Origin of the sequence: Croceibacterium atlanticum, from assembly GCF_001008165.2 — a bacterium.
Taxonomy (GTDB): Bacteria; Pseudomonadota; Alphaproteobacteria; order Sphingomonadales; family Sphingomonadaceae; genus Croceibacterium_C; species Croceibacterium_C atlanticum.
The window spans coordinates 679,894-910,579 of the sequence record NZ_CP011452.2 but is presented as its reverse complement, the minus strand read 5'-3'; the positions used below and the strand labels follow the sequence as shown (position 1 = coordinate 910,579).

The 230,686-nt window shown below is 60.8% G+C and carries 207 protein-coding genes, 5 tRNA genes, 1 other RNA gene and 4 pseudogenes (2 of these 217 running past the window's edge); 147 read left to right on the top strand and 70 right to left on the bottom strand.

Features of this window, described 5'->3' with window-relative positions:
• Both WYH_RS04285 and WYH_RS04280 read left to right on the top strand, forming a co-directional pair.
• Positions 1-1,250, top strand: the 3' portion of a protein-coding gene (locus WYH_RS04285) for a sensor histidine kinase (protein WP_082347813.1). It extends 70 nt beyond the left edge of the window; only the last 1,250 of its 1,320 coding nucleotides appear in the window; the start codon falls outside the window, past its left edge; it ends in the stop codon at positions 1,248-1,250.
• A 78-nt stretch (positions 1,251-1,328) separates the two neighbouring features.
• On the top strand, positions 1,329-1,673 hold the full coding sequence (locus WYH_RS04280) for a PilZ domain-containing protein (protein WP_169780707.1): 345 nt from the start codon (positions 1,329-1,331) through the stop codon (positions 1,671-1,673).
• Positions 1,674-1,676: 3 nt separating this feature from the next.
• Here WYH_RS04280 and WYH_RS04275 read toward each other — a convergent pair whose 3' ends face one another.
• Both WYH_RS04275 and WYH_RS17105 read right to left on the bottom strand, forming a co-directional pair.
• Entirely contained in the window at positions 1,677-1,985 is a 309-nt protein-coding gene (locus tag WYH_RS04275) for a chorismate mutase (protein WP_046902851.1), read from the bottom strand.
• A 35-nt stretch (positions 1,986-2,020) separates the two neighbouring features.
• Positions 2,021-2,182, bottom strand: a complete 162-nt coding sequence (locus tag WYH_RS17105; protein ID WP_235979919.1) for a hypothetical protein — start codon at positions 2,180-2,182, stop codon at positions 2,021-2,023.
• Between WYH_RS17105 and WYH_RS04270 the strand changes: the two genes are divergently transcribed.
• From WYH_RS04270 to WYH_RS04240, 8 genes are all read left to right on the top strand, one after another.
• Positions 2,145-3,095, top strand: coding sequence for a polyprenyl synthetase family protein (locus WYH_RS04270; RefSeq protein ID WP_413226758.1), 951 nt, complete (start codon positions 2,145-2,147; stop codon positions 3,093-3,095). The two genes, WYH_RS17105 and WYH_RS04270, sit on opposite strands and share 38 nt — an antisense overlap.
• A 37-nt stretch (positions 3,096-3,132) precedes the next feature.
• Positions 3,133-3,633: a YbjN domain-containing protein gene (locus WYH_RS04265; protein ID WP_046904799.1), complete on the top strand. Its 501-nt coding sequence runs from the start codon at positions 3,133-3,135 to the stop codon at positions 3,631-3,633.
• A 53-nt stretch (positions 3,634-3,686) separates the two neighbouring features.
• On the top strand, positions 3,687-6,140 hold the full coding sequence (gene hrpB, locus WYH_RS04260) for an ATP-dependent helicase HrpB (RefSeq protein WP_046904798.1): 2,454 nt from the start codon (positions 3,687-3,689) through the stop codon (positions 6,138-6,140).
• A gap of 32 nt (positions 6,141-6,172) precedes the next feature.
• On the top strand, positions 6,173-6,451 hold the full coding sequence (locus WYH_RS04255; protein WP_046904797.1) for an ETC complex I subunit: 279 nt from the start codon (positions 6,173-6,175) through the stop codon (positions 6,449-6,451).
• Between the two features lie 66 nt (positions 6,452-6,517).
• An RNA gene (gene ffs, locus WYH_RS16445) (signal recognition particle sRNA small type) lies at positions 6,518-6,612 on the top strand.
• A 60-nt stretch (positions 6,613-6,672) separates the two neighbouring features.
• Positions 6,673-8,475: a DNA polymerase III subunit gamma/tau gene (locus WYH_RS04250; RefSeq protein WP_244877958.1), complete on the top strand. Its 1,803-nt coding sequence runs from the start codon at positions 6,673-6,675 to the stop codon at positions 8,473-8,475.
• Positions 8,472-8,813 carry a YbaB/EbfC family nucleoid-associated protein gene (locus WYH_RS04245; protein WP_046902848.1) on the top strand — a complete coding sequence of 114 codons (342 nt, stop codon included), beginning with the start codon at positions 8,472-8,474 and terminating at the stop codon, positions 8,811-8,813. Before WYH_RS04250 ends, WYH_RS04245 begins: the two co-directional genes overlap by 4 nt.
• A 263-nt stretch (positions 8,814-9,076) precedes the next feature.
• Complete coding sequence (locus WYH_RS04240) at positions 9,077-11,572, top strand: zinc-dependent metalloprotease (protein WP_169780705.1); 2,496 nt, start codon at positions 9,077-9,079, stop codon at positions 11,570-11,572.
• A gap of 106 nt (positions 11,573-11,678) precedes the next feature.
• Here WYH_RS04240 and WYH_RS16770 read toward each other — a convergent pair whose 3' ends face one another.
• A complete protein-coding gene (locus tag WYH_RS16770; protein WP_156320064.1) occupies positions 11,679-11,837 on the bottom strand; it encodes a hypothetical protein in 159 nt (52 codons plus the stop codon).
• Here WYH_RS16770 and lon point away from each other — a divergent pair.
• Positions 11,836-14,229, top strand: coding sequence for an endopeptidase La (gene lon, locus WYH_RS04235; RefSeq protein ID WP_046902846.1), 2,394 nt, complete (start codon positions 11,836-11,838; stop codon positions 14,227-14,229). The two genes, WYH_RS16770 and lon, sit on opposite strands and share 2 nt — an antisense overlap.
• A gap of 263 nt (positions 14,230-14,492) precedes the next feature.
• Complete coding sequence (locus WYH_RS04230; protein ID WP_046902845.1) at positions 14,493-14,765, top strand: HU family DNA-binding protein; 273 nt, start codon at positions 14,493-14,495, stop codon at positions 14,763-14,765.
• Between the two features lie 88 nt (positions 14,766-14,853).
• Here WYH_RS04230 and WYH_RS04225 read toward each other — a convergent pair whose 3' ends face one another.
• Together WYH_RS04225 and rlmB are read right to left on the bottom strand one after the other, a co-directional pair.
• Positions 14,854-15,744 carry a hypothetical protein gene (locus WYH_RS04225; protein WP_046904796.1) on the bottom strand — a complete coding sequence of 297 codons (891 nt, stop codon included), beginning with the start codon at positions 15,742-15,744 and terminating at the stop codon, positions 14,854-14,856.
• Position 15,745: 1 nt separating this feature from the next.
• The gene (gene rlmB, locus WYH_RS04220; protein WP_046904795.1) at positions 15,746-16,546 is read right to left on the bottom strand and encodes a 23S rRNA (guanosine(2251)-2'-O)-methyltransferase RlmB; all 801 of its coding nucleotides are present in this window, start codon (positions 16,544-16,546) and stop codon (positions 15,746-15,748) included.
• Between the two features lie 144 nt (positions 16,547-16,690).
• On the opposite strand from rlmB, the gene WYH_RS04215 reads away from it, so the two are divergent.
• A tRNA-Tyr gene (locus tag WYH_RS04215) sits at positions 16,691-16,776 on the top strand.
• A 196-nt stretch (positions 16,777-16,972) separates the two neighbouring features.
• Entirely contained in the window at positions 16,973-18,160 is a 1,188-nt protein-coding gene (locus tag WYH_RS04210; protein ID WP_046902844.1) for a tyrosine-type recombinase/integrase, read from the top strand.
• Between the two features lie 64 nt (positions 18,161-18,224).
• Here the strand turns inward: WYH_RS04210 and WYH_RS04205 are convergent, their stop codons facing one another.
• From WYH_RS04205 to WYH_RS17375, 4 genes are read right to left on the bottom strand one after another with little or no spacing between them, the layout of a single operon-like run.
• Positions 18,225-19,082 carry a putative phage abortive infection protein gene (locus WYH_RS04205; RefSeq protein WP_046902843.1) on the bottom strand — a complete coding sequence of 286 codons (858 nt, stop codon included), beginning with the start codon at positions 19,080-19,082 and terminating at the stop codon, positions 18,225-18,227.
• A gap of 37 nt (positions 19,083-19,119) precedes the next feature.
• Positions 19,120-19,884, bottom strand: coding sequence for a DUF6118 family protein (locus tag WYH_RS04200; protein WP_046902842.1), 765 nt, complete (start codon positions 19,882-19,884; stop codon positions 19,120-19,122).
• 11 nt (positions 19,885-19,895) lie between these two features.
• Positions 19,896-22,361, bottom strand: a complete 2,466-nt coding sequence (gene traA, locus WYH_RS04195; protein WP_425304763.1) for a Ti-type conjugative transfer relaxase TraA — start codon at positions 22,359-22,361, stop codon at positions 19,896-19,898.
• Positions 22,355-22,828 carry a MobA/MobL family protein gene (locus WYH_RS17375; RefSeq protein WP_425304762.1) on the bottom strand — a complete coding sequence of 158 codons (474 nt, stop codon included), beginning with the start codon at positions 22,826-22,828 and terminating at the stop codon, positions 22,355-22,357. The genes traA and WYH_RS17375 overlap by 7 nt, the downstream gene beginning before the upstream one ends.
• 173 nt (positions 22,829-23,001) lie before the next feature.
• On the opposite strand from WYH_RS17375, the gene WYH_RS04190 reads away from it, so the two are divergent.
• The 6 genes from WYH_RS04190 to WYH_RS04165 all read left to right on the top strand — a co-directional run bounded on the left by WYH_RS04190 (position 23,002) and on the right by WYH_RS04165 (position 28,164).
• Positions 23,002-23,307: a conjugal transfer protein TraD gene (locus WYH_RS04190; protein ID WP_046902841.1), complete on the top strand. Its 306-nt coding sequence runs from the start codon at positions 23,002-23,004 to the stop codon at positions 23,305-23,307.
• Between the two features lie 22 nt (positions 23,308-23,329).
• Positions 23,330-23,560, top strand: coding sequence for a conjugal transfer protein TraD (locus WYH_RS04185; RefSeq protein WP_046902840.1), 231 nt, complete (start codon positions 23,330-23,332; stop codon positions 23,558-23,560).
• Between the two features lie 152 nt (positions 23,561-23,712).
• A complete protein-coding gene (locus tag WYH_RS04180) occupies positions 23,713-26,364 on the top strand; it encodes an SMEK domain-containing protein (protein ID WP_046902839.1) in 2,652 nt (883 codons plus the stop codon).
• A complete protein-coding gene (locus WYH_RS04175) occupies positions 26,361-26,741 on the top strand; it encodes a hypothetical protein (RefSeq protein ID WP_046902838.1) in 381 nt (126 codons plus the stop codon). Before WYH_RS04180 ends, WYH_RS04175 begins: the two co-directional genes overlap by 4 nt.
• A complete protein-coding gene (locus WYH_RS04170) occupies positions 26,725-27,123 on the top strand; it encodes a hypothetical protein (protein ID WP_046902837.1) in 399 nt (132 codons plus the stop codon). The genes WYH_RS04175 and WYH_RS04170 overlap by 17 nt, the downstream gene beginning before the upstream one ends.
• 6 nt (positions 27,124-27,129) lie before the next feature.
• Positions 27,130-28,164, top strand: coding sequence for a radical SAM/SPASM domain-containing protein (locus WYH_RS04165; RefSeq protein WP_046902836.1), 1,035 nt, complete (start codon positions 27,130-27,132; stop codon positions 28,162-28,164).
• A gap of 13 nt (positions 28,165-28,177) precedes the next feature.
• Here WYH_RS04165 and WYH_RS04160 read toward each other — a convergent pair whose 3' ends face one another.
• Positions 28,178-29,296, bottom strand: a complete 1,119-nt coding sequence (locus tag WYH_RS04160) for a DUF4238 domain-containing protein (RefSeq protein WP_046902835.1) — start codon at positions 29,294-29,296, stop codon at positions 28,178-28,180.
• Between the two features lie 330 nt (positions 29,297-29,626).
• Between WYH_RS04160 and WYH_RS04155 the strand changes: the two genes are divergently transcribed.
• The 16 genes from WYH_RS04155 to rpmE all read left to right on the top strand — a co-directional run bounded on the left by WYH_RS04155 (position 29,627) and on the right by rpmE (position 43,961).
• Positions 29,627-29,833 carry a helix-turn-helix transcriptional regulator gene (locus WYH_RS04155; protein WP_046902834.1) on the top strand — a complete coding sequence of 69 codons (207 nt, stop codon included), beginning with the start codon at positions 29,627-29,629 and terminating at the stop codon, positions 29,831-29,833.
• The gene (locus tag WYH_RS04150; RefSeq protein WP_046902833.1) at positions 29,830-30,024 is read left to right on the top strand and encodes a helix-turn-helix domain-containing protein; all 195 of its coding nucleotides are present in this window, start codon (positions 29,830-29,832) and stop codon (positions 30,022-30,024) included. The genes WYH_RS04155 and WYH_RS04150 overlap by 4 nt, the downstream gene beginning before the upstream one ends.
• 328 nt (positions 30,025-30,352) lie before the next feature.
• Positions 30,353-31,105, top strand: coding sequence for a phosphatidylserine decarboxylase (locus tag WYH_RS04145; protein WP_046902832.1), 753 nt, complete (start codon positions 30,353-30,355; stop codon positions 31,103-31,105).
• Complete coding sequence (locus WYH_RS04140) at positions 31,102-31,986, top strand: CDP-alcohol phosphatidyltransferase family protein (RefSeq protein WP_082347808.1); 885 nt, start codon at positions 31,102-31,104, stop codon at positions 31,984-31,986. The genes WYH_RS04145 and WYH_RS04140 overlap by 4 nt, the downstream gene beginning before the upstream one ends.
• A 525-nt stretch (positions 31,987-32,511) precedes the next feature.
• A complete protein-coding gene (rpsB, locus tag WYH_RS04130; RefSeq protein WP_046902830.1) occupies positions 32,512-33,270 on the top strand; it encodes a 30S ribosomal protein S2 in 759 nt (252 codons plus the stop codon).
• A 121-nt stretch (positions 33,271-33,391) separates the two neighbouring features.
• Entirely contained in the window at positions 33,392-34,318 is a 927-nt protein-coding gene (gene tsf / locus WYH_RS04125) for a translation elongation factor Ts (protein ID WP_046902829.1), read from the top strand.
• Between the two features lie 142 nt (positions 34,319-34,460).
• Positions 34,461-35,183 (top strand): UMP kinase, encoded by a 723-nt coding sequence (pyrH, locus tag WYH_RS04120; protein ID WP_046902828.1) that lies wholly within the window; start codon positions 34,461-34,463, stop codon positions 35,181-35,183.
• Positions 35,184-35,185: 2 nt separating this feature from the next.
• Entirely contained in the window at positions 35,186-35,743 is a 558-nt protein-coding gene (gene frr / locus WYH_RS04115; RefSeq protein WP_046902827.1) for a ribosome recycling factor, read from the top strand.
• A 119-nt stretch (positions 35,744-35,862) separates the two neighbouring features.
• Complete coding sequence (gene uppS, locus WYH_RS04110; protein ID WP_046904793.1) at positions 35,863-36,504, top strand: polyprenyl diphosphate synthase; 642 nt, start codon at positions 35,863-35,865, stop codon at positions 36,502-36,504.
• On the top strand, positions 36,491-37,252 hold the full coding sequence (locus WYH_RS04105) for a phosphatidate cytidylyltransferase (protein ID WP_235979932.1): 762 nt from the start codon (positions 36,491-36,493) through the stop codon (positions 37,250-37,252). Before uppS ends, WYH_RS04105 begins: the two co-directional genes overlap by 14 nt.
• Entirely contained in the window at positions 37,249-38,403 is a 1,155-nt protein-coding gene (locus WYH_RS04100; protein WP_046902826.1) for a 1-deoxy-D-xylulose-5-phosphate reductoisomerase, read from the top strand. Before WYH_RS04105 ends, WYH_RS04100 begins: the two co-directional genes overlap by 4 nt.
• A 1-nt stretch (position 38,404) precedes the next feature.
• Complete coding sequence (gene rseP / locus WYH_RS04095; protein WP_342341746.1) at positions 38,405-39,520, top strand: RIP metalloprotease RseP; 1,116 nt, start codon at positions 38,405-38,407, stop codon at positions 39,518-39,520.
• Positions 39,521-39,712: 192 nt separating this feature from the next.
• The gene (gene bamA / locus WYH_RS04090; protein WP_046902824.1) at positions 39,713-42,427 is read left to right on the top strand and encodes an outer membrane protein assembly factor BamA; all 2,715 of its coding nucleotides are present in this window, start codon (positions 39,713-39,715) and stop codon (positions 42,425-42,427) included.
• Positions 42,427-43,113, top strand: a complete 687-nt coding sequence (locus tag WYH_RS04085; RefSeq protein WP_046902823.1) for an OmpH family outer membrane protein — start codon at positions 42,427-42,429, stop codon at positions 43,111-43,113. Before bamA ends, WYH_RS04085 begins: the two co-directional genes overlap by 1 nt.
• A gap of 28 nt (positions 43,114-43,141) precedes the next feature.
• Positions 43,142-43,600, top strand: coding sequence for a 3-hydroxyacyl-ACP dehydratase FabZ (fabZ, locus tag WYH_RS04080; protein WP_046902822.1), 459 nt, complete (start codon positions 43,142-43,144; stop codon positions 43,598-43,600).
• Between the two features lie 133 nt (positions 43,601-43,733).
• Positions 43,734-43,961 (top strand): 50S ribosomal protein L31, encoded by a 228-nt coding sequence (rpmE, locus tag WYH_RS04075; RefSeq protein WP_046902821.1) that lies wholly within the window; start codon positions 43,734-43,736, stop codon positions 43,959-43,961.
• A gap of 53 nt (positions 43,962-44,014) precedes the next feature.
• Here the strand turns inward: rpmE and WYH_RS04070 are convergent, their stop codons facing one another.
• Positions 44,015-44,440: a GFA family protein gene (locus WYH_RS04070; RefSeq protein ID WP_244877957.1), complete on the bottom strand. Its 426-nt coding sequence runs from the start codon at positions 44,438-44,440 to the stop codon at positions 44,015-44,017.
• The gene (locus WYH_RS04065) at positions 44,437-45,072 is read right to left on the bottom strand and encodes a prolyl hydroxylase family protein (RefSeq protein WP_046904791.1); all 636 of its coding nucleotides are present in this window, start codon (positions 45,070-45,072) and stop codon (positions 44,437-44,439) included. The genes WYH_RS04070 and WYH_RS04065 overlap by 4 nt, the downstream gene beginning before the upstream one ends.
• Positions 45,073-45,263: 191 nt before the next feature.
• Between WYH_RS04065 and WYH_RS04060 the strand changes: the two genes are divergently transcribed.
• From WYH_RS04060 to WYH_RS04015, 11 genes are all read left to right on the top strand, one after another.
• Positions 45,264-45,340 (top strand) — tRNA-His (locus WYH_RS04060).
• Between the two features lie 47 nt (positions 45,341-45,387).
• The gene (locus tag WYH_RS04055) at positions 45,388-46,452 is read left to right on the top strand and encodes a Glu/Leu/Phe/Val family dehydrogenase (protein WP_046902819.1); all 1,065 of its coding nucleotides are present in this window, start codon (positions 45,388-45,390) and stop codon (positions 46,450-46,452) included.
• A 118-nt stretch (positions 46,453-46,570) separates the two neighbouring features.
• Positions 46,571-47,293 carry a heme ABC transporter permease CcmC gene (gene ccmC, locus WYH_RS04050; protein WP_046902818.1) on the top strand — a complete coding sequence of 241 codons (723 nt, stop codon included), beginning with the start codon at positions 46,571-46,573 and terminating at the stop codon, positions 47,291-47,293.
• The gene (locus tag WYH_RS16975) at positions 47,293-47,433 is read left to right on the top strand and encodes a hypothetical protein (protein ID WP_169780703.1); all 141 of its coding nucleotides are present in this window, start codon (positions 47,293-47,295) and stop codon (positions 47,431-47,433) included. The genes ccmC and WYH_RS16975 overlap by 1 nt, the downstream gene beginning before the upstream one ends.
• Positions 47,434-47,440: 7 nt before the next feature.
• Entirely contained in the window at positions 47,441-47,902 is a 462-nt protein-coding gene (ccmE, locus tag WYH_RS04045) for a cytochrome c maturation protein CcmE (RefSeq protein WP_046902817.1), read from the top strand.
• Positions 47,899-49,854 carry a heme lyase CcmF/NrfE family subunit gene (locus tag WYH_RS04040; protein ID WP_046902816.1) on the top strand — a complete coding sequence of 652 codons (1,956 nt, stop codon included), beginning with the start codon at positions 47,899-47,901 and terminating at the stop codon, positions 49,852-49,854. Before ccmE ends, WYH_RS04040 begins: the two co-directional genes overlap by 4 nt.
• On the top strand, positions 49,851-50,387 hold the full coding sequence (locus WYH_RS04035) for a DsbE family thiol:disulfide interchange protein (protein ID WP_046902815.1): 537 nt from the start codon (positions 49,851-49,853) through the stop codon (positions 50,385-50,387). Before WYH_RS04040 ends, WYH_RS04035 begins: the two co-directional genes overlap by 4 nt.
• Positions 50,387-50,815, top strand: a complete 429-nt coding sequence (locus WYH_RS04030; RefSeq protein ID WP_156320063.1) for a cytochrome c-type biogenesis protein — start codon at positions 50,387-50,389, stop codon at positions 50,813-50,815. The genes WYH_RS04035 and WYH_RS04030 overlap by 1 nt, the downstream gene beginning before the upstream one ends.
• Entirely contained in the window at positions 50,812-51,474 is a 663-nt protein-coding gene (locus tag WYH_RS04025; RefSeq protein ID WP_046902813.1) for a tetratricopeptide repeat protein, read from the top strand. Before WYH_RS04030 ends, WYH_RS04025 begins: the two co-directional genes overlap by 4 nt.
• A gap of 92 nt (positions 51,475-51,566) precedes the next feature.
• Entirely contained in the window at positions 51,567-53,462 is a 1,896-nt protein-coding gene (locus WYH_RS04020) for a potassium transporter Kup (protein WP_046902812.1), read from the top strand.
• 22 nt (positions 53,463-53,484) lie between these two features.
• Positions 53,485-54,033 (top strand): GNAT family N-acetyltransferase, encoded by a 549-nt coding sequence (locus WYH_RS04015; protein WP_244877956.1) that lies wholly within the window; start codon positions 53,485-53,487, stop codon positions 54,031-54,033.
• Positions 54,034-54,125: 92 nt separating this feature from the next.
• On the opposite strand, the gene WYH_RS04010 is transcribed toward WYH_RS04015, so the two are convergent.
• The 5 genes from WYH_RS04010 to WYH_RS03990 are packed head-to-tail and all read right to left on the bottom strand — an operon-like array spanning position 54,126 to position 59,409.
• Positions 54,126-54,770 (bottom strand): inner membrane-spanning protein YciB, encoded by a 645-nt coding sequence (locus WYH_RS04010; protein WP_046902811.1) that lies wholly within the window; start codon positions 54,768-54,770, stop codon positions 54,126-54,128.
• Positions 54,770-55,693, bottom strand: coding sequence for a signal recognition particle-docking protein FtsY (gene ftsY, locus WYH_RS04005; RefSeq protein WP_046902810.1), 924 nt, complete (start codon positions 55,691-55,693; stop codon positions 54,770-54,772). The genes WYH_RS04010 and ftsY overlap by 1 nt, the downstream gene beginning before the upstream one ends.
• Positions 55,690-56,886: a MiaB/RimO family radical SAM methylthiotransferase gene (locus WYH_RS04000; RefSeq protein ID WP_046902809.1), complete on the bottom strand. Its 1,197-nt coding sequence runs from the start codon at positions 56,884-56,886 to the stop codon at positions 55,690-55,692. Before WYH_RS04000 ends, ftsY begins: the two co-directional genes overlap by 4 nt.
• Positions 56,883-57,692 (bottom strand): diaminopimelate epimerase, encoded by an 810-nt coding sequence (gene dapF, locus WYH_RS03995; protein ID WP_046902808.1) that lies wholly within the window; start codon positions 57,690-57,692, stop codon positions 56,883-56,885. Before dapF ends, WYH_RS04000 begins: the two co-directional genes overlap by 4 nt.
• Positions 57,693-57,741: 49 nt before the next feature.
• Positions 57,742-59,409 (bottom strand): putative bifunctional diguanylate cyclase/phosphodiesterase, encoded by a 1,668-nt coding sequence (locus tag WYH_RS03990; RefSeq protein WP_046902807.1) that lies wholly within the window; start codon positions 59,407-59,409, stop codon positions 57,742-57,744.
• A 109-nt stretch (positions 59,410-59,518) separates the two neighbouring features.
• On the opposite strand from WYH_RS03990, the gene WYH_RS03985 reads away from it, so the two are divergent.
• From WYH_RS03985 to WYH_RS03975, 3 genes are all read left to right on the top strand, one after another.
• Entirely contained in the window at positions 59,519-59,932 is a 414-nt protein-coding gene (locus WYH_RS03985) for an EVE domain-containing protein (RefSeq protein WP_046902806.1), read from the top strand.
• 83 nt (positions 59,933-60,015) lie between these two features.
• Positions 60,016-60,186, top strand: coding sequence for a CsbD family protein (locus tag WYH_RS03980; RefSeq protein ID WP_046902805.1), 171 nt, complete (start codon positions 60,016-60,018; stop codon positions 60,184-60,186).
• Between the two features lie 133 nt (positions 60,187-60,319).
• Positions 60,320-60,526, top strand: a complete 207-nt coding sequence (locus WYH_RS03975) for a hypothetical protein (protein ID WP_046902804.1) — start codon at positions 60,320-60,322, stop codon at positions 60,524-60,526.
• Positions 60,527-60,565: 39 nt separating this feature from the next.
• On the opposite strand, the gene WYH_RS03970 is transcribed toward WYH_RS03975, so the two are convergent.
• The gene (locus WYH_RS03970; protein ID WP_046902803.1) at positions 60,566-61,966 is read right to left on the bottom strand and encodes an MFS transporter; all 1,401 of its coding nucleotides are present in this window, start codon (positions 61,964-61,966) and stop codon (positions 60,566-60,568) included.
• Positions 61,967-62,083: 117 nt separating this feature from the next.
• Here WYH_RS03970 and pgsA point away from each other — a divergent pair, with 117 nt between their 5' ends.
• A complete protein-coding gene (gene pgsA / locus WYH_RS03965; protein ID WP_046902802.1) occupies positions 62,084-62,650 on the top strand; it encodes a CDP-diacylglycerol--glycerol-3-phosphate 3-phosphatidyltransferase in 567 nt (188 codons plus the stop codon).
• A gap of 12 nt (positions 62,651-62,662) precedes the next feature.
• Here pgsA and WYH_RS03960 read toward each other — a convergent pair whose 3' ends face one another.
• Positions 62,663-63,559 carry a hydrogen peroxide-inducible genes activator gene (locus WYH_RS03960; protein WP_046902801.1) on the bottom strand — a complete coding sequence of 299 codons (897 nt, stop codon included), beginning with the start codon at positions 63,557-63,559 and terminating at the stop codon, positions 62,663-62,665.
• Positions 63,556-64,770: a ribonuclease D gene (rnd, locus tag WYH_RS03955; protein WP_046902800.1), complete on the bottom strand. Its 1,215-nt coding sequence runs from the start codon at positions 64,768-64,770 to the stop codon at positions 63,556-63,558. Before rnd ends, WYH_RS03960 begins: the two co-directional genes overlap by 4 nt.
• 115 nt (positions 64,771-64,885) lie before the next feature.
• On the opposite strand from rnd, the gene aspS reads away from it, so the two are divergent.
• From aspS to WYH_RS03925, 6 genes are all read left to right on the top strand, one after another.
• Complete coding sequence (gene aspS / locus WYH_RS03950; RefSeq protein WP_046902799.1) at positions 64,886-66,706, top strand: aspartate--tRNA ligase; 1,821 nt, start codon at positions 64,886-64,888, stop codon at positions 66,704-66,706.
• Between the two features lie 126 nt (positions 66,707-66,832).
• Positions 66,833-67,069 carry an acyl carrier protein gene (locus WYH_RS03945; RefSeq protein ID WP_039094202.1) on the top strand — a complete coding sequence of 79 codons (237 nt, stop codon included), beginning with the start codon at positions 66,833-66,835 and terminating at the stop codon, positions 67,067-67,069.
• A gap of 100 nt (positions 67,070-67,169) precedes the next feature.
• A complete protein-coding gene (gene fabF, locus WYH_RS03940; protein ID WP_046902798.1) occupies positions 67,170-68,429 on the top strand; it encodes a beta-ketoacyl-ACP synthase II in 1,260 nt (419 codons plus the stop codon).
• 1 nt (position 68,430) lies between these two features.
• The gene (gene mltG / locus WYH_RS03935; RefSeq protein ID WP_046902797.1) at positions 68,431-69,402 is read left to right on the top strand and encodes an endolytic transglycosylase MltG; all 972 of its coding nucleotides are present in this window, start codon (positions 68,431-68,433) and stop codon (positions 69,400-69,402) included.
• Between the two features lie 134 nt (positions 69,403-69,536).
• Positions 69,537-69,613: transfer RNA gene (locus WYH_RS03930), tRNA-Met, on the top strand.
• A gap of 178 nt (positions 69,614-69,791) precedes the next feature.
• Positions 69,792-71,045 (top strand): tyrosine-type recombinase/integrase, encoded by a 1,254-nt coding sequence (locus WYH_RS03925; RefSeq protein WP_046904789.1) that lies wholly within the window; start codon positions 69,792-69,794, stop codon positions 71,043-71,045.
• 15 nt (positions 71,046-71,060) lie between these two features.
• Here the strand turns inward: WYH_RS03925 and WYH_RS16970 are convergent, their stop codons facing one another.
• Positions 71,061-71,258 (bottom strand): DUF5818 domain-containing protein, encoded by a 198-nt coding sequence (locus WYH_RS16970; RefSeq protein ID WP_046902796.1) that lies wholly within the window; start codon positions 71,256-71,258, stop codon positions 71,061-71,063.
• Between the two features lie 12 nt (positions 71,259-71,270).
• Positions 71,271-71,930 carry a lytic transglycosylase domain-containing protein gene (locus WYH_RS03920; RefSeq protein ID WP_046902795.1) on the bottom strand — a complete coding sequence of 220 codons (660 nt, stop codon included), beginning with the start codon at positions 71,928-71,930 and terminating at the stop codon, positions 71,271-71,273.
• Positions 71,931-72,057: 127 nt separating this feature from the next.
• Between WYH_RS03920 and WYH_RS03915 the strand changes: the two genes are divergently transcribed.
• The 5 genes and pseudogenes from WYH_RS03915 to WYH_RS03890 all read left to right on the top strand — a co-directional run bounded on the left by WYH_RS03915 (position 72,058) and on the right by WYH_RS03890 (position 81,808).
• Positions 72,058-72,966, top strand: coding sequence for a DUF7146 domain-containing protein (locus WYH_RS03915; protein WP_046904788.1), 909 nt, complete (start codon positions 72,058-72,060; stop codon positions 72,964-72,966).
• A gap of 103 nt (positions 72,967-73,069) precedes the next feature.
• Positions 73,070-77,028 (top strand): annotated as a pseudogene (locus tag WYH_RS17100) (strawberry notch-like NTP hydrolase domain-containing protein); the annotation flags it as partial.
• A 109-nt stretch (positions 77,029-77,137) separates the two neighbouring features.
• Positions 77,138-78,676 carry an IS21 family transposase gene (gene istA / locus WYH_RS03900; RefSeq protein WP_046904786.1) on the top strand — a complete coding sequence of 513 codons (1,539 nt, stop codon included), beginning with the start codon at positions 77,138-77,140 and terminating at the stop codon, positions 78,674-78,676.
• On the top strand, positions 78,666-79,445 hold the full coding sequence (gene istB / locus WYH_RS03895; RefSeq protein WP_046902793.1) for an IS21-like element helper ATPase IstB: 780 nt from the start codon (positions 78,666-78,668) through the stop codon (positions 79,443-79,445). Before istA ends, istB begins: the two co-directional genes overlap by 11 nt.
• A 140-nt stretch (positions 79,446-79,585) precedes the next feature.
• Entirely contained in the window at positions 79,586-81,808 is a 2,223-nt protein-coding gene (locus tag WYH_RS03890; protein WP_179945430.1) for a helicase-related protein, read from the top strand.
• 29 nt (positions 81,809-81,837) lie between these two features.
• Here WYH_RS03890 and WYH_RS03885 read toward each other — a convergent pair whose 3' ends face one another.
• Together WYH_RS03885 and WYH_RS03880 are read right to left on the bottom strand one after the other, a co-directional pair.
• Positions 81,838-82,341, bottom strand: a complete 504-nt coding sequence (locus tag WYH_RS03885; RefSeq protein WP_244877955.1) for a hypothetical protein — start codon at positions 82,339-82,341, stop codon at positions 81,838-81,840.
• Between the two features lie 296 nt (positions 82,342-82,637).
• Positions 82,638-83,759: an IS110 family RNA-guided transposase gene (locus WYH_RS03880; protein ID WP_169780701.1), complete on the bottom strand. Its 1,122-nt coding sequence runs from the start codon at positions 83,757-83,759 to the stop codon at positions 82,638-82,640.
• A gap of 120 nt (positions 83,760-83,879) precedes the next feature.
• On the opposite strand from WYH_RS03880, the gene WYH_RS03875 reads away from it, so the two are divergent.
• Positions 83,880-84,494, top strand: a complete 615-nt coding sequence (locus WYH_RS03875) for a S24 family peptidase (RefSeq protein ID WP_046902791.1) — start codon at positions 83,880-83,882, stop codon at positions 84,492-84,494.
• Between the two features lie 253 nt (positions 84,495-84,747).
• Here WYH_RS03875 and WYH_RS16765 read toward each other — a convergent pair whose 3' ends face one another.
• The 4 genes from WYH_RS16765 to WYH_RS03860 all read right to left on the bottom strand — a co-directional run bounded on the left by WYH_RS16765 (position 84,748) and on the right by WYH_RS03860 (position 86,804).
• Complete coding sequence (locus WYH_RS16765; protein WP_156320060.1) at positions 84,748-85,104, bottom strand: hypothetical protein; 357 nt, start codon at positions 85,102-85,104, stop codon at positions 84,748-84,750.
• A complete protein-coding gene (locus WYH_RS16760) occupies positions 85,064-85,378 on the bottom strand; it encodes a hypothetical protein (protein ID WP_046902790.1) in 315 nt (104 codons plus the stop codon). The genes WYH_RS16765 and WYH_RS16760 overlap by 41 nt, the downstream gene beginning before the upstream one ends.
• Before the next feature lie 44 nt (positions 85,379-85,422).
• Positions 85,423-86,126, bottom strand: a protein-coding gene (locus WYH_RS16440) for an IS5 family transposase (RefSeq protein WP_244877954.1) whose coding sequence is annotated in 2 segments (ribosomal slippage) — positions 85,423-85,808 and positions 85,808-86,126 — 705 coding nt in all. Because the reading frame shifts where the segments join, the coding sequence is not laid out codon by codon here.
• Positions 86,127-86,255: 129 nt separating this feature from the next.
• On the bottom strand, positions 86,256-86,804 hold the full coding sequence (locus tag WYH_RS03860; RefSeq protein ID WP_046902788.1) for an HdeD family acid-resistance protein: 549 nt from the start codon (positions 86,802-86,804) through the stop codon (positions 86,256-86,258).
• 183 nt (positions 86,805-86,987) lie between these two features.
• On the opposite strand from WYH_RS03860, the gene WYH_RS03855 reads away from it, so the two are divergent.
• Positions 86,988-87,227, top strand: a complete 240-nt coding sequence (locus WYH_RS03855) for a hypothetical protein (RefSeq protein ID WP_169780699.1) — start codon at positions 86,988-86,990, stop codon at positions 87,225-87,227.
• 248 nt (positions 87,228-87,475) lie between these two features.
• Complete coding sequence (locus WYH_RS16435; protein WP_235980313.1) at positions 87,476-87,898, top strand: DUF2147 domain-containing protein; 423 nt, start codon at positions 87,476-87,478, stop codon at positions 87,896-87,898.
• Positions 87,899-87,996: 98 nt separating this feature from the next.
• Here WYH_RS16435 and WYH_RS03850 read toward each other — a convergent pair whose 3' ends face one another.
• The 6 genes from WYH_RS03850 to WYH_RS03825 are packed head-to-tail and all read right to left on the bottom strand — an operon-like array spanning position 87,997 to position 95,058.
• Complete coding sequence (locus tag WYH_RS03850) at positions 87,997-89,205, bottom strand: phospholipase A (RefSeq protein WP_046902785.1); 1,209 nt, start codon at positions 89,203-89,205, stop codon at positions 87,997-87,999.
• Positions 89,202-89,975: an enoyl-ACP reductase FabI gene (gene fabI / locus WYH_RS03845; protein ID WP_046902784.1), complete on the bottom strand. Its 774-nt coding sequence runs from the start codon at positions 89,973-89,975 to the stop codon at positions 89,202-89,204. The genes WYH_RS03850 and fabI overlap by 4 nt, the downstream gene beginning before the upstream one ends.
• The gene (locus WYH_RS03840) at positions 89,972-91,162 is read right to left on the bottom strand and encodes an acetate/propionate family kinase (RefSeq protein WP_046902783.1); all 1,191 of its coding nucleotides are present in this window, start codon (positions 91,160-91,162) and stop codon (positions 89,972-89,974) included. Before WYH_RS03840 ends, fabI begins: the two co-directional genes overlap by 4 nt.
• Complete coding sequence (locus WYH_RS03835; protein WP_046902782.1) at positions 91,159-92,580, bottom strand: bifunctional enoyl-CoA hydratase/phosphate acetyltransferase; 1,422 nt, start codon at positions 92,578-92,580, stop codon at positions 91,159-91,161. The genes WYH_RS03840 and WYH_RS03835 overlap by 4 nt, the downstream gene beginning before the upstream one ends.
• A gap of 3 nt (positions 92,581-92,583) precedes the next feature.
• Positions 92,584-94,338 (bottom strand): PHA/PHB synthase family protein, encoded by a 1,755-nt coding sequence (locus WYH_RS03830; RefSeq protein ID WP_046902781.1) that lies wholly within the window; start codon positions 94,336-94,338, stop codon positions 92,584-92,586.
• Positions 94,339-94,398: 60 nt separating this feature from the next.
• Entirely contained in the window at positions 94,399-95,058 is a 660-nt protein-coding gene (locus tag WYH_RS03825) for a TetR/AcrR family transcriptional regulator (RefSeq protein ID WP_082347802.1), read from the bottom strand.
• Between the two features lie 495 nt (positions 95,059-95,553).
• Between WYH_RS03825 and WYH_RS03815 the strand changes: the two genes are divergently transcribed.
• The 10 genes and pseudogenes from WYH_RS03815 (at position 95,554) to WYH_RS16425 (ending at position 105,973) form a co-directional block, all read left to right on the top strand.
• Positions 95,554-95,901 carry a hypothetical protein gene (locus tag WYH_RS03815; protein ID WP_046902780.1) on the top strand — a complete coding sequence of 116 codons (348 nt, stop codon included), beginning with the start codon at positions 95,554-95,556 and terminating at the stop codon, positions 95,899-95,901.
• Between the two features lie 164 nt (positions 95,902-96,065).
• Positions 96,066-97,556, top strand: a complete 1,491-nt coding sequence (locus tag WYH_RS03810) for an efflux transporter outer membrane subunit (RefSeq protein WP_082347800.1) — start codon at positions 96,066-96,068, stop codon at positions 97,554-97,556.
• Positions 97,553-98,629, top strand: coding sequence for an HlyD family secretion protein (locus WYH_RS03805; protein WP_046902779.1), 1,077 nt, complete (start codon positions 97,553-97,555; stop codon positions 98,627-98,629). Before WYH_RS03810 ends, WYH_RS03805 begins: the two co-directional genes overlap by 4 nt.
• A 5-nt stretch (positions 98,630-98,634) precedes the next feature.
• Positions 98,635-101,385 carry a ribosome-associated ATPase/putative transporter RbbA gene (gene rbbA, locus WYH_RS03800; protein WP_046902778.1) on the top strand — a complete coding sequence of 917 codons (2,751 nt, stop codon included), beginning with the start codon at positions 98,635-98,637 and terminating at the stop codon, positions 101,383-101,385.
• 1 nt (position 101,386) lies between these two features.
• Entirely contained in the window at positions 101,387-102,514 is a 1,128-nt protein-coding gene (locus tag WYH_RS03795) for an ABC transporter permease (RefSeq protein WP_046902777.1), read from the top strand.
• A 139-nt stretch (positions 102,515-102,653) separates the two neighbouring features.
• The gene (locus WYH_RS17095) at positions 102,654-103,232 is read left to right on the top strand and encodes a hypothetical protein (protein ID WP_082348058.1); all 579 of its coding nucleotides are present in this window, start codon (positions 102,654-102,656) and stop codon (positions 103,230-103,232) included.
• Positions 103,229-104,167 (top strand): annotated as a pseudogene (locus WYH_RS03785) (nucleotidyl transferase AbiEii/AbiGii toxin family protein). Before WYH_RS17095 ends, WYH_RS03785 begins: the two are co-directional and overlap by 4 nt.
• Before the next feature lie 123 nt (positions 104,168-104,290).
• Positions 104,291-104,671 (top strand): winged helix-turn-helix domain-containing protein, encoded by a 381-nt coding sequence (locus WYH_RS03780; protein WP_046902776.1) that lies wholly within the window; start codon positions 104,291-104,293, stop codon positions 104,669-104,671.
• Positions 104,672-104,741: 70 nt separating this feature from the next.
• Complete coding sequence (locus WYH_RS03775; protein ID WP_169780697.1) at positions 104,742-105,131, top strand: transposase; 390 nt, start codon at positions 104,742-104,744, stop codon at positions 105,129-105,131.
• A gap of 69 nt (positions 105,132-105,200) precedes the next feature.
• Positions 105,201-105,973, top strand: a protein-coding gene (locus WYH_RS16425; protein WP_244877932.1) for an IS5 family transposase whose coding sequence is annotated in 2 segments (ribosomal slippage) — positions 105,201-105,519 and positions 105,519-105,973 — 774 coding nt in all. Because the reading frame shifts where the segments join, the coding sequence is not laid out codon by codon here.
• A 255-nt stretch (positions 105,974-106,228) separates the two neighbouring features.
• Here the strand turns inward: WYH_RS16425 and WYH_RS03760 are convergent.
• Positions 106,229-106,876 carry a queuosine precursor transporter gene (locus WYH_RS03760; protein ID WP_413226754.1) on the bottom strand — a complete coding sequence of 216 codons (648 nt, stop codon included), beginning with the start codon at positions 106,874-106,876 and terminating at the stop codon, positions 106,229-106,231.
• Positions 106,877-107,031: 155 nt separating this feature from the next.
• Between WYH_RS03760 and WYH_RS03755 the strand changes: the two genes are divergently transcribed.
• The 7 genes from WYH_RS03755 to WYH_RS03725 all read left to right on the top strand — a co-directional run bounded on the left by WYH_RS03755 (position 107,032) and on the right by WYH_RS03725 (position 116,579).
• On the top strand, positions 107,032-108,351 hold the full coding sequence (locus WYH_RS03755; protein ID WP_046902775.1) for a NupC/NupG family nucleoside CNT transporter: 1,320 nt from the start codon (positions 107,032-107,034) through the stop codon (positions 108,349-108,351).
• 9 nt (positions 108,352-108,360) lie between these two features.
• A complete protein-coding gene (locus WYH_RS03750) occupies positions 108,361-109,287 on the top strand; it encodes an isopenicillin N synthase family dioxygenase (protein WP_046902774.1) in 927 nt (308 codons plus the stop codon).
• Positions 109,288-109,531: 244 nt separating this feature from the next.
• Complete coding sequence (locus WYH_RS03745; RefSeq protein ID WP_046902773.1) at positions 109,532-112,033, top strand: TonB-dependent receptor; 2,502 nt, start codon at positions 109,532-109,534, stop codon at positions 112,031-112,033.
• 222 nt (positions 112,034-112,255) lie between these two features.
• On the top strand, positions 112,256-112,480 hold the full coding sequence (locus WYH_RS03740) for a hypothetical protein (protein WP_053833380.1): 225 nt from the start codon (positions 112,256-112,258) through the stop codon (positions 112,478-112,480).
• 162 nt (positions 112,481-112,642) lie between these two features.
• Positions 112,643-113,386, top strand: a complete 744-nt coding sequence (otsB, locus tag WYH_RS03735; protein ID WP_082347796.1) for a trehalose-phosphatase — start codon at positions 112,643-112,645, stop codon at positions 113,384-113,386.
• Positions 113,383-115,182: a glycoside hydrolase family 15 protein gene (locus WYH_RS03730; protein ID WP_046902771.1), complete on the top strand. Its 1,800-nt coding sequence runs from the start codon at positions 113,383-113,385 to the stop codon at positions 115,180-115,182. Before otsB ends, WYH_RS03730 begins: the two co-directional genes overlap by 4 nt.
• The gene (locus tag WYH_RS03725; protein WP_046902770.1) at positions 115,179-116,579 is read left to right on the top strand and encodes an alpha,alpha-trehalose-phosphate synthase (UDP-forming); all 1,401 of its coding nucleotides are present in this window, start codon (positions 115,179-115,181) and stop codon (positions 116,577-116,579) included. The genes WYH_RS03730 and WYH_RS03725 overlap by 4 nt, the downstream gene beginning before the upstream one ends.
• A gap of 7 nt (positions 116,580-116,586) precedes the next feature.
• Here the strand turns inward: WYH_RS03725 and WYH_RS03720 are convergent, their stop codons facing one another.
• Positions 116,587-117,552: a threonine ammonia-lyase gene (locus WYH_RS03720; RefSeq protein WP_046902769.1), complete on the bottom strand. Its 966-nt coding sequence runs from the start codon at positions 117,550-117,552 to the stop codon at positions 116,587-116,589.
• 235 nt (positions 117,553-117,787) lie between these two features.
• On the opposite strand from WYH_RS03720, the gene WYH_RS03715 reads away from it, so the two are divergent.
• Positions 117,788-118,999 carry a saccharopine dehydrogenase family protein gene (locus WYH_RS03715; protein WP_046902768.1) on the top strand — a complete coding sequence of 404 codons (1,212 nt, stop codon included), beginning with the start codon at positions 117,788-117,790 and terminating at the stop codon, positions 118,997-118,999.
• A gap of 65 nt (positions 119,000-119,064) precedes the next feature.
• Here the strand turns inward: WYH_RS03715 and WYH_RS03710 are convergent, their stop codons facing one another.
• Positions 119,065-120,486, bottom strand: a complete 1,422-nt coding sequence (locus WYH_RS03710) for a serine hydrolase domain-containing protein (protein ID WP_046902767.1) — start codon at positions 120,484-120,486, stop codon at positions 119,065-119,067.
• Positions 120,487-120,598: 112 nt separating this feature from the next.
• On the opposite strand from WYH_RS03710, the gene WYH_RS03705 reads away from it, so the two are divergent.
• On the top strand, positions 120,599-121,774 hold the full coding sequence (locus tag WYH_RS03705; protein ID WP_046904777.1) for a carboxynorspermidine decarboxylase: 1,176 nt from the start codon (positions 120,599-120,601) through the stop codon (positions 121,772-121,774).
• Here the strand turns inward: WYH_RS03705 and WYH_RS03700 are convergent.
• Both WYH_RS03700 and WYH_RS03695 read right to left on the bottom strand, forming a co-directional pair.
• Entirely contained in the window at positions 121,744-123,564 is a 1,821-nt protein-coding gene (locus WYH_RS03700) for a hypothetical protein (protein ID WP_046902766.1), read from the bottom strand. The two genes, WYH_RS03705 and WYH_RS03700, sit on opposite strands and share 31 nt — an antisense overlap.
• Positions 123,561-124,337 carry a GNAT family N-acetyltransferase gene (locus tag WYH_RS03695; RefSeq protein WP_046902765.1) on the bottom strand — a complete coding sequence of 259 codons (777 nt, stop codon included), beginning with the start codon at positions 124,335-124,337 and terminating at the stop codon, positions 123,561-123,563. Before WYH_RS03695 ends, WYH_RS03700 begins: the two co-directional genes overlap by 4 nt.
• A 312-nt stretch (positions 124,338-124,649) precedes the next feature.
• Here WYH_RS03695 and WYH_RS03690 point away from each other — a divergent pair, with 312 nt between their 5' ends.
• The 5 genes from WYH_RS03690 to WYH_RS03675 all read left to right on the top strand — a co-directional run bounded on the left by WYH_RS03690 (position 124,650) and on the right by WYH_RS03675 (position 129,935).
• The gene (locus tag WYH_RS03690; protein ID WP_046902764.1) at positions 124,650-125,852 is read left to right on the top strand and encodes a type III PLP-dependent enzyme domain-containing protein; all 1,203 of its coding nucleotides are present in this window, start codon (positions 124,650-124,652) and stop codon (positions 125,850-125,852) included.
• A gap of 350 nt (positions 125,853-126,202) precedes the next feature.
• Entirely contained in the window at positions 126,203-126,511 is a 309-nt protein-coding gene (locus WYH_RS17040; protein ID WP_082348057.1) for a hypothetical protein, read from the top strand.
• 189 nt (positions 126,512-126,700) lie between these two features.
• Positions 126,701-127,738, top strand: coding sequence for a hypothetical protein (locus tag WYH_RS03685; protein WP_169780695.1), 1,038 nt, complete (start codon positions 126,701-126,703; stop codon positions 127,736-127,738).
• Positions 127,722-128,771 (top strand): nucleotidyltransferase family protein, encoded by a 1,050-nt coding sequence (locus WYH_RS03680; RefSeq protein ID WP_169780694.1) that lies wholly within the window; start codon positions 127,722-127,724, stop codon positions 128,769-128,771. Before WYH_RS03685 ends, WYH_RS03680 begins: the two co-directional genes overlap by 17 nt.
• A gap of 117 nt (positions 128,772-128,888) precedes the next feature.
• Entirely contained in the window at positions 128,889-129,935 is a 1,047-nt protein-coding gene (locus WYH_RS03675) for a hypothetical protein (protein ID WP_156320057.1), read from the top strand.
• Positions 129,936-130,001: 66 nt separating this feature from the next.
• Here the strand turns inward: WYH_RS03675 and hemA are convergent, their stop codons facing one another.
• A complete protein-coding gene (hemA, locus tag WYH_RS03670; RefSeq protein WP_046904776.1) occupies positions 130,002-131,222 on the bottom strand; it encodes a 5-aminolevulinate synthase in 1,221 nt (406 codons plus the stop codon).
• A gap of 106 nt (positions 131,223-131,328) precedes the next feature.
• Positions 131,329-132,138, bottom strand: coding sequence for a glutamate racemase (gene murI / locus WYH_RS03665; protein WP_046902760.1), 810 nt, complete (start codon positions 132,136-132,138; stop codon positions 131,329-131,331).
• A 101-nt stretch (positions 132,139-132,239) separates the two neighbouring features.
• Between murI and plsY the strand changes: the two genes are divergently transcribed.
• From plsY to WYH_RS03640, 5 genes are all read left to right on the top strand, one after another.
• Positions 132,240-132,821 carry a glycerol-3-phosphate 1-O-acyltransferase PlsY gene (gene plsY, locus WYH_RS03660; RefSeq protein WP_046902759.1) on the top strand — a complete coding sequence of 194 codons (582 nt, stop codon included), beginning with the start codon at positions 132,240-132,242 and terminating at the stop codon, positions 132,819-132,821.
• Positions 132,818-133,930: a DNA-processing protein DprA gene (gene dprA / locus WYH_RS03655; protein ID WP_046902758.1), complete on the top strand. Its 1,113-nt coding sequence runs from the start codon at positions 132,818-132,820 to the stop codon at positions 133,928-133,930. The genes plsY and dprA overlap by 4 nt, the downstream gene beginning before the upstream one ends.
• A 131-nt stretch (positions 133,931-134,061) precedes the next feature.
• On the top strand, positions 134,062-136,641 hold the full coding sequence (gene topA, locus WYH_RS03650; protein ID WP_046902757.1) for a type I DNA topoisomerase: 2,580 nt from the start codon (positions 134,062-134,064) through the stop codon (positions 136,639-136,641).
• Between the two features lie 56 nt (positions 136,642-136,697).
• The gene (locus WYH_RS03645) at positions 136,698-137,279 is read left to right on the top strand and encodes a hypothetical protein (RefSeq protein WP_156320056.1); all 582 of its coding nucleotides are present in this window, start codon (positions 136,698-136,700) and stop codon (positions 137,277-137,279) included.
• Between the two features lie 57 nt (positions 137,280-137,336).
• Complete coding sequence (locus WYH_RS03640) at positions 137,337-138,779, top strand: MFS transporter (RefSeq protein WP_082348055.1); 1,443 nt, start codon at positions 137,337-137,339, stop codon at positions 138,777-138,779.
• A gap of 3 nt (positions 138,780-138,782) precedes the next feature.
• On the opposite strand, the gene era is transcribed toward WYH_RS03640, so the two are convergent.
• From era to lepB, 3 genes are read right to left on the bottom strand one after another with little or no spacing between them, the layout of a single operon-like run.
• Positions 138,783-139,688, bottom strand: coding sequence for a GTPase Era (gene era, locus WYH_RS03635; protein WP_046902755.1), 906 nt, complete (start codon positions 139,686-139,688; stop codon positions 138,783-138,785).
• On the bottom strand, positions 139,685-140,365 hold the full coding sequence (gene rnc, locus WYH_RS03630; protein ID WP_425304761.1) for a ribonuclease III: 681 nt from the start codon (positions 140,363-140,365) through the stop codon (positions 139,685-139,687). Before rnc ends, era begins: the two co-directional genes overlap by 4 nt.
• Positions 140,365-141,228, bottom strand: a complete 864-nt coding sequence (gene lepB / locus WYH_RS03625) for a signal peptidase I (protein WP_046902754.1) — start codon at positions 141,226-141,228, stop codon at positions 140,365-140,367. The genes rnc and lepB overlap by 1 nt, the downstream gene beginning before the upstream one ends.
• A gap of 204 nt (positions 141,229-141,432) precedes the next feature.
• On the opposite strand from lepB, the gene pgi reads away from it, so the two are divergent.
• Positions 141,433-142,953 (top strand): glucose-6-phosphate isomerase, encoded by a 1,521-nt coding sequence (gene pgi / locus WYH_RS03620; RefSeq protein ID WP_046902753.1) that lies wholly within the window; start codon positions 141,433-141,435, stop codon positions 142,951-142,953.
• 266 nt (positions 142,954-143,219) lie between these two features.
• Positions 143,220-144,902: a M20/M25/M40 family metallo-hydrolase gene (locus WYH_RS03615; protein ID WP_046902752.1), complete on the top strand. Its 1,683-nt coding sequence runs from the start codon at positions 143,220-143,222 to the stop codon at positions 144,900-144,902.
• Between the two features lie 28 nt (positions 144,903-144,930).
• On the opposite strand, the gene WYH_RS03610 is transcribed toward WYH_RS03615, so the two are convergent.
• Entirely contained in the window at positions 144,931-145,218 is a 288-nt protein-coding gene (locus tag WYH_RS03610; protein ID WP_053833377.1) for a hypothetical protein, read from the bottom strand.
• A 375-nt stretch (positions 145,219-145,593) separates the two neighbouring features.
• Here WYH_RS03610 and WYH_RS03605 point away from each other — a divergent pair, with 375 nt between their 5' ends.
• From WYH_RS03605 to WYH_RS03580, 6 genes are all read left to right on the top strand, one after another.
• Complete coding sequence (locus WYH_RS03605; RefSeq protein ID WP_046902751.1) at positions 145,594-147,021, top strand: DEAD/DEAH box helicase; 1,428 nt, start codon at positions 145,594-145,596, stop codon at positions 147,019-147,021.
• Between the two features lie 84 nt (positions 147,022-147,105).
• Positions 147,106-148,452: a glutathione-disulfide reductase gene (gene gor, locus WYH_RS03600; RefSeq protein ID WP_046902750.1), complete on the top strand. Its 1,347-nt coding sequence runs from the start codon at positions 147,106-147,108 to the stop codon at positions 148,450-148,452.
• 92 nt (positions 148,453-148,544) lie between these two features.
• Positions 148,545-150,077 (top strand): acyl-CoA carboxylase subunit beta, encoded by a 1,533-nt coding sequence (locus WYH_RS03595; protein WP_046902749.1) that lies wholly within the window; start codon positions 148,545-148,547, stop codon positions 150,075-150,077.
• Between the two features lie 81 nt (positions 150,078-150,158).
• Positions 150,159-150,494, top strand: a complete 336-nt coding sequence (locus tag WYH_RS03590; RefSeq protein ID WP_046902748.1) for a hypothetical protein — start codon at positions 150,159-150,161, stop codon at positions 150,492-150,494.
• 6 nt (positions 150,495-150,500) lie between these two features.
• Positions 150,501-150,944 (top strand): DUF488 domain-containing protein, encoded by a 444-nt coding sequence (locus WYH_RS03585; protein WP_046902747.1) that lies wholly within the window; start codon positions 150,501-150,503, stop codon positions 150,942-150,944.
• 39 nt (positions 150,945-150,983) lie between these two features.
• Positions 150,984-151,502, top strand: coding sequence for a DUF421 domain-containing protein (locus WYH_RS03580; RefSeq protein WP_235979824.1), 519 nt, complete (start codon positions 150,984-150,986; stop codon positions 151,500-151,502).
• On the opposite strand, the gene aroB is transcribed toward WYH_RS03580, so the two are convergent.
• On the bottom strand, positions 151,503-152,612 hold the full coding sequence (aroB, locus tag WYH_RS03575; protein WP_046902746.1) for a 3-dehydroquinate synthase: 1,110 nt from the start codon (positions 152,610-152,612) through the stop codon (positions 151,503-151,505). It abuts the gene before it with no gap.
• A complete protein-coding gene (locus WYH_RS03570; protein WP_179945429.1) occupies positions 152,603-153,172 on the bottom strand; it encodes a shikimate kinase in 570 nt (189 codons plus the stop codon). The genes aroB and WYH_RS03570 overlap by 10 nt, the downstream gene beginning before the upstream one ends.
• A gap of 197 nt (positions 153,173-153,369) precedes the next feature.
• On the opposite strand from WYH_RS03570, the gene WYH_RS03565 reads away from it, so the two are divergent.
• From WYH_RS03565 to WYH_RS03550, 4 genes are all read left to right on the top strand, one after another.
• On the top strand, positions 153,370-155,211 hold the full coding sequence (locus tag WYH_RS03565; protein ID WP_046902745.1) for a hypothetical protein: 1,842 nt from the start codon (positions 153,370-153,372) through the stop codon (positions 155,209-155,211).
• Between the two features lie 32 nt (positions 155,212-155,243).
• Positions 155,244-156,122, top strand: coding sequence for a tyrosine recombinase (locus WYH_RS03560; RefSeq protein ID WP_046902744.1), 879 nt, complete (start codon positions 155,244-155,246; stop codon positions 156,120-156,122).
• A 9-nt stretch (positions 156,123-156,131) separates the two neighbouring features.
• Positions 156,132-157,103, top strand: coding sequence for an acetyl-CoA carboxylase carboxyltransferase subunit alpha (locus WYH_RS03555; protein ID WP_046902743.1), 972 nt, complete (start codon positions 156,132-156,134; stop codon positions 157,101-157,103).
• An 85-nt stretch (positions 157,104-157,188) separates the two neighbouring features.
• The gene (locus WYH_RS03550) at positions 157,189-158,670 is read left to right on the top strand and encodes a M48 family metalloprotease (protein WP_046902742.1); all 1,482 of its coding nucleotides are present in this window, start codon (positions 157,189-157,191) and stop codon (positions 158,668-158,670) included.
• Positions 158,671-158,754: 84 nt separating this feature from the next.
• Here WYH_RS03550 and WYH_RS03545 read toward each other — a convergent pair whose 3' ends face one another.
• Positions 158,755-158,931 (bottom strand): Flp family type IVb pilin, encoded by a 177-nt coding sequence (locus WYH_RS03545; protein ID WP_046902741.1) that lies wholly within the window; start codon positions 158,929-158,931, stop codon positions 158,755-158,757.
• Positions 158,932-159,024: 93 nt separating this feature from the next.
• Positions 159,025-159,207: a Flp family type IVb pilin gene (locus WYH_RS16415; protein ID WP_244877953.1), complete on the bottom strand. Its 183-nt coding sequence runs from the start codon at positions 159,205-159,207 to the stop codon at positions 159,025-159,027.
• Between the two features lie 62 nt (positions 159,208-159,269).
• On the opposite strand from WYH_RS16415, the gene WYH_RS03540 reads away from it, so the two are divergent.
• The 6 genes from WYH_RS03540 to WYH_RS03515 all read left to right on the top strand — a co-directional run bounded on the left by WYH_RS03540 (position 159,270) and on the right by WYH_RS03515 (position 163,958).
• The gene (locus tag WYH_RS03540) at positions 159,270-159,695 is read left to right on the top strand and encodes a (deoxy)nucleoside triphosphate pyrophosphohydrolase (protein ID WP_046902740.1); all 426 of its coding nucleotides are present in this window, start codon (positions 159,270-159,272) and stop codon (positions 159,693-159,695) included.
• A gap of 54 nt (positions 159,696-159,749) precedes the next feature.
• Positions 159,750-159,826, top strand: a tRNA-Arg gene (locus WYH_RS03535).
• Positions 159,827-159,963: 137 nt separating this feature from the next.
• Complete coding sequence (locus tag WYH_RS03530; protein ID WP_046902739.1) at positions 159,964-160,455, top strand: hemerythrin domain-containing protein; 492 nt, start codon at positions 159,964-159,966, stop codon at positions 160,453-160,455.
• An 18-nt stretch (positions 160,456-160,473) separates the two neighbouring features.
• Complete coding sequence (locus WYH_RS03525; RefSeq protein WP_046902738.1) at positions 160,474-162,048, top strand: phospholipase D-like domain-containing protein; 1,575 nt, start codon at positions 160,474-160,476, stop codon at positions 162,046-162,048.
• A complete protein-coding gene (folE, locus tag WYH_RS03520; RefSeq protein WP_046902737.1) occupies positions 162,023-162,631 on the top strand; it encodes a GTP cyclohydrolase I FolE in 609 nt (202 codons plus the stop codon). The genes WYH_RS03525 and folE overlap by 26 nt, the downstream gene beginning before the upstream one ends.
• A gap of 34 nt (positions 162,632-162,665) precedes the next feature.
• On the top strand, positions 162,666-163,958 hold the full coding sequence (locus WYH_RS03515) for a UDP-N-acetylglucosamine 1-carboxyvinyltransferase (RefSeq protein ID WP_046902736.1): 1,293 nt from the start codon (positions 162,666-162,668) through the stop codon (positions 163,956-163,958).
• Between the two features lie 73 nt (positions 163,959-164,031).
• Here WYH_RS03515 and WYH_RS03510 read toward each other — a convergent pair whose 3' ends face one another.
• Positions 164,032-164,511, bottom strand: coding sequence for a peroxiredoxin (locus WYH_RS03510; protein ID WP_046902735.1), 480 nt, complete (start codon positions 164,509-164,511; stop codon positions 164,032-164,034).
• 183 nt (positions 164,512-164,694) lie between these two features.
• On the opposite strand from WYH_RS03510, the gene ahcY reads away from it, so the two are divergent.
• From ahcY to trxA, 8 genes are all read left to right on the top strand, one after another.
• Complete coding sequence (ahcY, locus tag WYH_RS03505) at positions 164,695-166,113, top strand: adenosylhomocysteinase (RefSeq protein ID WP_082347789.1); 1,419 nt, start codon at positions 164,695-164,697, stop codon at positions 166,111-166,113.
• A 90-nt stretch (positions 166,114-166,203) separates the two neighbouring features.
• Complete coding sequence (locus WYH_RS03500; protein WP_046902733.1) at positions 166,204-168,546, top strand: PAS domain-containing sensor histidine kinase; 2,343 nt, start codon at positions 166,204-166,206, stop codon at positions 168,544-168,546.
• On the top strand, positions 168,543-168,986 hold the full coding sequence (gene tsaE, locus WYH_RS03495) for a tRNA (adenosine(37)-N6)-threonylcarbamoyltransferase complex ATPase subunit type 1 TsaE (RefSeq protein ID WP_046902732.1): 444 nt from the start codon (positions 168,543-168,545) through the stop codon (positions 168,984-168,986). The genes WYH_RS03500 and tsaE overlap by 4 nt, the downstream gene beginning before the upstream one ends.
• Complete coding sequence (locus WYH_RS03490; RefSeq protein ID WP_046902731.1) at positions 168,983-169,960, top strand: aminoglycoside phosphotransferase family protein; 978 nt, start codon at positions 168,983-168,985, stop codon at positions 169,958-169,960. Before tsaE ends, WYH_RS03490 begins: the two co-directional genes overlap by 4 nt.
• Entirely contained in the window at positions 169,957-170,673 is a 717-nt protein-coding gene (locus WYH_RS03485) for a nucleotidyltransferase family protein (RefSeq protein ID WP_244877952.1), read from the top strand. Before WYH_RS03490 ends, WYH_RS03485 begins: the two co-directional genes overlap by 4 nt.
• A complete protein-coding gene (locus tag WYH_RS03480) occupies positions 170,666-173,617 on the top strand; it encodes a PD-(D/E)XK nuclease family protein (protein ID WP_046902730.1) in 2,952 nt (983 codons plus the stop codon). Before WYH_RS03485 ends, WYH_RS03480 begins: the two co-directional genes overlap by 8 nt.
• Positions 173,614-177,063 carry a double-strand break repair helicase AddA gene (gene addA / locus WYH_RS03475; RefSeq protein ID WP_046902729.1) on the top strand — a complete coding sequence of 1,150 codons (3,450 nt, stop codon included), beginning with the start codon at positions 173,614-173,616 and terminating at the stop codon, positions 177,061-177,063. Before WYH_RS03480 ends, addA begins: the two co-directional genes overlap by 4 nt.
• Before the next feature lie 58 nt (positions 177,064-177,121).
• The gene (trxA, locus tag WYH_RS03470; protein ID WP_046902728.1) at positions 177,122-177,442 is read left to right on the top strand and encodes a thioredoxin; all 321 of its coding nucleotides are present in this window, start codon (positions 177,122-177,124) and stop codon (positions 177,440-177,442) included.
• A 4-nt stretch (positions 177,443-177,446) separates the two neighbouring features.
• On the opposite strand, the gene WYH_RS03465 is transcribed toward trxA, so the two are convergent.
• From WYH_RS03465 to WYH_RS16960, 3 genes are all read right to left on the bottom strand, one after another.
• Positions 177,447-178,217, bottom strand: a complete 771-nt coding sequence (locus WYH_RS03465) for an inositol monophosphatase family protein (protein WP_046904769.1) — start codon at positions 178,215-178,217, stop codon at positions 177,447-177,449.
• 29 nt (positions 178,218-178,246) lie between these two features.
• Entirely contained in the window at positions 178,247-179,473 is a 1,227-nt protein-coding gene (argJ, locus tag WYH_RS03460) for a bifunctional glutamate N-acetyltransferase/amino-acid acetyltransferase ArgJ (RefSeq protein WP_046902727.1), read from the bottom strand.
• An 89-nt stretch (positions 179,474-179,562) separates the two neighbouring features.
• A complete protein-coding gene (locus tag WYH_RS16960) occupies positions 179,563-179,883 on the bottom strand; it encodes a hypothetical protein (RefSeq protein WP_053833376.1) in 321 nt (106 codons plus the stop codon).
• Positions 179,884-179,923: 40 nt separating this feature from the next.
• Between WYH_RS16960 and secA the strand changes: the two genes are divergently transcribed.
• On the top strand, positions 179,924-182,671 hold the full coding sequence (secA, locus tag WYH_RS03450) for a preprotein translocase subunit SecA (RefSeq protein ID WP_046902725.1): 2,748 nt from the start codon (positions 179,924-179,926) through the stop codon (positions 182,669-182,671).
• Between the two features lie 193 nt (positions 182,672-182,864).
• Positions 182,865-184,061: an MFS transporter gene (locus WYH_RS03445; RefSeq protein WP_046902724.1), complete on the top strand. Its 1,197-nt coding sequence runs from the start codon at positions 182,865-182,867 to the stop codon at positions 184,059-184,061.
• Here the strand turns inward: WYH_RS03445 and WYH_RS03440 are convergent.
• Entirely contained in the window at positions 184,024-185,535 is a 1,512-nt protein-coding gene (locus WYH_RS03440; RefSeq protein ID WP_221232137.1) for an MFS transporter, read from the bottom strand. The genes WYH_RS03445 and WYH_RS03440 overlap by 38 nt on opposite strands.
• 67 nt (positions 185,536-185,602) lie before the next feature.
• Between WYH_RS03440 and WYH_RS03435 the strand changes: the two genes are divergently transcribed.
• The gene (locus WYH_RS03435; RefSeq protein ID WP_046902723.1) at positions 185,603-185,800 is read left to right on the top strand and encodes a hypothetical protein; all 198 of its coding nucleotides are present in this window, start codon (positions 185,603-185,605) and stop codon (positions 185,798-185,800) included.
• A 58-nt stretch (positions 185,801-185,858) separates the two neighbouring features.
• On the top strand, positions 185,859-186,473 hold the full coding sequence (locus tag WYH_RS16955; RefSeq protein ID WP_169780655.1) for a class I SAM-dependent methyltransferase: 615 nt from the start codon (positions 185,859-185,861) through the stop codon (positions 186,471-186,473).
• A gap of 200 nt (positions 186,474-186,673) precedes the next feature.
• Here the strand turns inward: WYH_RS16955 and WYH_RS03425 are convergent.
• Positions 186,674-186,748 (bottom strand) — tRNA-Asn (locus tag WYH_RS03425).
• A gap of 111 nt (positions 186,749-186,859) precedes the next feature.
• Positions 186,860-187,621: an NAD kinase gene (locus WYH_RS03420; protein ID WP_046904767.1), complete on the bottom strand. Its 762-nt coding sequence runs from the start codon at positions 187,619-187,621 to the stop codon at positions 186,860-186,862.
• 133 nt (positions 187,622-187,754) lie between these two features.
• Between WYH_RS03420 and WYH_RS03415 the strand changes: the two genes are divergently transcribed.
• Positions 187,755-189,068 carry a GGDEF domain-containing phosphodiesterase gene (locus tag WYH_RS03415; protein WP_235979822.1) on the top strand — a complete coding sequence of 438 codons (1,314 nt, stop codon included), beginning with the start codon at positions 187,755-187,757 and terminating at the stop codon, positions 189,066-189,068.
• Here the strand turns inward: WYH_RS03415 and mfd are convergent.
• Together mfd and WYH_RS03405 are read right to left on the bottom strand one after the other, a co-directional pair.
• Positions 189,065-192,550, bottom strand: a complete 3,486-nt coding sequence (mfd, locus tag WYH_RS03410) for a transcription-repair coupling factor (RefSeq protein ID WP_046902721.1) — start codon at positions 192,548-192,550, stop codon at positions 189,065-189,067. The two genes, WYH_RS03415 and mfd, sit on opposite strands and share 4 nt — an antisense overlap.
• A 125-nt stretch (positions 192,551-192,675) precedes the next feature.
• Entirely contained in the window at positions 192,676-192,948 is a 273-nt protein-coding gene (locus WYH_RS03405; protein WP_046902720.1) for an FAD assembly factor SdhE, read from the bottom strand.
• A gap of 45 nt (positions 192,949-192,993) precedes the next feature.
• Between WYH_RS03405 and recG the strand changes: the two genes are divergently transcribed.
• The 4 genes from recG to WYH_RS03385 all read left to right on the top strand — a co-directional run bounded on the left by recG (position 192,994) and on the right by WYH_RS03385 (position 197,406).
• A complete protein-coding gene (recG, locus tag WYH_RS03400; protein ID WP_046902719.1) occupies positions 192,994-195,054 on the top strand; it encodes an ATP-dependent DNA helicase RecG in 2,061 nt (686 codons plus the stop codon).
• Between the two features lie 122 nt (positions 195,055-195,176).
• Positions 195,177-196,418 (top strand): lipoprotein-releasing ABC transporter permease subunit, encoded by a 1,242-nt coding sequence (locus WYH_RS03395; protein ID WP_046904766.1) that lies wholly within the window; start codon positions 195,177-195,179, stop codon positions 196,416-196,418.
• Positions 196,411-197,085 carry an ABC transporter ATP-binding protein gene (locus WYH_RS03390; RefSeq protein WP_046902718.1) on the top strand — a complete coding sequence of 225 codons (675 nt, stop codon included), beginning with the start codon at positions 196,411-196,413 and terminating at the stop codon, positions 197,083-197,085. The genes WYH_RS03395 and WYH_RS03390 overlap by 8 nt, the downstream gene beginning before the upstream one ends.
• A gap of 45 nt (positions 197,086-197,130) precedes the next feature.
• The gene (locus tag WYH_RS03385; RefSeq protein WP_046902717.1) at positions 197,131-197,406 is read left to right on the top strand and encodes a hypothetical protein; all 276 of its coding nucleotides are present in this window, start codon (positions 197,131-197,133) and stop codon (positions 197,404-197,406) included.
• Between the two features lie 70 nt (positions 197,407-197,476).
• Here WYH_RS03385 and WYH_RS03380 read toward each other — a convergent pair whose 3' ends face one another.
• Entirely contained in the window at positions 197,477-198,130 is a 654-nt protein-coding gene (locus WYH_RS03380; protein ID WP_053833375.1) for a Yip1 family protein, read from the bottom strand.
• A 142-nt stretch (positions 198,131-198,272) separates the two neighbouring features.
• On the opposite strand from WYH_RS03380, the gene dnaE reads away from it, so the two are divergent.
• A complete protein-coding gene (gene dnaE, locus WYH_RS03375; RefSeq protein ID WP_046902716.1) occupies positions 198,273-201,839 on the top strand; it encodes a DNA polymerase III subunit alpha in 3,567 nt (1,188 codons plus the stop codon).
• 75 nt (positions 201,840-201,914) lie between these two features.
• On the opposite strand, the gene WYH_RS03370 is transcribed toward dnaE, so the two are convergent.
• The 7 genes and pseudogenes from WYH_RS03370 to WYH_RS03340 all read right to left on the bottom strand — a co-directional run bounded on the left by WYH_RS03370 (position 201,915) and on the right by WYH_RS03340 (position 208,548).
• Positions 201,915-203,036 carry an OmpA family protein gene (locus WYH_RS03370; protein ID WP_046902715.1) on the bottom strand — a complete coding sequence of 374 codons (1,122 nt, stop codon included), beginning with the start codon at positions 203,034-203,036 and terminating at the stop codon, positions 201,915-201,917.
• A 138-nt stretch (positions 203,037-203,174) separates the two neighbouring features.
• A complete protein-coding gene (locus WYH_RS03365; protein WP_046902714.1) occupies positions 203,175-204,245 on the bottom strand; it encodes a PA0069 family radical SAM protein in 1,071 nt (356 codons plus the stop codon).
• A gap of 130 nt (positions 204,246-204,375) precedes the next feature.
• Positions 204,376-204,774: a hypothetical protein gene (locus WYH_RS16950; protein ID WP_169780692.1), complete on the bottom strand. Its 399-nt coding sequence runs from the start codon at positions 204,772-204,774 to the stop codon at positions 204,376-204,378.
• 420 nt (positions 204,775-205,194) lie between these two features.
• Positions 205,195-205,443: pseudogene (locus WYH_RS03355) on the bottom strand (PA0069 family radical SAM protein); the annotation flags it as partial.
• Between the two features lie 57 nt (positions 205,444-205,500).
• Positions 205,501-206,027, bottom strand: a pseudogene (moaB, locus tag WYH_RS03350) (molybdenum cofactor biosynthesis protein B).
• Positions 206,027-207,790 carry a lytic transglycosylase domain-containing protein gene (locus WYH_RS03345; protein ID WP_235979821.1) on the bottom strand — a complete coding sequence of 588 codons (1,764 nt, stop codon included), beginning with the start codon at positions 207,788-207,790 and terminating at the stop codon, positions 206,027-206,029. The pseudogene moaB and the gene WYH_RS03345 overlap by 1 nt, the downstream one beginning before the upstream one ends.
• Positions 207,787-208,548 carry a uracil-DNA glycosylase family protein gene (locus WYH_RS03340; protein ID WP_046904763.1) on the bottom strand — a complete coding sequence of 254 codons (762 nt, stop codon included), beginning with the start codon at positions 208,546-208,548 and terminating at the stop codon, positions 207,787-207,789. The genes WYH_RS03345 and WYH_RS03340 overlap by 4 nt, the downstream gene beginning before the upstream one ends.
• Positions 208,549-208,636: 88 nt before the next feature.
• Between WYH_RS03340 and WYH_RS03335 the strand changes: the two genes are divergently transcribed.
• The 7 genes from WYH_RS03335 (at position 208,637) to WYH_RS03305 (ending at position 216,704) form a co-directional block, all read left to right on the top strand.
• Positions 208,637-210,280: an electron transfer flavoprotein-ubiquinone oxidoreductase gene (locus WYH_RS03335; protein WP_046902711.1), complete on the top strand. Its 1,644-nt coding sequence runs from the start codon at positions 208,637-208,639 to the stop codon at positions 210,278-210,280.
• A 10-nt stretch (positions 210,281-210,290) separates the two neighbouring features.
• Entirely contained in the window at positions 210,291-211,103 is an 813-nt protein-coding gene (locus WYH_RS03330) for a 4-(cytidine 5'-diphospho)-2-C-methyl-D-erythritol kinase (RefSeq protein WP_046902710.1), read from the top strand.
• A complete protein-coding gene (locus WYH_RS03325) occupies positions 211,100-211,819 on the top strand; it encodes an N-formylglutamate amidohydrolase (RefSeq protein ID WP_046902709.1) in 720 nt (239 codons plus the stop codon). Before WYH_RS03330 ends, WYH_RS03325 begins: the two co-directional genes overlap by 4 nt.
• A gap of 104 nt (positions 211,820-211,923) precedes the next feature.
• A complete protein-coding gene (gene ilvD, locus WYH_RS03320; RefSeq protein ID WP_046904762.1) occupies positions 211,924-213,783 on the top strand; it encodes a dihydroxy-acid dehydratase in 1,860 nt (619 codons plus the stop codon).
• Entirely contained in the window at positions 213,783-214,136 is a 354-nt protein-coding gene (locus tag WYH_RS03315; RefSeq protein WP_046902708.1) for a hypothetical protein, read from the top strand. Before ilvD ends, WYH_RS03315 begins: the two co-directional genes overlap by 1 nt.
• Complete coding sequence (locus WYH_RS03310; protein WP_046902707.1) at positions 214,123-215,511, top strand: bifunctional ADP-dependent NAD(P)H-hydrate dehydratase/NAD(P)H-hydrate epimerase; 1,389 nt, start codon at positions 214,123-214,125, stop codon at positions 215,509-215,511. The genes WYH_RS03315 and WYH_RS03310 overlap by 14 nt, the downstream gene beginning before the upstream one ends.
• On the top strand, positions 215,508-216,704 hold the full coding sequence (locus WYH_RS03305; RefSeq protein ID WP_046902706.1) for a class I SAM-dependent RNA methyltransferase: 1,197 nt from the start codon (positions 215,508-215,510) through the stop codon (positions 216,702-216,704). The genes WYH_RS03310 and WYH_RS03305 overlap by 4 nt, the downstream gene beginning before the upstream one ends.
• Here the strand turns inward: WYH_RS03305 and WYH_RS03300 are convergent.
• Genes WYH_RS03300 through WYH_RS03285 form a run of 4 tightly spaced genes read right to left on the bottom strand, consistent with a single transcriptional unit; the run spans position 216,696 to position 219,453 of the window.
• The gene (locus WYH_RS03300) at positions 216,696-217,466 is read right to left on the bottom strand and encodes a hydrolase 1, exosortase A system-associated (protein WP_046902705.1); all 771 of its coding nucleotides are present in this window, start codon (positions 217,464-217,466) and stop codon (positions 216,696-216,698) included. The two genes, WYH_RS03305 and WYH_RS03300, sit on opposite strands and share 9 nt — an antisense overlap.
• Positions 217,463-218,119, bottom strand: coding sequence for an alpha/beta hydrolase family protein (locus WYH_RS03295; RefSeq protein WP_046902704.1), 657 nt, complete (start codon positions 218,117-218,119; stop codon positions 217,463-217,465). The genes WYH_RS03300 and WYH_RS03295 overlap by 4 nt, the downstream gene beginning before the upstream one ends.
• 10 nt (positions 218,120-218,129) lie before the next feature.
• A complete protein-coding gene (locus tag WYH_RS03290) occupies positions 218,130-218,438 on the bottom strand; it encodes a phosphopantetheine-binding protein (protein ID WP_413226749.1) in 309 nt (102 codons plus the stop codon).
• 22 nt (positions 218,439-218,460) lie between these two features.
• Positions 218,461-219,453 carry a GNAT family N-acetyltransferase gene (locus WYH_RS03285; protein WP_082347785.1) on the bottom strand — a complete coding sequence of 331 codons (993 nt, stop codon included), beginning with the start codon at positions 219,451-219,453 and terminating at the stop codon, positions 218,461-218,463.
• Positions 219,454-219,469: 16 nt separating this feature from the next.
• Here WYH_RS03285 and WYH_RS03280 point away from each other — a divergent pair, with 16 nt between their 5' ends.
• From WYH_RS03280 to WYH_RS03235, 10 genes are all read left to right on the top strand, one after another.
• Complete coding sequence (locus WYH_RS03280) at positions 219,470-220,984, top strand: acyl-CoA ligase (AMP-forming), exosortase A system-associated (protein ID WP_046902702.1); 1,515 nt, start codon at positions 219,470-219,472, stop codon at positions 220,982-220,984.
• Positions 220,981-222,207: a pyridoxal-dependent decarboxylase, exosortase A system-associated gene (locus WYH_RS03275; protein ID WP_046902701.1), complete on the top strand. Its 1,227-nt coding sequence runs from the start codon at positions 220,981-220,983 to the stop codon at positions 222,205-222,207. The genes WYH_RS03280 and WYH_RS03275 overlap by 4 nt, the downstream gene beginning before the upstream one ends.
• A gap of 171 nt (positions 222,208-222,378) precedes the next feature.
• A complete protein-coding gene (locus tag WYH_RS03270; protein WP_046902700.1) occupies positions 222,379-223,023 on the top strand; it encodes an XrtA/PEP-CTERM system exopolysaccharide export protein in 645 nt (214 codons plus the stop codon).
• Positions 223,024-223,036: 13 nt separating this feature from the next.
• Positions 223,037-224,554: an XrtA system polysaccharide chain length determinant gene (locus tag WYH_RS03265; protein ID WP_046902699.1), complete on the top strand. Its 1,518-nt coding sequence runs from the start codon at positions 223,037-223,039 to the stop codon at positions 224,552-224,554.
• A 10-nt stretch (positions 224,555-224,564) separates the two neighbouring features.
• A complete protein-coding gene (locus WYH_RS03260; RefSeq protein WP_046902698.1) occupies positions 224,565-225,596 on the top strand; it encodes an AAA family ATPase in 1,032 nt (343 codons plus the stop codon).
• Positions 225,597-225,601: 5 nt separating this feature from the next.
• Entirely contained in the window at positions 225,602-227,242 is a 1,641-nt protein-coding gene (locus WYH_RS03255) for a hypothetical protein (protein ID WP_046902697.1), read from the top strand.
• 21 nt (positions 227,243-227,263) lie between these two features.
• Positions 227,264-228,418, top strand: a complete 1,155-nt coding sequence (locus tag WYH_RS03250) for an XrtA/PEP-CTERM system-associated ATPase (RefSeq protein WP_046902696.1) — start codon at positions 227,264-227,266, stop codon at positions 228,416-228,418.
• A 19-nt stretch (positions 228,419-228,437) separates the two neighbouring features.
• On the top strand, positions 228,438-229,343 hold the full coding sequence (locus WYH_RS03245) for an XrtA system polysaccharide deacetylase (protein WP_179945427.1): 906 nt from the start codon (positions 228,438-228,440) through the stop codon (positions 229,341-229,343).
• A complete protein-coding gene (locus tag WYH_RS03240) occupies positions 229,340-230,398 on the top strand; it encodes a FemAB family XrtA/PEP-CTERM system-associated protein (RefSeq protein WP_046902694.1) in 1,059 nt (352 codons plus the stop codon). The genes WYH_RS03245 and WYH_RS03240 overlap by 4 nt, the downstream gene beginning before the upstream one ends.
• Positions 230,395-230,686: the 5' portion of a TIGR03087 family PEP-CTERM/XrtA system glycosyltransferase gene (locus tag WYH_RS03235; RefSeq protein ID WP_046902693.1), read on the top strand. 932 nt of this gene lie beyond the right edge of the window; 292 of the gene's 1,224 nt are visible here — the first part of the coding sequence; it begins with the start codon at positions 230,395-230,397; its stop codon lies off the right edge, out of view. The genes WYH_RS03240 and WYH_RS03235 overlap by 4 nt, the downstream gene beginning before the upstream one ends.

The window sequence follows — 230,686 nt, the reverse complement described above, 5'->3', positions numbered from 1 at the left end:
TGACCGGGCTGGTGACCCAGCAATTCGACGAACAGCTTGATTACATGCTGACCGCCATGATCGGTTCGGCGGAGATCGGGCCGCAGGGCGAAGTCTATTTCAACCGGCCGCTTGGCGATCAGCGCTTTCTCCAGCCCAATAGCGGCCTTTACTGGCAGATCAGCGGGGAAGGGCAGGAGGATTGGCCTTCGCGTTCCTTGTGGGACCGCACATTGCAGGTCCGCACCACCGGGTTCGAACCTGACCCGACCTTCTACGATTCCAACCAGTTCAGCGGGGAACCCCTGCGCGTGGTGGAACGCTCCGTCCAGTTACCCGGCAGCGATACGAACTGGCAGTTCGTGGTTGCCGGCAGCCGCGAGGAGCTGGACGAGCAAATCACCGAATTCCGCTCAATTCTCGTCTGGAGTTTCGCTGTCCTGGGGATTGGCCTGTTCCTGATGGCGATGCTGCAGACCTGGTACGGGCTTAGCCCGCTGCGCCGTGTCCGCCGGGCGATTGCGCGAATCCGCAGCGCGGGCACCAACCGGGTAACCGATCCGCTGCCGCAGGAAGTGCAGCCCATGGTGGAAGAGCTCAACGCCCTGCTGGCCCATGCGGACAGGCAGGCGGAAGAGGCGCGGACCCATGCGGGCAATCTTGCCCATGCGTTGAAAACGCCGCTTACCGTGCTGACCAATGCCGCCACTGCCCATGCGCCTGATCTGGACGATACCGTTCTGCGGGAAGCCGCCACCATGCGCCGGCAGGTCGATCACCATCTGGCCCGCGCCCGTGCGGTCGGGCGCCGCGCCGGCGGCCATGCCCGCGCCAATGTGCTGGAAGTGGCCGAAGCGGTGGAGCGGGCAGTTGCCCGGCTCTATCCCGATGTGCGTTTCGACATTGCCGGAAACGCTTCCGCCCAGGTGGCGATCGAGCGGCAGGATCTGGAGGAGATTCTCGGTAATCTGATCGAGAATGCGGCCAAATATGGTGGTGGCAGCGTCTTCATCACGGTCGATGCCGATCCTGCATCCGCTCAATGCGTTATCTGGGTGGAGGATGACGGCAAAGGAATTCCGGAGGCGGAGCGGGCCCGCCTTTTCGCGCGCGGGGCGCGGCTGGATACCGGCAAGCCCGGCACCGGGCTGGGTCTCGCCATTGTTCGCGATGTCGTGGAAATTTATGGCGGCAGTGTCGAATTGTCGGAAAGCGAGGATCTCGGCGGCGTTCTGGTGAGTATCAAGCTGCCGCGCACACCCGCCAATTAACGCCGCGACGGGCCAGCTTCACCTTAACTTCCTGGCAATGAATGGTTGTGACATTGTCCACCATCAGCAGGAGAGATGATGACCGTCTTGCTCGGAGAGATAGAGAGCGATCTGCGCAATGCGGAAGAACGCGGCTTTGATCGTTTCTCGGTAAGGCTGGGCTTGTGGGCTCCGGAAAAGGCCAACAGGGCGCTGATCTACAATCTGTCGCAAAGCGGCATGTTGCTGCGGGTGGAACGCGAACTGGTCGAAGGCGAGCAGATCAGGTTGCGCCTGCCCGTGCACGGGTTGACGCGCGCGACGGTGGTCCGCGTCGAGGAACTCTATGTTTATGGATGCGAGTTCGACGTGCCGATCAGCCAGTCCGTCATATCCGCCGCCCTGATGGAAGGCGGATATGATGAAAGCCAGATCGGCCGGTGACGCTTATTTCCCGGCTGCCTGCCGGTGATGCCGGATCACTTCGTCGATAACGAAACGGATGAATTTCTCGCTGAATTCCGGATCGAGGTCCGCCTCTTCCGCCAGTTTCCGCAAACGCTGGATCTGACGGCTTTCGCGGCCGGGATCGGCCGGGGGCAGGTCCAGCCGGGCCTTGTGTTCACCCACGGCCTGGGTGATTCGGAATCTTTCGGCCAATATGTGGATCAGGGCGGCGTCGATATTGTCGATGCTGCGGCGATAGGATGCGAGCACGGGGTCGCTCCCGGCTTCGGGTTTTGTTTCTTGAGACATGCTCGGCTGAGGTTGTTGAGGCAGACTGGCCATGGTCACGCGACGCTAGCAGGGATTCCGCGCTTGCCAAGCGCGCGATGACCGGCCATCTGCGCCAGCATGAGCGGAGAGGTCATCCAGTTTCGGCGCACGACGCCCACGCTTGCCCCAATTCTTTCATTGACCGCCACGGCGATGAATTCGGTGAATTCGATCATCCTGGACAGGATGCAGAGCGAAATCCCGCTGATTCCCACACTGGCTGGACATCTGATTGCGGGCGGCGGCAAGCGTATGCGCCCCATGCTGACCCTCGCCGGTGCGGAACTGGTGGGTTATCAGGGCACGCGCCACCACAAATTGGCCGCCGCTGTCGAATTCATCCACACCGCCACTCTGCTGCATGATGATGTGGTGGACGGGTCTGAAATGCGGCGCGGCAAGGAAGCGGCCAATATCGTCTTCGGCAATCCGGCGACGGTGCTGGTCGGCGATTTCCTCTTCTCCCGTTCTTTCGAACTGATGGTGGAAGATGGCAGCCTGAAGGTTCTGAAGATTCTTTCCGGCGCCAGTGCGATCATCGCCCAGGGCGAGGTTGATCAGCTGACCGCCCAGCGCAAGATCGAAACCAGCGAAGAACGCTATCTCCATATTATCGGCGCCAAGACCGCTGCCCTGTTTGCCGCCGCCAGCCGCATTGCGGCCGTGGTGGCTGAACGGACGGATGCGGAAGAACAGGCGCTGGACGATTACGGCCGCAATCTGGGCATTGCCTTCCAGCTTGTCGATGATGCGATCGATTACGACACCGGCACGGAAGAAATGGGCAAGGACCGCGGCGATGATTTCCGCGAAGGCAAGATGACGCTGCCCGTCATCCTGGCCTATGCCCGCGGTTCGGACGAGGAACGGCGTTTCTGGCAGGAAGCGATTGCCGGTTTCCGCACCGAGGATGAGGATCTGGCCCATGCGGTGGAACTGATCCGCCGCCACGATGCCGTTGCCGCCACGCGCGAACGCGCCCGCCATTTCGCCCAGCGTGCATGCGATGCACTGTCGATCTTCCCTGACGGGAAAGCGCGCCAGGCCATGGTGGAAGCCGCCCAGTTCGCCGTCTCGCGTGGTTATTGATTCCTCGCGCGGTTATCGATTCAAGGCAGGAATGCTTGTGAAGCGTTTGCCCATTGCTGCGGCCATGGCCCTGGCTTTTGCCGCCACGCCCGCCATGGCCCAGGACGGTGCCGAGTGCCCGGCGGGGCTGGTCTGCGCCAGCGAACCGCAAACCGTTGTCGATGCGTTGGAAAGGGCCGGTCTGGAACCGGAACTTGGCACGGACGATCAGGGCGATCCCAAAATCGTGGGCCAGCACGGCAATTGGACGTTCAACCTGTTCTTCTATGACTGTGTGGACAATGCAGATTGCAAAGCGCTGCAGTTCGAGATCGCCTTCAACAATGACGACGGTCTCAACACGCTGGAACTCGCCAATGAATGGAACAGGACCAAGCGTTTCGGACAGCTTTCGCTGGGCGAGAACGATCTGCTCAATTTCAGTTATGATGTCACGGCTGTCGGCGGGCTGACGCAGGACAATTTCGCCGATGTGGCGGATTGGTGGATCGTGCTGCTCGATGGCCTGTCCGATTTCTTCATGGATCACGGGGCGTAGCGAAAGGCGCGCATTGCGCTTAGGGGAGGCGTGTGAACGATCTCCCCGTCAAGATGATCCTGCCGGACCTGCTGAATGCGCTGGAAACGCGTAATTCCGCCGTGCTGATCGCGCCGCCGGGTGCGGGCAAGACCACCGCGGTCGCGCCTGCCCTTCTGGATCAGGGCTGGTGCAGCGGCCAGATCATACTGCTCAGCCCGCGCCGTGTGGCGGCCCGCGCCGCTGCTGAACGGATTGCCGAATTGCTGGGGGAGAAGGTGGGCCATCGGGTCGGCTATCTGACCCGGCTCGACAGCCGCCAATCCGCCGCCACGCGAATCCTGGTCGTGACAGAGGCGATCTTCGTCAATCGGATCCTGCAGGACCAGGAACTGGACGGCGTATCCGCCGTGCTGTTCGACGAAGCGCATGAACGGCATCTCGATTCCGATCTCGGCCTTGCTCTCGCGCTCGAATCGCAGGGCGTGCTTCGTGATGATCTGCGCATATTGGTGATGTCGGCAACGATCGACGGGGCACGGTTCGCCGGGCTGCTGGGCGATGATGCGCCGGTCCTGGAAAGCGGAGGCAAGGCCTGGCCCTTGCGGCTTGAATGGCTTGGCAGCCGCCCGGAACTGCGGATTGAAGATGCAATGGCCAGTGCCGTGCTCACCGCATGGCGACAGGAAGAAGGGGATCTGCTCGCCTTCCTTCCCGGCGTGGGTGAAATCACCCGTTTGCAGGAAAGACTGTCCGAAAAATTGCCCGGCGTGCCGATCCTGCCGCTGCATGGGCAGGTGGAACCGCAGGCCCAGCGGGCGGCAATCCGGCGCGATCCCGATGGCAGGCGCCGAATCGTCCTGGCGACCGCTATCGCAGAAACCTCAATCACGCTTGAGGGTGTGTCGATAGTTGTCGATTCTGGCCTTTCGCGGCGGGCGGAATTCGATCTGGCGGCAGGCGTCACCCATCTTGTCACAAGGCGGTCCAGCCAGGCGTCAGCAGCGCAGCGTGCGGGGCGTGCGGCACGGCAGGGGCCGGGCGTTGCCTATCGCCTGTGGGAAGAAGCGGCCCATTCCGGACGGGAACGGTTCGATCCGCCGGAAATGCTCACCAGCGATCTTGCGCCGCTTGTCCTGTCGCTCGCCCAATGGGGTGTGGCGGATCCGGCGAGCCTGCCCTGGCTCGATTCGCCACCGCAAGCGGCCATCTCCGCCGCGCGTGAAAGGCTGGAAAAGCTTGGGGCGCTGGATGAGGAAGGGCGCATCACTGGCATTGGTCGCCGGATCGCCTCCCTGCCAATGGCGCCGTGGCAGGCGGCCATGTTGCTGTTCGGTGCTGAACACGGCGCGGCGGATCAGGCGGCAAAGCTGGCCCTGCTGTTGCAGGAAAGGGGGCTGGGCGGACGCGGAGAGGATCTGGCTCAACGGTTGCAGCGCTGGGAAGGTGATCGTTCCAGACGGGCGGAGGCATCGCGCAAGCTGGCGCAAGGTTGGGCGGGCAAGGCGCGGGCCCTGCAACAGGCTCAGGGCGAGCGGGAAAGTGCCAAAGGGCAAAAATCCGCTCGTCCTGAGCCCGTCGATGGACGTGCGCAAACCGCACCCCTCGGCATCCTCCTTGCTCTGGCCCTGCCGGATAATCTTGCGCGTCGCCGGGACCCGTCGGGAGAGAACTGGATCTCGGCTGGCGGGCGCGGCTATTCGCTCGATCCCGCATCGCCGCTTGCTTCCGCTGAATGGCTGGCCATCGGCGATGCGCAGGGGCGCGCGCAAAGTGCCCGCATCACCGCCGCCCTGCCGCTGGAGACGCGGCATATAGAGGAATGGCTGGCCGACCGGATCGAACGCCGATCGGTGCTGCGCTGGACCGGGCAGCGCGTGGAGGCAAGGCAAGAGCGGCGGCTCGGTGCAATAATTCTGGCCAGCGGGCCGGACCCCGATCCGGATCAGGACGCGATTACCTCTCTGCTTGTGGAAAAGGCTCTGGAAAATCCCGGTGATATCCTGCCGAAAGAACTGGTCGCACGGGCCAGATTCGCCGGGATCGAAGCATTCTCGCCGGAAAAGCTGGCCGAAAATGCCGACCTATGGCTCGTGCCGCTGCTGGGCGGGCGCCGCGATCTGGACCTGCCGCGGGGCAGGGTGGCGGATGCCCTCCTTGGCCTGATGGACTGGGATGCCCGGCAACAGCTTGACCGCATCGCCCCGCGCGAATTCGCAAGCCCTGCCGGCACGCACCACGCAATCGATTATTCCGGCCCCGAAGCGCCCAGCGTGGAAGTGCGGGTGCAGGCCCTTTTCGGATTGGAACGCCATCCGATGATCGGCGAAACGCCTCTGCTGCTGAAACTGACCAGCCCGGCCGGGCGGCCGATACAGGCGACGCGCGACCTGCCGGGATTCTGGCGGGGAAGCTGGGCAGATGTGCGCAAGGAGATGAAGGGACGCTATCCCAAGCATCGCTGGCCGGAAGAGCCATGGGCGGAAAAGCCCAGCCTGAAAACGAAAAACGCCTTTCAGAACTCTTGATTTTCCGCACGATCCGAACGAAAGCATCGACCATGCAGGCACGCATTTACAAACGACCGAAAAACGCCATGCAATCGGGCAAGGCGCTCACCGATCAATGGGTGCTCGATTTCGTGCCCGCCGAAGCCAAGAAGGCCGATCCCCTGATGGGGTGGGCCGGTAGCGGCGATACAAGGCAGCAGGTGCAGCTGAAATTTCCGACCAAGGAAGCGGCGCTGGCCTATGCCGGGAAATACGGCATTTCCGCACTGGTTCATGAAACCCCGCCGAAGCGGCTGAAGATCCAGGCTTACGCCGACAATTTCCGTTGAAGAATTTGTGGGCGGCCCACGCGCCGCAATGGTTGCAATTCCGGTTCTGTCCCGCCATATGCGCGGCCGGGAGTCGGGTGGACGTTCGCGTCTGCTCACCTGGTCAGGTCCGGAAGGAAGCAGCCAAGGTAGATGGCAGCGGGTCGCTCGGCTCCTTTTTCTCTCCATGACATTCAGCGCAGCCTTGCCTAGTTTCACCGGCGATGAGTGATTCAGGCGATATGTCCGGCGAAACCCCGCCCTGGGACGAGGGTGAGGAAGAACAGCCGAGTGCGGCAGAGCTGGAGGCGGCCGGCCAGTCCGCCATGTTCGGCGATGCCCCGCAGCCGCCGGTACCGGCACCGACGCCGGCACCGGTTTCGGAGCAGCCGCAGATGGATGCACCCCCTACGGATGCGGCGCAGCCTTATCGCGTGCTGGCTCGCAAATACCGGCCGCAGACATTTTCCGAACTGATTGGCCAGGATGCGATGGTCACCACGCTGGCCCACGCGATCCAGCGGGACCGGCTGGCCCATGCCTTCCTGATGACCGGCGTTCGCGGGGTGGGGAAGACCTCCACCGCGCGGTTGATCGCCAAGGCGCTCAATTGCGTCGGCCCCGACGGGCAGGGCGGCCCCACCATCGATCCTTGCGGCGTGTGCGAACCGTGCCGGGCCATTGCCGAAGGCCGCCATATCGATGTGATCGAGATGGACGCGGCCAGCCATACCGGCGTGGACGATGTGCGCGAAATCATCGAGGCGGTGCGCTATTCCGCCGTTTCGGCACGCTACAAGATTTATATTATCGACGAAGTTCACATGCTTTCACGCAATGCTTTCAATGCCTTGCTGAAAACGCTGGAAGAACCTCCGGCCCATGTGAAGTTCCTTTTCGCGACCACCGAAGTGGATAAATTGCCGGTCACGGTGCTCAGCCGGACCCAGCGTTTCGATCTCCGCCGGATCCCGACGCCGATGCTGAAGGAGCATTTCGCCGGTATCTGCCGCAAGGAAAGGGTGGATGCCCAGGACGAGGCATTGGCCATGGTCGCCGCAGCGGCGGAAGGTTCGGTGCGTGACGGGCTTTCGATTCTCGACCAGGCGATTGCCCATGCCGATCTGGAAACCGGCAGCGATGAGAAGGCGCTGGTCACGGCGGATCGGGTGCGCGACATGCTTGGCCTGGCGGACAAGAGCGCGCAGAGGCGGCTGTTCGATGCGCTGCTGAACGGCGATCCCCAGGCGATGCTGGCGGATGTGGACCGGCAATATTCGCTGGGTGTCGAACCGCTGGCCCTTCTGCGCGGCATGATGGAACTTACTCACCGTATTGCCATCACCCAGGTCAGCAATTCCCCGTCGGAATCGGTGACTGAGGAAGAGCGGCAAGCAGTCGAGGAATGGGCCGGAAGGCTCAGCGCCGGGCAGGTTCATCGCCTGTGGCAATTGCTGCTGAAAGGGCATGACGAGGTCAGAAGCGCGCCCGATCCGCTGGTTGCCGCGCAAATGGCGCTGCTGCGGGTGCTTCATGCCGCCGACATGCCGGATCCGGGCCGCCTGGCGAAACAATTGCAGGACATCGCCGCAAATGGCGTGGCCTCTGCCCCTGCGGCCACTGGCGAAGGTGGGGCGGCGCCCGTCGCACAGGGCCCGCGCATGGACTGGCGCGAATTGTGCGATCGTGTGGATCAGGCCGGGCGCCTGCTCGTTGCCAGTACCATGCGGGACTGGATCCGTGTGATCGAGCTTGCACCCGGAAGGCTGATCTTCTCCCTCAGGCCCGGCCTTGCCGAAGACCCGGTATCGGGCATTCGCGACGCTTTATACGAAGTGACGGGCCAGCGCTGGCAGGTCGAACGTGGCGAAGGCGAAGGCGCGCCGTCGCTGCGCGAGCAGGAAGATGCCGCCCGGCAGGCCGAGGCGGACCGTATTCGCAAATCCCCACTGGTGGAGGCGGCGCTGGCCGCTTTCCCGGGCGCTGAATTCGTCGAAGAGGACGAAGCGCCGCGTGGGGACCGCAATTGGAGTAGAAGAGCATGAAGTCCATGGAAGAAATGATGCAGGCTGCGCAGCAGGCTGCAGAGACGATCCAGAAGCAGATGAACGAGGCGCAGGCCAAGCTCGATTCGATCGAGGTGGAAGGCGTTTCCGGCGGCGGGCTGGTGAAGATCCGCTGCAGCGCCAAGGGCCGCATCCTTGGCGTTTCCATTGATGACAGCCTGATCGCGCCTGAAGAAAAGGGTATGCTGGAAGACCTCGTCGCCGCTGCTTTCAACGATGCGCGGCAGAAGGCGGACAATGCCGCGAACGAGGAGATGCAGAAGGTCCAGTCCGGGATGGGCCTGCCGCCCGGTTTCAATTTCCCCGGCTTCGGCTGAAGTTTCCGGCTGTGTGCGGAATGGGCGCGGGCCCCTTCCGCATCGGCCGGCCCGGATCAGCGCGTGGCATTATTCTTGTGTGAAGCGCGCCGTCTGTATCATTTGTCATCACTGCGCGGCTGACGCGGCGCAATCTTTGACGGAAAGCCCCGCCGCCAAAACCCTATAATGCCCTGTCGGCCCGAAAGGGCGGACCCCGGCCGCAGGTCTTCGTGGATCGCTGCGCCGGGTGGTTCCAGATGACACAGGACGGGGCAATGCGAATGAGACGACAAGCGAAACCGGGCGCTCGGCCCAAGGCCGGGCTGCCACTCCTCCGATCGGTTTTGCTGGCGGGTTCCGCTTCGCTAACCCTGGCCTTCGGCACGCCGGCTCCCGCCGCGGCGACGCCGATTTCACAGCTCGAAAAGACTGAAGGCTATGTCCCGTTCTATTGGGATGCGGCCGATGGCAAGGTCCTGATCGAGGTTCCCGCCTTTGATGAGGATATCCTCTATTATGTTTCCGCGGCGACCAATCCGGGTTCGGTCCAGGCCGGATTTGACCGCGGGGTCATCTATACCGCGGTAATCCATTTCGAACGGTCTGGCGATCAGGTGATCGTGAACCAGATCAATACCGATTATCGCGCGCTGGATGGCAGCGAGGCGCTGAAGCAGAATGTGAAGGATTCCTTCCCCACATCCGTGCTCGCCGTGCTGCCGGTCGTTTCCGATTCCGGCGGCAGGGTCGTGGTTGACGGAACGCCGCTTTTCATGCGTGATGCCGGATATGTCACGCGCCGGTTGAAGCGAAGCGGCCAGGGCGATTTCAAATTCGATCCGGCAAAAAGCGCATTCTACCCGAAGCGCATGAAGGCCTTCCCCGAAAATACCGAGATCGAGACGGTGGCCAGCTTCACCTCCGCTGCTCCGGGCGTGGCAGTGTCGGAAGTCATGCCGGCGCCGGATATTTTCACCATCCGGGTGCACCATTCCTTTCTGAAGGCACCGACCGGATATCAACCGCGCGCAGCGGATCCGCGGATCGGCGTGGGCGGGGTGGAGTTCAAGGATTTCTCCCGGCCGATCGACGAATCCCCGGTGACGGAATGGGTCCGGCGCTGGCGTCTGGAAAAGAAGGATCCCACCGCCGCGATGAGCGAGCCGGTGGAACCGATTGTCTATTATTTCGATCCGGCCATGCCCGATCCGCTGCGCAAGGCGATGAAGGAAGGGCTGTTGTGGTGGAACAAGGCCTTTGCAAAGGCCGGCTTCATCAATGCGATCGAAGCGCGCGATGCGCCGGCCGATATGGATCCGATGGATATCCGCTATGCCTATGTGCTGTGGATCCAGCGCGACCAGCGCGGCTTTTCCTCCAGCGGGGCCTTCATCGATCCGCGCACGGGCGAAGTACTGGGTTCCAAGACCCATATGGACGCCTATCGCGTCCGGACCGTCGCCAATTATTACGATGCCTATAGCGGGGCGTTGCCGGAAGATGGTGGCGGGATCACCGTGGTCGATCCCAGCCTGCTGTTGAGCCAGGAAGCCTTCGATTCCATGCCCAAGGGACAAAGGGATATGTCCCTGTTGCGCCAGGCCGTGCTGAGCGCGCACGAACTGGGCCATACGCTGGGCTTCGGCCACAATTGGAACGCCAATATGAATGACCGTTCCAGCGTCATGGAATATCCCGTGCCGCGCGTGCGGGTGAAGGATGGCAAGCTGGATCTCAGCGAAGCCTTCATGACTTCTATCGGCGACTACGACAGTTTCATGGTCCGCTATGCTTACACGCCCTTTGCTGAAGGGCAGGAAGAGGCCGGACTGGACGCGGTCATCGCCGAAATGCGCAGCCAGGGCGTGATGTTCACGCTGGGCAGCGATCCGCGTTATGCCTGGTATGTCGACGGGCTGAATCCGGCGGAGGAATTGCGCAATATGGGCGCAGTCCGCGACGTGGCCCTGGCAAGCTATGGCCCCGGCATGCTCAAGAAGGGCGAGCCCTATGGCGCCATGCGCGATCTGCGCCTGTGGATGATCTATCTGCACGAGCAGTATGCGATAGAATACGGGCTGCGTTATATCGGCGGCCAGTTCCAGAACATCGTCGTGAAGGGCAAGGAAACCGGCCTGCCGCCCACCGAATTCATCCCGGCGGAAGAACAGCGCGAAATCCTTGGCCTGTTGCTGGATGTGCTGGAGCCGGGACATCTGGCCATGCCGGAATCGCTGCTGGCCCAGCTTGCGCCAAGCCCGGGCGAGAATAATGAAGACATGTCCGATGATGCCGTCTTCGATCAGTTGCGCGCTGCGCGTATTCTTGCCGCGCAGGTTCTCGAACCGCTTTTTGATGGCGATCGCGCCTCTCGCATGATCGCGCTGGCCGTGCGTCAGCCCGATACGCTGACCTTCCCGGAAATGGTCGATGCGGTGCTGGCCAATAGCTGGAAGGTGAATCCATCCGGTTCGGCGCAGGATCGTGCCCTGCTGCGCGTGGTCCAGAACGTCGCCATGCTATCCATGATGAAGCTCGGCGCGGACGAGGATACGGCTGCGGATGCGCGCTATTACGTGCTCGATCAGTTGGGTCGGCTGGCAGAGGATCTGAACTCACGAACATCCTCCGATCCGCTCACTTCCGCATTCTATCGCGAATCCGCGCGGCAGATCGAACGCTATCTGGAAGATCCCGAAGCGCCCGAACGGATCATGCCGGTCTGGGGCAAGGAACCGCGTTCGCGCTTCCCCGCTCCTCCGGGGCCCCCGCTCTGATCGGCGCTGCCGGAACGGAATGACGAAAGGGCAGGGCGCGGCAGCGTGTCCTGCCCTTTCTTCTGTTGCGCAAAGGCCGGAAGGTTCCCGATTGGCCGGGTCTCTGTCAGAATTGCCAGATAAGTGTCCCGTGGCGGTGCGTCTGGGCGGCATCCACAGCTTCCCCCGTTCCCGCATTGCAGCCTTCGGGAAGCGTCCCCATATTCGGGGCAAGACAGAAGCGGCCGAATGATTGCCGCACGAATTTACGGGTTTGATTTTTCATGACTGAATTCCCCCTTCTGCCCCTGCGCGACATCGTGGTGTTCCCGGGCATGGTCGTTCCGCTCTTCGTCGGGCGGGACAAGTCCGTGGCCGCTCTCGAAGCTGCGATGGAAGGCGACAAGGATATCTTCCTGCTGGCCCAGCTCGATCCGGGTTGCGACGATCCGGCGCGCGATGATCTCTATGATGTCGGCGTCGTGGCGCAGGTGCTGCAATTGCTGAAACTCCCTGACGGCACCGTTCGCGTGCTGGTGGAAGGGCAAAGCCGCGCCAGGATCCAGAAACTCACCGAACAGGGCGAATATGTTGTCGCGGGGACCGAGCTGATCGAAGAACAGCCGGTCACGGGCAATGAAGCCTCCGCCATGATGCGTTCCGCGCTCGACCAGTTTTCCGATTATGCCAAGCATAACAAGAAGCTGCCCGAAGATATCGAGGATGAGCTGGGCGAGATCGACGATGCCGGCCGGCTTGCCGATGCCATAGCCGCCGCGCTTTCCGCGAAGGTGGCGACGAAGCAGCAATTGCTGGGCGAAACCGACCCGGTGAAGCGCCTTGAAATGGTTTTCTCCGTGATGGAGGGCGAACTTTCCGTCCTGCAGGTGGAACGCAAGATCCGCGGCCGCGTGAAGCGGCAGATGGAGAAGACCCAGCGCGAATATTATCTGAACGAGCAGCTCAAGGCGATCCAGTCGGAACTGGGCGGCAATGACGGCGAAGACGGTAATGAAGTCGCCGAATTGCAGCAGAAGATCGACAGCCTGAAGCTTTCCAAGGAAGCCAAGGCCAAGGCCAATGCCGAACTGAAGAAGCTCAAGACCATGCAACCCATGAGCGCGGAAGCGACCGTGGTGCGCAATTATCTCGACATCCTGCTGGGCCTGCCCTGGGGCAAGAAGAGCCGTCTGAAGAAGGACATCGCCAAGGCGCAGGAGATCCTGGACCAGGATCACTATGCGCTGGACAAGGTGAAGGACCGGATCATCGAATATCTGGCCGTCCAGGCGCGCACCAACAAGCTGAAGGGGCCGATCCTGTGCCTCGTCGGCCCTCCGGGTGTCGGCAAGACCAGCCTGGGCAAGTCCATCGCCAAGGCGACCGGGCGCGAATTCATCCGCCAGTCGCTGGGCGGCGTGCGTGACGAGGCGGAAATCCGCGGTCACCGCCGGACTTATATCGGCTCCCTGCCGGGCAAGATCGTCACCAATCTCAAGAAGGCCGGGGCCAGCAATCCGCTGTTCCTGCTCGACGAGATCGACAAGCTGGGCAAGGATTTCCGCGGCGATCCGGCATCGGCGCTGCTGGAAGTGCTGGATCCGGAACAGAATGCGAAGTTCCAGGATCATTACCTGGAACTGGATATCGACCTGTCGGACATCATGTTCGTCTGCACGGCGAACAGCCTCGACCTGCCGCAACCGCTTCTCGACCGAATGGAGATCATCCGGCTGGAAGGCTATACGGAGGACGAAAAGGTCGAGATCGCGCAGCGCCACCTGATCGACAAGCAGATCGAGGCTCATGGGCTCAAGAAGGGCGAGTTCGAACTGACCGAGGCGGGCTTGCGCGACCTGATCCGTTATTACACCCGTGAAGCCGGTGTGCGTACGCTGGAGCGCGAGATTGCGCGCCTGGCCCGCAAGAGCTTGCGCAAGATCCTCGAAAAGAAAGCGACCAGCATCACCATCACGCCCGATAATCTGGGCGAGTTTGCCGGTGTGCGGAAATACCGCTTCGACATGAGCGAGGAAGAGGCGCAGGTCGGTGCCGTCACGGGCCTTGCCTGGACGGAAGTCGGCGGCCAGCTGCTGACGATCGAAAGCGTTACCACGCCGGGCAAGGGCGAGATCAAGTCAACCGGCAAGCTGGGCGAAGTGATGAACGAGTCGATCCAGACCGCGTTCAGCTTCGTGAAGGCGCGGGCACCTGCCTATGGCGTGAAGCCTTCGATCTTCCAGCGCAAGAACATCCACATCCACCTGCCCGAAGGCGCGGTGCCGAAGGATGGCCCCTCTGCCGGTATCGGCATGGTCACATCCATCGTTTCCACGCTGACCGGCATTCCCGTGCGGCCGGACATCGCCATGACCGGCGAAGTCACCTTGCGCGGGCGGGTGCTGCCGATCGGCGGGCTGAAGGAAAAGCTGCTGGCGGCGTTGCGGGGCGGGATCAAGACCGTCCTCATTCCGGAGGAGAATGTGAAGGACCTCGCCGAGATCCCCGACAATGTGAAGGAAGGGATGGAAGTGATACCCGTCGGCCATGTGGACGAGGTGCTGCGCCATGCGCTGACCGCGCCGACCACGCCGATCGAATGGACCGAAGCGGATGACATTGCGAGCCAGCCGGCTCCCCCGGTCGCTCCTGGCGGGCAGGGCACTACCGCGCATTAAGCGGTTGCCCTTCCGGGCCTTTCAGACCCCGTGTTGCGGCGCAGCGACTCGGGCTGGTGCAAACGCGCCGATTCCTCGCCGTGTCGGCGCGTTCGTGCAGAGCCTTGTCGATTCGCCGCAAAACCCGCGCCGTTTTTCACAAATCCTCGCAATTTCGCGGGATTGCCTTTGACAGGTGCCGGAAAACTCGCTCAATTTCAGGCCATCGCAGAGCGATTCAATCGACATATTCCATACAAGACAATCGAGGGGGTTTTGCGGAAATGAACAAGAATGAACTGATCGGTGCCGTAGCGGACACCAGCGGCCTTACCCGCAATGATGCGACCAAGGCGGTTGAAAGCGTGTTTGATACGATCACTGCCGCGCTCTCGAAAGGTGATGAAGTGCGTCTCGTTGGCTTCGGAACGTTTTCCGTTGCCAAGCGGAAGGCTTCCACGGGGCGCAATCCGCGTACCGGCGAGCCGATGACGATCAAGGCATCGACCCAGCCGAAATTCAAGGCCGGCAAGGGCTTGAAGGATGCTGTGAACTGAACATGTTTCGATAGCGCGGGCCGCCCTTGAGCGGTCCAGCGTTACTAGGGCCGCCCCTTCATTGGGGCGGCCCTTGTTTTTTGGCCGGTTATTGACCGATCCGGATCAGCGCCATCGGCGCGGTTGTGGTTCTGGTGTTGATGTTCCAGGCAAGTTCCTGCCCGTTCTCGCCCGCCTGCGGGCCTTCATCCGTGTTATTGGCCAGGATGTCTCCATCGGTCAGGATGCGGAACGCGCCTTCGATCACGGGCATATCGGGCGGCGTTTCGCCATCCTGGGCCGCTTCATCAGACATGCCGGCAAACATGCCTGCCATCCCGGCCATCATCCCCGCCATCGGATTGCTGCCGCCCTGTGCGGCGAAACCGGGTGCTTCGACCCGGACGATATCGCCCTGGCGCAGATTGGCGCTGACAAAGCTGTTGGAGATGGGAAAATGTTCAAAGGTCGGAAAGGCGAAATCGTGCCCCATGCGGCTGGAAATCGAAAATTCCACGTCGAACAAACCGTCGCCGCGATATTCCACCTTGTTCCAGCCCTTCTGGCGCCGAAGCATGGCTGCCAGTTCTTCGGCAGCTTCCGGGTCGGAGGGATCGATGCCGCCAAGCATGGTCTGCATCGCCTCCGCCTCCTGCTTCTTTTCGGCTAGCCTGGATTCTTGCCAGGATTCCCAGGTTTCGCGCTGTTCAGCGATTTCTTCTTCCGTGCATTCGCGCTCTTCATACGTGTCTTCGTCCCAGCACGTATCGGGCTCGAATGCGGCACTTTCCGATTCGGCCCGCTCCGCCATTTCGGTCAGATTGCTGAGTGCGAGTATGTAGATCTCCCCATTATAGTCGAAGGAGAATCGTCCGTCGCGCCGAAGGTCCAGCGTGGCGTCGAACCTGCCTGGCGTGACCATGCAGGCGGTGAGGGCCAGCGCCCCCATCATTGCCAGTGCCGCAGCGGACCATGCTTTCCAGCGCGTGAAAACGCTCATTTCATTGGCCATCCTTGCGAGTAGCCGCGGCATAAAGCGCGATGGCGGCGGCGTTGGATACGTTCAGGCTTTCCATCGCATCGCCAATGGGCAGGCGGGCCAGCGCGTCGCAATGGGCGGCGATATTGTGGCGCATCCCTTCACCCTCTGCGCCCAGAACCAGCGCGATCGGGCCTGCGGGCAGGGCTTCGGCAAAACTTGCCTCGGCTTCGCCGGCCAGACCAAGCCGCCAGTAACCCGCCTCGGCCATCTCCTCCAGCGCACGGGCCAGATTGACCACGCGGATCCAGGGGACGATTTCCAGCGCGCCAGATGCTGATTTGGCGATCACGCCGCCTTCGGGAGGGGCATGGCGGTCCTGCGTGACAATCGCGGCGGCATTGAATGCGGCTGCGGAACGCAGGATGGCCCCGACATTATGCGGATCGGTGACCTGATCGAGGACGACGATCGGACGATCGGGATCGCCATCGAGAACATCGCCGAGATGAAGATCGGCCAAAGGCTCGCATTCGAGAACCAGGCCCTGATGCGGCGCATCGCGCGCCACCAGGCGGGCGAGATCTGCCACATCGGCATATTCAACGGGAAAATCCGCCGGCAATTCGCCGTCAAGCGAGGCGATTCCTTCCCGCGTGGCCCATAATTTCCTGTGGATTCGCGCCGGGTTCTTCAGTGCGGCTTCCACCGCGTGCCGGCCCCACAGGCGCACATTGCCCTGTGTGGCACGGCCGGATCCCCGTCCACCTTGCATGCGTCCCGCGCGTCCGCGCAGGGCTTTCTTGTCACCGCGTTTGGCCATGATGCTCCTTGTTTCGTGGCCTCCTGCCAGCACCCCCATTGACACGCAAGCATCGCTTCGCCATTGAGCCGCCCACTCGGCCGGACGGCCCGTTATGCGGGCTCTCGAAATGGCGGGTTCTTACCGCTCACCGGCTCAGACGGTGGACAGGTGGCCGAGTGGTTAAAGGCAGCAGACTGTAAATCTGCCCGCGCAAGCGTACGCTGGTTCGAATCCAGCCCTGTCCACCACCGCCCTTTCTCAGAACATCCCCGAAAAGCCCTAGAAATCGCAGAAAACCAAGGGTATTCTGCCTTCCGATGGCCGCCCCTGTTCGCTGTTAATTGTCTGCAACCGGCAGTGAGTGTGGGGAAGGTGTGGGGAAGGGTGTAGGCTTCCCCACACTGCGGCTCTCTCAATTGGCCTCCAGAAATGTGGGGAACGAGAATGGGCAAACTTACAGCAGTGGCGGTCAAGGCCGCTTTGGCGATTCCGGGCACCTATCAGGACGGAGACGGACTTTTCCTGAAAGTTGGAAAAACTGGTGCGGCTTCTTGGCTCCTGCGACTCCAGCGCGATGGCAAACGACAGGACATTGGTCTGGGCAGCGCAAAGCTGGTGACGCTGGCCGAGGCGCGCGCGAGGGCCGCCGAACTCCGCAAGGCAGTGAAGGTCGAGAAACGAGACGTGCTGACCGAGCGGAAGGACGAAGAAGCTGCCAAGGTCACCTTCCGCGAAGCTGCCACCCAATATCACTCCGAGAACGAGGCGGGTTGGAAAAGCGATGTCTACGGGCGGCAATGGCTCGCGAGTCTGGAGAACTACGCTTTCCCGAAGCTGGGCGACATGACGACTGGCGGAATCACCGCTGCTGACATTATTTCCGTCCTCACGCCGATCTGGCAGGAAATCCCCGAAACAGCCCGCCAGGTTCGCAACCGGATTTGTGCCGTGCTCGACTACTCCCACGCCAAGGGCTGGCGCTCCACCGAAGCTCCATCGGGCAACAGCAGCCTGAAAGCGGGGCGAGGGCTGCCGCGACAGATCAAGAAACCGTCAAACCGCAAGGCGATGCCATACGTCGCCGTCCCATCATTTCTTACAGCGTTGCGGCGCAAGCCGTCCTACTCGCGTCTCGCGCTCGACCTTCTTATTCTGACTGGCGTTCGCTCGCAGGAAGTGAGGCTCGCGAAGTGGGACGAATTCGATCTGGACCAGCGCCTCTGGACAATCCCAGCCGAGCATATGAAACGCAGCAGGGCGCACATCGTGCCGCTGTCAGAAGCGGCGATGGCGGTCCTTGCGAAGGCAGAAGCCATGCAGATGGAGGGAGCCGAAGTGGTTTTCCCCGGCATGACCGGCAAGGCGATGTCCAACATGACCCTGCTCAAGGTCATGCGCGATATGCAGGAGCCGTTCCACGTCCACGGTTTCCGCTCCAGCTTTACCGACTGGGCTGCGAACGAAGGCTTCCCCAATGCGGTTGTCGAAGCGGCACTGGCGCACAAGACGCCTGATGCGGTGCAGGCTGCCTATCGCCGTACGACATATCTCGGCACCCCAGATAATCCGGGCGCGCGGGTGAAACTGATGGAAGCTTGGGGAGAATATTGCTCGGGTGTTGCCGCTTCGTAGAGCAATCAAGATGTCACGCGCGCTTAAAACGCGCTGGGGCCAAATACAGCAAAGGTGGCACTGATCACGCGCTCGGCTCTTCGCAACGAAATTGATATGCCTGCTCTGTCGAGTAAGCGGTTTGAGCAAACAGCACTTTATGTTCGTCGCTGTGACTCAGAAGGCGCATCGCCGGGAGATTGTCAAACAGCGCCCATCGCTCAATTAACGGCTTGAAGGCTGCGCCCTGAGGAGTCAGTGCATTATAAAAGAGAAGCAAGAGCTCTTGATCCGAAATCTGCGCTCGCAGGATTCCCATGTAGTAGTCGTCATTCGAAAATTCTTTGTCGGTGAAGATGACCATTCGAAACAGGAATCTGAAGTAGTGGCCTAACTCGAGTTGGTGCTTATTCCAAAATGTGTGGTAGGCACGGCGAATACACTCCTCGTCGGAGTACATGCCTTTAGCGATCTCCTTTTTGTAGTTGTCCGACAGTCTTGTGTAAAATCGGCTAAAGCAGTCGCGTCCCTTGGCGATCAACGTTTTGTTTTGAGCGTGATGGAGATCGATCGACTCAATTAACTGGTTGTGCAGCGAAAGCATTTGGAAGAAGATGTTTTGCTTCTTCTGCTCTGCTGTACTGGCGTTCTGTCTCTCAAGTGCTTCAGCTGAGCGCGCAAGTTCTGTGCGGCTAAGACCTAGCTCTTTGTGCTGAAGATAGAGCGTACCCAGCACGCAGACAAAAGTGAAGAATGTCAGGATCGGGTTGGCTACACCGCCAAAAAAGTCCCCCCAAGGTCCGCGCTCGATGAATGCATCCTTGTTGAACGCCCCAATCCAGGCAAATACGCCCAAAAGGAAAAACGCGATCCCCCCTGCGGCAATCAACAATCTTTGCATTCCTGTTCCCTTCCGCATGAGAGGATAAGTCCATTGGTTCATTCACGCTAGCCTGGCGATCATCGTGAGTTTGCCGTGGCTAGGGAGATACCTTCAAGGGGCAACTGACCTGACTTTCTCTCTTCTTCGCTCGCTCGTTACAGCGCTCCAATGCTTCGCGGTTCTCACTGAGTAAGCGTTGCGCCGCTGCCAGATCCTCCCAAGCCTCTGGATTCTGAGTCCGGATTAACCGTATTCCGGCTTCGACGATGGTCGGTTCACCAACAGCTTTGCGAGCCATTCGTTCGGGCCAATGCCAGCTTTCGGGCATGGCGCGCGCGATGGTGCCGGGCAGGATCGAGCATAGCAGGATACCAACAGCCAGCCCCATGGCTGCAAAGCGCCAGGTCTGGCGTTTCTGCTCGTCCTCGGTGCGGACCCGACCGACAATTGCGGCGAGCCGACCGGTCGCAAGGTCCAGGTCTTTGCGCCCGTGCCGGAACAAGTCGCTGCTGTCGCGTAGCATGTCGTGCGAGGCGCGCTTGATCTGAACTGCGATGTCTTGCGGGGTCAGCTCGATGGCAGGCTTGCTGCCGATTGCGGTCAGCGTCTTGGAGACCTGTGCCAGCTGATCGGCCATCTGCCCGAGCGTGGCGGTGTAGTCCGGGATCACGATGTCGGCTCGTTCCCTGGCCATGTTCTGGACGGTATGGCGCACCATTGCCATTTCGCCTTCGAGGCGAGCGAAGGCTTCCGTTGCCGGATCGGACGCTTCCGCCGCTTCCATTTCCAATTTCGGCTGCGGGGCGGGCGGTTCCTCGACTTCGAGGTCCAACTGCACTTCTTCGATGTGATCGTCGTCCATTGTTCTTTCTCCTAGATGCCCATGTCGAAAGCGCGGGTGCGCTCGCGGGTGATGGTTGCGGTGAGTTCATTGGCGATGCTGCGTTCGGGCTTCGGATCGATGCCGAGTTCCCGGGTTTTGCCGCGCAGCAGGCCTTCGACCTGCGGATCGCGTTCAAGCCCCTTCGCCAGCTCGGTCAGCTTTACCGACACGCGGGCAGCCCCTGCTCGATCGCCTTGCTGCTCAAGCTGCTTTCGCGCCGCGCTCAGCCCCTGCCAGTCGCTGACAAAGCGCTCGGATCGCAGCGCCGGATCGGTGCGGACGGCGGCTTCGTGCTGCATGGAGCGCATGGCCTGCTGGCTGCGCCCGCCAGCGGCCTCTGCGATCAACTCAGGACGCCGCTCCAGCGCCTTGGCGAGATCGGTGGCGGCATGGGGCCGGATCGCGTCGAGCGCCTTCCCTGCCTTCTCCAGCGCGTCCTTCTGGTGCGGAAGAACGGGCAAGCCCTGGGTCTGCAGTCTCCCGATATCGCCGAGCGCGCGGGCATAGCGTTCGACCGCGCGGCGCTTGTCGTTCTGCGTGTTTGTGTGCGCCGGGATTGGCTCAAGCTGGCGGGCCTGCGGACGGAAGTTTCCGAAGATCGACTTGGCGCGTTCCGGCACCTGCCGAACCATCTCAATGACCCGCTCGCGGAAGCTGATGCCGCGCAGTTCAGCGAAAGCCTGTTCGGGCTTGTAGTCGCCCGCCATGTCCTTCTCGCGCTCGCGGCTTAGCGTGCGGACGATTTTTGACTGGTCGGCAAAGTCATCGCGCCCATAGTGCAGCGCCAGCCCGTCGCGATGGCGTGACATGGCGACATAGGCGGAATGGCTGTCCATGCCCGGAGTGGCGAGCACATGCGTGCGGTCCACGGTGATGCCCTGCGCTTTGTGGATCGTGGCAGCATAGCCGTGATCGATGTGGGCATAGTCCTTGGTGTCGAAGGCGACTTCGCGGCCATCGTCGGTGCGCACCGCCATGCTTTGCGCGCTGGCCATAGCGACCGTGCCCAGTGTTCCGTTCTTGACCCCAAGGCCGCGCTCGTTGCGCAGGAAGATGATACGGTCGCCCGATGCAAACTGCCGCTCACCGCGCGCCGCCTTGATCGTGGCATCCGTCCCCAGTGTGCCAGCCGCGCGCATCTTCTCGCGCGCCATCTGGTTCAGCTCGCGCACCTCGTAATTGGTGTGGGTAAGGATGATCCGGCTGTCGTCGGGGTTGGTCTGCCGCTCCCGATCCCAGCGCTCGATCAGCTCTGTCCGCGCGACCTCGCGCGTGTCGGCGGCATGAACCTTTCCGCGATCTTCATAGGTGCGGATCGCTTCGCCGGTGCGGCCCGTTGCGAGATGCCTGGTCGCATCCTGCTGCCAAGCCGAGAGCTGGCGGCGAACCTCGCTGATCTCGACGCCGCCGTGGCGTTCGTGGATTGCCCGGAATGCCGCGCCTGCCTCGATGGCCTGAAGCTGCTGCTGGTCGCCAATCAGGACAAGTTTTGCACCGACCTTGGCGGCATGGGACAGCACGCGCTCCATCTGGCGCGTGCCGACCATGCCTGCTTCGTCGATGACAAGCACGTCCTTGGTAGTCAGTTGTTCGCGACCCTTGCACCATTGATGCTCAAGGCTGGCGATGGTTCGCGATGCGATGCCGGAGCCGTTTTCCAGCCCCTCGGCGGCGATGCCGGAAAGCGCCGCGCCGCGCACCTTATAGCCTGCACTTTCCCATGCCTCGCGTGCCACGCCCAGCATCGCGCTCTTGCCGGTTCCGGCGTAGCCAACGACAACCGCTAGACCTTTGCTGTTGGTAACATGCTCGAACGCGGATTTCTGCTCGCCGGACAGGACCAGGCCGCGCTTGGCCGCGCTGTTGAATGCGGCGTTCCGCTGCACATCATTGACCGCGTGATTGGTGCGCTGCTTCGTCATGTCTGCGGCGCGATGCAGGCGCTGCTCGGTCTCGATCATTGCGCGCGAAGTGAAGCGTTCCTGCCCGCGTCCATCCTTGCCCAAAGCAATCAGATCGGGCGATGCCCGGACCGCATTGTAGGCCGCGTCAAACTGTTCTTTGCCGTCGCTGTGCCGATGAACAAACGCAGCAAGGTCGCGCTTGGTGAATGTGGCCTGCTGGTGCGTGATCGCATCCAATGCCAGTGCGGGATTGGCGATGATCCGCTCGCCATTGCGCTGGGCAATCGCGCGGTGTTCCTCGATCCGCTCGGCTTCCAGCCCGCGCCCGCCAATGCGCGAGGCTGCGGGACCGATCTTGTCCTGCGGTTCCAGCGCAATGCCCTGCGCTTCCAGGCTGCGGTGATCGATCCGCGCATCGATGTCGCGTTCCGCTAGTGCGCGGTTGACGTGGTTGGCCCAGCGCTCGCGCCATTGCTCGATCAGCGCGGTCTTGTTCCAGTCGCGGACCTTTGCGCCAAAGCCATCCTTGGTGACCTCTCGCATCGTCAACATGACGTGGGCATGTGGCTTCGCCTTGCCGTCTTCGCCGATATCCCAATGGACATTGAGATCTCGTCTTCGCCGATATCCCAATGGACATTGAGATCGGCGATCATGCCCCCAAACGGACCAGCGCCGACGAACTCGGCCTTCACGAACTCGCGCGCCAGCCTGACGTTGTCCTTCTTCGACAGCTCGCGGGGCAGGGCAAACTCGACCTCGCGGGCAAGCTGCGCATCCTTGCGCTTCTCCGCAGCTTCGACCGCGTTCCACAAAGTGGCCCGGTCGGTGAAGGCCTCGGGCGCGCCTTTGGGCAATATCACTTCGGAATGAAAGACGCCTGCCTTGTTGGTGAAATCATGATCGCGGTCGATGCGTTCATCGTGCAGCCGCTCACCAGCACGATAGGCCGCCGCCGCTACGGCACTGCGTCCGCTCGACCGTCCGATTACCTTTGCGCTGAAGTGAAAGATTGCCATGTCGGCAATCCAGTTACACTCCAAACGCCACGTCGGCACGACGTATAAGCGCGCCCTCTCATGATAAAATCCTGATCGGGACTAGGCGGTTTCATACTGTCCCGGCGACCTTACTGCATTGGATTACGACCACGATTATCATCACTCCATCACACCAACGATGGAGACAACACATGCGCAAACCCCGCGATTTTAATTCGGAACTGAAGGCCCTTGCCAACAAGGCAAAGCAGTTGAAGGAACGCCGCGTGCGCGATCTCGGCGCGCTGGTCACGGCAACGGGTGCCGACGCGCTCGATGTCGAAGTCCTGGCTGGTGCGCTGCTCGATGCTGCGGCTAACACTGACAAAGCAACCGGGGAGGGCTGGCGCAAGCGTGGCGCGGCCTTCTTTCAGGGCAAGTCACGAGAAACTGCGAGCGGACCTCGCCGGCAGCCGGAAGGCACTCTTCCGCGCGACGGCGACGCGGCATCGGCTTGAAGCGGCAAAGGCACGAACCGACATGCGTGAATGGCAGGTGAAACGACGCGAACGGACGCGGCAACTAATCGAGCTGGGCGGCCTGGTCGCCAAGGCCGATCTGGTCGAACTAACCGACGATGACCGCGCCGCGCTTTACGGTGCATTCCTCACTGTTGCCGCCAAGCTGCGCGGGCCGGATGGCGCGCAGGCGCTGGTGCTGTTCCGGCGCAAGGGGAAGAGGGCTTTTGAGCAGGTCCAAAATCGCGAATGAACGAGCTAGCAGTTGGGCATATTGCTTAGAGATCAACACCTGCTTCGATTGTGGAGATGCTTGGCTAGCAACGACGCAGCACCTTGTGCATTTGGCATGTCTGCATCAGTAATGACCAACGTCATCAATCCGTTCGAGAGTTCGATTTTTCCATGAACCGCGAGGACAATTTAGCGAAGTCAACGAGCCTGCTCGCTAGGCTGAGCCATGAGATAAAGGTGAAAAATGCAGCGGGCCTGTTCGACATCAATCGGATTGCTGAAGATTTTTTCGTCCCGATACTATCGATCTTGTATGATTGTCCTGAGTTAAAGAACCAGAACGCTGTTTCATATAATTTCCCGGCAGTCGACCTAGGATGTGAAGCCTCAAAGATCTCGATCCAGGTGACTTCCGACGCATCTAGCACGAAGGTGGCAAAGACGCTCAAGCTGTTCGAGGAGCATAAGCTGGATGACCGGTTCAACACGGTTTACGTGCTCGTTCTTACCGAAAAGCAAAGCACTTACAGCTCAAGAAAGTTGAAAGAGCAAATTGCTGAACTTCCCATAGCGTTTAAACCTGACAACCACATAATTGACTATCGGGACCTTGCTGCACGATTAGGAGCGCTGGACAGCGAGAAGATTAAGTCAGTTGCCGAAATCCTGACCAACGAATTTGCGAAACAGGACGCCAGCCTGGCATTCCGCAAAGAGCTGGAAAACTTCTTGACCGTTGCTCAGGCGAAGATCGAATTTGAAAAGAAATCGAAGAAATATATTCCATCGATTTTCATAGAAACGAGTTCTGCTAAGGAGCAGGTGAGGTTCTTCGCTCATCCGCTCTTTTTCCATAGAAAAATTAGGGAACGAATTTCGCAGCTGAAGCTGACTGAGTTGAACGACCTCCTTCGTCTCGCCAAGCAAAAGCCAATCGATGGATCGCCTGATTTAGCAACTCTTGCCTCTGATCCAGCAAACTTGGATCAACTGGCCGAAGCACTTTCAAGCCAGGCAGAAGCGCTGCAAGCATTGAGATCCAAGATCGCTCCAATGAGCATGGATCGCGGTTCCGCGGAGAGGTATGAACCTACCGAGGATGCTGATGCTTTTAGCCGGATCTGGAGGTATCCGGTAGAGAGCCGCGCATATGGCTTCAATCGTCGGTTGGACGACATTTTGGAGCTCATCAATTTGGGCCGAAAGAAGATACTCCTTCTCACAGGGATGGCAGGTCAGGGAAAAACCAACTTCGTCTGTGACCTAGTCGAAAATATGTTTCGCAAGTTTCAGATTCCTTCGATCTTCATCCCAGCGCGTGAATTGAATGGTTGCCAGGGCCCAGCGCGAATTTTCGAATTCATTGCCAACAATCGGTACGCTCCGGATGTTCAGAATTTGCATGGGCTTCTCAAGCTGTTCGATGAGGTTGCTAGAGAGAACGGAATGCCGTTCATCATTGTGGTTGACGGCATAAATGAAGTCTCTGACTTCACGGGGTTTTCTCAGCAAATCAATGATTTTTTGAGCGCTGTCGCACAGTATGATCACATCAAAGCGATCATCACATGTCGAAGCGAGTTTTTCGATCAACGGTATGCGTCGATCCTTCAACAAGACTTCTCAGATCAGGTATTCCATGTGAAGAATCTCCGATCTGAGATGTCAGAAAGGCACAAGGATCGCCTAATTGATGCGTATTTCGACTACTTCAAAATCGACCTGACCCTAGGCCAGGAAGCGTCGGACTTCTTACGCAATGACCTGCTTCTGCTGCGTATTTTTTGTGAAATCGAGGAAGGTGCAACAGAGCGTTTCGTCCCGACGATCTACAAGGGAGACGTCTTCGAACGCTTCTTGCTTCGAAAGGTCGGAGAATTTGAAGATCACTTGAGGGCGCAGGTCGTCCCGGTCCTTCATAAAGTTGTATCAGAAATGCTGCGGTTGGAGAGCTTCAGCAGCTTAAACACGTCCGCTTTCCAGCCGCCCGAGGCGTCAATAATTGAAAGGCTGATCTCCGACGATATTATTCTTCGCAGCGAGCTGCCTGAACCCTCACTTGCAACTGCTGGTCAGCAGAACATTTCGTTCACCTATGACGAGCTGCGCGATTTCATCTTGGCCCACCATATCGTGATCAATTTGGCGGACCAAGATATCAAGGAAGTTGAATCGATATTAGCCAAGTTGGCAGACCTGCAGGTTCGAGAGGGGGTTTTTCGCTACACCTACATACTTGCCCGGAAGCACGATAAGGTAGACCTTGTCCATCTCTGCGAGGCGCAGCCTGACTTTACTCAGCATTTCGCGAACAACATCGAGTTGATAAGTCCGGAGATGCAGAATGACGCAGACAAAGACAGAGTTAAAGATATTCTGAGCGCCCAAAAGAACGCCCACGACGTACGAATTATTGCGGCATTCCTGTTCCATAGGAGAATTCCGACCGAAATTCTAAACATCAACATTCTCGTCAATCATATCAACGCTCTGGACGACGACGGTTGTCGCGCCTTTTTCGCGATCATTTTCGCCGACGGACATTGGCACTCGCAAAATGACTGGCGACGGAGGATAGGCAGGATCGTGTCGAGCTACCTCGAACGAGCAGAGGAGCACTTCCCGCCAAAGGACATGGGCTTGCTAACGTTCATGGCTCAAATCTCTGGTTATGCTGATTGGGAGTTCTTGGAACCGAACCGCAACAGATTTGCGTCGCTGGTGGCCAAAACCGATTTTCATACTCAGCGCGATTATCTCGCAAATGCTCGTTCAGCCGTGATCGTCGATAACGCAGCAGAAATTTGGAGCGTTGCGGCATGAGCAGCTGGGAGAAAATCGAGCTCGTACTGGCAACATCGTGGCAGCCGAATAGGCGCGATTTTTTGAGCAAGTTGATGATTGAGCCTGGCAGCGTTGGCGCCCAATTTTTTGAGGGTGCTTTCAACTGCCTTTTCTCAGACGCAATCAACGCGAAGCGTGAGTTTGAGCAGTACTATTCGGTCGAATACGGGACCCTAGAACACTACCTGGATGGCCGTTACGGGATCGTCTTGGATGAAGAAGAGCTAGAGAAGGAAAACATCTTCCTTTGCACGTGGCTATCCGGCGCACTCGATAAAAATTACGATGATAACCAGTTTGAAAATGTAATGCAGTGTATCCGAGATTTGGAGGGCGCGAATGAAAATCAAGGTTGATTTTGTCTCGAATAGCTCGTCGACGTCCTTCGTCTATATTTCCGAAGGTGACATCGAGAAGGAGGATTTTTTTAAAGCGATGGGAGTAAGCCCCGACGGCCCTGTCTCTGGGCTGTTTAGCCAAATGTTTTATGAGCTATCTTCTAGAATTCGAGAAGGCACGCTCCTCAGTTCGACTGCCGAAATTGATGGCCTTGATGAGCGTCATGAATTTACCGCAGATACCATCGCAAGAATGAAAGAAGCTGTGGCCAATGGTCAAAAAGTGATCGTCTCTCAGCTGAGTAGTGAAAATAATCTTCCAGAGATGATGATGTGCACATCGATATTCGAGATCGAGTCAGATAAATTTCATATCAACGCATACTCGAATTACTGGTGAGATGGCATGCTGAAGGCAAACCGCTATAGAAGCTTGGGTTATACGTCTTTTTTCGACCCAGACTCGGGGTTCTTCGCGCGAGTACCAGACGAAGGAAAACCTGAGCCATTTTGGTCGCCGCATGGCCCGGAACTCATGGATATATCGATTACCAACTGGTGCGACATGGGCTGCACCTTTTGTTACAAATCGTCGACCAGGCGCGGCAGGCACATGTCGATCTCTGACTATAAGTCCGTCATTGACCAAGCGGCTGAGATGGGCACATTTCAAGTAGCGCTTGGCGGGGGCAATCCGAACCAACATCCCGATTTCTTAGAGATTTTGGAGTATACACGGTCGAAAGGCATAGTTCCGAATTACACGACCAATGGGCGTGGTTTGACCCAAGAGATCCTAAAAGTAACGGCATCAACCTGCGGCGCAGTCGCAGTGTCTGTTTATGAGCCTTTTGATGAGGCTGCGGACGCCATCCAACTCCTGACAGCTGCAGGAAGCAAAACGAATGTGCATTTCATTTTGGATGCGTTTAGTATCGACACCGCAATTGAATGGCTCAAGGCTCCTCCGGAGTTTCTCGCACCGGTAAACGCTCTAATATTCCTGAATTACAAACCTTCAGGGAGAAAAATTTTTGAGGAGCGGATGTTGAGGAATAGCGCGAGGTTGGACGAATTCTTCTCCCTCGCGACAGCCCCTGTTGCTAAGCTGAAGGTCGGTTTCGACGCCTGTTGTGTCAGCGGGCTTTTTGCGAGGACAGACGCCAGCAATGCACTTGTCGATGCTTGCGATGCAGGGCGGTTTTCACTTTACGTTTCGGAAGACATGCGCGTCTACCCCTGCTCCTTTCAGGCAGCTTTAGCTGATGGCGATCTCTTAGACCGAACCACTAGCCTTCATGACATTTGGATGAACTCCGATAACGTTCGGTCTTTCAGAAGTTACTTTGCATCCGATCGATGTGGCGGCTGCTCGCATCGAAGCACCTGCATGAATGGTTGCCCGATTTTTGATGACCTCGTGGTCTGTGGCAATCGCTAGCCGACCTTTGCTCTCAAACTCTAACATACCTCGGCAGCTCGCCTAGATCGTCAAACTGATCTCTCATATGCGCGCGGCGAACAATTATTCTGCCTCGGGAATAGCCATGTGCATTGCTGCGATATCGTAGGATGCTTGGCCAACTGGGCGGCGACGGCCATTCGCTTGTGAGATGAAAGAGGATTCGATTCGACTTTGCTACTTCTTCAGCCCCTTCGACGGCATACTTCGAATGTGTTTCGGTCTCGCCATCGTGTTTGGCCGTCGTGAAACGACTCCAGCGCGTCGGCCGATAGGGTTTTGTCGCCTTAAATTCGGCAGTAATATCTTGTGCTTCGCTTATGCGCGCGAAATAGATTGCGTCTGCCGCTCTCATGTATTGATGCTCGTTGAATGCTAGCACATCGTTCTCGCGCTTGAGATCGACTGCATTTTGACCGGTCAGTGGAATTGCATAAACAGCCGGGTCATAGGCGAGCACAAGCATGCGCGGGCTCAGTGGCAGTAAAAGCAAGAGGCCTGCAGCGTTTAGACCAAAACTCCTGTTTGCCTTGCGTTGGATGAGCCAGCGATTAGTCATCACCGCTGGATCGTCTGACGTCACGAAGTCTCTGCGTGAACGGTTCCGGACGACAACAATCTTAAGGTCATCTATCGTGCCTGCCTGGAGTTGATCATTGAATGCAAGCATCAATTCTCGCAATGCACTTTCCGGTGTTGGATTCTGTGTAGCGTCCCAACCCTTCCCGTGCGCTTCCTCAGCCATTCGAAAGAAGTCTGACATCTCCGACATCCGCGACAGCACTCTCGCTACCTGTTCGGCGGTTCGCATTGATTGTAGTAAAGTGAAGTAGCGCAGTATCCATCGATCTTGCTCGTCGAGCTTCGAGTTTGTTTCGGCGATCCTAGCAACAAGGCCCCCGTAGGCTCCCTCCATGCGGCTGAGCAGCTTCTCGAGCCGACCATCCTCGCCATAAAAGTAGGACCTGGCGCATTGCCCAGTGATCGGTGCATTTATTACCGTTTTCTCCCTTCGGTGCAGAAGAATATTGATCGCTTTACCATCGCCTTGGAAGGAAAACGGCTTAAAATGGACGCGTGGAACATAATGTTGGTTTTTGTGATCAGGCATTGCATTTCATTGTAGCGACGGAGCGCATTAGCTAGTTTTATGGTCTATGATCGCTTCCCTTCAACCGGACACCGTTTGCGGCAAAATCGATAGCCGGAGCAGGTAATCTGGCATGAATTTGACAGATTTGGCTAATTAGAAAAATTCTTTCACTGACATTGGCTGTTGAGGGTTTGTCCGCCAAAGTCTCTAAACGTCCATAGATGTTTCAAGTCCCGCAAATCGCTGGCGATTGAGTTGAGTTCTCGCTCTTCCGGCCTCTTGCATCGCATTGAAAAGTTCTCATTATGTTCCGTAGAGGGGCTGTCAATGTCAATGTGAGAACGCCCAATGTCCAATACTGAACGCATCATCCGCTTGAAGACCGTGCTCGACCGCACCGGCCTTTCCCGCTCCACCATCTATCGCAAGATCGCTGAGGGCACATTCCCTTCGCAGGTGAAGATCAGCGTGCATGGCGCTGGCTGGCATGAGTCTGCCATCAATCGCTGGATCGCCGATCCCGTACACTATCGTGAAGAGGAACCGGCTGAATGAGCAACCAGCGACCAGTCGAGCCGATCTGTGTCAGGGTCAATGACGCTGCACGCATGATCGGTGTCGGGCGCACAAAGCTGTACGAGTTGATCTCTAATGGCGAACTCGAAACGATCAAGATCGGTAAGGCAACGCGGGTCACGACGGCCAGTCTGCATAAGCTAGTGGAGCGGCATCGGGCATTGAACTGACCACGTCGCTAACTCGCAAATGGACAGTGTCAGAACGTGCCATTATGCTGCTCATAGTCGCCTCGCGAACCGCGCATTTGTTCAGCTTTTTGAGCAAAACGCTGAACCGAACCACCGTTAAATGAACGAAAATGTGGGGGAGAGTGTGGGGGAAGGCCTGCATTTGTTCTAAGAACAGGATTGATATCAAAGCGTTATTTTTGCGGTTCGATTCAAGCCCTGCCACCAGCCGAGCTACCCTTGGTTTCATCCATGGCGCTGGCTGCTGTCCACTGCGATCCAACGCGGGTGACTTGTAGCGCGCAGCTTAACTTCTTAGAGATCGGTTATGGCCGGAGATTTACGTGACAACAGGGGCCGCGGCGACGCTGAATGGCGATGGCCCGCGATCCATCCGGAAGGCCGCAAATTCGGCCTGATAGGCGTCGGCATCGCGCTGATCGTGCTGCTGCTGTTCGATTGGGAAATTATCGGCTGGCCGCTTCTGGCGCTTGCCGGCGGTGTATTTGCCTTTTTCCGCGATCCTGAACGCGTCGTGCCGCAGGATGACGATATGATCGTCGCCCCGGCGGACGGGCTGGTGACATTGATCAGCCAGGTGCCGCCGCCGCTGGAACTCCAGGGGCCTGATGGCGATGGCGCGCCGGGACTGGGCAGCGATCCGGTCACGCGGATTTCCATCTTCATGTCCGTGTTCGACGTGCATATCAATCGCGCGCCGGTGGGCGGTACGGTCAAGCGGATCGTCTATATTCCAGGCCGCTTCATGAATGCGGATCTCGACAAGGCGAGCGAGGAGAACGAACGGCAGCACATATTGATCGAGCGGCCCGACGGCCGGCCGATCGGCTGCACCCAGATTGCCGGTCTCGTCGCGCGGCGCATCGTTTCATTCGTGAAGCAGGGCGATATCGTGGCCGCTGGCCAGCGTATCGGCCTGATTCGTTTCGGGAGCCGCGTGGATGTCTATCTGCCGCAGGGAACCGATGCGAAAGTGCTTCTCGGCCAGAAAATTATCGCCGGGGAAACGGTACTGGCCGAACTCGGCAAGCTGAAATTGATCGAAGGGGTGAGCCAGTGAGCTTCGGGCCGGACGACGACCCCGATCGCCCGGCCGATCCCGGCCCGTCCTGGCTTGGGCCAAAGGCGGGCGAGGGCGAACATCCGGCCGCAAGGCGATTGGGCAGGGGGCTGGCGCTCAGGGCGGTCGTTCCCAATGCCATTACCGCTGCTGCGCTGTGCGCAGGCCTGACGGGCATTCGTTTTGCCATTAACGGTGATTGGGAGAAGGCGGTTTTCGCCATTCTTCTGGCTGGCATGCTGGACGGGATCGACGGGCGAATTGCCCGCCTGCTGAAGGCTCAGTCGCGCTTTGGCGCCGAATTGGACAGTTTGGCCGATTCGTTGAGCTTCGGTGTCGCTCCGGCCCTGGTGCTGTTCCTCTGGTCGCTGGAGGATCTGCCGCGCTTCGGCTGGTTCGCCTCCCTGGCATTTGCGATTTGCTGTGTGTTGAGGCTGGCGCGCTTCAATGCGCAGATTGATGTGGATGATCAGCCGCATAAATCCGCCGGCTTCCTTACCGGCGTGCCCGCGCCTGTGGGTGCGGGGCTGGCGTTTCTGCCACTCTATCTCTGGATTGCGAGCGGCGAAGACCTGTTCCGCGAACCTGTTCTGGTCGCCATCTGGGTTGCGGGCATCGCTTTCCTGATGATTTCCAATCTCGCGACGTTGAGCTGGACCTCGATTCGGCCGCGGAGCACGATCCGATTGGAAGCGATTGCTCTGGCAGGCCTCGTCTTTGCCGCTCTCCTCACCGATCCCTGGTGGACCCTTGCGGGGCTGTGCACGGTTTACCTGATCCTGATGCCCTATGGTTTCTTCAGCTATTCACGGATCAGGCAGCAGCGTGCAAAATCGGCGAAAGCTTCCGGTTCTGCGAGCCAGGGCGCGCCGGGCGAATGAACGAAGCGGGCCGCGTGCATTGCATGGCGGCCTGTTCGCATTCCTGCATTTCATTCAGTTCCACCAGAATTGCACGGGCGCCAGCCACGCCCTGAACCACGCTGCGCCATGTCACGGTGATCGCAGCGACCGCGGCGAGGCCGAACAGAAGCGAAATGGCAATGGCGAGCATGGTTGCGGTCCTTTCTGAGGTCCGGCCTGTTGAAGGCTTGTGGACCACTTGTGGAAAACTCTGAATCTGGTAAATGTTCCAGCAGATTCATCCGATATGGAACATATGTTCTCTTTCTGTTCCGACTGTCAAGCGATATTCGCGACGATGCGCGCGCCGATTGCGGCAAGATGAGGGTGGATTTCCCGGCGTAAAGCCGTTAAAGGCGCCGCCGTTGTACGGGATTCTCTTCGTCAAAGCTGAGTTTCCCAGACGGCAAATTCACATGGAAGGCATTTTACCCGGTGCCGCCCGCGGGATCTCCGCGAGGCTGTTCCCCGCTTTCCAGAGGCATAACCGGAAAGGAATTTTCTATGGCGGCTCCTACCGTCACCATGCAGCAATTGATCGAGGCCGGCGCTCATTTCGGCCACCAGACCCACCGCTGGAACCCGCGGATGAAGCCGTATATCTTCGGCGCCCGCAACGGTGTTCATATCATCGACCTGTCGCAGACCGTGCCCCTGATGGCGCGCGCGCTGGATTTCGTTTCCGCAACGGCCCGTGCCGGTGGCAAGGTGCTGTTCGTCGGCACTAAGCGCCAGGCGCAGGAACCGATCGCCGAAGCAGCCCGCAAGAGCGGCCAGCACTTCGTCAACCATCGCTGGCTGGGCGGTATGCTCACCAACTGGAAGACGATTTCGCACTCGATCAAGCGCCTGAAGAGCCTTGAAGAGCAGCTGGCAGGTGACACTTCCGGTCTGACCAAGAAGGAAGTTCTTCAGCTGACCCGTGAAAAGGACAAGCTGGAACTTTCGCTCGGCGGTATTCGCGACATGGGCGGCATTCCGGACGTGATGATCGTGATCGATGCCAACAAGGAAGAGTTGGCGATCAAGGAAGCCAATGTTCTGGGCATTCCCGTGGTTGCCGTGCTCGATACCAATGTCGATCCGAACGGCATCGCTTTCCCGATCCCGGGCAATGACGATGCCAGCCGCGCCGTTCGCCTCTATTGTGATGCGATTGCTGCTGCCGCCACGAAGGGCAACCAGGAAGGCATGGTCGATTCGGGCGCCGATATCGGTGCCATGGATACGCCGCCGGAAGAAGTTGCTGCCGTAGAGGGCTGAGCTGCCCGAGCCTGAAGTTTTGTCGATGCGCCACCTGCGCGTCATATTCAGGACCTAGTGCGCCGGGCATTGCCATTTATGTGGCGCCCGGTGCCTGAAATTACACAAGAGGATCAGTAAGATGGCTGCTTACACCATCGCCGATGTGAAAAAGCTGCGCGAAAAGACCGGCGCAGGCATGATGGACGCGAAGAAAGCGCTTGAAGAAGCTGCCGGCGACATCGAAGCCGCGGTCGACGCGCTGCGTGCCAAGGGCCTTGCCACGGCGCAGAAGAAGTCCAGCCGCACCGCCGCCGAAGGCCTGGTGGGCGTGGCCGTGGAAGGCACCAAGGGTGTCGCGGTCGAGGTGAACTCCGAAACCGACTTCGTTGCCAAGAATGACCAGTTCCAGGACTTCGTGCGGAAATCGACCGAAGTTGCCCTGACGCTCGATGCCGATGATGTCGAAGCGCTGAAGGCGGCTGCCTATCCGGGCGGCGGCACCGTGGCTGACAAGCTGACGGACAATGTCGCAACCATCGGTGAGAACCAGCAGATCCGCCGCATGAAGAGCGTTTCTGTCTCCAGCGGCGTGGTCGTGCCCTACATGCACAACGCCCAGGCGCCGAATCTCGGCAAGATCGGCGTACTCGTTGCGCTTGAGAGCGAAGTTTCGGCCGATGTCCTCGAGCCGCTGGGCAAGCAGCTGGCCATGCACATCGCCGCGGCATTCCCGCAGGCGCTGGATGCTGACGGCCTCGACGCAGAAGTGATCGAGCGTGAACGCGCGATTGCCCGGGAAAAGGCAGCTGAAAGCGGCAAGCCGGAAAACGTGCAGGAAAAGATGGTCGAAGGCGCGGTGAAGAAATTCGCCAAGGAAAACGCGCTGCTCAGCCAGATTTTCGTGATGGATAACAAGACGCCGATCGCTGACGTCGTTGCCCAGGCGGGCAAGGAAGCCGGCAAGCCGATCGTGCTGAAGGATTATGTCCGCTTCCAGCTCGGTGAAGGCATCGAGAAGGAAGAAAGCGACTTCGCAGCAGAGGTCGCCGCAGCCGTCGCCGGCTGATCATATTCCGATATTGAAGGGACCCCGTGCGGCAACAATGCCGTGCGGGGTTTTTTCTGCCTGTCGTCTCGGCTACTTGGCAGTGAAGTCGCGCCGACTATAAGAACGGCGATCCCGAGCCCTTGAGAGGTCCTCCTTTTCCATGACAATGCCGCAAGCCAAACGCATCCTGCTCAAACTTTCGGGCGAGGTGCTGATGGGTGACCAGCAATTCGGTATCGATCCGGCATTTGTGGCCGAGCTGGCGCGGGAAGTGAAACGGGCCAAGGATTCGGGTCTGGAGATCTGCCTTGTCATTGGTGGCGGGAACATATTTCGCGGCATGGCGGGCGCCGCTGCGGGCATGGATCGCGCCCAGGCCGATTACATGGGTATGCTGGCAACCGTGATGAACGCGCTGGCCATGCAGAATGCCCTTGAACAACTTGGCGTGCATACGCGCGTGCAATCAGCCGTGCAGATGGACCAGGTTTGCGAACCCGTGATTCGTCGCCGGGCCGAAAGGCATCTGGAAAAGGGCAGGGTGGTAATTTTCGCTGCCGGCGTTGGCAGCCCTTATTTCACTACCGATAGCGGTGCGGCCTTGCGCGCTGCGGAAATGAAATGCGACGCTTTGCTGAAAGGCACGAGCGTGGATGGCGTGTATAGTGCGGATCCGAAAAAGGATCCCGATGCCAAGCGTTTTGACACTGTCAGCTATGACACCGTGCTGGCGGAGAATCTCAAGGTGATGGACGCCTCCGCCGTTGCGCTGTGCCGCGATAACGAGATCCCGATCGTGGTATTTTCGATCCGCGAAAAGGGTAATCTCGCACGCGTCTTGGCGGGCGAAGGCGTGCAGACGATAGTACGGAAGGAAGCCTGACAATGGCCAAATATGACAAGTCCGATATCGAACGGCGCATGCAGGGCGCTGTCGAAAGCCTGAAAAGCGATCTTGCGGGCCTGCGTACGGGCCGGGCCAATGTGGCATTGCTCGATCCCGTGGTGGTCGAGGTCTATGGATCGATGATGCCGCTCAGCCAGGTGGCCACGGTCAACGCGCCGGAGCCGCGCATGTTGAGCGTGCAGGTGTGGGACAAGGCGAATGTGACGGCAGTGGAAAAGGGCATCGCCCATGCCGGGCTGGGCCTGAACCCGATGATCGACGGTCAGACCCTGCGCCTGCCCATTCCGGACCTGACCGAAGATCGGCGCAAGGAACTGGCCAAGCTGGCCGGGCAATATGCGGAAAAGGCGAAAATCGCGATCCGCAATGTCCGCCGCGATGGCATGGAAATGCTGAAGGAAGACGAGAAAAAGAAGGAAATTTCCGAAGACGATCGCAAGCGTCTGGAGGAAGAGGTCCAGAAGATGACCGACAAATATGTTGCGGAAACCGATGCGGCCGCCGCGCATAAGGAAAAAGAGATTCTCCAGCGGTGAATGCAGGGCCCACCTCTCCAATCGCCGCGCGCGAGGCCGAGGGGCTCGGGCAGTTCGACGCGCCTGCTGCAAAGGGCGCGTCGGGCGGCGGTTATGGTGCCCGCCATGTTGCCGTCATCATGGATGGCAATGGCCGCTGGGCCAAAAGGCGGCACCTGCCACGTGCGATGGGCCACCGGAAGGGTGTGGAAGCCGTGCGGGCGCTGGTCCGCGGGCTGGAACCGCTCGGTATCGACTGCCTGACGCTTTACGCCTTTTCGAGCGAGAACTGGAAGCGGCCGGAAGACGAGATTTCAGACCTGATGGGCCTGATGCGCCGGTTCATAAAAAGCGACCTGCCGGAATTCATCGCCAATGACGTTCGCCTGCGAATCATCGGCGATTACAAGGCTTTGGACGCTGACATTGTCGAAATGCTCGACGATGCGCTGGCTCGTACTGCCAAGGGGCGCCGAACCCTGGCCGTTGCTCTCAATTACGGTTCGCAGCAGGAAATCGCGCGTGCAGCAGCCAAGGCCGCAGCCCAGGGCGAAGTGACGGTGGAGAGCATCGCTGCCCATCTCGATACGGCAGACCTTCCGCCGCTGGACCTGCTGGTCCGCACCAGCGGAGAAGTTCGACTATCCAATTTCCTGCTGTGGCAGGCTGCCTATGCCGAAATGTGGTTCACCGATGTGTTGTGGCCCGACTTCACACTCGCGCATCTGGAAGAAGCGCTGGAAAGTTTTGCCGGGCGGGAGCGGCGTTTTGGCGGACGCTGAAGCCCGGAATGAACGCAGGGGTGAACGGATGAAGCGCCATGTCACCGTTCCCCTGTCAGTGCGGGCATCCGACTTGCCGAAACGATTGGCATCGGCCGTCGTCATGCTTGCCGTGGCCGGGGCTGCGTTCGCCGCCGGGGGTGTCTGGCTGCAGGCCTTTCTTGCACTTGTGGCGCTGGCCGCGATTGTCGAATTCGTCCTGCTGATCCTGAAGGCGACGGACAACACGCCTTTCCGCATTGCGGGGATATTGGCGGCCGCGATCTATGTGATCGTCGCTGTCGCATCGCTGGCAGTCATGCCGCCTGTCCTTCTGGTGGTCGCAATCGTGACCGTAATTGCCACCGATACCGGGGCCTATTTCACCGGGCGGGCGATTGGCGGACCGAAAATTGCGCCACGGATCAGTCCTTCCAAGACCTGGGCTGGGCTTTTCGGGGGTATGACGGCTGCCGCCATCTGGTTGGCGGCTTCGGTCTGGTTCGTCGGCTCGGCCGCCAATGCGCTGGCCACCAGTTCCGATGCGGGGGTCGATCCGGGCGCGCTGTTGATTGCAGCAGCGATCGGTGCCGGGCTCGCCATCGCGGCGCAGGCGGGCGATTTTCTTGAAAGCTGGCTCAAGCGGAAGGCGGGAGTGAAAGACAGTTCGCGCCTGATTCCGGGCCATGGCGGCGTGCTGGATCGTGTGGACGGGATAATGCCCGTCGCCATTCTGGTGGGTCTTGGTGGAAGCGTGGTGGGCTGGTGACGCGTTCGATTTCCATATTGGGCGCCACGGGCTCCATCGGCGCCTCTACGCTCGATCTCATCCGCCGCAATCGTGATGAATGGCGCGTGCTGGCGCTGACCGCCAATGGCAAGGCGCGCGAGCTGGCTGAACTGGCCCGCGAATTCGACGCAGAAGTTGCCGTCGTTTCCGACGAAAGCGCTCTTCCTGCGCTGCGGGAAGGATTGGCCGGAACGAGGATAGAGGCAGCGGGAGGACGGCAGGCCTTGTGCGAAGCCGCTTCACGCGGTGCGGATATCACCGTTGCGGCGATTGTCGGCTGTGCGGGGTTGGGGCCCACGATGGCCGCGATAGAGCAGGGCGGCGTTGTTGCCTTGGCCAACAAGGAAGCGCTAGTGTCCGCCGGCGGCGTCATGACAGCGGCGGTCCGCAAACACGGCGCGACCCTGTTGCCCGTGGATTCCGAACATAATGCGATCTTCCAGTGCCTGCAGGGCAATGAACTGGCAGATGTACGCAGCATAACGCTGACTGCGAGTGGCGGGCCGCTGAGGCTGTGGAGTGCGCAGGAACTGGCCCGCGCTACGCCCGAACAGGCTGTCGCCCATCCGAACTGGGACATGGGCGCAAAGATCAGCGTCGATTCCGCCACGATGATGAACAAGGGGCTGGAATTCATCGAGGCGCATCATCTGTTTCCGGTCGGGCTCGACAAGCTGCGGATCATTGTGCACCCGCAAAGCGTGATTCATTCCATGGTGGAATATCGCGATGGATCGACCCTTGCCCAATTGGGCCCGTCCGACATGCGCGTGCCGATTGCATCATGCCTTGCATGGCCGCGCCGGATGGATACGCCCTGCGCCCCGCTGAACCTTGCGGCATTGGGCGAACTAACCTTTTTCGAACCTGACGAAACCCGCTTCCCCGCCACGAAACTGGCGCGCGAAGCGGTGCAAACCGGCGGTTCCGCCCCGGCCGTGCTCAATGCCGCGAACGAAGTGGCGGTCGCCGCTTTTCTTTCCGGTCAGATCGCGTTCACGCAAATTTCGGCAATAGTGGCGCAAACATTGAATCTTGATCGGCCGGCCGCGCCCCAGTGCCTCGACGATGTTCTCGCCGTCGATGCGGAAGCGCGCGCGCTGGCCGCCGAAATGCTGGAGCCTGCCTGACTTGTTTGACGCCGTACCCTGGTGGATGTGGATCCTCGGCTTCCTGCTGATGCTGGGGCCGCTCGTTACACTGCATGAACTGGGCCATTACCTCGTCGGCCGCATGTTCGGCGTGAAGGCCAATGTCTTTTCGGTCGGCTTCGGCAAGGAACTGGCTGGCGTGACTGACCGGCGCGGTACGCGCTGGAAGATCTCGGCCCTGCCGTTCGGCGGTTACGTCCAGTTCGCAGGCGACATGAATCCGGCCAGCCAGCCGAGCGAGGAATGGCTGGCCCTGCCCGAGGAAGAGCGGAACCAGACATTCCAGTCCAAGAGCCTGTGGCAGAAGGCGCTGATCGTGGCGGCCGGGCCGGTCACCAATTTCCTGATCGCCATCGCCATCCTCGCCAGTTTCAACGTGATCTACGGCCGGATGGAAATTCCGCCGGTGGTTGAAGTGCTGGCGGAAGAGGGGGCAGCGGCTCAGGCCGGGCTGGAAATCGGCGACCGCATCGTGACTGTCAGCGGCAACGAGATCGAGAGCTTCGATGAATTGCGTGGCCTGATCGCGCCCTATCCGGGCGAGCAATTGTCATTGCAGGTGGAGCGGGATGGCCAATTGCTGGATTTCGAATTCCTGATCCCGACCAAGGTTGAACGGGATCGATTCGGCAATGAATTCCGCATCGGGCAGATTGGCGTGCGGTCGGTCAACGGTGAAGTCGTGCCCGTGGGAGTGGGTGAAGCGGTCGTTCTGGCAGTGCGCCAGACGGGCGACATGGTCCAATTGATGGTGACGGGGATCTGGCAGATCATCACCGGGCGCAGGCCAGTGGATGAACTGGGCGGGCCGATTAAAATGGCGAAGTTTTCCGCTGAACAATTGAGCCTGGGATGGCCGGAATTCATCTATTTCGTCGCCATGATCTCAATTAACTTGGCATTCATTAACCTCCTGCCAATTCCGGCCCTCGACGGCGGGCACCTGGCTTTTTACGCGGCCGAAGCGGTTCGCCGTAGGCCGGCCAGTGCCCGCAGTCAGGAATGGGCGTTCAGAACCGGCATTGCATTCGTGCTCGCGCTGATGCTGTTCGTAACCATCAACGATATCGCCTCTTTGCCGATCTTCGGTGGCTAGGTGCATGGACAGCGCTTCGCCCGTGCGGAGCGGGGATAAGGAAGGCACTCGCGGACCAATTCCGGCAAGTCAGCTTGATCGTCGTCGCCTCATCGGGCAAGGGCGCTCCTTCGCTACAGCCAGGAGCGGTGACCCGAGAGTTGGGACTGGCGCCTGGCTTTCGGGACGCGGTGTCGAATGAATGGACGGTACATGAGCGTTAGGGCCAAGACGAAAAACGCCTCGCATTTCGCCGCAGGTCTTCTGGGATGCACGATGCTGGCTGGTTTGCCGGCATCCGCCTACGCTCAGAATATCCCGGAAGAAGGCCAGGAAGCGGCTCAACAGCCCGCACCTGCCCCTACACCAGCACCTGCCACGCCGCCGGAACAGCAGGGGCAGGTCATCCGCACCATCGCCGTTGCCGGTTCGCAGCGGTTGGAACCGGAAACAATCGTCAGCTATATCCAGCTTCGCGCAGGCGATCTTTATACGCCGGCGGCTGCCGACCAGGCGTTGAAGGATCTCGCCGCGACGGAATTGTTTTCCGACTACCGGATCGAAAATAATGACGGCAATGTCGTCATCACCATTGTCGAAAACCCGGTCATCAACCGCATCGTGCTGGAAGGCAACAAGCGGCTGAAGGATGACAAGATCCTGCCGGAAATCCAGCTGTCGGCGCGTCAGATCTTCACCCGCTCGAAAGTCCGGGCGGACGTTGCCCGCATCATCGAACTCTACAAGCGGCAGGGCCGCTTCGCCGCGACTGTCGAACCGCAGATGGTGCAGCTCGACCAGAACCGCGTGGATGTGGTTTTTGAGATCACGGAAGGTCCGAAGTCCAAGGTCCGCAAGATCAACATCATCGGGAATGACGAGTTTTCCGATGGCGATCTTAAGGGTGAGATGGTCACCAAGGAAGCCGGACTGCTGAAGATATTCAGTTCCGGCACCAGTTACGATCCCGATCGCCTTGCTTTCGACCAGCAGCAATTGCGCGCCTTCTATCTGGAAAACGGTTATGCCGATTTCCGTGTGGTTTCCGCCGTTGCCGAACTGACGCCGGACAAGAAGGACTTCATCATCACTTACGTGGTGGAAGAAGGCGAGCGTTACAAATTCGGCGATGTCGAGGTCGACAGCCAGCTGCGCGATTTCGACAGCGATCGCATGACCCGCTCCCTGCCGATGAAGGCTGGTGACTGGTATGATGCGAAGCTGGTCGAGGATACGGTTGAATCGCTGAGCGAGACGGCCGGGGCTTTTGGCTATGCCTTTGCCGATGTCCAGCCGGATTTCTCGCGCAGTCGCGAAGATCTGACCATGGGCGTCACCTTCGTCATTCGCGAAGCGCCGCGCGTCTATATCGAATCCGTCGATGTGAACGGCAACACGCTGACGCAGGACAAGGTGATCCGGCGCGAATTTCGCCTCGCGGAAGGCGATGCGTTCAACTCGCTGCAGGTCAAGCGTTCCACCGCGCGGATCAACTCCCTGGGCTATTTCCAGGAGAATTTCGAGATCAGCCAGGTGGAGGGCAGCGCGCCTGACCGGATCGTTCTCGAAGCCAATGTGGAAGAGCAGGCGACGGGCGAATTGTCGCTGTCCGCCGGTTTCTCCAGCCTGGAAAGCTTCATCTTCCAGGGCTCGATCCGCCAGCGGAATTTCCGTGGTCGCGGCCAGACTGTCGGCCTGTCGCTCAGCTATTCCAGCTATTCGCGGTCCGGCTCCATCAGCTTCACCGAACCCTATCTGTTCGACAAGAACATTTCGGCCGGCATCGATATCTACCGCCGCGATTACAATAACGGCTATTACAACCGCCGTTCCGCCACATATGAATCGGCGACGACCGGCTTCCAGGCGCGCGTGGGCGTGCCGCTGACCGAATATATGTCGGTACTGGGCCGATATACGTTCAATTATGACGACATCACGATAGACGAGAACAGCTATTTCGCGGATCTCGATGGTGACGGTGTGCGCACCTGCGAACCGCTGCTGGCGGGCCGCTATCTCTGCGAGGCGATCGGCACGCGCACCAGTTCCATCCTCGGCATGTCGCTGGTCTATCGCAATCTCGACAGCGTGGTTCGCCCGACGCGCGGTGAATCGGCGCAGATCGGCGTCGATTTCGCCGGTCTTGGCGGCAATACGCGCTATCTGCGTTTCAGCGCGCAGGCGGCAAAATACTGGTCGCTGGGCAGTGGCTTCATCTTCTCGCTTACGGGTGAAACGGGCCTGATCCAGGGCCTGAAGGATCGCGGGGAAGGGCAGGATGACGTCCTGCTGACCGATCGCTTCTTCCTGGGCGAGCCGCAGATACGCGGTTTCGACATTCGCGGTGTGGGGCCGCGCGTTATCCGCCGTTTCTACGGCCAGAACGAAGATGGCGAAGTGGTGCTGCAGCCCTATGACGCCAACAATAATTATGATGACGCGCTGGGCGGCAAGGCGATGTATCTTGCCAAGGCCGAACTGGAAATTCCGCTCGGTTCCGGCGCGCGGGAAATGGGCCTTAGGCCTTCGATCTTCCTTGATGCCGGTGCGGTCTACAACATTACCGATCCGGTCCTGGTGAACAGCCCCTATCCGGATGGCCTGTTCATCCCGCGTCGTGATGCAGATGGTAACGCGCTCTATTACCAGAACATCTATGATAATGATGGCCAGATTACTGGTACAACCATTGTGACCAGCCCCCTCGACCCCGACGGTGAAGAAAATACCGCGATCGGCAATACGATTTCGCCCTTCGTGGAAGAATTCGTCGGCGATACGTGGAAGCCGCGTGTCGCGATTGGCATCGGGGTCAACTGGAACTCGCCGTTCGGGCCGTTCCGGATCAACTTCGCCTATCCGCTGCTGAAGCAGGAAGGCGATGACACCAAGAAATTCTCCTTCAACGTAGGGACCCAATTCTGATGAAGAACATTCTGAAGCCCGCGCTTGCTGCCGGGATCGCCATTGCATCGCTTTCCGCGCCGCTCGCCATCGCGCCCGCGGCTGCGCAGTCCGCGCCGACAATCGGCATCGTCAATCTTCGCGCGATCGTGGTCAATTCTGCCGCCTATTCCACGGCGGAGGAGCAGCGCCAGACGACTTACAAGGCGCAGATCGACCAGGCCAATGCCCGCCGCACGGCGATCCAGCAGCAGTTGCAGCCGCTGGTGCAGAAGCTGCAGACGGATAGCCAGTCCGGCAATGTCGATCAGGCAGCGTTGCAGCAGCAGGCCGCCCAGATCCAGCAGATCCAGGAAGCCGGCCAGCGTGAACTTCAGCAGATCCTGGCCCCGGTGATCCGCAGCCAGGCCTATGTCGAAGAACAGATCAACGATCAGTTGCAGCCGGCCCTGCAGGCGGCGGCCCAGAAGAAGGGCGTTTCGCTGGTGCTGACGCCCGATACGGTCGTCTATGCCGACAACAGCTACAACATCAATCAGGCGGTTCTGGACGAACTCAACACGCTGCTCCCCTCCGCTCAGATCGTGCCGCCGGAAGGTTGGGTCCCCCGCGAAGTTCGCGAACAGCAGGCCCAGCAGCAGGCGGCCCAGGCCGCGCAGGCGCCCGCACAGCAGCAGCCGGCCGCTCCGGCCGTCTCCGGCCGCTGATCCGGCACGGGCTGATCGGGGACAGATCATGAGTGAAGAGACCGCCTACGATATCGCAAAAGTGCTGATGGCACTGCCGCATCGCTATCCGATGCTTCTGGTCGACCGGGTGAAGAGCCTGAAGGTTGACGAGGAAATCCACGCGATCAAGGCGGTCAGCTTCAACGAAGGCTTTTTCCAGGGCCATTTCCCCGGTCGCCCGATCATGCCCGGCGTGCTGCAGATCGAGGCGCTGGCGCAAGCGGCGGGTATCCTGGCGGTGGAAACGCTGGAACTCGCCGGCAGCGGCAAGCTCGTCTATTTCATGGCGATCGAGGAAGCCAAGTTCCGCAATCCGGTGGAACCGGGATGCCTGCTCGATCTGCGCGCCGGCTTTGTCCAGAAACGCGCACGCGTGTGCAAGTTCTGGGGTGAGGCCAGCGTTGACGGCAAGACGACCTGTGAGGTCAAGTTCACCGCCATGATCGCTGACGCGCCTGCCGACTGACGTTTCTGCGGCCTTTCCTGCAGCGGAAGCTGCGGGGAGGGCTTGCAAATTCACCGGGAGGCCCGTAAGGGCGCCGCTTTCCCGACATTGCCGGCCGGTCGGAACCGGCCTCACGCACGAAGGACGATATGCCATGAAGGCCGATACGCATCCCGATTACCACATGATCACCGTCAAGATGACGGATGGCACCGAATTCCAGACGCGCTCCACCTGGGGCAGCGAAGGCGATACGCTGACGCTGGAAATCGATCCGACCAGCCACCCGGCATGGACCGGCGGCAAGCAGCAGGTCCAGGAAGGCGGCCGCGTTGCACAGTTCAACAAGCGTTTCGGCGGATTGTCGCTGAAGAAGAAATAAGTCTTCGTAACGGCGAGACTTTGAAGGGGGCGGCCTTGCGGGGCCGCCCTTTTTCATTTCGGTTCGGGCAGGAATATCAGCCGTCCGGCAAGGCGTGGTCTTGCACCGTCACTCGGATGGTTCACCCCATCCACGACCGGCAGTTCCGGAAAATCGTAATAAGGGCTCATGCCGTGGATGCAGGCCGCGTTCACGCCATATTGCGTGGGATCGGCACGGCGGCGGTGGAAACAGTGAATGCCGCAGCGCGAACAGAAGAAGTGCTTTGCCGCCCTGGTGTTGAATTCATAACAGCTCAGCAACTCCTCCCCCGCGGCAAGGGTTAGATCGTCAAGCGGCACGCCCACCATCACGACGCCCTTCATGCTGCAGATTGAACAATCGCAGCGTGTCGCCCGCAGCTTCTCGGGCAAGTTGATGGTAAAGCGCACGCCGCCGCAATGGCAGGAACATTCGCGCGTTGCGGGGGCGGAGATCACCAGCCCCACTCCCGTTCGCGATACCATTTGGTGATCACGTATTTGGTGCCCCTGCGCACTTTCACGCCGTGATGGAGCGTGGCCGCGTTCAGGCTTCCATCCGGCCGTTTATTGTTCCAGCAGACGAGCTTTCCCGTTTCCGGCTGGAAAGTCTTGTTGATGACCTTGAACCGTGTGGCGCCGCCCGATTCGACCTCGTTCAGATAGATCATGAAGGTCCAGCTGCGGTTTCCGGCGACGGAGCAGAATTTTTGAAAATCCTGGCCATTGGGTTCGAAATAATCCGTGTGGGCCTTGAATTCCTGCCCCACGGCATAGCGCTGCCCCTGGACAGGTTCGCCATAGGCCGGATCGATTCCGTTCAGTGCGAAAAGCCTGTTTTCCAGATCCTGCACTGCTGCATCCCCTGATTCGAGATCGCAGGTTTCGCTGGTACGGAAATAATTATCGCCTGTTTCATCCGCGATTGTGGAGGGGCGGCGGCTTCGGTCGATCAGTTCGATCAGCTCCGCGCAGCGATCCGGAGGGAGGAAGTCCGGCCGATCGAACAGTTCGAGACGAGCCGTGGGCACGCGGCGAATCCCCGGCTGGGACAGGAGTCGTTCGGCCGAAGTGTTGCCCGGATTCGCCATGACCGGGTGATAGCTTGCCTGATCGCCGCCGCAACCAGTCGCGGGTGAGAAATAATATTGCGTGATTGTCATATCGGCGCAGTTTTCACTTTGCTTCGCGCGCTTGCTGTGCAACAGGCTCGCCCCCGCGTCGATGCCGCTTGACCGGCCGGCGCAGGTCCCTAACAGCCGCCTCCAGCGGCATAGGTATGGCGATTGTAGCTCAGTTGGTTAGAGCGCCGGTTTGTGGTACCGGAGGTCGCGGGTTCGAACCCCGTCAATCGCCCCATCCCCTTCCTGCCGTCGATATGACACTCCTTTGCGAGAGGCAGGGCAATGGCCGCTTTCTGGACTGAAGCCGATTGGGATGAACACGAGCAGGTGGAGCTCGTGCATGACCGCGAATCCGGCCTGACTGCGATCATCGCACTCCATTCGACTCATCTCGGGCCGGCCGCAGGCGGGACACGCTTCTGGCATTATGCCGATCCTTCCGCCGCAATGCGGGACGCGCTGCGCCTGTCGCGCGGGATGAGCTACAAGAACGCCATGGCCGGGCTGCCGATGGGCGGCGGGAAAGCGGTGGTCCTGCTGGATGAAAACCGCACCAAGACGCCGGAAATGCTGGCCGCCTTCGGCAAGGCAGTGAACGATCTGTGCGGCCGCTATGTCACGGCTGAAGATGTCGGCGCCAGTGAACGGGACATGGTCGAAATCTCCCGCCAGACCATCCATGTCTGCGGTCTTCCTGTGGAGGAGGGCGCTGTCGGCGGCGATCCTGGCCCCTTTACCGCGATGGGCATTTTCCTGGGTATCAAGGCTGCCGTGGCGCACCGGCTGGGCAGGGCCGACCTCGATGGGGTCCGCATCGCCCTGCAAGGCTGCGGCAGCGTGGGTGGCGGTGTTGCGCGACTCGCCGCGTCAGAAGGTGCGGTCCTGAAAGTATCCGATATCGATTCGGTTCGCGCGCAGGATCTCGCGGCGCAGATCGGTGGGGAGGCGATTTCGCCCGATGCGATCATGTCCACCGAATGCGATGTGTTCAGCCCCAATGCGCTGGGCGCGATTCTCGACGAACGGACCATACCGACGCTCAATTGCGCGATCGTGGCCGGTGGCGCCAATAACCAGCTGTTCCGCGCGGAACATGGCAAATTGCTGGCGGAACGGGGCATTCTGTATGCGCCCGATTATGTCATCAATGCGGGCGGAATCATCGATGTGGGGCTGGAATATCTCGGTCGCCGTGACGGCAAACCCTATTCGATGGACGATCTGCGGGAACGCATCGGCCAGATTCCCGACCGGCTGACGGCGATCTGGCGTGAGAGCGAAGAGACCGGAATCAGCGCCGATGCCGTGGCCGACCGTATGGCCCAGAGGCTTATCGGCCGGGGCTAAGCGGCGATTTTGGTGGCTCTTTCCTGCACAGGAGTGTCAACGCTTCGTTGACTATGCCCTTGCCGGGTGGGGCTGCACCTGCCAAAGCGGCCGCTCCCAGCGACACGCACATAGATCGATGCACGCTTTCGCCAATCCCGCCCGTTTTCTCCGGATCGCCCGCTGGCTTACGCCAGTGCTCGTGCTGTTCGGCCTTGCGGTGGCTGCCATTGCAGTCACCTGGGGGCTGGCCAATGTCCCGCCGGACCGCCTGATGGGCGAAACAGTGCGGATTCTGTTTATCCACGTGCCCGCTGCATGGCTCGGCATGGGTGGATGGACGACCATTGCCATTGCCAGTCTGGTTGAATTGGTCTGGCGCCACCCGCTCGCCGGCATTGCCGCGCGCGCGGCCGCCGTGCCGGGCGCTGCCTTTACCGCGATTTGCCTGGCGACCGGTTCGATCTGGGGCCGGCCGACCTGGGGAACATGGTGGGTCTGGGATGGGCGGCTGACCAGCATGCTGGTGCTGCTGTTTCTCTATTTTGCCTATATCGCCATTTCCGGCGCGGCGAGCCGGGAGGGCGCGTCGAGCCGTCTGCCGGCGATTTTCGGGCTGGTTGGGGCCATCAATGTGCCGATCATCAACCGGTCGGTCGTATGGTGGAATTCGTTGCACCAACCGCCCAGCCTGACCATGGGCAAGTCCGCCATCGATTCTGTATTTCTCTGGCCGTTGCTGGCGGCCACTCTCGGCTTCTCCTTGCTGTTCGGGGGAGTGATTCTGATGCGAATGCGCACCCTTCTGGCCGATATGCAGGCAGAAGCGCGGTTGCGGCGCAAGGCGATGGGGACGGGCTGATGCGTGAAGGGCTCGATCAATGGGATTTCGTGATCGCCGCTTATGCGGTGACGGTAATCGGCACGCTTGTGCTTGTCGCATGGAGCTGGCTGGCCATGCGCGCCGCGGAAAAGCGGCGCGAAGAGGCCAGAAGGAAGTGATGGACCGATGACCTCCGCATTCAAACCGAAGCATCAGCGGCTCGTGCTGCTTGTTCTCGCTCTCGTGGCGCTGATCGGCGCTGGGCTGCTGGCGGCCTGGGCCCTGCGCAACCAGGCCAGCTATTTCTATGTGCCAAGCGACATACAGGCCAATCCGCCTTCGCCTGGCCAGGCCGTGCGCCTTGGCGGCATGGTAGAGGAAGGCTCGATCCGGACAGAGGCAGATGGCGTGACCGTGCGGTTCATCGTGGGAGATGGCGAGGCGCGGGTTCCGGTGGTCTTTTCGGGTATCGTGCCGGATCTGTTTGTCGAAGGGTCGGGGGTTGTCGCCGATGGTTCGATGCGGTCGGACGGAGTCTTCGTTGCGGATGAGCTTCTGGCCAAGCATGATGAGAATTACATGCCGCGTGAACTGGAAGACATGACCGCGGCCCAGGCCCGCGCAACCGTGGCTGAAACGTCCGAATGATTGCCGAACTCGGCCTGGTAGCCCTGTGGCTGGCCGCGGCGCTTGCTGCCCTGCAGCTGCTCGCCGGGCTCATTGCGCTGCGCAGCGATGGCGAAGCGGGCGGCGTGGCCGATCTGGTGCGCCCGGCGGCGATTGTGCAGGGCCTGCTCAGCGGAATAGCCTTTCTTTGCCTGCTGCTGGTTTTTGCCCGCACTGACCTGTCGGTGGCATTGGTCGCCGCCAATTCGCATTCGATGAAGCCGATGATCTTCAAGCTGGCCGGCGCATGGGGAAACCATGAAGGGTCGATGCTGCTGTGGATCACGATCATGGCGCTTGCGGGCGGCTTGATTGCGCTGATCGAACGGCGCCTGCCGGAACGGACCATGTTGGCGACACTGGCGGCGCAGGCCTTTGTGGGGCTTGGTTTCTATGCCTTTCTGCTGTTGTCCTCCAACCCGTTCGAACGGCTCAACCCTGCCGCGCAGGAAGGGGCGGGGCTTAACCCGTTGTTGCAGGATATCGGCCTCGCCTTCCATCCACCCACGCTTTACGTCGGTTATGTCGGCCTTTCCGTCGCTTTCAGCTTTGCTGTCGGCGCAATGCTGACGCGGCAGGTCACGCCGGAATTTGCCCGTGTCATGCGCCCATGGGTGCTGGGGGCGTGGATCTTCCTCACACTCGGTATCACGGCGGGTTCCTATTGGGCCTATTACGAGCTTGGCTGGGGCGGCTGGTGGTTCTGGGATCCGGTCGAGAATGCCTCGCTCATGCCGTGGCTTGCGGCGACCGCCCTGTTGCATTCCGCCAGCGTACTGGCCGCGCGCGATGCGCTGCGTGCCTGGACGATCATGCTCGGCGTCGTCGCCTTTTCCATGAGCATGATCGGGACGTTCCTTGTCCGGTCCGGCATTCTCACCAGCGTTCATGCCTTCGCCGTCGATCCGGAGCGTGGGTCCTTCATTCTTCTCCTGCTGGCGATTTATATCGGCGGCGCGCTGACCCTGTTCGCCATGCGGGCCAGCACGGTTACGGAAGGGCAGCGTTTTTCCGTGCTCAGCCGTGAAGGGGCGCTGGTCATCAACAATGTGGCCCTTTCCGCCATTCTCGGCATCGTCCTTCTCGGCACGCTCTATCCGTTGCTGACGGAAGCATTCGATGTCCGGGTTTCCGTGGGGCCGCCCTATTTCAACCCCGTCAGCGCGATCTTCTTCCTGCCGATGCTGATAGTGCTGGCGATCGGTCCCCTGCTGCGCTGGCGTAGCGACAGCTTCAGGCGTGTGCGAATCCCTGTCATCGTGCTGCTGGCCATTCCGATAGTGGTTGCGCTGGCGATGTGGGCGGTAACCGGCATCGCTGTCCTGCCTTTGTTGGGCATTGCGCTCGCCGCATGCGTTGCGGTGGGGAGCTTCCTTCCACTCTGGGGCCGTTCGCTGCGCCGCCTGCCGCTGCCCGTCTGGGGCATGGTCATTGCCCATTTCGGCGTGGCGGTGTCGTTGTTCGGCATGTCGGCGGACAGCGCATTTACGCAGGAAAAGCTGGTGGCGGCAAAGCCGGGTGATTCCGCGCAGGTTGGCCCGTGGGATGTCACCCTCGTTTCGGTCGTGCCCGTGGCCGGTCCTAACTGGACCGCGCTGGACGCACGGCTGAGCGCGAGCTATCGCGGAGGGGCGGTACACGAAGTCGGGCCGCAGGCGCGCAGTTTCTGGGCGCCCCCGCAGGAAACCAGCGAAAGTGCCCTGCTTACCCGTTGGAACGGGCAGCTTTACGCCGTTCTGGGAGGGGAGGCCGAAGGCGACCGCTGGCAATTGCGCCTGTGGTGGAAGCCTTTCGTGACCTTCGTCTGGTATGGCGGCGCCCTGATCGCGCTGGGCGGATTGCTGGCACTGATCGGCCGCGTCGCGGGTGATGTGAAAAGGCGGAGTGTGCTCCGTAAGGCGAATGGCCGCAGAAATTCGGAGGCGGCGACATGATACGCTTGCGCTGGGCAGTATGGGTGATTGTTGCGCTGGTCGCGGCGTTGCTGGGCCTGTTCGCCTATCAATTGTCGCAGCCCAAGGATGAATTCATCCATTCCGCGATGATCGGCAAACCGATCCCGGAATTCGATCTGCGCGCTGCCATCCCTGAACGACCCGGCCTTTCCCGCGCGGATCTGGCCGATGGCCAGCCCAAACTGGTGAATATCTTCGCCAGCTGGTGCGTCCCCTGCGCGGCGGAGGCGCCGCAGCTTGCCGAGCTGGAGAGCAATGGCGCCAATATCGTTGGCGTCGCCATCCGCGACCGGCCGGAAGATCTGACGGCCTTCCTCAACGCCTATGGCAATCCGTTCAGCCGGATCGGCGCGGACGATATCAGCGCCGTGCAACTTTCCATCGGATCTTCCGGCGTGCCGGAAACCTTCGTCGTCGATGGCGAGGGCATCGTCCGTTATCAGCATATCGGCGATATTCGTGAACGTGACGTGCCGATCCTGCTCGACGAATTGCGCAAGGCGGCGTCCTGATGCGGCGGTTCCACGTCTTTCTGGCAGCCTTGGCCATCTTCGCCGCCGCATTGTCCGGCACAGGCCCCGCATTGGCGCAGGATTCCCTGCCGCCGGCGCCCTATGCCTATACGCAGCTGGACGATCCGGAGCAGGAAGCTAAGGCTCAGGCCTTGATGGAAACGCTGCGCTGTCTCAAGTGTCAGAGCCAGTCCATCGCCGATAGCGACGCACCCATGGCCGGCGATATGCGCCACCAGGTGCGTTCCCGCATTGCAGCCGGGGAAGAGCCGGAAGAGGTCCGCCGCTGGCTGATGGAACGCTATGGCGACTATGTCAGTTACAAGCCTGAAGTCAGTGCCAAGACCTGGCCGCTCTTCGTAATTCCCGTTCTATTGCTCGCGGTGGGTCTGTTGATCATCCGCCGCAGGCTGAAAGGCTCGGCATGACCTGGCTGCTTGCCATTTCGCTGGCACTTTGCGCCTTCGCTCTGGGGGCGCTCGTCTTCCGGGTCGACCGGCGCGGCTGGACCAGCATGGGCGCCGCATTGCTGTTCGGGCTGGCTGGCTATGCCCTGCAGGCAAGCCCGAATCTGCCCGGTGCGCCAAAGGCCCCCCGTTCCGAGCCCGAGGGCGAAGAGGGCTGGGCATTGGTTGACGCGCGCAAGGAATTGTTCGCGGAAGGCGATCGCTCCGGCAACGAGAAGCTGCTGGTGGCCGATGCGATGGCCCGAAACGGGCAATATGCCAATGCCGCAGCCCTGCTGCGCGGTGCGGTCGAAGATGACCCGCAGGATGGCGAGGCGTGGCTTGCGCTGGGTAATGCCCTGGTTGAACATACCGGCGGTATCCTGACACAGCCGGCCTTGCTGGCTTTCCGCCGCGCTTCGCAGGTGGAGAAGGGTGGACTTGGACCGGGCTATTTCCTGGGTCTGGCGCTGATCCGCAACGGGCGCCTGCTGGAAGGCAGGCAGATCTGGGCGGAAGCGCTGGCCGGCGCTCCCGAAGATGCGGCCGGGCGCGCGGTGATGGAAGAACGCCTTGCGCGGCTGGATGCCTTGCTGGTCCAGATCGAGGCGGCCAATTCACCGGCCGAAGGGCAGAAATGACATGCTGCGGCGCAGCACGTTGCAGGCAGGGCCAGCCGCTGCTAAGCGCCGCGCTTCGCTGCGCAAGAGTTGCATAAGGGGCTTTTAACCCGATGGGCGCTGCACAAGGTGAAGAGCGCACTTCCGCCAAGCTGAAACTGGCGGCCGGTGCGATTGGAATCGTTTTTGGCGATATCGGCACAAGCCCGATTTACGCCTTCCGTGAGACTTTTGTCGGGCCGCACCCGCTTGCAATCGACGATACTCATATTCTGGGTGTCGTCAGCCTGATCTTCTGGTCGATGACGCTGGTGGTTTCGATCCAGTATGTCACGCTGCTGATGCGGGCGGATAATAACGGGCAGGGTGGCACCCTGGCGCTGGTGGCGCTTATTTCGCGCTATATCGGCAAGTCCAGCTACGGTTGGCTCACCGTGTTGCTGGGGGTCTTTGCCACGGCCCTGTTCTATGGCGACAGCATGATCACGCCGGCCGTTTCGGTACTCTCTTCCGTGGAAGGGTTGGCCGTGGTGGACCGGCGGATGGAAGGCCTTGTCATCCCAATCGCGCTGGTGCTGCTGATCGCGCTGTTCCTGCTTCAGAAGCGCGGCACGGAAAAGGTTGGCGCGCTGTTTGCACCTGTAATGATCCTGTATTTTACGGTGCTGGCGGTGCTGGGCATCATCCACATCGTGCAGATGCCCGAAATCCTGTTCGCGCTGAACCCGTGGTACGCGGTCCAGTTCTTCGTAGTCGACAAATGGCTGGCCTTCCTGGCGCTGGGTTCGGTCGTGCTGGCCGTGACCGGGTCGGAAGCGCTTTATTCGGATATGGGCCATTTCGGCCGTGGTCCGATGCGACTGTCCTGGTTTGGCTTCGTCATGCCCTGTCTGCTGATCAATTATTTTGGCCAGGGCGCGATGATCATCGGCATGGGCGATGCCTCCGCCGCCGAAGCGATCGAAAATCCGTTCTTCTTCCTTGCTCCGGAATATCTGCGCCTGCCGCTGGTGCTGCTCGCCACGGCAGCGACGTTCATCGCCAGCCAGGCCGTGATCACCGGCGCATTCTCGGTGACGCATCAGGCAATCCAGCTCGGCTTCATTCCGCGGCTTTCGATCCTGCACACGAATGACGAACATCACGGCCAGATCTACATTCCACTGATCAACTGGGTGCTCTGCTTCTCGGTCATCCTGCTGGTTCTGTTCTTCGGTAACTCCTCCAACCTCGCTTCCGCCTATGGCATCGCGGTGACCGGTGCGATGCTGATCGATACCTGCCTGCTGGCGGTGTTGCTGATGGCGGTGTGGCGCTGGAAATGGTGGTATGGGCTGCCGGCGGTCCTGGTCTTCTTCGTTGTTGACGGTGTATATTTCGCTGCGAATTTGACCAAGGTGGCCGATGGCGGCTGGTTCCCGCTGCTGATCGGCGCGATTGCCTTCACGCTGTTGACGACATGGGCCAAGGGCCGCCGCCTGATGCGCGAACGGATGACGGAGGTCAGCCTGCCGCTGGACATCTTCGCCAAATCCGCCCGCAACAGCGCGGCGACCGTGCCCGGCACGGCGATCTTCATGAATTCCGGCACCAGCGGCACACCTTCGGCGCTGCTGCACAATATCAAGCACAACAAGGTGCTGCATGAACGCGTGGTGGTGCTGACGGTGCAGATTGCCGATGTGCCCTATGTCGACGCGTCACAACGCGTGGAATGCAAGGAAGTGGGCGACGGTTTCTACAAGGTGAAGCTGCATTACGGCTTCATGGAAGAAACCGACGTGCCCGATGCGCTGAAGACGATCGGCACATGCGGCGCGCCGTTCGAAATGATGCAGACCAGCTTCTTCCTCTCGCGCCAGACGCTGCTCAGCGCCGAAAAACCGGGCATGGCCGTCTGGCGGGAAAAGATCTTCGCCTGGATGATGCGCAATGCGGCAACCCCGATGGAATTCTTCCGCCTGCCGACCAACCGGGTGGTGGAACTGGGCAGCCAGGTAGAGATCTAGCTTGTCCGTGCCAGGGTTGGGGGTGAACGCTATCGGCGCCGCGGACATCATGATCCGCAAGGCGCAGGAGCAGGATATCCCTGCGCTGCACAAGCTGGTCGAAAGCGCCTATCGCGGCGATAGTGCCAAGCGTGGCTGGACGCATGAAGCTGATTTGCTGGGCGGACAAAGAACCGACGTGGCGGCATTGCGAGAGATTATCGGCCATACGGATCAGGTTATATTGCTCGCCATGGACGGCGCGGACATTGCCGGTTGCGTGCAACTGGTCCGGGTCGATGAAGCCATCGCCTATCTTGGATTGCTGACCGTCGATCCGGACAGGCAGGCAGCCGGGCTGGGCAAAATTCTGATAAATGAAGCGGAACGATTTGCCGCCGGAAACTGGCAGGCCCGCGCCATGGAGATGACTGTCATCCGGCAACGCGGCGAACTGATCGCTTATTATCAGCGGCGCGGATATGTTCTAACGGAGGAGCGGCGTCCTTTTCCGCTGGATGATCCGCGTTATGGCTTGCCCAAAACGCAGGAACTGGAATTCGCTGCGCTGCGAAAGAATATTGGCGCCTAGCTTCTCAAGCCTGGCTGCCTTGCAGGGCCGATTGCGCTGTGCACTGACGGCCCATTATCTTCGATGCTCACAGGGCTTGCCGTCCCCGCAATTCACTCGAATGGCGGATTCTGCACCACTTCCTCTTCCTTTTCCACCGCGAGGCCGTGGCGCAGCAGCATGGGCAGCTGGCTGAAGGTGAAAAGGAAGCTCAGCGGCATGAAGACCCAGACCTTGGCAGTCAGCCAGTCCCCAAAGCTGAGATACAGACGCATGGCTTCGTTCAGCGCGGCGAGGAAGAAGAAGAAGATCGCCCAATTGCGGGATAGCTTGAGCCAGCCCTCGTCGCTCAATCCCTCGAACGCGGCTTCCAGCAGCCATTGCAGCAAGGCCTTGCCGCGCATCCAGCCAGCCAGCAGCACCGCGCCGAAGAAGAGATAGAGCACGGTCGGCTTGATCTGCACGTAGAAGGGATCGCGCAGCAGGATCGTCAGCCCGCCGAAACCCACGATCAGCACCGTGGAAAGCATCAACATGCGCGAGATCGTGCCGAGCACAAATTTGGACAGGGCCAGCGCGATCAGCGCGGCGACAATGAAGGCGCCCGTGCTGCGCACCACGGCGAGGACCACGCCGATGGAATCGGTATTGTCTTCCGGCGCATAGAGCCAATAGACGCCGAGAAAGGCGATCAGCGGCCCGTAATCGATGGCCACGCTCAGCCAGCCGGAACCCTTTTTCTTCGTTTCGTCAGCCATCAGGCCACTCCCGCAATCACGCGCGCGACAAGGTCCGGATCGAAGGGGCGCAAATCGTCGATCTTTTCGCCCACGCCGATCGCGTGGATCGGCAGGCCATATTGTTCTGCCGCGGCCACCAGGACGCCGCCGCGTGCCGTGCCGTCCAGCTTCGTCATGATGAGGCCCGTAACGCCAGCCACTTCCTTGAACACGTCAATCTGGTTCAACGCATTCTGGCCGTTTGTCGCATCCAGCACCAGCACCACGTCATGCGGCGCTTCGGGATTGAGGCGTCCGAGGACGCGGCGGATCTTGGCCAGCTCGTCCATCAGTTCACGCTTGTTCTGCAACCGCCCGGCCGTATCGACCACCAGCGCATCGATGCCCGTATCGGTCGCCTGCTTCACCGCATCGAACACGATGCTGGCCGGATCGCCGCCTTCGGGGCCTTTCACGATGTCCACCCCGATCCGATCGGCCCAGACGGCAAGCTGGCCGATTGCCGCCGCCCGGAATGTATCGCCTGCTGCCAGCAGCACGCTGTAATCATCTTCCTGGAACCAGTGGGCGAGCTTGGCGATGGTGGTGGTCTTGCCGCTGCCGTTCACGCCGATCACCAGGATCACTTGCGGGCGGGGAAATGCCGTGATTTCCAGCGGCTTCGCCACCGGGCGCAGGATGGCGGCGATTTCTTCCGCCACGGCTTCTTTCAGCTCTTGCTCGGTAATGCTCAGTCCGAAGCGCTTTTCCGCCAGTTTCGTGCGAATGCGGGCGGCGGCGCTGGGGCCGAGATCCGACAGGATCAGTGCATCCTCGACATCGTCGAGAGTGGCATCGTCCAGCCTGGCCGTGCCGACCACTCCGGTCAGATTGTCGGACAGGCGTTCGGAAGTCTTGCGGAAGCCGCCAAAAATGCGGTCCGTCCAGCTGGATTCGCTCATCGAAGGAGGCCGTCCTCGAGTTTGCCTGGTGTGATATTGACGATACTGCCCGCCTGCGTGCCTTCCGGCACGGCCACGCGGGCGAAATCGGGTGAATAGCCGGTGCCATCCGCTTCGGACAGAACGCAAAGCGGGCGCCCCAGCAAGGATGCAAGCCATTCGGCACGGAGCGCGGAAACCTGTTCCCGCAATTGCGCGGCGCGCCGTTTGATCACCGGCTTTTCGACCTGCGGCATCCGTGCAGCCGGCGTTCCGGGGCGCGGTGAATAGGGAAAGATATGACCATGCACGATGCGCAATTCGCGAATGATGGACAAATTCGCCTCGTGCATCGTTTCATCTTCGGTGGGAAAACCGGCAATCAGATCGGCGCCGATGGCGATATCCGGTCGCCTTGCTCGCAGATTTTCGACCAGCGACAGCGCATCGGCACGCAAATGGCGGCGTTTCATCCGTTTCAGGATCAGATCATGGCCATGTTGCAGCGACAGATGGAGATGCGGCATCAAGCGGCTCTCTTCCGCGAATAGCTCGAACAGTTCCTCGTCGATTTCGACACCGTCGAGCGAGGACATGCGAAGCCGGGTAAGGGCGGGGAATTCATCCAGAATGGCCCGGACGAGACGGCCCAGTTTCGGCTTGTCGGCCAGATCATGGCCCCAACTTGTCACATCGACCCCGGTCAGCACGATTTCGGGCGCGCCCCGGTCCATATGGCGTTCGACCTCTCGCAGGATCTGCGGGATGGTCAGCGAACGGCTCGGCCCGCGGCCCCGCGGTATGACGCAGAAAGTGCAGGCATGGTCGCATCCGTTCTGCACCGCCACGAAAGCCCTGGTGCGTCCGGGCAGGACCGGCACCGGCGCGGGCGGCACGTTCCAGGCCCGGGGGTCCAGCTTGTCGGCATTGGGCACGAGCCCATCGACCTCTGGCATATGGGCAAGCTGGCTGCGTTCGATATCGGCGGCGCATCCGGTCACCAGCAGGCGGGCCTCCGGCCGGGCGCGGCGCGCGCGGCGGATTGCCTGCCGTGTCTGCCGCACGGCTTCAGACGTCACGGCGCAGCTATTGACGACCACGATGTCGTTTTCATTCGCAAGCAGGGATCGGATGCGTTCGCTTTCGGCGATATTCAGCCGGCAGCCGAGTGACACGACCTCAACAGAATCAGCGAGTTTCGCAGAGGGGGTCATGCGAAGTCACCCCAGTCGAAACTGCCGCGGAAGCTTTCCGTCGCGGGCCCCGTCATGGTGATGCGATTATCTTCGCCCCATTCGATGTGGAGCGGCCCGCCGGGAAGGGTGACGGTCACGGAACGGTCGGCAAACCCGCGGCGCATGGCCGCAACCGCAGTGGCGCAGGCCCCGGTGCCGCAGGCGCGTGTCAGGCCGGCTCCGCGTTCCCAGACGCGCAGGCGGATCGAATCGCGGCTGTCGACCGTGGCGACATTCACATTCACCCGTTCCGGGAAGATCGCGTCCCGTTCGATCATCGGGCCAAGTTCTTCCAGGTCCACCTTTTCGCAATTGGGGACGAAGAATATGGCGTGCGGATTGCCGACATTGACCGCGACCGGGTTCGACAGTTCTTCCCACCCGACCGGAAGGGCCATCGTATCCATCGCATAGGCGAGCGGAATTTCATCCCAACCGAAATGCGGTTCGCCCATATCGACAGCGGCACCACCCTGGCTGGGGCGGACTTCGATCGTCCCTCCGCCGGTTTCCACCGTGGCTGGCGCGCCATGGAGCAGGGCAACCGCACGCGAGGCATTGCCGCAGGCGCCAACTTCGCTGCCATCCGAATTGAAGATGCGCATCCGGAAATCCGCGACCGCGCTGGGTTGCAACAGGACCAACTGATCGCAGCCTATCCCGGTGCGGCGATCGGCCAATGCACGGGCAAGGCCAGCCGTGATGGGGGGCAGGGCCTTTTCCCGCGCATCCAGCACGACGAAATCATTACCGAGTCCATGCATCTTGACGAAGGAGGCGCGCATTCCAGCCACCTAGGGGCGGCAGGGCGCAACCGCAATGGCCAGAGAGCGTTCAGCCTGCCTTGTATTGCTGGCTGTTGCCTGAAGTCAGGGCCGCCGGGGCATCAGCCGCCAGCTCGCCCTGGACCAGCAGATGCATCTGGGCGAGACGTTCGCGCGTGGTGGTGGCGTCTTCCGGTTTCCCATAAAGATAGCCCTGGCCCTTCAGTTCGCCCATTTTGCGCAAGGCGTCCAGCACATCCGGGCTTTCCACCCCTTCCGCCGTCACCGGCAGAGCAAGCCCGCGGCCGAGCGAGATGATCGCCTTGACCAGCGAACTGCTGACACCGCCAGAAGCCAGTTCGGCTACGAAACTGCGATCGATCTTCAATCGGTCGAAAGGCAGGGATCGCAATTGCGTGAGGCTGGAATATCCGGTGCCGAAATCGTCCAGACTGATGCGGATTCCCTGATTTTTCAGGCTGGAGACCATGGTGCGGACGGCATTGATATCCTCCAGCAGGCAGCTCTCGGTAATTTCGATCTCGAGCCGGCCCGGCGGAAAGCCGCTATCGGCCAGCATCCGCAGAAGCTTCTGGGCAAACCATGGATCGCGCAGCTGCAAGGGAGAGATATTGACCGAAAGAGTCAGGCGGGGATCCCATTCCCGTGCATCCTTGAGCGCCTGCCTGATAAGCGATTCCGACAATTCGGAGATCAGGTCGATCTCCTCGGCGATGGGGATGAAGGTTTCCGGACTTACCAGGCCAAATTGCGGCGAACGCCACCGGGCAAGCATTTCAAAGCCCACCAGCTCCCCGGATGCGAGATCGATCTGCTGTTCGTAATAGGGAACGAATTCGCCGCGCGAAATGCCCCTGCGGATCCCGGTCTCGAGATCGTTGCGGAAGCGCATTTCGTCTTCCATCTGTGTTTCGAACCAGGTGTAACGGTTCCTGCCGCGGCGCTTGGCCTGATACATGGCGATATCGGCGCGGTGGATCAGTTCCTCGCCGCCAAATGGTTCTTCCGCCCCGCTATCCTCGCTGCGACGGGCAATGCCGATGGAAACGGTGGCTTCCACGCGCAGCCCGTCATCGAATACGGGCCGGGATACGCTTTCGATCAGATCCTCTGCCAGCTGGTCGATCTGTCCGCGCTGCAGTGCTTCGAACATCACGGCGCACACGAATTCATCACCGCCAATACGCGCCAGGATTGCATCTTCCGGCAGCAATTCTCTCACGCGGCGGCTGACTTCCACCAGCACGCGATCGCCCATCTTGTGGCCATTGAGATCATTGATCTGCTTGAAATTATCGAGGTCGAACAACAGCACCGCAACATCGCAACGGCTGGCGCGGGCGCGGGCGCAGAGCGCGTCAATGGCGGGGCCGCCACTGCGGCGGTTCAGGCAATCGGTCAGCGGATCGGTTTCGGCAAGCTGCCGGGCGCGTTCCTCCGCCTTCCGGCGCTCCTTCACCTCGTTCTGCAGGTCGGCATAGCGGCGCCAGCCGAAAATGAGCAAAGCGATATTGAGCAGGACAGCATTGGTCAGCAGCATGTCCGGTGCGGCGCCCGTGCCCAGCCATGACCGGACGATTTGCGGCATCACCGTGCCGCCCGTTCCCACGAACAGGATGAGCGCAGCCACGGCGATGCCCAGCGCAACGACATCGCGTTCCGCCTTACCGAAACTGCGCGTTGGTTCGTCGGTTTTGCCAGCTGACGAATTGGCCAAGTCACATCCCCAAATGGTCTGGGGCCCCTATGCGCCATCTTGCTCAAGAATCGGTTAATTGCGCCCTATCGGTGCAGCCGTTAGGGCGTCCGCTGCAAAGGAGGACCCGATGGCCGAACGCTACTGGCTGATGAAGTCGGAACCCGCAGCTTTCAGCTGGGACGATCTCATCCGCGATGGAGAAACGATCTGGGACGGGGTGCGCAATCACCGCGCGTCCAACAATATGCGCGCGATGGAAGTTGGGGATCTGACCTTCTTCTATCATTCCGTCACCGGGAAGGAGATCGTAGGTATCGCCACGATCAGCGAGGCAGGCCTGACCGATCCCACCGATCCCGAAGGCAAATGGGCGACGGTCAAGATCAAGCCCGTGCGGGCGCTGGAACGGCCGGTTACGCTGAAGGAAGTGAAGGCCGAACCAACGCTTCAGGACATGGAACTGGTCCGGCTTTCGCGTCTGTCCGTGGCGGAAGTGCGGCCAGAAGAATGGGAAAAAATTTGTTCAATGGCAAAGGATTAGTCCGGGAACTCGACGTCCGGCCCAGATGTTGATCGGGCAAGAGGGCAGGCATTCCGCCGCCCCGCCGATACAGGAGAAGCATCATGGGAGAACTGCAGGACAAGGCCAAGGGCATCGCCAACGAAGCGGCCGGCAATGTCAAACAGCAGTCAGGCGATCCGGAAACGCGCGCCGAAGGCCGCGCCCAGGAAAAGAAGGGCGAAGCCCAGAACCTTTCCGGCGAAGTGAAGGGCGCTCTGGGCGACAAGATCTGAACGCCTCCGCATGTCTGAAACAAGGAAGGGCCGCTTCGAAAGGAGCGGCCTTTCTTTTGCGTGCTTGTGTCCCGGCTATGGACAGCGCCTCCGGAGCGCTCGCAAATGGTTACCACCGGGTTAACCAATAGTCATGCGCCGCTCACTTGTCCTCACGACCGAGTCCGCCCGGCACCCGTTCAGGGCATCCCTGCCGCCCCATGTGTTCGAGCGGCGGGCAGAGGAAGTGGAAAATCTCGCACCCTGGCGCGCCCGTTTCGCGCTCTACAGCGATGATGTCCGGAATTTTCTGACGACTTATTGCGCCTGCTTCGTGGCGGTTTTTACCTTCATCGTCTGATCGGGTCGGTTGCAGCGAATGGCGCGGCAACCGACCCGGTCAGGCCGCGGCGAGAGCCGTCTTCTCCGCGCGGTGCAGCAGGGAACCCAGCCAGGCCGAACCAAGGCACATAAATGCGCTGAGCAGCAATTGTTCAACAATGGGAATGCCGGCTGCGCTCAACCCGCCGGCCAGCAGCGAACCTGCAACCATGGCCCCGGAATTCACGATATTGTTCGCCGCGACCGTACGCGCCGCCTCCGACGCTTCACATTTGGTCGTCAGGAAGGCGTAGAGCGGCACCACGAACATGCCGCCGGCAATGGCGATCAGCAGCAGTGTGACCAGCACGAGAGGCGCCAGCGGTTGCAGAATGAACTCCCCGATGCCCATCAGCGGGCCCGCGCCGACACTCGAAGCCCAGATCCGGCAGACGAAGTAGAAGGCCGCCACCATGGCGCCCATTGCGATGACGGATATCGGGGCATAGCGGGCCGAAACTTCCCCCTTCAGCAGGGCATTGATCGCCACCGACCCGATGGCGACGCCGATGGAAAAGATCACCAGGAACAGGCTCGCCACTTCCTTGCTGGCGAGGAGGACATTTTTCGCCAGCGGGGGGAACTGGATGAACAGCACCGCACCGATCGTCCAGAAGAAGCTGATGGCCAGGATGGCATAGAACACTTCGCGCTGGCGCATGGTCTTCTTCACCAGCTTCACCGATGATCCCACCGTCCAGTAAAGGAAGGTGAAGGGCGCCATTACAGTGCGCCGCAGGCCGCCGAAATTTGTGACCATGGCCTTGAGATTCGCCAGGGTTTCGAATTCGCGCGGGTCCTCTTCCGTCATCGGCGGCGCAGCGGGAACCATCCGGCTGGTGACGAAACCGATAAATGCGGTGACGATGACCACGATCGCGGCGATTTCCACCTCGATAAAGCCAGCCAGAATAGTTCCGGCGAGGATGGCGATATAGGTACCTGCCTCGACCAGGCCGGTGCCCGCCAGCACTTCCCGATGGTTCAGATGCTGGGGCAGGATCGCATATTTGATCGGCCCGAAAAATGTCGAATGAATGCCCATCGCGAACAGGGCAACCAGCATCAGGGGTATCGCCGCGCTGGTGGTCAGTATGCCCTGCCATGCCATGACCAGTCCCGCAGCGCCGACTGCCATGATGAGGATTTCCGCCGTCTTCACCATGCGGATGATCATCGCCTTGTCGCGCATGTCCGCCATCTGTCCGGCAAGGGCCGAAAGCAGGAAGAAGGGTAGGATGAAGAGCCCGGACGCAATTGCGCTGAACTGGGCTTCCGCTTCGGCGGAGTTATAGACGCTGTACACGACGAACAGCACCATGGCGTTCTTGTACAGATTGTCGTTGAATGCATTGAGCAATTGAGTGGCAAAGAGCGGCAGAAAACGCCTTTGCCGCAGCAGGTAAGTGGAAGTCAGCATGTACCGCCCGGTTCAGCCTATCGCCGTTAACGAGAGCCGCCTTAGCCTCCTCTCGGTTAAGGACAAGCGTAGAGGGCACTTTTTCCTTCTGGCCATACCGGCTAGGGCATGTGACCGATGCTGACGCTTCCCAACATTCTGACCCTTTCGCGCATCCTCGCGATTCCTCTGCTGGCCGCCTTGTTGTGGTGGCCCCGATGGGAACTGGGCTATGGCCTGGCCTTCGCCCTCTACTGCGCGATGGCGATCACCGATTATTTTGACGGGATGCTGGCGCGCTCCAGCGGTACGGTCAGCAAATTGGGCGTGTTTCTGGATCCCATTGCGGACAAGATCATGGTTGCGGCCGTGATTTTGGTGCTGACCGCCAAGGGCATGCTGACCGGGCCGCATGTGGGGGACCTGCATGTGATCGCGGGTCTCATCATTCTGATCCGGGAAATCGCCGTATCCGGCCTGCGCGAATTCCTGGGCGGATTGCAGGTGTCGATGCCGGTCAGCAAGCTGGCCAAATGGAAGACGACATTCCAGCTCGTCGCCCTGGGCGCCCTGATCCTAGGCGGTGCCGTGCCGCATTTCGCCTGGGTGCATCTGGTTGGCCTGGCCTGCCTGTGGGCAGCGGCAGTGCTGACGCTGATTACCGGCTGGGACTATCTCCGCGTTGGCCTCAGGCACATGGATTAGGCGCGAAGCCAATCAGCCCTGTCGCAATTCCTGGGCGAGCAGGCGGAATTCGTCCGCGCGGGGGGAGTTCTTGCGCCATACCAGAGCGATTTCGCGGCTGGCATTCTGTGCCTTGAGCGGGCGGGCGATGACATGGGTGCCGTTCAATATTCCGGCCTCGATGGCCATTTCCGGCAACATGGTGAGGCCAAGGCCATTATCCACCATCTGCACCAGCGTGTGCAGCGAAGTGCCGATCATGGTGGCGCTGGCACGCAGTTCCGGCCGGTTGCAGGCGGCGAGGGCATGTTCCTTGAGGCAATGCCCGTCTTCCAGAAGCAGCAGCCGGCCTTCATCGATCATGGCCGGAGGAATCAGGTCGGGCGGATCGCGGGGATCGTTCTGGGGGAAGGCCACGAAGAGCCGGTCATCGGCGATATGTTCGCTATCCACATCGCCAGTGGCGAAGGGCAGGGCGAGCAGTACGCAATCTGCCCTGCCATGATGAAGCGATTCGACCGCATGGTCGCTGGTTTCCTCCCGCAGGAAGAGCTTGAGGTTAGGGCGTTCCTTGCGCAGGCGCGGCAGGATCTTGGGTAACAGGAATGGTGCGATCGTGGGGATCACGCTCATCCGCAATTCGCCGGATAATGGTTTGCCCGATGCCTGGACCAGATCGGAAAGTTCCTCGGCCTCCCGCAGCAGGCGATGCGCCTTGCTTACAACTGCATTGCCGAGCGGCGTGAAACGCACCACCCGCCGGCTGCGTTCGACCAATGTTACGCCCAGCAGCGATTCGAGCTCCCTGATCCCGGCCGACAATGTCGATTGCGAGACGAAGCAGGCATCCGCCGCACGGCCGAAATGCCCATGTTCGTGCAGCGCGACCAGATATTGCAGCTGCTTGATCGTGGGGAGGTATGTGCTCACTCGGCTATCTGCGGCTCAGTCGGTTCGGGAGCGGCTTCTTGCTCGATCTCGTTAATATGCGTCATTTTCAGCTTTCCGTTCTCCACCGCGAAAGCCAGCCGCCCTTCAACCAGTTCCAGTGCATCGCGGCCGAATACCTCGTAGCGCCAGCCTTCCAGAACCTGCAGGTTCCGCATTCCGGCGGCAAGCGCTTCCAGCTCGTCCGAACGGGTAAGGAGGCGGGCCGCGACATCGATCTCGCGCGCGCGGATTTTCAGCAGCAGTTTCAGCAGATCGGCCACCAGCGCGCCTTCCTTGCCCAGCGGGGCGCCGCGCTTCGGTTTTTCCGGCATTTCCTCGCTGGGGAGCGGTTCGGCATCGCGCATAACGCGCATCAATCGCTTGCCGATGTCGTTTTCCTTCCATGCCTGGGACAGGCCGCGGACCTTGGCCAGATCTTCCTGCTTCTTGGGCGGATGGCTAGCGAGATCGGCCAGCGTTTCATCGCGCATGATGCGTCCGCGCGGTATGTTCTTGCCCTGCGCCTCGGTTTCGCGCCACGCAGCCAGCGCCTTCAGCCGGCCGAGCACGATGGCACTGCGGCTTGGGGCGCGAATCCGGCGCCAGGCCTGATCCAGATCATTGGCGTAGTTTGCCGGATCGGCGAGCTTTTCCATCTCCACATTCAGCCACATGCCGCGGCCTGTCTTGATCAGCTTCTTCAGGATCTTGGGAAATATCGTTGAAAGATAGGTGACATCCCCGATCGCATATTCGATCTGCCGGTCGGTCAGCGGGCGGCGGCTCCAGTCAGTAAAGCGGGCGCCCTTGTCGATCGTTTTCCCCAGCCAGCTTTCGACGAGGTTGGCATAGCCGATCTGCTCGCTCTGGCTGATGGCCATCATCGCCACCTGCGTATCGAAAATGGGGTGCGGAGTCTTGCCGGTAAGGTTGTAGATGATTTCCACATCCTGTCCGCCGGCATGAAAGATCTTCAGCACATCCTCATTCTCGGTCAGCAATTCGAGAAGAGGCGAAAGGTCGATCCCTTCTGCCAGCGGGTCGATTGCCGCGGCCTCCTCCTCGTTGCCGACCTGGACCAGGCACAGCAATGGGTAATAGGTGTTCTCGCGCATGAACTCGGTGTCGACGGCGACGAACTCCGATTTTGCGAGCCTTTCGCATAAATCGGCCAAATCTTCGGTAGTTGTTATCAGCGGGTGTATTTTCATCTCAGCTTTTCTATACGGCGGCGATTGCCAAGCCGCCCGCTTGACAAGCGGGCAGCCATCCCCTGTTAGCCCCGGCTTCCTAGCGCCATAGACCCCAGAAACGGAAGAGTCAGCGATGCACGCTTATCGTACCCACAATTGTGCCGCTCTACGCGCCGAGAATGTCGGCGACACCGTCCGCCTGTCCGGTTGGGTTCATCGCAAGCGCGATCACGGCGGTGTGTTGTTCGTCGATCTGCGCGATCATTACGGAATAACCCAGATCGTGGCGGACGAGGATTCGCCCGCTCTTCCCGTGCTCGATGCCCTGAAACTGGAAAGCGTCGTCACCATCGATGGCGAGGTGAAAGCCCGCAGCGAAGGGACGGTGAACGCCAATCTGCCCACCGGCGCGATCGAAGTGTTCGCGCGCGGCGTGACCGTGCAGAGCCGCGCAGAAGAACTGCCCCTGCCCGTGGCGGGGGAGCAGGATTATCCCGAGGATATACGCCTCAAATACCGCTTCGTGGATCTTCGCCGCGAAACCATGCATCGCAACATCATGCTGCGCAGCCAGGTCATTTCCAGCCTGCGGCGGCGGATGCAGGATCAGGGTTTCACCGAGTTCCAGACCCCGATTCTAGGCGCGTCGAGCCCCGAGGGCGCGCGCGATTACCTGGTTCCCAGCCGTCTGCATCCGGGCACGTTCTATGCGCTGCCGCAGGCTCCGCAGATGTTCAAGCAGCTGCTGATGGTTGCCGGATTCGATCGCTATTTTCAGATCGCGCCCTGTTTTCGCGATGAAGATCTGCGCGCGGACCGCAGCCCGGAATTCTATCAGCTCGATTTCGAGATGAGCTTCGTCACCCAGGATGACGTATTCAATGCGATAGAACCGGTGCTGGCCGGTGTGTTCGAGGAATTCGGCGGCGGCAAGGCGGTGACGCCGGCTGGCGAGTTCCCGCGTATCCCCTATCGCGAGGCGATGCTGAAATATGGTTCCGACAAGCCGGACCTGCGCAACCCGCTGATCATTTCCGATGTTTCCGCGCATTTCGAGAAGAGCGGCTTCGGCCTGTTCGAGAAGATCGTGGGCGGGGGCGGCGTGGTGCGTGCGATTCCCGCGCCGGGCACCAATGAAAAGAGCCGCAAGTTCTTCGACGACATGAATGACTGGGCGCGCCGCGAAGGATTCGCGGGGCTTGGCTATGTCACCCGCAAATCGGGTGAATTCGGTGGTCCGATTGCCAAGAATCACGGCGCCGAGAACATGCAGAAGATTTATGACGAGCTTGGCCTGGGTGAAAATGACGGCCTGTTCTTTGCCGCCGGCAAGGAAAAGGACGCCGCCAAGCTGGCCGGTGCTGCCCGGACCCGGGTGGGCGAAGAGCTGGAACTGATCGAGCAGGGCTGTTTCAAGCTGTGCTGGATCGTCGACTTCCCGATGTTCGAATATGACGAGGAAGAGAAGAAGGTCGATTTCAGCCACAACCCGTTCTCCATGCCGCAGGGCGAGATGGAGGCTCTGGAAACGCAGGACCCGCTGGATATCCTTGCCTGGCAGTACGACATTGTCTGCAATGGTTACGAACTGAGCTCCGGCGCGATCCGGAACCATCGGCCGGATATCATGTACAAGGCGTTCGAGATCGCGGGCTATCCGCGCGAGGCCGTGGACGAGAATTTCTCGGGCATGATCGAAGCGTTCAAGCTCGGCGCGCCGCCGCATGGCGGCTCCGCACCGGGTATCGACCGTATCGTGATGCTGCTGGCGGATGAACCGAATATCCGCGAAGTGATTGCCTTCCCGATGAACCAGCGGGCGCAGGATCTGATGATGGGCGCGCCGAATACGGTCAGCGCGAAGCAGTTGCGCGAACTGCATATCCGCCTGGCGGAACGCCCGAAGGCCGAAGGCGAGGACAAGGCCCGGGTGGACATGGCCGGCAAACCGTAAGACCGATGGAACATGGACCGCTGGGAAGAGTTGTTACAGCCAGTGGTCCATCCCCCTTGCCAGCCTGCACGGGGCGCAGTACGGCGAGATCAATTTTCAATCTGCCAGATTTCGAGAGGGCAAAACATGAGCGATACTGCCGACCGCGTGAAGAAGATCGTCGTCGAACATCTCGGCGTCGAGGAAGACAAGGTCACGCCGGACGCCAGCTTCATTGATGATCTCGGTGCCGACAGCCTCGACATCGTCGAACTGGTCATGGCGTTCGAGGAAGAATTCGGCGTCGAAATTCCGGACGATGCGGCCGAGAAGATCAACACGGTTGGTGACGCCAACAAGTATATTGAAGAGCACAAGGGCTAAGCCCGGCTCGCCCCCGCCGCGAAAGGTCCCGCCGGACGCGGACGGGGATGGAAGGCTCGGCCCGAACAGGCTGGGCCTTTCGTGATTTTGGAGAGTTAATATGCGTCGTGTGGTGGTAACCGGCCTGGGCCTTGTCACGCCCCTGGGTGGCGATGTCGAGACGACCTGGGCGAATATACTCGCTTCGAAAAGCGGGGCGGGGAAGATCACCCGTTTCGATGTGTCCGACCAGAAGTGCCACATCGCCTGTGAAGTGAAGCCCAAGGACCATCCCTGGGGTTTCGATCCGGACAAGCGCGTCGATCCCAAGATCCAGCGACAGGTCGATCCGTTCATTGTTTACGGCATCGATGCCGCCGGGCAGGCGCTTGAACATGCCGGCCTTACCGATATGGACGATGCGCTGAAGCGGCGCACGGGCTGTTCGATCGGTTCGGGAATCGGCGGACTTCCGGGGATCGAAAAGGAATCGATCGTCCTGCATGAACGTGGCCCCGGCCGCGTATCTCCGCACTTTGTTCACGGCCGCCTGATCAATCTGATCAGTGGCCAGGTGTCGATCAAATACGGGTTGATGGGGCCGAACCATGCAGTCGTGACTGCCTGCTCCACCGGCGCACATTCGATCGGTGACGCCGCGCGGATGATCAAGGATGACGATGCCGACATCATGCTGGCGGGCGGTTCGGAAAGCACGATCAACCCGCTGGGTGTGGCCGGCTTCGCCCAGGCGCGCGCGCTCAACACCAGTTATAATGACCGGCCGGAACAGGCCAGCCGCCCCTATGACAGGGACCGCGACGGTTTTGTCATGGGCGAAGGCGCGGGCGTTGTGGTGCTGGAAGAGTATGAGCACGCCAAGGCTCGCGGCGCGACGATCTATGCCGAAGTGGTTGGCTATGGCCTGTCGGGCGATGCCTATCATGTTACCGCGCCGCATCCCGAAGGGCTGGGCGCTTTCCTCGCCATGGAAATGGCGCTGCGCAAGGCCGGCATGGTGCCGACCGATATCGATTACATCAACGCGCATGGCACTTCGACCATGGCGGATACGATCGAACTGGGTGCGGTCAAGCGTCTGATGGGTGACGATCTGTCTGGTGCATCCATGAGCTCGACCAAATCGGCCATCGGCCATCTGCTTGGCGGGGCCGGGGCTGTGGAAAGCATTTTCTGCATTCTCGCCATGCGCGATCAGATCGTGCCGCCGACTCTCAACCTGGAAAATCCGGACGAGGGCACTGAAGGCGTCGATCTCGTGCCGCTGACCGCGAAGAAGCGGGAAGTGCGCGCCGTGCTCAACAATAGTTTCGGCTTTGGCGGCACGAATGCCAGCCTGGTGATGAAACGGGTCGACTGACATGGCGAAGCGCGGCTGCCTGCTTGTGGTCGCGTTGCTGGCGGCGGCATTGCTGGCGCTGGGCTGGTTCGGCTGGAGCTGGTGGGGTTCCTCCGAAGTGGAGGAAGACACCAGCTTCGTCGTGCCTTCCGGGTCGAGCCTGACAGCCATTGCAGGAAAGCTGGAGGAAGAAGGGCTGATTGGCTCTTCCGAATCATTCCTGCTGCGGGCCAAGATTCTTGGCAGTTCCGATCCGGTAAAGGCCGGCGAATTCCTGCTGCCTGCCGGCGCAAGCCCCGCGACGATCCTGGACACTTTCCAGCATGGCGAGGTGATCCGCCGCTACGTTACCATCCCCGAGGGCTTGCCTTCGATCATGGTACGCGAACGATTGCTGGCAGAACCGCTCCTGACGGGAGAGGTGGACGTTCCCGCAGAAGGTTCCGTCCTGCCCGAAAGCTATGATTTCGAACGCGGTGAGACTCGCGCTGCTGTGCTGGCCCGGATGCAGGCTGCGATGAGCGAAACCGTGGCGGAACTGTGGAAGAAGCGATCCTCCGGCATTGCCGTCGATACGCCGGAAGAAGCGGTGGTACTGGCCTCCATTGTCGAGAAGGAAACCGGCGTTCCTGAAGAGCGGCGCATGGTCGCCGGGCTTTATTCGAACAGGTTGAAGCAGGGCATGATGCTGCAGGCCGACCCCACGATCATTTACCCGATCACCAGGGGCAAGCCGCTCGGCCGGCGAATCAGGCAGTCGGAAATCGCCGCGGTGAACGATTATAATACCTATGCGATGGTGGGCCTGCCCAAGGGGCCGATCACCAATCCCGGCCGCGCATCGATAGAAGCCGTGGTGAACCCGGCCCAGACCGACGCCCTGTTCATGGTGGCGGACGGATCGGGCGGGCACGTATTCAGCGATACGCTGGAGGAGCATAATCGCAATGTGGAGAAGTGGTTTGCATTGCGGCGCGAGCGGGGGGAAATGTGACCGGATTTCCCCGGTTCGACTGCCAGGCTGAAAACAGTCATAAAGGCGGTTGACCGGGGGGCGGGGCCGCCCTAAATGCGCCGCCTACCGGCGCTCTGGCAGCGCCACATTCCCATCGCGGAATGCCCTTCTGGGGCGGAGTAGCTCAGGTGGTTAGAGCAGCGGAATCATAATCCGCGTGTCGGGGGTTCGAGTCCCTCCTCCGCTACCATTCCTTGATCCGGAAGCTTCCACTAGCTTCCGCATTTTTCCAAAAATCGAAAGAAAAGCAGAGGGTTGCGGGTGATTCGCGTCCGCATGCGCCCATGGTCTTCCACATGCAGCCAGATTTGGTGTGGGGGTATTTTGGGGGTATTTTCGCGGAGTATCGGAAAGGAGCGATACCCCCAATGCCTCTCACGGAGATTCAGGCCCGAAATTCCAAGCCACGCGAGCGCGCCTACAAGATGGCCGACGGGGAGGGCTTATTCCTGTTCGTACAGCCGAACGGGTCAAAGTTATGGCGGATGAAGTACCGCTTCGCGGGCAAGGAGAAGTTGCTCTCGTTCGGCGCTTACCCAGATCTCGGGATAGCTGCCGCGCGCGACAAGCGCACAGCCGCAAAGGCGTTGCTAGCCGAGGGCAAGGATCCAATGAAATCCAAGGGAGAAGTGATCTCGCAGGAAGGAGCCACCTTCTTCGAGGTCGCAAAGCGTTGGCATGAAAATCGAAAGAGCGCGTTGAATGCCGCGCACGCCGAACGCGTCTGGTCGCGCATGGAAAGGGACGTCTTTCCAGTCATCGGCGAGAAACTCGTGAATGAAATCACGGCACCCGACGTCCTGGCAATGATCCGCAAGATCGAAGCAAGAGGCGCGCTCGATATCAGCCGGCGTGCGAAACAAGGGGTGGGGCAAGTCTTCCAGTTCGCAATCGCGTGTGGTCTTGCCTCGAACGATCCGACGACGCATTTGCGCGGGGCTCTAAAGCCGCGTCCAAGAGTGAAGCATATGAGCCGGCTGCCGCTCAGCGAGTTGCCCGCATTCATCGAGAAGCTGCATGCCTATCAGGAAGAGGGCGAACGACGGTCCGCGATCACCCGTGACGCAGTTCTCTTTGCGCTCCTGACTTGGGTTCGAACCAAGGAACTGCGTTTCGCCGCCAAATCCGAGTTTGAAGACCTGGGCGGAAAATCACCTGTCTGGAGGATACCAGCCGAGCGAATGAAGATGGGACGAGAGCATTTGGTACCCCTCTCGCAGCAGGCAACGCACATCGCGAAATCCATGATAGCAGCAGCGCCTGGCGAGTTTCTCTTCCCGGGCAACGGCCCGAACAAGCCGCTTTCAGAGAACACAATGATCTACGCGCTCTATCGCCTCGGATACCACAGCCGCCAAACCGTACACGGCTTCCGGGGCTTGGCGAGCACTTGGGCCAATGAGCAGTTGGTCGAGTTCGGTAAGCCGCCCATGTGGATCAGGAAATACCATGAGGATTGGGTCGAACTACAGCTCGCGCATTCGGAGAAAAACGACGTGCGTGGAGCTTACAATGCCGCTGAATACCTGGCTCCTCGGCGCCGGATGATGCAGGACTGGGCTGACTATCTGAGCGGCGGGAAGGTGATCGACATCAAGAAGGCAGGGAAGCGCGCAGCCTGATAACTATGGCTTCGATCAGACCGGTCCAATCCAGTCTGCGCGCAAACGATCTCGACCTGCGACAACCCCCTCGACAATCACCGCTGATCCGACGAATTCGCATTCGGGTTCTTCGCTCTCGATGATCCAGACGACTTCGTCTGTCGTGGTCAGGAACATCCCGCGTCTACCGCGGCTTAAAATTCCCGAGACGCGTATTCGACCCGCGCTCACAACACCCCCCGTTCAAAAACGCCAATGGCGCAGCACTTCGCGCACATAGGCCGGCGTCTCGCCATTGCGAGGAATACCGCCTGCGCGCTCGACGGCACCTGGACCTGCGTTGTAGGCAGCGAGGGCCAGATGAACCACCCCGAACTTGTCCAGCATCTGGCGTAGGTATCGGGCCGCACCCAAGATGTTCGCCTTGGGATCGAAGCGATTTGAAACGCCAAGGTCCCGCGCTGTCCCTGGCATCAATTGCCCCAAGCCTGCGGCCCCGGCCTTGCTGATGGCCATCGGATTATATCGTGATTCCGTCCATACAAGAGCGTCGAGAAGGCCGCTTGGTAGCGAGTATTGAGCCTCAGCAGCGTAAACATGAGGAAGGTAGCTAGCCCGACGGAAGCCCGATGGCGCGCTGCCTTGGGGCTTTGGATATCGATAGGGCAGATAGGTTCGACCCGCATCGGTAGCCGGCGGCTCGGACGAGGCCGTTGGAGGCTTTCTCCAAATGCCATGTTCGACGAGCAGGAAGCCATCAGTCCCTTCTGCAACGCGGAAGCCGTCGGTCGTCAACTCCGAGGCAACGGTCATCTGAGGGGGCTCCATCTCCTGCGCGTGAGCGGGGAGGACGGACCCAAATCCTGTCGTTGCCCCTGCAACTACTGCCCATTTCAGTCTCATTCCCAAATCCTTTGGTGGTCGAATCGGGAAAGAACATATATAGAACATCTGATGTAGGAAAATGAAACGTCAGCGACGCAGAGAGGAGGTTGCGCGGGTGGAGGCACGTTACGATGGAGAGGCCCCCATGCACCAACACCGATCATCCCAATTCCAAGGTCTGCAACTGGAAAACCGCGCGCGCAAGATAGTCGAGCAGCTGGGCGGTGCTTGGTCGCGTTCGCGCGGAATGTGCTGCTGCCCGGCCCACGACGATCGCACTCCTTCGCTAAGCATCACACTCGGAAAGCGTGCAATCCTCGTTCATTGCTTTGCCGGCTGTGCGAACGAGGCGGTGATAGAAGCCATGGCCGGGCTCGGAATACGAATTGCGGACCTTTTCGATGGCACGAGTGATCCGATCGTGACCGAACCGCGCCAGGAAGTCGCCAATCGCAATGCGCTGAGGCTCTGGCATGAGGCGTCGACCATCATTGGCAGCCCCGCCGAGAAGTACCTCGTGTCCAGAGGCATCACGATTGTTTCGCCGGAGCTGCGTTTCCACCCGCGTATGCCTCTGGGGCCAAAGAGTGCTGTCCGGTTTCTTCCCGCGATGGTCGCGGCCGTGCGCAATGATGCCGGAATTCTCGCGCTGCATCGCTCCTTCCTCGACCTCGACAAAACTAGCTTGGCTTCTTTCGATCAGCCTAGGCGTGCGTTAGGCAGTCCCGGCTCTGGCGCGGTGCGTTTCGCGTACCCCGATGGTGGACGCCTTGGCCTCGCAGAAGGAAACGAAACAGCCCTCTCAGCGATGCAAATGTTCAATGTTCCCTGCTGGGCGACGCTGGGAAACGAACGCTTCGGCCTGGCCACAATCCCGGAATCGGTGCGGCAGCTGTTTCTTTTTGTCGATAATGATGCGGGCGGCCGCCTTGCTGAAGAGCGTGCGCGAAAGGCTTACGCTTGCGAAGGGCGGCTGATTGTCACCAGGCGTCCGGAGCTAACCGGCGACGACTGGAATGACGTGCTCATGCGCTCAGTCCGAGCTGCGGTCTGAATGTCGGTGAGAGGAAAGCGGGCTTGGGGCCTTGTGAGGCCCCCGGACGGATCCATCTGAACGGACACCCGGACAAACCCAGGGCCTCTTCAGGAGGTCTCCCATGTCAGACGCAAATACCGCTTTCGCATTCTCCGATCCAGCCGAGCCGCAAGTGTTGGCAGCGGCGAGGACGCTGGCCGCGCGGCTCGCTGCAGATCAAGCAATTTCGCGGCTCACTGTGAATGCAACAATGGCTGATCACTTCGGCGGTAGCGACGCCGAAGGACACTGGTCCGTACGCGATGCCCATGCTGCACTTGAATTGGCGCAGGTGTTGTTCCTGGCGCAGGCAACTGAATTCTCATCTGCGATGTCATCCAGCTTTGCCGATGAGGCTTTTACACGCCTTGAAGGTCTGGTCCCGACCCAGTCCAACCGGAGTGACGAGCAGATCGAGTGGCAACAATTCGCAACGCCGCCCCGTCTGGCCTGGGTGGCTGCAAGGGCATGCGCGATTTCTGCCAATGAACTGGTTCTCGAACCGTCGGCCGGGACCGGCATGCTGGGCGTATGGGCAGCAAAGGCAGCTGCGCGTCTTGCTCTCAACGAGATTTCGCCGCTGCGCCGCGAATGCCTGGGCACCGTGTTTCCCGAGGCGACAGTCACGGGGTTTGACGGGGAACTGATCGACGAACTTCTCACGCCCGACGTGGGTCCGAGCGTGGTGCTGATGAACCCGCCCTACTCACACAGTATCGAGAGGGGCCACGATAGCCGCACTGGCGACCGGCACTTGCGTTCTGCCTGGAAGCGCCTTCTGCTTGGTGGCCGCCTGGTCGCAGTGATGCCCGAATGGTTCGAGCTTCCGAAGTTTCTTGTCGGGATCGCCGGTCCCGTCTCGTTGCGTCTCAACGCGACGATCGAGCGCGGTTTCGTCAAGCAGGGCACCTCAATCTCATCCCGGCTCCTGATTCTCGACAAGGCTGAGGATGGTACCAGCCCGATCATCGCCCAGCCGGCAAACTTTGCCGAGCTTCATCTGCTGATCGATATGCTCCCTAACCGGGTAAGCCTGCCCGCGGGACCCAGCATCGGCATCAAGCCAGCATTGCCGCTACGGCTGGTTGCGAACAGGACGAAACCAGTTCCACTTAAGGTCCATCCAACCAATGCGGCGCCGTCGATCCTGCCGCTTGATTTTACTCCGCTCGAAGCACCTGCGCCGATCGAAAGCCAGGTTGGGCATTATTTGCCCTACCGGCCGAGCCGGATCTCAATTGCAGATGCTGTCCCGCATCCGACCCCCCTAGTCGAATCCGTTGCGATGGGTTCGATAACCGCACCCGTGCCCGAAGTGGTGCCTCAGCTTCCGTCGAGCCTCATTGCTGGGGGCGTCCTATCCGCTGCGCAGGCCGAGACCCTGATCTATGCCGCAAGCGCGCATGCCCGCGATCTGCCGGGACGGTTTGAGCCCGACGACAAGGGCTGCGCCTTGAAGGCGAGCGCCGAGGGGCACGCCTACCGCATGGGCTACTTTCTTGGTGACGGAACTGGTGCAGGGAAAGGACGGCAGGTCGCTTCCGTCATCCTCGACCGGTGGGTGAGGGGCGAACGGCGCCACATCTGGATTTCCAAGAACGAAGCTTTGCTCGAAGATGCCCGCCGCGACTGGAGCGCGCTCGGCGGCCTTCCCATCGACGTCCAGCCCCTTGGCCAATGGAAGCTCGGTGTCCCGATCGGGATGCGCGAGGGCATACTCTTCGTGACTTATCCGACACTGCGTTCGGGTCGAAGCGACGCGACCCGGCTCGATCAGATTCTCGAATGGGCAGGGGAGGACTTCGACGGGCTCATCGTCTTCGACGAAGCCCATGCGATGGCCAACGCCGCAGGCGGGGAGGGCTCACGTGGTAAGGTCAAGGGATCGGAGCAGGGCATTGCCGGTGTTCGCATCCAGAATCTGCTGCCGCGCGCCCGCGTGCTCTACGCTTCGGCGACCGGGGCATCCGACGTCAATAATCTCGCCTATGCCACCCGCCTTGGGCTGTGGGGTCCCGAGACGGCTTTTGCCAATCGCGAAGCCTTTGTCGCAGATATCCGCGATGGCGGTATCGCTGCCATGGAACTGGTCGCGCGCGATCTGAAGTCACTCGGGCTGTACGCGGCGAGGGCACTCTCATTCGCCGGAGTTGAGTACGAGATTCTGGAGCATTGCCTGACCCCCGACCAGGTAGCGGTTTATGACGCCTATGCAGACGCCTGGGCAATCATCCATGCCAACCTGCGCGAGGCACTCGAGGCAACTCGGATCGTCGACACTGACAGTGGCGATACCCTGAATTCAGGTGCCAAATCGGCTGCGCTTTCGGTGTTTGAGGGCACCAAGCAGCGCTTCTTCGCGCAGCTCCTTCTATCCATGAAGCTGCCGAGCCTGCTGCCTGCGATTGATACGGCACTTGCCGACGGCAACGCTGTTGTAGTGCAACTCGTCTCGACCGCCGAAGCCATGCTTAACCGCCGCCTCGCTGATCTCTCCGATGCGGAACGTGAAGCACTCGAAATCGATCTCTCCCCCGCGAATACGTGGTCGATTACCTCACCAAAAGCTTTCCTGTGCGGTTGATGTCCGTGTTTACGGACGAGAACGGCAATGCTCGGTCCGAACCAATGAGTGATGAGAACGGTGCCCCTGTTCTCTGTCGTTCGGCGCTTGCCGCGCGCGATCGCATGATCGAGCAGCTCTGTGCCTTGCCGCCGATCGCGACGGCGCTCGATGCGATCATCGAACGGTTCGGTGTCGATCAGGTTGCCGAAGTCACCGGCCGTACCCGCCGCCTGATCGTCGGACGCAATGGGCGCCAGGTGCTCCAGTCGCGCTCTCCGCGCGCCAATGTCGCCGAGACGCGAGATTTTATGGACGGGACAAAGCGAATTCTCGTTTTCTCCGATGCTGGTGGCACCGGCCGCAGTTATCATGCCGACCTCGCCGCAAAGAACCAGATGCGCCGGGTCCACTTCCTGCTTGAGCCGGGCTGGCGGGCCGATGCCGCAATCCAGGGCCTTGGCCGTACCAACCGCACCAATCAGGCATCGGCCCCTCTGTTCCGCCCGGTGACCACCGATGTGCGTGGCGAACGTCGGTTTATATCGACCATTGCACGTCGGCTCGACAGCCTCGGCGCACTGACCCGCGGGCAGCGCCAGACGGGTGGGCAGAACCTCTTCGATCCTGCCGACAATCTCGAGAGCACATACGCCAAGGAGGCGCTTCACCGCTGGTTCGGCCTGTTGTTCGCAGGCAAGCTGGAAGCCGTTACGCTTTCTCGGTTTGAGGAATTGAGCGGGCTCAGGGTCGAAGGAGCCGACGGCGGGATGGTCGATGACCTGCCAACAATCCAGCGCTGGCTCAATCGCATCCTCGCGTTGCCGATTGTTTTGCAAAACGGCATATTTGACGAGTTTCTCGGCCTAGTCGAAGCGCGGATCGATGCAGCACGCCAGGCCGGTACGCTCGACATTGGGGTCGAAACCATTGCGGTAGAGCATTACGAGGTGCTGACCGACACGCTACTGCGCACAGATGCGCTGTCGGGTGCGACCACGCATCTCCTGGAACTCGAAATCGCCCGCGCGCTCAAGCCTTTGCGTCTCGAACGGCTCGAGGAGTTCTACGGCCTTTCAGGTTCGCGTCAGCAGCTTCTGCGTAATGCGCGCTCAGGCCGGATCGGGCTGCTTGTCCCAGCGCGCAGCCTGCTCACCGACGAAGGTATGCGTGTGGCCCGCTTCGAGCTTGTCCGTCCCTTGAAGCATGGGCACATCACCGCCGATCAACTCGAGGAGAGCAACTGGGAAACGGTGGATCCAACCGAATTTCGCCGCCTCTGGCAGGCTGAGGTCGATGACGCCGCCTCCCATCTCAAGCGCGAGCGATTGCACCTTGCAACCGGCCTGCTGCTTCCGGTGTGGGACACACTACCTTCCGACTATGTTCGGGTCAGCCGGATCTCGGCGCGAGACGGACGCTCGCTGTTAGGCCGGGAGGTTCCGCTCCATTGCGTGCCCGAACTATGCCAGGCTGTTGATTTCCACTGAGAGCTGACCCGGGAGGGGCATAAATTTCCACTGAGAATTGACCCATGTTTTGATCGTTCTCCTGGCTTGCAGGTCGGGAGATCCTGGAGTGATCGACATGGCGTTACTGAGTGTAATTCGACGCTGGCATTTCCGGCAGAACATCCCGATCCGTGAGATTGAACGGCGCACGGGATTGTCGCGCAACACGATCCGCAAGTACCTGCGGGCGGATACGGTGGAGCCGAAGTTCAAGGTTCCCGATCGCCCGAGCAAGCTGGACCCGTTTGCCGAGAGGCTCTCGGCCTGGCTGAGGATCGAGGCCAGCAAGTCGCGCAAGCAGCGACGCACGGTCAAGCAGATGCATGTCGATCTCGTGGCCTTGGGATACGACGGTTCCTACAACCGCGTTGCGGCTTTCGCGCGGACCTGGAAGGCGGACCGCCAGCGCGACGCCCAGACTATTGGGCGTGGAACTTTCGTCCCACTGGTATTCCAGCCTGGCGAGGCGTTCCAGTTCGACTGGAGCGAGGACTGGGCCATGATCGCCGGCAAGCAGACCAAGCTGCAGGCCGCACATACGAAGCTGTCGCACAGCAGAGCCTTTATCGTCAGGGCCTATCCGCTCCAGACCCATGAGATGCTGTTCGATGCCATGACCCAGGCCTTCCGGGTGCTGGGCGGGGTGCCGCAGCGTGGAATCTTCGACAATATGAAAACCGCAGTCGACAAGATCGGCAGCGGTAAGGCCCGGCAAGTCAACGCCCGCTTTGCAGCCATGGCGAGCCATTACCTGTTCGAACCGGAGTTCTGCAATCCCGCCGCGGGATGGGAGAAGGGTCAGGTCGAGAAGAACGTTCAGGATGCGCGGCGGCGACTGTGGCAGGCCCATGGTCCTTCCGGGCCCGCCTTCCCGGACATCGATGCGCTCAATGCCTGGCTCGAGGAGCAATGCATCGCGCAGTGGGGAGAGATCCCGCATGGCGTGCTGCCCGGCACCATCGCTGATGTGCATGCCGCCGAACTCGCAAGCCTGATGCCACTGGGGCGCCCCTTCGATGGCTTTGTGGAACACACCAAGCGGGTGTCGCCGACCTGCCTGATATCCTTCGAGCGCAACCGCTACAGCGTCCCCGCTTCCTTCGCCAATCGGCCGGTAAGCCTGCGGGTCTATCCCGATCGGATCGTCATTGCCGCCGAGGGGCAGCTCCTGTGCGAGCATGGGCGGATCATCGAACGATCCCATGATCAACCGGGACGGACGATCTATGATTGGCGGCACTATCTTGCGGTGATCCAGCGCAAACCGGGAGCCTTGCGCAATGGCGCCCCCTTTACCGAGATGCCGGAGGCGTTCCGGCAACTACAGGGCCAGCTTCTGAAGCGCTCCGGCGGCGACAGGGAGATGGTAGAAATCCTCTCGCTGGTCCTGCACCATGACGAACAAGCCGTGTTGTGTGCCGTCGAACTGGCTCTCGAGGCCGGCGTCGCGACCAAGACCCATGTTCTCAATATCCTGCATCGCCTGATTGACGGCAAGGATGGCACGCCGCCCAGAATCGATGCCCCGCAGGCCTTGACCTTGCAGCGTGAACCCAAGGCCAACGTCGCCCGCTACGATACCCTGCGGAATAAGGATCTGCGTCATGCGTCATGACCCCGCCAGCGCCGCCGTCGTGGTCATGCTGCGTTCTCTCAAGATGTACGGCATGGCCCAGGCCGTCGGCGAACTCATCGAGCAAGGGGCACCCGCGTTTGATGCGGCCGTCCCTATTCTCTCCCAGTTGCTCAAGGCCGAAGTCGCCGAACGCGAAGTCCGGTCCATCGCCTACCAGATCAAGGCCGCCAAGTTCCCGGCCTACAAGGACCTGGCCGGCTTCGACTTCGCTTCCAGCGAGGTGAACGAGGCCATGGTCCGCCAGCTTCATCGCGGCGAGTTCATCGATGGGGCTCACAACGTCGTGCTGATCGGTGGTCCCGGAACCGGCAAGACGCACATTGCCACCGCGCTTGGCGTTCAGGCTGTCGAGCATCACCGCAAAAAGGTCCGCTTCTTCGCCACGGTCGATCTGGTCAATGCGCTGGAACAGGAAAAAGCGATGAACAAGGCCGGTCAGCTTGCCGACCGGCTGCTGCGCCTCGATCTGCTGATCCTCGACGAACTTGGCTATCTGCCGTTCAGCCCGTCAGGCGGTGCGCTCCTCTTCCACCTTCTGAGCAAGCTCTATGAGCGTACCAGCGTCATCATCACCACCAACCTCAGCTTCAGCGAGTGGGCCGGTGTGTTCGGCGATGCCAAGATGACCACAGCGCTGCTCGATCGGCTCACCCATCACTGCCACATCCTCGAAACCGGAAACGACAGCTTCCGCTTCCGCGCCAGTTCGGCAGCGCCCAAATCCAGAAAGGAAAAATCACCCGCTTGACCCACCGCCCGCACAGCGGGACATAATACCCACCCGGGTCAATTCTCGATGGAAATCCCGGGTCAGCTCTCAGTGGAAATCAACATTCTGACGATACAGCCAGCGCACGTACCCTTCTACTCTCCGCAACTCCCTACAAGATGCTCACGCTTTCGGGCGATGAGCCCGATGACGGCGATCACTACGAGGACTTCCTCGAAACAATCGAGTTCCTCTACGGCCGCGATAAGGGGGCGACCATCAAGGTCGAACTTGACCGCGAAATGCGCCGCTTCCGTAAGCTACTCCAGCAACTGCCGTCTAGCGCGACCGACGCGAAGCGCGCGCGCAACAAGGTTCAGCGTACACTGAAGCGCGTTATGGCGCGCACCGAGCGCGTTGGCAGTACGGCTGAGCGAGATTCGATGCTGGCTGAGCCATCGATCAACGTGCCGCTCGCACCTGCCGATCTCCATCAGGCCGAAGCGTTTGCCCGCGTAGCGCGAGCCGTCGATGCGCGCGAAATCATCGAGTATTGGAAGTCCGCCCCTTACCTCCTGAATTTTATGCGTGATTACACGCTTAAGCATCGCCTGAAGGATAAAGCCGCAAATTCGAACCGGGCCCTGATATCAGCGTTGAGCGATGCGCAGGCGCTGGGCATCCGTCGCGAACAGGTCGAAGCTTATCAGCCGATTGATCCGGCTAATGGGCGCCTTCGAGCGTTGATGGCTGATTTGTTTGATTCAGGGCTCCATCAGCACCTCTGGCTTCCCCCAGCGGTCACATACTATGGCCCAGCATCTGAGGGCACACCGGCTACGAAAGCGCTTGTCTTTTCTGCATGGCAGATGGTGCCCGATGCGCTTGCCGCACTGCTTTCCTACGAAGCCGAACGGCGGATGGGGGCAGCGTCGGTGGTTCGGTCCTACTCGGAAGCCACGCGCCGCCGTCCGCTTCAGTTCAAGCTGGTCGATGGTCGCCCGGCTGCGATGCGCGCGCTACACCTGATCTATCCGTCACCAACACTGGCCAGAATCTGTGATCCGCTCAGCGTGTTTTCTGGCGCTCCGGAACAATTGTCGGTTGCCGAAATGCGCGCAGCGATTGCGGATCGTATTCGTGCTGCACTGGGGCACCTGTTCGCCAAGGGAAATGGCGGAGAAGCAGCTGGCAGGGATGCAGAATGGTCCACGCCGGCAACGATCGACGTATTGTTGAAGACCAAGTCTTCCGGGTGGCTGCAGTATCTGGGTTACAGATGGACGATCCAGGAGGAAGGCTTTCGAGAACACATCGCCGAGTTGCGAAGGACTGCAACCGAGGCAACGCTGGGGGAGCTCGACAACGACACGCTGGATCTGCTGGTCGATGTAGCCTTGGGAAGTCCGGCTGTCTGTGCATTGCGCGCGCTCCATCGCATTGCGCCAGGACTGGCTTGGGATGACCCGCATTTGATGGACGCCGCGGCATCAGTCGCCTGGGGTTTTCGGGCGCTCTTCAATCAACACGACGCCGTTGCTCTCCTACGGCAAGAGCGCGATGACCACTACTGGCGCAGCGCATTGACGCATGGTGTCGAGCACAACCTCCAGTCGGTGCTCGACGAGTACGCCCATTATCTCGTCGAAGGCGAGGGTTTGGCCGGGAGCTCCGAGCGTGAACGTGTCGCCGGCGTGGCCGCAGCCATGACCCACGCCTTGTCAGTCCGCCCCTCCCAGATTGATGTCGATGATGTGGGAGTTGAGGACGGCAAGGTCGTCTTTCATCCGTCCATCAGGTTGCGCGGTCGCTTCGCTATGCGATTGGCTGAATACAAGGATGATGAAGGCGGAACCGTGCGGCTCGGAAGCGTGCGCGATGCGTTCAATTCGCCTTTCAGACCGTTCGTGCTGGCCACGACATCGATTGGTCAGGAAGGCTTGGATTTTCATCCCTATTGCTATCGAGTCTACCACTGGAATCTCCCGGGGAACCCGGTCGATCTTGAGCAAAGGGAAGGGCGTGTTCACCGGTTCAAAGGACATGCGGTCCGGCATAATGTTGCCCGGGCACACGCCGATGCAATCCGCACTTCTACAAAGCCACCTGCGGACCCATGGGAGGCGATGTTCAACGCGGCCAAGCGCGCGACGACAAGCAAATCCGAACTTGTCCCGTACTGGGTTTTTGATGGTCCGGTAAAGGTCGAGCGCCGCGTACCAATGCTACCGATGAGTCGAGAAAACACGCGGCTACGTTGGCTCAAACGCAGCCTGACACTCTACCGGCTGGCATTTGGTCAGCCGCGGCAAGACGACCTGCTGGCTTATCTTGACCGTCTCGTTGACGAGGGCGTCGACGTGGCTGCTCTAGAAGAATTGCAGATCAAGCTCGAACCGTGATTGGTTCGGTTTGTTTGAGTGTCAATTTCTCAGGCGGGGCCAAGCCGGATCGGGGGAACCTCGACTAGCAAGTATGGGAGCGCGGAGGTGCACTCTGACCAGCGAAACGCATAATTCCCAGCGAGGGTAATCGGTGGCCCATACGCGCCGGTTTTGTAGGTAAGGGCGTTTCCTGCGGCATATTCTCGCTCATGGCGAAAATCGAAATCGCTCGTGTCGCTGGAATAGCTTGTCTGGTCGACATAATGTCGATGATCGGTCGCCACCAACATGAACCCTAGATCCGCGACATCTGCGCACTGCTCCAGCCGGGCGATGTCCTTGAACACGTCGTAACGATTGTTTGGTTCGCGGTGGTTTTCCCGCTTGAAGAACTTGATCTCGATGGCGCAGCGCCATTGGCGACCGTCATCGTCCGTTAGGCGGAACCAGACGTCTATCCGCCCGCGTTTGCCTCCGTGGTTCCGCAAAGGTTTTTCGAGTTCGACGGAAAACGTCTCTCGCTCGCTGATAATCTCGAGATCGGCGGCCAACGAAATTATGCGGCCGAGGTGTAGCTGAAGCGTCGCCTCGCTTTCGCATCGTACTCGCCCACCATTGATCTGGCGAAAAAGCGTAGGCACAGCGAGGTTCACGATATTCCGGAGGCGCGAGAGAGTCATTTTGTCCGTCAGACCTATTTCGGCTACTGCTATAATGATGCGATTTTGACACCGTAAGCCGGTTTTGCGGCTTAATGCGTCAACTTTGACACATTATCGATTGCGGACGCCGTCATGTCTGTTGGCGCAAATGATCGAATTGGTCATGGCAGACTTGGCCCAATTACCTACAACGAGATCTGCGTCCCAGAAATCAGAACGGGGTCCAAGCCTGCCTCCTCCTGCTGGAGGAAAAGCGAAGGGGTGCCGTCTGGGCGAAACGGTGAACCTGATTTCCACATTCCGAGCATGATCACCGCAAGCTTCCTGGCCACTGCAACGCGCGCCTTCAGGAACCCAACCCGCTGGGCCAGCTCGAGACCCCAGGTGCGAAGACGGCTTTCGATCTCAATCCTGCAAAGTAGCACGGTGGCAGCGGTAATCAGGTGCATCCGTGTCAGCTTGTTCCCGTGCCGACTGATACGCCCCCGGCGTGAAGTGGCGCCTGACTGATATAGGGTTGGGGTCAGGCCCAAGTATGCTCCAACGTCACGGCTCCGCTCAAATCGATGTGGATCGCCGATGGCACTGTAGAACGAAAGCGCGATCACAGCTCCGACGCCTGGGATCGTCTGGAAATTGCGACATGTAGGATTGTTCGATGCGATGTCGCGCATCTGCCGGTCAAGAATGGAGATCTGCTCTCTCAGAGCCTCGGAAATCTCGACGAGCGGTTGCAGATTGACCCCGATCTCAAGCCCGTGCTGTCGCATTTTCCGCACCTGGTCGTTCACCTCGGCGGCTAGCGCACCCCTTCCGTTCAGGAGTTTCACGTTCCCGCCGTATAACCTGAAAATCGATTGGATGAGCGCATCGGTCCTGGCGCGGTTCTTCAGCATTGTTCTCCGAACATTGATCAGGGTTCGGATATTCTGATGTTCCATCGGCTTCACGAAAACCTGCGACCCCATCGATCGAGCGAGCCGCCCGAGCTCTGCGAGCCCTCGCGCATCGTGGACATCTGTTTTCTGTCGCCTGATTGCCAGGAACTTGCTCGATTTGCGTACATCGACAACCTGAACAGGAAATCCGTATGCACGCAGTTCTCGAACCATCTGGATGCCATTGCCGGCCTCGATCGTGAGGCACTGCGCTGCCTCGACGCCAAACCTCCGCAGAATATCTCTGATGGGACCGGATTTCGTTTCGCATATCGCTTCAAAGAGGATCACGCCCTCTGCGTCGATGAGGCAAACGGCTGTTTCGAGATGCCCCGCATCGAGCCCCACCCAGTAGTGCTGATAAACCAACCAGCGCCTCCTTCGAAACCTATCCAGAAAGCCCAACTTAGGTTGGCCCGCGCAACTCGCCGAGTAGGAATTGTCCGCTCGGGCGTGATAGTGGAATAGGATACGCTAGGAGTGGATAGGATGACCCCAAGGCAAGCGCTTGATGATTTGATCCGCGAGCGGGAAGAGACGTACGCTGCGGTTTCGCGTCTGCTAGGCCGAAACTCCGCCTATATCCAGCAATACATCAAGCGCGGCACGCCCGCGCGTCTCGATCAAAGCGACATCGCTCAGCTGGCTCTGCATTTCGACGTTCCTGCCAAACTGCTCGGCGGAAAAGAGAGTTCTTCAACTCCGCGACGTTCGGTCATCACTGTGCCGGTAATTGAGGCCAAGGGCTTGGAAATCGCACAGGAACGATCTCGGATCGTCGATGAAGCCTGGCTAAGACGCCTATGCAACAGGCCTGCAGGTTTGGCGATCTTACCCATTGCTGGTGAGGCTATGCAGCCGACCCTGCAGAATGGCGACGAAGTCATAATCCAAAGGCTGCGCTCTCACGATGCCCTTCAAGACGGGCTCTACGCTGTCCGGGGATCGTCAGAGACGTTCGTCAGGCGGATCGCTCTGGATCCGACCAAAAATCGCATTTCTGTCCTGACCGACCATCCCGCCTATCCAAGCTGGAACGGTGTTCAGCGAAAGGCGATCAATGTCGTCGGCAGAGTGATCTGGATTGGATCTCAGGTGTCGTGAGTGGGAGCTAAGCTGCCTGCGACATACGCCAAGTTGCGAAGTGAATGCCCACTACTCGGGGTAAGTGAACGGTTTGCCGCGATCGAATTTCCGCTCATCGCAAAGGTCCCAAGCTGGGGGTATCACAGGGGGTATTTTTGGCGAAGCTGATAGAGAAATGACTTTTTAACAGCTGTTTAAGCGAGATTGGTGGACCCCTCCTCCGTACCAAGTTTTTCTTTTAAAATCAACGGCTTAGATCAAAACACGGTGATTATTTGTCTCGTGTGTTACGCATTTTTTCTATGATATCGAAATCATATGGCTGAAAATAATTGCATCCAGGATTATAAAAATTCTTGAATGCGCTTTTTTGTTTTCCATTTTCCCACCCGTCCAGCGGTTTATACTGTTTTGATACAAGTACAACATATCGATTTTGTTCATTGTACAAATCTGCACAGCGGGTGTCATATTGAAAGCTTACGTTCAAATGATCTGTTGATTCTCCTTCAAGCGAGCCTGAGACAAGAGAAACATCTTTAAAGACAATTGCTGTATTTTTCCTATCCTCAGGTTTAATGATCTTGTCAACAGTGCCTACAAAGACTGTATATTTTTTTCGTGTCACTCCATCCTTCCCAACGCCCCTTGGCATCTTGGATGTGTTTGACAAAATATTGGGGTGGATATTGTGTACGCGATCTCTCCGAAGCACGTATGACTTTGTTCTTTTCATCATATCCGGCAAAAATAATGAGCACTTCATCTTTATGTGCACCAAGGTAGTATTCCCCCATCGACATCACGTGCTCAATCAGAACATGTTTCTTGCCTTCTAGCCTGTTCTTTGGATCTTTGAATATTTCAAGAACTTCAACGTCGTATGGATGCTTCTCGCTCATAATTCGCCCTAAAAAGATTAAGCTTGAATGTTCATAGGCCCATTCTAGGCCGTAGACTCATTAGTTGCGATCCATAACCGTGCTGAGAAGAGCTTAATGGCAGCGAGGAAGTTATCGGCGCGTTTGTCGTAGCGTGTCGCCAAGCCTCTGGCGTGTTTGAGTTTTCCGAAGAAGCGCTCGATCAGGTTGCGATAGCGGTAGAGGAAGGCGCTGAAGGCGAAGCCCTTTCGTCGATTACGCTTTGCCGGGATGTTGGCGAAGCCGCCGTTGCTTTCGATCCGTGCGCGGATAGCCTCGCGGCAATCGCTGGCTTGTCCTTCCGACAGATGCAGGCCGACCGGTAAACCCCGGCCATCAACCAGCGCATGGATCTTGGTAGTCAGGCCGCCCCGGGAACGTCCCATGCAGCGATTGGGGGCCCCCTTTTTAGGGTCGCACCATGCTGGTGGACCCGGATCGAGGAACTGTCGATCATGACCAGTTCGCCATCGAAAGCGGCGCTGACGGAGGACAGAAGCCGGTCCCATACGCCAGCTTTGCGCCAACGCACGAAACGGTTGTAGCACGTCGTGTATGGCCCATAGCGCTCCGGGATATCCGCCCAGGGGCTGCCTGTGCGAAACCGCCACAATATCCCATTGATCACCCGACGATCATCAACACGCGGAACACCGCGCACCTTGTTCGGCAACAACGGCTCGATCACCGACCACTCGAAATCCGTAAGCTCAAATCTGCGACGGCTCATCCAAGGCTCCTTCAAATGCCTTGAATCAATCCAATCTACATCTCGCAAGCCAGTTTATGAGTTTACCACCTAGCCCGCAAAGCCCTTGGAAGACCAGCAGCATATATTTGTGGAGACGGGGTATCGAGCTCAAATGCGCGCAAGTCGCCGCAATCCCAAAGCCAGGATAAAGAGAAAGACGCCCCGGATCAGAAAGCTGATTCCGACGCAAAAGGCGAGGAAGATCAGGCCAGTCGCAGGGCCGCTGAACAGAATCAGTCCGCCCAGCACAAGATCCAAAATGCCGAGCAGCAGCCGCCAGCCCCAGTCATGCTCGCTCCGGAATGCACTGATGGCCTCAAGGATTCCGCTGATGAGCAGCCAGGCGCCTATCAGCATCACCAGTGAGAGAGCGCCGGCAAACGGGTTGAAGATTGTGACTGCCCCGGCCAGAAGGCCCATAATGCCCAAAATGAGTTCGATCCAGCGCGCGCGGCCGGACAAATACGATAGGCTGGCAAATGTTGCGAAAGCGCCGTAAACAATCAGCAGTGTGCCGATCAGAAAACCGGTCGCCACGCCAGTGGCGAGCGGATTGGAAAGGGCCAGAAGCCCGACCAGAATGACAACTATGCCATAAGCTAGAACCCAGCCCCAGCCTGTCGTGGGACGAACGGCGCCGTTGTCATTCTCGGTCATGCAATCGGTCCTATCTGTCTGCCTATCCAACGCATGTATCTATCGCTTTGGGCAAGCAGGTGCAATGAGGTGGATTGGTCCTTATTAGTCTGCCGATGCGAGATTGTCTTGCCGTGCTTGTCAATGAGGCTTGCCTATTCTAGCCTGCAATGGAACGGGAAACAGACGAAATTGCATGGGGACTTGGCTGAGCGTTCGGTTGATGGCGGGCATTCAGGAAGCGAATGTAACCTTCCAACCCCCGAGGCGTTGTTCGCGTCATTTGTCGTGGACGCCGACGCTGCGACTTTCGCGGTGATCCGGTTCGCACTACAAAACACGCAGATCGCGGCGATTGACTGCCGAAACTCCGGGGGCTGTGCTGCGGTGATGCAGTTTGCGATGGTGGATGGGGTTCTGGTGGCGGATACGGTGCGACGATGACCGCAGGCCCACGACCAAGTACATGCGGTAGAGACGCGGGTACCGGATCAGGTCAGTACCCGGTAGTCTCAGCGCGAATTATACCGACAATCCCGATCGCCATTTCGAAGCAGTCGATCGGGCGCAGGTAAAACTCGAGGGAAGCCATGTTCAGCGTATTACGCCTTATCTGTGGACTAGCATCTTGCGCTATTAAGTCCCCCGGGCCGCCAACTGAACACGCTATAGTCGGTCTGCGGATGAACCGTATGTGGCTCAAGGTTTTCGCTATCGCGGTCGTGATGGCGGGGTCCGGGCATGTGGCAGCCACGGCCCAGGAATCGTCATTCGATGTGTGGAGAAATCCAAAGAACAGCGTACATATCCGTGCAGAACGTTGTGGGGACCGAATGTGCGGCGTTGTTGTCTGGGCCAGTGAGAAGGCGAAAGCAGATGCACGCAAAGGCAGTCAGAATCCGCTGGTGGGATCGCAGTTGTTTCGTGATTTTGTAGAGGAGCGGCCAGGTGTCTGGCGCGGCCAAGTCTTTGTACCGGACATTGGCCGGACTTTTACCGGTACTATTCGTGTCGTCGATGCCAACCGGTTGGAAGCCAAGGGATGCCTGCTCGGCAAGTTGGGCTGTCGGTCCCAGCAGTGGTACCGGGTTGCCGAATCTCACTCTTCGCGCTGACGTGCCCTGGCCACCCGTCTCACCTGCAGGTCGCTTCCGAGATAATGGGATTTTAATTCGAGGACGACTTCGGCATCCAGAGGGCTAAATCACGTTTTTTATCGAACAAGGGCCACACCGATGCGTAGGCGCGTGGCGCGTTTGTTATAATCGAGAAGATTTTCGCCATAGCCGTGGAAGCTTTGGCCAAAGAGATAAAAGTCGGGGCCGTCGCCCAGAATGCGGCGCAATGGATAGGAAATATCGGCTGACACTGCTCCCTTGCCACTCCCGAAGTTGAACCGGGTGGAGGTGGAGAGGCGCAGTCCATTAACTTCCGCAACTTCCATAAAGAAGCCGCTATTGCCCCGATATCGGCGGATATCGCGATTATCGGAGCGGTCGCCGACATAGAGCCAGAAACGTGGTGCGGCAGTCAGCCGCCAATCGCCGCCTAGCGAAAATGCCGCCATGGGCGTCACATAGACCATGTTGATGCTGCGCGATGCATCGCCATCTCGGCCATTGGATTCATGACGCAGGCCCACCTGCCCACTGAGAGTCGCTGTATCGGATAGGGCCTTGGGCTGTGCAAGGTAGAAGATTTCGGGCTGGAAATCGATATTGCGAAAGGGTGAGGAGTCCGCGCCCAGATCCCAGAACATACGCTGGGTATAAGCGAAATAGAGGCCATCCTTGAGGGAGGCAGGCTGGTCTTCCCGCAGCCGGCTGCCGAAAAGCTGATACTTGAAACTCAGCTGGATACGGGCCTCGCTGTTGGTTCCAGGGCCATAGACGGCATAGATCGGCTCATAAGGCGAGAGATTGTCTATAAAGGCATTGCCGACTGAACGATCGGCGGCGGATGGCGTAGGGGGCGGCACCGGCACGGTTGCTTGCGCCTGTTCGCCGGGCTGGTCTGGCATAAGCCCATGACGTGCGGAAAGAGCGATCTGCTGGCGACCCCATGCCGGAACAGAGAGCAACGCGCCCTGGTTTACCGATGCATCGGAAACTCGGTACTGCGCGCAGGCAAAGCCATGGGCGGCCACGATCACTTGTGCGGGAACGGTCGGCCCACGGTCGAGCCAGACGCTGTGTGTGCCGCCAGGCAGCGTCACTCGCGCCTCGATCCGGTCGGGCAGGGGGACCGTTTGCGCTGCATCATCGGAATTCAGAAGGCGGATATCAACAAGGGCAAAGCCATTGGCATCACGCTCATCAACATTCCTGATCAATATTTCGACATCTTCCCTGGCCTGCGCCTGAAAGGGCAGGAGGACGGATGCAGCCAGCAGGGCGGCGGGAAAGTTGGGCAGGTGTTTCATGCGTGGAGATGCAGTCCATTGTCGACGGGAATGACGGTGCCGGTTATGCGTCTGGCCGCATCGCTGACAAGGAAGGCGGCAAGGGAACCCACGTCGCCAATATCCACCAGTTGCCCTTGCGAAGCCTGCGCGGCTGCCCGATCGAGCAGTTCGTCGAACCGATCGATCCCGCTGGCCGCGCGTGTGGCGATCGGGCCGGGCGAGATCGCATGGGCGCGGATGCCCTTGGGACCGAGTTCAGCCGCCACATAGCGGGTCGCACTTTCCAACGCTGCCTTGACCGGCCCCATCAGGTTGTAATGTTCGATTACCCGCTCCGAGCCATAGAAGGTGACGCACAGCAGGCAGCCGCCCTCATTCATCAACGGCTCGGCCAGTTTTGCCATGCGCAGGAAGCTGTGGCAGGACACGTCCATCGCCATGGCAAAACCTTCTGCCGAGCTGTCGACTACGCGGCCGTGCAGGTCTTCCTTTGGCGCGAAGGCGATGGAGTGAAGCAGAAAGTCGAGCCCGCCCCAGCGCTCCCGCACCTCTTCGAACAGGGCTTCCAGTTGCCCCGGTTCACGCACGTCGCAAGGCGCGCTCCACTCGGCGCCAAGCTTTTCGGCAACAGGCGCGACCCAGCTCCTAGCCTTCTCGTTCACATAGGTCACGGCCAGGCGCGCGCCGCATTGGGCGAAGGCGTCGGCGCAGCCAGTAGCGATGCTATGTTCGTTTGCGACGCCGATGACGAGGCCGCGCTTGCCGCGCAGGTCTACCAGAGGGTTCATTGCGCTACTCCAAATAGAACCGAGAGGGTGTGAAGGGCGATCATGCGCTCTTCATCGGTCGGAATGACCAATGCCTTTACCTTGCTGTCGGGATGGCTAATGATGGTGTCATTGGACATATTGCCATGCGCCTGCAGCCTGATGCCCAGCCATTCGAGTCTGCGGCAGATGCGCGATCGCACATCGGCATGGTTTTCGCCAATCCCGGCCGTGAAGACGATTCCATCCACCCCGCCGAGGATGCTGACGAGAGCGCCTGCCTCCCGCGCTACCCGCCAGGTAAACAGGTCGATCGCATCCTGCGCTTCGGGTGCGCCACTCTCGGACAGGGCGCGCATATCGCTCGAAATGCCCGATACGCCCAGCAGGCCCGACTTGTTGTACAGAAGAGTTTCAACTTCCTGCGGGCTCATTCGCATCTGTGTTTGAAGGTGCAGTACCACGCCTGGATCGATCGTGCCGCAGCGTGTGCCCATCATCAGGCCGTCCAGCGCGGTGAAGCCCATGCTGGTGTCCACGCTCCTGCCATCGGCCATGGCGCACAGCGATGCGCCGTTGCCCAGATGCGCGACGATCACGCGACCGGCCGCAAGCGCCGGATCGATCGTTGCGAGGCGACGGGAAATATATTCATAGGACAGGCCATGGAAGCCATAGCGTCTGATCCCCTGATCGTGGAATGCGCGCGGGATGGCGAAGCGCGTGGCGAGTTCTGGCCGGTCATGGTGAAAGGCCGTGTCGAAGCAGGCGACCTGCGGCAGGTCTGGTGCGAGCGCGGTAATCGCCCGGACTGCGGCCAGATTGTGGGGCTGGTGCAGCGGCGCCAGCGGACAGAGCCTTTCAAGTTCGTCCAGCACAAGATCGTCGATCAGGCAGGGGACGGCGAAATCGACACCGCCATGAACGATGCGATGGCCTATGGCGATCACCTCGCGCCCGTCCAGATGGGAGATTGCCCAGTCGAACAGCCAGGCGAGCAGGTCGGCATGCGTAAGGCCATGTTGGTCCCGCCAGTCCTGTACGACCAGCGTCTCGCCCGACGTATCCCGGATCGTGAGGTGCGGGGAAATGCCAATGCGCTCGATTTTACCGGCAGCCGAGAGGGAGGGGGCACGATCCGCGTCGAGGACGTAGAGGGCGAACTTGATGCTGGACGAGCCGGAATTGAGGCTGACAATCGCCTTCATGCGGCGGAGCCTTGTGGAAGGCCCGGGGCTGCGTTGGTCGCTGCGCGCGCAAGCAGGGTCGCGACCGCGCAGGAGGCGAGCCGCGTCCGCAGACTGTCAGCCCGGCTGGTGAGGATGATGGGAACGCGCGCACCCAGAACCACGCCTGCCGCATCCGCTCCGCCAAGGAAGGTGAGCTGCTTGGCCAGCATGTTGCCAGCTTCCAGATCGGGCACGACGAGAATCTGCGCCTTTCCGGCGACGGAGGATACGATGCCCTTTTCCCGCGCCGCCGCTTCGCTGATCGCATTGTCGAAGGCCAGCGGGCCGTCGAGCAGGGCGCCCGTAATCTGTCCCCGGTCGGCCATCTTGCACAATGCGGCTGCGTCAAGCGTGGTCGGCATGGCGGGGTTGACCGTTTCCACCGCGGAAAGAATTGCGACGCGCGGTTCTGCCAGCCCGATGACATGGGCAAGGTCGATCGCGTTGCGGATGATGTCGGCTTTCTCGATCAGTGTGGGCGCGATGTTGATCGCCGCATCCGTGATGATGAGCGGTTCGGGATGGCCAGAGACATCCATGATATAGGCGTGGCTGATGCGCCGCTCGGTCCTCAACCCCGAACTGCGACTGACCACGGCAGCCATCAGTTCGTCTGTGTGAAGTGATCCCTTCATCAGCAGTGCCGCTTCGCCCGACCGCACAAGTTCGACCGCTTTGGCGGCGGAATCGTGGCTATGAGCAGTCGGAACGATGCGGAATGCGGAGATGTCCTTGCCGGCTTCTTCTGCCGCGTTGCGAATGCGGGTTTCCGGGCCGACCAGTATTGGCTCGATCAGTCCGGCCTCAGCCGCTTCCACTGCCGCAAGAAGTGCAGCCGCAGTGCAGGGATGGGCGATGGCAGTGGGAACGAAAGCATTCGAAGCCGTTTCAATCAGCCGGTGATAGGCGCCATGATCCGACAGCCGGATTTCCGGCAAAGCCACGCGCTGCCGGCTGATCTTCGTCGTCGGCGCCATAACTTCGGCCTGGCCCGTGATAACGGTCTCGCCGGCCTGGTTCTCGCAGCGGCAGTCGAGCAGGAGGATATGTTTGTCGGGCCGCTTTTCCGTGACTGTCACGGATGCCGTGATGATATCACCAATGCCGACCGGACGTTTGAAGCGCAGCGACTGACCCAGGTAGATGGTTCCAGGCCCCGGCAGTTCGGTTCCCAATACTGCTGAAATCAGACCGCCACCCCACATGCCATGAGCTATGATCCGGCGAAAAAAGTCGCCCTCGGCAAAGTCTGCATCCAGATGGGCCGGATTCACATCACCGGAAACCAATGCGAATAGCTGAATATCCTTTTGCGAGAGAGTGCGGGTCATACTGGCGGTTTCGCCGACAGTAATCTCGTCGAAGGTACGATTTTCGATCATGTCAGTGCCGGACACGTCTTATTTCTCCAGCACATAATGACCGGGAGCGTCGGCAATGGGGGCATACCCCTTATCTGCGGCACCCATGGCGGGGGGCGTGATCGGCTCTCCGGAACGCGCATCCAGCCATGCGTCCCATTCGGTCCACCAACTACCCTGCTTCTTCTGGGCGCCATCGCGCCATTCGTCCGCGTCATAGGCGGGGCCATCAGCCGGGCGGGTCAGTACTTCATAGCGCCGGTTCTTGTGGCCGGGTTCAGAAACTATGCCCGCATTGTGGCCACCACTCGTCAAAACAAACGTCACTTCCGCGCCTGTCAGCATATGAATCTTGTGTACCGATTTCCATGGCGCGACATGGTCGCGTTCGGTACCGACTACAAAGAACGGCGCGCGGATAGCGGACAAGGTGATATTGCGCCCTTCGACCGTATATTTCCCCTCGGCAAGCTCGTCGTTGAGGAAAAGCCGTGTCAGATATTCACTATGCATCGCATAGGGCATGCGGGTCCCGTCGGCATTCCACGCCATCAGGTCGATCATCTCGTCGCGCTCGCCCATCAGATAGGTTCCAAGTACATGCGACCAGACCAGATCGTTCGACCGTAATATCTGGAAGGCGCCGCCCATTTGGCTGCTGTCGAGAAAGCCCTTGCTCCACATCATGTTCTTGAGGATGTGCAACTGCGCTTCATCGATAAAGAGACCAAGCTCGCCCGGTTCACTGAACTCCGTCTGTGCCGCCAAAAGGGTGACGCTGGCCAGGCGTTCGTCATGATCGCGCGCCATTGCGGCTGCAGTGATTGAGAGCAACGTACCGCCCAGGCAGTAGCCAGCCGCGTGAATCTTGCTCGCACCGGTAATGGTAGTGATGGCGTCGAGCGCCGCCATTGGACCAAGGCGGCGATAGGCATCGAGATCAAGGTCGCGATCTTGCGTTCCGGGATTGTGCCAGGACAGGATGAAGACGGTATAACCCTGCGCAGTCAGCCATTTGACCATCGAATTTCCCGGCGACAGATCCAGAATATAATATTTCATGATCCATGCAGGTACGATCAGCACGGGCTCCGGTCGCACCTTGTCTGTTGTCGGTTCATACTGGATAAGTTCGACCAGCTGGTTGCGGAAGACGACTTTGCCCTTGGCGGTCGCCACGGTTTCACCGGGTTTGAAAGCCTCGGTGCCGACTGGCGGTTCGCCGCGGAACTGGCGCTGCATATCTTCGAGCCAATGGGCGGCGCCGTCCGCCAGGCATTGCCCTCCGGTATCGGCGATGCGCTTGAGAAGAACGGGATTGGTAGCGATAAAATTGCTGGGCGAAAAATAGTCGAGAAACTGGCGCGCCACAAAATTCACAATATCCTCATGATGGCGTGAGACGCCATCGATACCGCTCGTCGCCGCATGCCACCACTGCTGATTAAGCAGGAAAGACTGGGCGATAAGGTTGAAGGGGGGCTTCTGCCAGGCTTGATCGACGAAGCGATGATCCTGCGGCAAAGGCTCGATTGCGGGCGCGGCGTCAGGATCACGGGCTTTTCGTACCGCGTAGTCGAGCAGCCGGGCAGATTTGCGCGCTGCTTTTGCAGAAAGCTGAAGCTGTTTGCCCGGAGAACTCGCCATGTGAATGGCCCAATCGGATATTGCCATGAAGAGGGTAGCAGGTGACAATCCGCTGGTTGCTTGAGCGATTGAAGAAGCGGCCATACGGTCCAAAGTCTGGGCGAAACCGTCCAGGGGATCGCTATGCTGCGGGTCTCTATCTACCATGAGATTCTTGCATCCTGATCGTGTATCTTAAATCGAGAGGGGCGGGCGCGCAGGTCCCGACTACCGGCGCAGGGAGGGTATCCCTGCCGCAAGCAAGTCCAGTGCTTGGTCAATATGGGCTGACTTGGCTGCAGGCGTGTTATCGAGAACTTTAAGCATACGAATACGCATACGTGGCGCGAGCACGAGCGTGTCCAGCAGTAACGAAGCAATGTCTTCGATCTCATCGTTATCGTATTTTGCAGTTTCCGGATCGGCCAAGAGCGTCTCGCGTATGATATCGACCCAATGGCTTGTTACAATCTGCAGTGCATTGTCCGAATAATCGGGGACAAGTCTTTCAATTTCCGCCTTAAGCCTGTCAAAGTCGATCACTTTCGGCGTTAAAAATCCATCTAGGATGTTTTGGGCAGCAACCGAAATGCGCTCACGAACGCTGGTTCCTTCCGTCTGGACAACCAGCGCTTCGATAAAGCAGGTCCGTTCATGGTCAATGACAGCCCCGAATAGGCCGATCTTCGATCCGTATCGCCGATATAGTGTCCGCTTCGTAACTTGAGCGTCTGTTGCGATTTCATCCATGTTCGCGCCTTCGTACCCATGCTGAAGGAAATTCTTGCTGGCGACCTCCAGAATATGAGCGCCAAGCCGCTTGCCGGCCGTCACTGTTGGTCGACCGGTACGGGCATGGGGCGCAGCATTGGGAGTGCGGTCAGGCATGATCGCAAAATCTCCTTTTTTAGGAATGCGATTCGCATCCGCTGGACCTCAATCATAAGCGAAGGTATACTCGTGCGTATACATATGATTCTTCGCGAACAGAAAAATCTGTTCCGGAGTTAAAGTCGCGCTGAGAATATGGATTCTTATGTCTAGTTTGGCACTCGTCACTGGCGCTACGCGCGGCATTGGCACCGCAATTGCAAAAGCTTTGAAGGCAGTCGGCTGCGATGTGGTCTCGGTTTGCCATGGTGGCTACTGTGCCTGACGCTGTGCGCGCGAAGATAATATCTTCCATTCCGGTTGGCCGGCGAGGAGGGCCCGAAGAAATTGCTCAGGCCGTGGTCTGCCTTACTTCGGCGCTAGCTGCTTTTTTTGCAGGATCCGTTCCTACCATGAATAGCGGGTAGTATATGGTTAACGGGTGACTTTGATTTCTTCCTTGGGCGATCATTCTCCAGATATGCCTATCGTTTCAGTCAGGAAAGTTTTCGGATGAGCTATCCATTTGATCAAATGACTTCGCTTGTAAGTGCCAATCAAAAACTGGGGCAGGCCTTGTTCGAGGTCGCCCGCGTAGCCGCGCAGCGACAGGCGAAAATTGCGTCCCAAGGTCTTGCGGTATTTACGCAGGCAGGTGCCGCACCGCAGGTGTCCCCGTTTCAATTCCCATTGCTGTCGCAATGGCCGGAAATTGTTATGGAGGTAGAGCAAAACCGACAGGCGTCGCTGGCGGATGTAAGCGCTGCGGTTGCGGAATGGCGAGATGCCGTCGGGGCCGCATTCTCGATAGAGGATGCGCAGCAGCGGGCTCGTAGAGTTTTCGATGTCTGGACGCGGTGACTTCCAGGGGGGCGATGCCGTTGCCGCTCCTGCGGATGCCGTCCGGGCTCCAAAGCCAAGGCTCCGGCGGCAAACTAAAATTTGACGACCAGTCGTCGCAAGTGGCCAGCGTTGTGGTAACGCGGACTGCTTGCCTGGTTGGGTTGACGAGGGACGGTGTACCAATGTTGCAATCTCGGGAATGGCCCTATGGGAAAGGGCCGGGCATCGCCGTGAAAAGGCGGCGGCTTTTGCTCGCCGCGTTTTTGCTCCTCGGTACGTCGGCCTGCTCGTTCACGCCCGATTATGTCGCGCCGGCCATGCCGGTACCTACTGCATATGATGCGCCTGATGCGTCGGGCGGATCGATCGCCAGAACGAGCTGGCGCGAATTTTTTCGCGAGCCTGAACTTCAGCGGCTGATTGGCGAAGCGCTCGAAAATAATCGGGATATTCGTATTGCGGCAAGCCGTGTGTCCGAAGCGCGGGCCGCCTGGCGGATCGAAGGGGCTGCGCTCTATCCGCAGCTTGACGCCGTGAGTGGCTATAGCCGTGGGCGCACTTTAGCCAATATTCCCGGAGCTGGGGCGACAATGGTCAGTTCCGAGCAGATCAGCGCGCAGTTGAGCGCAAGCTGGGAAATCGATTTTTGGGGCCGTTTGCGCAATTTGCGCGATGCCGCGCGCTGGCAGTATCTGGCAACAGAGGAGGCGCGCAGGTCGGTTGCCTCCGGACTGGTGGCACAGGTGGCGAACGGTTACCTCCTGGAGCGCGAATATGAAGAACGCATAGCCCTTGCCCGCAACTCGATCTCCACGCGTGAGGAATCGCTGCGGATCATGCGGCGACGTTATGAAGTGGGCTCCGGCTCGAAACTTGACATGATGCAGGCGCAGACCCTGCTCGCCCAGGCCCGCACGACCCTCTATGGACTGGAGCAGGATCGCGCGGTCAACCGTAACGCCTTGGCGCTTCTTGTCGGTCATTCGATTGGCATCGCGCCCGGACACCTATCTCTCGCCGAGGCGCCTGAAGGCCTGGTCCTTCCGCCTGGGCTACCATCGGAATTGCTGCTCTATCGCCCTGATATCCTGGCCGCGGAATATGGGCTTCGTGCCGCCAACGCCAATATCGGTGCCGCACGCGCAGCGTTTCTGCCAAATATCTCATTGACTGGCGCCTATGGCACCATGAGCGATCAACTGGATGGTCTGTTCTCAAGCGGCAGTGAAGCATGGAGCTTTACGCCCAGCTTGAGGCTACCACTATTCAATGCCGGGCGCTTGAAGGGCAACCTTGACGTCGCAAAAGCGCGCGAGGTGCGCGCCGTTGCCGAATATGAGCAGGCGATCCAGACCGGTTTTCGGGATGTGTCCGATGCGCTGGTTCAGCGGCGCCAGCTGCAAAAGCAGATCGAAACTACCCGTGACATGCTGGGCGCGCAGCGCGAGCGCGCGCGCCTTGCTCAGCTACGTTTTGACAACGGTCGCTCCGCCTATCTCGAAGTGCTCGATGCCCAGCGCGATCTGTTCGATGCCGAACAGGCGCTGGTCCAGCTGCGGCGCGCTGAAATTTCCAGCATCGTCGCGCTCTATTCGGCGCTTGGCGGCGGCTTCGTAGCCGATCAGACCTTCCAGACGAACTCGACAGAAAGCGATAGGGGACAGACGCAATGACGCAGGCCAAGAGCAAAAGCAGGCTTGTCCTGGGCGGGATCGCCGTGGCCATTATCGCGGCAGGCATAGCACTCTATCTGCTGCTCAAGCCGGCGGAACTTCCGGAAGGTATCGCCAGCGGCAACGGGCGCATCGAGGCGGTCGAGATCGACATTGCCGCCAAGACCGCTGGGCGTATCCGCGACATCGTCGCCGAAGAGGGACAACTGGTCAAAGCGGGTGATGTTGTCGCCCATATGGATACCGAGACCATGCGCGCCCAGTTGGCCGAAGCCGAAGCCCAGCTCGCCCAGGCTATCAACAATGTCCAGATAGCCGAAACCCAGGTCAGCCAGCGTCAAAGCGAGCGCGCCTCCGCCATGGCGACAGTCCGCCAGCGAGAGGCTGAACTCAATGCCGCGCGCAAGCGTTATGGACGGTCTGAAACTCTGGCGCGCGAAGGCGCTACGGCGGTTCAGGAGCGGGATGACAATCTGGCTTCGGTTGAGGGCGCAGCGGCCACCGTCGAAGCGGCTCGAGCTCAGCTGGCGGCGGTCGACGCCAGCATCGCCGCATCACGCAGCCAGGTCATCGGCGCACGCTCAAATGTCGATGCCGTCAGGGCTACGATCGTGCGTATCAAGGCGGATATCGCGGACAGTGATCTTCGCGCGCCCCGTTCTGGTCGCATCCAGTACCGTGTTGCACAACCGGGCGAGGTGGTGGCAAGCGGTGGACGCGTCATGAACCTTGTCGACCTGACGGACGTTTACATGACTTTTTTCCTGCCTGAGACGGCGGCGGGCAAGGTGCGTATCGGCAGCGAGGTGCGCCTCGTTCTCGATGCAGCGTCCAATATCGTGATCCCTGCGAAGATCAGCTTCGTTGCCGATGTCGCCCAGTTCACGCCCAAGACGGTGGAGACGGAAAGTGAGCGTCAGAAGCTGATGTTCCGCGTGCGCGCGCGGATCGATCCGGCCCTGTTGCAGCGCCATCTCGATATCGTAAAGACTGGCCTTCCGGGCATGGCCTATGTCAGAATTGATCCGAAAGCCGACTGGCCCGCAAATCTCAGCAACCTCGTTAAGGAATAAGACCGGTGGCGACAGCCCAGCCCCCGAGCGGACCGCCGGTCGTCCGCCTTGCCGGAGTGCATCTGCACTACGGCAAGGCGGAAGCCCTGCGCGGCATCGATTTCGAGATCGCTTCAGGACGGATGATCGGCCTGATCGGCCCTGACGGGGTCGGCAAGTCGAGTCTTCTCTCTCTCGTCGCCGGCGCGCGGGCCGTGCAGGGCGGGGCGGTGGAAGTGCTGGGCGGCGATATGGCCGACAGACGCCATCGTGAGAATGTCTGTCCGCGCATCGCCTATATGCCGCAGGGCTTGGGCAAGAACCTGTATCCAACGCTTTCGGTCGAAGAGAACCTCCAGTTCTTCGCTCGCCTGTTCGGTCACGACGCGGGCGAGCGACGCCGGCGCATCGATGACCTGACGCGCAGTACCGGCCTTAAAACCTTCCTGTCGCGTCCGGCGGGTAAGCTTTCGGGCGGAATGAAGCAGAAGCTGGGTCTATGCTGTGCGCTGATCCACGATCCGGACCTGCTCATCCTCGACGAACCCACGACCGGCGTCGATCCGTTGGCGCGCGCGCAATTCTGGGATCTCATCGCGCGCATCCGCAAACAGCGCCCCGGCATGAGCGTAATCGTCGCCACCGCCTATATGGACGAGGCGCAACGCTTCGATTGGCTGGTAGCGATGGACGATGGCGCGATCCTAGCCACCGGCACACCTGCCCAGCTGCTCGAGCGCACGGGCTGCAACGATCTTGACGCCGCTTTCGCCGAACTTCTGCCCGAAGAGCGCAAAGATGGCCACGCACCGGTGGTCATTCCGCCGCTCGATGTCGAGGAGAATGACATTGCCATCGAGGCGCAAGGGCTGACCATGCGTTTCGGGGACTTCGTTGCGGTCGACCATGTTTCGTTCCGCATCCGCCGCGGCGAGATTTTCGGTTTTCTCGGATCCAATGGCTGCGGCAAGTCGACGACGATGAAGATGCTGACAGGCCTGCTCCCCGCAACGGAAGGGCAGGCCTGGCTGTTTGGCCACGAGGTGGACCCGCGCGACATCGCTACACGCCGCCGGGTGGGCTATATGAGCCAGTCCTTCTCGCTTTATGGCGAGTTGACGGTGCGGCAGAATCTGGAACTCCATGCGCGCTTGTTCCACGTTCCGGCTGAAGAGATCGCCAGACGTGTTGTCGAGATCGCCGGCCGCTTTGGCCTTGAGTCAGAGATGGAGGAATTGCCCGAGCGTCTGCCGCTGGGCATTCGCCAACGACTTAGTCTTGCCGTGGCTATGGTTCACAACCCGGAGCTACTGATCCTCGATGAGCCAACGTCGGGCGTGGATCCGGTCGCGCGCGATTCATTCTGGCGCCTGCTTGTCGAACTGTCGCGGCGCGACCGGGTGACAATATTCATCTCCACCCACTTCATGAACGAGGCCGAACGCTGCGATCGCATGTCGATGATGCACGCAGGCAAGGTACTCGACAGCGACGCGCCCGCAAAGCTTGTCGAAAAGCGGGGCGCGAAGTCGCTCGAGGATGCCTTCATCGGTTATCTGCTCGAGGCTGCCGGAGAAGGCGGGGCGCCAGCGGAGGACATCCCTGAACTCCAGGCACAGGCCGAGCCAGTTCACGATCAACCTCCTGCGAGACGCCGGTTCAGCCTTCAAAGGCTGTTCAGTTACGTCTGGCGTGAAACGCTTGAACTGCGACGCGACCCCGTCCGTGGTACACTGGCGATTGCAGGTTCTGTCATCCTGCTGCTCGTGATGGGATACGGCATCAGCATGGACGTAAACGATTTACGGTACGCCGTGCTCGACCGCGACCAGAGTGCGATGAGTCAAAGCTATCAGCTTGACATTTCCGGGTCTCCGTATTTCATCGAACGACGCCCGATCACCGATTATGACGACCTCGACAAGCGGATGCGCAGCGGCGAACTAGCGCTTGCAATCGAGATTCCACCCGGCTTCGGGCGGGATGTAATGCGTGGCGCGCCGGTAGCCATTGGCGCCTGGTTCGATGGCGCGATGCCGTCTCGTGCGGAAACCGTGCAGGGTTATATCCAGGGCATGCATCAGCTCTGGCTCTCCGAGCAAATGCGCATGGCCGGCATGACGACCGCTTCGTCGGTATCGGTCGAGAACCGCTTCCGTTACAATCCCGACGTCAAGAGCCTGCCAGCGATGGTGCCGGTCGTCATTCCAATGCTGCTTCTGATGTTGCCCGCGATGCTCGCAGCGCTTGCCGTGGTGCGCGAAAAGGAAACGGGCTCGATCATCAATCTTTATGTTACGCCGGTCACGCGAACGGAATTCCTGCTGGGCAAGCAATTGCCTTATGTCGGACTTGCGATGCTGAATTTCACGGTCATGGTGCTGTTGGGTGTGTTTCTGTTCGACGTGCCCATCACAGGTAGCGTGTTGACTCTGGTGGTGGCCGCATTGCTTTTCTGCGTTATCGCCACGGGTATGGGGCTGTTGGCTTCGGCCGTCACGAAAAGCCAGATCGCCGCGATGTTCCTGGCGATGATCGGCACGCTGATTCCCACGGTTACCTACGGGGGCATGCTCGATCCAGTCTCCTCATTGGAGGGTACGGGCCGTATCATCGGTGAAGTCTATCCGGCCAGCCATATGTTCACGATCAGCCGAGGGGTATTCAACAAGGCACTGGGTTTCGGCGATCTGGCGGGATCATTCTGGCCGCTGATGCTGGCAATCCCGGTCATCATCGGTGTCGCGATTGCGCTGTTGCGCAAGCAGGAGCAGTAGCATGCGCCAGAAGCTCTCCAACATCTACCGGCTTGGCGTCAAGGAGCTGTGGAGTCTTTGGCGTGACCCGACAATGCTGGTGCTGATCCTGTTCCTGTTCACGGCGTCGGTCTACACGTCCGCCTCTTCAATGCCGGAAACCCTCAACAAGGCGGCAATCGCCGTCGTCGACGAGGACAATTCGCCGCTGTCGCAGCGGATCGTTTCGGCATTCTATCCGCCCCAATTCAAGACACCCGATCGCATCGCTCCGTCGCAGATCGACCCCGGCCTGGATGCAGGAATCTATACGTTCGTGCTGCACATCCCTTCGGGTTTCCAGCAGGATATTCTCGCAGGGCGTAAGGCGGAAATCCAGCTTAACACTGACGCGACGCGCATGACTCAGGCGTTTAGCGGGAGCGGCTACATCCAGCAAATTGCGCTGGGTGAAGTGACTGCTTTCATGCAGCGATACCGCAGCAAGACAAGCCTCCCGGTAGACCTTGAAGTGCGCGCACGGTTCAATCCGACGCTGAACAAAAAATGGTTCGGTGGCCTGTCTCAGATCATCAACTACATCGCGATGCTCTCGATTATTCTGACCGGGGCCGCGTTGATCCGAGAGCGCGAACACGGCACTATCGAGCATTTGCTGGTCATGCCAGTGACGCCTTTCGAGATCATGGCGAGCAAGATCTGGTCGATGGGCCTTGTCGTGCTGGTGGCGTCGTTTGCCTCACTCAACCTGGTGGTACGCGGAGCGCTCGACATCCCGGTCGCAGGATCGTTAACACTGTTTTTTTCTGGCGCGGCGCTGGTGCTGTTCGCGACGACATCAATGGGCATATTCATGGCAACCATTGCGCGCAATATGCCGCAGTTTGGGATGTTGGCGGTGCTTGTGCTTCTGCCGCTGCAGATGCTTTCAGGGGGTACGACACCTCGCGAAAGCATGCCTGAGGTGGTGCGCACCGTCATGCTCGCTGCGCCAACCACTCATTTCGTTGAACTGGGGCAGGCGATTCTGTTTCGCGGAGCCGGAATCGATGTGGTCTGGCCGCAGTTTGCTGCGGCGGCAGCGATCGGTGTGGTGTTCTTTGCAATTGCGCTCTCGCGCTTCCGTAAGACGATCGCATCGATGGCGTGATTCGCGTGCAGGTAGGCAAGATTTGCTTCAGGAGAACTGGGTGTTTTGGTGCCATCGCCGTCAACGTGTGCATGAATTTTTAATGAGAAAATTGCATTTTTGTCTGAATGATCCTATCTGGAAACCAAAGGAGCATTCAGTGTCGGCAGTGACGGAACTCGCGCGAAAATTGCGACCAGGGCAAGTTTACCGGCGTAAAGATCTTGCACGCTGGTCAACTGCCGTTGACCGGCATCTGCGTCAGCTTGTCGCGAAAGGACGCCTTGAGAAGGTGGCGAACGGTCTGTACATGGCGCCGCGCCGGACCCGCTTTGGTAATGCTCCGGCAAAGCCGGAGAAACTGGTGGGGAGGTTCCTTGGGGATGAACGTTTTCTCATGGTGTCGCCCAATGCCTACAATGGCCTAGGTGTGGGCACCACGCAGCTTCACAACGTGCCGGTCGTCTACAACCACAAGCGGCATGGGCGCTTCAAGCTCGATGGTCGCGAGTATGATTTTCGTATGCGCGCCACCTTACCGGCTCATCTGACCGAGGAGGTCTTGCTCGTAGACCTGCTTCATAACCTCGAGCGGCTGCCTGAAGATGCATCCAGCATCTTGCCTAAAGCCTTAGCGCGCGCGCGAGGAATGGATCGCAAACGCCTGGCACGGGCCGTCCGCGACTTTGGCTCGGCTCGAGCGGAGCGGTTATTGTCGCCTGTGCTGCACAGCACATGACGCTGCTGCACAACTTGCCTGATTTCGGCGATCTGATTGCCGTGACTGCCCGAAACCACGCAATCGACCCAAGCCTAGTCGAAAAAGACTATTGGATCATGCATGGTATCTGGGGTTTGCAGCAGTTGGGTTTTGGCTTCGAGCTCAAGGGCGGCACCTCGCTGTCAAAGGGCTTCCGCCTGATCCACCGCTTTTCCGAAGACATCGACATTCTTATCCATCCCGATAGTGAACTCCCGACAGGAAGGAACCAGAACAAGCGGATCCATGTCGATGAGCGGCGGCAGTTCTATGATAGCCTGCCGCCTCGGTTGAGCATTCCGGGCTTCCTCACAGCGGAGCGCGATCACAATTTCGACGACGAGCGACTGCGGAGTGCTGGCATTCGCTTGCTCTATCCCGAACTCAACCATCTTCCCGCAGGCATAAAGTCGGGTATTCTGCTTGAGGCAGGCTTCGATCAGGTCTCTCCAAATCGACCGTGTCTGATTTCATCTTGAGCCTATGATATGGCTGCCGCCAGCGGCGTTCCGGATATTACTGACAACCGGGCAGTCGACGTGCCGTGCTATGAGCCAGGGTACACTCTCGTCGAGAAGCTCCAGACAATCTCAACCAAGTTTCGCCGGCAAGGGGAAACCGGCGAGATGCCGCAAAACTTTCTGCGGCATTATTATGATGTCTATTGCCTTCTTGAGGATCCCGATGTCCAAGCATTCATAGGCAGCAGAGCTTACCTTGCACACAAGGAAGCTCGCTTCCCGGCGGCCGACGAAAAGCAACTTATACGGAATGAAGCGTTCCTGCTTTCCGATCCGGAGACGCGATCACGGTTCGAAGCTGCATACCGGAGTACAAGTGCTCTCTATTATGATGATCAACCTTCTATGGCAGTGCTGCTGGAGCGTCTTGCTGCACACCTTCATCGACTTTGAAGGGAGGCAAGAAGCGATCTCGTGACCCTGTCGCAGTCCATGTCTAGAGCGTTCTGCGGATAACCTGAATCGAAGGTTTCCTTGGCGGGTCGATTTGTGATTCCTCCTCCTTGGAGGTGGATCATGGGCAGAGCGCATTCTTCTGATCTTCGTGTCCGTATTTATGCGGCGATTGCTGAGGGTGGTTCGCGACGGGCAGCGGCGCGGCGTTTTGGGGCGAGCGCGGCGACGGCGGTCAGGCTGGCGCAGCGCCAGGCGCAGACCGGGTCGGTGGCGCCTGCCAAACAGGGTCGACCTGCGGGCAGCGGCAAGCTGGGCGCCTACCGCGAGATGGTGATCGGCTGGGTCGAGGCGGATGGTGAGCTGACCCTGTGCGAACTGACCGAGCGGCTGGCGAGCGAACATGGGGTGAGCGTGCATCACACCTCGGTGCTGCGCCTGCTCAAGGCGGCAGGTTTTACTGTCAAAAAAAACTCTGCTGGCCAGCGAGACCGATCGCGCTGACATCGTGCGTGCGCGGCGGGTCTGGCGTGACCATCGCCAGCCGTGGATGCGCCGCCGCCCGGAACGGCTGGTGTTCGTCGACGAGACCGGCACCACCACCAAGATGACCCGCCTGCGGGGTCGCGCGCGCCGAGGCCAGCGGCTGAGGATGAAGGCTCCGTTCGGTCACTGGGGCACCCAGACCTTCATCGCCGCGCTGCGCCACGATGGCCTGACCGCGCCCTGGGTGATCGACCGTCCGATGAACCGTCAAATCTTCGAGGCCTGGGTCGAGACCCAACTCGCTCCCACGCTCAAGCCGGGCGACATGGTGATCCTCGACAACCTCTCCAGCCACAAGAGCGAGAAGGCCAACGCGATCCTCAAGGAACGCGGGGCGTGGTTCCTCTATTCCACCGCCGTAGGATCAAAAAACGCTCTACTCCAATGGTCTACGTCCACCCGCGCACAGGTCTCCTAGGTGGTAAACTCATAAACTGGCTTGCGAGATGTAGATTGGATTGATTCAAGGCATTTGAAGGAGCCTTGGATGAGCCGTCGCAGATTTGAGCTTACGGATTTCGAGTGGTCGGTGATCGAGCCGTTGTTGCCGAACAAGGTGCGCGGTGTTCCGCGTGTTGATGATCGTCGGGTGATCAATGGGATATTGTGGCGGTTTCGCACAGGCAGCCCCTGGGCGGATATCCCGGAGCGCTATGGGCCATACACGACGTGCTACAACCGTTTCGTGCGTTGGCGCAAAGCTGGCGTATGGGACCGGCTTCTGTCCTCCGTCAGCGCCGCTTTCGATGGCGAACTGGTCATGATCGACAGTTCCTCGATCCGGGTCCACCAGCATGGTGCGACCCTAAAAAGGGGGCCCCCAATCGCTGCATGGGACGTTCCCGGGGCGGCCTGACTACCAAGATCCATGCGCTGGTTGATGGCCGGGGTTTACCGGTCGGCCTGCATCTGTCGGAAGGACAAGCCAGCGATTGCCGCGAGGCTGTAGCGCTGCTTGATGTCGTACCACCCGGCAGCACTTTCCTGGCTGACAAGGCCTATGACAGCGATGCTATCCGCGCACGGATCGAAAGCAACGGCGGCTTCGCCAACATCCCGGCAAAGCGTAATCGACGAAAGGGCTTCGCCTTCAGCGCCTTCCTCTACCGCTATCGCAACCTGATCGAGCGCTTCTTCGGAAAACTCAAACACGCCAGAGGCTTGGCGACACGCTACGACAAACGCGCCGATAACTTCCTCGCTGCCATTAAGCTCTTCTCAGCACGGTTATGGATCGCAACTAATGAGTCTACGGCCTAATGATCCGACGCTGTGCGAAGAGCAGCGACTCTGACTCGTTTCTGACCTTTGAAGAGACAAAAATCACTTGGTCAAATGGTGTCTGAACTCAGCTCGTCCGATCCCTGAATTGTCTTATCGTAAAACCCCATATTGGGGGTAGTGAAGGGGGTATTTCTGGGGTCTCCTCTAAATGTATCCTAAATTATCAATTGGATAACTGGCATCCATGGATCCCTCCTCCGCTACCATTACCGACAAATCGATAATGGCCGTTCAGGCGGCAGCGGCCTCACCGCTGCCATCGATCTTGCGCGCGATCGCCAGAAAGGCGCGGATCAGCAGCGGCACGAGCACGATCGAAAGAACCACCTTCGCCAGCGCCTGTCCCGCGATCAGCTGCGATATCGGACGGACGCCGTAGAATGACACGGTGATGAAGACGAGCGTGTCGACCACCTGGCTGATCAGCGAGGCCACCGCGCCGCGCACGGCTACAAAGCGTGAGCCGATCTTTCCCAGCCTGTCGAACAGATAGACGTTAAGAGTCATCGATACGCCATAGGCGAGGATGCCCGCGGCCATCAGGCGCCAGCTCTGCCCCAGGATGATGGGGAAGGCTTCCTTGGCCGGTTCGTACATGCCGGGATCCGTGGGCAACTGGATCACGAGGAAAGTGAGCAGGATCGCGATTATCAGCGGCACAAAGCCGAACCGAACCAGAAGATCGGCCACCGCCTTGCCATAATGCGCTGAAACGGTGCTGGAAATCGCCACCAATAGCAGGAAGGGGAAAATGCCTGCTTCCACCGCCAGCGGGCCGAGCGCCACCTGCTTCGCGCCCAGGACACCGGCGATGCAGACCATGCCCCCGTAGAAAGCCGTGAATACATACAGGGCCTTGGGCAGGCTGGCGGTCATCATATGTGTCGGGTGCTGGCCGGACATTGGATAGGGAACTTTCGCTGCGGGGAGGGGAGTGTGTGACAAATCGGAGAAGCCTGCTTGAGCGCAGTCGGCTTTTGCTTCAATAACCTAATTCCTTTCCAGCACCGGACTTTCCCCACATTCCTGCCTCTATGCCCGAAGCACTGACCAGCCTGTTAGGCATTGCTGCGATCATCGCGATCGCCGTCCTCATTTCCACCGATCGCCGCAATATCCGCCTCCGGGTGGTGCTGGCGGCATTCGGCCTGCAGGCCGGCATGGCGCTGTTCGTGCTCCGCGTGCCGTGGGGCAGGGCGGCAATTCGTGGGCTTTCTGATGGTGTTTCGGCGCTGCTGTCCTATGCCAATGCGGGGACGGAATTCCTGTTCGGTTCGGCGGAAAGCAACCCGCTGTCCGGCACTTTCGTGATCTCCGCCCTGCCGGTCATCATCTTCTTCGCTTCGCTGGTGTCGATCTTCTATTATCTGGGTGTGATGCAGCGCGTGGTGCGCTGGCTGGGCGGGGCGATAGCCTGGATCACCGGCATCACGCGGGTCGAATCGCTCGGGGCGGCGGCGAATATCTTTGTCGGCCAGTCGGAAAGCCCGCTTGTGGTGCGGCCATATCTGGCGGCGCTCAAACCGTCGCAACTCTTCACATTGATGACAGTGGGGATGGCTGGTGTCGCGGGCACGATCCTGGCCGCCTATGCCGGGGTGCTGGGGCGTGAATATCTGCCCTTTCTACTGGCGGCGACCTTCATGTCCGCGCCGGGCGGCATCCTGATGGCCAAGCTGATCATGCCCGATACGCCGGGCCAATATGTGGACGAGAACGGCGAGATCGTGCTGCCGCGGTCGCGCATCAGCGCGGAAGGCCCCGCGGCGCTGACCGAAGGCGAAAAACCGCATGAAGTCGAAGTCGCCGAGACGTTCGAGGATGGCAAAGTTCCGGCCAATATCATCGAAGCGGCGGCGCAGGGCGCGCAGACCGGCGTGAAGCTGGCCGTGGCGGTTGGCGCCATGTTGCTGGCATTCGTTGCACTGGTGGCGCTGGCCAACGGGTTGCTGGGCGCTGTGGGGGGATGGTTCGGTTATCCGGCCCTGTCCTTCCAGCAGATCCTTGGCTGGATTTTTGCCCCGATCATGTTCCTGATCGGCGTGCCGTGGGGCGAAGCAGGTTATGCTGGCGGATTGTTCGGCACCAAGGTGGTGTTGAACGAATTCGTCGCCTTCATCGAACTGGACATGGTGAACGCGTCGGCTCTGGGCGATCGTTCGCGGGCCATTGTCACTTTCGCATTGTGCGGTTTTGCCAATTTCAGCTCGATCGCGATTCAGATGGCGGTCACGGGTGGGCTGGCCCCCAACCAGCGGCCCGTTATCGCCAAATTGGGCCTTCGTGCCCTGGCTGCCGGTTCGCTGGCCAATCTGATGAGCGCGGCTCTGGCGGGACTCTTCCTGCAGGTGTAAGCGGCGGCCATGACCGAAGTCGCATCCGTATCCCTCACCCGTCCGCTCGCCGATTTTTCGGATGAGCTGGGCCGTTCCTTCACCGAATATGGTTTCGCGATCGTGCGCGACCATCCCATTGCGCCTGATCTGATTGCCCGTGCATGGGATCTGTCCAGGCAGTTCTTCGCGTTGCCGGAAGATGTGAAGCGGCAATATCACCTGGCCGGGATGGGCGGTGCGCGCGGCTATACTCCCTTCGGTACGGAACGGGCGAAGGATGCCCAGATCAACGATCTGAAGGAATTCTGGCATGTCGGCCGCAGCCTGCCGCCAGGCGATCCGCTGGAAGAATTCATGCCGCCCAATGTCTGGCCGCAGGAGATCGAAGGTTTCCAGCAAACGTTCGAGGAACTGTTCCTGGCCTTTGAAACCACCGGCCGCCGCATATTGTCGGCAATTGCGCTGCATCTCGGGCTGGAGGAGGACTTTTTCGATCCGACGGTGGAGAATGGCAATTCGGTAATGCGGCTGCTGCATTACCCGCCCGTGCCGGAATCCGCCGATGGCGCGATCCGGGCCGCCGCGCATGAAGATATCAACACGATCACCCTGTTGTTGGGTGCCGAGGAATCCGGGCTTCAATTGCTTTCGCGGGAAGGAAAATGGCTTTCGGTCGCGCCGCCCGAAGGTGCGCTGGCAGTGAATATTGGCGACATGTTGCAGCGCCTGACCAATGGCGTGATGCGGTCCACGACCCATCGCGTGGTCAACCCTGTCGGCGAGGCTGCGCGTCGATCACGCTATTCCATGCCCTTCTTCCTCCACTTCCGGCCCGACTTTGAAATCCGCGCACTGAGCCAATGCGTCGAAGAAGGGCGGGAGCACGAGGTGGAGGCGCCAATAACGGCGCATGATTACCTGATGCAGCGCCTGCGCGAGATCAATCTGGTCTGAACCCCTGCGGGAACCGCTCGCACCTTCGTGAGTTTTGCACCGCAATAAACTTCTCCCGCTATGTTGCGATGCGGCAACAGCGGGTAAAAAGGCGCGTGAATTCAAGGGTTAAAGGTCGTCTCACTGGCCCTCTTGGAGGCTTGGTCGCGGCTGTAACCATATTGTCATCGGCCTGACACTGTTGAGTCTCCGGCGGTCCATACGCAAGCGCCACGTCAGGGAATCAACAAGGGAACATTCCGAAATGAAGACCAGGTTTCTAGTGGCCGCCAGCTCGGCATCGATGGCGGCCGCTGCGCTGCTTGCATCGCCCGCCGCAGCTCAATCTACCGGCGCGCTCGATTTCGAAGAAGATACGATCATCGTCACCGGCGCTCTCCAGCTGGGTGTCGGCGGGGTGGAAATCCCCGATACGCCCAAGGCGAAGCAGGTTCTCAACCAGGAAGTCATTCGCGAACAGCGTCCCGGTCAGACCGTAAACGACATCGTCAATCTTGTTCCGGGCGTCAGCTTCCAGAACAACGATCCCTGGGGCTCGTCCGGCGGTTCCTTCACCATTCGTGGTTTCGGCGCTGACCGCGTTTCGCAGACCGTGGACGGCATCCCGCTAAACGATTCCGGCAACTACGCCATGTACACCAACCAGCAGGTCGATTCCGAAGTGCTGGAATCGGTGAACGTGAATCTCGGCGTTACCGATATCGACAGCCCGACTGCTTCCGCCGCGGGTGGTACGATCAACATCCGTACCCGCCGCCCGGCTGACGAATTCGGCATCACCGCGACATTTTCCTATGGCGACGTGGTTGCCGATGGCGCCGGCAGCCGCCCTTACAAGCGCGCTTTCGGCATGATCGACACCGGCGATCTGTCCGGCTTCGGCACCTACGCCTTCGTGTCGGGCAGCTATACGAAGTATGACAACGCCTTCAACAATTACGGCCAGATCCAGAAGACGCAGTTCAACGGCCGCATTTTCCAGGATCTCGGCTCGAATGGCGACTTCCTGTCGATTTCCGGCCATTACAACGAAAACCGCAACAATTTCGCAGGATCGAAGTACCGCGCAACCGAATTGCAGGACCTGGTTGATGCCGGCGAGAAGAGAGCGCGCTTCTACGACATCAACTATCCCTGCACGATCACAAGCTCGCCGGGGGTTTTCGAAACGCCGGCAGAAGTTGCTGCTCCGGGCTATGTCGATCCGGATGGCGTGAATGGTTGCGGTGCCGATTTCGATCGTCGCTGGAATCCTTCCAACACCGGCAATATCCGCGGTTCGGCACGCCTGACGCTTGCTGACAACCTGATCCTCACGCTGGACCCGAGCTACCAGTATGTGAAGGCGAATGGCGGCGGTAACGAGGAACTCCTCGAAGGTACCCGCACCATCAATGGTGTCGAATATACCGGCTTCATCCGGGGTGGCTATTATTTCGGCCGCGATCTGAACGGCGACGGAGACATGCTGGACGAAGTCAGCGGCTTCGATCCCAGCCAGACCCGTACGCATCGTTTCGGTGTGATCGGTTCGTTGGCTTACGAGATTTCCGACCAGCATCGCGTGCGCCTGGCCTATACCTGGGACCACGCAAACCATCGCCAGACCGGCATGACTTCCATGGCGGACATCAATGGCGATATTCAGGACGTGTTCCCGATCAACGATCCGCTGTTCACGGTGGACGGGTTTGCGCTCAACAAGCGTGATCGCAAGTCCTTCGCCATCCTGAACAAGGTGGCGGGTGAATATCGTGGCCGTTTCCTGGAAGATGATCTGACGGTCGTTCTGGGGCTTGCCGCACCGTTCTTCACGCGCAAGCTGGACCAGCGTTGCTATACGACTTCGGCGTCGGGTTATATCGATTGCCTGGGCAACCAGGATACGACGGCTTACGAAGCTGCGAATCCGAACGCGGCACCGCCGCAGAAGCGGACCTACAAGTATGACAAGCTGCTGCCGAGCGCAGGCTTCACCTACTTCTTTGTCCCCGATGCATCAGTGTTCGCGAACTACGCCAAGGGCATTTCGGTCCCCGGCACGGATCCGCTCTATGATTCGTTCTATCTGGACTATACGCCGGAAGCACGGCCGGTTCCGGAAACCACCGACAGTTTCGACCTCGGTTTCCGTTATCAGTCCGGCATCGTGGAAGCGCAGATTGCAGGCTGGTTCACCCGCTACAACAATCGTCTTGCGACTTCCTATGATCCGGTTCTGGATGAATATCTTTACCGGAACCTTGGACGGGTCGACAAATACGGCATCGATGCATCGGTTGCCATTCGCCCGACCACGAATACGTTGCTCTATGTTTTCGGTTCGTTGAACGAATCCGAAATCAAGGACGACATTCAGGAAGGTGTCGATGGCGACGGACTCCCCGTGTTCCTTCCCACGGCCGGTAATCGCGAGAGTGGTGCGCCAGCCTATTCCTTCGGTGCCCGCGGGCAGGTCAGCTTTGGTGAATTCGATCTGGGCGCGCAGGTGAAGCACACCGGCTCGCGCTGGGTGAACGACATTCACAGTGCAAAGACCGGCAGCTACACCGTGGTCGATCTCGATCTTCGCTACACCGTGGGCCAGAGCCCGCTGGGCGGCGATATCGCGCTGCAGCTGAACGTCTCGAACCTGTTCGATGAGTTCTATGTCGGCGGATATGACGGTTCGCTCGATAATTCGGGCCCGAATGTCCAGATTGGCGCTCCGCGTGCCATCAGCGGTTCGATCCTGTTCGGCTTCTGATCCGGCAAATAGCCGGGGATTTTAATTCCGGCTGCTGAAAAGAAAGGGAACGGCGGCGCCTAACGGTGCCGCCGTTTCTTTTTGTTTGCTGGCGTTCATGGGGGGAGGGATCACCCATTTGGATCGTTTCATCCCGGAATACAGGCGATGCGGCGCAAAAAACCCTTGCCGCACACAATCTTATACGTGTAGTTGCGTAGTCGAAATAAAGAGGTGGAGAAGATGATGCGTAAGTATATCCTCGGGACGGCAATTGCCGCTCTGGTCGCTGGCACCAGCGCAGCCCAAGCGGCTCCGGTTGCAAACAGCCGCAGCTCTTCGCCGGTTTCCGAATCTGAAAAGGCTAGCCCGGCCATTCTCGTTGGTGTCCTGGCCGCTGCCGCCCTGACGGTTGTGCTCGTCGGCATCAACGACAATGACAACGACGATCTGCCGACCAGCCCGTAAGGCCTGGTTCCCATACGGGATTTCAAAACGGAAAGCCGCTGGAGAGATCCGGCGGCTTTTTCTTTGCCCGATGGACCGGAATCCCGTGATCTTGGCGATTAGGCGGTGCCAAACCCGGATCGCCAATTGACGCTTGGACGCTGATAGGTAAGGCCTGTGGCGATGCACGGGCAAATCTCACTTGAGGCTCCGCCAGCGCTGGAGGCATTGCGCGGCGAGAGCGATGTCGCGCTCTTTCTCGATTTTGATGGCACATTGGTGGAAATCGCCGAGGGGCCGGAAAAAATCTCCGTTCCGGCCGATCTGGGAAAACGTCTCGTTGATCTGGGCGATCGGATGGACGGGCGCGTTGCGCTGGTCAGCGGCCGCGCCATTCCCAATCTGGAAAATCATCTGGGCCAATTGCCGATGGCGCGGGCCGGATCGCACGGTATTGCCCGCCTGTTGCCTGACGGGTCAACGCTCGGCACCGAACCGGAAGCCTTGCCCGCCGCGGCAATTGCCTTGCTCGACGATTTCATCCGCGACAGCGGATTTATGCTGGAAACCAAGCCCCATGGGGCGGCGCTGCATTATCGCGCTGCGCCGGAACTGGAGGAAACCGGATTGGAATTCGCTGAAAAGCTTGCGGCAGAGCATGATCTCCACGTCAAACGGGGCAAATCGGTGATCGAACTTGTCCGCCCCGGCGCGGACAAGGGCGGGGCGGTAAGGGCCTTCATGGAAGTCCCCCCCTTTGCGGGCGCTCGCCCGGTCTTTGTCGGTGATGACATTACCGATGAAGATGGCTTCAAGGCTGCCGAAGAGCTTGGAGGATTCGGCATATTGGTGGGCGATCGCTCCCCCACATCGGCGAAATACCGCCTTCCGGAGATTGCCGATGTTTATGATTGGCTCGGCCTGTGAGTAACGGCGAAACCAATCTGGAGCTCTGGCCGATCGGCAATTGCCAGGTGTCGGGCCTGATCGACAGCCGCGCTGGCCTGGTCTGGGGCTGCGTGCCCCGTGTCGATGGCGATCCTGTCTTCTGTTCCCTGCTCAATGGCGACAGCGGCAATGTCGGCGTCTGGCGGTTCGAGCTGGAAGGACAGGTTTCTGCGACCCAGTGCTATGACCGGAACACGCCGATCCTGATCACCCGGCTGGAGGCGGAAGATGGCAGCGTGGTGGAAATCTCCGATTTCTCGCCCCGGTTTGAACGGTCCGGCCGCATGTATCGCCCCGTTGCCTATGCCCGCATCGTCCGGCCTATCGCCGGTGCGCCGCGGCTGAAGGTCACGCTCAAGCCGATGCGCGATTATGGCGCACAGGTGGCTGAAACCACCAATGGCACCAACCATATCCGCTATCTTGTCGGCCCGCAGGCATTGCGCCTCTCCACCGATGCGCCGGTGGGCTATGTGCTGGATCAGCGGGTTTACCGGGTAGAGAGCGACCAGCATTTCTTCCTCGGCCCGGATGAACCCTTTGGCGGAAATATCCGGTCCGAAGTGCGCCGGATGGAAGCGCAGACGCGCAAATACTGGCAGCTCTGGGCGCGCGGGCTTGCAACGCCGTTTGAATGGCAGGACGAGGTCATTCGCTGTGCCATCACGCTGAAGCTGTGCCAGCACGAGGAAACCGGCGCGATTGTTGCCGCCCTGACCACCTCCATTCCCGAAGCACCGAATACGGGGCGCAACTGGGATTATCGGTACTGCTGGATTCGTGATTCCTATTACACGGTGCAGGCGCTCAACCGGCTTGGCGCGCTGGACGTGCTGGAGAAATATCTGGCCTATCTCCGCAACATCGTGGACGACGCGAAAGGCGGGCAGATCCAGCCGCTCTATTCCGTCATGGGCGTTGCGGAACTGGACGAAACCACTGCGCCATTCCTCGCAGGATATCGGGGGATGGGGCCGGTGAGGCGGGGCAATGCCGCATATATGCAGGTCCAGCATGACTGTTACGGGCAGATCGTGCTGCCCACGACCCAGGCTTTCTTTGACAAGCGGCTGCTGCGCATGGCGACGGATCGCGATTTTGAAAGCCTTGAGCAGGTCGGCGAAATGGCGTGGAAAATGTATGACCAGCCTGATGCGGGCCTGTGGGAGTTCCGCACGAGGCAGGAAGTCCACACCTATTCTTCGGTCATGAGCTGGGCGGCCTGTGATCGGCTGGCCAATGTTGCCGATTATCTGGGCAAGGAAGATCGCGCAGCTCATTGGCGCGAACGGGCCGATACGATCCGGGAAAAGATCGAGACGGAAGCCTGGGTCGAAAATGGCGATGGCGGCCATTTCGGTGCGTCGTTTGAAAGCGATTATCTCGATGCCAGCCTGTTGCAGATGGTCGAATTGCGTTTTCTGGAACCGGACGATCCGCGCTTCCTTTCGACCTTCGAAATGGTTGAACGCGATCTGCGGCGGGGCGAACATATGCTTCGCTATGCGGCAGAGGATGATTTCGGCTTGCCCGAAACGGCATTCAATATCTGTACCTTCTGGCTCATCGATGCGCTGGTCCGTTCAGGCCGCAAGGAAGAAGCGCGCGAGCTTTTCTGCATCATGCTGGGCCATCGCACCAAGTCGGGTCTGCTGTCCGAAGACATGGACTTCGAAACGGGCGAACTCTGGGGGAACTTCCCGCAGACCTACTCGCTGGTAGGAGTGATTAACTGTGCGGGTTTGATATCCAAGAGTTGGAACACGGTACGATGACACGCCTTGTCGTTATTTCGAATCGCGTCGCCGTTCCCAAGGCCAGGGGCGCCGCCGGGGCGCAGGGCGGCTTGGCCGGGGCGCTGAATTCGGCGCTTCGCAAACATGGCGGGATCTGGTTTGGCTGGTCCGGCCAGGAAGTGGACGAATATTCCGGCGATATCCATGTCCAGCGATCAGCTGACGGCGTGACGACCGCGACCATCGATCTCGAACCGCAGGATATCGAGGAATATTATAACGGCTACGCCAATTCCACCTTGTGGCCGCTGTTCCATTACCGGATCGACCTGACCGAGTATGAGCGGGAATTCGGCCGCGGTTACGAACGCGTGAATGAACGCTTTGCCGATAGTGTTCTGCCGCTGATCGAGAAGAATGACACTGTCTGGGTCCACGATTACCATCTGATGCCGCTGGGCGAACGATTGCGGGCGCGGGGGGTGAACAACCAGATCGGCTTCTTCCTGCATATCCCATGGCCGCCAACGCGCCTGTTCGTATCCTTGCCCTATCATGAGCGGCTTGTCCGCTCGATGCTGCATTATGACCTGATCGGGTTCCAGAATGACGAGTGGCTGGAAAGCTTCCTGCATTATTGCCGGAAGGAACTGGGCGCCGAAGTGAATGACAAGACGGGTGAGATCCGGCTCGACGGGCGCACGTCACGGGCCAAGTCCTATCCGATTGGCATCGATTACGATCACTTCATGGCCAAGGGCGATACAGGAAAGGCGCGGCAGGCGCAGCAGCGCCTGATGTCCAGCACGAGGCACCGTGTTGCCATGATCGGCGTGGACCGGCTGGATTATTCCAAGGGCCTGCCAGAACGGATCGACGGGATTGGCCGGTTCTTCGATACCTATCCGGATCAGGTGCGTGACCTGGTCTATATCCAGATCGCGCCGCCCAGCCGGGAGGATATCGGCAGCTATCAGGATATTCGCGCCACGCTGGAACAGAAGACCGGCCAGATCAATGGCGCGCGTTCGGAAGTCGATGTTGTGCCGATCCGCTATGTCAACAAGGGCTATTCGCAGGAGGAACTGTTCGGCTTCTACCGCGCGGCGAAGATCGGTCTGGTGACCCCCCTGCGTGACGGGATGAATCTGGTGGCGAAGGAATATGTCGCGGCGCAGGATCCCGAAGATCCGGGCGTGCTTGTCCTTTCGCGCTTTGCCGGTGCGGCACAGCAATTGCAGGATGCCTTGCTGGTCAATCCGCACAGTCCGGACGATGTATCGCATAACATCAATCGCGCCCTGCACATGCCGCTGGCCGAGCGGAAGGAACGGTGGGAGAAGCTGATCGTCACCGTGCGCGAGGATAATGTGCTGCGCTGGACCGACAATTTCATTTCCGATCTGCAATCCGCGGAAATGACACAGCAGGCCTGAGGGCGGATCAATCCTCGTCCAGCACAGCGCGAAAGCTAGCCTGGTCGACATTGCCGCCGCTGAGCACGAGCACGCTTTCCGGATCCAGTTCCACCTTTCCGGCCAGCGCAGCGGCAAGTGCGGCCGCTCCGCCCGGTTCCAGAACCAGGCGGAGCTGCGCAAAGGCGAAGCGCTGAGCCGCGCGGATTTCTTCCTCGCTGACGGTCACGCCCGCCACCCTGCCTTTCATCACAGCGAAATTGATCGGCCATGTGCGCGGCGTTTGCAGTGCGTCGCAGGCCGTGGGCGGGGGATCGGATTGCACTGCCTCGATCCGGCCGGAGGCGAGGCTGCGCGTCACATCGTCCCAACCTTCCGGTTCAACCGCGACGATTTCCGCATCGGGACAGGCGAGGGCGATCCCTGCCGTCAGCCCACCGCCGCCACATGGCGCCACGATGCGCGACGGGCCGGACCCTGAGAACTCCCCCATCTGTGCGGATATTTCCACGCCGGTGCTGCCTTGCCCTTCTATCACCCAAGGATCGCCATAGGCATGCACGAAAACGCTGCCCTGCCTATCGGCCAGTTCGCGCGCGATGGCGTCCCGGTCTTCTCCGCCCGGTCGGTCATAAGTCACGATCTGCGCGCCCAGTTCCCGCACGCGTTCGACCTTCACGCGCGGCGCATCATTGGGCATCACGATGGTCGCATCCATGCCCAGCTTCCGAGCGGCCCAGGCCACGCCCTGCGCATGATTGCCGCTGGAGACGCCCACCACGCCGCGCCGCCACTCTTCCGCCGATAAATCGCTCAGCCGGTGCCATGCGCCGCGAATCTTGAACACGCCGATCGGTTGCAGGCATTCGGCCTTGGCCCGGAGCTTCACTCCGCGGATTTCGACGGGCAGAAGCGGCGTTGGCGGCAGAATTTGCGCGATCTTGTGCGCCGCACGCAATACGCCGTCGCGTGTCGGTTGCCTCTTCCCGGTCATCGTTATCCTTTCCGTTTTCCGGCCTCCGCTGGAACACCTGGAACACTGTTCCGCAGCAGAAAAATTCCAGACTGCATCACGGACCTTTCAGCCGGATTTCCGCTGCATGCAAATGTCTTGCGCACTTGCCGCACTTGCCCTGTTTCACTGGTGTAGGAAATCGCTATGGCGGGGATCATCAGGCCGGGGCGATGCGTTCGCTCATGGGCACATATTCTTTTTCGTGGGAGCAATCATGTCCACAGTACTGGTAATCGGCGCTGGCGGCGTCAGTTCGGTCGCAGTCCACAAGATGGCGATGAACGCCGATATTTTCAGCGATATCCACCTCGCCAGCCGTACGAAAAGCAAATGCGATGCCATTGCGGCCAGCGTGAAGGACCGCACCGGCCAGCAGGTGAAGACTTACGAGATCGACGCCGAGGAAGTGCCGGCGATGATTAATCTGATTCGCAGTCTGAACCCTTCGCTGGTGGTCAATCTGGCACTGCCATATCAGGATCTGCCGATCATGGACGCCTGCCTTGAAGCGGGCGTGGATTACCTCGACACGGCCAATTACGAACCGAAGGACGAGGCGAAGTTCGAATATAAGTGGCAGTGGGCCTATCACGACCGTTTCAAGGAAGCGGGGCTGATGGCATTGCTGGGCAGTGGCTTCGATCCGGGCGTGACCAGCGTCTTCTCCATGTGGCTCAAGAAGCACAAGCTGAAGACGATCCGCACGCTGGACATTCTCGATTGCAATGGCGGCGATCACGGCCAGGCCTTCGCCACCAATTTCAATCCGGAAATCAATATCCGGGAAGTGACCGCGCCTGCCCGCCATTGGGAAAATGGCGAGTTCGTGGAAACGCCGGCCATGTCGAAAAAGGTCGCCTTCGACTTCGAGGAAGTCGGCCAGAAGAACATGTACATGATGTATCACGAGGAACTGGAAAGCCTCGCCAAATTCCTGCCCGAACTGGAACGCGGCCGCTTCTGGATGACCTTTGGCGATGAATATATCAAACATCTGACCGTGCTGCAGAATGTCGGCATGACGGGGATCGAGCCGATCCAGTTCCAGGGCAAGGACATCATCCCGCTGCAATTCCTGGCGGCTGTTCTGCCCAAGCCGGAAACCCTGGGTGAAACCACCAAGGGCAAGACCAATATCGGCGTGATCGCCACGGGCGAGGCGCTGGACGGCAGCGGTGAAAAGACGTTCTACATCAAGAATATCTGCAACCACGAAGATGCCTATGCCGAAACCGGCAATCAGGCTGTCAGCTACACCACCGGCGTTCCCGCCATGATCGGCAGTGCGATGATGCTGACCGGAAAATGGAAGGGCGACGGCGTGTTCAACATGGAAGAATTCGACCCCGATCTCTTCCTTGAAATGCTGAACGAAAACGGCCTGCCGTGGAAGGTGGAAGAACTGGCCGGTCCGGTAGAGTTCTGATCCTTGCTTATCGCCAATGCTGCCAGCTCCTTTTCGGGGTGGCGGCATTGGCGAACCATTGCCGCTCAGGCGGAACGGCGTTTGCCGATATAGGCCAGCGCCAGCCGGAATACGGCCCATAGCAGCCCCGTCGCCGCGCAGGCGACGAGGGCAAGCACAAGGTCAGGCTGGAACTGGCGGAGCGTGTTCATGCTCACGCCGAACAGGCCCGGCACGAGGCCAAAGACGATCCACACCATGGCCAGCGTGGGGACCAGCGGGAACCACAGGCTGAACAGGCCGAATGGACCTGATTTCGCTTTCGCGCGCAGCTCCGCGCGTTTGCGCCATGCCCAGGCCATGCTGGCGAGGAACAGGAGGGGGATCAGCACCAGCGAGACGAACAGCGCCTTTTGCTGCCAGCGGCTCGGTTCCCCATTCTGGTCGAGCCCGAGGGCGAGTGCGGTGATGCCGTTTTGCAGCGCGGCATTCTCGCCAAATCCCGTCCCGCTTCCGGAATTGAGCAGCACCACCACTGCCTTCTGCTCGGCCGGGATCATGTTGGCCAGCGTTTCATATCCCGGGCTGGTCCCGCTGTGGCCGACGCTGCCATCGCCGGGGTCCACGACCCAGCCGAAACCGTAATTGGGCGCCGCTGCATTGGCGGGCTGCATCATCTGCGCCTTGCCCGCGGCGCTCAGCACATCGTCCTCCCCATTCATCATCACTTGCATGTAGCGGGCAATATCGCGGGCGGTGGACACTATTCCGCCTTGCGGCGCCACGCTGCGATGGGTCTGGTTTGGAGAAATGGCGCGCTTGCCGGTGAACCACGGGGCATAGCCGGTGGCCATTTCCGGATGCACGGCACCATCGGACACGAAGCTGTGATCCATGCCGATCGGACGCAATATATTGGCGCTTACATATGAGGCGAAATCCTGCCCGCTGGCGACTTCCACCAACCGGCCGAGGATCTGGTAATTGCGATTGGAATATTCATAGCGGCTTTCAGCCGGATATGCGGGTGCTTCAGCGGCATCACGTTCAACCTGCCGGGCCAGTTCATCAGGCGCATTGCTGCGGTCCTGGTGCGAGTAATTGCCCTGCAGGGTGGAATATCCGCTCGTATGGCTCAGCAATTGGCGGATGGTGATGGATTGGGCCGGGCCATCGGCAAAACTGCCGAGATAGCGGGAGATCGGCGCGTCCAGTTCGACCTTCCCGGCCTCCACCAATTGCATGATGGCCAATGCGGTGAAGCTCTTGGACAGGGAGCCGATCAGGAATTGCGTGTCCCCGGTCACCTTCTTTCCTGTATCGCGGTCTTCCACTCCGCGCGTCCCGATTTTGGCGATTTCGCCATTCTCAACCACGGCATAGGCGATGCCGGGCGCGCCGGATTGCGCCATTTCGCGTGCGATGAAGCTGTCGATGGAGCCGGTCGCGCCAGCGGCCTGGCCAATGGAACATAGCGCCAGTGCGAAAATAGCCAGAAGCCGGTGCATGATCTCTCCCCCCTCAAGGATCCGCGCAGGGTAGCACAGGGAAGAAAGGTTCCAACCGGCGCCACTGCCCCGATGACTTGGCGGCGGAATATTCCTAAGAGGCCGCATGACCATGGAAACGAGAGCCGGTGACCCGGGCGCCTTTGCCCAATTCGATCTCAGCCGCGTGGATTCGCCTGCCTTCGTCGTCGATGCGGCGAAGCTTCGCGCCAATCTGCAAGTGCTGGCGGAGATACGGGACGCAGCGGATATCAAGGTGCTGTCGGCGCTGAAGGCGTTTTCCATGTGGTCGGTTGCGCCGCTGATCGGGGAATATCTGGACGGCGTATGCACGTCCGGCCTGTGGGAGGCGCAGCTCGCCAGTGAATTCTACGATGGCGAGATCGCGACCTATTGCGCGGCCTACAAGCCGGAGGATCTGGAAGAAATCTGCCGGATGTCGGACCATGTGATCTTCAACTCGCCCGCGCAGATCGAACGGGCGAGCCTGATCCTAGAAAATATGCGCGCGCAGGGCGGGGGCTTCGACGTGGGGCTGCGGATCAATCCGCTGCACGCCGAAGGCGAAGTGCCGCGCTATGATCCCTGCGCGCCGCATTCCCGGTTGGGCTTCCCGATCGACCAGCTTGAGGACGAGCATCTCGCCATGGTCGATGGCATCCATTTCCACACCCTTTGCGAACAGGATCTGGAACCGCTGAAGCGCACCTGGGACAAGGTTTTCGATTATCTCGAACCTTATTTCGGCCATATCAAATGGCTGAACTTTGGCGGCGGCCATCACATTACGCGCGCCGATTACCAGCGGGAGGAGCTGATCGAGTTCCTGCAGGACGTGAAGGACGATACCGGCGCGGAAATATATCTGGAGCCGGGGGAGGCCGTGGCGCTGGATGCGGGCATATTGGTCGGCACGATCCTCGATTCCCACTGGAACGGAATGCCGCTCGCCATCACCGATGTTTCGGCCACTTGCCACATGCCCGACGTGATCGAAGCGCCTTATCGCCCGGCCATGCTGCATGAGGATCAGGGCGAGGGCGAACCAGTGCGGCTGGGCGGCCCGTCCTGCCTCGCGGGCGATGTGATCGGCGATTATCGCCTGCCCGTGCCGTGCCGGCCGGGGGAACGCTTCGCCTTCCTCGATCAGGCGCATTATTCGATGGTGAAGACGACGACCTTCAACGGCGTGCCGCTGCCTTCGATCTGGCTATGGGATTCAGAAACCGACCAGCTCGATCTGATCCGGCGCTTCTCTTACGAGGATTTTCGCGACCGCCTCAGCTGAGTGGCGTTCAGCCAGAAGGTGAACAGGGCGGCAGTGAATGCAAGAATGCCCACCGTTGCCAGCAGCGCATCGGCATTTGTCAGGCCAAACGTACCGGACAGTGTGCCGGGCAGGCCCAGAACCCCGAAGAAGGTGATCGCAGCCAGAAGCCAATTGGTGCGCGCCGACGTGTATGATGCCTGCAAGGTGGAAACGTCCTCCACCAGATTCTCATATCGGTCCAGCAGCGCATGCGCATCTTCAAAACGCTGCCGGGTGCCGCGCGCTTCGCGGATGCTGCCCAGCAATTCACGCTCCGTGGGATAGCGGAACACGTTCCCCGACTGGTGGATCGAGCACCAACGAAATATATCGACACGCTGGGCGAGATTATCGTCAATGATCTTCGTATAGGAAGGGATCAGGGTGGATACTTTGTCCAGCACATGGGCGAGGTTTTTCAGCGGTGTCGCTCGGCCGATTTCCGCCAGCTGCGCATCCTGATCCACCGGGCCGAAAATCATCCTTTCGATCATCCGTTCCATGTCGGACACGATCAGTTCGTCATGCACGGCGATCATCCAGGTCAGCAGCGCATAAGGGCAGCCTCCGACGCTGGCCTGCGCTTCCCGCAAGGTGCGCCAGTTCTTCCCCACATCCAGTTCGAATGAAGGGTGGACGAAGAACAGGTTTTCCGGCGCGACCGATACTGGACGCGTCGAATCGTGGATTTCGGAATCGTCCTGCCGTGGGAAATCGGGCACGCCCTGGGCAAGTCCGGCGAAGGCCAGCAATTGCCGCGGGATCGCGCTTTCTTCCTCATCCGGGCCGAAGCCCAGCGTATGATGCGCATCGCAATGGCAATCCGCGCCCGGCACATTCGCTTCCGCCCATGCGCGATCAGCATCGATCACCCATTGCGGATGCGGCTTTTGCACTTCGTCTTCCGGACCCTGCACGTCTTCCGGCGCAGGCATTCGATAATGGAAAAAGGCGTGCCGGGCCGTGTCGAACAGCGCTTCGTCTTCTATCTGCACCATTGCATTGCACAGATCCTCCGACCGGGGCGTCGCGAAATTCCGGCCCGGCGGCAGCACACCGAATGGACGCAGCACATCGGCGATTGCATTGGCGCATTCCGACACTGGTTCTTCCTTGCCGGAGTCCAGTTCGGCCAGACGATTGCGGACGAATTCCAGGACCGAGAATTGCGGGCCGGAACGGCCGATGCTCAGAAAATCGCTATCCGCCGCATAGTCGGGCTCAATGGCGAGCTGTTCCGCCTGAATGGTGCTGTATTCGTCAAGCGGGCTGCGCTCTCCCGGCAGATTGCTGAGAACGAGTAGATAGAAAATCCGGCCGCTTTCGAAGACGCAGAAATGATCCTGCATTGCCATGCGCAATTCGCGCCGTTCGGGCGGGACCTGCAGGGAAACCGCCGTGCCTTCATATTCATAGTCCCAGCTTTCCGGCCTTTGCAGCGTGACCATTGCCGGGGGCGCGCCCGTTTCTAGCGCCTCGGCCGCCAGAAGAAGCGGGCGGCCATTGGTGCCGGGAACGCCGGTGGTGATATCGTTAAGAAAGGACTGCGAAGCGCCGAACAGCCATTTCGCCCGATCGCGGCGGTCAGCCTCCAGTCCCGGACTGCGGCCGAGCACGGCGTTGTAGATATTGGAAATACGATAGGCGGAGCGGGGCTCCGATCCATCGGGCCGAAGGACCCTGAGCTGGAAGGCAAAAGCCAGCGATGCGCGTTCGAAAGGCTGAAACACCGGGCATTCCCGCAGCGTCAGCATGCCGAACTCGCTCATGCGGAGGCAATCGCGGGCAGGGACGTGATCGGCAACAGCCGCATCGACGCAAGATGATCCATCATTGCCCGGGTTTCCTCATGCGCATCAAGATCGGCGCCGAGAGCGGCGGCGAGTTCCCGGATCAGCACCGCGACCCGTCCCGCTTCGATGGATGTCAGTTTGCGATCCGGATCGAAGACCAGCAGATGCAGGCGGTGCGGCTGGCTGTCTGCCCGCAAGGGGGGCATGACATAATCGAAATCGATCCACCTCGCGCCTAGGGCGGAAAGGCGGCGCTGGCGTTTCTCCGTTTCGGCCGCCTCCTGCGGATTTGCGGCATCTTCCAGCCGTTCGGTTTCGGCGAGCATGGGGGTGTCAGCTTCCGCCATTTCATCCAGGATGCGGCGGGCCAGCATCGCCAGTTCCCGGCCATGTCCCTGGCCACGTTCCCGCTCCGCCACGGAAAGATAGGTCAGCAATCCGCATTTGGCGCCGCGATAATATTCGATCGTCGCGCCGCCGATAGGACAGTCATGCCCGTCCACCAGCATCGCAACATCGATCAGCGGCTGGGGCGGGGCAGGATAGGGATCGGCATCCAGCAATCGCGCCCAATATTGAGGATCTTCCCGGATCGAGGCATCCGGAAATGCGGGGCCATATACGTCCCGTTCGTAGCGGCGCAGAAGTTCGGCCCGGCGGGTTTGCGGCAATTGAGAAAGCCGCACGGGGTTGAAAGCGGCGGCAGAAGATTCGAAATGCTGGTTCATCACCTGATTCGCACTATCCATCGCTGCCACCTGCGGGTGTGCAGCTATGCCACGGCATTATCAGGCAATAAATTATAAAAACCGGCTGCTGGCGGGATTTGAATGTCCGCTTGGGTGCATGGGCTTCAACTCATCGCAATGCAGCCCCCGTTCCGCGCAGCATGGGAACGCAGCCCGCCGCCAGCCCATTGATTCACGAGCTAAAAACGAGGCGTTGAATTTTTGATTTGCGATTAGAATTCGAGGCCCTATATGCGCCGCTCCGCTGCCCCAAGGGGACTTCCTAACCGCAAGGCAGCCTTGTTCAAACTAACCGTTTGGGGGTCCCTTGAATTGCACACTTATCCTGACGCCCGGTCTGTAGTCCGCGATATCGCGCCGGACGAACCGGTTATCCTCAACCGTCCGCACGCTGCTGCGCGCGCGGCCCGATTCTTCGCTGAGAAGTTTCCGGGCAAGGCGATGTATGCAGTGAAGGCGAATCCTTCGCCGGATCTGCTCCAGATCCTGTGGGCGAACGGTATTACCCATTACGACGTGGCTTCCATCGCGGAAGTGCGGCTGGTGCATGCCACCCTGCCTGATGCGCGTCTGTGCTTCATGCATCCGGTGAAGACTGCCAGCGCCATCCGCGAAGCTTATCGCGAACATGGCGTGCGTACTTTCAGCCTCGATACGGAAGAGGAATTGCGCAAGATCGTCGACGCAACGCGCGACGATGAAGGCAATGCCGCCACCGATCTGCGGTTGTGCGTGCGGCTGCGCGTTTCGTCCGAATATTCCGAGCTGAGCCTTGCGTCGAAATTCGGCGTGGATCTGGCCGATGCCGCCGCGCTGCTGCAGGCGACGCGCCAGGCGTCCGACTGGCTTGGCCTGTGTTTCCATGTCGGCAGCCAGGCGATGACACCCTTTGCCTATGTTCAGGCATTGGAACGCGTGCGTGCAGCCATCGCCGATTCCGGCGTGGTGATCGACATGGTCGATGTGGGGGGTGGTTTCCCTTCGGTCTATCCGGGCATGGAACCGCCGCCGCTGGAAGATTATTTCGCGATCATCCACCGCCATTTCGAAGCACTGCCGATCGCCTATAATGCGGAACTGTGGTGCGAACCCGGCCGCGCACTATGCGCGGAATATTCGAGCCTCATCGTGAAGATCGAAAAGCGCCGCGGCGAGGAACTTTACATCAACGACGGGGCTTATGGTGCCTTGTTCGATGCCGCCCATGTCGCTTGGCGTTTTCCGGTGCGCGCACTGGAAGATGATCTGGTCCAGCCGTTCGAGGAATTCTCCTTCTACGGCCCGACTTGCGACGATGCCGATTTCATGAAGGGCCCCTTCATGCTGCCGGGCGATATTCAGGCCGGCGACTTTTTCGAAATCGGTATGCTGGGCGCTTACGGCGCAGCGATGAAGACGGCGTTCAACGGCTTTGGTGCTGCGCAAGCTGTGATCGTGGAGGATGAGCCAATGGCCAGCCTTTATACGGGCGAGCGGGCCCTGCCGGTCACGGACAATGTGGTGAGCCTGCGCTAAATCGCCATCCGTTCGGTTGCTTTGCACGCCCGCGTCTTCTGGGAAGATGCGGGCGTTGCCTTTTCGTCCACCCCTTATGGGTAGCCATTGCTTCCGCGCTCCATCATTCGAATGATTTGGCCTCAGGCAGGGCAGCAGCGTTATTCATAACGCCTGGAGTGATTTCCCTTCACGCCGGAAGCCAGAAGTATTTGGCAATTATGCCGGTGGCCCCTTCCTGTTTGAATGGCTGACCGGAAAAGTGGCGCCAACAGCAGATATTGGTCCCAGTTTGGGACGCATCATCAGATGTGGTTGCCCGCAAATATACTTTGATGGATAAGGAAGCGTGTCCCGAGGGGAGTGTACGCATGTCTGACCACATGGAAGATAACCAGATGCAGCGCATGGCGAGTGATCGTCGTGCATTTCTCGGCAATTGCGGCAAGTTCGCCGCGACCGTGCCGCCGGCAATGACCATGCTCATGTCGACCTCGCTCGTATCTCCAGCGATTGCCCAATCCGCGGGCATTCCGGACGGTAACGGCGGTCCAGGTTGCAATAACGGCGTTGGCAACGGTTCGGATTGTGCGCCTCCGGGTAATCCGCCGGTCAATGACGGTCCGGGCAGGGGTCCTGGGGACCCCGGCAATCAGGGCGGCGGTCGAGGCCGGCGCTGAGTTTTTCCTGAACCTGCATTTCACGCGGCTGCCGGTAATGCCGGCGGCCGCTATTTGATTCATCCTTTCCTGCTAGGCATTGCCTGTTTGGGTTGTCGGTAGCAGGCAGGGATCGACGTGTCGGATCAATCACGTCTTGAATTTCGTTGGGCGCCAGGCGGTGAATTGCTGCATCTGGATGGCCGGGTGATGTTTTTCACACCTCGGCAGCAGCAGCTTGTCGAACTGAATGAAAGCGCCGCCGCGCTGGTCGAACAGGCACAGTCCGGTATCACCCTTCACGATATGGCCATGGCTTTCGTGCCGCATGCGCAAACCCGCCACGATGCGCAGCATATGGCTGCCAGCTGGCTGGCCGATGCTTGCGAAAGCGGATTGTTTAACGCTGCCATCGCGCCAGCGCCAGCCCATTGCGCAGGCTTTTCAGTCGATCTGGGTGGCCACGATTTTGAAGTGGTGGCCGATGATGCGGCGCTGATTGATGAACTGCGCCCCCCTTATGGCGAATTGATTGCGCCGCGCGGGTCCGGACAGCGCATTCACGTGATCCCCTTCGGCGATCGGATCGCCCTGCTTGCCGAAGGCGGCGAAGCGCAATTCGTGGCACCCGGCAGGTTGGCGACGCGGCTGCGCCATACCATGCTGACCAACATACTGAGCCGGGAAAGCCGCATCGCGCTGCATACGGCCTGCCTTGTCCGGGGCGACAGGGCAGTGCTGCTTTGCGGCAGTCCGGGCACCGGAAAGAGCACGCTCACCCTGGCGCTGATCGCCCAGGGGTGGGGCTTTGCCGGGGATGACATCGCTTTTGCCGATCCGTCCGGCATGGTGCAGGGGCTGCCCTTGCCGCTAACTCTGAAACGCGGATCCTGGCCACATGCTGCCGCCTGGGCCGATGTAGAACAATTGCCCGTGCACGAGCGGGAGGATGGGGCAGTGCTGAAATATCTGCCAGTTCGCCCTGTTGACGCAAGGCCAAGGCGTGTCGGCGCGGTCATCCGCCTGCAGCGTCAGGATGGTGCGCAGGCAGCCGTTGATGGCTGGGACCGGGTGGCGGCGCTGCAAACCCTGTTTGGAGAAGCTTATTCGGAAAGTGGGCAATCCAGTGCGGGCATGGTGCGCGGCATGTGCGATCTGGTTGCCGGGGCGCAATGCCTGACGCTGTCTTATGGGGAAGCGGCGGATGCTGCGCATTTGCTGGCGGAAGATCATGCCCTCGCGTTTTGATGATCTCGCAGATTTAGCCCAATGCCTGCGCGGGTCGGTTCCGGCTGATGTGGAGTGGGAAACCTTGCTGGCGCTGGCCAATCGCAGCCTGGTGACGCCCGCCCTGGCAGATGCATTGCAGAATGCCGATGATGTCCCCGAAGAAGTGCAGGCCTTCCTGCGGGAGATCGACAGCAGGGCGCGGCAGCGCAATGCGATGTTGCGGGCGCAACTGGCGGAAGCAGCCGCAAAGTTGAATTCAATCGGACTCGTCCCCGTAATGCTGAAGGGCACGGCCATGCTGGCGGATCATGGGGACGGGGAGTGCAATCGCATTCTCTCCGACCTCGATATCATGCTGCCGCAGGACCGGCTGGAGGATGCGATCTCCGCGCTGAGGGAACTGGGATATTCCTATGTCAGCGAAGCGCCCAATGGGTGGGATGTTCACGCCCTCGGCAGGGAAAAGGATGCGGGCATGATCGACCTGCACAGCCGGATCAAGATCGCCGCGCCGCTGCTGGACCATGCCGCGCTGGCGGATGAAGCGAAGGCGGTGGCGCTGGATACTGCGCGAGTGCTGGTCCCATCTCCGGATCATCAGGCGCTGATCTTTATCGTGCACGACCAGTTGCAGGAATATGATTATGCGCGCGGGCAGATTGACCTGCGCCATCTGGTCGATCTCGCCATTCTGGCACGGCGGGCGCAGATAGACTGGTCACGCCTGATCCGCCTGATGCCGACGCGGCATGGCCGCAATGCGATGCGCGTGCAGATGCGCAGCCTGCATTCCCTGCTCGGTGGGGAGGTGCCGGATCGCATGGTGCGCGGAATCTGGCCGCGCCTGCAACATAAACGGCGGCTTTTGCAATTGCGGTATCCGCCCCTGGCATCGCTTTTCACAATGTTGACGCTGCTGGTCGATCCGCCGATCAACCCCCCGCTTGAAGGGGGGCGAGAAGGGGTGGAGCACCCGGAAAGGCGCGGTTTATGGCGACTTTCTCGGCTGCTGGAGCTTTCGCGGAGCAGGCCCCTGCCGACAAAAGCATAGCATTGCATCATCCGATCCGGATGGGCTGGCAATTTAATTGCATTTCAAATAATACGCTCAAGAAACGATATTCTCTCCGGCGGGTTTGCGCTGGAGAGGCAATTGGGAAGGGGCAAGATGCAAGCTAAATTCCGTATCGCCGGTGCTGCTATGGCGTTTGCGCTGACTGCCGGGGCGGTGTCCTTGTCGGCGCAGGAAGATCTGACGAAGCTGCCGCCGATACCGGATGATTATACGCCGGAACTGACCGAATGGGGCGAACCCGATCTTCGCGGGCGCTGGCCAATCGACCATCTGAACGGATTGCCGTTCCAGCGCACCGAAGAACAGGGCAACCGCGTGTTCCTGAATGAAGAGGAGCTGGCAGAGCGGCAGGCTCGGATCGACCGGCTGGCGGGCCGGTATGAGGCGGAAGATTCCGAAGACAAGATCGGCCAGGGGCATTGGGTGGAAATGGGCGTGGTCAACCGGCGGACTTCGCTGCTGGTCGAACCTGCCAATGGGCGGCTCCCGGAAATGACCGAAGAGGGGAAGCGCCGCTCGGCCGAAATGCGTTCAAGTTGGCGGCGAGAGCAGGATTTCGACTGGTTGACGGATTTCGACAGCTGGGACCGCTGCATCACGCGCGGTCTTCCGGCTTCGATGATGCCGATGATGTATAATAACGGCCTGCGCATTTTTCAGGCGCCCGGTCTTGTCGCGATCCAGATGGAGATGATCCATGAAGTGCGGATCATTCCCACTGATGGGCGTGCAACCGTCCCTTCGCAAATCCGGAACTGGATTGGCGAAAGCCGCGGATATTGGGAGGACAAGAACACGCTGGTCGTGGAAACGGATCATTTCCGCCCCGGACCATCCGCGACCAATATCGTGACCTCCGGCTCCCCACCCGAAAATGATTCACCGATCAGCACGGAAGCGAAACTGACCGAACGCTTCACCATGACCGGGCCGGACAGCATCATCTATGAATCGCATTGGGAAGATCCGGTGATCTTCACCGCCCCCTGGGGCACGCGGCTGGATTGGAAGCGGGACAGCACTTACGAATTCTACGAATATGCCTGCCACGAAGGTAATGTGCAGCCGCGCAATTATATCACCGCCTCCCGCGCCGAACGCGCGCAGGAAGCGGCCGGAAATACCGGAAGTTCCGACTAGTTCATGTAGAAATGCCGGCCGTCATACTGACGGCCGGCATTTGCATTACCGGAATGTCGATTGAGTTCAGGCCGCTTCGCGCAGTTGCAGTTCGAGCCGATCCCAGATTTCGACCAGGGCACTGGTCAAATCATCCATCATGGCTTCCGTGTGGGCGGGGCCGGGGGTGAAGCGCAACCGTTCCGTGCCGCGGGGCACAGTCGGGAAATTGATCGGCTGCACATATACGCCATATTCGGCCAGCAATATGTCGCTGATCTTTTTCGCGCGGACCGGATCGCCAACCATCAGGGGCACGATATGGGTCGTGGAATCCATGACCGGCAGGCCGGCTTCGCGGAACTTCTGCTTCAGCATGGCGGCGGCCGCCTGCTGCGCTTCGCGTTCAACGCTTGAACTCTTCAGATGGCGCACCGCGGCCAGAACACCGGCGGTCAGCACTGGGCTGAGCGAGGTGGTGAAGATGAAGCCCGGCGCATAGGACCGGATGCAGTCGATGACCTTCTTGTCGGCGGCGATATAGCCACCCATGACGCCGAATGCCTTGCCCAGCGTGCCTTCGATGATGTCGATGCGATGGGCCGCTTCGTCACGTTCGGAAATGCCGCCGCCGCGTGCGCCATACATGCCGACGGCGTGGACTTCGTCGATATAGGTCAGCGCATTGTATTTTTCTGCCAGGTCGCAAATCGCATGGATCGGCGCGATGTCCGCATCCATGGAATAGACGCTTTCGAACGCGATCAGCTTCGGCACTGCCGGATCTTCTGCCGCCAGCAGTTCTTCCAGATGTTCCACATCGTTGTGGCGGAAAATCCGCTTCTCCGCGCCGGAATTGCGGATGCCGGCGATCATGCTGGCATGGTTCAATTCGTCAGAGAAAATGACGCAGCCCGGCAGCAATTTGGCCAGCGTGGACAGCGTGGCATCGTTGGAGACATAGCCGCTGGTGAACAGCAATGCTCCTTCCTTGCCATGCAGATCGGCCAGTTCGCTTTCCAGCTGGATGTGGAAATGGGTGTTGCCGCCGATATTGCGCGTGCCGCCCGATCCGGCGCCGACATCGTGCAGCGCCTCTTCCATGGCGGTGATTACCTTGGGGTGCTGGCCCATCGCCAGATAATCGTTGGAGCACCAGACCGTGATCGGCTTGGGCCCGTTATGGCCATGGAAACAGCGCGCATTGGGGAATGCACCCTTGTTGCGCAGGATGTCGATAAAGACACGGTAGCGACCTTCGGAATGAAGCCGGTCGATCGCCTGGTCGAAGATCTGATCGTAATTCAGCGGACTTATCCGTCTTGCACCGCATCCAGAGCCGCGGCCATGAGTCCCCGGCGATTTAGTGGATGAAGTCCGGTCTTTAAAGCACGGAGTTTGCGATGGATTCGCATTAAAAGCGATCAGCATGATCTAGTCCGTATTTTACCAGCGCAGGCAGCAATGCCTCGAACTGCGAAGCACCCCCGGTGAAGAGGGCGAAATCGGGCCTTTCGCGCCGCATTTCATTGTCACCGGTCAAAAAAGCGATGCGGCGGGCAATCCCCTGCGCGCCATGGACGAAGCGCACGCCGGGGCCGAATGCTGCGGCCAACCCGTCTTCCACCAGCGGGAAATGGGTGCAGGCCAGCACGACCGTGTCGATATCTGCCCCACCGGGTTGGCTGCGGAGCCCCTCCGCCGCCTGCCTGTAGATATCCGGATCGACAGCTTCACCGCGCAATTTCGCTTCCGCCGCGGATACGAGATCGGGCGCGGCAAAGCGCAGCAGCCGCTTGTCCGCCGCGAATTCGGCCTGCAAATTATCGACATAGGCCTGCCGGATCGTTGCCGCCGTGCCGAGCAGGCCGATCGTTCCTGTCCGTGTCATCTCCGCGGCGGGTTTGATTGCGGGCACCGTCCCGACGATCGGCACATGCAGCACTTCGCGCACCATGCCCAATGCGATGGTGGATGCGGTGTTGCAGGCAATGCAGATCAGCCGGGGGCGATATCGTTCCGCCAGCCGCCCCAGCAGGCCGGAAACGCGCGCTGCAATCTCCGCCTCGGTCTTTGCGCCATAGGGGAGGCCGGCCGTATCGGCCGCATAGATCACCGGCGCCTGGGGCAAAATTTTGCGCAATTCTGCGAGTACGGTGAGGCCACCGATCCCGGAATCGAACAGGAGTATCGGTGCGGAGGGGTCCATCGCTGACAAATCCATTCCCGATGGGCTCGAACTTGTCGAAGGCCCGCTTTTCTTTCATGCCGCGTAAGGGCAAGGCTGCCTTCGGACAAGGCATTCGCTGAGAAAGCAGGGAAGTTATGGACTGGCTTTGGGCTCTGGCCCTCGGATATTTCCTCGGATCGATCCCTTTCGGCCTGGTGCTGGCCATGGCCGCGGGCAAGGGGGATATCCGCCAGATCGGCTCCGGCAATATCGGGGCCACCAATGTGCTGCGAACCGGCAGCAAATGGCTGGCGGCGGTCACGCTGCTGCTCGATCTGGGCAAGGGTTATTTCGCCGTCTGGCTGGTCTGGCAGTTCTTCCCCCTGGCTGTGCCGGTGGCGGCATTTGGCGCGGTGGTGGGTCATTGCTTCCCCGTCTGGCTGCGCTTCAAGGGCGGCAAGGGCGTGGCGACCAATGCGGGCGTGAGCTTTGGCCTCGCCTGGCCGATTGGCCTGACCTACGCGGTGGTCTGGCTGGGCGTTCTGGCGCTGACGCGGATCAGTTCGCTCGCGGGCATGAGTTCGGTCGTGGCGGCGGCGGTTGCGGCGGCAGTGCTGGGGTATGACCAGTTCATCCCCGTGCTGGGCGGTATCGCCGTGCTGGTGATCTGGCTCCACCGGGCCAATCTGAAACGGCTGACGCAGGGCACGGAACCAAGAGTGGGCGGCAAGAAATGAGCGGAGCGGCAGCCTTGTCGCAGGACGAGGCATTTTCCCGCATCCGTCTGCTCCGATCCCCCAATATCGGGCCGGTATCCTATGCCCAATTGCTGCGCCGGTTCGGCGATGCCCGTTCCGCGCTTGAGGCGCTCCCCGATCTCGCAGCGCGTGGAAAGCGCGCCTATCGCGCGGCACCTGTGGAGGTGGTGGAACGGGAAGTGGCGGGTGTGCGCAAGGCGGGCGCGCGATATCTGTTCCACGATTCGCCCGAATATCCTGCCCTTTTGCGGGAGATCGAAGGCGCGCCGCCAATCCTGATGCTGCGCGGAAATGCTGCGCTGGCCTTGCGGCCCTGTGTCGCCATGGTCGGTGCCCGCAACGCCTCCGCCGCGGCGATCAAGCTGGCGAGAGATTTCGCGAAAGCGCTGGCGGATGAAGGCTTTACCGTGGTTTCGGGCCTGGCGCGGGGGATAGATGGCGCGGCGCATCAGGGCGCCCTGCCATCGACAATCGGGGTCATCGCCAGCGGGATAGACATTACCTATCCGCCGCAACATGCGGAGCTGCAGGCACGCATCGCACAGGAAGGCCTGCTGATCGCCGAACAGCCGCCGGGCACGGAGCCGCGCGGCAGCCATTTCCCCAGCCGCAACCGGATCATCGCCGGGCTGGCTGCGGGAACGCTGGTGGTGGAAGCAGCGCCGAAATCGGGCTCGCTGATTACTGCGAGGCTCGCCGGGGAGGCGGGCAGGGAAGTCATGGCAATCCCCGGATCCCCGCTGGATGCACGCAGCCATGGCTGCAACCAGCTGATCCGCGAAGGCGCCGTGCTGGTGCAGAGCCCTGATGACGTGATGGAGCTGCTGTCCGGCTTCGACGGCAATCCGCGCTCCACCTTCCGCGAGGCGGCCGAAACATTCAATCATGCGCCGGAAGAACTGGTGGAGGCCGAACCTGCCGATATTGCCGGCCTGCTCACCACTGCGCCGGTGGGGGTGGATGAACTCGTCCGCCAGAGCGGCGCCAGTGCCGGGGAAGTGCAGATGGCATTGCTGGAACTGGAAATTGCCGGGCGCCTTGTTCGCCATGCAGGGGGGCGGGTATCCTGCGATTATCACGGAAACTGAAATCTACCTTCCGGCAGATGGGGATCATATTGGCAAATTCGCAAAGGTTATGCGGCAAAGCGGCTTGACGAATCTCGCCAAGCGTCACCACCCTCGCGCGTACGTACACGTAAGGATTGCACCGCCAGATCATGCAGCTTGTCATCGTTGAATCGCCCGCCAAGGCGAAGACCATCGAGAAATATCTCGGCAAGGACTACAAGGTCCTCGCCTCCTATGGCCATGTCCGCGATCTGCCGCCCAAGGATGGCAGTGTCCGCCCGGATGAAGGCTTCGCCATGGATTGGGAGGTCTATGCCGACAAGCGCAACCGCGATCAGGTGAAGGCCATTGCCGACGCCGCGAAGAAGTCCGACCGCCTGATACTGGCCACTGACCCCGATCGCGAAGGGGAAGCGATCAGCTGGCACGTGCTGGAATTGCTGAAGAAGCGCAAGGCGCTGCCCAAGGATGTGGAGCGGGTCACCTTCAACGCAATCACCAAACAGGCCGTTACCGATGCGATGGCGCATCCGCGCGGGCTGGATGACGATCTGATCCATGCCTATCTGGCGCGCCGCGCACTGGATTATCTGTTCGGCTTTACGCTTTCGCCCGTCCTTTGGCGCAAACTGCCCGGCGCCAAGAGCGCGGGCCGCGTGCAATCGGTGGCCCTGCGCCTGATCGTCGATCGGGAGCGTGAGATCGAAGCCTTCGTGGCGCAGGAATATTGGTCCGTCGTCGCCCGGATGGAGCAGGACGGCACCGGTTTCGAAGCCCGGCTGGTGAAGTTCGACGGCGAGAAACTCGACAAGCTCTCCCTCGGCGACAAGGGCATGGCGGAAAAGGCCAAGGCCGCGGTCGAGGCCGGGCGCTTCACGGTCGAGGATGTCGAAACCAAGCCGCTCAAGCGCAATCCGGCCCCACCATTCACCACCTCCACGCTGCAGCAGGAGGCGGCGCGCAAGCTTGGCTTCTCTGCCAGCCACACGATGCGCTGCGCCCAATCGCTGTATGAAGCGGGCGCGATTACCTACATGCGTACTGACGGTGTGCAGATGGATGGCAGCGCGATCAGCGCCGCCCGCAAGGCCATCGCTGATCGGTATGACGGGCATTATCTGCCCGAAAAGCCGCGCATCTATCAGACCAAGGCGAAGAATGCGCAGGAAGCGCATGAGGCAATCCGCCCGACAGACTTCACCAAGGATCGCGCCGCATCGGGTGACGAGGCGAAGCTTTACGATCTGATCTTCAAGCGCGCCATGGCGAGCCAGATGGCGGCCGCCAGTCTGGAACGCACCACGGTGACGATGCGCGATCCGACCGGCCGGCACGAATTGCGCGCCACCGGACAGGTGGTGAAATTCCCCGGCTTCCTGGCGGTATATGAAGAAGGCCGCGACCAGAAGGATGATGACGAGGAATCCGGCCTGCTGCCGCTGATCCGGAAGGGGGACGCGCCGGCCAAGAAAGGCGTGGATGCGACGCAGCATTTCACCCAGCCGCCGCCGCGCTTTTCCGAAGCGAGCCTGGTCAAACGGCTGGAGGAGCTCGGTATTGGCCGGCCTTCCACCTATGCCTCCACCATCCAGACCCTGCGTGACCGGGACTATGTCCGGATGGAAAAGAACCGCTTTTTCGCGGAAGATTCCGGCCGTTTGCTGACGGCATTTCTCGAACGCTTCTTCCCCACATATGTCGCCTATGACTTCACGGCCGGCATGGAAGACGAGCTGGACGAGGTTTCCGGCGGTCGTGCCGAATGGAAGGCGCTGCTCGAAGCCTTCTGGCGCGACTTCAAGCCGAAGAGCGACGAGGTAATGGAACACAAGCCTTCGGAAGTGACCGAAGTGCTGGACGAATTCCTGTCCGATTATCTGTTCCCGCCAAATGCCGACGGGTCCAATCCCCGGCAGTGCCCCAAATGCCTGGCGGAAGGGCGCGAAGGCGGGCGGCTGGCGCTGCGCGGCGGCCGTTACGGCGCCTTCATCGCCTGCGACAATTACCCGGAATGCAATTTCCGCCGCAAGTTCGGCCAGCCGGGGGAAGAAGACGGTTCGGATGATGCCGTAATGGGCAAGGATCCCGAAACCGGGCTGGACGTGGAACGCAAGACGGGGCGGTTCGGCCCCTATGTGCAAGTGGGCGAGGGCAAGGATGCCAAGCGCGCCTCCATCCCCAAGGATTTGCCGGATTTCGATCTGGACTGGGCGCTTAAGCTGCTGAGCCTGCCGCGCATCGTGGGCGAACATCCGGAAACGGGCAAGGTGATCGAAGCCAGCATCGGCCGTTATGGCCCCTATCTGCGGCATGACGGCAAATATGCGAAACTGTCCTCCACGCAGGACGTGTTCGAAACCGGCATGAATGCGGCGGTTTCCCTGCTGGCGGAGGCCGCCAACCGCAAGGGCGGCGGCGGGCGCACCAAGGCTGAGCCGATCAAGACCTTGGGCGAACACCCGACCAGCGGCGGCGAGATGAAGGTCATGCCGGGCCGCTATGGCCCCTATGTCACCGATGGCACGACCAATGCGACGATCCCCAAGGACGTGAAGCCTGAAGACGTGACGGTGGAGCAGGCCGTGGAATTGATCAATGCACGCGCCGCCAAAGGCACGACAAAGAAGAAGGCGACACGCAAGAAAGCACCAGCCAAGAAAGCACCGGCAAAGAAGGCCACCGCCAAGAAGAAGGCGCCCGCGAAGAAGAAAGCCGACAGCGAGTCCTGATACGGGCTCGTCTCCGGTGCTGATTATGCTATCTTCTCTCCCGGAGAGGGAAGAACATGACAGCAATTCTTGCACCAGTGCTTGCGGCCGCAATTATGGCGGCGCCGCAATTGCGTGACCGGCTGGCCAATGCCGATGTGTCCGTGCCCACGGGCGATGGCAGTGCGACTTATGAACTCCTGATTGCGCCTGATGGCTGGGTGGATGATTGCACCGTGGTCCGGTCGGATTATGGCGCGCTGCAGGATGACCGTGTCTGCGTGCAATTGATGCGGGAAAAGGCGCGGGAACCGGCGCGTGGGGCAAATGGCAAGCCGGTCCATGCAGCCGTGAAGGTCACCAGGAATCGCGGGGAAGCGGCGGAGACTGATCTGCCTGCCGATCTCGTGCTCGAAGTCGCTGCCGTTCCCGGCAGCGCCGCGAATCGCAGGTCGGTGGCTCTGAACGTGATGATCGACGACACTGGCCGCATGTCCGCTTGCGAGGCGGCCCATGCGGACGAGGAGGCCTTTGCCAGTGCTGCCTGCGGCGAAGCGAAAGCAATTGCGTTTCGGCCTCGCAAAGACAGGGACGGGAGGGCCGTTCCCTATCTGACCAGCCTGATGGTCGACTTTGTCGTCTCCGGCTCTGCAGGATAGGCGACGATCGGGTTGATGGTACTTGAAGCCGGAAGCGGCTGAGGCCAAATGGCGCCCATGCCGCAAACGCTAGATCAGTATGGGGCGGGGCAGGATTCCGCCGCAGCGAAGGCTGCGCCGCCAGCCCGCGCGCAGGTGGAGGACGGTCTTCCCGCTCCACGGCGCTGGTGGGCAATCGTGGCGATCAGTTTCGGCACGGCTCTGCTGGTACTGGATGGGGCCATCGCCAATGTGGCACTGCCCACCATCGCCCGCGAACTTGGCGTTACCGAAGGTGCCGTCACCAATGTGGTGACGGTCTATCAGCTCGTGCTGGTAATGGTCCTGCTGCCTTTTTCCAGCGTGGGCGACAAGATCGGCCATCGCCGTCTCTACCAATATGGGCAATTGCTGTTCATGGTTGCCAGCGCGCTGTGCCTGTTTGCCAGCAATTTCCTGATATTGCTGGTGTTGCGGGCCTTGCAGGCGATAGGTGCGGGGATGGCCCTCAGTGTCTCTGCGGCCATGCTGCGGCAGATCTACCCGTCCCGAAAGCTGGGGACGGGGATGGGCGTAAACAGCGTGATCGTCGCTTCTTCCAGCGCTGTCGCTCCCACCCTGGGCGGTTATATCGTGGGCCATGCCCCGTGGGAGTGGGTGTTCGTGGCGGCCGTGCCGTTTGCGATCGTGTCGCTTCTTCTGGGCCGTGCCCTGCCGGAGCCGGAACCGCGCGCGCAGCCCACCCAATGGATCAGCAGCCTGTGGAGCGCGCTGACCATGTTGCTGGTGATCGGCGGATTGCAGCTCGCCACGCATGATGATGCCTTGCTGGGCGCGACGATCGCCGCGCTGGGCATGATTTCCGCGTTCATGCTGGTTCGGCGGGAATGGGGGCGCAAGGCACCCGTAGTCCCCGTTGACCTGCTGGCGCGGCCGGTGCTGGGTCTTTCCGCCCTTGCTGCGATGACGTGTTTCATATCGGCCGGATCGCTGATGATTTCGCTACCCTTCCGGCTTGAGGGTGTATTGGGTTATCCACCGCAGGAAGTGGGCCTGCTGCTACTGCCCTTTCCGCTGACCATGCTGGTGGTGGCACCTGTTGCCGGCTGGATGTCGGACCGGATTGCCCCGACCAAGCTTGGCGTTACCGGCATGGTGATCGCCATTATCGGCCTGTTGCTGCTGGCATTCATGCCGGAAACACGCGACCCGGTCGGATTTGCATGGCGGCTGAGCCTTACCGCACTCGGTTTTGGCCTGTTCTTCGCGCCCAACACTCGGCTCATCATCAGCCGCGCGCCAAGGGACCGGGCCGCCGCCGCAGGCGGCCTCGTTTCGACCTCGCGCCTGCTGGGCCAGACTCTTGCCGCAGTGGTCGTGGGTATCCTGCTTGCCGGCAGCATGGGCACGGGGGCTACGCCGCTTTTCGTAGCCTGTGCCCTGGCCGTGGTGTCGGCCCTGTGCAGCCTGGCGCGTTTCAGGACGATGAAGGCAGGGCAGGCCGCCGGGGCGACCCGCTAGCCATCACTTCACCCAGTCGAGCCCCATTTCTTCGTAGATCTCGCGGCTTTCGGCCCAGCGTTCATCCACTTTCACATGCAGGAAGAGGTGGACCGGCACGCCCAGCATCTCGCTCAATTCCGCACGGGCCGCTTCGCCGATCGCCTTGATGCGGGCGCCACGTTTTCCCAGCACGATGGGTTTCTGGCTGTCTCGGCCAATCACGATTTGCTGGTGGATTTCCACGCTGCCATCCTTGCGGTGCTGATAGCTTTCAGGCCGCACTGCGCTGTCATAAGGCAGTTCGTCATGCAGCTGGCGATAGAGCTGTTCACGCGTCACTTCCGCCGCCAGCAGCCGTTCGCTGGCGTCCGAAACCTGATCTTCAGGATAATGCCACGGCCCTTCCGGCATCAGCTGTGCCAGGCGGGTTTTCAGTTCGGGCACACCGTCGCCAGTCAGGGCCGATACGAAGAATACTTCCGAGAAATCGACCTTGCCGGACAGTTCCTGCGCCAGTTCCAGCAGAGGTTCCTTCTTGCTGATATCGACCTTGTTGAGGACGAGTATCTTGCGTTCCGGCCGGTCTTTAAGCGCCTCCAGCAGGGGGACGAGTTCGTGCCGGCGTTGCTTCACCGGATCGACCAGCAGCACCACGGCATCGGCGGCGACAGAACCTTCCCATGCGGCATTGACCATGGCCCGGTCCAGCCGGCGCTTGGGCTCGAAAATGCCGGGCGTATCCACCAGTATGATCTGCGCCGGCCCTTCCAGGGCGATGCCAAGCAGCCGGGCGCGCGTGGTCTGCGCCTTGGGGCTGGTGATGGCAACTTTCTGGCCGACGAGCTGGTTCACCAGCGTCGATTTGCCCGCATTGGGCGCGCCGATCACGGCAACCAGGCCGCAACTCGTGCTTTCGCCGTCTTTCATCCGTATTTCTCCATGAAGAGGCGCGCTGCCGCGGTTTCCGCTTCCTGTTTGCTGCCGGCGGTGGCTTCCACCTCTCCGACATTGTTGACTGTCACGCGGATGGTGAAACGCGCCGCATGATCGGGGCCTGACCTTTCCACGACTTCGTAGTGCGGCGGTCTGCGGCGATTGCCTGCCGCCCATTCCTGCAACGCGCTCTTGGGATGTTTGGAACGGCCGGCATGGCCTTCAAACGCACTGCGCCAGATGCGATGAATGATTTCGCGCGTAGCGTCGAACCCGCTTTCCAGCAAGCTCGCGCCGAGCAGGGCTTCCATCGTGTCGCACAGCACATTGTCGCTTTCGGCCGCGCCATCGTCGCGCGCCTGCTTGCCCAGCCGCATATGATCGGACACGCCGATTTCCCGCGCGATGGCGGCACATGCCTGCCGGCTGACCAGGGCATTCAGCCGCTGGGCCAGTTGCCCTTCCGCGCCATTATTATGGTTGTAGAGCCATTCGGCCATGGCCAGGCCCAGCACACGATCGCCCAGGAATTCGAGCCGTTCGTAATTCCGTTCGGCTCCGGTGCTGCCGTGGGTCAGGGCTTCCAGCCACAGATCACCGTCATTCACCGTAAAACCGATTGCTTCGAGCCAGTCCTTTGTCTCACCAAGGGGAGCGATATCGGCCATCATCAGATACCGTTGCCGATCCGCGACCAGCGGGCGGCGGTGAACCAGGTCCAGGGCTTGAACCAGGATGCGGTCCCGTCTGTCGAAAAGAAGATGAAGCCGGCGCGGCCGACGACGTTTTCAACCGGCACAAGGCCTACGCCGCCGCCAGGCACGGCGGGATATCGGCTGTCCATCGAATTGTCGCGATTGTCGCCCATCATGAACAGCATGTCGTCCGGCACGATTACCGGATCGGTCGTGTCCTTGGGCGTGATGCCGAAATCCAGCACGTTATAGGTTTCGCCGCCGGGCAGCGTTTCCCGGAACTGGGGGTAGCTGCAGATGAAACCGCCATCTGCCTGCCGCTCGGTGAATTCATTTACCCGGCACCCCTCGCTGGTGCTGGTATGGATCACCAGATCTTCGATCCGTTCCTTCTTCACCGCCTGGCCGTTGATATGCACGACACCGGCGATCATCTGGATCTGGTCGCCGGGCAGCCCGATCACGCGTTTCACGTAGTCCGCGCGGTCAACCGGGTGTTTGAAGATTACCACATCGCCGCGATCGGGAATGCCGTCAGGGATTCGACCGCTCCAGAGCTGGATGTCGAAGGGCATGGATGCCTGTGAATAGCCATAAGGCCATTTCGCAGCGAACAGGAAATCGCCCTCCAGCAGGTCCGGCATCATCGATTCGCTGGGTATCGAATGGCTGGAAAACACGAAGGTGCGGAAGATCGTCACCACGATGACGAGCTTGAGCAGGAAGACAAGAAAGCTGCCTTCTTCCTTCTTTTCCGGCCTTGCGGGCTGGTTGTCGGGCTTGCCGGTTTTGGCGTTCGGCGCCGCTTGCGGCTTTTCGGCGGTGGGTGTTTCGCTCATCGCTGGAGGTCATGTTGGGGGATGGCTGGAACGTCAAGCCTGCAGCCGGGTTACTTGATGCCGTAGCAAGGCGGGACGGATCTGCCATTGCCAGGGGCGCCGCACGGCAACACCCGCCGATTGCTGGATTTGCGGCTCATTTCTGGTTGCAATCACCGCCGTACTGCCTAGCCATCTGACCGTAAGGAACAAGGAGAATGTCTGTTGAACGATGCGCGCAAATCCGCCTGGGACAAGCTGGCGCTCCACCCCGATCCGACGCTGACGGAACTGTTTGCCGGGGATCCCGGCCGGGTGGACAAGTTGGGCGGACGGATCGAACTGGGCGCAAACGGCATCTTGTTCGACTGGTCCAAGACACATCTGACGGACGATCTGATCGCTGATTTCGAAGAATTGGCGAAGGCCGCCAATTTTGACGAAATGCGCCGCCGCCTCTTTGCCGGCGAAGTGGTTAACCCGACAGAGAACCGCGCCGCGGAACATACCGCGCTGCGCAGTGTCGGCAAGGAATCCAGTGTGGAAGAGGCGGAGGCCCTTCGCGCGCGCATGCAAATGCTGGTCGAGGCGATACACGATGGCGCTCTGGGAGAGGTCAATCATCTGATCCATGTGGGCATCGGCGGTTCGGCGCTCGGGCCCGCCCTGGCGGTGGACGCTCTGGCGCGGGATTTTCCCAAGGTGGATGTCCATGTCGTCTCGAATATCGATGGCGTGGCATTGGAAGAAGCCTTTGCCGCCTGCGATCCGCACACGACTCTTATCGCCGTGGCGAGCAAGACCTTCACCACGATCGAGACCATGACCAATGCGCAAAGTGCGCTGAAATGGCTGGAAAATAACGATGTCGCCGATCCAACCGGCAAGGTGATCGCGCTGACCGCCGCACCGGAAAAGGCCGTGGAATGGGGTGTGGACGAAACCCGGATCCTGCCTTTCGCTGAAAGTGTCGGCGGCCGCTATTCAGTGTGGTCTTCGATCGGTTTTCCGGTCGCCATCGCCATCGGGTGGGAGGAGTTTCAGCAATTCCTAGATGGTGCGGCGGCTGTGGACCGGCATTTCCGCGATACGGATGGTGCGGCGAACCTGCCTTTGCGCGCTGCCTTTGCCGATCTGTATTATGCAAGGATCAAGGGGGCGGAAACGCGCGCCGTCTTTGCTTATGACGAGCGGCTCGGCCTGTTGCCCGATTATCTCCAGCAGCTGGAGATGGAAAGCAATGGCAAGAGCGTGACTGCGGATGGCGAGCCGGTGGACGGGCCGACCGCGCCGATCACATGGGGCGGGGTGGGGACGGATGCCCAGCACGCCGTTTTCCAGTTGCTGCATCAGGGGACGCATCTGGTGCCGATCGATTTTATTGCCAGTGTCGAGCCGGGCGATGCTCTGGATCCGGCCCATCATCGTATCCTTCTGATGAACTGCTTTGCGCAGGGTGCCGCGCTGATGGCCGGCAAACAGAGCGACGATCCGGCGCGATCCTATGCCGGGAACCGCCCGAGCGCGACCATTCTGTGCGACGATCTCGATCCGGCGACGCTGGGGGCGCTGATCGCGTTTCACGAACACCGGACATTCGCCAATGCCGTGCTGATGGGGATCAATCCGTTCGACCAGTTCGGCGTCGAACTTGGCAAGGAAATTGCCAGAAAGATCGAGAAGGGCGGCGAACGCTTCGATCCCAGCACCGAAGCCCTGCTGTCGCTGGCCGGCCTGGCTGAATAGGCCGCCCGTCGGCAATTCGCGCCCGGCGATCTGCAAAATTCCAGGAGGCTGAATCCGCCGCCCCCATGGGCGGCGGACGCGTCTTTGCGCATTCTTGCCTGATGAACGATCCCGTCGCATAATTTGCCGAGCGCTTCGATTTTCCAACGAAATGCCGTTTGCGCCATCAATCTTCGCCGGAAATCCCCGCGGCCTTCATGGTAACAATATAAAAATTTCGAAAATGACGTTCGGGTACGCACAATCGAAGAAGATCGGGGGGTCGTATGAAATATCGCGCAAAGCTTGCCGGATTTACTTCCGTAATGGCCATACTCGCGGCGGGGCTTTCCGCGTGTGGCCAGGAAGAAAGTAATGATACTGTCGCGGAGGGCAGCAGCTCTTCGGGTTCGCTGGGCATACGCCCCCAGGGCGATGAGGAAATCGCCATAGACATGTCGAAGATCCATAATGAGGATCTTCCCCTGATTTACGATTATATCGACGAACATATCGACGAACACGTCGTCAACCTGCAGCGCTGGATCCAGCAGCCTTCCATTTCCAACACGGGCGAGGGCATCCAGGAATCGGCCGAAATGGTGAAGGGCTTCTTTGACCAGCTCGGCTGCCAGAAATCCGAAGTCTATGATGTGGGCGAGACGAAATGGGGCCAGCAGGGCAATCCGGTCGTCTATGCCCATTGCGATGAAGGTGCTGAAAAAACCATCGTGTTCTACTGGATGTATGACACGATGCCGATCACTCAGCCGGATCTGTGGAAGGCGCCGCCCTTTGAAGGTCGCCTGGTCGAACAGGCGCCCTACAAGAAGGTGCTGATCGGCCGCGGCGCCACGAATTCCAAGGGCCCGCAAATGGCCATGTGGAACGCCCTGATGTCGATCAAGGCGGTTACCGGCAAATTGCCCGTGAATGTGATCTTCGTTGCCGAAGGCGATGAAGAGCGCATGTCCATCGGCTATAATCAGTTCATTACCGACCATCCCGAACTGTTCGAGGATGCGGACGCCATGTACCGCTTCAGCAGCCAGAGCGCGGGCGGGGGAACGTCGATCCGCGCCGGGTCGGAAGGCTGCCTGTTCGTGGAACTGATCACCAGCGGGGAAAACTGGGGGCGCGGGCCGGTCCGATCGAACATTCATGGCGGCAACAAGCGTTCGGTCGATGCGCCGGCATGGCGCCATGTCCAAATGCTTTCACACCTGACCTCACCCGATGGCAATACGGTCAAGATTCCGGGCTTCTACGACGATATAGAGCCACTCACCCCGGCAGTGGAAGAACGCCTGCGGGGCATGGCCGAGAATTTCGATGCCAAGATCGCGGCCGATAATCTGGGCGTTGCGCGCTTCATTTCGGATGATCCGTACGAAATCGTGAAGATGGCCCGGGCCGGCACGGCAATGAATATGGACGGCATCTGGGGCGGTAACATGTTCGAAGGCGGATCGGGCGCGATCCTGCCCAACCGCATCGTTTCCAAGCATAATTTCCGATACGTTCCGAATATGAGCGGGCCGGACATCGTCAGGAAACTGCGCGCCTATCTGGATGATCTCGGTTACCAGGATGTCGAAATCAACGTGGTCGGCGATGTGCCCTGGGCCAAGACCCAGTCGGACAGCGAATATCACCGTGCGGCCTATTCCGCGCTTCAGGCGATGGGTCTGACTGTCACGCCGCCAAGCAATGTGGAAGCGATCATGGGCGGTTACTGGCCCGCCTATCTGTTCGCAGGACGCGAAAGCCCGATCGATATTCCGATCGTGGCGGGCATGGCCGGGCTGGGCGGCAATTCCCACGCGGCCAACGAGTATTACGTGATCGAAGGCGCAGGCAAAACTTACGGCATGGCAGGTGCGGAAAAATCCGTGGTGACCGTGCTTTACAGCATGGCCGGGCTGAACGGGCCGATCGCTTCTATGGAGGAAATTGCCCAGGTTCAGTGATAATCGGCGGCGGGGGCTCTTCGGGTCGTCAGGAGCTGCTTCCGAGAATGCGCGTCAGCCAGCCGCGCTTGCGTGGCGGGGGTGTCTCGCCGCTCATCTTGTAGAGAAAATTGGCGAGCAGAACGGCCTGCTGCCTGGTCATGAAAAAGCGCCGCGTATCGACCGGGACGGTGTCGTCCCCGGTCGATACGTCGTCAATGCCGATCTGTATGCCTTCCAGGTTCAGCAGGAGCTTTGCGCCCTTATCATCGGCAGTCCAGCCGACCAGAATACGCAGATCGTCGGGCGTTTCGGCATAAATGTAGTTCTTGCTCACATGATCCTCTTTCCCGCGCCGCACGGTTGGACTTGGGGTGGCGTCCCCGTCCCGTCACTATTCATCATTCGCCTCGCCAGCGGGAATTGCAACGGCGGCTCACCTCCTTGCTGATGGCGCAGCGGCCATGCGCCAACTGCGAATTTCTTTGACTTTTTCATCGCTCGGCCCCATCTGCACCGCAACGAAGCGCCCAGGCAGCGTGAAGCGGCGGGTATCCGCCCCGGCCGCGCTTCGGTTTTCAAGCACAAGCTTCCCTATTCACGCGGGCGGTTTTTTCGGGCTTCGCGGCAACGGCCGCGAACCTCAAACCCGCGAACGCGCGCCCGGTTTCCGGCGCGCGCCGACGCATTTGATGCGAGTTCAACTCACAATATGACATTCGAACAACTCGGGCTTTCGCAGCCCGTTCTCCAGGCACTTTCGCTCAAGGGTTACGAAACGCCGTCTCCGATCCAGGAACAGGCCATCCCGCATGTTCTGGAAGGCAAGGACCTTCTCGGCATCGCCCAGACCGGTACGGGCAAGACGGCGGCATTCATGCTGCCTTCGATTGACCGGCTGACGGCATCGGGCAAGTCTGCCCAGCGCCGTTCCTGCCGAATGCTGGTGCTGGCGCCCACGCGCGAACTGGCCGGACAGATCGCGGAAAGTGCCCGCGATTATGCAAAATTCGCCAAGATGCGGATCGTTACCGTCTTTGGCGGCACCTCGGTCAACCGCAACAAGCAGGACCTGGCTCGCGGCGTCGACATTTTGATCGCCACGCCGGGCCGGCTTGTCGACCTGGCTGATCAGGGTGCGCTCGATCTCGGCTCGGTCGAGGTGCTGGTGCTGGACGAGGCTGACCAGATGCTCGACCTCGGATTTATCCACGATCTGCGGCGCATCGTGCGATTGCTTCCGGCCCAGCGGCAGACGCTGTTCTTTTCGGCCACCATGCCCAAGGCGATCAAGGATCTGGCGCGCCAGTATCTGACCGTTCCGGTGCATGTTTCGGTGGCACCGGCTTCGACCACGGCGGAACGGGTCGAACAATTCGTCTGCTTCTGCAACCAGCCGGAAAAGCAGGCCTTGCTGGGCATGGTGCTGCGTGATGGTTTTGCCGCGGGCGACATGGACCGCGTTCTCGTTTTTACCCGGACCAAGCATGGCGCGGACCGGGTGGTGCGCAAGCTTGGCCAGATCGGCATCCGCGCCAATGCAATTCACGGAAACAAGAGCCAGCCGCAACGCGAGCGGGCCCTGGGTGAATTCCGCGATGGCAAGGTGCGCGTCCTGATCGCCACCGACATCGCGGCGCGCGGTATCGATATTTCCGGCGTCAGCCATGTTATCAATTTCGAACTGCCCAATGTGTCGGAACAATATGTGCACCGGATCGGCCGTACGGCCCGTGCGGGGCGCGATGGCGTGGCCATCAGCTTCTGCGCGCCGGATGAGCGTGATTACCTGCGCGATATCCAGAAGCTGACCCGCGTCACTCTGGACAAGGTCGAATTGCCGGAAAACTTCCGTGCGGAAGTGGAACGTGTGAACGCGCGGGCCCAGCAGGGCCAGGACAGGATCGTGCGCGAAGATGATGGCGACAGGCAGAGCCGTCAGCCACGCCGCCGCGGCGGAGGTAATCGCCGGGCCAAGCCGACGGCGGAAGCAAAGCCCCGCGGCAGTTCCGCAGCCATCCGTTCCGGCGGCAATGCCGGCAAGCAGGGCGGCAAGCCCGGCGGCGGCAATCGGCGCCGTCGTGGCGGAGGCGGCGGTCGCCGCTCCGGCGCTGCGCAAGGTCAGGGCTCGCAAGGCTGATCCCACGGTTTCGGCCACGGGGCGGTTGGCAATCGTGCCGCCGCCCTCCATATGCGGGCCCTCTCTTGCAGCAGGAGCCCGCCAATGGCCGAATTCGACTATGATCTCTTCACCATCGGCGCCGGCTCCGGCGGCGTAAGAGCGAGCCGCGTTGCGGCTGCCCACGGCGCGAAAGTGGCGGTGGCGGAAGAGCACAAGGTCGGCGGCACCTGCGTGATCCGCGGCTGCGTCCCCAAGAAGATGCTGGTCTATGGCGCGCATTTTGCGGAGGATATGCAGGATGCCCGCAATTTCGGCTGGACCATGGATAATTGCCGGTTCGACTGGAAAGTTCTGCGCGACAATGTGCTTAAGGATGTGGACAGGCTGAACGGCCTCTACACCCAGACGCTGGAAAATCACGGCGTCGAGATCATTCCCCAGCGTGCCACCATAACTGGCCCGAACGAGGTGACACTGGCCGATGGCACCCGCTTCACGGCGCGTTACATTCTGGTCGCTGTCGGCGCCTGGCCGATGATCCCGGATTGTCCGGGCAGCGATCTGGGCATTACCTCCAACGAGGCATTCCATCTCGACGAGATCCCGAAGCGCGTCCTGATCGCGGGCGGCGGCTATATTGCCAATGAATTTGCCGGGATCTTCAATGAATTCGGCAGCCAGGTGACGATCATCAATCGATCCGATGTCATCCTGCGCGCCTATGACGAGAGCCTGCGCGATCGCTTGCTGCAGATTTCGCTGACCAAGGGCATCGATTTCCGTTTCCACGCTGAATTCGAGAAGATTGAAAAAACGGAAGGCGGCGCGCTGAAAGTTTCCATGACCAATCATGATGATCTGGAAGTGGATTGCGTGATGTTCGCCACGGGGCGCGTGCCGAAGACGGCAGGGCTGGGCCTCGATAGTGCCGGCGTCGATCTCGGCAAGAAGGGTGAAATCCTGGTCGATGAATATAATCGCACCAATGTGGACAGCATCTATGCCGTGGGCGATGTGACCGATCGGGTGCAGCTGACCCCGGTGGCGATCCGCGAAGGGCAGGCCTTTGCCGATACGGTGTTTGGCGACAAGCCGACCACGGTGAATTATGATTGCATTCCCAGCGCCGTATTCAGCCACCCGCCGATCGCTGCCGTAGGTATGACCGAGGCGGAAGCGCGGGAGCAGCTGGGGCCGGTCAAGGTCTATCAGTCCGATTTCCGCCCGATGAAGAACGTGGTGGCCGGGCGCAACGAACGCGGCCTTTACAAGATGGTTGTCGATGCATCGAACAATCGCGTGGTCGGCGTGCACATGATCGGCCCGGACTCGCCGGAGATCATGCAGGCTGCGGCGGTTGCGGTGAAGGCGGGGCTGACCAAGGATGATTTCGACGCCACCGTGGCGATCCATCCCACCATGGCAGAAGAGCTCGTTCTGCTGAAATAGCTGCTGCGCCGGGCAGGCTCGTTCAGTTTGCCCGGGCTTGCCCGCATCCCGTCACGGCTCTACCCAGATGTGATGGGCCGCAGGGAGAGCGCATGTCCGCCAATATAGAAGAACTCGAACGCCGCCGCGCGGCCGCCCGTATGGGTGGAGGGGCGGACCGGATCGAGGCGCAGCACGCCAAGGGCAAACTCACCGCGCGAGAGCGGATCGAAGTCCTTCTGGACGAAGGTTCGTTCGAAGAGCTGGACATGTATGTCGAGCATAATTGCACCGATTTCGGGATGCCCGAACATACCGTGCCCGGAGATGGCGTGGTCACTGGCAGCGGAACGGTGAATGGGAGGCTGGTCTTCGTATTCAGCCAGGATTTCACCGTTTTTGGCGGCAGCCTGTCCGAACGCCACGCGCAGAAGATCTGCAAGGTCATGGACATGGCGATGAAGGTCGGCGCGCCCGTGATCGGCATCAACGATTCAGGCGGTGCCCGGATTCAGGAAGGCGTGGCCAGCCTGGGCGGCTATGCCGAAGTGTTCCAGCGCAATGTTCTGGCCAGCGGCGTGATCCCGCAATTGAGCCTGATCATGGGCCCCTGCGCGGGCGGGGCGGTCTATTCCCCGGCCATGACCGACTTCATCTTCATGGTGAAAGACAGTTCCTACATGTTCGTGACCGGGCCGGAAGTGGTGAAGACGGTCACCAATGAAGTCGTCACGCAAGAAGATCTGGGCGGCGCGATCACGCATACGACCAGGACCGGCGTGGCCGATCTGGCGCTGAAAAATGATATCGAGGCGCTGTCCGCCGCGCGCGATTTCATCAGCTTCCTGCCGCCGAACAATCGCGACGGCGTGCCCGAATTGCCGACCAGCGATCCGTGGGACAGGATCGAACATAGTCTCGATACGCTGGTGCCGGCCAATGCCAACCAGCCCTATGACATGCACGAACTGGTCCGCAAGGTGCTGGACGAAGGCGAGTTCTTCGAAATTCAGCCAGCCCATGGCGGCAATATATTATGCGGCTTCGGCAGGGTGGAGGGGCGCACGGTGGGTGTGGTCGCCAATCAGCCGATGGTACTGGCCGGTTGCCTGGACATCGATGCCAGCCGCAAGGCCGCGCGTTTCGTGCGGTTCTGCGATGCGTTTGGCATCCCGATCCTGACCTTCGTGGACGTGCCCGGCTTCCTTCCGGGCACCGATCAGGAACATAACGGCATCATCAAGCATGGCGCCAAGCTGCTCTTCGCCTATGCGGAGGCGACGGTGCCGAAGATCACGGTGATTACGCGCAAGGCCTATGGCGGGGCGTATGACGTGATGGCTTCCAAGCATCTTCGCGGCGATCTGAACTATGCCTGGCCGACGGCGGAAATTGCCGTGATGGGGGCAAAAGGCGCGGTGGAAATCATCTTCCGCAAGGATCGCGACGATCCGGAAAAGATCGCCCGCAAGACCAGGGAGTATGAGGACCGTTTCGCCAATCCCTTCGTTGCGGCGAGCAAGGGCTTTATTGACGAAGTGATCTATCCGCATTCCACCAGGCGTCGCATCGCATTGGGGCTGCGCAAGTTACGCAACAAGCAGTTGGCAAACCCGTGGAAGAAGCATGATAATCTTCCGCTGTGAGCATTCAGCTTTCGCTGTTCGGGCGATGAGCCGGGGCGGGCGGCCAATTCGGCATTTGCCTCGTGGGCAGTCATCAACGACATGAATGAAACCAACCTCCTTTGCGCCCATTGCCGTGCCGAGGTCGGGCGTACTGACAAATATTGCCACGAATGCGGCATTCGCCTGATCGCGCCGACCGCTGCTGAAAAGCGGAAGGAAGCGGCAAGGCATGCAGGGGCCGTGGCGGTGGAAGCAGGCAAGGCAGCGGCCCAGGGCGCCCGCCTGGCCGCCAGGGGATTGAAGACTGAAACCGGGCGCAGCGTGGCGGCCTGTGCCGTGCTCGGCGCGGCGGCGGGTTCTGTCGTGCCACTGGTCGGCACCGGGCTGGGCGCCACACTGGGCGCGGCTGTTGGCTTTGCCCGCAAGAAGTTCTGAGCGGAAATGGCCCGTGTATTCACCATCGGTTACGCTCAGGCATCTCAGCCAGCGCTGGTTGCGGCGCTCGAAGATGCAGGGGTGCAACTCCTTGCCGATATACGCGCGTTGCCCAATTCGCGGCGGCCCGGTTTTTCTAAAAATTCGCTCAAGGCAGCGGTTGAGGAAACCGGCATCGCTTATCGCCATTTCAGGCATCTGGGCACGCCAGCCGAAGGGCGGGCGGCGGCGCGGCGGGGGGACCATGCCGAACTGGCCCGGATCTATTCCGGCCAGCTCGAACTGCCCGAAGCGCTGGCGCAAATGGCCGAACTGCGGGAACTGGCGCAAAAGCAGCCTGTCTGCCTGCTATGTTATTGCGCCCTGCGGAGCGAATGCCACCGCGGCTTGCTGATAGAAGCCCTGTTGCCTGATTTTGAAATCGTGGATCTTCACCCGGTAACCGGCTGATCCGGTTATTCTTCCGGATCATCACGCGCCTTCGCGCGTATGACCTTCATGTTTTTCGATAGCTGGCATGATCTGTTCCGTGTCGTGGTGGTAACCACTTGCGCCTATGCCGCGCTGGTCCTGATCCTGCGTTTCGCGGGCAAGCGATCGCTGGCCAAGCTCAACATATTCGATTTCGTCGTCACGGTGGCTTTCGGCTCCACATTGGCGACAGTGCTGCTGAGCAAGGACGTGTCCTTTGCGGAAGGCGCGCTGGCTTTTGCCATGCTGGCGTTTCTGCAATGGTTCGTGGCCTTCCTGTCCTTGCGGCTTGGCTGGTTCCGGCGGCTGATCCGTTCCGACCCGCGCCTGTTACTGCGCGATGGGCAATTCCTCGAAGCCCCGATGCGCAAGGAACGTATCACGCATGGCGAGATAGAAGCTGCCATTCGCAAGGCCGGCCATGGCAATGTGGAAGACGTTGCCGCGGTCGTTCTGGAAACCGACGGCGATCTCAGCGTGATTTCAGGCACCCCGGCCGAACGCTGCAGCGCGCTGCGTTCGGTCATGAACTACTGATCAATGCGCCTGCAATTGTTCGCCCAGGAACGCCGCAACGTCTTCCAGTGACACCTGCTTGTCCAGGAACGCCTCGCCAATGGCGCGCAGCAGGACAAAGGGCAGGGTGCCCGCATCCATTTTCTTGTCGTGCAGCATATGTCCGGCAAGGGTCTGGCCATCGCAATTCAGACCGAGAGAGGCGATTTCGGTCGGCAGGCCCGCCGATGCGATAGCAGCCGTTACCAGGGCCGCGTCGGCTTCCGTGATATAGCCTTTCCTCGCCGAATAGCGCGCGGCCAGCACCATCCCCAGCGCTACGCCTTCGCCATGCAGAAGCCGGTCCGAAAAGCCGGTCTGCGCCTCGAGCGCATGGCCGAAAGTGTGGCCCAGATTGAGCAGGGCGCGCGCCCCGCTCGTTTCGCGTTCGTCTTCGGCGACAATGCGGGCCTTGGCCTTCACGCTCTGCGTGACTGCGAATTCCTGCGCGCTGATTCCGCCTGTGACCACTTCCGGCCCTTCACGCATGCACCAGTCGAAAAATTCGCGGTCGCCCAGAATGCCGTATTTTATCACTTCGGCATAACCGGCCCGCATTTCGCGGGCGGGCAGCGTGTCCAGCGTATCCAGATCCGCCAGAACCAAAGCGGGCTGGTGGAACGCGCCGACGAGGTTCTTCCCCGCGCCGGTATTGATCGCGGTCTTGCCGCCGACGCTGCTATCCACTTGTGCGAGCAGCGATGTGGGAAGCTGGATAAAGCCGCAGCCGCGCTTCAGAATCGCGGCGGCAAATCCGGTGAGGTCGCCGATCACTCCACCGCCCAGGGCGAGGATGTGATCGCCGCGTTCAACCTCTTCGGCCAGCAGCCAGTCCATCACGCGTTCCAGCACATGCCAGCTCTTGGTGCCTTCGCCGGGATCGAGAACCAGCACGCGAGGTTCGTGGCCGGCGGCGATCAGCGACTTCTCCACCGTGGCGCGCCAATGTTCCGCCACGTTGCTGTCGGTAACGATCGGCACGCGCTTCTTGCGCAACAGGAGGGCGCACTGGCCGGCAATATCCGCCAGCAGGCCGGAGGCCACCCGCACTTCATAGGATCTGCCCGCCAGTTCGACCGGAATTATTGCCATTGCTGTAACGCCTGCAGGATACGGTTGACGGCCTCGCCATGCGGGCCGGAATCGCTAATGACCTTGATCGGCGCGGCGGCATAGGAATTTTCGCGCTCTGCCTTGATGCGGGTCACGATTTCGACGGGATCGCCGCCGCGGAGCAGGGGGCGCGTGTCCTTGCGGCTGACACGATCCACCAGCGTTTCCACATCGCAATCCAGCCAGATGGCGATGCCCTGGTCCAGAATCAGTTCGCGGGTATCGTCTTGCACGAAGGCCCCGCCGCCTGTGGCGATCACGCTGGGGCCGCCTTCCATCAATCGCTGGATCACGCGCCGTTCACCGTCGCGAAAATAATCCTCGCCGAATTGCTCGAAAATTTCGCTCACGCTCATCTGCGCGGCCTGTTCTATTTCCTCGTCCGCGTCGGCAAAGGGAAGGGCCAGCAATTGCGCCAGCTTGCGCCCGATGGTGGATTTACCCACGCCCATCATGCCTACCAGCACGATTGGCCGATCAATGCGGGCGGAAAGATCGCGGATTTCGCTATCGGTCAGGGTCGGCGATTCAATGGTCATTGCCGCCGAGCCTATAGATGGGCTAACCGCCGGTGCAAGTTTACTGGGGAATGACAGTCTGTGGCGATGCGCCGGGAAAAGATCTTGGTGGGTTTTCTGACGGTGTTGGTGATCTTCCTGCTGCTCGCCTGGTATGATGGCGGGCGGGAACCGCAGCGCCTGATCGAACAACCCGTGGAACTGCCGGAAGGTCTGCAATGAGGCGATCCGTCCTGCTTGCCGGCGCCGCGCTGGCACTGAGCTCTTCCTGGGTGCTTGCCGCGCCGGAATCGTTGCTGCCGCCCAGTTTCAGCAATCCGGCACCTTCGCCGACACCGTCGCCCACGCCCCGCGCCACCGGCACGCAATCACCTTTGCCGGGGCAGGCGCCTGTTCCTTCTCCCACCCAATCCCCCGTGATCCAGCCACTGCCCGGCATCGATACCGGGGCTGGCCCGTCCGCACCTGTCGCCTTGTCGGAGGATTTTCCTTCCCTGGCGGAACTGGAACAGATGGATCCGGACGAGATCGACGATGTTCTGGGCCTCAAGCCGAAATTCGACGTTCCCCCCGCTGCCCGACGTGCCGTTCGCCGGGTCGGCCTGATCGGGCCGGAGGAGGGCGGCTTCCCTGTCGGATCGCTGGCTGGCCAGCCTGCCGCCCTGATCCGTGCCGCGATTGAAGGCACTGAAGGGCCGCTGGTTTCGCGCTGGGGCCATATATTGCTGCGTCGTGCGCTTGCCAGCCGGCTGAACGCACCGGCGGATATGGATCCCGTGGAATTCGCCGCTTTGCGGGCTTCGCTGCTCAATCGCATGGGGGAACCGGTGGCGGCGCGCTCCATCGTGCAGGACATAGATTCGGATAATTACGATGCCGAATTGTCCACTGCCGCGCTCGATGCCTATCTCGCGACGGGCGATCTGCTTGGCATGTGCCCGGTCGCGCGCTTGCAGCCAGGCTTGCGCAATGATGCCGATTGGGAACTCACGCGCCAGATTTGCGCGGCCTATGCCGGTGAAGCGCGCAGTGCGGAAAGGGAACTGAACCGCGCATTGGGCCGGGGCACTGCATCGCGGATCGACGTGCTGCTGGCGCAGCGTTTCGCCGGCGCGGCCACCGAAGGCCGTCGGGCGGTGAACATCCAGTGGGACGATGTGGAGGAGCTGACGCCATTCCGCTTCGGCCTTGCCCGCGCGCTGGGTATCGATGTTCCGGAACAGCTGACCGAGGATGCGGCCTCCCGCTTCGTCATTTCCGATGCGCTGATTCCCGCTGTTCCGCTTTCACGGCGTGCCACTTCGTCGCGGCTCGCGGCGGAACGCGGCATATTCTCTTCCTCCGCCATGGTGGACCTCTACTCCCAGCTCTGGAGCACGGGCGCACCGGATGCGGAGGAAAGGGACCGCGCGGCAACCCTGCGGGAAGCCTATGTCGCCAGCGCTCCTGCCGATCGCCTCGCCGCGATGCGGCGGCTGTGGGATGACGGATCGGGCTATGGCAATCAGGTGCTGACAGCCTATGCCGCTGCCCGCTTGCCGGTGACCGGCGAATTGTCGGCAGATGCCGGGCGGATCATTGCCTCCATGCTAACGGCCGGGCTCGATCGCAATGCCATGCGCTGGGCGGATAGCGTGGATGAAGGCAGCGAGGCATGGGCCCTGCTGGCACTGGCGTCCCCAACGCGTTCGGCGCAGTTCCGCGCCAGTGCAGTGGACAGTTTCCACGAAGCGGACGAAAGCCCCAACCGCCGCAAGTCCCGCTTTCTGCTGGCGGGTCTGGCCGGACTTGGCAGGCTGGACAGCGGTGACATTGCCAGCTTTTCCAGCAAGTTCGGGGTCGATCTGGAACGCGCCAGTCCGTGGAGCCGCAAGATCGACCGGGCCGGGGAATTGCGCAATGGCGCGCTGGTCGCGCTTCTCGCCGGGGTTGGCATGCAGGGCAGTGGCTGGAACAGGATGACGGCCCGGCAGCTCTATCACATCGTGCGCGCGCTCGATCGGGCCGGTCTGAATGCCGAAGCCAGGATGATCGCGGCAGAGGCCGTGGCGCGCGCCTGATTCGCGCCTGCATGGCGGAAGGACCAGTTCCGATGTCCGCGCATATCGAAGAATTTCTTGCCATGCTGGCCGCCGAACGCGGCGCCGCTGCCAATACGCTGGCAGCCTATCGCCGCGATCTCGAAGGGGCCGAGGAAGCCATCGGCGATCTGGCCGTGGCGGACCGGGAATCGCTGGCTGGCCTGGGGCAGAAATGGGCGGAACTGGCACCTTCGACTGTGGCCAGGAAATCTTCCGCCCTGCGGCAGTTCTATGGCTTTCTGGTGGATGAAAAGCTGCGCAAGGACGATCCTTCTCCGGCTCTGCCACGCCCGGCCGCACGTCGGCCCCTGCCGAAAATCCTGTCTCACGATCAGGTCGAAACCCTGTTCAGGCAGGCGGAAAGCGAAGCGGAAAGCGGCAGGCCTGCGGCGATTCGCCTGCTTGCCTTGCTGGAACTGCTTTACGGATCGGGCCTTCGGGCGAGCGAGGTGGTGGCACTGCCTTTATCCGCTGTTCCGCGCGATGCGCCCTTTCTCACCATTACCGGGAAGGGATCGCAGCAGCGCATGGTGCCGGTCTCCCGCAGAGCGAAGGATGCGCTTGCCCGGTGGCTGGCCGTGCGGCCGGATGATGGTCAGTTCGTCTTCCCGTCACGCGGCAAGCATATAAGCCGCGTCCGCCTGTTCCAGATGCTCAAGGATCTGGCGGCGCGGGCGGGGATCGACCCGGCCCGGCTCAGCCCGCATGTCCTGCGCCATGCCTTCGCCACCCATCTGCTCGAGGGAGGGGCCGATCTGCGCGTGCTCCAGACCTTGCTCGGCCACGCCGATATCGCGACCACGCAAATCTATACCCATGTCGATGCTGCGCGGCTCGTCGCGCTCGTCAATGAACGGCATCCTCTTGCAGGCGGCGAGCGGTGCGGTTAGCGCGAAGCCATGATCTCATACCTTGAATTCGAGAAGCCGGTCGCCGCCCTGCAGGAACGCATTGCCGAGCTTCGTGCTGCCGCCGATGGCGACGATGTCGACATCTCTTCCGAGCTGCAACGGCTAGAAAACAAGAGCGCGGAAATGCTCGCCAGCACTTATGCGTCTTTGACTCCGTGGCAGAAGACGCAGGTGGCGCGGCACCCGTCACGCCCGCATTTTCGCGATTACGTGGAATATCTGTTCGAAGAATTCATCCCGCTGGGCGGTGACCGCCATTATGGCGAGGATGAAGCGATCATGGGCGGTTTCGCGACTTTCAATGGCCGCAAGATCATGCTGATCGGCCACGAAAAGGGCAATGATACGCAAAGCCGGCTGCGCCACAATTTCGGCATGGGCAAGCCGGAAGGATATCGCAAGGCGATCCGCCTGATGGAGCTTGCCGGGCGTTTCAATCTGCCGGTGGTGACGCTGGTGGATACGTCGGGCGCATTTCCCGGTATCGAGGCGGAGGAGCGCGGTCAGGCCGAAGCGATCGCCCGTTCCACCGAAGCATGTCTGGCCCTGCCGGTTCCGATGGTTTCGGTCATTGTGGGCGAGGGCGGTTCCGGCGGCGCCGTGGCACTGGCCAGTGCGGAACGCGTGCTGATGTTCGAACATGCGGTCTATTCGGTGATTTCGCCTGAAGGTTGCGCCTCGATCCTGTGGCGGACGGCCGAAAAAGCGGCGCAGGCGGCCGAAGCGATGAAATTGACGGCTCAGGACCTTCTCGGCCTGGGAGTGATCGACCGCATCGTGCCGGAACCTGTCGGTGGGGCGCACCGGGATCCGGCATCGGCCACTGCCGCCCTGGGCACGGCAATTGGCGAGGAACTGCATTCCCTGTCAGGCAAATCGCCCAAGCAGTTGCAGCGTATGCGTGAAGACCGGTTCCTGGCGATTGGCGATCAGCGCAAACAGGGCCGACGCGGTCGCTGATCGGGAACATTGCGGCCACGATCGCGGTTGAACCGGCTGAAGGTAGGGCGCCGACGGCTGCCCGATTGATATTGAGGAGCCCTGCATGTCCGCCGTCCGTTTCAGGAAAATTCGCGCAATCGCTCTGAGCTGTGTCGCCGCCGGTTCGCTTGCGGCCTGCACCACCGTGGCGGGCGCCGGTGTGGCGCCGGGCACGCCGATCACGCAGGCGGAAGCCCAGCAGGGCGCGCAATATCACGATGAATTCGTGGCGGAATTCGGTGGCGAAGTTTCCGGCCCGCAGGCCAGCTATGTCCGCGATGTCGGGCAGGGGATCGCCGTCCAATCCGGGCTGGCGACCACGCCGGATGCATTCACGGTCACGCTGCTGAACAGTTCGGTCAACAATGCCTTCGCGGTGCCTGGCGGCTATGTCTATGTGACGCGCCAGCTCGTTACGCTGATGAATAATGAGGCGGAGCTTGCCGGCGTGCTCGGCCATGAAGTCGGCCATGTCGCCGCCCGCCATTCGGCACGCCGCCAGCAGACGGCACAGCGCAACCAGATTCTCGGTGTGCTGGGGCAGGTCCTGTCCGGAGTTTTGCTGGGCGATTCCGCGCTCGGGCGGCTCGGGCAGGAAATTTCTTCCACCGCACCGCAACTGGCAACACTGAGCTATTCCCGCTCGCAGGAGCTGGAGGCGGACAAGCTCGGTGTTCAATATCTCAACAGTGCGGGTTACGATCCGCGCGCGATGGCCGGTGTTCTTGCCAGCCTTGCTGCGCAAAATTCGCTCGATGCCTCGCTGGACGGGCGGAACGCGACGGTTCCGGAATGGGCTTCGACCCACCCGGACCCGGCGAGCCGGGTGCAGAATGCGCTGCAACTAGCCGGAAATGGGACCGGCGTGACGAATCGCGACACGTTCCTCTCGCGCATTGACGGGCTCGTTTATGGGGACGATCCGGCGCAGGGAATCATCGAAGGCAGCACTTTCACTCATCCGGAACTGCGTCTGGCATTCACCGCGCCAGATGGATTCTACATGATGAACGGAACCAGAGCCGTTTCGATCAATGGCGATACCGGCAAGGCGCAAATGTCGGGCGGATCGTTCAGCGGCAGCCTCGACGCCTATATCAGGCAGGCATTTCAGGCGCTGGGCGGGGAAGGCAGCACGCTGGCCCCGCAGAATATCGAACGTACCACCATCAACGGGCTGCCCGCCGCCTATGGAGAAGCGCGGGTGACAAGCAATGGCAGCCAGGTGGATGTGGTGGTGTTTGCCTATCAGTTCCCGGGCAATCAGGTCTATCATTTCACCGCGCTGGCACCGGCAGGCGGTATCGGGGTGTTCAACCCGATGTTCCGTTCCATGCGGCAGATCACTTCTTCGGAGGCTGCGCAGGTTGTGCCGCGCAGGCTTGATGTGGTCACCGCAGGGCGCGGCGATACCGTTCGGACGCTGGCTGCGCGCATGGCTTACCCCAATGCCCAGGAACAGCGGTTCCGTGTATTGAACGGGCTTTCTTCCAGCGACCAGATCATTCCCGGCCGACAGTACAAGATCGTCATTCGCAGTAAGTGAGGCGGCGGGGCCTGCTTGCCGGGCAAAAGAAAAGGGCGGCAGGGAAACCTGCCGCCCTTCGCTTGGGATAAGTCCGTTAAAGACTTAGTCGGTGTTCGACGTTTCCAGCGTGTCGCTGACGGTCGTGAAGGTCGTGTTGAGCTCGTTGCCGAGGCTCTGCATCGCGGTGATCGCAGCAACGGCGATCAGGGCGGCGATCAGGCCGTATTCGATGGCGGTGGCGCCCTGCTCGTCACGGAGCAGTTTGTTGAAGAACTTCATCTTGTGTCTCCTGGTCAGTCTTCGGTACCCGGCTTGACCCACCCGTTTCGGATCAAGCTCCTCGATTTTTAAGTGGCAAATGTTGAGAAAAGCCTAATTCATCACATCGGTGGATCTCGCGGAGATCGTTTCCCAAATGTCGGTGGATCCGGTTGCCATGCTTTGGAGTGCGCCCATGATCGCGATCACGATAAGGGCGACGATCAGGCCATATTCGATGGCGGTGGCGCCTGCCTGGTCGCGCATGAGGCGCGTAATGAAACCTGTTTTGCGCACTGCCAGACCTCCAAACCTCCGGAATGATCCCTCAGTTGCAGTTCTGTGCTAACGAATCGTTGATGGAACAAACTTTCCCGGATGAAATGACCGTTGCCATGCAGGTCGTGGCCGCAGTGATTCGTGACGATGCAGGCCGTCTGCTTTTGCAACAGCGGCCGGCTCACAAGCATCACGGCGGGCAATGGGAATTTCCGGGCGGCAAGGTTGAACCGGGGGAAACCCACGAATTCGCGCTCGCCCGCGAAATTGAGGAAGAGCTCGGCCTGTCGCTTGATCCCGCCTGCATGAGCGCATGTGCACAGGCGCAGGAGCATTCCGAAGCGCAGGCCCGGCAGATTGAACTCCATCTCTATCATTGTGCTGCGTGGACCGGGGTGCCCGAAGGCAGGGAGGGTCAGCTCTGGGGCTGGTTCAGCATGGAAGAGGCGGCAGCGCTGCGAATGCCACCGATGGATCGCCAGTTTTTTGCTGATCTCGCAACTTAGTTGTCACAGCCTATTGCCAAGTCTGAATCACCTGCCTATTGGCGGCCCTCCAGCGCGCCCGTAGCTCAGCTGGATAGAGCACCAGACTACGAATCTGGGGGTCAGAGGTTCGAATCCTTTCGGGCGCGCCAATTATTCGGGCGCTTCCTCACACGAGGAAGCGCCCGAATGTTTTTGGGCCTCATTCTTTCTTCACAGCCCCGGGCGTGGTGCCGGAACTCCGCCTCTGTTTGCCGGTTAGAGATGCAAGCAGAGAGAAGGAGCGATCATGGCCACCGCCGAGGATATTTTCGCACGTCTGAAGGAAGACCACGACAGGCAGCGGGCCCTGCTTGATTCGATCGAGCAGACCCATGGTGAAACCGCGGAGCGGAAGGAATTGTTCGAGCGCTTCACCCTCGACGCCAAGAGCCATGCCGCGGCGGAGGAGCAGGCGCTCTATTCAACCATGATGCGCAAGCCCGAAACCACGGACGAGACGCGTCATTCCGTTGCAGAGCATCACGAGATCGAGACCGCGCTGAACGATCTGGCCGCAACCGAGATGTCCAGCAGCGCATGGCTGACCAAGTTCAGGCAGCTCAAGCATGATTACCTCCATCATATCGACGAGGAGGAGGACGAGCATTTCAAGGATTTCGAGAAACACCTGACACGCAAGGACGAAGAACACATGCGCGAGGTGTTCGACCGGCGGAAGCAAGAGGAATGCAGTGAGGCGCAGGTAACGCCCGAGCCGGAATCAGAGGCCAAGGAATAGGCTGGTCCGGAGGGGGCATTGGGTCAGGACAAGAAACCGGTCGAAGGATTCGATGATGCTTCGGCCGAGCCGGGCATATGGCGCTATGCCATGGCGGATCGCGCCTCCGTTATCGTGGATGCGGAAGATTATTTCGCGCTGATGCAGGAAGCGATGCTGAAGGCGCGGCGCCGGGTATTGCTGATCGGATGGGATTTCGACACCCGCATCCATCTCAGGAAGGGGCGCCGCTGGTGGCAGCGCGGTTGGCGCGATCAGTATCCATCGCGCCTGGGCAGCTTCTTTGTCTGGCTTACGCGCCATAACAGGCAATTGGAGATTCGGATCCTCAAATGGGGATTCGGCTTTCTCAAATTTCTTACTCGCGGAACCATGCTGCTCGATATCGCCCGCTGGGCGCTGCATGGGCGAATCGATTTCAAGTTCGATTCGGTCCATCCGCTCGCCTGTTGCCATCATCAGAAGATCGTCATCGTGGATGACAGGCTGGCCGTGTGCGGCGGCATCGACATGACCGGGGCCCGTTGGGATACGCGCCAGCATAGCGCGCAGGACCCGCGGCGCCGCGGCCCGGATGGTCATGAACACGGCCCCTGGCACGATATGACGATGATGATGGAAGGGGATATTGCCCGCTCGCTCGATGCGCTGGGGCGTGCCAGATGGGTGAGGGCGGGGGGCAAACCGTTGAAGCCCGTGCCTGAAATGCCAGGCAGCGCATGGCCCGAAGAACTCGTCCCCCAATTCGAGAATGTAGAGATCGGCATCGCCCGCACCCGGGCGCAGTATAATGGTTGGCCGGAGGTCAACGAGATCCTGCAGCTTTTCCTTCAGCAGATCGCCCGCGCAAAGCGGTTCATCTATATAGAGAACCAGTATTTCGCGTCCCGAGAGATAGCCGAAGCGATTTCCCGCAGGCTGCAGGAAGACGATCCGCCAGAAATAGTGCTGGTCCACCCGCTCAGCGCCAGTGGCTGGGTCGAATCGCAAACCATGGATCCGATCCGGACACGGCTGGTCCAGGCCATGAAGGACGTGGACAGCAAGAACCGTTTCCACATCTACTGCCCCTATTCCGGGGATGTTCCGGTCTATGTCCATGCCAAGCTGATGATCGTCGATGACGAGATCGTTCGCATCGGATCGGCCAATTTCAACAATCGCTCCATGGGACTGGACAGCGAATGCGACGTGTTCATCGATGCGAAGCGGCCCGCCAATGGCCATTGCGGAGAAGTCATCCGTAACCTGCGCTATTCCCTGCTGGCCGAACATTGCGGACTGGCGCCGGCGGAAGTGGGCCCGTTGCTGGAAAAAGCGGGGTCGATGGCCGCGATGATTGCGGCGCTGGGCGATTCCCGCGATCATCGCCTGGTGCCCTATCAGCCCGAAGAGCTTGGCGAACTGGAACGCGAACTCGTGGATCGCGAAACATTCGATCCGGAAGAACCGCCAGAACTGTTCGAGATCATTCCGCGCAGGCGTGGCCTTTTTCGTCAGGGCAGCCTATTGGGACGCGCCGTGGCGAAGCTCGACAGTATCGAGCGGAAGAGAAAGACTAGGAAGAATGAGCAGCTTGGTCGGTCCGGATGAGGATGAACCCCGTGGCAAGCCGCCTGTCCCCGAAGACGTGCAGGATGCGATCCGTACCCTGATCCGCTGGGCGGGTGACGATCCATCTCGGGAAGGGCTGGTGGACACACCCGCCCGCGTGGCGCGGGCATGGAAAGAATATTGCAGCGGCTATGAAGAAGATCCTGCCGAACATCTGGGAAGGGTGTTCGAGGAAGTCGGCGGATATGACGAGATCGTCCTGCTGAAGGATATCCCCTTCCAGAGCCATTGCGAACATCACATGGCCCCGATCATCGGCAAGGCGGCCATCGCCTATCTGCCGACAAGGCGCGTGGTCGGCATTTCCAAGCTGGCCCGTGTCCTGCACGGCTATGCCCGGCGGCTGCAGATACAGGAACGGCTGACGGCCGAAGTCGCCCAGTGCATCTGGGACAATCTGGAACCCAGGGGCGTGGCCGTGGTGATCGAAGCCAGCCATGCCTGCATGACTGCACGCGGCGTGCGTACGCCCGGTGTGAATATGGTAACCAGCCAGGTGATGGGCACATTCCGCCGCGATCACAAAAGCCGGCAGGAAGTCCTGCAATTGATGGGTTATTGATCGTGCCGGAAGCGGTTTATCGGAGAATCCAGGAATGACGGCGCTTCTCGTGCGCGGCGGTCCTAAGTTGACTGGCCGTATCGAACCATCTGCCAACAAGAATGCCGTATTGCCGGTGCTATGCGCCACATTGTTGAGCGATGCACCGATCGTGCTGCGCAATGTGCCGGAAATCACCGATGTTACCCGTATCGTGGATTTTTTCGGCCAGCTGGGTTCCAGGGTGAAATGGAACAAGAAGGCCAAGCAGCTGGATATCGATCATTCCACGATCTCCAAAAGCGCGACGGCCACGCTGCCGCAGGCGATGCGCGCTTCGATCATGATGATCCCCGGATTGCTTCATCGTTTTGGCGAAGCGCGGCTGGAACATGAGGTGAAGGGCTGCACGCTCGGCGCGCGGGAGATTGACCCGCATGTTGCCGTGTTTCGTGCATTCGGTGCCGATGTCAGCCAGACCGGCCACGAAATCGTGTTCCGGTCCACCGGCAAGGGCGAAGCAGCGCGGATGTGGCTGGAATATGCCTCCGTCACCACGACGGAGAATTTCATCCTCAGCGCCTTCACGGTGAAGGGGACTTCGCAGATCGTGAATGCGGCCTGCGAACCGCATGTGCAGGAAATGTGCAGTTTCCTGGAGCTGATGGGCGCGAAGATCCTGGGTAAGGGCACGTCCATGGTTTCGGTGGAAGGCGGCGTGGAACTTGGCGGCGCGGATTACACCTTCACCGAGGATTTCCACGAGATCGCCACTTTCCTGGCGCTCGCAGCCGTAACCGGGGGCGATATCGCCGTCCGCAATGGCCATCCGGAACATTTCGCGCTGATCGACCGCACTTTCGAAAAGTTTGGCGCCGAAGTGCGCCATGCCGATGGCTGGTCCCGGCTGGAAGCGCCGCCGCAACTGAAGGTGGAGGAAAATTTCACCTCCCACCTGATCACCAAGGTGGAAGCCGCGCCATGGCCCTATATCCCGGCCGATCTGCTGCCGATATTCATCGCGCTTGGCGTGAAGGCGGAAGGCCAGACCATGTTCTGGAACAAGGTCTATGAAGGCGGGCTGACCTGGCATACCGAATTGTCACTGTTCGGTGCGCACACATTGTTGTGCGATCCCCATCGCCTGATCACTTTCGGCGGCAATCCCCTGGCGCCGGCGACCGTGACATCGCCCTATATCATCCGTGTGGCGATTGCCCTGCTGATGGTGGCAAGCTCGATCGAAGGGGAATCGCGCATTCTCGATGCCGATCCGATCCGCCGGGCCCATCCCAACTTCGTGGACAATTTCGTGTCGCTGGGCGCGGATGTGAAATGGGAAAAATAGGCTTGCCGGGCCGATTTCCCATGTAAAAAGGGGCGCCTTGCGGGCGCCCCTTTTCGTTTGAATTCGGTGTTCTTTACAGCTGGCCGAGCATGTGATCGGCGCTGCTGACCTTGAAATCGCCCGGCGCTTCGACGTTGATTTCCGTGACCGTGCCATCGTCCACGATCATGGAGAAACGCTGTCCGCGCTTGCCCATGCCGAAGCCGCTGCCATCCATGGTCAGGCCCAGCGCTTCGGCAAAATCGCCATTGCCGTCTGCCAGCATGGTGATGTCCTTGCTGCCCTTGCTATCGTTCCAGGCGCCCATCACGAAGGCATCGTTAACGGCGGTGCAGGCGATTTCGTCCACGCCCTTGGCCTTCAGATCCGATGCCTTTTCCACGAAGCCCGGCAGATGCTTGGCCGAACAGGTCGGCGTGAAGGCACCGGGAACAGAGAAAAGCGCCACTTTCTTGCCGGCGAAATAATCGCTCGACTGGACCTTTTCCGGCCCTTCGCTCGTGGCTTTCACCAGCGTCACGTCGGGCAGTTTGTCTCCCTTGGAAATCGTCATGCTTGGAATATCCTTCTATCTCCGTCCGAGCTGTAGATAGGCGGATCGCAGCCTGACGCAACCGGCTAACAGTTTAGGGGAGCCGGGGTTTACGAACAGGGTAGGGAACGTATAAACGGCGCATAAATCTGGCGCCGCGTGGAGCCCCGGCAGCGCTTTCACCCCAAATCGCAGGAGAAGTGTATGGCGACTGCAGCTGCAGAGCACGACTATATCATTAAAGACATCAGCCTGGCCGGTTACGGACGCGATGAAATCAACATCGCCGAAACCGAAATGCCGGGCCTGATGGCAACGCGCGAGGAATATGGTGACAGCAAGCCGCTGAAGGGCGCGCGCATCACCGGCTCGCTGCACATGACGATCCAGACGGCTGTCCTGATAGAAACGCTCGTGGCGCTGGGCGCCGAAGTGCGTTGGGCCACCTGCAACATCTTCTCGACGCAGGATCACGCCGCAGCCGCCATTGCCGAACAGGGCATCCCGGTCTTCGCCGTGAAGGGCGAAAGCCTGGCCGAATACTGGGATTATGTCGGCAAGATCTTCGACTGGTCGAGCGACGAAGATCCCGATTGCACTGCCAACATGATCCTGGATGATGGCGGCGATGCCACCATGTTCGCCCTGTGGGGTGCGCGCATCGAAGCCGGCGAGACCATGCCGGACCCGCAGAATGCCGAAGAAATCGAGATGCAGCGTTCGCTGAAGGAATTCCTGAAGCGCAAGCCCGGCTATCTGACCAAGAGCGTGCAGAACATCCAGGGCGTTTCGGAAGAGACGACCACGGGCGTGCATCGCCTGTATCACCTTGCCAAGGCCGGCAAGCTGCCGTTCCCGGCGATCAATGTGAATGACAGCGTCACCAAGTCGAAGTTCGACAACCTCTATGGCTGCCGCGAATCGCTGGTCGATGCGATCCGCCGTGCGACGGACGTGATGCTTTCGGGCAAGGTCGCCTGCGTTGCCGGTTTCGGCGATGTCGGCAAGGGCTCCGCCGATTCGCTGCGCCAGGGCGGCGCACGCGTGCTGGTTACTGAAATCGACCCGATCTGCGCCCTGCAGGCGGCGATGGAAGGCTATGAAGTCGTCACCATGGAAGAGGCGACGAAGCGTTGCGACATCTTCGTGACCACAACCGGCAATGAAGACGTGATCACCGCCGAACATATGAAGGCGATGAAGCCGATGAGCATCGTCTGCAATATCGGCCACTTCGACAGCGAGATCCAGATCGGGGCGCTGGACAATTACGAATGGAAGGAAATCAAGCCGGGTACGGATCTGGTAACCTTCCCGGACGGCAAGCAGATCATCGTTCTGGCCAAGGGGCGCCTGGTCAATCTGGGCTGCGCCACCGGCCACCCGAGCTTCGTGATGAGCTGTTCCTTCACCAACCAGACGCTGGCGCAGATCGAACTTTTCACCAAGGGTGACGAGTATGAGAACGACGTTTACGTCCTGCCGAAGCATCTGGACGAGAAGGTGGCCGCGCTCCACCTCGAAAAGCTGGGCGTGCAGCTTACCAAGCTGACCCAGAAGCAGGCCGATTATATCGGCGTGCCGGTGAATGGTCCGTTCAAGCCGGATCACTACCGCTACTGATCTGAAGACAGGCACCGCGCGCCTCCGCATCTGTGTGGAGGCGCGCGGCAGCCATTGCATCCGCCGTGCGCGCCGCATAGCTGACAGCGCATGGAACTCTCGCCGATCGCACTGGTATTGCTTGGCCTGCTGCTGGCAGGCTGGACTTTTGGCGCGGTATGGCTTGTTCTGGCAGCCCAGAAGCGCGCCCGCCAGGCACGGACTGCCCGCGGCATGGCCCGCAGGCTCACCTACATGATCGAGGATTCGCCCGCTATCCCGCTGCTGGTGCGACCGGATGGCAGGATCGAAGGGCCGGACAGGCTCGCCGCATGGCTCGGCTTCGATGCGCTACCTGATTATCTGAGCGAGCTCGCCGGTGAGGATGCAGGGCTCGACGCTGACGATCTGGCTCATCTGGGTGATGCCGTCCGCCGCACCCAGAAAACCGCTTCGCCCTTTCGCATGGTCGTGACGCCGGTCGGTTCGCGCAAGAGCCTGGCCCTGCGCGGCCATCAGGCCGATCCGGTCGTGGCGCAGAGCGGCACTGCACTGGTCTGGTGGTTCGACTTTTCCGAAAGCCAGAGCGAACTGAGCAAATTGCGGGCCGAAGCAGCGGGCGCCCGGACCGATTTCGCCGCACTGGTGGGGCTGATTGAAGCCGCGCCGATGCCGATGTGGTTCCGCAGCGACGATGCCGAGCTGAGGCTGGTCAACAGCGCCTATGTGAAGGCGGTCGGGGCGCAGAGCGCCGATAGCGTCGTCAAGGACCAGATCGAACTGATAGAGCCGGTTGACGGGCTGAGCGCGGCGCAGATCGCGCAACAGGCACGAGAGCAGGACATGCCGTTTGAACGGATCGTGCAGGCGACTGTCGGCAGCCAGCGCCGCACATTGCGCGTCAGCGACCTGCCGCTCGGCAAGGAGGGCGTTGCCGGCTATGCCATCGACATCGAAGAAATGGAGGAGCAGGCCCGCGCCTTCCGCGCCTTCCGCGAGGCGCAGCGGTCCATGCTCGATCAGCTCTCGGTCGGTGTGGCGCAATTCAATGCCGATCAATTGCTCGAATTCGCGAATCAGCCATTCCGCCGTATCTTTGCCCTGCCGGGTACGACGCAGCTCGATCCGCCGCCATTCGACCGTTTTCTGGATATTGCCCGCGATGCAGGGCGTCTGCCGGAAGTCCGGGATTTTCCCGCCTGGCGCAAGGAACTGACCGCGATCTTCACCGCGGGCGAGGCGCATGAGGATGCGTGGACCCTGCATGATGGCACACATCTGCGGATCGTGGCGCAACCCATGCCCGATGGCGGACTGGTCTTCATTGCGGAAGATCGTTCGGAACAACTGGCCCTGTCGGCCACGCGCGACACGCTGCTGCGCACCCGCACTGCCACGTTCGACAGCCTGTTCGAATCGCTGGCGGTATTCGCGCCGGATGGGCGGATGCAGCTGTGGAATCGTCGCTTCCCCGAAATATGGGGTCTGCCTGAAGAATATCTGGACGAGCATCCCCGCGCGGACGAATTGCTCGATGCCATCGGGCCGCATCTTGCGCGCCCTGCGCAGCGCAAGGCCATTGGCGACGTGGTCCGTTCCGCCACGCTGGATCGCAAGCAGCGCAGCGGGCGTGTCCAGCTTTCGGATGGGCGCACGCTGGAATTTGCCGGGGTTCCGCTGCCGGACGGGAACGGATTGCTGACCGTTCTGGACGTTACCGACAGCAAGAAGGCGGAAGACGCCCTGCGCGAACGGGCATCGGCTCTGGAAGAAGCGGATGCGGTGAAGACGCGTTTCCTGGCCAATATGTCCTATGAATTCCGCACGCCGCTGACTTCCATCGGCGGCTTTGCGGAATTGCTGCAAAGCGGTGTCGCCGGGGATCTGAGCGACCAGGCGAAGGAATATGTCGACGCGATTATCTCGTCAGTGGAACGATTGTCCTCGCAGATCGAAACGGTTCTGGACCTGACGCAGAGCGAGGCGGGCCTGCTGCCCCTGGCGACGGAGGAAGTGGAACTGCTGCCTTTCGTCACCCAGATCGTGCGCGAGCGCGAGGAAGCGATCGAGAATGGCGGCCTGTCGCTGGATCTGCGCGGCGACCGTTCGGCCGGAAAGGTCATGGCCGACAAACGGCAGCTGGGCCGTGCGCTGGGCAACATCCTCGACAATTCGATTTCCGCCACCCCGAAGGGCGGGCGAATTCTGGTGGCCCTTTCCCGCCGCCAGAAGGGTGTGAAGATCGTCATTTCCGACAATGGTCAGGGGATGAAGCCAAGCGAACTGGCGCGCGCGCTGGACGGATACCGGCTGGATGCGGATGGCAAGCCGGCCAAGCGCCGTGGCGGCCTTGGCCTGCCGCTGGCCCGCCAATTGATCGAAGCGCATGGCGGGCGCCTGGAACTGCAATCCGAAAAGGGGAGCGGCACGACCGCCACGATATTATTGCCATGATTGTTGACCTGCCCGACCTGTCGGCGATGGAAAGCCTGGGCCAGCGGATCGCCGCGAAGTTGCAACCTGGCGATGTCGTCGCGCTGACTGGCGGGCTCGGCGCGGGCAAGACCACGCTGGCCCGTTCGATCATCGCGGCGCTTGGTCATGCGGGCGAAGTTCCGTCCCCCACATTTACCATTGTGGAAACCTATGATCCGCCATCCGTCCGCCTCCCGCTGGTCCATGCGGATTTCTATCGCCTTGAAGATCCTTCCGAGGCTGAAGAGATCGGGCTGGACGATTACCGCGAAGGTGCGGCCCTGATCGCAGAATGGCCCGATCATGCAGGCGGCTTCGCGCATGAGCCATCCTGCCTTTCCATCACGTTGGAAATATCGGGAAAGGGACGGAAGGCGATTGTCGAAGCCGGTGCCAATTGGCAAAGCCGTATCCCATGAACGAAGCTTTGCCCGAAGGGCTGGACGAATTTCTGGACGCTGCCGGTTGGGGCGGTTCGCAAATCGAACCCTTGCCCGGAGATGCCAGTTTTCGCCGTTATTTCCGTGTCCGCAGCGGCGGCAATACTGCGATGCTGATGGATGCGCCGCCGCCGAACGAAGATCCGGGCCCGTTCCTCCATGTCGGCAAATGGTTGTCCGAACAGGGTATGCGCGCGCCGCATATCTATGCCGAAAGGCCGGAGCGTGGCCTGGTGCTGATCGAAGATTTCGGCCAGGATCGGATGCGGGACTGGCTGGACCTTCATCCAGAGGCGGAAGAGGACGTGTATTCCAGGGCGATCGATGCGCTGGTGGAATTGCACAAACGGCCGCCCGGTCCCTTCGATCCTTATGACATGCAGACCTATCGGCGTGAGGCTGCGCTCCTGACCGAATGGTATTGCCCGTTGATGGGCCTTGAGGTGGATTCGGAAGCCTATCTGGCCGCCTGGGACGAGGTGCTGGCCCCCATGCTTCCGCGGCAGACCCCGGGCGTGACGGTGCTGCGCGATTATCACGCGGAAAATATCATGCTGCTCGCCAATGGCGAACAGGGGCTGATCGATTTTCAGGATGCCCTTGTGGGGCACCGCGCCTATGATCTTGTCTCGCTGTTGCAGGATGCCCGGCGGGACGTTTCGTCGGATCTGGAACAGGCCATGCTGGACCGTTATCTGTCAGCAATGGATGCGGGCGAGGATTTCAAGGCGGATTACGCACGGCTCGGCGCCCAGCGGAATGCCAAGATCGTGGGTATTTTCGCGCGTTTGTGGAAGCGCGATTCCAAGCCGCGCTATCTGCCGATGATTCCGCGTGTGTGGGAAGCGATGGAGCGCGATCTGGCGCATCCCGCGCTGGCGCCTGTGGCGGATTGGTTCGCCCGGAACATTCCGCAGGAAATCCGCGACACATTCGGCGGAGAAATCCAGTGAGCAAGCTCGTGACCGACACCGCGATGGTTCTGGCTGCCGGGCTGGGCAAGCGCATGCGGCCATTGACGGCCACGCAGCCCAAACCGATGGTGCGGGTGGCCGGCAAGCCGTTGCTGGATCACGCGCTGGATCGCCTGGCTGAAGCAGGCGTGGCCAAGGCGGTGGTGAATGTCCATTATCTGGGCGATGCGATCATTGCCCATGTCAAGGAACGGGCCAAACCGGCCGTTACCATTTCCGACGAACGCGGCCTGCTGATGGAAACAGGGGGAGGGCTGGTGAAGGCCGCCGATCTGCTGCCCGATCCGTTCTTCAGCGTGAATAGCGACAATATTTGGCTGGATGGCCCCTTCGATGCCTTCAGCGAATTGTCCCACGCGTGGGATCCGGAAAAAATGGACGCGCTGCTGCTGCTCGTGCCGCATACCGGCGCCCGGAATTTTCGCGGCAAGGGCGATTTTCACATGAACGGGGCGGGGCGGCTGATCCGTCGCCGTTCGGGCCGCGTGGCGCCCTTCATTTTTACCGGCGTGCAGCTCGCATCCAAGCGCCTTTTGCGCGATGCCCCCGCGGGCCCGTTTTCTACCAATCTGTTGTGGGACCGCGCCATGGAGGAAGGGCGCCTTTACGGGGTCGCCTTCAACGGCGAATGGTTTGAAGTGGGCAATCCGCAATCGATAAGGCCTACCGAGGCTGCCTTGTCCGGTGCCTGATCTGCCGGGGCCAAAGCTTTATTCCATTGCCGCGCATCGCGGGTTTGCCGATGCGCTGGTGGCGGGGCTGGTGCCGCGCTACGCCGACAAGGATACCGGCCTTGCGAAGCTGACGCTCCTCCTGCCCAGCAGCCGCGCCATGCGCACGATGAGCGAGGCCTTCATCCGGCATTTCGGCGCAAGTGACGCGCCCGGCCTGCTCATGCCCCGAATGGCCGTTATCGGCGATCTCGATCTGGACGAGACACTGGGCCCATTGCTCGATCCGCTGGGTGCGGGCGGCGATATCGCACCTGCCGCCGACCCGACCCGCCGCTGGCTGAGGCTTGCCGAGCTGATCGGAGAAGAACGCAGTTCCGATCCCGTGAAGGGGAGCGCATTGCTCCGCCTCGCATTCGAAGCCGGGCGGGCGATGGACCGGCTGCTGGTGGAAGAGATCCGGCCCGAACAATTGCTCGAACGGGGCGTGCTCGATTTTCTGGGAGATCTGGCGGGCCATTGGCAGGACAGCCTGCGTATATTCGCGCGGGTTCAGCTCCGCTGGCTGGCCGAATTGCAGCAGCGCGGTGAACAGGATGCCGCGGCCCGCCGCAATGCCCTGTTCCGCCTGGCGGCGAAACGCTGGAAGGCCGATCCGCCCGCCACACCAATCGTTGCGGCCGGCGTGACGAGCGCGGCGCCCGCATTGGCGAAACTGCTGCGCGTCGTGGCGGACCTGCCGCAAGGCGCGGTGGTGCTGCCCGATCTCGATCTTTCGATGCCGGCCGAAGTCTGGGAGGAGCTTGGATCAGCAGGCGCGCCGGATGCCGAAACGCCCCTGGCGCGCGGCGATGCCGTCACCCATCCGCAATATCATCTCAAGCTGTTGCTGAACCGGATGGGTGTGGCGCGCGATGAAGTCCAGCATTGGCATCGCGCGGGCATGGGCAAGGGCCCGCCGGAGCGCAGCCATGCAATTTCCAGCCTGTTCCTTCCTCCGGAAGCGAGCAAGGCATGGGTCGATCTTCCGCCTGAGAGGCGACGGCTCTCGGGCGTCCGCCTGATGCAAAGCGCCAATCCTGAAGAGGAAGCGCAGGCCATTGCCCTGATGGTGCGGGAAACGCTTGAAGAAAAAGAGAAACGCGTCGCCGTAGTTACACCGGATCGCGGGCTTGCCGCGCGCGTCGTGCAGCATTTGCGGCGCTGGAATATCGAGGCTGACGATACTGCCGGACGGCCGCTTTCCCAGACACCTGCTGGCCGGTTATTCCTGTTGCTGGCCGAAGTCGGGGCGGAAAATGCCGCACCGGTTCCGCTGGTGGCATTGTTGCAGCATCCGCTGGTCCGGCGCGAAAATGGCCGCAGCGAATGGCTGGAAGCTGCACGCAAGCTGGAAAAGAACATGCGCGGGCCGCGGCCCGCTCCCGGCATCGCCTCAATCGGCGACTATGCGAAAGGGGAAAGTCTCTCTCCCTGGTGGGCAGGCGTCGAAGGCCTGCTCGCGCCGCTATTCGCGGAAGGGGAAGCACCGCTTGCGGACCAGCTCGATCGGCTTGCCACGGTGGGGGAGGAACTTTGCGGCGCGTCCCTGTGGGAAAGGGAAGATGGCCGCGCGCTTTCCGCCTTCATCGAGGAATTGCGCCTGCAGGCGCGCGATGTCGGGACAATGCTCGATCCGGCGGAGCTCCCCGCCGCCTTGCGCGACGCAATGGAACGGGTTGCCGTGCGCCCGCCCTATGGCGGCCATCCTCGCGTGGCCGTTTATGGCCTGCTGGAATCGCGCATGACCCGCGCGGATCTGGTGATCTGCGCCGGTTTGAACCACGGAAGCTGGCCCGGGACGCCTGCTGCCGATCCACTGCTGGCGCCGCCCGTCCTGCGGGCACTCGGTGTGCCGGGCAACGATTTCCGCATCGGGCTTGCCGCGCATGACCTTGCCGGTGCGCTGGGGGCGCCGGAAATCGTCCTCAGCAGATCGGAACGCGATGCTTCCGGCCCTGCCATCGCTTCGCGCTTCTGGCTGCGCGTCCGCGCATTGCTGGGGGAAGATCTTGTCCGCCGGCACGAGGACCAGGCCTATGTCACCATGGCCCGGGCGCTGGATGACGGCCCGGCCGCAAAGCCGCATGGTCAGCCGCGGCCAGTTCCCACGGCCGAGCAGCGCAAGGTCGATATTTCAGTCACCGCACTCGATACGCTGCGGGGGGATCCATTCCAGTTCTATGCCCGGCGCATCCTTGGCCTGAACGCGCTCGAGGCGCTCGATGCCAGGCCGTCCCCGGCGTGGCAGGGCACTCTCGCGCACGAGATCCTGCGCCGCTGGCATCAGGAGCGCGGCGATATTTACGCGATCGCCCAGGAAGAATTGCAGGAAATGAATGCCCATCCGCTGATGCGCGGACTGTGGCAGCCACGCCTTTTCGAAGCCCTGAAATGGGTGGCCGAAACGGTCGGGAAGATGGAAGGCCGCGAAGTCATTGCGACCGAGAAAGCCTGCGAAATGATCTTCGACGGCGTTCGCATTCATGGTCGCGTGGACCGGATCGACCGCCTGGCGAACGGATCGCTCGCCGTGGTCGATTACAAGACCGGATCGCCGCCCTCCGCAGCGGAAGTGGCCAAGGGTTATCGCCTGCAACTCGGCCTGACGGGCCTGATCGTGGAAGCGGGCGGGGTCGAGAATGTGCAGGGCGATGTGACGGCGTTCGAATATTGGTCGCTCGCCAAGCAGAAGGGGGGTGACGGTTTCGGTTATGCCGACATCCCGCTGAAGGTCGGGAAAAAGAGCTCTGGCCTCGACCCGGAGGATTTCCTGCCTGAAACGCGGGCCTTCCTGCACGATGCGATCGCGGGCTGGATCCTGGGCGATCGGCCGTTCACCGCGCGGCCAAATCCCGATTTTCCCGGCTATAATGATTACGATCAGCTCATGCGGCTCGACGAATGGATGGGGCGCGAGGAATGAGTGCGAAGGTCTTTCCGCTGAAAGGCGAACAAGCGCTCGCCGTGGATCCGCAGGACAGCGTGTGGCTCTCCGCCTCCGCCGGTACGGGCAAGACGCAGGTTCTTTCGGCGCGTGTCCTGCGCCTGTTGCTGCGCGAGGATGTGCGTCCTGAACATATATTATGCCTGACTTTCACCAAGGCGGGCGCGGCCGAAATGGCCGAACGCGTCAATGCGGTGCTGGCCAGCTGGGTGCGTACGAAGCCAGAAGCGCTGGCCGGCGATCTGCTGGCAATCGGTGCCGATGCCCGGCCCGAAACACAGGCGCGGGCACGGACGCTTTTTGCCAGCGTGCTGGATTGCCCGGGCGGCGGCCTGCGCATCGATACGATCCATGCCTTTTCCCAATGGTTGCTGGGCGCTTTCCCCGAAGAGGCGGGGCTGATCCCGGGCACGCAGGCGATGGAAGATCGCGACCGCGAATTGCTCGCCCACCGCGTGCTGGCGGATCTGCTGGTGGATTGGCAGAATCGCGGTGAGAAGGATCTTCTTGGCGCATTGGAGAAGCTGTCTCTCCGGCTCGGCCCCGATGGTGCGCGGACGTGGCTGATGCGCTGCGCCAATGCGCGGGAGGCCTGGATCGGGCCAGGTGCCTGGCAGGAACCGCTGGGCGGGCGAATCCGGCAATTGCTTGGGCTGGAATCTGATGCCGGGCCTGAAAGCCTGGCCGCCCTGTGTGGTGACGATCAGTTCGATGTCCGGTCCCTGCGCGCCTGCAGCGAAGCCAATGCGGCCTGGGGAACCAAGACCGGGCTGGCGGCGGCGGATGTCATCGCATCCTGGCTTGCGGCCAGCCCTGCGCGGCGCGCCGAAACAGCCGATGATCTGTTCAAGGCGTTGTTCACGCAGAAGGGTGAGCCGCGCTCGCTCAAAGCGCTGGAAAAGAAGGACCCGATCTTTCCGCGCAACGTGGATGCCGTGCGCGTCAGCCTGTCTGCCGTTCTGGACCACAGGGCGCTGCTGGCGGTGGCCGATTTTGCGACGCCGGCTCTAACTGTCGGGCGGCGGTTCGCATTGGCATGGGACGATGCCAAACAGCGCGAAGGTCTGGTCGATTTCGACGATCTGATCCGCCGCGCCGCCGCGCTGCTGGCCGATGGCGGGCTGGGGCCGTGGATCCGATACAAGCTGGACCGCCAGATCGATCACATCCTGGTGGATGAAGCCCAGGATACGAATGAGGCGCAATGGTCGATCATCCGTGCGCTGACTGACGATTTCTTTGCCGGTGAAGGGCAGCGCGACGGGAAATTGCGCACGATTTTCGTGGTTGGCGATTACAAGCAGGCCATCTTCCGTTTCCAGGGCACAAGCCCCGAAAATTTCCAGCGCGCGCGCGAACGGTTTCGCAAGGCCATGGCCGATCGGGCAGCGGCTGCACGCCAGTTGCGCGAGAATCTGGATGCGCGCGAACTGGTGGAACTGGGACTTGGCCGTTCCTACCGTACGGCGCAAAGCGTGCTGCAATTCGTGGATCGCAGCATAGAGGCAATTGGGTACCGGGAATTCGGCCTGGATAACGCGCCGGATCCGCATATCGGCGATGATCGGCCCGGGCTGGTCACATTGTGGAAGCCGGTCAATCCCATGCCGGACGACGATGACGACGAGGATGCGCCTGACAATTGGCTTCCTGCGCCCGAACGGCGCATGGCGGACAGGATCGCGGCGCAGATCAAATCCATGATCGGCAGCTTTACCCTTGTGAAGGGCGGCAAACGTGCTGCCGGACCGGGCGATATCATGGTGCTGGTGCGCAAGAGGCGCGAACTTGCCGGACTGATCGTGGCCCGGCTTCATGCGGCGGGCGTGCCTGTTGCCGGTGTCGATCGCCTGCGGCTGGGCGCACCGCTTCCCGTCAAGGATCTGATGGCCGCGCTGCGTTTCGCCGCTCAACCGCTTGACGATCTCAGCCTCGCCAGCGTGCTTGTCTCCCCCCTGTTCGGGTGGAGCCAGGAACAATTGCTGGAACATGGCTATCGCGCCAAGGGCGTTCCGCTCTGGGCCCATTTGCAGCGCAGCACCGATCCGGATGTCCGGCAATCGGTGGACATGCTGCTCGACCTGCTGGCCCGCGCCGATTTCGAACTGCCGCAGGCACTGCTCCATTGGATGCTGGTCGGCCCCTGGCAAGGGCGGCGCAAGCTTGTTGCGCGGCTTGGGCGAGAAGCGAACGATCCGATTGACGAATTGCTCAATGCCGCCTTGTCCTATGCCGGGGCGCATATTCCCAGCCTGCAGGGCTTCATCCAGTGGTTCGATGCGGGCGAGGGTGAACTGAAGCGGGATCCGGGTGCGGGTGAAGGGCTGGTCCGGGTGATGACGGTCCATGGGTCCAAGGGGTTGCAGGCGCCAATCGTGATCCTGGCCGATGCCACTGGCAATCCCGACAGTTCGCCGGTTCGCGAGATTTCGTTGCCCGATGGGGAACGCAGCATTCCGTTACCGGGTCTGCGCAAGGCGGAAAAGGTCGGCCGTGTTTCGGAAGCGGAAGAGGCGGAGCGCAAGGCGGAGCGGCAGGAGCACTGGCGTCTGCTCTATGTCGCCATGACCCGCGCGGAAGAGGCCTTGTTCGTCGGCGGCGCGCTGGGCCAGCGCGACAAGGGGGAACCTGCGCCGGATAGCTGGTATGCCCGGCTCGCGCCGCTCATGCCGCAGGAAGTGATCGAGGATCCGATCTGGGGTGAACGCCGGGAGTTTGGCGAACGGGCTGAAGGCGGGACAATCGCGGCTCAGGCGGAATTGCCTATACCGCCCTCTCTCCCGCAATGGGCCGTGCGCCCGATCGGCCCGGAACCACGGCCGCCCCGGCCGCTTGCACCATCCTCTGCGGGCGAGGATCAGGGTTCCGACCCGCCATTGCCGCCAGAGGTGAGCGAGCTGGCCGCACGGCGCGGCGTGCTGATCCATCGCCTGCTTGAACGTCTGCCCGACGTGCCCGGACCCCAGCGAGAAGAACGGGCGCGTAACTGGCTGGAGCGTAATGCAGGCGATATGCCGCTTGCCGATCGCGAGGAAATGCTCGCCCGATCGCTCGGCGTGCTGGATGAACCGCAATGGGCTGATCTGTTCGGCCCTGATGCACTGGCGGAAGTCCCGCTTGCGGCCACTGTGGGCGGCCAGGTCATCGCGGGTACCGCCGACAGATTGCTGATCGAGCCGGAGCGGATCATGGTTGCCGATTTCAAGACTTCGCGCCGCCCGCCGCACGCGCTGGAAGAAGTGCCGGTGCCAACGATACGCCAGATGGCGGCCTATGCCGCGGCGCTCGGCACGATCTATCCGGGGCGCCGGATAGAGGCGGCATTGTTATACACGCAGACGCCGCAATTGATCGTCATTCCACAGGATATGCTGGCCGCGCACAAACCCGGCTTGGCCGCAAAGCAGGAAAGCTTGGGCGGGTAAGAGCTTGCCTGAAAGCCGAGCCGCCCTAGATGGGCGAGACACAAGAGGAGCAAGAATTATGGCCACCAAGAACGTTACCGATGCCAGCTTCCAGCAGGATGTCCTCGATTCCGAGAAGCCCGTGCTGGTCGATTTCTGGGCGGATTGGTGCGGCCCCTGCAAGATGATCGCCCCGGCGCTGGAAGAAATCAGCGAGGAACTGGCCGATCAGGTCACTATCGCCAAGATGGACATCATGGAAAACCCGGAAGTGCCGGGCCAGATTGGCGTGCAGTCGATCCCGATGATGGTTCTGTACAAGAATGGCGAAGTCGTTGCGCAGAAGCTCGGCGCCGCCCCGAAGAGCCAGCTGAAGGGCTGGATCGAAAGCGTACTCTGACAGTTCAGGCGGGCAGGGCGGCCAGTCGTGCCGCCAGCTCGTCCCAGCGTCGAGGTGAGGCCGCGCCTATCAGTCCCGTGCGGCCCACCTCGTCCACGCGATAGGCGGAACCGTCAAATCGCGCGGCCTTGCCGCCGGCTTCGTTCAGCCACAGCACGCCCGCGGCATGGTCCCAGGCGAGCGTTCTTTCAAAAATCGATACGTCGTTCACGCCCAGCGCCAGCCGCGGATATTGCTCCGCCGCGCAATAGGGAATGTCGACCAGCTGGTAATGCGGGGCGATCCCATCCTTCATGCGTTCCCGCTGGCTATCGTCCATGAAGAGGAGCGATATCGCGGCGAGCGGCGGTGTTTCGCTGGTTTCCCTCGCGGTGATTCTTTCACCATCGACGAAGGCTCCTTCGCCCTTATGGGCAGCGCAGAAGCGTCCGCTCAGGCAGTCATAGATCCATCCTGATTGGGCTTCTCCGCCATCGGCCATGGCAATCATGATCCCGAAAGGTGGTTTGCCGCCCGCGAAATTGCGGGTGCCGTCCAGCGGGTCCACGATCCAGCAAGGGCCAGCCAGCCGGTCCAGAATGGACGAATCGGCATGGGCCGCTTCTTCACCGACAAAGCCGATATTGTCGTTCAGCCTGGCGAGCCCTTCGCGCAGCAGCGCTTCGGCTTCGCGGTCGGCCACGGTCACGGGATCGTTGCCGCCCTTGTCCTCGATCTCTCCATGGGCGAGGTTCCGGAAACGGGGCAGGATGACCTTGTCCGCTACCTCGCGCATCAACGCCAGAATTTCGCGGTCCAGCAGGCTCACGAGCGATAATCCGCATTGATCGAGATATATCCGTGGGTGAGGTCGCAGGTCCACACGGCGGCGTGGCCATCCCCCAGGCCCAGATCCACCTGTATGGTGATTTCGCGGCCCTTGATGTGTTCCGCCACTGGCGTTTCATCATAATCGGGCAGCGGCAGGCCTTCGCGGGCGGCCCAGGTTCCGCCGAAGCCGATAGAAAGCTTGTCACGGTCCGCAGGTTCCCCGGCCTTGCCCACCGCCATCACCACGCGGCCCCAATTGGCGTCGCCCCCGGCAATCGCTGTCTTCACGAGGGGGGAATTGGCGATGGCAAGGCCCACCTTGCGAGCGCTTTCGTCAGACACTGCGCCGCTGACCTGCACCTCGATGAATTTCTGCGCGCCTTCGCCATCCCTTACCACGAGATGGGCGAGCTGGCGGCAGACATCCCTGATCGCCGCCGCAACGGCATCCGCGCCCGGATCGTCGAAAGAAGCGATCGGAGTGTTCCCGGCCTTGCCCGTGGCGAAAGCCAGCACCGTATCGCTAGTGGAAGTGTCGGAATCGACGGTGATGCAGGAAAAAGTCTGCAGATTCGCGGCGGACAGGCATTGCTGCAGGAAAGCAGGCTCCACCGCGGCATCGGTGAAGATATAGCCGAGCATGGTCGCCATGTCGGGCGCGATCATCCCGCTGCCTTTTACGATGCCGCCGAAGGTGACGCGCTTGTCGCCAATAATCGCCTGCGCAACCGCACCCTTTTCGAATGTGTCAGTCGTGCCGATTGTCGCGGCCGCTTCTTCCCAGCTGCAAGGCTCGGCAGTCAGCACGGCAGCGACGCCGTCCCGCGCCTTGTCCTTGGGCAGGGGAACCCCGATCACGCCGGTTGAGGATACGAAAACCTCTGTCCTGTCGCAGTTCAGATGGGCGGCGACCTGGTCCATGATCTGTTCCACCGCCTCGCGCCCGCGATATCCGGTAAAGGCGTTGGAATTGCCCGCATTGACCACCAGCGCCCGCGCATGGCCGGACTTAACCTGTTCTCGGCCCAGCTCTACTTCACTGGAACAGCAGACATTTTTCGTGAAAACACCCGCGACGGAGGTTCCTTCCGCAAGCTCGATATAGGTCAGGTCGCAGCGATCCCATTGCTTGTAACGCGCCCGGGCAATGCGCGGCGTGACCCCGGCGATGGCGGGGATTTCGGGGAAGGGCAGGGCGAGCGGTGAGCGTTCAAGGTCCATGCAAGGGCCTTTAGACCCGGCCTTTCGGTGCGTAAACGCGCTTGAATGCTGGACCTGACAGCTTCGAACACCTATCTTCGCAAGTAATGCTACGTCAGCTGCTCACCGTCTTTGCCATGCTTACCGGCCTTGCCGCGCTCGCGGAACCGGCTCAGGCGCGCATCGTCGATGTGGAAAATGTGGGGTTGACCCAGCAGCAGGATCGCGATTGCGCGATGCAAAGCCATGCTGTCATATTTTCCGCGGCATGGGGCGTGCAGCAGGCCGATCCGCCCCGGATCTGCCCCCGGCCGAAGCCTGTTATCATGGTTCCGCCGCTGATGCTGCAGGTTGACCGCGCGCACGAATAGATCGCGCGGCTCCAGCCAGGTTTGCACCCGTTTCCGGCCTGCGCCAGCGCGCGCGGCCATTTCCGTTATATTTCCGCCATATTACAGACAGGATACGCCCATGTTCGGCGCGCTCGCCAAGTCTATTTTCGGTTCCGCCAATGACCGTTACGTAAAATCTCTCCAGAAAACCGTTGACCGGATCAACGCGCTGGAACCCGAACTGGAGGCGCTGACTGACGAACAGCTCGCCGCCCAGACGCAGAAGTTCCGCGACCAGCTGGCCGAAGGCAAGACGCTGGACGATATTCTGCCAGAGGCCTTTGCCACTGTTCGCGAAGCGTCGAAACGTGTGCTGGGAATGCGCCATTTCGATGTGCAGATGATCGGCGGCATCGTGCTCCATCGCGGCGAAATCGCCGAAATGCGCACGGGTGAGGGCAAGACCCTGGTGGCAACGCTCGCCACCTATCTCAACGCGATCGAAGGCAAGGGCGTTCACGTTGTCACCGTGAACGATTATCTGGCCCGCCGCGACGCGGAATGGATGGGCCGCCTGCATGGCTTCCTGGGCCTGACCGTGGGCGTGATCGTTCCCAATCTGCCGGAACAGCAACGCCGCGCCGCCTATGCTGCCGATATCACTTACGGCACGAATAACGAATTCGGCTTCGATTATCTGCGCGACAACATGAAGCACGAGCGCAGCCAGCAGGTGCACCGCCCGTTCAATTACGCGATCGTGGACGAGGTCGATTCAATCCTGATCGACGAAGCGCGTACCCCGCTGATCATTTCCGGGCCGACCGAGGACAAGTCCGAACTCTATGTCTCGATCGACAAGGTCGTGAAGGGGCTGGAAGAGGAATATTACGAAGCGGACGAGAAATCGAAGAACGTTTCCCTGACCGAAGACGGCGTCGAGGAAATAGAGCGGCGCCTGATCGAAGCGGGCCTGCTCGAAACCGATAATCTCTACGACGTCGAAAACACGCTGGTGGTCCACCATCTGGACCAGGCGCTGCGCGCGGTCGTGATGTTCAAGCGCGATATTGATTACATCGTGAAGGACAACAAGGTCGTCATCATCGATGAATTCACCGGCCGCATGATGGAAGGGCGCCGCTGGTCCAACGGCCTGCACCAGGCAGTTGAGGCCAAGGAGGGCGTGAAGATCGAGCCCGAGAACCAGACCATGGCCTCGATCACGTTCCAGAATTTCTTCCGCATGTATCCGAAACTGTCGGGCATGACGGGCACGGCCGCCACCGAAGCGCCGGAATTCTGGGACGTTTACAAGCTGAATGTCGTGGAAATCCCAACCAACCTGCCGGTGCAGCGCGTGGACGAGGAAGACGAGTTCTACAAGAACACGCAGGACAAGTTCAAAGCCATCGCCAAGGCGATCCGCGAAAAGAACGAGACCGGGCAGCCGGTGCTGGTCGGCACGGTTTCGATCGAGAAATCCGAACTGCTCAGCAGCTTCCTGGACAAGGAAGGGGTGAAGCACAATGTGCTGAACGCCCGCATGCACGAAAGCGAAGCGCATATCGTGGCGCAGGCGGGCCGCTTGGGCGCGGTTACCATCGCCACCAACATGGCTGGCCGCGGCACCGACATCCAGCTGGGCGGCAATGTCGATTTCCGTATCGAGGACGAACTCCGCGACATGGAGGAAGGGCCTGAACGCGACGCCGCGATTGCCCGGCTGAAGGAAGAGGTCGAAGCCGAAAGGCAGAAGGTACTGGAAGCCGGCGGCTTGTTCGTGCTGGGCACCGAACGACATGAAAGCCGCCGGATCGATAACCAGCTGCGCGGCCGGTCGGGCCGTCAGGGCGATCCCGGCCTGTCGCGCTTCTATCTCTGCCTGGAAGACGATCTGCTGCGTATTTTCGGCCCCGATACGCTGTTCGCCAAGATGATGAATTCCAACCTTGCCGATGGTGAGGCAATCGGGTCCAAATGGCTGTCCAAGGCCATCGAGACGGCGCAGAAGAAGGTCGAAGCGCGCAATTACGAAGCGCGCAAGCAGGTCGTCGAATACGACAATGTGATGAACGACCAGCGCAGCGTGGTTTATGAACAGCGCGCCGAGATCATGGACAGCGAACGGGTGGACGATGTGGTTGGCGATATGCGCCGCGACGCCATCAACGCTATCGTGACCGAAGCGTGCCCCCCGGGATCCTATCCGGAACAGTGGAATGTCGATGGCCTGAAGCAGCGGGTCAGCGAAGTGCTGGGCCTGCAGCCGCCGATTGACGACTGGCTGCAGGAAGAAACGGTCGAACCCGAACTGATCGAGGAACGGCTGCAGGAACTTTCCGAAGAAAAGCTCAGTGCCAAGATGGCGGATGCCGACGATAGTGTATGGCGACAGGTGGAAAAGGGCATCCTGCTCGACCGGCTCGATCATCACTGGAAGGAACATCTCGCCACGCTCGACGCGTTGCGCCAGGTCGTGTTCCTGCGCGCCTATGCGCAGAAGCAGCCGATCAACGAATACAAGCAGGAAGCGTTCGGTCTGTTCGAAAACATGCTGGATGCCATCCGCGAGGATGTGACGCGCGTGCTGATGACGATGGAACTGCGCCTCACCCCGCCGCCTCCGCCGCGTGAGCTGCCGGATCTGCCGGATTTCCTGACTGGCCATATCGATCCCTTCCTGGGTGAAGATGATTCGAATGACGGGGACGGTTCGCGCGGGCAGGAAGCGCTGTTTGGCGCGCTGGCAGGTTCGCCCATGGCCGCAGTCGGGCCGGGCGGCGCCAATCGCGAGAATCCCTATGCGGACAAGAATGTCAGCCGCAATGCACCGTGCCCCTGCGGTTCCGGCAACAAGTACAAACATTGCCACGGCGCCGCCTGACCGCGCTCATTTGCAGGTAATTCATGCCCCCGGACGGCAATATGCCGGGCCGGGGGCATTGCTCATATCGTAACGGATGTTATGGTTGTGCCGGGGAGCGAGGGAACCGGCATGAAGATCACGCAACTGGACTTGCCGCGTTACAGCGCGGGCGAAGGCCCTGTCTGGAACGCGGCTCAGCAGGCGATCAGCAATGGATAAACGCCTGCCGCCGCTGCTTGTCGCAGTGTTCATCAACATCGCGGGCTTCAGCCTGATCCTGCCGCTGCTGCCCTTTTACGGGCAGGTCTTCAACGCGGGCCCGTTTGAAATCGGGCTGTTGTTCGCGGCTTACAGCTTCGGCAATGTCTTTGGCGAAATCCACTGGGGCCGCCAATCGGATGTCTGGGGGCGGCGCAAGGTGTTGGCCGCCACCACCTTCATCGCAGGCCTCAGCTATTTCGCCTTCGCTTATGCGCCGACCCTGTGGGCGGCCATCGGCATTCGTATCATCAGCGGTTTCTTCTCCGGCACGCTCAGCACTTGCCAGGGCTTCATCGCCGATGTCTCCCCGCCAGAACGGCGGGCCAAGACCATGGGCTATTTCGGCGCGGCATTCAGCCTCGGCATGGCACTGGGCCCGGTGGTAGGCGGGGTCTTTGCGGGTGAGGAAGCGGTGGCGGCCAGTTTCCGTATGCCGATCTTCATTGCCGGCGCGTTTTCGATCCTGGCGTCAATCTGGTGCCTGATCGTGCTGCGCGATGCCATCCCGCCAAAGGGGAAGGGCGCCCCGATGCCGCGCTATCACGAGGCGTTCAGCTTTGTCGGGAGCAAGCCCCTGTTGGTGCGCCTGTTCACGATCGCCTTTTTCGGAATTGCCGCCTTCGCTTCGATGGAAGCCATTTATGGCCTGTGGAGTGAAGAGAATTTCGGGTGGAGCGCGCATGAACTGGGCTTTGCCTTCATCGCCATTGGTGGCGGCGGCCTGTTCGCCCAATTGGTGCTGATCGGGCCATTGGCGCATCGTTATGGCGAAGCGCGGGTCATCATGATCGGGCTTGCCGTCCTCGCCATTTCAATGCTGCTGCAGCCGATTATCCGCCTGCCCGTTGCGGGCGTGTTGCTGATGGGCCTGTTGATGGTCGGCCACAGTCTTGCATTTCCATCCGCAGGGGCGCTGCTTTCGCGTAACACGCCGCCGGAACGGCAGGGCGGAACCATGGGCCTGCTGATGGCCAGCAATGCAATCGGGCGCATCATCGCGCCGCCGATCTTCGGCCTCATCTACGAAATCCATCACGATGCGCCTTGGTATCTGGGCGCGGCGATGATTGCGCTGGTGGCGTTGCTGGCGGGGGTTTCCGCCGTGCGGATCAGCGACCGGGCTCGAGCGGAGGCGCCTTCCAGCTGAGCGGGCGGGCGACCTCTTCCAGGGGGCGCCGCTCCGCCGCCACGCCGAAGAATATTGTCACCAATGCGGCCACCAGCATCAGGGCGGCCCCGAACAGATAGCCAAGCAGCACTTGCCCGCGCGATCCGCTTTCGATCAGCAGGCTGAAAACCCACGGGGCCACAGCGCCCAACAGCGTGCCCAGCGCATAAAAAATCGCGATGGCCAGCGCGCGCATTTCCAGCGGAAAATTTTCCGCCGCAGTCAGATAGGCAGCACTCGCCGCAGCGGAGGCGAAGAAGAAGGTCACGCTCCAGCATAATGTCTGCGTGGTGGGGGTCAGATGGCCTGCCTCGAAGGCCAAACCCGTGGCGGCCAGCAGAATCCCCGAAGCGGAATATGTCAGGATGATCATGGGCCGCCGCCCCCAGCTGTCAAACAACCGGCCCAGCAGCAACGGGCCGAGAACGTTCCCGGCGGCGAAAGGCAGGATATAATAGCCGACCCGGCCGCTGGGCACGGAATAGAAATCGGTCAGCATCATCGCATAGGTGAAGAAGATCGCGTTGTAGAAGAACGCCTGCGCGGCCATCAGCACCAGGCAATAGAATGTCCGCTGGGGATAGGTTTTGAAAAGGGCGCGGAACACTTCGGCCATGGGGGTGGATTTGCGGGCGTGGACATGCGCCTCCACCGGCGGCGTGTCGGGAATGTGATGGCCTTGCGCCTCCACCCTGTGTTCAATCCCCTCGATCACGCGCTCTGCCTCTTCGGCATGGCCATGCGTGGCCAGCCAGCGCGGGCTTTCCGGCAGGAAACGTCGCAGCCATAATATGACAAGGCCGATGGCAGCGCCGCCGAAGAAGGCAATACGCCAGCCATATTCCGGATCCACGATGCGGGGGTCGAGCAGCAATATGGATGCCCCGCTGGCCAGCGCTGCGCCGATCCAGAAGCTTCCATTGATGACCAGATCGGTCCAGCCGCGCCGTCTTGCGGGAATGAGTTCCTGAATGGCTGAATTGATCGCGGAATATTCCCCGCCAATGCCTGCGCCCGTCAGAAACCGCATGATGACGAAACTAGGCAGATCCCACGCGAATGCAGTGCCTGCGGTGGCGAGCAGATACAGGCCCAGCGTGATGGAAAAGAGCCGCTTTCGACCCCAACGGTCGGTCAGCCAGCCGAAGAACAGCGCGCCCGTGACCGCGCCGACCAGATAGGCCGAATTGGCAAATCCGACATCGGAGGCGGAAAATTGCAGGACCGGGCTTTCACGCAAGGCGCCCGCGACCGATCCGGCCAGCGTGACTTCCAGCCCGTCAAGGATCCAGGTAATCCCGAGTGCGACCACGACCAGCCAGTGGAACCGGCTCCACGGCAGACGGTCGAGGCGGGCCGGAATGGCCGCGGCGGGATGCGCTGGACTGCTGGAGATAGGCGTTTCCTCTCTGCTATCCGGCCCGCAGATTACGGCATTGCAAGGCGTGTTCAAGCCGCCCTTGCCAGATGCATATTCCGCGTTAGCATCCGCCCTGACGGTGATTTTGAGAGTAGGGTGGATGTCCCAGGACGAAGAAGCGGAACGGAAACTCAGGCATGAATTGCGCAACAAGGAAGCGGAAAAGCGCGCGCTTCAGGGCATGCTCAAACAAGCTTCCGACCGGATAGAGGATCTGGTCGAAAGCGATTGCGAGGAAGAGAACAAGGAATCGGCCAGCAAGGCGGCGCAGCGTTATCGCCGGGCCGCTTCGGAATAGGCTTCAGGCGCGGCACCGCTGAATTCTGCCCGTCCTCGCAGCAACGGGAGATGACAAGATGAAAAGCAGTGCAATTGCGGCGATTGTGATCCTGGGCCTGTCGGCTTGCGGCAGTCCTGCTGATGAGGCACCCGTGGACGCGGCGCAGGAAGCGGAGAGCAGCCCGATTGCCGATGCCGTGGCGGATCCCTTGCGGCCGGAAGAAGATCGGAACCGCGATCCGGATCGCAAGCCGGCCGAGATCGTGGAATTCGCAGGCGTCGAACCTGGCGATGTGATTGCGGAAATCGCGCCGGGCGGCGGATATTACACAAGGATCCTTGCCAGGGCTGTCGGGCCCGAAGGCCGTGTCTATGCCATGGTGCCGCAATTCTTCGCGGATCGGCCCGGCGGGCTCGACGCGATCAACGCGCTGGCCGGGCAATATCCCAATGTCACCGTCGTCGTCGTCGATTTTGCCGATTTCACCCTCGATCAGCCGGTCGACCTGGTCTGGACCACCGAAAATTACCACGACATGGCCAATGGCAACATCGCGGCGGTGAACGAATCAGTGTTCGACGCGCTGAAGCCCGGCGGCATCTATTTCGTCGAGGATCATTCCGCCCCGGGAACGGGCATAGATGAAGCATCCACCCTGCATCGAATCGATCCGGAAACGGTGAAGGAATAGGTCAGGGCTGCGGGATTCGAATTGCAGGCAGAATCGGACATTCTGCATAATCCCGATGATCCGCATGACGTGGCAGTCCGCGATCCGGCCGTGGCAGGCCGCACCGACAAATTCGCCTTCCGATTCGTGAAGCCTGAATGATCAGGAACGCCGGGCCCGCATGGGGCCCGGTGGCGCCTTCTTCCATGTCAGGAAAGAAGTGGCTCCCCGAGTTGGATTCGAACCAACGACCAAGTGATTAACAGTCACCTACTCTACCGCTGAGCTATCGGGGAGCAGCCCAGAAACCCGTGTTCCCGGGCAGGGCTGGGCCTATATGATCGGCCCGAAACTTTTGCAAGCCCTGTCCTGCATCCTTGTGAAAAGCTTTGCCGATTGAAGGGAAATCAGTGGGCGAATTGTTCCGCCACGATCCGTTCATCCAGCGCATGTCCGGGGTCGAACAGCAGGGTCATCTGCATTTCCCGTGCGATTTCAAGGCGCACCTCGGCGATATCGCGGACTTCCTTCATGTCGGCCACGGCGGAGACCGGCCGCTTCTCGGGTTCGAGCACGCGGAAGGTCACGCGGCTGCGGTCCGGCAGGATCGCGCCTTTCCAGCGTCGCGGACGGAAGGGGCTGATCGGGGTGAGCGCCAGCATTTGCGAATCGAGCGGCAGAATCGGCCCGTTGGCTGAAAAATTATAGGCGGTGGAACCGACCGGGGTGGACAGCAGCACGCCGTCTCCTGCCAGTTCGGCAATACGGACGCGGTCATTGACGCCAATTTCGATTTTCGCCGTCTGTCGCGTTTCACGCAGCAGGGAGACTTCGTTGATCGCGTAATAGCTGAATTGTTCGCCGGCCTGCGTCGTCGCTTCCATCCGCAGCGGGGAAACGGCCATATGCTTCACCCGCGCAAGGCGTTCACGCACGCGGATATTCTTCTGGAACCGATTCATCAGGAAGCCGACCGTGCCCAGATTGAGGCCATAGGCGGGAATCAGGCGCCGCGCATCGATCATCGCGTGCAGTGCGCGCAGCATGGTGCCGTCTCCGCCGAGCACGACGACAAGGTCGGCATCTTCCAGCGGCACCCAGGTTTCGCCCTCGCGCAGCATGGCGGCAGCCTGCTCCGCCTCTGGTGCGGAGGAGACGACCAGCGCCATGTTCAATTTTTCTATGCCGCTTCGGGCACCTGGCGTCGCTTCCATGGCCTAGTCCTATGAAGCAGCGTCTCGAATTGCAACGCACGCTGTGCGGCGCGAGACATGGACGAGCCAATCCGCCATGGCACGGTCCATGAACGAGAATGATAAGGCCGAGGGTCGCGATCGGCTGACGGGTCTGATCGGCGCCGATGCCGCCTGCGCGCAAATCGCGGGCTGGCAGAGTGCGGCGATCGCGGCCGGCGAAAAGCCTGCCGTCCACGCGATGATGCTCGGCCTGCGACGGTTCGAGACGGTGAACAGGGCATTTGGCGAAGCCGTGGGCAATCAGGCTCTGGCGGAAGTCGCGGCGCGCCTGCTGTTCTTCGCCAAGACCGAGATGGTGGATGACTGGCTGGTGGCCTGCATGGGCGAAGGCATGTTCCTGGTGGCCGCGAACAAGCATTGCAGCCGTGAACGCTGGCATTGGCTGGCGGAAGAATTGTCGCAAAGCCTGATGGTGCCGATCCGCAGCCGCCAGACAGGGGGTGGAACGGTGCGCCTGTGGCCGCGAGCCGCCTTGTTGCGCGCCATGAGCGACGAACAGCCGGAACGCATGCTGGACCGGCTCAGCAGGACCCTGGAAAGCGTGAAGCGCGATCAGGCGCAGCGACTGGTCTGGGTCGATGGCGATCTGCGCATTTCGGGCCGCACCACCTCGCAGCTCGAAGCCGATTTGCTGGCCGCAATTGACCGGGACGAGATCGAGATCCTGTTCCAGCCTCAATATGATTGCGCCAGCGGCCGGATCGTAGGCGCAGAGGCCCTGGCGCGATGGCAGCATCCGGAACTGGGGCGCATAGGGGCAGGGGCGCTGTTCTCCATTGCCGAGCGGGCCGATCATGTCGGCCAATTATCTTATCATATCGCTGGGGCGGCCCTGACCGCAGCGGCGAGTTGGCCTGACCATTTGCGGCTGTCGCTGAACGTCACAGCGGCGGATCTGGGTACGGGCAATTTTGCCACTGCGACAGGTTTGCTGCTTCACCAGACCGGCTTTCCGCCGGAACAGCTTACCCTGGAAATCACGGAACAATTGCTGGTGACCGAACTCGACCGATCGGCGGAACGGTTGCAGACACTTGTGGATCGGGGCGTCCGCATTGCCCTTGATGATTTTGGCGCGGGTTTCAGTAATTTCCGCTATCTCAAATCACTGCCGCTGCAATATCTGAAGCTTGATCGCAGCATGGTGGACGGCATTGCCGATCAGCCGCGCGATCTGGCGGTTTTCCGGGGTATCCTTGCCATGGCCAGCGCGCTCGACCTGCAGGTCATTGCCGAAGGCGTGGAAAGCGAAGCCCAGCGCGAAGTGGTGGCGCGCGAAGGTTGCAGCGTGTGGCAGGGCTTCCTCGGTTCCACCCCGCTCAGCGCTGCTGATTTTGCCGCGCTCGTCGCCCGCAGCTAGGCTGCTTTCTTCTTCTTTGCGCGCCGGACTATCCCGCTCAGCCCCTTGGTCAGCTGGAACAGGCCGTTCAGGCGGCTTTGCGGATCGCCCCAGGCACGGTTGATAACCAGCTTCATGTCCGGCCGCAGTTTCGCCGTGCCTTCCAGCCTTTCGACATAAGCGATGAGGCCGGCAGGTTCCGGGAAGCTGTCTTCGTGGAAACTGACGAGCGTGCCGCGCGCACCGACATCGATCTTGGCGATATTGGCGATGATGGCCTGATGCTTGATTTCTATCAGGCGAACCAGATTGGCGGTGGGCGCGGGGAGGGGGCCGAAACGGTCGATCATTTCCGCCGCCATGGCTTCGATCTCGCCCTTGTCCCTTGCATCGTTCAGGCGGCGATACAGCGCCATGCGGACGGCGAGATCCGGAACATAGTCCTCCGGGATCATGATCGGGGCATCGACGGTGATCTGCGGGCTCAGGCCGGTGCTGTCACGTTCAAGCCCGGCATCGCCTGCCTTGGCGGCCAGGATCGCCTCTTCCAGCATGGACTGGTAAAGTTCGAAGCCGACTTCGCGGATATGGCCGGATTGTTCGTCGCCCAGCAAATTGCCGGCGCCGCGTATATCGAGATCGTGGCTGGCCAGCTGGAACCCGGCACCGAGACTGTCGAGATCGCCCAGAACCTTCAGGCGTTTTTCCGCGACTTCGCTCAACGCCGTGTCGGCCGGAGTCGTCAGATAGGCATAGGCCCGCAATTTCGAGCGGCCGACGCGCCCGCGCAGCTGATAGAGCTGGGCCAGGCCGAAACGGTCCGCCCGGTGGATGATGATCGTGTTCGCGCTGGGAATGTCGAGCCCGCTTTCGACGATCGTGGTCGATAGCAGGACGTCATATTTCTTTTCGTAGAAGGCGCTCATCCGCTCTTCCACTTCGCCCGCGCCCATCTGGCCATGGGCCGTCACGAATTTCACTTCCGGCACATTTTCATGCAGCCAGTCCGTCAGCGGTTCCATATCGGAAATACGCGGCACGACGATGAAGCTTTGCCCGCCACGATGATGTTCGCGCAGCAAGGCCTCGCGCATGACCATGTCGTCCCATTCCATCACATAGGTACGCACGGCCAGGCGATCGACTGGCGGGGTCTGGATGGTGGAGAGTTCGCGCAGCCCGGTCATCGCCATTTGCAGCGTGCGCGGAATTGGTGTGGCGGTCAGCGTCAGCATATGCACATCGGCGCGCAATTGCTTGAGCTTCTCCTTGTGATTGACGCCGAAACGCTGTTCCTCGTCCACGATCACGAGACCAAGCCGTTTGAACTTCGTCGTCTTGGAAAGGATGGCATGGGTGCCGACCACGATATCCATCGTGCCGTCGGCCAGCGCATCGCGGGTTTCCTTCATCTCCTTTGCCGGCACGAGGCGGGAAAGCCGACCGATCCTGAGCGGGAAACCGGCGAAACGTTCTGAAAAACCCTGGAAATGCTGACGGGCGAGCAATGTGGTGGGCGCGACCACGGCCACCTGTTGTCCGGCCATGGCGGCAACGAAAGCGGCACGCAGGGCGACTTCGGTCTTGCCGAAGCCGACATCGCCGCAGACCAGCCGATCCATCGGCTTGCCTTCGGACAGGTCCTTCAGCACGTCCTCGATCGCGCCTTCCTGATCCTCCGTCTCTTCCCACGGGAAGCCTTCGACGAACTGGTTCCAGCTCGATTCCTCCGGCTCGATCACCGGCGCCTTGCGCAAGGCGCGTTCGGCGGCGGTCTTCATCAACTCGCCGGCGATCGCCTGAATGCGCTCTTTCAGCCTTGCCCGGCGTTTCTGCCATGCCTCGCCGCCGAGCCGGTCCAGCATCGCCCCTTCATCAGAGGAGCCAAACCGGCTGAGCACGTCGATATTTTCGACCGGGATGTAGAGCTTATCGCCCCCGGCATATTCCAGCATGACGCAATCATGCTGGCTCTTGCCGACGGAAATCGGTTCAAGCCCCAGATATTTGCCGATGCCGTGATCCAGGTGAACCACCAGATCGCCGCGATTGAGGGCGCTGAGTTCGGCCAGGAAAGCGTCGGAATCCTTCTTGCGCTTGCGGCGGCGGACAAGGCGATCACCGAGCAGATCCTGTTCGGTGACGAGTTCCATCTCGTCATTGGCGAAGCCTGTATCCAGCGGCAGCACCATGGCCACGGGCGTTCCCCTGGCCGACATGCCAAGCGCTTCCTGCCAATTATCGGCCAGCTTGGGTTCGGTCCCCGCTTCGCTGAGGATAGAGGCGATACGGGCGCGGGCGCCAACCGAATAGGCGGCAAAGAGCGGCCGCTTGCCGGCCTTTCCGATGTCGCGGAAATGCCTGGCCGCCGCTTCATAGACATTATCGCCCCGGGACCGTTCAGGCGCGAAATCGCGGGCGGATCTGAAGCCGAAATCAACCGTGCGATCGCTTTCCGGTTCGGCGAAGATCACCGACCGGTGCGCGCAATGCTTCTCCAGCGCAGCGTCGAATTCCTCGCGCGTCAGATAGAGCGCATCGGTATTCAGCGGGCGATAGCTGCCCGCAGCCTGCCCGGCGGTTTCACGGCGCTGGCGGTGATAATCGGCAATATCCTTGAAGCGTTCTTCCCCCGCGCTCAGCCCCGCGGAATCGACCACGATCAGGTCGTCGGCGGCCAGATGATCGAACAGGGTGGAAAGCCTGTCCTCGAACAGGGGCAGCCAATGTTCCATGCCTGCCAGCCGGCGCCCTTCGCTTACCGCCTGGTAAAGCGGATCCCCGGTGGCGGTTGCGCCGAATTGTCCGCGATAGCGGCTGCGGAACCACTTGATGCTTTCCTCGTCCAGCAATGCCTCGCTGGCGGGGAGCAGCAGGTGGGAATCCACCGTGCCCGTCGTGCGCTGGGTGGAAGGATCGAACAGGCGCAGCGATTCCAGCTCGTCATCGAAGAAGTCGAGCCGCAGCCCCTGTTCCAGCCCCGACGGGTAAATATCGAAAATGGATCCGCGCACGGCGAATTCGCCGCTATCCACCACTGTATCGGTGCGGCTGTATCCCTGTTTCTGCAGGATGGCGGCCAGGCTTTCATGCCCGATCCGTGTGCCGGGTTTCAGTTCGCGAACGGATTCCCGGATCCGGAATGGTGTCAGCACGCGTTGCAGCAAGGCGTTTACGGTGGTGACAAGCAATTGGTCGCCGGCTTTGCCGCGCTGCAATTGATACAGCGCCGAAAGGCGGCGCGCGCTGACGGTCAGCGCCGGGCTGGCGCGATCGTAGGGCAGGCAATCCCAGGCCGGGAATTCGATCACCGTGATTTCCGGCGCGAACCAGCGGGCTGCATCGGTAATGGCCCGCATCGCCTGTTCATCCGGCGCGACGAAGACTGCCCGTGTTTTTGCCGCGCGGGCCAGATCGGCCATCAGCAATGGCTGGGCCCCGCGCGCCACGGAAGACAGGGTGAGCGGACGGTCGGCTTTCAGGATACGGCTAAGGTCGGGCATTCTCTGGCTTGGCTTTCCTGCGCATCGGGCACGCGCAAAAACCCGCCGACGCGAAGAAGTGGGGGCGCCGGCGGGCCTTTGTGCATTCGCGAAAGCCCTAGGGGGATGGGTCCGCGAAGCGCAAGCTATATGGTGACGTAATCCAGCTTTTGCAGGGCCAGGAGCAGGGGGCCGTGGAAACGGTCCGGCGCGGGCTGGGTCTTCAGGGCCCAGGCCATGACATCCACGTCATCTTCTTCCAGCAGATCTTCGAACCAGTCGAGTTCCGCTTCGTTCCAGTCGCCGTGATAACGGTCAAAAAAGCCGCCGATCATGAAATCGGCTTCCCGCGTGCCGCGATGCCAGGCGCGAAATCTGGCCCGGGCGATCCGGGCGGAAAGAGATGGGGATTCGGTCATTCAGCCCGCCTATCATCTGCGCGCGCCGGCCGCTATGCCGCTGCGATGCGCCCCGAATTGCTCAACCCGCTATTCGCCGAGACCGAAAGCCTGGACGGCGTCGGCCCGAAGCTGAAGAAGCCGCTGGAAAAGCTCGGGCTCGTGAAGGTGAAGGACGTTGCCTATCACCTGCCGGATCGTTTCGTTCAGCGCCGCGCGGTTACCGACCTGGACGAGGCAAGCGTGGGTGAACAGATCGTCATCGCGCTCACCGTCACCGAACATCGCGGCGGGGGATCGAACCGGGCGCCCTATCGTGTTCTGGCTCAGGACGAAGCCGGCAATGTGGTGGCGCTGACTTATTTCGGGCGCGCCTCCTACTCCGCCAAAAAACAGCTTCCAGTAGGATCGAAACGCTGGGTTGCAGGCAAGCTGGACCGATATGGCGACATGCTGCAGATCGTCCATCCCGACCATGTATCGGAAGACAGTTCGGGGGCGATGGGCAATCTGGTGGAGCCGGTCTATCCGCTGGCGGAGGGATTGACCCAGCCACGCGTGGCCGGGTTGGCCCACCAGGCGCTCGACCGTTGCCCCGATCTACCGGAATGGATCGAACCGGGCGTGCTGTCCGATCATGACTGGGCGGGCTGGCGCGAAGCGATGGTCCTGGCCCATCGCGGGGAACACAGCGCCGCCCGGGACCGGCTGGCCTATGACGAAATGCTGGCCAATTCGCTGGCCCTGCTGCTGGTGAAGGAGGCGAACCGCAAGCGGCGGGGGCAGCCGCTCTCCGGCGACGGGCATCTGCGCACCAGGCTGGAATTGCCATTCCCCCTGACCGGGGCGCAGGAAAGGTCCAATCGCGAGATCGAGAGCGATCTGGCGCAGGAAGCCCCCATGTTGCGCCTGCTGCAGGGCGATGTCGGCGCCGGAAAGACGGTGGTCGCGCTGGAGGCGATGCTGATCGCGGTGGAAGCCGGTGCGCAGGCTGCAATGCTGGCGCCGACGGAAATCCTCGCCCGGCAGCATTATGAAACCCTGCGCAAGCTGGCCGCGCCCACCGGCGTGCACATTGCCCTGCTGACGGGGCGGGACAAGGGCAAGGCGCGCGAGAGCATCCTGATGGGGCTGCTGGATGGCAGCATCCAGATCGTGGTCGGCACCCATGCGATTTTCCAGGATGCGGTAAATTACCGCAATCTGGGCCTTGTCGTGATCGACGAACAGCACCGCTTCGGCGTTTCGCAGCGGCTGCAACTGGCCCGGAAGGGGAAGAAGACGCCGCACACTCTGGCCATGACGGCCACACCCATCCCGCGCACGCTGACCCTGGCGCAATATGGCGAGATGGATGTCAGCCGGCTCGACGAGATGCCTCCCGGTCGCCAGCCGATCGATACGCGGGTTATCTCGGCAGAGCGGATCGAGGATATCGTGGCCGCTATTTCCCGCCATCTGGAAAGCGGGGCGCAGGCCTATTGGGTGTGCCCGATGGTGCGGGAGAACGAGGGCGAGGATCTTGCCGCTGCCGAGGCCCGCTATGCCACTCTGAAGGAGCGTTTCGGCGATGGGGTGGTGCTCGTTCACGGACAATTGCGGCCGGAACTGAAGGACGCGGCCATGGAACGCTTCGCCAATGGCGATGCGCAATTGCTGGTCGCGACAACCGTGATCGAAGTCGGGGTGGACGTGCCCAATGCCACGCTGATGGTGATTGAACAGGCCGAACGGTTCGGCCTTGCTCAATTGCACCAGTTGCGCGGGCGCGTGGGAAGGGGATCGCAGAAAAGCACCTGCCTGTTGCTGCGCGGTGAAATGCTGAGCGAGGTCGGCAGGCAGCGCCTTGCCCTGATGCGCGAAACGCAGGATGGGTTCCGCCTGGCGGAAGAGGATCTGAAGCTGCGTGGCGGGGGCGAGCTGCTGGGTACACGCCAGTCAGGCGACACGCCCTTCCATATCGCGGATCTGGACCAGATAGAGCGGCTGTTGCCCATCGCCCATAGCGATGCCCGGTTGCTGGTGGAACGCGACGGCGTCCTGGCCAGCAGCCGCGGCGAGGCCGCGCGCGTTCTGCTCTATCTGTTCGAGCGGGATTGGGGCGTGCAGCTCTTGCGCGGCGGATAGGTGGCGGGCGGATGGGCGGCGCAATGGCTGCGGCTTGAACCGCGTCGTCCCGGCCTTTTTCATTGCAGGTCAAGCTTGCGCTACCTAAACCCGCGCAACCTCTAGATTTGGCGAATTTTGCTTTGATCCTATCTCCCTTCGAATGGACAATTGCCAAACGCTACATGCTGCCCGGGCGCGGGGAGGCGGTGATCGCCCTTGTCGCTTCGATCAGTATCGGCGTGGTCATGCTCTCGGTCGCCATGCTGGTGATCGTGATGAGCGTGATGAACGGCTTTCGCGCGGAACTGCTTGACCGGATAGTGGGGCTTAATGGCCACGCGATCATCCAGGCATATGGCGGCCGGCTGGACGACTGGGAAAATGTCCTGGCCGAAGTGCGGGAAACAGAAGGCGTGGTCCGCGCTTCCCCCCTGATCGAACAGCCATTGCTGGCCACTTTCAACGGGCGGGCAGAAGGCGTTATCGTGCGCGGCAATACGCCGGAAGATATCGGCCGGCTGTCCCCCGATATCATCGTCGGCGATCTGGCCACGCTGCAACCCGATTCGGGCAATGTTGCCATCGGCTCGCGCCTGGCCGCCGATCTCGGCGCGCGGGTGGGCGATGTGATCACCGTTATCAATCCGCAGGGCCGGTCCACCCCCTTCGGCACAGTGCCACGGCAGATCGGTTATACGATCACTGCCATCTTCGAAATCGGCGTATATGATTATGATCAGACCTTCATCGTCATGCCGATCCCCGATGCGCAGACATTGCTGCTGATCGGGGATTCCATCGGCATGATCGAAGTGAAGACGGAAGATGCGGACCGGGTCGGTGAAATCATGGGGCCGATCACTGAAAAACTGGCCGGACGCGCCGTGGTGACGGACTGGAAAACCATCAACCGTTCACTGTTCGAAGCATTGGAGGTCGAACGTGTGGCGATGTTCTTCGCCCTGTCGATCATCGTGCTGGTCGCGGCTTTCAACATCCTGTCCTCGCTGGTGATGCTGGTCCGGTCAAAGACGCGCGATATCGCCATTTTGCGCACGATGGGGGCGACAAGGAAAAGCCTGCTGAAGATATTCGTGACGACAGGTTCGGTCGTCGGCGCCATCGGAACCCTGGCAGGGCTCGCGCTCGGTTTTCTGGTGCTGTTCTTCCGCCAGCCCATTATTCGCGGACTGGAACTGGTTACGGGGCAGAACCTCTGGGACCCCCAGATCCGTTTCCTGACTGAACTGCCCGCACGCACCGATCCGATGGAAGTTCTGGCGATCAGCGCGGTCGCGATGGGGCTCAGCTTCCTTGCCACGCTTTACCCCGCCTATCGCGCGGCCAGCACGGATCCGGTGGAGGTGCTTCGCTATGAGTGAACCCGTTGTCCGGTTGACCGGCCTGACCCGCAGTTTCGAACAGGGCGAAGTGCGGATCGATGTGCTGCGGGGCGTCGATCTCACCATCATGCCGGGGGAGATCGTTGCGCTTCTGGGCCAGTCCGGCTCCGGCAAGTCGACCATGTTGCAGGCAGTCGGCCTGCTTGAAGGCGGATTTGGCGGCAGGATCGAGATTGCCGGCACCGATGCAACCACGCTGCCTTCCGGAGATCGCACGCAATTGCGGCGCGATCACCTGGGCTTCGTTTATCAGTTCCATCACTTGCTGCCGGATTTTACCGCGTTGGAAAATGTGGTTTTGCCTCAGCTCGTGGCCGGGGTGAAACGCAAGGATGCCGATGCGCGGGCAGCGGAACTGCTCGATGCGCTGGGCCTTTCGCAACGCCGGGAACACCGGCCAAGCCGCCTTTCCGGCGGGGAGCAGCAACGTGTCGCCGTTGCCCGGGCCCTGGCCAATCGCCCGCAACTCGTGCTTGCGGATGAGCCGACAGGCAATCTCGATGAAAAGACGAGCGACAAGGTTCTCGCCCAATTCCTCGAACTGGTGCGCGGGCAGGGCAGTGCCGCCCTGGTGGCCACGCATAATGAACGTCTTGCCAGCCGCATGGATCGGATTGTGAGGCTGCAGGAAGGCAAGCTGGTCTGATATGATCAGCGCCGCAGAGCGTTACAGATAAAAGGGAGTTTTCGCATGACCGACCATCCCAGCACGTTCAGGGGCGAGGGCGGCAATCCGGAAGGCATCGAGTGGGACGATCACGCGACCGTTCACGAAAAAGGCGACGGGCGCGGCGTGCTGGATGGCTTCAAGGCACTGCATAGCGGCACGCTGGCCGAAATGGTCGCCTTGGTGAGCCGTTTGCCCGAAGAAGAGCGCGCCGGACTGGTGATCCAGAAAGCGGGCGATCATCTTCTCGGCCCGGCCGAGATCATGGCTCTTGCTTCGCGGAAGGATTTTCCCGGCTGATTTTGCTTTCGGCCCTGCCGTCACAAGGGCAGGGCCGAATAAATGTGCTCAAAAGGCCGTCACGGCGCCCTCAATAGCCATGGGCCATATATCCATGGCCCATCATGGTGCCGCCTGCGATAAAGCCGCTGGCGACAAACACGCCTGCCAGTGCAGCGAAGATGATGTTCACTGCAATTGCCGCCAGAATGGTGACGAGCGTGTATCCTCCGGCCCTGTCATGCGGCACGCCCATCATCGGGGTGGCGCCGGTATAGAACAGGTATATGCTCCATAACCCCAGGATCGTCAGGATCGAAAGGAAGGGCACCAGGCCGAAGATCGCCGCCAGCCACGCGGCAGTCATGCTGTATGTCACCAGCTTGAAGGCGCGGTTCCAATCATCCTTGCCGCCGAATTTCTGGCTGATGAAATTGGCCAGGAACGCCACGATGAACAGGGCGCAGATATTCAGGACGTAGGTGGAAATGGCGGTCGTGATCGCCGCCATCAATGCCGGGCTGTAATATATGCCATAACCGCCATAGCCGAAGATCTGCCCGCCAATCAGGTTGCAGATCGGCCCAATTGCGGCGAGCGGCAGCGCATAAGTGATGAACGCCTGTTTCCACCCGGTATCGCGGCCCGCGATGCGCGGCCATTCCTGCTTCGGCCTGGTCAATATGGCCTTTGCCTGGGCGGCAATGCCTTCGCCTGATTTCTGGATCGGATTGTCGTCTGCCATTTCGAATTCCCCCTTTTGTGGGTCTGGCCAGTCCGGCCAAGGAAACACAGCCCGGTTTGCGTGAAAAGAAAAATCGGTGTTTTCCCCAAGCCCACACATCAGTCTTCTTGAATGGAAGGCGCAACAGCAGCAGATTTATCCTATGTCCTTCGCACCCTTCGTTCCGCTCCGCGTTCTCTCCAGCTACTCCATGCTCGAAGCTGCGATTGATCCGAAGGCCTTGGCCAAGCTGGCGAAGGAACGGGATTTTCCGGCCATCGCCATCTGCGACCGCAACGGCTTGTATGGCACCGTGGCCTTTGCCGCGGCCTGCCGTTCGGAAGGCGTCCAGCCCATCGTGGGTACACTGCTGGGCGTGTCACGGGGGCATGGCAGCGAAGAGGTCGATTATCTCCCGCTCTATGCGCAGGATGGCACGGGGTGGGAAAATCTCTGTCATCTGGTGAGCAAGGCGCATCTGGAACGGCCGCTTGAGCTGGAACCGCATGTCACGCTTGATGATTTTGCCGGCCATACTGACGGACTGATCGCCCTGACGGGCGCAAGCGAGGGAACAGTCACGCGCCTGCTGGCCGATGGCAAGCGCGATCATGCGGAAGAAGTGCTGGAAAAGCTGTCCGCCCTGTTTCCCGGCAGGTTGTATGTCGAACTGGCGCGGCGCGGCAATGCGATAGAAGAAGCCGCTGAAGAGACGTTGCTGGATTGTGCCTATCGCATGGATTTGCCCATAGTGGCGACCAATCCGGCCTGTTTTGCCGAACCGCATATGCATGCCGCGCATGACGCGATGCTGTGTATCGCCAATTCGACCCAGATCGACAGTGACGACCGCCCGCGTTCAATTCCGGAAGCCTATGTGAAATCCGCCGAGGTGATGGCGCGGGATTTCGAGGATTTGCCGGAAGCGACCGCCAATACGCTGGTTATCGCGCAAAGATGCGCCGTCGCTCCGCCGAAGCGCAAGCCGATCCTGCCTAGCCTTGCCGGTGACCAGGAAGGCGAAGCGAAAATGCTGGCCGAAGATGCCCGGCGCGGCCTGACGCGCAGGCTGAAACTCTATTATCCGGAAACGACCCATGCCGAACTGGCGGAGGTGTTGAACCTGCCCACGGCAGATGATCTGGATCGGCCGGGCCGCGAATTCCCCGAACTTGCGGCTGCGGGTATTCTGGACGAAGTGAAACAGTACAAGGTCCGGCTCGAATATGAGATCGGGATCATCATCGGGATGGGCTTTCCCGGTTACTTCCTGATCGTTGCCGACTTCATCAAATGGGCCAAGGATCACAATATTCCGGTTGGGCCGGGGCGTGGTTCCGGCGCGGGTTCGCTGGCGGCCTGGGCGCTGACCATCACCGATCTCGATCCGCTGCGGCTTGGCTTGCTGTTCGAACGCTTCCTCAACCCGGAACGCGTTTCCATGCCCGACTTCGATATCGACTTCTGCGAAACGCGGCGCGGCGAAGTGATCCGCTATGTCCAGGAACGCTATGGGCGCGACAAGGTCGCCCAGATCATCACCTTCGGTAAGCTGAAGGCCCGCGCCGTGTTGCGCGATTGCGGGCGCATCCTGCAAATGCCCTATGGCCAGGTGGACCGGCTGACCAAGATGGTACCCAACCATCCCACCGATCCGTGGACCTTGCCGCGGGCGCTCAATGGCGCCGCCGATTTCAAGCGGGAATATGATAATGACAACGAGGTGAAACGCCTCGTGGATCTGGCGATGCAGCTGGAAGGGTTCCCGCGCAATTCATCCACCCATGCCGCCGGTGTGGTGATCGGGGACCGGCCCCTGTCCGAACTCGTGCCGCTCTACCGCGATCCGCGGTCGGATATGCCGGTAACGCAATTCGACATGAAGCATGTCGAGGATTCCGGCCTGGTGAAGTTCGACTTCCTCGGCCTGAAGACGCTTTCCGTGTTGCAGAAAGCCGTGGATTTGCTGGCCCGGCGCGGGATCGAGGTGGAGCTGGACCAATTGCCGTGGGACGATCCCGCCGTTTTCGCCTTGCTGAAGCGCGGTGACACTGTCGGCGTGTTCCAGCTGGAATCGGAAGGCATGCGCCGCACGCTGAGCGCGGTGAAGCCGACCAAGTTCGAAGACATCATCGCGCTCGTTTCGCTCTACCGGCCGGGGCCGATGGACAACATCCCCCTGTTCGGCAAACGCAAGAATGGTGAGGCGGAGATCGAATATCCGCATCCCAAGCTGGAAGGCATCCTTGCGGAGACTTACGGCATCTTCGTCTATCAGGAACAGGTGATGCAGGCCGCGCAGATCCTGGCCGGATATTCGCTCGGCGATGCGGACTTGCTGCGCCGCGCCATGGGCAAGAAGATCAAGGCGGAAATGGACAAGCAGCGCGCCCGCTTCATCGAAGGGTGCAAGGAAGTTTCCGGCATCGACAAGGCGAAGGCCAATGAACTGTTCGATTTGATCGACAAGTTCGCCGGTTACGGCTTCAACAAATCGCACGCCGCCGCCTATGCCCTGCTGTCCTATCACACGGCCTGGCTGAAGGCGCATTACCCGGAAGAATTCTACGCCGCTTCCATGTGTTTCGACATGCACCAGTCGGAAAAGCTGGCCGTATTCGTGGACGATCTGCGCCGCAACGGCATCAGCCTGCTGGGCCCGGACATGAACCGTTCGGAAGCCGAATTCACGGTCGAACAGACAGAGATGGGGCACGCGGTTCGCTATGCGCTGGCGGGTATCCGCAATGTCGGCGAACGGGCGATGGAACAGGTCGTGGCGGAACGGGAATCGCGCGGCGAATTCGAAAGCCTGGAAGACCTGTTTCGCCGCATGCCGCAGGGGGCGATGAACCGGCGGCAATTGGAAGGTCTGGCGGGCGCCGGCGCCTTTGACAGTCTGGAACCGAACCGGGCCAGGATCCTGGCCAATGCGGAAATGTTGCTGGCAGTCGCGGAATCTGCCGCGCGTGAACGGCAGAGCGGGCAGGCCGGATTGTTCGGGGGCGAAGATCATCAGGAACCGTCCTTGCGCCTGGCAGAGGCCGAACCGTGGAGCCGCACCGACCAGATGGCTGCGGAGCGCGATACGTTCGGCTTCTTCTTCGCCGCGCATCCGGTGGAACAATACCGCACCATCGCTTCCGCCAATGGCGCGCGATCTTACGCCAGCCTGATGGAAGAAGGCGTGGTCGGCGGGCGCAAGCCGGCCGTGATCGCTGCCATGGTGGAAAGCGTGAACAAAGGCCGCACGCGCAAGGGCGCAGAATTTATCCGGGCGGATTTTTCCGATTCCACCGGCCAGTTCAGCGCTGCCTGTTTCGAGGAGAGCCTCGTCAGCAATTTCCAGAACTGGGCAGCGGATGGCACCTGCGTATTGCTGCAGGTCGAACTGGATTCACCCAGTCCGGATGAGGCGCCGCGGGTCACCGTGCGGGGCGCGCGTCCGCTTTCCGAAGTGACTGACAGCGCGCGGATGATGCTGCAACTGGAAGTGATGACGGTGGAGGCATTGCAGCATCTTCGCATGTCTCTGGCCGAAGGCGCGCCGGGGCGCGGCGAAGTGATCGCGCGGCTTCTGCTGGGCGAAGAAAACGATCCGCTTCTGCGGCTTGGCCGGGATTTCGTGCTTGATGGCGAACTGGTTGACCAGCTTTCCAATGTGGACGGGTTGCGCGTGCTTGCCTTCAAGCCGCAGGGCGGCCGGGGACATCTCAAACTGGTTGCCTGACAGGCCGCTCACACAAAGAAAAAGGGCCGGAGGATTTCTCCTCCGGCCCCTTTTTTTGCCTGAAAGCGGCGTCGCTTACATGCCCGAACCCGGACCGTAAGTGATTTCGACGCGGCGGTTCTGCGGTTCGCGAACGCCGTCAGCGGTCGGAACGCGCGGATTGGCTTCGCCGAAAGCTTCGCTGGTGATCGAACCGGCGGGGATACCCTTGCCAGTCAGATATTCCTGCACGCTTTCATTGCGGCGAGCGGCCAGGCCGAGATTGTATTCCACCGTACCGGAACGGTCGGTGTAGCCTGCGAGCATGATCGGCACGCTGTCGCAATTGCCATAGGCAGTGACGGCGCTGTCGAGAATGGTCGCAGCCTCGGGCGTGATGTCCGACTTATCCCAGTCGAAGAACACGATGTACGGCCCCTTGTTGCACACAGCCTGCGGAGGCGGAGGCGGAGGCGGCGGGGGCGGAGGAGGCGGCGGCGGGGGAGGCGGCGGCGGAGGCGGAGGAGGCGGCGGTGCAGCTTCCTTGCCACCGAGGTTGAATACCACCGAACCCAGAACCGAGTGAGTGGCAAGGTCCGTTTCCAGCGCGCGTCCGGTCGTGTCGACGAAATCGAGATTGTCGACGCGGAAATAGCGATATTTCACGCCCAGATCGATTCGTTCGGTCACGGGAACACGAAGGGCGGCAATGCCCTGATAGGCAAAACCGGAATCCCGGTCGTTCAGGAAGCCGCCAACCGTGGTTGCGATCTTCGATTTGACCGACGCGATGCCGATGCCGCCACCGAGCGACAAGCCGACACCCTTTTCGCCACCGAAGTCGAGCAGGCCGTTGACCATGCCGCTCCACACGGAAACGTCGCTGCTGTTGATCGAATCATATGCTCCGAGCACGAGCGGCTCTTCAATGCCGGGGATGCCCGCAGCGTTCGAAATTACCTGTTCCGTGCCGTAGGACTTATATCCGCCTTCCGCTTCCAGGCGGAACATGCCGAAGTCATAACCGAGCAGGACATCGCCTTCCCAGCCATTATTGCCTTCGACGAAAATGCTGTCGTCCGCATCATCTTCCAGATCCAGCTGTTCAGGGAACAGGATGCCCCCTTCGATGCCGGTATAAAGCTGACCATCGCGAGCGACAGCAGGCGTCGCAACAACCGCAGTGGCGGTGGCGAGGCCGATTACCAGTTTCCTCAATCTTTCCTCCTCGTGTCGGGTGCCTTTCTCAAGGCTTACCGAACCGTGCGCATTCCGTGCGCCTGGGCCCCATAGACGCCGAATGCGGCGTTTGGTTCCTGCTATATGAATGTGACCGGGCTATTACGTGCGGAAAATCTAGATGAGTTGCATCTGTACACCATCTTGCGGACGGCGGAACTGGCTGCAATCCAGCTCGAACCTAGGCCGGCCCATGCCGGCACGTTTGCGGGCGATGCGGAACCTGCTGCGGAACAATTCCGCCCATACGCCGCGCGGCCTCATGCGGGAGATGAACCGGGGATCATTGTCCCTGCCGCCGCGCATGGAACGGACAATGGACATCACCTTGTCCCCGCGATCCGGGAAATGGACGCTCAGCCATTCGCGAAACAGAGGGGCCACTTCATGCGGCAGGCGCAGGGCGATCCAGCCGGCGGATTTCACCCCCGCATCGCCGGCCTGCTGCAGGATCTCTTCCATGAAGCAATCGGTAATGGCGGGAATGACCGGAGCGACCGAACAATGGGCAGGCACTCCTTCCTGCACCAGCCGGGCAAGCGCCGCCATCCGCTTTGCCGGGGAAGAGGCGCGCGGTTCGAGCAGGCCGGAAAGCCGGGGGTCCTGGGTCGTGACGGATAAAGCGACTGCGACCAATTGCCGTTCCGCCAATTGCACGAGCAGATCCAGATCGCGCAGCACGCGGTCCGACTTGGTCGTGATGGTGACCGGATGGCGAGTTTCGAGGCAGATTTCCAGGATTTCCCGGGTGATCCGGTAACGGCTTTCGATCGGCTGATAGGGATCCGTATTGGTCCCCATGGCTATGGGACGCGGGCGATATCGGCGCCGGGCCAGGGTTTCACGCAAAAGGCGGGCCGCATCGGGCTTGGCAAAAAGCTTCGTCTCGAAATCCAGGCCCGGAGAAAGATCGTGATAGGCATGGCTAGGGCGGGCAAAGCAATAGATGCAGCCATGTTCGCAGCCCACAAAAGGGTTAATTGAGCGGTCGAAAAGGATGTCAGGCGACTGATTAAACGAGAGAATTGTCTTCGGGTGCAGTTCCGTGACGGCAGTAGATGCAGCCATGGAAGGGCCATCCACGGCCTCTCGCTCTTCACGCCATTCGCCGTCTTGATGATGCGCCGGTAATCCGAAGCGCTCGCTGGCGCGATTGGAGGCTGCACCTCTGCCTTTGGTGTATTCCATTGCCGGAACATATTAAGAACAGAGCGGCTTGTCGATCCAGATCAGTGAGGAGTCGCGCGGAGAGCAATGTCCGCTTACAGGCGCTCGTTCAAACTCATCGAGCGTCCATTATTTGGGTGGGAAGCAGAAGTCAGGTGAAAGAGCAGTTGTAGAAGCTGCCCAGCATGTGCCGACAGGAAACTATGTCACCGTAAAACAGCTTGGTAATCCGCTCCGGTGCCGCGAATTCACCGGTTTCTGAATCAAAGCCGTCCGCCAACATGACCTCTCCAGTCGGATCGTAAATGACTCCCGACCAGTTATCGAGGAACCCTCCGGGCATTGGAAAGGCCACTCGACGTGGCGGACCCTCATCGAGCATGAACGTGGTTCCATCGTGCTCTTGATACTCTCGCACTTTGGCGTCAAACCGCCCTTCCCGTGCAAGGCGGACCACCTCTTCATAGTCCGAGCGGTTGTTGAGGAAGGAGGCCCAGTCAAAGGTCCAGGCAACAGCCCACATGACTGGCAATGCAAATGCGAGAGCCAATCCGATTGCTCCGAGCGGTGCTGCTCCTGCGCACAACGCCTGCTTAGGTCGGTCCCGCCGAACCCAAGCAACCTTCAAGCTTAGCAGTAGAAGGATGAGCCAACCGACGGCTAGGGCGAACGCAGCGAGAAAAGCGAAAGGAACTCCGATAAATCCGCCGAACCATAAAGCCGTCGACGTAGCTACGAAGCAGGCTAAAGCGGCGATGAACCAGTAGACCAACTGGCGGTAGGGCGTCTGCCACTCTGCAACATGAACTCGAAGCCACATTGGCCGACATTGTCGGACTAAGCGAATGTCCGCAATCGGGTCGTAAGCTGAAAGGCAGCTTTTTCCGCAGGATGAGCCAAAGCAGTCATTTGGTTTGAAGTCCAAAACTATCTAACTCGTTGAAGTTATTGCTACATAACTGTCGGGAAGATGCTCGCAGCCGCGATAGGCGTTGATCGAACGGTCGAAGGCGATATCCGGCGATTGGTTGAAGCTGAGGATGGTCTTCGGAAATTCCTCCGTCACGCTCGTGCGCAACTTTACCGGGGGGCCGTCCAGCGCCTCCATCGCATCTCGCCAGTCGCCATCGGCTTCGCGATTGGCCAGGCCGAAGCGCTGCGGGACATGCGCCGATTGCGCTCCTCGTCCATGAATCGCAGGCTCCTTGCGACGTTCCATAATAGGAACATAGCAAGAACAAAAGCTCGGGGCAACTGGGCGTCGATCGCCCTGTAGCTATTTTTCCCGAAGGCGGGGCATCAATTCCACGAAGTTGCAGGGCCGGTTTCGGGCATCCAGCTGTTCGGCCAGAATATTGTCCCAGCCATCCTTAACCGCGCCGTTGGAGCCGGGCAGGGCAAAGACATAGGTGCCACGTGCCACCACGGCGCAGGCCCGCGATTGAACTGTGCTGGTGCCGATCGTGTTGTAACTGATCCAGCGGAACAATTCGCCAAAGCCGGGGATGTCCCTCTCCTTCACGCGGTCGAGCGCTTCCGGCGTTACGTCGCGCCCGGTCAGCCCGGTCCCCCGGTGGAGATCACGGCATCGACATCGGGATTTTCGATCCATTCATTCAGCTTGGCCGTTATCAGATCGGCATCGTCCCGCAGGATTGCGCGGTCCGCCAGCTTGTGGCCGGCAGCCTCTATCCTGGCGGCCAGCAGATCGCCCGACGTATCTTCATCCGGTCCGCGCGTATCCGACACGGTCAGCAATGCGATATTGATCGGCTTGAACTGCCTGCTTTCATCAATCGCCATTATTGCGCACCTGCCGACAAATAGACGCGGCCGCCATTGCGGTTATCTCCATCGGCATCGGGGAATTTCGGCCAGTCGTTCTGTGCCAGTGCCACGCGGCTATCCGATGGCGCATGGGCCTGCCGCTGATACATCCAGTAATTTCGCATGACGATGGCGACATAGCCGCGCGTTTCCCAATAGGGAATCGATTCCATGTACAACAATGGATCGTTCTGATCGTTGATCTCGCTGTTCCAGCGCGTGACCGGGGAAAGCCCGGCATTATAGGCCGCCATGATCTTGGGCAACGCGCCCCTTGTGGCCGATTGATCTCTCAGCATTTCAAGGTTTTGCTGACCGAAAGCGAGATTGTATCCAGGATCGAGAATATCGACCTGGCTGGCGCTGAGGCCCAGGCGGCCGGCATGTTCGCGCACCGTGATCGGCGTGATCTGCATAAGCCCCTGCGCATTTGCCGGACTGATCGCATTGGCGCGGAAGTTCGATTCCTGAAGGGTGTGGGCATAGGCCAGCGCGGGATCGACCCTCCAGCCCGTTACAGGCTCCCATTTCGGGGTGGGGTAATAGGATGATGGGTCCGGCTCTCCGCCATTGGGCGCGTTGTAAGCCATATAGAGCTGCGTCGAAGGCATGCCGAGATCACGAGCGAGGCGAGACAGCGGCCCGTAATCGGCCGGATCGCCCAGCCTGGCCTGATGCAGCAATACTTCGCTTGAAAGCCGATCCCGCCCGATTTCTGACAGGGCGATGGCGATGCGGACGTTTTCTATGCCGCCGATCCGGCGCCAGTCCGCATCGGAAAAATCGGAATGGGCGAGACGCGCCGGAAGTTCCATGCCGAGTTGTTCGGCCGCCAGCATGCCGTACAATGTCTCGTCCGCCTGGGCCGCATGGCGCAGGAAATCGGCGCTCTTGTCAGGCTCGCGGCAACGCAGGGCGGACCGCGCCGCCCAGTAATAGGACGCGGCACGCAGTTCCGGATTGACTGCGCCATAGGCCGCGCGCTGGAAGGCATCGCTGGCAATCCCGCAATCGCCAAGGCGCCATGCGGCAAGACCGGCAACCCAATCACCCTCTGCCACCCAGGCGCCTTTGCCGGCCGAAACGGCACTGGCCATGGCCAGTGCAGCTTCATCCCGGTTTTCGATGTAATAGCTCCACGCGACGCGCTGGCGCCATTCGGCGCGGGCTTCCCCGCTCAGCGCGCCGTCGATCCCGTCGAGCAATTGGCGTGCCCCGTCGGGATCGTCATTGACGATGCGATCAAGGATCTGGCTGCGCACATTGTCGGGCATGGTGCCATCGTCGACAGAGCGCGGCTTGACGCGTTTGGGGCTGCCATTGCGCGAATAAAGGGCATTCTCCGCCGGGAGTCGGGGCAGTTCGGCGGCACCGCGGGCGAGGCCGAGCCGGCCCATCTGCGCGGCCTGCGGCAGGTTGCGGCCCCGTTGCAGCCAGTCCAGGATTTGCGGCAGTTCGACACGGGGAGAATTGCCCGCCAGGTAGAATTCCGCTTCTGCAACGCGTTGCAGCAACCCGTCATCGCGCTGGGCCAGCAATTCCTTCACCCGGTCCCAGTTCTGCCGGTCGATCTGGTCGAAAACTTCCGTGTAATATGCGTGATCGGCCTGGCTCAGCTGGCGAGGCGCGGCGTGGCCGACCGCATGGGCGACAAAATATTCGCGGCTGCTGCGCGCTTCGGCAGGAAATGCCGCGAATGCGACTGTCGCGACGCCCAGGGCAGAAATCAGTGTTTTCATTGCGATCCGTGATCCGTCCATTCGAGCCAGCGTCGCCACAGGCCGGCTCGCAGGCGCGGTTGTTGCAACAACCGTTCTGGCGCGTAACCGACCATTGCTGGCACGGGACCGGAATCAATAGGTATTTGGAATCCTTGGGGAGAGTCCTGCGCCGGATTGTGCCCGAAGAGCGGTGGAATGCTGCGGCCGAGCACCAGCAGCCGCTCCGGCCTGGCCAGCGCGACAAGATGGCGCAATATTTCGCCCAATCCCGCATCGGACAGGCCAGCCCAGTCGGGCACCGGCATGTGCCGGGGCAGAGCGGCGGCAAGGCACACCGCATCCGGCGCAAAACCCATGGCCTGCACCATGGAATTCATCAGCATACCCTGCGGGCCGGAAAACAGGATTTCGGTGTCTTCCGCTTCCGGCATGGGAACAAGTATCATCAGCGGTGCATCGGCGGGGCCGCGCATGGCAATCCGGGGCGTTGCAGCCCTTAGATCAAGGCTCGGTTCTTCCAGCCACCAATTGCGGAAGGCGGCAAGATCCTGCGGCCAATTGCCACCATCGCCACCGATTTTCGGAACCGGCGCGGCTTCGGGCTTGGGCTTGGGCCGATTGGGAGCCGACGGAGCTTCTGCGCGTTCACTTTCCACCGGATCGGCAAGCCAGGCTTGCGGCTCATCCTCGAAGCTGCAATCCACGCCGGCATCGCGCCACCAATCCATTGCGGCGGATATGCTGTCGGCGAGAGAGGGAGAAAGGCGATCTTCCATGCGTGTTTCCTTGCGGGTCTTGACCTGCCGACCGGCAGCGATCAAGTCCAAGGTTGTTATAAGTCATAGCAAAAAATGAGCGCCTGACATGAGCGAACGTGAATCCATGCCTGTCGATGTGGTGATTGTTGGCGCGGGGGCGGCCGGCCTGGCTGCCGCAATCCGGCTGAAACAGATCGACGAAGCGCTTGAAGTCGTGGTTCTGGAAAAGGGTTCCGAAGTCGGGGCGCATATCCTTTCCGGCGCCGTGGTTGATCCGCGCGCACTGGATGAATTGCTGCCAGAATGGCGCGAAACCTGCCCATTGGCGCAGGTGCCGGTTACGGAAAATCACCATTGGGTGCTGAGCCGGAACGGCAAGATTTCCATGCCGCATCTGACCATGCCTCCGCTCATGTCCAACGATGGCAATTATACCGGATCGCTGGGCAATCTCTGCCGCTGGCTGGCTGAACGTGCGGAAGAAATGGGCGTGCAGGTTTTCCCCGGATTCCCGGCATCCGAAGTGCTGTTTGACGAAGCTGGCGCGGTGATGGGCGTCGCGACGCAGGATATGGGCATCGCCTCAGACGGATCTCGGAAAGGCGATTATGAGCCGGGGATGGAGCTGCATGCCAAATACACACTCTTCGCCGAAGGGGCGCGGGGCCATCTGACCAAGCGGATGAAGAGCCATTTTGACCTGGAGGCCGATTGTGAGCCGCAGGTTTATGGGCTTGGGATCAAGGAGTTGTGGGATATTCCGGCCGAACGGCATGAACCCGGCCGGGTCATCCACACGCAGGGCTGGCCGCTTTCTGAAAGCGAAACCTGGGGCGGGGGCTTTCTCTACCACCAGGCCAACGGGCAGGTCGCGCTCGGCTTCGTGACCGCGCTGGATTACGCAAATCCCTATGTCTCGCCCTTCCAGGAATTCCAGCGCTGGAAGCATCATCCGGCAATCCGCGCGGTGATCGAAGGGGGCAAGCGCGTGGCCTATGGCGCAAGGGCGATCAATGAGGGCGGTTGGCAGAGCGTGCCGAAACTGGCCTTCCCTGGCGGGGCCCTGATCGGCTGTTCGGCCGGTTTCGTGAACGTCCCGCGCATCAAGGGCACGCATACTGCGATGAAGAGCGGTATGCTGGCCGCTGACGCAATCGGTGCGGCAGTGGCAGCCGGGCGCGAGAAAGACGAGCTTTCCGAATATGATAGCTCGCTGCGTTCAAGCTGGATCGCGGACGAGCTGCAACTGGTGAAGAATGCGCAGCCGCTGGTCGCGAAATTCGGCGGCGCCATCGGCACATTGCTGGCCGGGGCCGATATGTGGCTGCGGACATTGAAGATCCGCCTGCCGCTGACCATGAAGCATCACACGGATGCGGAATCCACGCGCCGGGCCGACCTCTATCAGCCGATCGACTATCCCAAGCCCGATGGCGCGCTCAGTTTCGATCGCCTTTCCTCGGTCTTCCTTTCCGGCACCAATCACGAGGAGGACCAGCCATGTCACCTCGTGCTGAAGGATCCCACAGTTCCGGAACGGATCAACTGGCCGCTCTATGCCGGGCCGGAGGCACGCTATTGCCCGGCAGGCGTCTATGAGTTTACCGGCGTGGAAGAAGGCGATCCGAAGCTGGTGATCAACGCGCAGAACTGCGTCCACTGCAAGACCTGCGACATCAAGGATCCGACGCAGAATATCGAATGGGTCACGCCCGAAGGCGGCGGCGGCCCCAATTACCCGAATATGTGAGCATCATCGCTTGCGCCTGACCGAAACAGCCTATGCCAAGATAAACCTGGCGCTGCATGTGCGGCGGCGGAGGGATGATGGTTATCACGAGCTGGAGAGCCTGTTCGCCTTTGTCGATGCGGGCGACCGGCTCGTGGCGCGCAGCGCGCAGCGGGACGAACTGAGAATTACCGGCGAGTTTGCCGACCAACTTACTGACCCGTTTGGCAATATTGTTTTACAGGCACTGACTGCGCTGCCTCATGGTGATGGGCTTGCGATCGAGCTGGAAAAGAACCTGCCCGTGGCGGCGGGGCTGGGCGGTGGCTCTGCCGATGCGGGTGCGGTTTTCCGCCTGATCGGCGAGGCATATGGATTGCCGGATGACTGGCATCAGCGCGCGGCACGGCTTGGGGCCGATGTGCCCGCCTGCGTGGCCAGCAGGACCTGCATTGGCCGGGGCACGGGTACCGAGCTTGAACCGGTGGAAAACGATCTGGCCGGCAAGGCGGTTCTGCTGGTCAATCCGCGCATAGCTTTATCCACCGGGCCGGTGTTCAAGGCCTGGGATGGCCAGGATAGAGGGCCGCTGCCCGATGGCCCGGTATCGCGGATCGCACAGGAAGGCCGGAACGATCTGGAAGCCCCGGCGATATCGCAATGTCCGCAGATCGCCGATGTGCTGGAGGTTCTGCAAGATACCGGCGCCGATCTGGTCCGGATGAGTGGATCGGGCGCGACCTGTTTTGCGACGTATAGCAGCCATGACGTCATGCGCGAAGCCTCGGAAAAGCTGGCTCTGGAGCACAAGGACTGGTGGCAGATGCAAGGATCCCTGCGATGAGCGAATTGCTGTTCGAACAGATCGGCACGCCGCATAAAGGCGGCATTGTCGCGGTGTGCGATCATGCTTCCAACCATGTGCCTGACGGGATCGAACTGGGTGTCCCGGCAGAATTGATGGAAAAGCATATCGCATGGGATATCGGCGCTGCCGGCGTTACCGAACGGCTTGCCCGCCGCCATGATATCCCGGCCCATCTCGCCTGCATCAGCCGGCTCGTGATCGATCTTCACCGGGAAGAGGATTCTCCCGGCCTGATCCCGGAAATGAGTGACGGGCACCTGATCCCGGGCAATATCGGCGCCGACCGGGAAAGGCGGATCCGCGATTATTACATCCCCTATCACCAGGCGATGGCCGAATGGCTGGACGCTGCGGAGCCGGGCCTGATCCTGTCGATCCACAGCTTCACCCCCGCGCTGGAAAGTGATGCGCAGGCCCGGCCGTGGGAAATCGGCATACTCTACAACCAGGATGATCGCGCCGCGCAGCATGCGCTTCGCCTGTTCGCCGCGCAGGGCGTGAAAGTAGGTGATAACGAACCTTATTCGGGCCGGCTGCTCAATGCCACGATGAACCGCCATGCAGAAGCGCATGGCCGGCCCTATCTCGCCATCGAATTGCGCAACGATCTGATCGAGGATGAAGCAGGGCAGGCCCGCTGGGCGGCGATGATCGCCGATATAGCCGGGCGTGTGGCACAGGAACTGGAATAGGCGGCTCTGCCTTTCCTGCAATTTATGCTTCGACTGCAAGCCCATCTGTTATAGTGGGCCGCGGAAACAATATTTCCAATTTTCAATCCAGCGGAAAACAAAACATGCCTGCCTATCGTTCACGCACTTCCACCCACGGCCGCAACATGGCCGGCGCGCGCGGCCTCTGGCGCGCGACGGGCATGAAGGACGGGGATTTCGGCAAGCCGATTATCGCCGTGGTGAACAGCTTCACCCAGTTCGTGCCGGGGCATGTCCATTTGAAGGATCTGGGCCAGCTCGTCGCGCGCGAGATAGAAGCAGCAGGCGGCGTGGCGAAGGAATTCAACACTATCGCCGTCGATGACGGGATCGCCATGGGCCATGACGGCATGCTCTACAGCCTGCCCAGCCGTGACCTGATCGCCGATAGCGTGGAATATATGGTCAATGCCCATTGCGCCGATGCGATGGTCTGCATTTCCAATTGCGACAAGATCACGCCCGGAATGCTGATGGCGGCGATGCGGCTGAACATTCCGGTCGTCTTCGTATCCGGCGGCCCGATGGAAGCGGGCAAGGTCCAGCTGCGGGGCAAGGAAGTCGCGCTGGATCTGGTGGATGCCATGGTTGCCGCCGCCGATGACAAGATGACGGACGAGGAAGTCGAGACCATCGAACGCTCGGCCTGTCCCACCTGCGGATCCTGTTCCGGTATGTTCACGGCCAATTCCATGAACTGCCTGACGGAAGCGCTGGGCCTTTCCCTGCCGGGCAATGGCTCGCAACTGGCAACCCATTCCGACCGGCAGCAATTGTTCGAACGTGCCGGCCGCCTGGTGGTGACGCTGGCGAAGAGATATTACGAGGAAGACGACGAAAGCGTGCTGCCGCGTTCCATCGCCAGCTTCCATGCTTTCCAGAACGCCATGTCGCTGGATATCGCCATGGGCGGTTCCACGAATACGGTGCTGCATCTGCTTGCCGCTGCGCAGGAAGCAGGTGTCGATTTCACCATGGAACATATCGACAAGCTGTCGCGTCAGGTGCCCGTGCTGTGCAAGGTCGCGCCCGCAAAATCCGATGTGCACATGGAAGATGTGCACCGCGCGGGCGGTATCATGTCGATCCTGGGCGAGCTGGAGAAAGCCGGCCTGCTCAATACCGCGCTGCCCACAGTGCATAGCCCGACCATGGCGGACGCGCTGGAAGACTGGGATATCGGCCGCACACAGAACAACAAGGTGCATGAATTCTATGCCGCCGCGCCGGGCGGTGTCCCCACGCAGACGGCTTTCAGCCAGTCCCGCCGTTGGGAATCGCTGGATCTGGACCGGGAAAATGGCGTGATCCGTTCCGCCGATCATGCTTTCAGCAAGGATGGCGGGCTGGCCGTGCTTTCGGGGAATATCGCGCTGGATGGCTGTATCGTGAAAACCGCTGGCGTGGATGATTCCATCCTCAAATTCACCGGCCCGGCCAAGGTTTTTGAAAGCCAGGATGCCGCCGTTACCGCGATCCTGACCGATCAGGTCGTGGCGGGCGATGTCGTGGTGATCCGTTATGAAGGGCCGCGCGGCGGGCCGGGCATGCAGGAAATGCTCTATCCGACCAGCTATCTCAAATCGAAGGGTTTGGGCGCCGCCTGCGCGCTGATCACCGATGGCCGCTTTTCCGGCGGAACATCCGGCCTTTCCATCGGCCACGTTTCGCCAGAGGCGGCGGAAGGCGGCACGATCGGGCTGGTTCAGGATGGGGACACGATCGAAATCGACATTCCCGGTCGCACCATCAAGCTTGCCATTTCCGAAGAGGAACTGGCCGCGCGCAGGGCAGCAATGGAAGCGAAGGGCGACGCCGCCTGGCAGCCCGCCAAGCCGCGGCAGCGCAAGGTATCCGCCGCGCTGCAGGCCTATGCGGCGATGACCACCAGCGCGGCGCGCGGCGCCGTGCGCGATGTCAGCCAGATCAGGGTCGCCCGTTGATGCGTTTGCTCGCGCCCGGCCTGCTGGGCGCGCTGGGCGCCTGTTCCGGCGCGGCTGACGGGGCATCGGGCGATCCCGCTTCCATGATCGAATGTGCACTCGGCGGCGCTGCCGGGTTCGAGCGGCAATGCGGCGTGGAGCGCCGGATAGAAGATGGCCGATTGATGCTCGTGCTGCGCCATCCCGATGGCGGGTTCCGCCGGTTCGAAGTGCTGGCGGATGGGAATGGCGTGGCCACTGCGGACGGTGCCGAACCGGCCCGGATCAGCCTGCTGGACAATGGAATAGAAGTGAGCGTCGGGGCAGACAAATATCGCCTGCCCGCGACGATTGGCGGCCATGGCGGCGATTGACCAGGTCTTGAGCGTTGCGCAAATGCGCGCCGCCGAACAGTCGCTGATCGACGGCGGCGAAACTGTTGAAAGCCTGATGGATTGCGCCGGGAAAGGCGCCGCTGAATGGGTCTGGCGCGTGGCTGGTGGCCGCAGCGTCACCGTGTTGTGCGGCCCCGGCAATAATGGCGGCGATGGCTATGTAATCGCACGGGAATTGCTGCGTCGCGGCTTGCCGGTGTCAATTGTCGCGCCGCTGGAGCCGGCGACCGATGCGGCGCGCGCGGCAAGAGCTGCCTATCACGGTCCATTCGCAGAAATGGGCAAGGGCGGTGTATTCGTCGATTGCCTTTTCGGCAGCGGGCTGGGGCGGCCGCTTTCAGATGAACTTGCCGCACTGGTTTGCCGCCTGGCGGAAGACCATGCCACGCGTGTGGCGATCGACCTGCCCAGCGGGATCGAAAGCGATAGCGGCCAGCCATTGAATGACGGCCTGCCTGATTATGACCTCACCATTTCGCTCGGCGCGTGGAAATATGCCCATTGGCTGATGCCCGCCATGCAGGCCATGGGGGAAAGGCGTCTCGTCGATATCGGAATTGGCAGGGTGGCCGATGCCGGCACCATGATCCGTCGCCCACATCTCCCCACACCAGCGCGGGATGCGCATAAATATACGCGCGGCCTTCTCGCAATCGTCGGCGGGGCCATGCCGGGGGCGGCCATGCTGGCGTGCCGCGCGGCTGCACATGGCGGAGCGGGCTATATTAAGCTGTTCGCGGATCACCACCCGCAATGCGCGCCGGATGAATTGGTAATCGATACTTCACCGCTCGAACATGCCCTGGCGGATAGAAGGATCGCCGCGCTTCTGGTGGGGCCGGGACTGACGCGAGACGATGCGGCGCAGCACCGTCTTTCCGCTGTGCTCGCCAGGGATTTGCCAACCGTGCTCGATGCCGATGCGCTGGTACTGTTGCGGCCCGCCATGCTGGCGGCACGCACGGCTCCGTTGATCCTGACGCCGCATTCGGGCGAACTGGCGCAGCTGTTTTCTGCCTTTGGGATTGAGGGGGAAGACCGCATTGGCCACCTGCATGAACTCGCCCGCAAATCGGGTGCGGTTGTGGCGGCAAAAGGGCCCGATACGCTGGTCGCCGCCCCGGATGGCGAATTGCGAATCGCACGGCCCGCGCCAAGCTGGCTCTCCACGGCGGGGACCGGGGATGTGCTGGCGGGGCTGATTGCCAGCAGGCTGGCCAATGGTGCCGCGCCGGTCGATGCCGCAGCGCAGGCAATCTGGTTGCATGGAGAAGCTGCGCATCAGGCAGGCCCGGTTTTCACACCTTCCGATCTGGTCAGATCCCTCGCAGGCGCCTACGCGGCCTGCCTGTGAGTGAAACTGAAGAAATCCTGCGCGTCGCCGCCAAGGGCGACGGCGTTACCGCGTCCGGCAAACATGTGGCCATGGCCGCGCCCGGCGATCTGTTGCTGGCTGATGGCAGTTTGCGCGAAGGGCCGCATCACGTTGCGCCGCCCTGCCGCCATTTCGGAAAATGCGGCGGATGCCAGTTGCAGCATTTCGACGAGGAGACGCTGGGCGATTTCGTGCGCGACCGGGTGGTTCTGGCTGCACATGGGCAGGGGATGGAGGCGGAGAAAGTATATCCGCCGCACCTCTCCCCACCGCGCAGCCGCAGGCGCGCCACATTGCGCGCCATCAATGGCGGCGGCCGGCCAGTTATCGGTTTCAATGAAGCGGGATCGCATCGCGTCGTGGATATGCGCGAATGCCATGTCCTGGCGCCCGAACTTTTCGCCATGGTCGAACCGCTCCGGGTGATGCTGGGGCGGCGCAAGGGACGCTATGCGCTGGAGATCGAACTTGTCCGGTGCGATCAGGGCGTCGATTGTTCGATCAAGGGGCTGGAGCTAGGCGGCCTGGAAGAAACCGAGGCGCTTCTCGATTTCTGCCGCGACAAGGGTCTGGCCCGGCTGATGCTGGACCAGGGCTATGGCCCGGAAGTTTTCTGGGAACCGGACCCGGTCACGGTGACCCTTTCCAATGTGCCGGTCGATTATCCGGCCGGTGCATTTCTGCAGGCCACGCCCGATGGGGAGGCAGCCTTGACCGCGGCTGCGCGGGACTGGCTGGGCGGATGCGCCAATGTGGCGGACCTGTTCGCCGGTCTGGGCACCTTTGCCTTTGCTCTGGCTGGATCGTCGCGAGTGATCGCGGCGGAGGCGGCGCGCGATGCCTTTCTGGCCTGCCGTTCGGCCGCGGGCCGGGCGCGTTTGCCGGTAGAGGCCGTGCATCGCGACCTGTTCCGCAACCCGATGCGCGCGAAAGAACTGGAAGGCTTTGACGGTGTCCTGCTCGATCCGCCTCGTGCCGGGGCGCGCAGCCAGATCGAACAATTGGCGCAAAGCGGCGTTTCCCGGATAGCCTATATCAGCTGCAACCCTTCCAGCTGGGCCCGCGATGGCAGAATCCTGATGGATGCCGGTTTCAGGCTGGCCGAATTGCGCCCCGTCGGGCAGTTTCGCTGGTCCACCCATGTGGAACTGGCCAGCCTGTTCCTACGCTAGCGCTTCCAGCAAATGGGCGAAGAGCCAGTCGCGCGATCCCTGGTCCGAGAAGGCATGATCCGCGTCCGGTCGGATTGAAAGCCGCGGATCATCGGCGTTCCACACGCCAAGAAAAGCGCGGGCCGTGCGGTCCCGACCGGCCAGAAGGATGCGGGCCGGCCCGTCAAAAGCTTCCAGCCCGCTGGCTATTTCCTGGGCCAGATTGGTCGGCGGCGGGGCGGGGCGCATGGCGCGCAGCACGCCCCCTGCCAGTTTGGAAATGGATACCTTGCCGCCCAACAGGCGGAGCAGTTCACGCGGGTTCCTTAGCTTTTCGGCATAGCGCGCGCGGATCGCTTCGGGCGGAAGCGCGCCATCATCTTCTTCAAAGGTCCACGGATTGGCGAGGACGAGCGAATGGCATCCCCCACCGCTAAACAGCATCAGCGCGCTGGCTGCATCGCAATTGCCGAAGCCGACCACCCGCGTCATGTCTGGCCGTTCCTGGAAAAAGGCCGCGAAACCGGCGGCGATGTCCCGCCCGCTTTCGCGGAAGCCGCCATTCTTTCCGCTGCTGTCACCCACGCCGCGCCGATCGAAGCGGAAGACGGGGTGGCCGGCCGATGCGATACGGGCGGCCAGTTGCGCCTGCCCGGAAAACGCGCCCGCGCGGGTTTCATTGCCGCCCGTGACCATGAGCAGGCCCGTGGTCCCCGGTGCATCGTCCAGCGTTCCGAGAAGTTGCTCCGTCTCGCAGGCAAACTGGATATGGCGCCGGCTCATTCTGACTGATTCCTTGCCAGAAGATCGGCCAGTGCGCTTGCCTGTTCCGGATTATGGTCCGGCTCCGCGCGCAACCACAGGCCGGGGGCGCCCAGTTCATTCTGGGCAACATCGACAAGGTCGGCGGGAAGCGCGCCTTGCAATTGGCGGATCATTTCGGGGCCAAGGCGATATCCGGCAAGTTGCAGACCTTCCGCTTTCCCGCGTTCCAGCAACTCCTCCCGGCTTTCCTCCATCCCGGCTTCACGGCTTGCCAGCACACGGGCGCGAAGCATGGCCCGCAGCAGAGCCTCCCCCTTGACCGCGCCATAGCGCCAGCCTGGGAGGCCGGGGGGTGCGGCCAGCGCGCCTCCACGAATGGCAAGCACATATGTCGCGCGAAAATGGCTGGCGGCGGCTTGGGCGGCATTGCGCCAGCTATCCAGCGTCTGTTCCGGCAAGGGCGCAACGCTCTCATTGCAGCCGGGCAGGTCGGGCAGGAAGCAATCCATACCCGCCGCATCGAGCAGCCGCATCACTTCAACAGTGAAATGCCGAAGCTTGTTGCTTTCATCGAACAGCGCCGGGAGGATCAGCAACCGCCTGTCGCGGTTGCCGTCAAAGACAACCGCATATTCTTCTCCGCCGCTGGGCGATGGCCAGGCGGCAATCACGTTCGGCCCGTCAACCTTGCTTGCGCTTGGCTTCGACGAAGCTCAACAGCGCCCCATAGGTTTCCAGCATGTCGCCATCGACATCATCATCTTCGATCACGATGTCGAGCCTGTCTTCGATTTCCGTCAGCAGACCGGCGACAGCCATGGAATCGAGTTCCGGAAGATGCCCGAACAAGCCGGTATCGGCGTCAAATTCGGCAACACGCTCCTGCGTCAGGCCCAGCACGTCCCGCAGGACTTCTCGCAGGATCGGATCAGCGCTCTGGAAGGCGCAACTATCGGCAGTCATCGGGTTTACGGCCCCTTGGGAAGTCATGACACGTGCTTCTTCGTCTGCCCTAGCCAGCGCGTTCGCCGGAAACAAGCTTGCGGAGCATGGACCTGGCGATTGCGGGCCAGTTTCGCGGATCGCCCGCACGCATGCAGGTCAGGCGGTAACGGGGCCGCGTCTCCTCCATCCAGTCAGCCTTGTAGGGATCGTTGCCCGTGCCGAAATCCACCTTCTCCACGTGATCGCGATCGATCACATGCCGGAACAAGGCGGCCGTAAGCGTGGTGCCGGCCGATAAAGGCTTCGCACTTTCGAGATGGGCCAGCTTGTGGATATAGGCCGTGCCGTTTTCCACCGTCCAGAACTGCGCGGCAATCACTTCGCCATCATGGCGGGCAAGACCCAGGCGAATACGGCCAGCGGCGCCTTCCTGTTGCGCGAAGCGGCGCAGCAGGGCGGGATCGCCTTCTTCGGGCTTCCAGCTATGACCATAGACATATTCGTAAGATGCCCAGCCATCTGCATCGAAATGTTCGAGAATTTCGACTTCGACTTTCTTCGCCTTGCGCTTCAGCGTGGTGCGCAATTTGCCCGGCCTGCCGGCAAGATAATCGGCATAATCATGCCCGGCGAGGGTGAGGATATGATTGGTATCGCAAATCTCGCGAAAGACCGTCCAGCCTGCCTTGCGGAACGCGCGTTCAAACCTGCTTGCCGTGCCGTCCTCGTCAGGCAGCTTTGACAGGGTGATGCGGCTCGCCCGGGTGGCAAGCGAGCGGGCGAGATCGCCCAGCAATGCTTCCCGCCGGACATGGTTCGTGGCCAGATCGGTCCAGGTAAAGGCGTACCAGTTTGTGAGAATGTCCAGCCCGGAACCTTGCTGCATCAGGGGCAGGGCGACTGCATCGTCACCATCACGCGCCAGCGCTATTACCGGCCTTGCGCCCGATGCTTCCAGCAGGGCGAACCATTCCGGCCGGCTGAATGGGCCTGACGCAGTGAATGGCAGCCCTTGCAGATCGTTAACGGTGTCGTGATAGCTGACCGCGGTCACAGCCATTATTCCCCTGGAGTCCATGCCGATAACGCCCGATCCCCTGCCACGCCCCATCGACCATCTGACCGAATGCGGGCGTGATGAAGATCCGGCGCTGGTCCTGCGCAAGGCGACGCTTAGCTGGAAGGACTTAAGAAGGCGTGTCGCTTTGCTGGCCGGTTGGCTGGCCGACCGCGTGCCGGAAAGGGGTGCGCGGATCGCCAGCTGGGCAGCAAAGGGAGAACTCACTTGCCTGCTGCCGCTCGCCGCCGCGCGGGCGGGGCTGGTGCATGTGCCGGTCAATCCGCTGCTCAAGCGGGCGCAGGTCGCGCATATACTTGCTGATAGCGGTGCGAAATTGCTGATCGGCACGCCGGCCCGCCTCGCCACGCTGGAGGACGGCGATCTTCCGGTCGATTGCTTGCCTCTGGGTGAGGATACTGCCCTTTCCGAAGTCGCCTCTGCCGAGAAAATGCTTGCCCCGTCCTGCGCCGATCCATCCGATCTGGCCGCGATTCTCTATACCAGCGGATCAACCGGGCGGCCGAAGGGCGTGATGCTGAGCCATGCCAATATGTGGCTCGGAGCGGCCAGCGTGGCCAGCTATCTCGGGATGGAAGCGGATGACGTGACGCTCGCTGTCCTGCCGCTCAGTTTCGATTACGGACAGAACCAGCTGTTCTATAGCTGGTATTGCGGGGCCAGCGTGGTGCCGCTCGATTACCTGACCCCGCGTGACGTCACGAAGTCATGCGCGCGTCATGGTGTGACCACGCTCGCTGCCGTCCCGCCCTTGTGGGTCCAGCTTGTCGAACTGGACTGGCCCCAGGACGCCGTGACGTCACTGAGACGGCTGACCAATAGCGGCGGTGCCCTGACAGTGGATCTGGTAAGGGCGTTGCGAACCATGTTTCCGCAGGCACGGCTTTTCCCGATGTATGGATTGACCGAGGCGTTCCGCTCCACCTTCCTCGATCCCGCACTGGTCGATACGCATCCGACATCGATGGGCCGTGCCATTCCATTTGCGGAGATATTGGTGATCGACGATCAGGGGCAGCTTGCAAAGCCGGGGGAGGAAGGCGAACTCGTCCATTGCGGCCCGCTGGTCGCTCAGGGCTACTGGCAGGATGAAGAACGAACGGCGGAACGGTTCAAGCCAGCCCCCGCAATGTCCGAATATGGCGGCATGGCCGTCTGGTCCGGGGATCGCGTCCGGCGGGACGAAGAAGGGCTGCTCTATTTCGTCGGCCGGCGGGATGCGATGATCAAAAGCGCCGGCAATCGCATCAGCCCGCAAGAGATCGAGGACGCAGCCATGGCAACAGGCCTTGTCGCCGAAGCAGTTGCATTGGGCGTGCCGGATGAAAGGCTGGGGCAGGCTGTGCATCTGATCGTGCGCGGCAGCGGGGATGAAGATGGTTTGCGCGCTGCATTGAAGCGGGAACTGCCCAATTTCATGCAGCCGCGTGTGGTTCGCTGGCTGGAAGCCATGCCGCTCAACCCCAATGGCAAGATTGATCGTGCCGCCTTGCAAGCGATGGAGGCAGCATGAAACCGCTAGGCCCGATCCCCGCAGGATTCGATAGTCTCGATGGCGAACTGGCCATTGGCGGCCAGAGCGCGAGCAGCCTGGTCGAACGGGCGGGCGGAACACCGCTTTTTGTCTATTCATCATCCATGCTGAAGGAACGCGTGGCCAGTCTGCGGCGCGCAATGCCCGCGCGGTTGCGCATTCATTATGCCATGAAAGCAAATCCTTACGCACCACTTCTTGAATTGATGGGAAGCCTGGTGGACGGTCTGGATATCGCTTCTGGCGGAGAGTTGAAGATGGCGCTTGCTGCCGGGTTAGATCCGGCTGCCATCAGTTTTGCCGGACCGGGAAAGCGGGACGAGGAACTGGAAGCCGCGATCGCCGGGGGCATTACGCTGAATCTGGAATCGGTGGGTGAGGCTCGTCGCGCTTTCGCCATTGGCGATCGGATCGGCAAGACGCCGCGGCTGGCGATACGGGTCAACCCCGATTTCGAATTGCGCGGTTCGGGCATGAAGATGGGCGGCGGCGCCAAGCCATTCGGAGTCGATGCCGCCAAGGTGCCGGATCTTGCCCGGGAAGTGATTACCGCCGGTGCGGATTGGCGGGGTTTGCACATCTTCACCGGAAGCCAGGCACTGGATGCAGACGCGATCATAGAAACGCAGGCCAATGTTCTGACTTTGGCCGCAAATCTGGCAAATGAGATCGGCGCCGATCTGCTTCATTTGAATATGGGTGGCGGCTTCGGCATTCCCTATTTCAATGGGGACCAACCGCTCGATATCACCGCCATCGGTACTGCCTTGGAGGAACGTTTTGCCAGCCTGCCGGAAGAGCTGGAAAATACCGAGTTCGCGATCGAACTGGGCCGTTATCTGGTGGGGGAAGCAGGCGTATATCTGACGAGGATCGTCGACCGGAAGGAAAGCCACGGCACGACCTATCTGGTGACTGACGGCGGGCTGCACCATCAACTGGCGGCATCGGGGAATTTCGGGACCGTGGTTCGTCGAAACTACCCGGCTGCCATAGCGACCCGGTTCGGGGAAGAGCCGGTGGAAGAAGCGAATATCGTCGGCTGTCTGTGCACCCCGTTGGACAGGTTGGCGGACCAGGCCATGCTGCCGCACGCTGAAGTGGGGGAGCTTGTCGCTGTCTTCTGCGCGGGGGCTTATGGTGCCAGCGCCAGCCCATCTGCCTTCCTTGGCCAGGGCCCCGCGCGCGAATTGCTCGTTTAAAAGCTTCGCCCGCTGCTGTCCCCATTCGGGACGGGCGCTGAAAAACCCCGTATTTCAGGCCATTTCGAGGCAGGACGACTAACGCAATATTCACCCTTTTTCGCGAGATAGCGCGGTGGATCCAGGCTGGCGGCACCCCGTCCGCCCTTCGAAACCGCAAGGACGCATCAGATGCGAAACACGATTCCCGCCCATATTCTCGCCGTCATGGCGACTGCCGGCCTTGCCCTGACGGGCTGCGCCAGCACCAGCGGCGATCCGGAGCTGGCACCGGCAAGCTTCGTCGCCATGCAGGAAGGCCCGGGCGAGGAATATGTGATCGGACCGCTGGATGAACTGACCATCCATGTCTGGCGCAATGACGAGCTGGGCGCGAAGGTCCAGGTGCGCCCCGATGGCCGTATCACCACCCCGCTCGTGCCCGACATGCCCGCTGTCGGAAAAACGCCGACCATGCTGCAGGAAGACGTCCGCCTGGCGCTTTCGCAATATATCGAAGATCCCATCGTCACTGTAATCGTGAACGAATTCGCGGGAACGTTCAGCCAGCAGGTCCGCATTGTCGGCGCATCGGAAAAGCCCGCTTCGCTGCCCTATCGCGCCAATATGACCCTGCTGGATGCCATGATCGCTGTCGGCGGTCTGGGCGAATATGCCAGTGGCAACCGCGCCAAGCTGATTCGTTTCGACAAGAGCACCGGCAAGCAGGTGGAATATGCGCTGCGGCTGAACGATCTGCTGAAGAAGGGCGACAGCAAGGCCAATGTGATGCTGAAGCCGGGTGACGTGATCATCATCCCCGAAAGCATGTTCTGAGCGGAGCAGGGGCTTGAACCAGATCCTCGAAGAAGCGCGCGCGGCGTTATGGTCCGTATGGAACCGCCGGTGGCTCGCCCTTGGCGTGGCCTGGGGCGTGTGCCTGCTGGGATGGCTCGCAATCGCGATGATCCCAAACAGTTATGAATCCAAATCCCGGCTTTTCGTGCAGCTGGACGATGTGCTGGCCAACCAGATCGGGCTGGGTGCGGGCGGGCGCCAGAAGGATATCGAACGGGTCCGACAGACGCTGACCAGCTCGGTAAATCTTGAAAAGGTCATCCGCTCCACCCGGATCGGGGACACGATCACCACGCCTGCCCAGATGGAACGGGCAGTGGAGGACCTCTCCAGGGATATTACCGTGGTCGGGGACGCGGACAATGTCTTCGAAATTACCGCGATCAGCGGACGCAGGGATCTGTCCGACGCAGAAAATGCGCAGCTCGCACAGGAAATCGCCCAGCACATGATCGATATTTTCCGGGAGGAAAATCTCGGCAGCACGCGGGGTGAAATGCGCAGTGCGCTCGACTTCCTCGATCAACAATTGGCGCAGCGCGAAAAGGAACTCGAAGACGCGGAGCAACGCCGCCTCGCTTTCGAGGCTCAATATCCCGACCTGATCGGCGGCGCATCGAGCATTTCCGCCCAGCTTTCGGCTTCGCGTGCCGAATTGCGCAGCGTCGAAGCCGATCTGGCCGCTGCGCAAAGCGCAATGGCAGCGCTGGACGGCCAATTGGCAAGCACCCCGCGCACGCTGGTGACTCCGGGATCTGGCGGCCCGCGCGCCACACTTGCGCAGGCGCAGTCGAACCTTGCCTCCATGAAGGCGCGCGGCTTGACGGACAGCCACCCTGATGTCGTGGCCTTGAAGAAGCAGATCGCCTCATTGCAACAACAGGTGGCGGAAGGCGCCGCGCCCAGTGGCACGCCGAACCCTGCCTATGCCTCGCTGCAAGCCATGCTGGTGGAACGCCGCGCCAATGTTCAGGCGCTGCAATCGCGGGCGGCGGCCCTGCGGGCGGAGATCGCCTCGATCAGCGCCAATCGGGCGGAAGAACCCGCCGTGGCCGCCGAGGCACAGCGGATCAGCCGCGACTATGACGTGCTGCGCAAGAAATATGACGAGCTGTTGCAGGAACGAGAGGATCTGCGCCTGCGCGGGCAGGTGGAGACGGAACATAATGCGGTTCAGTTCGAAGTTGTCGATCCGCCCAGCACGCCGCGCGTGCCCGCATCGCCCAACCGGCCGCTCCTGCTGCTTGGCGTGCTGGTGGTCGGAATAGGGGCCGGGGCCGGGGCAGCTTTCGCGCTGGGCCAGCTCAATTCCACCTTCGCCACGGCAAGCAAGCTGGTGCGAGCGATCGACCTTCCGGTTATCGGCACGATTTCGCTGACCATGACCGATGCGGCCCGCGCATTGCGACGCAAGCGGCTGAAACTGTTTGCAGCCGGTGTCGGAGGGCTGGGGCTGCTTTTCGTGGTCCTGCTGGGCGTCGAATTCGTGCAGCGCGGCATGGTGGCCTGAGGAGGAGTGGATGACAGAGCAAAGCAAGATTCCGCTGCCGCCCGAAGGCGAAGGCAAGGAAGGCAAGTCGCTGATAGAGCGGGCGGGCGACGCATTCGGCTTTGGCAACTTCACGCCGGCACCCGTGCCGGGGAAGCTGGCCGATGCGCCCAATCGCCGCGTGGCGAAGCGGGCTGCTACCCAGCCGGGGAAAGCCCCGGCGACGCAATCCCCTGCCGATATGAGCAGCGCGGGCGATCAAGGCGAAACCACACCGGCGCATGACGACAAGGCAGCATTTTCGCCGCCGGTCCCACGCATCGCGTTCAGGGCGCCCCCCGTTGCCGTTGATCGCGGACATCTGCGGGAAAGCGGGCTGATCGAACCGGATGGTCCGGTCACCCAGCTGGTCGAGGAATTCCGCATCGTGAAGCGGCAATTGCTGGCCAATATGGAGAAGGCCCGGAAGCGGGGCGATGGGCGAGCGCAACGCGTGCTGGTCTGTTCCCCCTTGCCGGGCGAGGGAAAAACCTTCTGCGCAACCAATCTCGCACTCGCCATGGCTGCGGAGAAGGACAGCGAAGTGCTGCTGGTCGATGCCGATTTCGCCAAGCCGTCCATCCTCTCCCTGCTGGGCCTGCAAGGCGGGAAGGGCTTGATGGATGCCCTGGCAAATGCACAGATCCACGTTGAAGATTGCGTGATAACTACAGATATTCCGGGCTTTTTCGTCCTGCCAGCTGGCAGCCAGACCGCTTCCGACAGCGAGTTTCTGGCCAGCGGCCACACGGCCGAGATATTCGACCGTCTTACACAGGGCGCGCCAAACCGGATCGTCATCTTCGATTCCCCGCCGGCGCTCGCAGCATCGCCTGCGGCGGAACTGGCTAAATATGTGAGCCAGGCGCTTGTCGTGGTGCGTGCGGACCAGACGGGCCAGAGCGCGCTTGAAGACACGCTTTCTCTGCTTTCCACCTGCCCTGATATCCAGTTGCTGTTGAATGCGGCGAATTTCAGCCCCAGCGGCCGCCGCTTCGGCGCCTATTACGGTTACGGGGATTGAACCGGATGCGTCTTGCCGGATCTTTCCTGGCCGCATTGCTGGCCGTCTTCGGCCTCGCGGCCACGGCCAATGCCCAAAGCGCACCCGAAAATGCGTCTGGAAAGCGTGGCCCGGGCGTGAGCATCGTGCCTTACATCGAAGCCTCCCAGGTGCTCACCGCCGAGCTGGAGCCGGGCAGCGATGTTCTGACCTATTCCACCGTCGCGGCCGGGGTCGATGCGGGTTTTACCGGCCGGAACAGTGCCGGGACCGTCTCCCTGCGCTATGAACGCCGGATCGGGTGGGGCGATGATGCGCTGGATGGTGATACGCTCAGCGGTATTGCCCGCACCTCAATAGCGGTCATTCCCCGCGCGCTTACCTTCGAAGCAGGCGGGCTTGCCGCGCGGACACGGGTTGAGGGCAACGGGTCTTCCTCGCTCGGCGGATTCGGCGGCAATGACGATTCCACCAGCCAGATCTATTCGATCTATGCGGGCCCTTCGATAAAGACGCGCGAAGGCTATCTGGATGTCAGCGCGCATTATCGCTTCGGCTATACCAGGGTCGAAGAACCCAATCGCCTGGTTCTGGCAGATAATGCGCAGGCGCCCGACATATTCGACGAAAGCACCGTGCATATGGCGCAGGCCCGCATGGGCTTTTCGCCGAACACGGTTCTGCCCGTTGGTCTGGGTGTCGGCGGAAGCTGGAACGAACAGAATATCTCCAATCTCGATCAGCGCATTCGCGACCGCAATATCCGCGCAGACGTGACAGTGCCCGTCACTCTCTCGCTCGCCCTGGTCGGCGGCGTCGGGTATGAGGACGTGCAGATTTCCAGCCGTGACGCGCTGCGGGACGGCAATGGCGTTCCCGTAATCGGCAATGATGGCCGTTATGTCACAGACAAATCCGGCCCGCGACGGATCGCCTATGAAACGGATGGCCTGATCTGGGATGTCGGGGTCATGTGGCGCCCAAGCCGCCGCACCTCGCTGGAGGCGCATGTCGGCCGCCGCTACGGATCGACCAGCTATTACGGCACATTGTCCTATACGCCCAATTCACGCAGCAGCCTGAATGTTTCCGTCTATGACAACATGACCGGCTTCGGCGGTGCGGTGGTGGATCGCCTGGCGGGCCTGCCGACGGATTTCGAAACATTCCGCAACCCGATCAGCGGGGATATCGGCGGCTGCGTAGCCAGCCTGGAAGGCGATGGCTGTATCGGCGGCGTGCTGGGCTCATTGCGTTCCGCGGCGTTCCGCAGTCGGGGCATCGCCATCAGCTATGCCTATAATCTCGGGCGGACCCAGCTGGGTATTGGCGGCGGATATGATCGGCGCAAATTCATCGCCGCGGCGGGCACGGTTCTCGCATCGGCGGATGGCGTGGTGGACGACAACATCTGGCTTTCCGCCTATTCCAGCACCCGGCTGGATGCCGTCTCCAGCATCAACGCCAATCTTTATGCCAGCCTGTATGACAGCGGATTCGATTCCGGCGGCGAAGCAATCGGTTACAGCGCGACCTTGGCATATAATCGCACCTTCCTGCGCAACCTGACCGGGACGGCCGCCCTCGGCCTCGATGGGATTACGCGGGAAGATCTCGAAGACTTCATGTCAGCGTCCGCGCTGCTTGGCCTGCGATACTCGTTCTGACGGGCCGAAGGAGACGAAACGATGTTCGACGATTTCTATGGTCTGAGCGGAAAGCCGTTCCAGCTTACGCCCGATCCGGCCTTCTATTTCCGCAGCGGCACGCATCGCAAGGCATTGTCTTATCTTGGCTATGGCCTCGCACAGGGCGAAGGCTTCATCGTCATTACGGGTGAGGTCGGGTCCGGCAAATCAACGCTGGTGGCCCATTTGACCAGCACGATCGACCCGCAGCAGCTTACTGTTGCGCAGATCGTCACCAGCAAGCTGGACGAAGAAGAGATCGTCCATGTCGTGGCGCAGGCTTTCGGACTGGATATCGCCGGGCATGACAAGGCCGGCGCTCTCGGCGCGATCGAGGCTTTCCTGCATGAAGAGGCCCGTGCCGGCCGCCGCTGCCTGCTGATCGTGGACGAGGCGCAGAACCTCTCTATCGCAGCGCAGGAAGAACTGCGGATGCTGTCCAACTTCCAGCTCGGCAATCATCCTCTGCTGCAGACCTTGCTGCTGGGTCAGCCGGAATTCCGCGCAACCCTGCAAGAACATGAGGCGCTGGAGCAATTGCGCCAGCGCGTAATCGCGGCCCATCACCTGGGGCCGATGGAAAAAGGCGAGGTCGAACCCTACATCATCCACCGCCTGGAAAAGGTTGGCTGGAACGGAAATCCGGCCTTCGATCAGCAAGTCTTTGCGGATCTTCACACGGCGAGCGGCGGCATTCCGCGCCGGGTGAACCAGATTGCCAATCGCCTTCTCCTGCTTGGCGCTATTGAGAAACGGGCGCGGATCGATGCTTCCATGCTCCAGTCGGTTCTGGAGGACATGAAGCTTGAGAAAACCCTGCCGGCCTCCGCACCTCAGCCTTCTGAGGAACCGCGTAGCGGGCAGGCTGAACCACAAGCCCCGCCGCGCGGCCAGCAATTTGACCGCAAGGCAGTTGAAACCATGCTGGCGGAACGCGATGCGCAGATTGCCGAATTGCAGCAAGCCGTGATCGAGCTTTCGACACAGCGTGACGATGCCATCGCCGCTGCCGTCCGGCCAGAGATCGAGACGATGCAGGAACAGCTGGCCCGCTTCGAAAATCGCATGATCGAGCAGGAGCGCACCATCCGGCAGACGCTGACCATGCTGATCGAATGGATCGAGAACGATCTGGACCAGTCCAGGGCGGCCTGACGGGACCGAGGAGGCGCAGGTGAACGCTGAAACGAGCCACCCGGGCAGGGAAGCGGGGCAGTCCGTGGTCAATGGCCTGTCGGTCGATGTGGAAGACTGGTTCCAGGTCGGCGCCTTCGAACATGTTATCGAACGGGACCAGTGGGCCTCTCTCGACGACCGCGTGGATCGCAATGTTCGCCAGATCCTCGACATGTTTGACGATGCGGGGGTGAAGGCGACCTTCTTCACCCTCGGCTGGGTGGCACAGCGCCATGGCGGCCTGCTACGGGAAATCGCCGGACGCGGCCATGAACTTGCCAGCCACGGGTGGGACCATCAGCGCGTCTTCACCATGGATCGCGCTACTTACGGCGAAGACATCGCCCGTGCGCGCAAGGTGATAGAGGATGCGAGCGGGGCCCGGGTGCGGGGATATCGCGCGCCCAGCTTCTCGATCGACAAGCGCACGCCCTGGGCTCATGAGGAGCTGGCGGCACAGGGTTACACCTATTCCAGCAGCGTCGCCCCGATCACGCATGATCATTATGGCTGGCCGGAAGCGCCGCGTTTCGCCTTTCATCCGCTGCCCGGCAGCGATCTGCTTGAAATTCCGGTTACCACCGCCCTGTTCGCGGGGAAGCGCCTCGCGGCAGGTGGGGGCGGATTCTTCCGCGTGCTTCCCTATGCTTTCAGCCGCTGGGCCATTCGGCAGGTCAACCGGCAGAACGGGCGCCCGGCAGTGTTCTATTTCCACCCTTGGGAAATCGATCCGGGCCAGCCACGCGTTGCCGGTGCGCCGCTCAAATCCAGGCTGCGACACTATACCAATCTGGAACTGATGGCATCCAAGCTGCGGCAGCTGATCAGGGATTTCTCCTGGGACCGGATTGACCATATCGCCGAACGGGAAGCCGTCTCGCTTGCGCAGGAGGAACTGGTGTGAATGCACCCTTCGCCCCTTCGCGAGAGGCCGTGCGTGCCGCCGATCTGCGCCACCCGGATGAAGCGGCGCGGATCGAACGCTTCGTTGCGGAGCGGCATGGCAGCCTGTTTCACCGCCCCGCATGGCTGCGCGCGATAGAGCGCGGCACCGGCCAGCTGGCCCGGGGATTGATGGCGGAGAAGGGCGGGGCAATCACCGGATGGTTGCCGCTGACGCAGGTTCACTCCCCGATATTCGGCCGGATGCTGGCGTCCAGCGGCTTCGCCGTCGAAGGCGGTGTGTTGGCCGATCAAGAAGATACGGCCATCCAATTGTGTCGCTCTGCCGAAGAATATGCCCGGCGGCTTTCCTGCACCACGATCGAATTGCGCGGCGGCCCGGCTCCGGCGGACTGGACGCATCGCAGCGACAGCCATTGTGGCTTCGTGGCGGCGCTGGCGCGGGATGAAGAGGCCGTCTTGCTGGCCATACCGCGCAAACAGCGCGCCGAAGTCCGCAAGAGCCTGAAGACCGATTTCGAAGTCGCGATAGGCACTTCGCCCGGGGATCGTGCGGCGCATTATGCCGTTTACGCCGCCAGCGTGAGAAACCTTGGCACGCCAGTCTTCCCCAGAGGCCTGTTCAGCGCGGCATTGGAGGAACTGGATGGGGACATCCTGACGATCAGCCACCAAGGAGAGCCGGTGGCGAGCGTGCTGTCATTCTATCATGACGGCGCCGTGCTTCCTTATTGGGGTGGTGGCACATGGGCAGCGCGGCATCTGCGCGCGAATGAGCGGATGTATTTCGAACTGATGCGCCATGCACTTGGCCGGGGTTGCGATCGGTTCGATTTCGGCCGGAGCAAGACGAATAGCGGCCCCTACCATTACAAGAAGAACTGGGGCTTCGTGCCGGAACCGCTTTCCTATGCCAGCTGGACGGCGCCCGGCGCGGAAAGGCGCGATGCCGATCCGACCAGCAGCAGGCATTCTGCCCGCATCGCATTGTGGAAGAAGCTGCCCTTGCCGGTGGCGAATGCGCTCGGCCCCCTGATTGCGCGGGGGCTGGGATGAGCGGGATCCTGTTCCTCGCCCATCGGCTCCCCTTTCCCCCTGATCGGGGCGACAAGATCCGTTCGCATCACATTCTGGGGGCGCTGGCCGAAATCGCGCCGCTGCATGTGGGCTGCTTCGCTGAAAGCGATAATGATTTCGTCCATGAAGGCGAATTGGGGCGGATTGCCGCCAGCCATTTCATGCCTTTGCGGACAAAACCACTCTCGCTGGCCGGGGCCGAGGCATTGCTGCATGGCGAGCCGGTCAGCCTGGCGGCTTTCCGCCACAATGGCCTGATGAATTGGG

Coding starts and splice junctions, on each gene's coding strand:
- pgsA (WP_046902802.1), top strand. CDS start 62,084: ATGCTGACGCTTCCCAACATTCTGACCCTTTCGCGCATCCTCGCGATT.
- recG (WP_046902719.1), top strand. CDS start 192,994: ATGCGCCCCGAATTGCTCAACCCGCTATTCGCCGAGACCGAAAGCCTG.
- WYH_RS03315 (WP_046902708.1), top strand. CDS start 213,783: ATGCGTTTGCTCGCGCCCGGCCTGCTGGGCGCGCTGGGCGCCTGTTCC.
- WYH_RS03285 (WP_082347785.1), bottom strand. CDS start 219,453: ATGGCTGTGACCGCGGTCAGCTATCACGACACCGTTAACGATCTGCAA.
- pyrH (WP_046902828.1), top strand. CDS start 34,461: ATGACAATGCCGCAAGCCAAACGCATCCTGCTCAAACTTTCGGGCGAG.
- WYH_RS03530 (WP_046902739.1), top strand. CDS start 159,964: ATGGCCACCGCCGAGGATATTTTCGCACGTCTGAAGGAAGACCACGAC.
- ftsY (WP_046902810.1), bottom strand. CDS start 55,693: ATGAGCGAATCCAGCTGGACGGACCGCATTTTTGGCGGCTTCCGCAAG.
- WYH_RS03580 (WP_235979824.1), top strand. CDS start 150,984: ATGACCTTCATGTTTTTCGATAGCTGGCATGATCTGTTCCGTGTCGTG.
- WYH_RS04085 (WP_046902823.1), top strand. CDS start 42,427: ATGAAGAACATTCTGAAGCCCGCGCTTGCTGCCGGGATCGCCATTGCA.
- WYH_RS03640 (WP_082348055.1), top strand. CDS start 137,337: ATGCCGCAAACGCTAGATCAGTATGGGGCGGGGCAGGATTCCGCCGCA.
- ccmC (WP_046902818.1), top strand. CDS start 46,571: ATGCACGCTTTCGCCAATCCCGCCCGTTTTCTCCGGATCGCCCGCTGG.
- WYH_RS03415 (WP_235979822.1), top strand. CDS start 187,755: ATGAACGAGAATGATAAGGCCGAGGGTCGCGATCGGCTGACGGGTCTG.
- WYH_RS04155 (WP_046902834.1), top strand. CDS start 29,627: ATGTCCAATACTGAACGCATCATCCGCTTGAAGACCGTGCTCGACCGC.
- WYH_RS03515 (WP_046902736.1), top strand. CDS start 162,666: ATGACGGCGCTTCTCGTGCGCGGCGGTCCTAAGTTGACTGGCCGTATC.
- WYH_RS04010 (WP_046902811.1), bottom strand. CDS start 54,770: ATGGCTGACGAAACGAAGAAAAAGGGTTCCGGCTGGCTGAGCGTGGCC.
- WYH_RS03720 (WP_046902769.1), bottom strand. CDS start 117,552: ATGACCGGGAAGAGGCAACCGACACGCGACGGCGTATTGCGTGCGGCG.
- WYH_RS03435 (WP_046902723.1), top strand. CDS start 185,603: ATGTCCCAGGACGAAGAAGCGGAACGGAAACTCAGGCATGAATTGCGC.
- WYH_RS03555 (WP_046902743.1), top strand. CDS start 156,132: ATGATCTCATACCTTGAATTCGAGAAGCCGGTCGCCGCCCTGCAGGAA.
- argJ (WP_046902727.1), bottom strand. CDS start 179,473: ATGGACCTTGAACGCTCACCGCTCGCCCTGCCCTTCCCCGAAATCCCC.
- tsf (WP_046902829.1), top strand. CDS start 33,392: ATGGCTGCTTACACCATCGCCGATGTGAAAAAGCTGCGCGAAAAGACC.
- WYH_RS03705 (WP_046904777.1), top strand. CDS start 120,599: ATGGAAACGAGAGCCGGTGACCCGGGCGCCTTTGCCCAATTCGATCTC.
- WYH_RS03745 (WP_046902773.1), top strand. CDS start 109,532: ATGAAGACCAGGTTTCTAGTGGCCGCCAGCTCGGCATCGATGGCGGCC.
- WYH_RS04185 (WP_046902840.1), top strand. CDS start 23,330: ATGCGTGAATGGCAGGTGAAACGACGCGAACGGACGCGGCAACTAATC.
- WYH_RS03945 (WP_039094202.1), top strand. CDS start 66,833: ATGAGCGATACTGCCGACCGCGTGAAGAAGATCGTCGTCGAACATCTC.
- WYH_RS04275 (WP_046902851.1), bottom strand. CDS start 1,985: ATGTCTCAAGAAACAAAACCCGAAGCCGGGAGCGACCCCGTGCTCGCA.
- istA (WP_046904786.1), top strand. CDS start 77,138: ATGGCGTTACTGAGTGTAATTCGACGCTGGCATTTCCGGCAGAACATC.
- WYH_RS16975 (WP_169780703.1), top strand. CDS start 47,293: ATGCGTGAAGGGCTCGATCAATGGGATTTCGTGATCGCCGCTTATGCG.
- WYH_RS03920 (WP_046902795.1), bottom strand. CDS start 71,930: ATGAGACTGAAATGGGCAGTAGTTGCAGGGGCAACGACAGGATTTGGG.
- fabF (WP_046902798.1), top strand. CDS start 67,170: ATGCGTCGTGTGGTGGTAACCGGCCTGGGCCTTGTCACGCCCCTGGGT.
- otsB (WP_082347796.1), top strand. CDS start 112,643: ATGCACGGGCAAATCTCACTTGAGGCTCCGCCAGCGCTGGAGGCATTG.
- WYH_RS04030 (WP_156320063.1), top strand. CDS start 50,387: ATGCGGCGGTTCCACGTCTTTCTGGCAGCCTTGGCCATCTTCGCCGCC.
- WYH_RS03500 (WP_046902733.1), top strand. CDS start 166,204: ATGGAACTCTCGCCGATCGCACTGGTATTGCTTGGCCTGCTGCTGGCA.
- istB (WP_046902793.1), top strand. CDS start 78,666: ATGCGTCATGACCCCGCCAGCGCCGCCGTCGTGGTCATGCTGCGTTCT.
- rpmE (WP_046902821.1), top strand. CDS start 43,734: ATGAAGGCCGATACGCATCCCGATTACCACATGATCACCGTCAAGATG.
- WYH_RS16955 (WP_169780655.1), top strand. CDS start 185,859: ATGAAAAGCAGTGCAATTGCGGCGATTGTGATCCTGGGCCTGTCGGCT.
- WYH_RS04165 (WP_046902836.1), top strand. CDS start 27,130: ATGCTGAAGGCAAACCGCTATAGAAGCTTGGGTTATACGTCTTTTTTC.
- WYH_RS03345 (WP_235979821.1), bottom strand. CDS start 207,790: ATGAAAACACTGATTTCTGCCCTGGGCGTCGCGACAGTCGCATTCGCG.
- WYH_RS03815 (WP_046902780.1), top strand. CDS start 95,554: ATGAGCTATCCATTTGATCAAATGACTTCGCTTGTAAGTGCCAATCAA.
- lon (WP_046902846.1), top strand. CDS start 11,836: ATGACTGAATTCCCCCTTCTGCCCCTGCGCGACATCGTGGTGTTCCCG.
- WYH_RS04150 (WP_046902833.1), top strand. CDS start 29,830: ATGAGCAACCAGCGACCAGTCGAGCCGATCTGTGTCAGGGTCAATGAC.
- WYH_RS03810 (WP_082347800.1), top strand. CDS start 96,066: ATGTTGCAATCTCGGGAATGGCCCTATGGGAAAGGGCCGGGCATCGCC.
- WYH_RS03925 (WP_046904789.1), top strand. CDS start 69,792: ATGCCTCTCACGGAGATTCAGGCCCGAAATTCCAAGCCACGCGAGCGC.
- WYH_RS03755 (WP_046902775.1), top strand. CDS start 107,032: ATGCCCGAAGCACTGACCAGCCTGTTAGGCATTGCTGCGATCATCGCG.
- tsaE (WP_046902732.1), top strand. CDS start 168,543: ATGATTGTTGACCTGCCCGACCTGTCGGCGATGGAAAGCCTGGGCCAG.
- WYH_RS03710 (WP_046902767.1), bottom strand. CDS start 120,486: ATGCACCGGCTTCTGGCTATTTTCGCACTGGCGCTATGTTCCATTGGC.
- topA (WP_046902757.1), top strand. CDS start 134,062: ATGCAGCTTGTCATCGTTGAATCGCCCGCCAAGGCGAAGACCATCGAG.
- trxA (WP_046902728.1), top strand. CDS start 177,122: ATGGCCACCAAGAACGTTACCGATGCCAGCTTCCAGCAGGATGTCCTC.
- WYH_RS03725 (WP_046902770.1), top strand. CDS start 115,179: ATGACACGCCTTGTCGTTATTTCGAATCGCGTCGCCGTTCCCAAGGCC.
- WYH_RS04175 (WP_046902838.1), top strand. CDS start 26,361: ATGAGCAGCTGGGAGAAAATCGAGCTCGTACTGGCAACATCGTGGCAG.
- WYH_RS04160 (WP_046902835.1), bottom strand. CDS start 29,296: ATGCCTGATCACAAAAACCAACATTATGTTCCACGCGTCCATTTTAAG.
- WYH_RS03840 (WP_046902783.1), bottom strand. CDS start 91,162: ATGAAGGCGATTGTCAGCCTCAATTCCGGCTCGTCCAGCATCAAGTTC.
- hrpB (WP_046904798.1), top strand. CDS start 3,687: ATGATCCTGCCGGACCTGCTGAATGCGCTGGAAACGCGTAATTCCGCC.
- WYH_RS03985 (WP_046902806.1), top strand. CDS start 59,519: ATGGCCGAACGCTACTGGCTGATGAAGTCGGAACCCGCAGCTTTCAGC.
- WYH_RS03565 (WP_046902745.1), top strand. CDS start 153,370: ATGAGGCGATCCGTCCTGCTTGCCGGCGCCGCGCTGGCACTGAGCTCT.
- ccmE (WP_046902817.1), top strand. CDS start 47,441: ATGACCTCCGCATTCAAACCGAAGCATCAGCGGCTCGTGCTGCTTGTT.
- WYH_RS03715 (WP_046902768.1), top strand. CDS start 117,788: ATGTCCACAGTACTGGTAATCGGCGCTGGCGGCGTCAGTTCGGTCGCA.
- ahcY (WP_082347789.1), top strand. CDS start 164,695: ATGGCGACTGCAGCTGCAGAGCACGACTATATCATTAAAGACATCAGC.
- aroB (WP_046902746.1), bottom strand. CDS start 152,612: ATGGCAATAATTCCGGTCGAACTGGCGGGCAGATCCTATGAAGTGCGG.
- WYH_RS03830 (WP_046902781.1), bottom strand. CDS start 94,338: ATGGTAGATAGAGACCCGCAGCATAGCGATCCCCTGGACGGTTTCGCC.
- WYH_RS03365 (WP_046902714.1), bottom strand. CDS start 204,245: ATGGAATACACCAAAGGCAGAGGTGCAGCCTCCAATCGCGCCAGCGAG.
- WYH_RS16960 (WP_053833376.1), bottom strand. CDS start 179,883: ATGGCCGCGCGCGCTGGCGCAGGCCGGAAACGGGTGCAAACCTGGCTG.
- WYH_RS03290 (WP_413226749.1), bottom strand. CDS start 218,438: ATGACTTCCCAAGGGGCCGTAAACCCGATGACTGCCGATAGTTGCGCC.
- WYH_RS04250 (WP_244877958.1), top strand. CDS start 6,673: ATGTCCGGCGAAACCCCGCCCTGGGACGAGGGTGAGGAAGAACAGCCG.
- WYH_RS04280 (WP_169780707.1), top strand. CDS start 1,329: ATGACCGTCTTGCTCGGAGAGATAGAGAGCGATCTGCGCAATGCGGAA.
- murI (WP_046902760.1), bottom strand. CDS start 132,138: ATGGATTTGTCAGCGATGGACCCCTCCGCACCGATACTCCTGTTCGAT.
- WYH_RS03850 (WP_046902785.1), bottom strand. CDS start 89,205: ATGAAACACCTGCCCAACTTTCCCGCCGCCCTGCTGGCTGCATCCGTC.
- dapF (WP_046902808.1), bottom strand. CDS start 57,692: ATGCGCGCCTCCTTCGTCAAGATGCATGGACTCGGTAATGATTTCGTC.
- WYH_RS03760 (WP_413226754.1), bottom strand. CDS start 106,876: ATGATGACCGCCAGCCTGCCCAAGGCCCTGTATGTATTCACGGCTTTC.
- WYH_RS04035 (WP_046902815.1), top strand. CDS start 49,851: ATGATACGCTTGCGCTGGGCAGTATGGGTGATTGTTGCGCTGGTCGCG.
- WYH_RS03915 (WP_046904788.1), top strand. CDS start 72,058: ATGCACCAACACCGATCATCCCAATTCCAAGGTCTGCAACTGGAAAAC.
- WYH_RS03560 (WP_046902744.1), top strand. CDS start 155,244: ATGTCCGCGCATATCGAAGAATTTCTTGCCATGCTGGCCGCCGAACGC.
- WYH_RS04020 (WP_046902812.1), top strand. CDS start 51,567: ATGGGCGCTGCACAAGGTGAAGAGCGCACTTCCGCCAAGCTGAAACTG.
- uppS (WP_046904793.1), top strand. CDS start 35,863: ATGGATGGCAATGGCCGCTGGGCCAAAAGGCGGCACCTGCCACGTGCG.
- WYH_RS03740 (WP_053833380.1), top strand. CDS start 112,256: ATGATGCGTAAGTATATCCTCGGGACGGCAATTGCCGCTCTGGTCGCT.
- WYH_RS03270 (WP_046902700.1), top strand. CDS start 222,379: ATGCGAAACACGATTCCCGCCCATATTCTCGCCGTCATGGCGACTGCC.
- WYH_RS03980 (WP_046902805.1), top strand. CDS start 60,016: ATGGGAGAACTGCAGGACAAGGCCAAGGGCATCGCCAACGAAGCGGCC.
- WYH_RS03890 (WP_179945430.1), top strand. CDS start 79,586: ATGCTCACGCTTTCGGGCGATGAGCCCGATGACGGCGATCACTACGAG.
- WYH_RS04190 (WP_046902841.1), top strand. CDS start 23,002: ATGCGCAAACCCCGCGATTTTAATTCGGAACTGAAGGCCCTTGCCAAC.
- WYH_RS17040 (WP_082348057.1), top strand. CDS start 126,203: ATGTCTGACCACATGGAAGATAACCAGATGCAGCGCATGGCGAGTGAT.
- WYH_RS04245 (WP_046902848.1), top strand. CDS start 8,472: ATGAAGTCCATGGAAGAAATGATGCAGGCTGCGCAGCAGGCTGCAGAG.
- era (WP_046902755.1), bottom strand. CDS start 139,688: ATGAAAGACGGCGAAAGCACGAGTTGCGGCCTGGTTGCCGTGATCGGC.
- WYH_RS03970 (WP_046902803.1), bottom strand. CDS start 61,966: ATGCTGACTTCCACTTACCTGCTGCGGCAAAGGCGTTTTCTGCCGCTC.
- WYH_RS03685 (WP_169780695.1), top strand. CDS start 126,701: ATGTTTTTCACACCTCGGCAGCAGCAGCTTGTCGAACTGAATGAAAGC.
- WYH_RS03390 (WP_046902718.1), top strand. CDS start 196,411: ATGAGTGAACCCGTTGTCCGGTTGACCGGCCTGACCCGCAGTTTCGAA.
- WYH_RS04200 (WP_046902842.1), bottom strand. CDS start 19,884: ATGGACGACGATCACATCGAAGAAGTGCAGTTGGACCTCGAAGTCGAG.
- WYH_RS04025 (WP_046902813.1), top strand. CDS start 50,812: ATGACCTGGCTGCTTGCCATTTCGCTGGCACTTTGCGCCTTCGCTCTG.
- WYH_RS03255 (WP_046902697.1), top strand. CDS start 225,602: ATGCGTCTTGCCGGATCTTTCCTGGCCGCATTGCTGGCCGTCTTCGGC.
- WYH_RS03325 (WP_046902709.1), top strand. CDS start 211,100: ATGAGCGAATTGCTGTTCGAACAGATCGGCACGCCGCATAAAGGCGGC.
- rpsB (WP_046902830.1), top strand. CDS start 32,512: ATGGCGGCTCCTACCGTCACCATGCAGCAATTGATCGAGGCCGGCGCT.
- WYH_RS03780 (WP_046902776.1), top strand. CDS start 104,291: ATGGGCAGAGCGCATTCTTCTGATCTTCGTGTCCGTATTTATGCGGCG.
- WYH_RS16760 (WP_046902790.1), bottom strand. CDS start 85,378: ATGAGCGAGAAGCATCCATACGACGTTGAAGTTCTTGAAATATTCAAA.
- WYH_RS16770 (WP_156320064.1), bottom strand. CDS start 11,837: ATGAAAAATCAAACCCGTAAATTCGTGCGGCAATCATTCGGCCGCTTC.
- WYH_RS03250 (WP_046902696.1), top strand. CDS start 227,264: ATGTTCGACGATTTCTATGGTCTGAGCGGAAAGCCGTTCCAGCTTACG.
- WYH_RS04255 (WP_046904797.1), top strand. CDS start 6,173: ATGCAGGCACGCATTTACAAACGACCGAAAAACGCCATGCAATCGGGC.
- fabZ (WP_046902822.1), top strand. CDS start 43,142: ATGAGTGAAGAGACCGCCTACGATATCGCAAAAGTGCTGATGGCACTG.
- WYH_RS03975 (WP_046902804.1), top strand. CDS start 60,320: ATGCGCCGCTCACTTGTCCTCACGACCGAGTCCGCCCGGCACCCGTTC.
- WYH_RS03825 (WP_082347802.1), bottom strand. CDS start 95,058: ATGCCTGACCGCACTCCCAATGCTGCGCCCCATGCCCGTACCGGTCGA.
- WYH_RS04040 (WP_046902816.1), top strand. CDS start 47,899: ATGATTGCCGAACTCGGCCTGGTAGCCCTGTGGCTGGCCGCGGCGCTT.
- WYH_RS03805 (WP_046902779.1), top strand. CDS start 97,553: ATGACGCAGGCCAAGAGCAAAAGCAGGCTTGTCCTGGGCGGGATCGCC.
- WYH_RS03695 (WP_046902765.1), bottom strand. CDS start 124,337: ATGGATAGTGCGAATCAGGTGATGAACCAGCATTTCGAATCTTCTGCC.
- WYH_RS03280 (WP_046902702.1), top strand. CDS start 219,470: ATGCCGATAACGCCCGATCCCCTGCCACGCCCCATCGACCATCTGACC.
- WYH_RS17375 (WP_425304762.1), bottom strand. CDS start 22,828: ATGGCAATCTTTCACTTCAGCGCAAAGGTAATCGGACGGTCGAGCGGA.
- folE (WP_046902737.1), top strand. CDS start 162,023: ATGAGCAGCTTGGTCGGTCCGGATGAGGATGAACCCCGTGGCAAGCCG.
- WYH_RS04000 (WP_046902809.1), bottom strand. CDS start 56,886: ATGACCCCCTCTGCGAAACTCGCTGATTCTGTTGAGGTCGTGTCACTC.
- WYH_RS03750 (WP_046902774.1), top strand. CDS start 108,361: ATGACCGAAGTCGCATCCGTATCCCTCACCCGTCCGCTCGCCGATTTT.
- WYH_RS16435 (WP_235980313.1), top strand. CDS start 87,476: ATGTGGCTCAAGGTTTTCGCTATCGCGGTCGTGATGGCGGGGTCCGGG.
- WYH_RS04230 (WP_046902845.1), top strand. CDS start 14,493: ATGAACAAGAATGAACTGATCGGTGCCGTAGCGGACACCAGCGGCCTT.
- WYH_RS04205 (WP_046902843.1), bottom strand. CDS start 19,082: ATGAACCAATGGACTTATCCTCTCATGCGGAAGGGAACAGGAATGCAA.
- WYH_RS03540 (WP_046902740.1), top strand. CDS start 159,270: ATGGAACAAACTTTCCCGGATGAAATGACCGTTGCCATGCAGGTCGTG.
- plsY (WP_046902759.1), top strand. CDS start 132,240: ATGGACTGGCTTTGGGCTCTGGCCCTCGGATATTTCCTCGGATCGATC.
- traA (WP_425304763.1), bottom strand. CDS start 22,361: ATGTTGACGATGCGAGAGGTCACCAAGGATGGCTTTGGCGCAAAGGTC.
- WYH_RS03675 (WP_156320057.1), top strand. CDS start 128,889: ATGCAAGCTAAATTCCGTATCGCCGGTGCTGCTATGGCGTTTGCGCTG.
- WYH_RS04065 (WP_046904791.1), bottom strand. CDS start 45,072: ATGGCGAATCCGGGCAACACTTCGGCCGAACGACTCCTGTCCCAGCCG.
- WYH_RS04145 (WP_046902832.1), top strand. CDS start 30,353: ATGGCCGGAGATTTACGTGACAACAGGGGCCGCGGCGACGCTGAATGG.
- WYH_RS03420 (WP_046904767.1), bottom strand. CDS start 187,621: ATGGCGCTGGTCGTCTCCTCCGCACCAGAGGCGGAGCAGGCTGCCGCC.
- gor (WP_046902750.1), top strand. CDS start 147,106: ATGGCCGAATTCGACTATGATCTCTTCACCATCGGCGCCGGCTCCGGC.
- WYH_RS03260 (WP_046902698.1), top strand. CDS start 224,565: ATGACAGAGCAAAGCAAGATTCCGCTGCCGCCCGAAGGCGAAGGCAAG.
- WYH_RS03545 (WP_046902741.1), bottom strand. CDS start 158,931: ATGAAGTTCTTCAACAAACTGCTCCGTGACGAGCAGGGCGCCACCGCC.
- WYH_RS03310 (WP_046902707.1), top strand. CDS start 214,123: ATGGCGGCGATTGACCAGGTCTTGAGCGTTGCGCAAATGCGCGCCGCC.
- frr (WP_046902827.1), top strand. CDS start 35,186: ATGGCCAAATATGACAAGTCCGATATCGAACGGCGCATGCAGGGCGCT.
- WYH_RS03300 (WP_046902705.1), bottom strand. CDS start 217,466: ATGAGCCGGCGCCATATCCAGTTTGCCTGCGAGACGGAGCAACTTCTC.
- WYH_RS04180 (WP_046902839.1), top strand. CDS start 23,713: ATGAACCGCGAGGACAATTTAGCGAAGTCAACGAGCCTGCTCGCTAGG.
- rnd (WP_046902800.1), bottom strand. CDS start 64,770: ATGAAAATACACCCGCTGATAACAACTACCGAAGATTTGGCCGATTTA.
- fabI (WP_046902784.1), bottom strand. CDS start 89,975: ATGAACCCTCTGGTAGACCTGCGCGGCAAGCGCGGCCTCGTCATCGGC.
- WYH_RS03570 (WP_179945429.1), bottom strand. CDS start 153,172: ATGACCATTGAATCGCCGACCCTGACCGATAGCGAAATCCGCGATCTT.
- WYH_RS03275 (WP_046902701.1), top strand. CDS start 220,981: ATGAAACCGCTAGGCCCGATCCCCGCAGGATTCGATAGTCTCGATGGC.
- WYH_RS03585 (WP_046902747.1), top strand. CDS start 150,501: ATGGCCCGTGTATTCACCATCGGTTACGCTCAGGCATCTCAGCCAGCG.
- WYH_RS03860 (WP_046902788.1), bottom strand. CDS start 86,804: ATGACCGAGAATGACAACGGCGCCGTTCGTCCCACGACAGGCTGGGGC.
- dnaE (WP_046902716.1), top strand. CDS start 198,273: ATGTCCTTCGCACCCTTCGTTCCGCTCCGCGTTCTCTCCAGCTACTCC.
- WYH_RS03340 (WP_046904763.1), bottom strand. CDS start 208,548: ATGGAAGATCGCCTTTCTCCCTCTCTCGCCGACAGCATATCCGCCGCA.
- WYH_RS04055 (WP_046902819.1), top strand. CDS start 45,388: ATGGCCGCTTTCTGGACTGAAGCCGATTGGGATGAACACGAGCAGGTG.
- WYH_RS03875 (WP_046902791.1), top strand. CDS start 83,880: ATGACCCCAAGGCAAGCGCTTGATGATTTGATCCGCGAGCGGGAAGAG.
- bamA (WP_046902824.1), top strand. CDS start 39,713: ATGAGCGTTAGGGCCAAGACGAAAAACGCCTCGCATTTCGCCGCAGGT.
- addA (WP_046902729.1), top strand. CDS start 173,614: ATGAGTGCGAAGGTCTTTCCGCTGAAAGGCGAACAAGCGCTCGCCGTG.
- WYH_RS03680 (WP_169780694.1), top strand. CDS start 127,722: ATGCCCTCGCGTTTTGATGATCTCGCAGATTTAGCCCAATGCCTGCGC.
- lepB (WP_046902754.1), bottom strand. CDS start 141,228: ATGAGCGAAACACCCACCGCCGAAAAGCCGCAAGCGGCGCCGAACGCC.
- mfd (WP_046902721.1), bottom strand. CDS start 192,550: ATGCCCGACCTTAGCCGTATCCTGAAAGCCGACCGTCCGCTCACCCTG.
- WYH_RS03590 (WP_046902748.1), top strand. CDS start 150,159: ATGAATGAAACCAACCTCCTTTGCGCCCATTGCCGTGCCGAGGTCGGG.
- WYH_RS03405 (WP_046902720.1), bottom strand. CDS start 192,948: ATGACCGAATCCCCATCTCTTTCCGCCCGGATCGCCCGGGCCAGATTT.
- WYH_RS03795 (WP_046902777.1), top strand. CDS start 101,387: ATGCGCCAGAAGCTCTCCAACATCTACCGGCTTGGCGTCAAGGAGCTG.
- rnc (WP_425304761.1), bottom strand. CDS start 140,365: ATGATGGCCGATATCGCTCCCCTTGGTGAGACAAAGGACTGGCTCGAA.
- WYH_RS03385 (WP_046902717.1), top strand. CDS start 197,131: ATGACCGACCATCCCAGCACGTTCAGGGGCGAGGGCGGCAATCCGGAA.
- WYH_RS17105 (WP_235979919.1), bottom strand. CDS start 2,182: ATGATCGAATTCACCGAATTCATCGCCGTGGCGGTCAATGAAAGAATT.
- WYH_RS03645 (WP_156320056.1), top strand. CDS start 136,698: ATGACAGCAATTCTTGCACCAGTGCTTGCGGCCGCAATTATGGCGGCG.
- WYH_RS03700 (WP_046902766.1), bottom strand. CDS start 123,564: ATGAGCGAGTTCGGCATGCTGACGCTGCGGGAATGCCCGGTGTTTCAG.
- WYH_RS03595 (WP_046902749.1), top strand. CDS start 148,545: ATGTCCGCCAATATAGAAGAACTCGAACGCCGCCGCGCGGCCGCCCGT.
- WYH_RS03550 (WP_046902742.1), top strand. CDS start 157,189: ATGTCCGCCGTCCGTTTCAGGAAAATTCGCGCAATCGCTCTGAGCTGT.
- WYH_RS03465 (WP_046904769.1), bottom strand. CDS start 178,217: ATGCGCGAGGTAGCGGACAAGGTCATCCTGCCCCGTTTCCGGAACCTC.
- dprA (WP_046902758.1), top strand. CDS start 132,818: ATGAGCGGAGCGGCAGCCTTGTCGCAGGACGAGGCATTTTCCCGCATC.
- mltG (WP_046902797.1), top strand. CDS start 68,431: ATGGCGAAGCGCGGCTGCCTGCTTGTGGTCGCGTTGCTGGCGGCGGCA.
- WYH_RS03605 (WP_046902751.1), top strand. CDS start 145,594: ATGACATTCGAACAACTCGGGCTTTCGCAGCCCGTTCTCCAGGCACTT.
- secA (WP_046902725.1), top strand. CDS start 179,924: ATGTTCGGCGCGCTCGCCAAGTCTATTTTCGGTTCCGCCAATGACCGT.
- WYH_RS03335 (WP_046902711.1), top strand. CDS start 208,637: ATGAGCGAACGTGAATCCATGCCTGTCGATGTGGTGATTGTTGGCGCG.
- WYH_RS03510 (WP_046902735.1), bottom strand. CDS start 164,511: ATGACGATTTCCAAGGGAGACAAACTGCCCGACGTGACGCTGGTGAAA.
- WYH_RS04225 (WP_046904796.1), bottom strand. CDS start 15,744: ATGAGCGTTTTCACGCGCTGGAAAGCATGGTCCGCTGCGGCACTGGCA.
- WYH_RS03615 (WP_046902752.1), top strand. CDS start 143,220: ATGAAATATCGCGCAAAGCTTGCCGGATTTACTTCCGTAATGGCCATA.
- WYH_RS03490 (WP_046902731.1), top strand. CDS start 168,983: ATGAACGAAGCTTTGCCCGAAGGGCTGGACGAATTTCTGGACGCTGCC.
- WYH_RS03445 (WP_046902724.1), top strand. CDS start 182,865: ATGGATAAACGCCTGCCGCCGCTGCTTGTCGCAGTGTTCATCAACATC.
- WYH_RS03380 (WP_053833375.1), bottom strand. CDS start 198,130: ATGGCAGACGACAATCCGATCCAGAAATCAGGCGAAGGCATTGCCGCC.
- WYH_RS04240 (WP_169780705.1), top strand. CDS start 9,077: ATGAGACGACAAGCGAAACCGGGCGCTCGGCCCAAGGCCGGGCTGCCA.
- rlmB (WP_046904795.1), bottom strand. CDS start 16,546: ATGGCCAAACGCGGTGACAAGAAAGCCCTGCGCGGACGCGCGGGACGC.
- WYH_RS04170 (WP_046902837.1), top strand. CDS start 26,725: ATGAAAATCAAGGTTGATTTTGTCTCGAATAGCTCGTCGACGTCCTTC.
- ilvD (WP_046904762.1), top strand. CDS start 211,924: ATGCCTGCCTATCGTTCACGCACTTCCACCCACGGCCGCAACATGGCC.
- WYH_RS04210 (WP_046902844.1), top strand. CDS start 16,973: ATGGGCAAACTTACAGCAGTGGCGGTCAAGGCCGCTTTGGCGATTCCG.
- aspS (WP_046902799.1), top strand. CDS start 64,886: ATGCACGCTTATCGTACCCACAATTGTGCCGCTCTACGCGCCGAGAAT.